Origin of the sequence: Massilia haematophila (genome assembly GCF_042647645.1) — a bacterium.
Taxonomy (GTDB): domain Bacteria; phylum Pseudomonadota; class Gammaproteobacteria; order Burkholderiales; family Burkholderiaceae_D; genus Telluria; species Telluria haematophila.
The window spans coordinates 1983724-2214409 of the sequence record NZ_JBHRVV010000001.1; the positions used below are offsets into that span (position 1 = coordinate 1983724).

The window sequence follows — 230686 nt, forward strand, 5'->3', positions numbered from 1 at the left end:
GCCGCCTGGGCGTTGATCTGCTCCGGCAGCAGGTCGGTATGCGCAGGCGCCGTCTCGCGCATGCAGAACAGCGCCGCCGGGATCGTCACCACCGCAAACACCACCGCAAAACCGACCAGGGTCGCTTGCCAGCCGACCGCACCGATCGCCGAGGCCAGCACCGGCGTCAGGATCGCCATGCCGGCCATCGAGCCGGTCGACAGGAAGAACAGCGCCATGCCGCGCTGGCGCGTAAACCAGCGGCTGATGATGGGCGTGAGCGCGACCGGGCTGGTGAAGCCGAGGCCGACCGACATCAGCACGCCGAAGGCCAGCAGGAAGCTGAACGGCGTGCGCGCGTTGACGGTCCAGGCGATCGAGACGAAGACGATGGCGGTGCCGAGCAGTAGCACGAAGCGGGTGCCGTAACGCCCGACCAGGTAGCCCGCCAGCGGCATCGCCAAGCCGTAGCACAGCATGCCGATGGCGATGATCGAGGCCAGCAGGCTGCGCGAAAAGCCGAGGTCCTCGACCATGGGCAGGAAGAAGGGGCCGATGCCGAGGCGCATGCCGACGGTCAGCGTGGTCAGGAGGGTGGCGGCGGCGACGATGTTCCAGCCGAAGTACCAGGGGCGTTCTGTTGTCATGGAATTGCTGGCCTGGACGCCGGCGGCGTCCGTCTGGCAAATTGATCAGGGGATCAATATAACAACACTTCGGTCCAGGCGTAAGGGAAGCTGGCCATGGAGCCACAGCCGGCGCGATGAGTAGGCAAGTCCAGGCACGACATCGCGTGCCGCGGTTCGGGCTACGGCAGGCGCGGCATGAATGCAACCGCGCTGCGCCGAACCGCCCGGCTTACTTCGGAAACACCACCTGCGGCAAACCGAATTGCTTACGGCAGGAATTACGCATCTCCAGTTCCTCGGCATTCGACTGTTCCAGCGTCCCTGGCGGCGCTTTGCCGGGATTGGCCTGCATGTATTTCGCAGCTTTCATCGCGCGCACTTCGAACTTGCTCATGAAGCATTTGCAGTATGCCGGAAATTTGGCATTGCCTTTCAAGTCCGACTCACCGTAAGGCGCCGGTAGGGCCAGTCCCTGTTCGCAACTTTTCGACACATCGGTTCCCTGATCCGTGCGGATCTGGGCATGTGCGGGCGCGAAGATCAGCAGGAATGCAGCGACGCTCGACGCGCGTGCCAGGAAGGTCATCTTCATTGTGAACCCTTTCGAAAAAGTAATTCACGAAAATATAGCACAGTTAGTTACAAGAAAAACAATCAGCGAAGAAAGCGTGCCCCTGCCGCTGCGGCATCGACCGAAGAACAATGCCGCAGCGTGGCGCGCCCGGTCTAGCGATTACCGGGCAATCAGCACCGGCTCGTCAAACCCCAGCTCCTGCATCCGCGGCAGCTGCGTCTTCGCATCCCCCACCACCAGCCACACCATCTTCGAGGGATCGAGGTACTTCTGCGACAGGGCCTGCACGCGCGGCAGCGTCATCGCCTTGACGATCCCTTCGCGCTGCTTGACGTAATCCGCGCGCCAGCCGTACTTGCTGATGTTGTCCAGCATGCCCAGCTTGGCGCCCGCCGTCTCGAAGGCCCGTGCATTGCTCTTGACGAGGAAGTTCCGGGTCGTCTCCAGGTCGGCCGCCGAATACGTTGCGGGATAGTCCTGCAGCACCTGCTTCACCAGCTGGGCCGATTCGAGCGTGACGTTGCTGCGCACGCCACTGGCGATGGTGAAGGGCCCGGCGCTCTCGCTGCCGGTGAAGGACGACCTGATGCCGTAGGTGTAGCCCTTGCCTTCGCGCAGCTGCTGGGTCAGGCGCGAGGCGAAGCCGCCGCCGCCCAGGATGTAGTTGGTGACGGTGGCCGGGTAGAAGTCCGGGTCGGTCGCCGCCAGCGCGCGGTAGCCGATGCGCAGCACGGACTGCTTGGCGTCGGGCACGTCGACGAAATACACCTTGGCGGCCGGGCGCTCGCCCGCCGCCACGGCCGCCGGCAGCTTCACCGGATGGGCCTTCCAGTCGCGGCCCAGCTGCGTCAGCGAGCGGGCGATGGCCGCTTTCGGCAAGGCGCCAACCACGTGCATGCGCGCCACCGACGGCGACAGGTTGGCGCGGTAGTAGGCTTTCAGGTCGTCGATGGTGATCGCGTTCACGCTTTCGGTGGTGCCGAGGATGTTGCGCGAACGGGGATCGTCCTTGCCGTAGACCAGCTTGCCGAAGTGGATGGCCGCCAGCGCGTTCGGGTCGGCTTCCTGCTGGCGGATCTGGCTCAGCACGCTCTGCTTGACCAGGGCAAACTCCTTTTCGTCCCAGCGCGGCTGCAACAGGATTTCCTCGACCAGGTCGAGGGTAGCCTGGTAGTTGCGCGCCAGGGTCGTGACGCTGATGCGCACGTCCTCGGCACCCGCCGACACGTCGATCGATGCGCCCAATTGCTGGATCGCTTCTTCCAGCTCTTCCGGCGTTTTCTTCGCGGTGCCCTGGGTCATCAGGCGCGCCATCAGGTTGGCGACGCCGACCTTTTCCGGCTGGTCGAGCAGCAGGCCGCCGTCGATCGCGATATCGAACTGCACCAGCGGCACCTCCTTGTTCTTGATGCCGACCACGCGCATGCCGTTCGCCAGCTTGGTGTCCCAGACCTGCGGCACCTTCACCACCGGCGCCGCGCCGTAAGGCGGCTCCTTGCTGCGTTCGAAACTGGACGGGGTGCGGGCGTATTCGGCGTTCGCGCTCGGGTCGACCGCGTTCTCGGCGCCCTGCACCACCTTCTCCTCGACGACGTCGGCCTTGCTCGAGCCACTCAGGGCCAGCGCCAGCTTGCCTTTCGGGACGAAGCTGGTCGCGACATAAGGCTTGCCCTTGATATAGGTGTCGTACACGCGGCGCACGTCGGCCGGGGTAACGGCCAGCGTTTTCTTGATGCCTTCCTCGGCCTGGCCCGGATTGCCGGTCAGGTAGTTGTATTCGGCCAGCAACGCCGACTTGCCGAGCACGCTGGACATCGCGTTGTAGAAACGGGTCTCGAGGCTGGCCTTGATGCGGTTCAGGTCGCGCTCGGAGATGCCTTCCTTCTCGAACTTGGCAAAGGCCTGGTCGACCGCGGCGGCAACCTGGTCGAGCGGCTTGTCCTCGAAGGCGCGCACGTTCAGCATGAACTGGCCGGCCAGTTCCGCGGTGTGGTTGCCGATCTGGACTGTCGGCGCCAGCTTGGCGTCTTCCACCAGCACCTGGTAGAACGGCGCGCGCTTGGTCTCGGACAGGTACTCGGCCAGCACCTCAAGGGCATATGAGTCCGGGTGCAGGTCCTCGACGGTCGGCCAGGCCATGGTCAGTTCCGGCAGTTTCGCGAAGTTGTCTTCATGCGCCAGCTTGACGATCTGCTTCACCACGCCCGGGCGCTTGGCGATCGCCTCGACCGGTGCGCCGCGCTTAATCTCGCCGAAGTATTTTTCGACCCACTTGCGCGCCTGCGCGGGATCGAAGTCGCCGGCGATCACCAGGGTCACGTTGTTCGGCACGTACCACAGGCGATAGAACTCCTTGACGTCGTCCAGGGTCGCATTCTGCAGGTCCTCGAGCGAACCGATCACCTGCCAGTTGTAGGGATGGTTTTCCGGGTACAGCGCCTTGTTGATGACGTAGCGGGTGTGGCCGTAGGGCGCGTTGTCGACGCCCTGGCGCTTCTCGTTCTTGACGACCTGTTTTTCCTTGGCCAGCACCGGATCGGTGACGGTGTTGATGAACCAGCCCAGCTTGTCCGCTTCGGCCCAGATCATCTTTTCCAGCGCGTCCTTCGGCACCGTCTGCAGGTAGTTGGTGCGGTCCTGCGAGGTCGAGCCGTTGGCGCCCGAGCCGCCGATGCGCGCGGTCATCTTGTCGAGACCGCCCTTGCCCAGGTTTTCCGATTCCAGGAACAGCAGGTGTTCGAACAGGTGGGCGAAGCCGGTGCGCCCCGCCTTTTCGCGGGCCGAACCGACGTGGGCGGTCAGGTTGACGGCGACCACCGGATCGGAGCGGTCGATGTGGAAGATCACCTCGAGGCCGTTCGGCAGGGTGAACTTCTGGAAGTCCACCTTCAGGCCGGCTTGCGGCGCGGCGGCCGCTGGCGTGGCGGCGGAGGCCGGCGCCAGGAAAGCCGACGACAGGCAGGCGGCCAGCAGGAGCTTCGAGGGGAGCGTCTTCATGAAATCAGGTCCTTGCAATGGAGTGGTAATCGCGGAACAATAGGGTGCGGCACACCCGAAAGTTCTGGATAGTATTGCAATTTCCTGATTGCTACAACGTCAAAGCAGGATGCCGCTGTGGGCGCGGCGAAACTGGCGCCGGGAGCATTCCCGGCGTCGGGATCAGGGCCGCTTCAACTGGCCGATGACGCTCGCCACCTTGGTGGTAATCACATCGACCGCCGGGCCGTTCGCGCCGTGCGGCAGGATGACGTCGGCGTGGCGCTTGGTCGGCTCGATGAACTGCTTGTGCATCGGGCGCACCGTTTCCAGGTACTGGCCGACCACGCTCTCGACCGTGCGGCCGCGTTCGGTGATGTCCCTTTGCATGCGGCGGATGAAGCGCACGTCGGACGCGGTGTCGACGAAGATCTTCAGCGACATCATGTTGCGCAGGTCCGCGTCGTAGAGGGCGAACAGGCCCTCGATCACGATCACCGGGGCGGGTTTCACGGGAATGGTCTTGTTCGAGCGGTTGTCGATCGTGAAGTCGTACTCCGGCATCTCGATCGCCTCGCCATTGCGCAGGGCCTTGACGTGCTGCACCAGCAGCGGCCAGTCGAAGGCCTGCGGGTGGTCGTAGTTCTGCTTGCGGCGTACTTCGGGGGTGAGGTCGGACTGGTCGCGGTAGTAATCGTCCTGCATCACCACCGACACCATCTCGGCGCCGAACGACGCGAGCACTTGCTGGGTTACCGTCGACTTGCCACTGCCGCTACCGCCGGCGACACCAATGACAAACGGTAGAAAGGATTGTTGATTCATCCCCACATGATACCGGAGCGGCGGCCGAACCGACAGGGGCCGCGGCGTTTCAGGGGCGATGTGCGGCGATCCGGCACCGGTGTGCTGGGCGTATCGATGAAGCCGTAGGGTGGGCACTCCGTGCCCACGCGTTACGCACGTTACCGGTAGTCACATGCAGGGACTGATCGACCGTAGAACTAGCTATGGACGCGAACCCGGCCGGGGTTGACGTTAGCGGGCGCAAAGTTGCAGCCTACGCGGAAAGGATGCGCACGTAACGCGTGGGCACGGCGTGCCCACCCTACGGCTGAACGGCATGAGACCTTCGCCAGGCATTTCTCGAGAAAGGCTACCTATTCACCGCTCGATCAGGCTGCGCAAGCCACTGGCCCGGTGCGTCCTTCGCTCCACCGCCTCGGCCAGCACCGCGCCCGTCGGCGACACCAGCGTGAATTCCGCACTGGCGCGCGTGATTCCCGTATAGACCAGCTCGCGCGTCAGGATGCCGTGTCGGTCCTCGGGCAGCACCAGCACCGTGTGGCGGAATTCCGAGCCTTGCGATTTATGCACGGTCATCGCATACGCCGTCTCGACGTTGCGCAGGCGCGTGGCCAGCACCGAGCGCACCTTGTCGCCTTCCAGGAAGTAGACCCGCAGCGAACCGGGACGCGCCGGATCGGCCAGGGTCAGGCCGATGTCGCCGTTGAACACGCCGGTGCCGTAGTCGTTACGGGTCACCATCACCGGCCGGCCGACGTACCACTCGCCGCCGCGGCGCAGCAGGCCGGCCGCCTCCAGGCGCCCCTCGATCGCCGTGTTCAGGCCGGACACGCCCCACTCGCCTTCGCGCACCGCGCACAGGATGCGGAAGGCTTCGAAGTGCTGCAGCACGGCGCGCACCCAGTCCTCGTGGACGGCGCCATCGGGTCCCGCGCGCAGCACCTCCAGGTAGGGCTGGTAGCCCTCCAGGGCCAGGTTGACCACCTGGTGCTGGTGCGCGTGCTCGATCCAGCGTACGGCTTCGTCGCCGCCGTGCAGCACCGCCTCGGCGCGCGCGGCGTCGCCGGCGTTGACGGCAAGCGCCAGCTGGCCGATCGGCCCGCCGAAGCGGCGGCTGTGGCGCAGCATCACGGTCTGCTGGGCCAGCGGGCCGGCGCCGCCGAGGAATTCCCCGGGCAGCTCTTCGCCGCTGGCGATGCGCACGTAGTCGGCCGTCTCGCGGCTATAGCCGCCGGACTGGGCGTCGTGGCAGAGGTCGCCCAGGACGGCGCCCGCCTCCACCGAGGCCAATTGGTCCTTGTCGCCCAGCAGGACCAGGGTCGCGCCCGGCGGCAGCGCGTCGAGCAGGCAGGCCATCATCTCGAGGTGGACCATCGAGGCTTCGTCGACGATCAGGACGTCGACGTCGAGCGGGTTGCCGGCGTGGTGGGCAAAGGCGCGGCTGTCGGGCCGTGCGCCCAGCAGGCTGTGCAGGGTGCGCGCGGCGCCCATGCGCTCGGTCAGCTGGCGCAGCGGCAGCGCATCGCCGACGCGGTCCGCCAGTTCGGTGAGCGCCTTGTCGATCGACTGCTTCAGGCGCGCGGCGGCCTTGCCGGTCGGCGCGGCCAGGGCGATGCGCTGGCGCGCGGCGTCCGGCGCGGTGGCGAACAGCAGCGCCAGCAGGCGCGCCACGGTATAGGTCTTGCCGGTGCCGGGGCCGCCGGTGATGATCGCGACCGAGCCGCGCAGGGCCACGGCGCAGGCCAGTTTCTGCCAGTCGGGTTTCTCGCTGGCGCGCTGCGAGAAGAACAGCAGGTCGAGCCAGCTGCGCACCCTGGCCACGTCGACCGGATGCGTGGCGGCGGCGCGGGCGCGGATGCTGGCCGCGACCACGGTTTCGTCGCGCCAGTAACGGCGCAGGTAGAGGCGCTCGCCGTCGAACACCAGCGGCTCGCCGTAGTCGAGGTCGCCCACGCGCCAGACCTGCTCGCAGGCGGCCAACTGGGCGGCCCAGGCCTTGCTTGTTCTCGGCAGCGGCGCGACGGTGTCCGCCAGGCCCTTCCACTGCTCCTGGCTCCAGCCGAGCAGCCCGGCCGGGTCGCCGGCAAGGTCGGACAATTGCAGGCAGCTGTGGCCGCGGCCTTCCAGTTCGGACAGGACCGTCGCCGCCAGCAGCAGCGCCGGCGAGGTGGCGCCCAGCGAGGCGACGAAACGGGCAAAGGCGCCCGACAGGCGGCGCAGCTCGCCGCTGTCCGTCAGGCGCGCGGTTTCCGCCCACAGGGCGTCGATCCGGGCTTCTTGCTTGACTTCGTGTTTCACGGATTCCTTCATACGAGACTTTCCTTGGCCAGCAGGCGGTCGAGGCCATCGAGCAGCACCAGGTCCGGCTCCAGCAGGCAGCAGCCATGGGTCGCGCTGTTGGCGATCCCGCGCAGGAACAGGAAGACCGCGCCGCCCAGCTGTGCGGCCGGATCATAGGATTCGCCGAGGCGGCTCTTCAGGAGGCGGTGCAGCGCCAGCATGTAGATCGCGCCCTGGATGTCGTAGCGGTGACCGGCCATGCCCTCTTCCATCGCGCGCCGGGTGTAGGCGGCGTCGCCGTTGCCCAGGGCATTCGACTTGTAGTCGAGCACCCAGTAGCGTCCCTCGTGCTCGAACACCAGGTCGGCGAAGCCCTTGAGCATGCCGTGCAGTTCGCGCTCGGGCAGGGTCGGGCGCGGCGTATTGCCGAGCAGGCGGCGCCGGCACAGGCGATCGAGTTCGCCCACGGCCAGGCCTTCGCTCGGGAACCAGAATTCCATCTCGGGCAGGGGCGCGGCGCTCATGATCCCGATCTCCGACAGGCTCGCTCCCAGCGGCGGCAGGCGCGTGGTGACGATCGTCTTCAGCCAGGCCAGCGCGTCGTCGAGGCGGTTGCCCCAGCCGGCGCGCTCGATGCGCTGGGCCAGGCGCGCGTCGAAATGCGGGTCGTCGACGCTATCGAAACCTTCCTGGCCGATCCACTCGAGCTGCTCGTGCAGGAAGTTGCCGGGCACCGAACCGCGCGGGAAACGGTGCCAGGGCGCGTCCTCGCCGCGCGGAGCGGCGACCGCGACCTCGTCTTCCTCGAGCAGGGTCTCCTCGGCCGCGCGTTGCGGCGGGGCCGCCGCCACGGTATGGCGCGTGATCGAGGTGAAGGAACCGACCGACCAGTTGCGCTCGAACTGGGCGTCGAAGGGCGCCGGCTCGACCAGCGGGGCGCGCGTCTCGACCCGCTCGAGCACCGTGCAGCCGTCCAGCGGATCGAGCGTGTGCAGCGCGATGTCGGCGCAGTCGCCGCGCAGCCGTTGCAGGTGCTCGTGCAGCCGGTCGCCGGCAACCGCGCTGCCGCCGCCGAGCAAATAGCCCAGCGCCGATTCGTGCAGGCGGTTCTCGCCCTTCCTGCCGGCCGCGATCGCCGCCACGCCCAGCCACAGGAAGTGGCGCGCGCGGGTCAGGGCCACGTACAGCAGGCGCAGGTCTTCCTCCAGGCGCGCGCGGTCCACGGCCTGCAGCGCCTCGTCGGACATGGCCAGGTCGATCCTGCGCCCGCCCTCCTCGTCGACGTATTCGAAGAAGGTGCGGTTGCGCTTGTCGGTCTTGCGCGCGGTGACGGCGAACGGCAGGTAGACCAGCGGGTATTCCAGGCCCTTCGACTTGTGCACGGTGATGACCTTCACCAGCTCGGCGTCGGATTCCAGGCGCAGCACGCGCTCGTCGCCGCCCTCGCCCAGGCCCTCGACCTGTTCGGCAAACCAGCGGATCAGCGCCTGCTCGCCGTCGAGCTGGGTGGAGGCTTCCTGCAGCAGCTCGGCCAGGTGCAGCAGATTGGTCAGGCGCCGCTCGCCGCCGGGTTCGCGCAGCAGGCGCGCCGGCAGGCCCAGCTCGTGGATGAAGCGGCGCAGCATGGCCAGCACGCCCTGGCGCTGCCAGCATGCGTGCAGCGCCTTGAGCTGCTCGACGCGCTCTTCCCAGGCGGTCTCGTCACTCGACAGCCTGGCCAGTTCCGCCAGCGGCAGGCCGGCCGTGCGCGTGGCCAGCGCCGCGCGCGCGAGCTGGCCGTCGAGCGGGTTCGCCACCGCGTGCAGCCAGCGCAGCACGTCGTGCGCCTCCTCGCTCTCGACCACCGAATCCTTGTCCGACAGGTAGACGCTGGCCACGCGCCGCCGCATCAGGGCGTGGCGGATCGCCGCCGCCTCGCGCCGGTCGCGCACCAGGATCGCGATATCGGCCGGCATCAGGCGCGTAAAGCGTCCCTCCTCCTGGAAACCCACGCGCTCGTCGTTCAGCAGCTTGACGATGTGCTCGGCGCAGTGCTGGGCGAAGAATTCGCGGTATTCGTCCACCTTCATGTCCTCGACGCCGGTCGCGCACATGGCCAGCGCCTGGTAGGGGCCGTCGACACCGACCAGCTGGGCCTTGCGTCCGGCCGCCTTGACCGCCTCGAAGGGCAGCGGATTCACTTCGCCTTTACGGAAGCGGAAGGCGCCGGCGGCATAGCCCGGGTGGTCGCCATGCCCCTCGGCGTGCTGGAACAGGCGATTCACCGCTTCCACCAGCGCGGAGGTCGAGCGGTAGTTGGTGCCGAGCTGGTAGTGGCGGCCGGCGGTGGCGCGGCGCGCGGCCAGGTAGCTGTGGATGTCGGCGCCACGGAAGCCATAGATCGACTGCTTCGGGTCGCCGATCAGGAAGAGGCCCTGCCCGGGATCATTGTCGGCCACGCGGTACAGCAAGTCGAAGATCCGGTACTGGTCGGGCGAGGTATCCTGGAATTCGTCGATCAGCGCGACCGGATATTGGGTGACGATGCGCCGGCGCAGGGCCTCGCCGTTCGGCCCCTCGAGCGCCTCCTTCAGGCGCACCAGCATGTCGGCGAAGCCGAACTGGCGGGTGCGCTGCTTCAGTTCCGCCATGCGCGCGGCGATGTGGCCGGCGGCGTGGCGCAGCAGCGCATGGGCCAGCGGATCGATCGCCTGCAAGGCTTCGCGCAGGGCGGCCGTGGCGTCGAAGCAGTCCGGCACCTCGGCGCTGAAGTCCTTGCTGAAGGCGTCCGCGATGCCGTCCGGCGTGAGGCGCTTCCAGGCGGTGTCGGTCATGCGCTCCTTGTCCGGCAGGACCAGGACAGGATCGCGGGCCCAGGCACGCAGGGCCTCGAACCACTTGACCAGCGAATCGGCGCGCATCTTGTTGCCGTTGAAGCATTTGGGGTTCACCTCGCGGTGGCCGGCGATCCAGCCTTCCATCGCGTCGGTGCGCTCGAGCCAGCCTTCCTTCAGGCGCGCCAGCTCGCCCTGCTGGGCGCGCTGCACGCGCGCCACCAGGCTTGCCAGCGGCTCGGGATCGGGCGCGCCCAGCACCGCGGTGCGCTGCACCAGGTCGCGCACTGCGGATTTCAGGCTGTCGACGTCGCGCCAGGTATCGAGCACGGCCGCCAGCCCCTGGCTGTTCAAGGGATAGACGTGCTGGCGCCAGTAGTCGTGGGCGGCGTCCTCGAACAGCGCGCGCTCGTCGCTGACCAGTTCCTCGTCGAACAGGCTGCCGCTGTCGAAGGCGTGCTCGCGCAGCATGCGCTGGCACCAGGCGTCGATGGTGAAGATCGCCGCCTCGTCCATGGTCTCGGCGGCCAGCACCAGGCGGTGCGCGGCCACCAGGCGTTCGGATTCGCCTTCGTAGCTGTCCACCAGCTGTTCCAGGTAGGGATCGTCGACCTCGAGTTCGCCACGGAAGTAGGCGGCCGCCTGCACCAGGCGCTCGCGCACCCGGTTCGACAGTTCGCGCGTGGCGGCGCGCGTGAAGGTCATGACCAGGATCTCGTTCGGCAGCAGGGGCCGGGCAAAAGCGGCGTCGCCGCCGTGGGCCAGCACCAGGCGCAGGTAGAGCGCGGCGATGGTCCAGGTCTTGCCGGTGCCGGCGCTGGCCTCGATCAGGCGCGAGCCGTGCAGCGGGAAAGCGAGGGCGTCGAGCAGCTGGCTCATGCTTGTTCTCCATCGAGCTTGGTCACCTTGACATGCTGTTCGAGCCAGTTGGTCAGGCCGCCATACAATCGTTCGGCCAGCGCCGGCCATTCGCCGCTGGCGCTCAGGGCCGCAAAATCGGGCCACAGCCGGGCAAGGCAGGGATCGTCGACTTCGCCCGAGAGCTCGAAACCGCCTTCGTACACGGTGCGCGCGTCGCCTTCGTTCAATTGGGCCAGCGCGGTCTTGCAGGCCAGCGGCAGCGGCGCGTCCAGGTTGCGGCGCCACAGGCGCACCAGGTTCGCCAGTTCGTCGTACGCCTGCGCGCTGTCCAGCGGCGCCATGGTGACCACGGCGTCGCGCGCGACCAGGTAGCCGCTGACCTCGGTTCCAGCGGCGCCGGCGGCCAGCTGGCGCAGCCAGGGCACGATCAACTTGTCGCCGCGCGGCTTGTTGGCCTTGTCCAGCACCTTCGAGGAGATCTGCATCAGCCAGGCGGTCTGCTCGCCATTGCTGCGCAGGCGGTCGATCCAGTCGTCCAGCTGCAGGCCGCCGAGTTCCAGGCTGACCGCCAGCTTGGGCGCGGCCTGCGGGAAGAGCGCGCCGAGCTTCAGCCAGGCGGTGCGCACCGGCACCAGGCCGTCTACCAGTTGCTGCTGCCACTGGCGGCCGACCAGGCCGATCGGCAGCACGCCTTCGCGCGCCAGGCGCTCGGCGCGCGCATCCAGGGTCGCGCGCACTTCGCCGATCTCTTCCAGCGTGCCGGCGTCGTCGAGCAGGCTGTCTTCGAGGAAGTAGCGCTCGAGGGCGTCGAGCGCGAACGGTTCCTCGTCCTCGCCGACCACCTCGGCCTCGCCGAACATCACGGCCAGGCGGCGCCGGAAGAAGTAGCGCGCCGGCTGCTTCAGGAAGCTGGCCAGGTCGGACAGCTTCAGGCGGAAGTCGGGCTCCAGCTCGTAGGGCGGCAGCGCGTCGCCATCGCCCACGGACGCCGCGGCTCCGTCCTCCTGCGCGCCATGGGCCATGCGCCACTCGCGCGCATAGGTCAGCAGGCCGCCTTCCTCGAAATAGCGGCGGCTGAAGGGCTGCAGCGCGTGTTCGGTCGTGATTTCCTTCGGGTCGAGGTCCCAGCCGGCGCGCAGGTAGTCGCGCAGCTGGGCCACCAGCACCGAGGGCGGCTGCTCGCTGTTGTCGCGCACGTTGCGGCCGACCCAGCTCAGGTAGAGCTTGTCGCGCGCGGCCAGCAGGGCTTCCAGCATCAGGTAGCGGTCGTCGTCGCGGCGCGAGCGGTCGCCCGGGCGGTGCATGCCCGGCAGCGCCAGCAAATCGAAATCGGCCTGGGGCGCGCGGCGCGGGAAGTCGCCGTCGTTCATGCCGAGCAGGCAGACCACGCGGAAGGGTACGGCGCGCATCGGCATCAGGGTGCAGAACGTGACGCCGCCGGAGACGAACTGGTGGTTCAGGGTCGGCTGGTCGATCTGGCCCAGCCAGGCTTCGCGCAGCACGGCCAGCGGCACCGGCTCGTCGAAGCCGCCCGCCTCCACCATCTCCAGCCAGCATTGCAGGCCTTCGTTCAGCTGCGACAGGGTCAGACGGTCTTTCTCGTCGCGGCCATCGAAGAAGGCGGCCAGCAGCCCCCTGGCCTCCACGCCCCATTCGCTTGGGGTGCGCGGCTGCGCCAGGCGCGCCCGCCATTCGAGCAGGCATTCGACCAGCTGGGCCAGCGAACCGGCCAGCGCGGCGTCCAGGCCGCCGACTTCGGCATACGGTTCGATGTCGCCGAAGCGCTGGCCGGCGCCGCTGGCATAGCCCAGCAGCATGCGCCGCACGCCGAAGATCCAGGCGTTCTGCTCGCCGGCGGCACCCAGGCCCAGGCCGGCGCGGTGTTCGCGGTCCAGGCCCCAGCGCACGCCCGCGCCTTCGATCCAGTGGCCGAGGGTGGGCAGGTCGTCCTCGAAGATGCCGAAGCGCGCGGCGACCGCCGGCACGTCGAGCAGGTCGCGCACCTCGCTCTGGCGGCAGCGCTGCTGCGGCAGGCGCAGCAGCCACTCCAGCGCCACCAGCAACGGGTTGACGCTGCGGTCGCGCGTGTCGCCGATTTCGAAGGGAATGTGGCGCGGGTCGTTCCTGCGGTGCTGGTCGAACACCGCGTGGATCGGCGCCGAGAAAGTGTCGATGTCGGGCACCATCACCACCACGTCGCGCGGGCGCAGCGTCGGGTCGCGGGCGAACCAGGACAGCAGCTGGTCGTGCAGCACCTCGACTTCGCGCTGGGTGCTGTGGGTGAGGTGGAACTCGATCGAGCGGTCATCCGGCGCCGGCGGCACCCGCGGGTGTTCGGACAGCGGCAGCAGGTCGCGCACCGCCGCCTGCACCTGCTCCAGCAAACTGGCTCCTTCGCCATCGGAGAACAGGTCGATGCGCAGTTTGGTGGCGCCGGCGGTCTCGGGGCGCCCTTCCTCGTTGTCGAATTCGTCGAGCATGCGCACGAAATCGCGCCCCTGGCGACCCCAGCTCGCCAGCAGCGGGTGGCTGTGCGCGTGCAGTTCCTCGATCGGCAAGGACGCCAGGTCGACGCCGGCGCGTTCCGGCTGGCGCTTGTGCGCGGCCTTCAGCAGTTCGCGGCCCTCGATGATGTCGCCCCAGTAGAACTGGCAGGGGTTCGGCACCGCCAGCAGCACCTGGGTATGGCGCGACAGCGCGGCGATCGCCTGCAGGGTCTGGTAAGGCAGGGCCGACATCCCGAACAGCACCACCCGGCGCGGCAGGGTTGATACGGGCGGCGCCCCGGACAGGATCTTGGCGACGAACACTTCGTGGATGGCGGCGCGGCCGGTGCCGCGCTGCATGGCCGGGATGCTCTCGTGGATCGCGCGCCACAGGCGCGCCTGCCAGCACTGGTCCGGCGCCAGCGGCACCGGTTCGCCGCCGGCGCGGCGCAGCTGGTCGCGCCCGATCTCCCAGTCGGTCAGCCAGTCGGCGCGGTAGACCTGGTACTGGTCGTACAGGTCGGCCAGGCGCTCGGCCAGCTGCAGGCGGCGCTCCGGGCAGCCGTCGCCCAGGAAATGGGTCAGCGGCGCGAACACCGGTTCCTGCAACAGCGCCGGCAGCAGGCGCATCAGGCGCCAGGTCAGCGGGTCCTTGTCGAAGGGCGAACGCGGCGGCACCCGCTCGCGCCCGAGCATGGCGCGGTAGGCTTCCCACAGGAAGCGCGCCGGCAGCGCCACGCGGGTGGCGGCGCACACCCCCAGATCCTGCGCCAGCGCGATCTTCAGCCACTCGGCGAAGCCGTTCGACTGCACCAGGATGGTCTCCTGCTCCAGGGGCCCGAGCGGGTGATTGCGCAGCCAGTCGAAGACGGCTTCGCGCAGCATTTCCATCTGGTTGCCGTGCAGGATCAGCAGGCCGGGCGTAATGGTGGAGGACATCGGTGGAGAGATAGCAGTATGGTTGGGCGTCAGGCGCCACAGCATACTCTTTTTGGAGCGGCGGAGGAAGGCGGTCGGGCCGCTTACTTGGTGTCCGTGGCGCGGGCGCCAAGTTCAGTCCCCACCTGGCGCTCCAGCCGCGCAAACAGGCTGCGCAGCCGTGCGCCCAGCGCGCGCGCCTGGGCCAGCGCGCCGCGCCGCTGCTGTTGCTCGATCTCCTCGCAAACCTCGCCGAAGCTGAAGGCGCCGACCGCGCGCGCCGAGGACTTCATGCGGTGCGCCACCGCGCCGGCGCGCGCCAGGTCGCCCGACACCAGGGCGATGTCGAGCTCGGCCAGCCCGGCGCGCGCGCTGTCGAGGAACATGAAGGCGTATTTACGCATCTTCTCGGGGTTGTCGCCGAAGGTGGCGGCCAGCGCGCCGGTATCGAGCAGCGGCGCCGGCGCCGGCGTCTCGGCGGCGGCCGGCGATGCGGGCGCGCCGCCCGGCAAGTCCGCCGCCGCAGGCGGGCGCCCGCCCTGCTGCCCGGCATGATCGCGCTCAGGGGGGACTTGCACGGCGGGGCCTTGCACGGCGGGGCCGCGCCGGATCGCGCGCAGGATCGTCGCGGCCAGGTGCTCGGGCGCGACCGGCTTGGTCAGGAAGGCGTTCATACCGGCCGCCATGCAGCGCGCCTGGTCCTCGACGCCGGCGTTGGCCGTCATCGCGATCACCACGGTGTCGCGCAACCGCGCGTCGGCGCGGATCCGGCGCGTGGCCTCGAAGCCGTCCATCACCGGCATCTGCACGTCCATCAGCACGCAGTCGAAGGCCTGGCGGCGCAGCGCGTCGAGGGCTTCGCTGCCGTTGTCCGCCACCGTCACGCTGGCCCCCGCCTGCTCGAGCAGTTCGCGCCCGACCTGCTGGCTGAACACATTGTCTTCGACCAGCAGGATGGCGCGGCCGTCCAGGCGCACCGCGCTGGCCTGCATGGACGGCGCCGGCGCCGCGCCGCGCCTTGGCGCGCCCCCGGCCGGCTCGCGCCCGCCGTCGCTGCGCCCGAGGCGCGCCGTGAACCAGAAGGTGCTGCCCTGGCCCGGCGTGCTCTCGACCCCGACCTCGCCGCCCATCAGCTCGGCCAGCTGCTTGCTGATCACCAGTCCCAGTCCGGTGCCGCCGTAGCGCCGCGTGGTCGAGGGGTCGGCCTGGTGGAAGGAGGTGAACAGCCGCCCCAGCTGCTCGGGCGCGATGCCGATGCCGCGGTCCTGGACCTCGAAGCGCACCACCGTCTCGTGGCCGTAGGCGCGCACCGCTCTAGCCCGGATCGCGATGTCGCCGCGCTCGGAGAACTTGATGGCGTTGCCGGTAAAGTTGAGCAGCACCTGCTCCAGGCGCAGCGGGTCGCCGCGCAGCGGCCGGGCCAGCTCGGGATCGATGTCGAATACCAGCCGCAAGCCCTTGGCGGCGGCGGCTTCGCCCAGTTGGGTCTCGATGTTGCGCATCAGGGCCTCGAGCTGGAAATCGAGGACTTCCAGCTCCATCCGGCCGGCCTCGATCTTCGAGAAATCGAGGATGTGGTCGATGATGCCCAGCAGGTGCTGGCCCGAGTGCCAGATCTTCTCCAGGTAGTCGCGCTGCCTGGGCTCGAGCGCCGTCTTCAGGGCCAGGTGAGTCATGCCGATGATGCTGTTCATCGGGGTGCGGATCTCGTGGCTCATGTTCGACAGGAAGTCGCTCTTGGCCTGGTTGGCGGCATCGGCCTGGGCCTTGAGCTGGTGCAGTTCGGTGACGTCGGTGGCCACGCACAGCACCCCGCTGACGTCGCCGTCCAGGCGCACCGGCACCTTCACTTCCCACAGCTGGCGCTCGCTGCCGTCGGCCAGCACCACCTCGATCTGGCTGGCGTGGCGGGTGCCGTCGAACACGATGCGCTGGCGCTCCCAGCTCCTGTCGGCCTGGGCCAGCGGCATCACCTCGCGGTCCAGGCGGCCGACGACGCGCTCGGCCGGCAGGCCCAGCGCCTGCGCCATCTTGGCGTTGACGTAGCGGTAGCGGCGGTCGCGGTCCTTCATGTAGACGTAGGCGTCGACGTTGTCGAGCACCGAGTCGAGCAGCACGCGCTGCTCGATGGCGCCGCGGCGCGACCAGTACAGCGACAGGAACAGGCTGTACACCAGCAGCGCGCCGACGAAGCCGACCGCCAGCGCCAGCAGCGGCAGCCAGCGGTCGAAGGAAGAATACAGGTCGCGCTTGCGTGCGCTGAAATGGGCCTTCCAGAGCGCGCCGCTGAAGTCGACCGGCAGCACCTCGGCGAAGTAGTCCTCGCCGGGCGGCGCCGTGCGCACGGACGCGTCGCCGTACAGCAGGCGGTCGCTTGCGAGCAGGGTCAGGGTCGGCGGCGCGCCCTTGGCGGCGGCGAACAGGCTCAGGGCCAGCTCCGGCCCCTGCTGCCTGGCGAGGGCGCGCTCGACCAGCTCCGGCACCGAGAACGCGATGCCGACCGCGCCGACATAGGCGGCGCGCCGGCTTTCGACGTCCTGCGGCACGGCCGCGCCGCGGTAGACGGGCGCGCGCATGCCCAGCGCCATGTGCGGCACCGGTGTCGAGACCATGATCGGACTGCCCGAGGCGCTGATGGTGCCGGTATCGCGCGCCTGCGCCATCGCGGCCGCCACCGCCGCATTGGCGGTGATGTCGAACCCGAACTTCTCGGCCAGCTTCTCGGGCGGCTCGATGTAGGTCAGCACGTTGTAGCTCGGGCGCCGCCCCGGCGGGCCGATGTCGAAGCCGGGATAGCCGAGCGGATCGAGGCTGCGGTCGGCGCGCACCGCGGCCACGAAAGCCTCGCGCGCGCTGTCGGGCACTTCCTGCGAGTACGAGACGGCATCGATCGCCGGGTAGGTGGCGCGCAAATCGAGCAGCGCCACGTAGCGGTTGAACTGCAGCCGCGTCACCGGCGTGGGGCTGGACGAGAACAGGGCGACGAGGGCGCGCGTGACCTCCGAATACGACTGGATCGCGGTGGCCAGGCGCTCCTGGGCGGCGCGGGCGTTGTATTCGAAGCGGCGGCGCGCCTCTTCCTCGGCACTGCGGCTGGCGACCATGTGCAGCAGCGCGCCGACCAGCAGCGCGAACCAGACGCCGGCGCCCCACAGCACCAGGCGCGTGGTGCCGCGCGTGCCGCGCATGCCGAAAGCCGCGCCGATGCTGCGGGTGATAGAGAGAGTCATCGCCGGTATCGTACAGGATGGGGCCGCTTGAATAATTGGTAATATACGCGATCGGCGCGCCGTGCGGCGCTCAACAGTACATACACCCAGATGCGAAAAATGGTAGCGAAAGTGGCACTCGGACTGGCGGCGCTCGGCGCCGCATCGGCACAGGCGCAGGGCGCGGCGCCCGACCCGCATGGCTGGCTCGAAGACGTCGGCGGCGACAGGCCGCTCTCCTGGGTGCGCGCGCACAACGACGTCACCGAGCGCGAACTGGGCGGCGCCGCCCACGAAGCCCTGCGCGCGCGCCTGCAGACCATCCTCGACGCCAAGGACCGCATCCCCTACGCCGGCAAGCACGGCGACTACCTGTACAACTTCTGGCGCGACGCCCATCACGTGCGCGGCATCTGGCGCCGCACCACCCTGGCCGAATACCGCAAGGAGGCGCCAGCCTGGGAAACCGTGATCGACCTCGACCAGCTGGCGCGCGACGAGCACGAGAACTGGGTCTGGGCCGGCGTGTCCTGCCTGGAGCCGCGCGGCACGCGCTGCCTGGTGTCGCTCTCGCGCGGCGGCGGCGACGCCCGCGTGGTGCGCGAATTCGACCTGGAGGAGCGCGCCTTCGTGGCCGGGGGCTTCGCCCTGCCCGAAGCAAAGAGCAGCATCGGCTGGATCGACCGCGACACGCTGTTCGTGGCCACCGACTTCGGCGCCGGTTCGATGACGAGCTCGGGCTACCCGCGCATCGTCAAGGAATGGAAGCGCGGCGAGCCGCTGGCGAACGCGCGCACCGTGTTCGAAGCCCAGGCCACCGATCTGTCGGCCTCGGCCTGGAAGGATGCGACGCCCGGCTTCGAGCGCGAATTCGTGTCGCGCCAGATCGACTTCTACACGGGCGAACTGTTCCTGCGCGACGGCGGCAAGCTGGCGAAGATCGACAAGCCGCTGGATGCCAACGCCTACGCCGTGCGCGACCAGCTGCTGGTCGAACTGCGCTCTGACTGGGCCGTGGATGGCCGCAGCTGGCCCCAGGGCAGCCTGCTGGCGATCGACTTCGCCGGCTTCCTGCGCGGCGAGCGCAACTTCGAGTCGCTGTTCACGCCGGGCCCCACCACCTCGCTCGACGGCGTGACGGTCACCAGGAACGCCCTGCTGCTCACCGTCCTCGACAAGGTCAAGAACCGCGTGGTCGAATTGCGCCGCGACGGCAAGGCCTGGCAGCGGCGCGAGGTCGCCGCGCCCTCCATCGGCACGCTCGCCGTGTCGGCGCTCGACGACATCGAGTCCGACCAGTACTTCCTGACCGTGACCGACTTCCTGCATCCGAGCACGCTCTACCTGGGACAGGTCGGGGTTGACGCGCGCGAGCGCCTGAAAGCCATGCCGGCCTACTTCGACGCCAGCCCCTACAAGGTCGAGCAGTTCGAAGCGCGTTCGAAGGACGGCACCATGGTGCCGTATTTCGTGGTCATGGCACGCAAGGCCAGACTCGACGGCAAGAATCCGACCGTCCTGTACGCCTACGGCGGCTTCGAGGTCTCGCTCAAGCCCTCCTACAGCGGCATGATCGGCAACGCCTGGCTCGACCAGGGCGGCGTGTATGTGCTGGCGAACATCCGCGGCGGCGGCGAATTCGGGCCGCGCTGGCACCAGGCCGCCCTGAAGGGCAATCGCCAGAAGGCCTACGACGACTTCATCGCCGTGGCCCAGGACCTCATCAAGCGCAAGGTGACCAGCCCGCGCCACCTCGGCATCATGGGCGGCAGCAACGGCGGCCTGCTGGTCGGCGCCGCGCTGACCCAGCGGCCGGACCTGTTCAACGCCGTGGTCTGCCAGGTGCCCCTGCTCGACATGCGCCGCTACCACCAGCTGCTGGCGGGCGCGTCCTGGATGGGCGAGTACGGCGACCCGGACGACCCGAAGCAGTGGGAATTCATCGGCAAGTACTCGCCCTACCACAACGTGTTCAAGGACAAGCATTACCCGCGCGTGCTGTTCACCACCTCGACCCGCGACGACCGCGTGCACCCGGGCCACGCGCGCAAGATGGCGGCCTTGATGCAGGACCAGGGCCACGACGTGCTGTACTGGGAAAACACCGAGGGCGGCCATGCCGGCGCCGCCAACAATGCCCAGACCGCGCGCATGTGGGCGCTGACCTATACCTTCCTGCTCAAACAGCTGAAGTGACGTAGGGTGGGCACGCCGTGCCCACGCGCTACGTACGCATCCTTCTTGCGTTGACCGCGAGGTGTCGCTCGAAACGCCGAACGTAGCCGACGCACTGTCCGTCGCATGCTTTGCGGGCGACACTTCTCCGCCGCGAACTGCGGGACCGTGCGTCATGCGTGGGCACGGAGTGCCCACCCTACGTTGACGCCGCAGTCACGTCGGCTACCTCAGCTCGCCAGCCGCGTATCGAACAGCACCCGGCAGGTCGGCTCGATGTCGACGTACAGCGCGACCGCGGTCTCGACCCCGATCACCAGCGGCGGACCGAGGCGCTCGGTGACCACGCCGGCGCGGCGCAGCAGGCGCTCGATCGCGGTGGTGGTCACCGTGACGTAGCGTTCGATACCCTGCTCGTGGCCGTAGCGGATGATCGCCGCGATCGACTCCATCGTGATTTCCGAGAAGCCGAAGTGGCCGCTGCCGCCGGTTTCGATGGCGAAGCGCGACAGTTCCCAGATGCGCTCGTGACAGGGTGCCGGCTGGCCGTGCAGCAGCTGGGAGAACGAGTCCTTGAGCATGTAGGGCCCTTCGGTCGGGAGCAGGCGCCAGCAGCCGCGCAGGACGCCGCCGCCGGGCTCGCGCATCATCATGTAGTGCGGCTCGAGCGCGTCGTAGCCGTCGATTTCCATGCCCGACAGGACCGGCACTTCCCAGCCCAGGCGGCCCTGGAACACCTTTGCGCGGAGGGTATGCATTTCCCACAAATCGCGGGACTTGAATTCGCGCCGTGCTGCGATATTGATCTGCAGTGCCATTTTCGTTCTCCCTATGTCTTTGATGAAAAAATATGCGAAGCGCATAAAGCGTCATGCAATCCGGGCAGAAACGGAACTAGCAGGACTGCTAGGTGGGCTGGGGGAAACGACGGTGGAATACTAAAGCTTTGCTACTGAACAACGAGGAGACCGCACCATGCCGAACGATTTCGTCTGCGAATCCATGCTTGCCCGCCCGACCATGCAACCGGGCGCCATGCCGGCCGCAATCCCGGCCGCGCTGCCGCAACCGCCGCGCGCCGCGCACGTGGACCTGCGACAGTTCCGCATCAGCAAGCGCGAGAGCCAGGAAAAATTCTGGGGCCGTTTCGGCGTGACCCAGTCGAGCGGCAGCCGTTTCGAGACCGGGCTGGCGATTCCGGCACCGGTCGCGATCCTGCTGAAGCTCTACGTCAACGGCAAGCTCAACGATGGCGATCTTCAGGGCTGATCAGTCCGAGCGCGATCGCCTTCACCACCGCCTGCTGCCGGGTATTGACGTTGAATTTCTGGCGCACGTTGGCCAGGTGAAAGTTTACGGTCGCCTCGGAGCAATTCGTAATCTTTGAAATCTCCCAGGACGACTTGCCCGCCATGACCCAGTTGAGCACTTCGAGCTCGCGCCGGGTCAGGCGCGGCACGGTATCTCCGCTAGCGGTATTGGCACCGCCGCCCAGGAAGCGGATCGCGGACGCGAACGCATAATCGCGCACCAGGCTCAGGGCCGGCATCACCTGCGCGATATGCCGCGAAAATTCCCTGCCGGCCGGCGCATCCGAAGCGAAACTGAGCACCCCGAACTCCCCGTTGGGCCCATGCACCGGCAGCGTCACGCCGGTGCGGATGCCGTAGACGCAGGCCTCCTCGTAGAGCGCGCTGCCCTCCGGCCCGTCGAAGACGGCCGGCTCCCAGACGATCGGCAAGGTACTGCTCAGGCAATGTCCCACCGTCGGGTCGACATAAGCCAGGCGCGAGGCATCGTAGCGCTCGCGCCACGCGGACGAATAATTACTGCGCAAGAATGCGCGTTCGAATTGGGCATGGCGCGAGCCGACCATGCCATACAGCACCTGATCGAAGCCGAGCTGGCGCGCCAGCCCGAAGAGGATCTGGCTCCAGCCGCCAGGGTCCTGCGTCTCCATCAGCTGCACCAGTTGTGCAGTCTCGACCATAGTGCTCGCTTCTTTCTCAGTGATGACTTGTATATGCTAGTGCAAAGCAGCCACGAAAGCATGCATACTGGCAATTTTAACAAGCTTCAGCGTGTTGTACAGGCATATTCGATGTCGCAGTTGCGCAACGAACATTGTTTGGTCACATCAACCGTGCGACCGGGAAAATCTATTTACGCTAACCTCCGCGCGCTTGTCCAATATTTATTTCAATTGTGCAAGTATCAAGGGATCCAGGGGTTGACTTGATTTCGCACAAGAGTATCTTTCCATAGTTTCTGTGTAACACTTTCCAAAGCGCTCGTCCACGACTTTCACCAGGACCGGCCTGAACCACAACACCGCACCATACCCACCCAAAACGAGGAACGACCGTCGATGAACACAATGACCGACATGGCTGAACAGCTGGACGTCAAACTCCTGCTGGCCACCCTGATGGCCCTGAAAAAGGGTGACTTCTCGGTACGCATGCCTTCCGATTGGACTGGCGTATCGGGCAAGATCGCCGACACGCTCAACGACATCATCGAGACCAAGCAGAAGATGGTCGAGACCGTAACCAAGGTGTCGCGCGTGGTCGGCCGCGAGGGCCACTTGACCCAGCGCGCCGACGTGCCGGGCGTGGTCGGCGGCTGGAGCACCATCATCAGTTCGGTCAACACCCTGATCGACGACCTGGTGCGCCCGACCACCGAAATGGCGCGCGTCATCGGCGCAGTGGCAAAGGGCGACCTGTCGCAGACCATGGCGCTCGAAGTCGACGGGCACCCGCTGAAGGGCCAGTACCTGCGCGCGGCGCAGACCGCGAACACGATGGTGGAACAGCTCTCCTCCTTCTCCTCGGAAGTGACGCGCGTGGCGCGCGAGGTCGGTACCGAAGGTAAACTGGGCGGCCAGGCGCAGGTGAAGGGCGTGGCCGGCACCTGGAAGGACCTGACCGACTCGGTGAACTCAATGGCGGGCAACCTGACCTCGCAGGTGCGTAACATCGCGGAAGTGACGACCGCCGTGGCGAACGGCGACCTGTCGAAAAAGATCACGGTGGACGTGCGCGGCGAAATCCTGCAGCTGAAGGACACCATCAACGTCATGGTGGACCAGCTGCGCTCCTTCGCTTCGGAGGTGACGCGCGTGGCGCGCGAGGTCGGCACCGAAGGTAAACTCGGCGGCCAGGCCTACGTGCCCGGCGTCGGCGGCACCTGGAAGGACTTGACCGACAACGTGAACTTCATGGCATCGAACCTGACCGGCCAGGTGCGTAACATCGCGGCGGTGACGACCGCGGTGGCAAACGGCGACCTGTCCAAGAAGATCACGGTGGACGTCAAGGGCGAGATTCTCGAACTGAAGAACACGATCAACGTCATGGTCGACCAGCTGTCCTCCTTCGCCTCCGAGGTGACCCGGGTGGCGCGCGAGGTCGGCACCGAAGGTAAACTCGGCGGCCAGGCGCAGGTGAAGGGCGTGGCCGGCACCTGGAAGGACTTGACCGACTCGGTGAACTCGATGGCGGGTAACCTGACCGGCCAGGTGCGTAACATCGCGGACGTGACGACCGCGGTGGCGAACGGCGACTTGTCCAAGAAAATTACCGTGGACGTGAAGGGCGAGATTCTCGAGCTGAAGAACACCATCAACGTCATGGTCGACCAGCTGAACTCCTTCGCCTCCGAGGTGACCCGCGTGGCGCGCGAGGTCGGTACCGAAGGCCGCCTCGGCGGCCAGGCGAACGTGCCCGGCGTGGCCGGCACCTGGAAGGACCTGACCGACGGCGTGAACTCGATGGCGGGTAACCTGACCGGCCAGGTGCGTAACATCGCGGAAGTGACGACCGCGGTGGCAAACGGCGACCTGTCCAAGAAGATCACGGTGGACGTGAAGGGCGAGATCCTCGAACTGAAGAACACGATCAACGTCATGGTGGACCAGCTGTCCTCGTTCGCATCCGAAGTGACCCGCGTTGCGCGCGAGGTCGGCACCGAAGGCAAGCTCGGTGGCCAGGCATATGTTCCTGGCGTGGGCGGCACCTGGAAGGACTTGACCGACAACGTGAACTTCATGGCCTCGAACCTGACGGGCCAGGTGCGTAACATCGCGGCGGTGACGACCGCGGTGGCGCGCGGCGACCTGTCCAAGAAGATCACCGTGGACGTGAAGGGCGAGATCCTGGAACTGAAAGACACCATCAACGTCATGGTGGACCAGCTGTCCTCCTTCGCATCCGAGGTGACGCGCGTGGCGCGTGAAGTCGGTACCGAAGGCAAGCTCGGCGGCCAGGCCAACGTGTCCGGCGTGGCGGGCACCTGGAAGGACTTGACCGAGAACGTCAACCAGCTGGCGGCAAACCTGACCAACCAGATGCGCGCGATCGGCGAGGTGGCGACGGCGGTGACCCGCGGCGACCTCTCGCGTTCGATCCAGGTGGAGGCGCGCGGCGAGGTGTCCTACCTGAAGGACAACATCAACGAGATGATCCGCAACCTGAAGGAAACCACGCAGAAGAACGCGCAGCAGGACTGGCTGAAGACCAACCTGGCGCGCTTCACGCGACTGCTGCAGGGCCAGCGCGACCTGCAGGCGGTGACCAAGCTGATCCTGTCGGAACTGGCGCCGCTGGTGTCGGCCCACCACGGCGTGTTCTACATGATGGATTCGCAGGAGCTCGAACCGCGCCTGCGCATGATCGCGTCCTACGGCTACCGTTCCAGCCGCAAGCTGCCGACCTCCTTCCTGCCGGGCGAAGGCCTGGTGGGCCAGTGCGCGGTCGAGAAGACCCGCATCTGGCTGACCGACGTGCCGCGCGACTACATCGTGGTGTCCTCGGGCCTGGGCTCGGCGCCGCCGAACAACATCGTCGTGCTGCCGATCCTGTTCGAACAGCAGGTCAAGGCGGTCATCGAGATCGCCTCGCTCGACCGCTTCACCGAGACCCACCTGTCCTTCCTCGACCAGCTGATGGAATCGATCGGCGTGGTCCTGAACACGATCGAGGCGAACAGCCGTACCGAATCGCTGCTGACCCAGTCGCAGTCGTTGGCCCAGGAACTGCAGCAGACCAACCAGGAACTGGCGGAAAAGGCGCGCCTGCTGTCCGAGCAGAACATCGAGGTGGAGCGCAAGAACCGCGAGGTGGAACAGGCCAAGCTGGCGCTGGAAGAAAAGGCGACCCAGTTGGCGTTGTCCTCGAAGTACAAGTCCGAGTTCCTGGCGAATATGTCGCACGAACTGAGGACGCCGCTCAATTCGCTCCTGATCCTGGCCCAGCAGCTCTCCGACAACCCGGAAGGCAACCTGTCGGGCAAGCAGGTCGAATTCGCGAAGACCATCCACGGCTCGGGTTCCGACCTGCTGACCCTGATTAACGACATTCTCGACCTGTCGAAGATCGAGTCGGGCACGGTCACCCTGGACGTCTCGGAATACCGCTTCTCGAACCTGCGCAACTACGTCGACCGCACCTTCCGCCACATGGCCGAGGCCAAGCACCTGGGCTTCAAGGTCGAGCTGGCCGACAACCTGCCGACCGCGGTGATGACCGACACGACGCGCCTGCAGCAGGTGTTGAAGAACCTGCTGTCGAATGCCTTCAAGTTCACCAGCCACGGCCAGGTATCGCTGAACATCAGCCTGGTCACGAGCGGCTGGACGCAGGACCACCCGCACCTGCTGCACGCGGACGCGGTGCTGGCCTTCTCGGTCAGCGACACCGGCGTCGGCATCCCGCAGGACAAGCTGCAGCTGATCTTCGAGGCCTTCCAGCAGGCCGACGGCTCGACCGCCCGCAAGTACGGCGGCACGGGCCTGGGCCTGTCGATCTCGCGCGAACTGGCGCGCCTGCTGGGCGGCGAAATCCGCGTCGAATCGATCGTCAACGCCGGCTCGACCTTCACCCTGTACCTGCCGTACAACCGCGCCGGCTTCATCAACTACGAACAGACCCGCCAGCCGCAGCCGGCGCGCCTGGCGCCGCCCAAGGCCACGCCGCCGGCACCGCCGGTGGCGATCGCCGCTGGCAGCGACGACAGCGGCGCCGTCGCCACCATCGAAGTGCCGGCGCCCTCCTCCGGCGGCCTGGTCGAATACGCCTCGATGCTGGACGACCGCGGCCTGATCGGCCCGGGCGACCCGTCGGTGCTGATCGTCGAGGACGACGACCGCTTCGCCAAGGCGGTGCTGGAATTCGCCCGCGAGAAGTACTTCAAGGGCATCGTCACCCACCGCGGCGACTCGGCGCTGTCGCTGGCGCGCGACTACCTGCCGTCGGCGATCCTGCTCGACATCGACCTGCCCGACATCGACGGCTTCACGGTGCTCGACCGCCTCAAGCGCGACCCGAGCACCCGCCACATCCCGGTACACGTGGTGTCGGCGCTGCGCGAACGCGAGCGCGCGCTGCGCCAGGGTGCAATCTCCTACCTGCACAAGCCGGTCGGACGCGAGGCGCTGCAGGAGGAATTCACGCGCATCCAGAAGTTCCTGATGGGCGGCAAGCGTTCGCTGCTGGTGGTCGAGGACGACCCGGCCCAGCGCGACGCCATCGTCTCGCTGATCGGCGACGCCGACCTGCACATCGTCACCGCGGGCGACGGCAAGGCCGCCCTGGAAGCGCTGGACGGCGCCCACTTCGACTGCATGGTGCTCGACCTGACGCTGCCGGACATCTCCGGCTTCGACCTGCTCGACGAAATCGGCAAGAAGCCCGGGCTGCGCGACCTGCCGATCGTCATCTACACGGCCCAGGAACTGTCGCGCAAGGAAGTCACCAAGCTCAAGAAGTATGCGAAGACCATCGTCATCAAGGACGCGCGCTCGCCCGAGCGCCTGCTGGACGAGACCGCGCTGTTCCTGCACCGCTCGCACGCCTCGCTGCCCGAGCTGCAGCGCAAGATGCTGGAAGAGATCCACGCCACCGACAGCGGGCTGGCCGGGCGCAAGGTGCTGATCGTCGACGACGATTTGCGCAACATCTTCGCCCTGTCCTCGCTGCTGGAACGCCAGCAGATGCAGGTGCTGTTCGCCGAGAACGGCCGCGACGGCATCGAGGTGCTGGAGAAGGACCCGAGCATCGAGATCGTCCTGATGGACATCATGATGCCGGAGATGGACGGCTACGACACGATGCGCGCGATCCGCCGCATCCCGAAGTTCAAGTCGCTGCCGATCATTACCCTCACCGCGAAGGCGATGAAGGGTGACCGCGACAAGTGCATCGCCGCCGGCGCCTCCGACTACATCACCAAGCCGGTCGACGTGGCGCAGCTGCTGTCGCTGATGCGGGTGTGGCTGCATTGAACGCGTTCGCGGGCCTCGGGACGGCTTGCGCCACCGACCCGGCGGTGGAAGACCTGGAGATCGACCTGTTGCTGGAAGCTTTACTTCAGCGCCACGGCCACGATTTCCGCGACTACGACCGCCACCTGTTGCGGCGCAAGGTGCTCGGCGTGCTGCGGGACCGCGCGCTGAACACGGTATCGGCGCTGCAGGAACGCGTGCTGCACGAGCCGGGCGCGGCCTCGCACCTGCTGCGCGCGCTGGCGGTGGCCCCGGCCGCGCTGTTCGCCAGTCCCGAGCGCGCCAACCAGGCGCGCATCGCCCTCAGCGCCAGCCTGCGCCCGGCGGCCGTGCCCAAGGTATGGCTGGCCGAGTGCGCGGGCGTGGGCGAAGCCTGGTCGCTGGCGATCCTGCTGGCCGAGGAAGGTTTGCTGGCGCGCACCGAGATCTTCGCGACCCTGGCCAACGACGAACTGCTGGCCGAGGTGCGCGAGGCATCCATCGACGCCGCCGAGCTGCCCGGGCTGCAGGACAACTACGCGCGCAGCGGCGGCAGCGGGCAACTGGGCGACTACTTCGAGGTGCGCGACGGACGCGCGCGCCTGCTGCCGCGCCTGCGCGCGCGCATCACCTGGGCGCAATACAACCTGGTGACGGACGCCTCGTTCAACGAATTCCAGGCCATCGTCTGCTGCCGCGCCCTGGCCGACTTCGGCCCGGTGCTGCGCCAGCGCGTGCTGCGCCTGTTCCACGACAGCCTGGCGCGCTTCGGGGTGCTGGGGATCGACCGCGAACTCGTTGCGAGCGATGCGCACACGGCGGATTATCTGCCGATCTTCGGGCACCTGGGGTGGTACAAGCGGGTGGGCTAGCAGGATAAGTTGCACATCTGAACCGATTACTGGGCTAATTACTGGTCTAATTTAATCCGCCCTGCGCCACCGTCGCAACCTGCCGCGGTGGGCTGGGCGGGCGACAACAAATAAAGGATAAAGCATTGCTAAGGGCGATTCTTCAGGGCAAAGCAGGCCGCATCGTGTCGAGCGAAGGGAACCATAGCTGGCGCGACCTGTTTCGCCATCGCGAGGACTTGCTGACGTCGGTTTTCTTCAGCCGAATCCCCTATCTTTCCCCCGACGCCATCGGCGGCGTCATGGCGGCATTGATCTCACAAAAGCATGCTGACGAACTGGGTGCTTTCCACGAAATGCGCTTCTGGCCCAAGCTGCCGACAGGCGCCGGGCGGCGTTTCGTGGAGCCTGATGTGCTGATCGAATTCGAGAACGCGACCATCCTGGTGGAGGTCAAACCTCCGTCCGGTGGCGGGCAGCGCCTGGCGCAATGGAAAGCCGAGATCGAAGCGCTGCTGCTGGACGACAGGCAAGCGAACGAGACGGGTGCGCTGCACTTCATCGCGCTGGGGCGCAACGTGCCCGAATGGGAAGCATGGAAAAGACAGCTCGAACTGGATTTCTCGACATCGGGCTTGATCGTCCACGTGATCGAATGGCAGGGCGTATGCGCTGCCGTGACGGCATTGGCAAATACAGGCACTTCCGGCGACCGTGCTGTTTATTCCGACTGGATCGAGGCTTTTGCATTGTATGGCCTAGTCAAGCGCGCCCGGCCGTTTGACGAGATCCTAGGCTTTGGCGAAGGCATTACCGACGACTGGAGAACCCTGTATCTGGACTATCCGCGCTTGTCCTGCCTCCCCGTCTGGCATCCTCTTGCTGAACTTACAAACCGAACGACACTGAAGGCAGAAGAATGGCAATGACGTTGCAATCCGCAGAACGACTAATCGACCAACTCCAGCAGGCGCACCGAATCTCGGTCGCCTTTTACCGCCGCATGTTGCCGACCATGGATCATATCGCCACGGAGCTCAACTGCGAATTCAAGAGCTGGGAGCCGCTGCATTCTTCCATGCCGCGAAAATCCACCAAGCCCAGCACCACCTGGGCCTGGGATTATGTCCCGCTGCTCGCATCGAATCATCTTTATTCGCGGACCCATGGCGAGTTCGCGCAACCGAGCGACGTGGGGCTGTACCTGTGCCTGTATGTCGACCAGGGGTTCGCACCCAGCGAGAGGCAGAAATATGGCTTCAGCGGGGAACCTGACGCCGTCAGCCTGCCCGTTGGCAAAGCTGTCTTGCAAGCCTGGATCTATCGTCCCATCGTGGCTTCGGACATGTCCTTTGACGAGCTCTGGTTCTCGGCAGCGGATCCGGAGCTTGGAGTCGACCAAGTCCAGCAGGTTGCCGACAATGTGAATGCCATCGCGTTCGAGTGGCCGCTGGCCGAGATCATCCGCGATACCGGGCCGATGCTGGAAACCCTGAAGCTCCATACGGCCTGAGACCAGGAGGGCCGTGCCAGCCCTGATCGCATAGCGGCCACGAGTAGGGGCGCGAATCTTCCGGAGTAGTCCGGTCCAGTGGACCGGACGACGAGCCTTCCCCCTGCGGATCTTACTTCGACGCCTGCGCGCTCGGCCTTGCCGCGATGCGGTCGCGCCAGCTTTGCAGGTGTTCCATCCCCTCCTCGCCCGGCTTGAATTTCAGCAGGCCGCGGCCGAACTCCAGCGCGCAGAAGGCGGTGATGTCGGCGATCGTGAAGCGCTCGCCGGCAACGTACTCCTGGCGCGCCAGCACCTGGTCGAGCCAGCGCGCGGTGATGCGCATCTTCTCGCCCTGGGCCGCGCCGAAGTCGGCGAACTGGGGCTGCTCGAGCGCCGCCAGCGCGGGATGGGTGTGGCGCGCGGCGCTGGCCGTTTCCAGCAGCAGGTGCAGCTCCATGCGGCGGTCGGCCATCTCGATGAAGGCGCGTTCCTCGAAGTCCCGGCCCATCAGGTTCGGTTCCGGCTGCAGGCCTTCGAGGTAAGTACAGATCGCGCGCGTTTCGCTCAGCACGCGGCCGTCGTCGAATTCGAGCGCGGGGACGCGGCCGAGCGGGTTCTTGGCCAGGTAGTCCACGTTGCGGTGCTCGCCCTTGATGATGTCGACCATCACGGTCTCGATGCCGGCGATGCCCTTCTCGGCGATGAACATGCTCACCCGGCGCGGATTGGGCGCGTAGCTGCTGATGTAGAGTTTCATGGGTCTCCTTCGTTGTTGTCACGAATTTGTTGCGAATTTGTTGCGAATTTATTGTTGTCGTGGCGCGGGGAACCGGGCCTGTTCCGATCATACCCCAGGCAGCCCTGGCTGGCGTCGGCAGGCTTGATAGATTGACATCGACATCCATTGCCCGCAAGATGCCGATGTCTCGATCCATGAAGCTGGCCGCCGTCCGCGCCGCCGTCGCAGACCCACCCGACGAAAGCATTCCATGCACCACAGCCCCATCGCCGCAGCCGTCGCGCTGGCCCTGGCCGGCGCCGCCCTGCCGGCCCATCCAGCCCATCCAGCCCCCGCGCCCGCAACCCTACCTGCCGCGGCCGCTGCCGAAGCGACCAGCCAGCTCCCGCGCGGCGTGCGCCCGCTGCACTACGACATCGCGATCACGCCCGATGCGCAGGGCGCCAGCTTCGCGGCCCGGGTCGCGATCGACCTCGAGGTGCTGGCGCCGACCCGCAGCATCACGCTCAACGCGGCCGAGCTGGCATTTTCCGGCGCGACCCTGACGCCGAGGTCCGGTGGCGCGCGGCAAAGCGCGCGCATCGCCGTCGACGAGGCGGCGCAGACCGCGACCTTCAGTTTTTCGACGCCGCTGGCGAAGGGCCGCTACCGCCTCGCGCTCGACTATACCGGCGTGGTCCAGACCCAGGCCGCCGGGCTGTTCTCGCTCGACTACGACAGCGCAGAAGGGAAGAAGCGCGCCCTGTTCACCCAGTTCGAGAATTCCGATGCGCGCCGCATGATCCCGTCCTGGGACGAGCCGGCCTACAAGGCCAGCTTCGCCCTGCAGGCGACCATCCCGGCCGGCGAGATGGCCGTCAGTAACATGCCGGTGACGCACGCCACGACGCTGCCCGACGGCCGCGTGCGGGTGCGCTTCGCCGATTCGCCGAAGATGTCGACCTACCTGCTGTTCTTCGCGCTGGGCGACTTCGAGCGCGCCACGGCGGATGTCGACGGCACCGAACTGGGCATGGTGACCCGGCGCGGCGCCCTGGCCCAGGCGCAGTTCGCGCTCGACGCCTCGAAGGACATCCTGCGCGAGTTCAACGATTACTTCGGCGTGCGCTATCCGCTGCCCAAGCTGGATAACGTGGCCGGACCGGGGCGCAGCCAGTTCTTCTCGGCCATGGAAAACTGGGGCGCGATCTTCAGCTTCGAGTACGCCCTGCTGCTCGACCCGGCGATCTCGACCCAGGTCGACCGCCAGGAGATCTTCGCCACCGCCGCCCACGAGATGGCGCACCAGTGGTTCGGCAACCTGGTCACGATGCGCTGGTGGGACGATCTCTGGCTCAACGAGGGCTTCGCTTCCTGGATGGAGGGCCGCATGACGGCGCGCCTGCATCCGGAATGGCACACCGCGCTGAACGCCGTGCGCAACCGCGACCACGCGATGGCCCGCGATTCGGTGGCGACCACGCACCCGGTGGTGCAGCATGTGGAGACCGTGGAGCAGGCCAGCCAGGCCTTCGACGAGATCACCTATTCGAAGGGCGAAGCGGTGATCCGCATGCTCGAGGCCTACGTCGGCGAGGATGCCTGGCGCCGCGGCGTGCGCGCCTACCTGCGCGAGCACGCCTACGGCAACACGGTCTCGGACGACCTGTGGCGGCAGATCGAGCGCGCCGCCGGCAAGCCGGTGACGGCGATCGCCCACGACTTCACGCTGCAGCCGGGCGTGCCGCTGATCCGCGTGGCCGACCCGGTGTGCAAGGAGGGACGCAGCACGGTGGCGCTGAGCCAGGGCGAGTTCTCGCGCGACCAGCCCGAGCGCAAGCCGCTGTCCTGGCGCGTGCCGGTCATCGCGCAGATCGCCGGTGCGGGCACTGGCGGACAGGGCAGCACGCTGGTGGCGGGCGGCAAGGGCACGCTGTCGCTGCCCGGCTGCGGCGCCGTCGTCGTGAATGCCGGCCAGAGCGGCTACTACCGCACCCTGTACGCGCCGAAGGCCTTTGCCCGGTTGAGCGCCGGCTTCGCCGCCCTGCCCCCGATCGACCAGCTCGGCCTGCTCTCGGACAGTTGGGCGCTGGGCATGGCCGGGCTGCAGCCGGCCTCCGGTTTCCTCGACCTGGCGCGCGCCACGCCGCTCGACGCCGCGCCCCAGGTCTGGGCCCGGATCGCCGCGACCTTCGCCCAGATCCACGCCGACTACGACGCCGCCGATCCCGGACGCCAGCGCTTCGCCGACTACGCGCTGGCGCGCCTGGCGCCGGTGATGGCGCGCGTCGGCTGGAACGCCCAGCCGGGCGAAGCGAGTTCGCGCGTCAACCTGCGCGCCGACCTGATCGAGATCCTCGGCCAGCTCGGCGACCGCGCGACCATCGCCGAGGCGCGGCGCCGCCACGCGGCGATGGACAGCGATGGGCAAGCCGTGCCGCCGGCGCTACGCAAGAGCATTCTGGCGGTGGTGGCCCAGCACGCCGATGCGCCGACCTGGGAAGCGATGCGCAAGGCCGCGCGCGCCGAGACCTCGCCGCTGGTCAAGGACACCATGTACAGCCTGCTCGCCAGCGTCAACGATCCGCTGCTGGCCGGGCGCGCCCTGGCGCTGGCGCTGACCGACGAGCCGGGCGCGACCATCGGCGCCGAGATGATCGCCGCCGTCGCCGCGAACTATCCCGAGATGGCCTTCGACTTCGCGATCGCCAACATGGCGGCCGTCAACCAGCGCGTCGACGCCACGTCGCGCAGCCGCTATTTCCCGATGCTGGCGCGCGGTTCGTCCAGCAGCGAGATGGTGGACAAGGTGCGCGCCTATGCCGAGAAGCACCTGGCGCCCGACGCAAGGCGCGACGCCGAGACCGCCGTCGCGGCGATCCAGGACCGCCTGAAGGTGCGCACCCAACGCGTGCCGGAGATCGACAGCTGGCTGGAGCGCAACGGCATCTAATGTGGTGAGCCACTGGGGTGAGCCACTGCGGTGAGCCGCAGCGGTGGCCGCCGGCGCCCTGTCCGGCCTTCAGAAAGCCAGGGCCGGCTGGCGCGCGACGAGCCACTCGTCCAGCCGGCTGGCGCTGCCGGGCGCGACGTGCAGGCCGAGCTTGCTGCGCCGCCAGAGGATGTCGGCGGCGCTGCGCGCCCATTCGTGGGTCACCAGGTACGCGATCTCGGCCACGTACAGGCCAGGCACGACTTCCTGCCCCATGTCGGCCAGGTTGTTGCGGCGCGCCAGCAGGGTGTCGATGCGGGTGCCGTAGGCGCGCGCGTAGCGCTGCAGCAGTTGCGGCGGCAGCCAGGGGTAGCGCGCGGCCTGGGCCGCGGTCCAGGCGCCGAACTCCAGCACGCCGCGCTTGTCGGGACGCTGCCCGGCCACGTCGCCGCCGGGCAGGCAGGCGCCGGCAGTCCAGGCCGGGGCCGGCTTGCCCAGCGCGGGGCCGATCCAGTCCACGGCCTGCTCGGCCAGCTTGCGGCAGGTGGTGATCTTGCCGCCGAACACAGACAGCAGCGGTGCGCCGGCGGTGCTGGTCTCCAGCCGGAAGTCGCGCGTGGCCGCTTGCGCGCTGGCCGCGGCGTCCTCCACCAGCGGACGCACGCCGGCGTAGCTCCAGACCACATCGCTCGGGGTCACCGCGCGCACGAAATAACGGCTCGCCAGCTGGCACAGGTAAGACACTTCCTCGGGGCTGGTCGCCACCTTGTCGAGGTCGCCCTGGTAGTCGACGTCGGTGGTGCCGATCAGGGTGAACGCGCCCTCGTAGGGCAGCGCGAACACGATGCGCCCGTCGGGATGCTGGAAGATGTAGGCATGCGGATGCTCGAACAGGCGCGGCACCAGGATGTGGCTGCCCTTGATCAGGCGCAGCGCGCGCCCGCCGGGCAGGTCGGGCATGCCGTCGAGGAAGCGCGCCGCCCAGGGGCCGGCGGCATTCACCAGGCAACGCGCGTGCACCCGCAGCTGGCTGTCGCCGCCGTCCAGGGTGACGCTCCAGTGGGTCGCGTGGCGCTGCGGCGCCAGGCAGCGCGTGCGCGTGAGGACGGTGGCGCCGCGCTCGCGCGCATCGAGCGCGTTCAGGACCACCAGGCGGGCATCGTCGACCCAGCCGTCGGAATACATGAAGCCGCGCACGTAGCGCGCCTGGAGCGGGGCGCCGGCCGGGTGGCTGCGCAGGTCGACCGCGTGCGAACCGGGCAGGAATTCGCGCCGCGCCAGCCGGTCGTAGAGGAAAAGGCCGGCGCGGATCAGCCAGGCCGGGCGCGCGCCCCCGCTTTCGTCGTGCGGCATGACGAAGCGCAGCGGACGCATGATGTGGGGCGCGCTGCGCAGCAGCACTTCGCGCTCGACCAGCGCCTTGCGCACCAGGCCGAACTCGTAGTGTTCGAGGTAGCGCAGGCCGCCATGGATCAGCTTGCTCGAAGCCGAGGAGGTGTGCTGGGCCAGGTCGTCCTTTTCGCACAGGACCACGCGCAGCCCGCGCCCGGCGGCGTCGCGCGCGATGGCCGCGCCGTTGATGCCGCCGCCGACGACCAGTACGTCGCAATCGATCCGTCCTTGCGCTCTGTCCACGCGTCCTCCTGAAAAATCACACCGATCCAGTGTAGGCCCGCCATTCGCCTCCATGTTCGCATGGATCAATGCGGACGGTTTACCGCACCGATGTGTAGAATCGAACCATCGACACCACAAGGATCCACGGAGAATGCATGCTTGAAGCGACGCGGCCCGCCACCCGCCACTGCGCACCCCACGGCAAGGCCGCTGCGGGACGCGCATGATGGTGCAATGAATGGTGCAATAAATGCTGCAACAAATGCCACAACACATACTGCAACAACGCGCCTGGGTGCGCATGCCTTCCGGCAAGCGCCTCGACCTGCTCAATCCCACCCCTTTCGACTGGGACGATGCCGACCTGGCCCTCGGCCTGGCCCGCACCTACCGCTGGGGCGGCCACTCGGCCTGGCCGCTGTTATGGGCCCAAACTCATCTATAACAATTCCAGCTCTTCGTCATTGACACTGGCTCATACCCCTGCCCGCTCAGACAGTTTTTTCCCGCCCGGCATTGTTCTCGACTGAAATAAAAGTAACAATAACAATCGTTGACACCCGGCATCGCGGCGGCGACCTCGTAGCGTGCTACGAACTTATCTCGCTACCACGTCACGTAGGCGCCCACTGTAGCTAAGCATTGCATATTGGCAACACCGTCTCCAGCGCGAGGTCCAAGTACGGCCGTGCACAACCGGCTGAGCAATGGATCACCGTCATCGGCCGACGTCAGTTTTATCAATCCTTAGTTGGGGGCAAGTTTGAAGCATGCGCGTATCTGGGTCAAAGTGAAGCTGGACGTTACTGGGGGCTTCGTCCGTCTACCGGTGATCGTCATGCTTACTGCAGAAAAGGTAAATGTACTAGAGCCCTTGCTTTTCTATTTCCTATCGCGTCATCACGAACGCAGTCAGTCATGGATGGTGAAGCTTTGTGAAATTGTCGGGCAGCTCATCGATTATATCGATGCAAATGGGAAAATTCTAAAGCCGACTGATCTTTTCGGGGGATTTGTCAACTCGCTCTATAACGGAACATTCGATGAGACAGAGAACGATCCGAGCTTGCTATGCTGGTTTCCGTCTAGCGCCAAAACGGTAAACCCAAAGCTACGTATGCTCGAAGAATTCTCGGATTGGATGGTAATAAAGAACTATATTCCACTTTCATTAAATCCCTGGACTGATGCAACTACTTCCGCGCAGCGGTTTAACTGGATTGCATGGTATCGTCAAAATCAGTTTTCATTCTTAGGCCATCTTAGGCTGACCACTAAGAAATCCGCAAGTCTGGGACAAGCAAGAAGTATGAAATTACGGCGACAGCCGCTGGGCAAGGCTAGCGCTGCTAAGGCGTTTCCACCAGATTTTGAAACCGCTTTATTCCGCGATGGCTTCGTTCGACATGGCAAGACAGATGAAGAGGATATCCTTGAAAAATTTGACTGGCGCGGCATCTGCATCGCTTTATTGCTCGTATACGGCGCCAGGAGGCTATCAGAACCATTCCAACTATGGACTGGAGACGTAATGGAAAATCCCACGCGGCCAGGAGAAGCTCTAGTTCGAATTTATCATCCTGTGGAAGGACAGGCACCGGAAAATCCTAAGGTAAACGGCCGTAGGGCTGCTAACCGCCAAGCGTACCTTCAGATATTTCATCCGCGATATGCGCCTCGCACGACAGCTCACGGCAATTACCACGCCGGGTTCAAAGGCCGCGCGTTTACAGACGAGAAAGCACAGTTTCTGCATGTTCACTGGCTGCCCACTGATATGGCTGAAGCATTCCTATACGCTTACCATAATTACATGGAGCAGCGCGCGCGACTCGGCATCGATAGCGCGCGGCACCCGTTTGCGTTCGTGTCACACAAAGGAAAGCACAAAGGGGAGCCATATACTATTGGCGCATTTTGCGCGACCTGGAAGCGAGCAGTAACACGGATCGGACTGCCCCATGGCAAACTCCATGGCACTACTCCACACGGAGGCAGGCACAGCGTTGGTATACGTGCAAACAAGGCCGGCATCGATAAATACGATGCGCAAGAAATGTTTGGGCATAGCTCTTTGCTATCACAAGACGTGTACAGAGTACCAACGGTGGAACAGGTTACTGAATCGCTGGACGCCGCAACGCGAAGAATTCTGCACGAAGAAAGCGCGGGCGCTAACGACGACCAGGCACTGAACCGTCAGACAAATCTGATTGACATCTGGACAGGCTCGGAAGATCGTAGCCGCACCCATATATGGAGTGCGCCACAACGTAGAAATAGAGGAAAACGGTTTGACTAAACAACGCAGCGATTCTACTCCCCTTGCTGAGATTACTCACCCCGATGTGATTTTCGAAGGTTTGCTGGGGAAAATTAAGAGAAATAACAACCGATCAAGTCAATTTGCCGTACGGGCTATAAACTGGCTCGAAATCCTCCATTCGGTCTGTCGAGAACTGTTCGAAGCTGGGTCAAAAGACTTCTCAAAACGGAACGTCTCGCACCACTGCAACTCGTGTGGCGGACCTATCCTTACAGATCAATCAATATATAAGCCGCGCCATCGTGAGTTAATAAAAGCGTGGGCGCTATTTGCGGGTGGAACGACGCGGGACAAGAACACATCCGTAAAAAAGGACAGTGTTACAAAGAGATCACTCGACAGTAGTAAAGCAGTACCCTCCATACATCCAGACAAAACGCTAGAGGACCTCGTCAATAGGATGCTAGCGAACCGAAATTCAAAAGATCCCGTTATATTAAAAGCAATAGAACGCCTCAAGATTTTGCATACCGTCTGTACGAAACAGTTTGAGACCGGTAGCCGAGATTTTTCAATGCGCGGTCTTGGTGCGATCTCCGGACCTCTAGGAGGGCCAACTTTTCAAGATAGGTCAATCTATCGTCCCACAAATCGCGCCTTGATCGAGGCTTGGGCCGAGTTCGCGAACGGCTATACGAGAACACCTCCTCAGATACTAAGAGAGCAAGACCGAAAGGAAACGGTCGACTATATCGAAAATTGTTTCCAGCGCACTAATCTATTGCCAAGTTACGAGATGATTCAAGCGGAGGGAATGAAAGAATTTCTTGGCCCTGGCAAGTCATTAAGCGCAAAAAATAACCGGGTAACTAGTTCGATGCAGCTGTGGCGCCAGAGCTGGACCCAGCAGGTGCCGGCCCAAGTAGTTGCCGCATGCGATCGACTTTTTGAAAACTTAAAAAGGATCCCAACCGTTCCAGAGGTTGTAGGCGTCCTCAAGATCACCGATTTGGGAGAAGCGAAAGCCCTCATCGAAGAAATCGAGTGTTGGCGGAAGTACCGTTTCGCCATGGAACTGTGGAGTTTCGCCCCAACCAATGACAAAACCGGTTTTTTATGGCTAGCGCTCCACCCGGAACTCGGGCAGTGGCGCGAACTAGTAATCGGCCATCTAAACTTCCAACCAGAACATCGAAAAAGTCTACATCTCGCCTTACACACTTTCTTCGCCCGCTATCTGCTGGCTGGGAACGTAAAACTTACCCCACAGGCCTTCCTAACCAACGGATATTCCCCACCCGACTTTTTTAAATTTTCCACAAAAGAGCGTGGAACGGCTGCGAGCAAAAAAGAATGTGTCGCAATTAACGCGTTCATCGAGTACGTACTTGACCGTGGCAACGACTTTGTCGAAATCGATAACCATGGGCACCGGATACGGAAGGCGCAATACAAGAATAACTTTGTTAGTATCAAATCTGGGACTGCCACGAGTCGCTCCAAGAATCCTGTTAACCGCAGGGTTCGGGTTGGCGCGTTGCAGGATCCTGAGCTAACTTATCTCATTCGCGTCAATCCCAACTTTGAACAGTGGAGGGTGTACGCCGTCAACTGGCTGGCTTCTACCACGGCAAATTTAGGCGCTGCACAGACTGCGATCAGGGAAATTTTCATTGACTACGTATCGGCTGAGCATCTCCCCTCAGATCCATCGACTTTGCTTTCAGCTGAATGGCAACGTAATAATCCAGTTCCGTCATACCGCGAAACAGCCCTGAGTACGGTCGGCTCCAGGCACGCGCGCGCCCATTTCTCCAAAGCAATTGAATTCATCGACTACGTTTTGGAGACTTACTACTCCGCCGAAGACGATTTTGGTCGACGGGTAGTATCGGGAGACTTTCGAAATTTCCTTGCTGATCAAGGCGCCGACATCCCAGCTGCGAAAGGCCAAGGTGCGCATTCGAATAAGGAGGTCCTGCCTAGCCGGTACATACGATACGTGCGCGAACTAATATGCCCAAGTGGAGCAAAAAACTTCGGTGATTTGAAATGGGCACAAAGATCCTTTCCGGCTGCCGACTGGTTTCAGGTCGATCCCGAAAAAATCGACAAGGATGATCCTGATTGTGTTTGGCGAATCCGTACAATATTCGCTAAAGGATCACGCAAACAAATCACCAAATCTAAGCAGGTTTACGAAATTTGGTATCCCGGGCGCACCATTGCTATGTTGCTTAAACTTGAACTCCCTCTTCGTACTTATCAGGTAAGGATGCTGGACAGCGGTGAGGCAGACTCGTGGTGGTATGAGGGAAGCACATGCGGGAGGAACGGGAGGGATGAGTTAATCTATCGGGCAGGACAGTTTCGCAAGAGCAACTCTACACTGGCTTGTAATATCGGGAACATCGAGCGGCATGCGGGTGTGTTTCGTCGCATGCCCGACAGCGTTTCAGGCAAAGTGTTCGCGGGCCTGTTTATAAACACAAACAAAACTCAAGACAGAGGTCAGGAGCAATGGGATCGTGGCTACGTAGTACCGTGGCAACACGGTAAAGTTTTGTACTGGTGCGAGCGACTGCGAGATTGGCAAAGAAAATACAACCCAATTAGCGCCCTGGTCCCATGCACGGCGCTACCAGAAAAAGTGCTTGGAACCAAAACGGAATTGCAAAAGCAGCAGATGGGAAGCATGTGCTTTTTATTCCGCGATCCGTGCGCTGCGCAAAATGAAAGAACTTGGCCGATCGCAAACGGCAAGTTAGTTGTTTTATGGATCAAGGTCTTAGAAGAGTTAGAAGTAATTTGTGCTAGAAACGGACATACAACTGTCGACGGCGCACGATTACAATTTGTTTACGAGGAAGACGGAGGGAGGAACTGTGGTTTATATTCCTTACACTCCCTTCGCGTATCACTCATTACACATCTAGCGACCGAGGGCGGCGTTGAGATGCAGATTCTATCTGAGTGCATTGCTGGACATGCGCGTATTTTGATGACCTTGTACTATAAAAAGTCTGGCATCTCCTATGTTAGCGACGTCATGGAATGTGCATCCGAGCGGATTAAGGATGAGACTGCAGAACAAAAGAGCTGGATTAGGTGGGTGAAGGACGCAAGTCTCAAACAACTTGAGGTAAACTCTGCGACCGTTGATGTTTCAGTAACCCAAGCTATAAAAGATGCGTTCAGCCAAGGGGGCACGTCGTTAATAAGGACAAATCTTGGCTTATGTGCGAAAGGTGGAATGGGGTGCGCCAGTGGCGGCAAGATCATTGATGAGGATACAGGGGTCGTGTCATACGGTGCCACTCCCGGTTACCCTCAACAAAAAAACTGTGTACGTTGCAGGTGGTTTATGACTGGCCCAGCATTCCTTCAGGCTCTCGTGCATCATTGGAACCTTCTCCATTTTAATCTTGGAGATTCCGGCCATCGCTATTTAGAGACTTCCTCTGAGATTACGGCCCTCGAGTCAGCTATGCTCGAATGCCAGAGACTCAACAAGGTGTTCGAACACCATGCTAGATTGGAACAGCTTCGTCACTCATTAAGTGTCATATATGACGGAAACGAAAAAATCGCTGAGGATTCGCTGGCAACGATGAAACTAATTGTACGGTGCAAACATATTATCGATGCCGCCGCTGATCCGAATAGCGATGTCGTCCTTCTCGCAGTCGGAGGCATGGATGAGGTAAAAATCAACGTTAGCGAATGCTCGGAACTAGAGCAGATTTTGACCACGGCCGTTGGCTCTACCATCTACGTCGACGAAGACGCTCAAAAAGCCGTGCTCAAAGCAGGCAACGCGTTCGATCGGATGTTGATAATGAACGATAAGGAACCCCTGTTTTTCAAGCTAAGTGAAAAGGAGTTGCCGTCAGTTATCCTCCATATGACCAGTCTGCTCCAGGCATATGCGGGAAGCATCGGAAAAGCTGTCCCGTTTATCGAAGGCGCAGAGCGACTCTCTGCTCTTGGCTTATTCGGGGCGAGCAACGAGATCATTAACTTGGCGTCAGCTGGAAATCGGCTGAATTTGACTAATATTAAACGAAGCAAGATAGATGCTACCACTCTTAAGGAGACTCCACCGCCTCTTCAGCCGCCCCGAATTGCGATGATGCGCGTGGAGAAATAATGGGAAATGATACTATTCTCGATCCAGAGCAGGTTTTGCAGCGGTTACAGGCCGGAGCAAAGTCACAGCGCACAAGAGACTCGCTAGACATTATCAATCAAGTTTGCAAGGAACAGTTCGAGCGCAAGAGCTACGACTACAGTTACAGTATGATTGGTACATTATCTGGTGGGCGCGGCGGCCCTAAAGCACAGCCCATCCGCAATGCGACTGGCGCGGTTTACCGTACACTTATCGATACCTGGCAAAAGTTTGCAAATGCAGGGGGGCATGCCCCGCCCGCGCAGCGGCCTACCAATCTTGAAAATAACGTATTGTCGCTAATCAGCGATTCAGTAACGCGCATTCTTGTCCAAAAGTACATATCAGAGAACAAAAAGCTTCGTAACGAGAATCAGGTGTTGAAAGTCGCCGCTAAAGAAAAAGTCGTGATCAATCTTTCAGGAAAGCGAGACGAGGCAGTCTTTACAGTCGAGACACATGGGCCAATCGACTTTCTTTTAGAACAAGAAATCTTCGCGTTGAGGAATGCGATTAGCGCCGAGACGATGCGAAGGAACGGTTGGGTAGGGGACGCGGACAGCGGGGCAGTAACAAAAGGCCCTCTAACTATATTTAGTCCCGGCTTCATGACGGCCATCTCGAAAATTGTGGAGAGGCTTGATCGGGAATAAGCAAGGAACGCTATAAGTAGACTTTTTGCGCCAGAGCTTTCTTTGGCGCACTTTCGAGTGACTGCGAAAGCCTTGCTGAGAATGTGAGTTCGGAGGAATATGCAATGCTAACTCACCTTTCGATGCAGAAGTGGGAGTCGTTGAACTCCCAGCCGTGCAGCTTAGATATTTTTCAACCGTGCTTGGTTATTTTTCAAGGGTGATGGGTTTGTGCTAAATGCTTCAGCTCATCAAAACGCTCAAGGAACAAGCTATAGGCGCGGTCCGGGCCCACTGGTACAATTCTGGCGGCATGAGCTGCCGGAAGGTGCCCCCAATCAACCCACGCTGGCGGAAGCAAATCTCGCAGCTCGGTGGCCATACTTATGAGGTCAGCGTGTTTTATTATAGGACTTTCGTCATCAAAACCAAATCGGCGGCGCAGTGCGTCCTTTACAGGTTTGATGTGTGATTTAACGTACTCACGACCTAACATTACCTTTACAGGCGATGGCCAATCCCCGAGAAACTCTTCACAGTCATGCATGAGAGCTGCATATGCCAGAGGCTCTGGTACGAGACGCGACACCATAACTGAATGTTCGGCAACCGAATACCACGGTCTTGCAGCACCACCCCACCGGGGTTGCGAGGCAAGACACAATGCGATGTCAGTAATCGGCAAACCAGTGGCGTCTGGAGCCAGCAAATCAAGGACGTAGCCCGACGGCAGCAAAATTGACGTACGCCCATCCGGCTTATCTAGGAGTTCAAGTTGCATCAGTGAATAATACGGTGTGTCAATCATGACATCTTCGCTCAGCCTCCAGCGGAGGACTGTGCCTGATGCCTTCTGGAGTCCAGGTTCTGCCTCCATCCTACATTGCCGTAGTATCGTCGATCTGAAAAGTTTTGGTGTGAGGCAGTGGACGCCATCCGAGAGACGCGATGGGTGGGTACGCGGCCGACGCGTTTGCGCGCCGGGATCCAAGTACCGCGCGCGGTAGGTGCGCAGCTGAGGTAGCGTGAAGAGCCGAGCGCGCGCAGGCTGGCGCGCACGCGCCGACACAAGGTCCGGACGCCACCGAACGGGCGCGGGTTGGCGCCGACGTCGATCGACAAGGTCGATTCCGCAGCCTGCGCCACCTACGGCGTGTACTGCATCAGCCCCATCGCCACCGCGTTCAGGGCTTCTGCCTCGCGCTCGGAGGAGCGCTCGACGACGCGCTCCTCGCGCATGAGCGTCAGCACGTCGCCGAGGCCCATGCCGATCCTGGCGGCGCGCGTGGAGCGAAGCGACCAGCACCCGTTCCCCCTCGAGCACGCCCCCCAGGTCAGTTGACCAGTTCGAGCTGAAGACATCGAGCGGTAACTGGAGCAAATACAGGCCGATCCACAGGCGCATGGCGTTGGATCAAAGAAAGAAAGGGGTCAGTGGCAGGAACAGCAGCGCGTCACGCTGCGGCCTCGGCGTTTGATGAAGCCAATGTCGAGGCCGCCGGCCGCGGGCCGCAAGGACAGGCGCAGCGGCGCCGGTGTGAAAAATGAAAAAAGCCATCACTGGCTGAACAAAATCTTCACTAACTGAATAAAAACGTCACTTGCCCTCAAGACAATTTCCCTCTTACACTGGCTGTTGAGCGACGTCTGTTATCGGCCTAAGTTGGTATGCAAACGCTCGCCGGTAACGATGAAGGTCAGCAGCGTCATGAAGCGGACTTTCACTTCCGCAACGTGGGGGTCACTAGACGCTTACGGTAATCTTGCGTCAAATATCAGGAAGCGACATGCTGAAGAGCATTGAGAAGATCAAGGGGCTCGGCGTCTATCAGAGCTACAACAAGCCGGCAGGGACACAAGACTTCGGGATCAAGAATCTCATCTACGGCTGGAACTACTCTGGGAAAACCACCCTCTCCCGCCTGTTCGCTCAGCTTGAGGCCAAATCGGCCAATCCTGATTTATCCGGCTGTGAGTTCACGCTTGGAACTGCCGATGACTCGATCACTGAGAAGAACTTCAGTCGGTGCAACCTGTCGGTTCGTGTTTTCAATTCGGATTTCGTCCGCGCTAATTTGCATTTCGATGGCGGGAGCTTCAACCCCATCCTGCTGCTCGGAAAGGAATCCGAGGAAGCGCAACGGAAGATTGATCAGATCAGCAAGCGAATCCAGCGCTCCGACGAGGTCCAGCGCAAGCTGGACGGCAAGTTTGAAGAGGTGAAGACGCGGATAGCGCAGGCCAAGACCGACACTGCCAAGTTCATTCGCCAACGTCTGAAGGTTGATCCCTACACGGCCGCACATCTCGGGCAGGACCTTGTCGCCGTCGGTATCCTTGAGACCCAACTCTTGGCGGAAAAGGAACTCACCGATGCTATCGAGCTCGCGTTGACGCCCGACTCGAAGAAGCCCAGCACTGTTGAGGAACTGCGCGCTTCTCCGTTGATCGAAGATCTCCACAAGGAAGCCGTCACGGTTCTCGCCGCCACGCCAAGTTTCTCCAATACCATCAAGCACCTTGAGGAGAACCCTGCCGTTGAACGCTGGGTCCAGGGCGGCCTGACCCTGCATTCTGGCGCCGGAACATGCGAATTTTGCGGGAACGACTTGTCCCAAGATCGCCTCGAAGCCTTTCGCGCGCACTTTTCGAAAGATCTGGCGGACCACAAGGAGCGGATCGATGGTCTTCTTGCACGTGTGAAGGCGGCGGTCTTCAGCCTGAGTTGGCCCAAGGCTGCCGAACTCAACGCTCAATTTCGTGAGAGTTACACCGCTGCCGTCGAAGCGCTGCCCTCGGCCATCGACGCGTTCAACCAAGCGATAGGGGAACTCGCTGCCGAAGTGCAACGCAAGGCAGACGATTCGCGCAAGGCCATGACGCCTACACCTTTGGCTGCTGGCCTGGAAAAAGGGATCAAAGATGCGATTGCCATAGTGAACCTCGTCATCAAGCAAAACAACGAGTTGGCCTCGAACTTCACTAAGGAGCGAGCGGCTGCCTTGAGGCAGGCACGATACCACTACGTCCAACAATTTGTGGACGACCAAGCTGCCACAGGCCTGGAGCAACAGAAAGCGCGGCTCGCCAAGCGGGCCGATCGTCTCAAGACCTATGCAGCAAGGCTGCGGCCGGAGATCAGCAGTCTTCAGGCTCAGATCAGTCAAGCGCAACAAGGTCGGGAAAAAATCAACGAACGCTTGGCGTCCATGCTGGGCAGTGAGGCCGTCCAGATCCAAGTCGTCAAGGATGCGGCAGGCCAGGACCGCTTTCAACTGATCCGGAAGACGGGGGCCATTGCCAAGAATATGAGTGACGGGGAACGCACGGCAGTTGCATTCTCATACTTCCTGACAAAGCTGCAGGAGATAAAGCCCGCGGAATTCAAGGAGACCCTCGTCTATATCGACGATCCCATCTCGAGCCTCGACGCCAATCACATCTTTCAAGTAACCGCTGCCATCCGGGCACTGTTCTTCGAGCAGCAGGACAAGAATGCTCCTTGGCAGACGACCTGCAAGCAACTGTTCATCTCCACGCACAACTTTGAGTTCTTCAACCTGCTCAGAGAAATCAAGCCCGTGGCGAGCAAACAGGGAGCGCGGCTATACCTGATCAGAAGAATCGCCGAGACCTCCTCGGCGCTAGAGGACATGCCTGCCTCGCTCGCACGCTATCAGTCTGAATATCACTTCCTGTTCGAGGTCATTCATCGTTTCCACAAGGCTCCAGATAAGACTGTCCACGAAGTGCTGATGCTGCTGCCAAACGCCATGAGGCGCTTTATCGAGCTCTACACATACTCCAGGCTTCCTGGTCCAAAGGAATCGGAGCAAGTCGACGAGCGGGCCGAGATTCTGTTCGGGGTCGAGCGTGCGAAGCGGATCCTTAAGATCTTCCACTACTTCAGCCACGGCAACACAATGGATCGGCTCGCTGGAAACAACGAGCTGATCTTCGACCTGGAGCATGCGGTCAAAGATCTGATAGACGCCATTACAGAAAAAGACAAGCCACATATGGACGCCTTGGTCGCGGCCTTCCAAGCCTGACGGCATGTACGACTTTCGCACCCTATCGCCGATCGATTTCGAGCTACTCGTGCGTGACCTGCTGCAAGCGGAGTTGGGCATCACGATGGAGAGCTCTGGCCCCGGCAATTAACCAAGCGCTAGACAATCACAACACTTCGCGGCAAGGGAAAATAATGTTTGAAAATACCCTGAAAGATCTAGAGCACCTCGCGAGCATGTCTGTCTCTGTTGAAATTGAGACTGACGAGAAAGGCTATATCGATAAACAATGCCCTGCAGAAACGTGCGAGTTCGTCTTCAAGGTCAATGCCGAGGATTGGCAGAATATCGTCACCGATGAAGCCGTTTGGTGCCCAATGTGCGGTCACGAGGCAGGCGCAGATCAATGGTACACAATCGAGCAAGTTGAGCATGCCAAGTCTGAGGCTCTCCAAGTATTCTCGGGACAACTGAATCAGGCGCTAAGTGCAGACGTAGAGCGCTTCAACCAAAGGCGACCGGAGGCAAGCTTCATCTCCATGTCCTTGAAGCTCGAGGGGGGATCTTACCGAACCCATACTATTCCTGCGAAAGCTGCAGAGGCCATGCAGCTTGAAATCGAATGCGATCACTGCACATGCCGCTTTGCTGTCATCGGGAGTGCGTATTTTTGCCCCTCCTGCGGTGTGAACTCAGTAACCCGGACCTATCAGGACTCGCTTCGCAAGATCCGGGCGAAGTTCAACACTGAAGACATTGTCAGGCAAGCACTTACGTTAAGTATTGGAAAGGACGACGCGGAACTTATCTGCCGCTCAATACGCGAAACGTGTCTTTCAGACGGGGTAACCGCGTTTCAGCGCTACTGCGAGGGGCTGTACGAGCCTTATGGAAAGCCGGCTTTCAATACCTTCCAGCGCATTGATGATGGAAGTGCACTCTGGCGTGCAGCGGTAGGCTTCGGTTACGAAACGTGGTTGACACCTGAAGAGCTAACAGCACTGAAGGTGCTCTATCAAAAGCGCCACCTGCTGGCTCATTGCGAGGGAATCGTTGATCAAAAGTACGTGGAGAAGTCCGGAGATTCGAGCTATAAGCCCGGACAACGTCTGGTCATAGCGGAGGCCGACGTGGCCACCATGTTGTCTTTATTAGAGAAGTTGGGTCTAAATTTGCAGGAGCTTGCCAGAAAATCGTAAGCAAACAGGGCGCCGACGAGGTTCAGTCGTGAAAAATGCGCAGCGTGTGCAGGCTGCCGACTCGAACGTCACCCACACCAGCGACAGACATTTTGCTTCGAAACGTGAGATGAGAAGGGCCAAGTGATTCTCTACTTACCGCTGTGCTGCAACGCCGCTGTGTCAATGGCCCGTCATGAGTCGGTATTGCCGATAGAGAGTCGCCTCAGATCAAGCTGGGGGAACGTCAGTTGCCGTTACCCGTAACGCCTCTCTACCAACCGCCGAAAAGTACAGAGCAACCGATACGACGGCGACACCAAACAGGGTTGCGATCAGTAGTGTCGGCGTCCCGCCCTGGTTAATCACCCACGCTGCAATAATCGGTCCGCTGGCCTTGGCCAGCAGCGCGGGGCCCGCCATGGCACCAGATATGGCACCGTAGTTTTCGCTGCCGAACATCGCTTGCGGCAAGGTACCGCGGACGATCGTGATGACGCCGTTGCTGAGGCCGTAGAGGATGCAGAAGCACGCGATCGCCCATGCCTGGACGCCAAACAGGAGAATGACGGCAAGCGCTGCCGGCAACGCGCTGAAACAGAACTTGCCGACCAGCTGAGGTGCGGTGTTGCGTGCAACCGTACGCTCCAGGATCCGGCCGACGACCTGCAGGGGGCCGATCAGCATCGACATGAGGATCGCGATGCGAGCACTGTGCCCCATCTCCTGTAGTAGAGGGATCAGGTGCACCGACAATGCGGAGAAGACAAAAATGTTTGCCGAGAACGCCAATGCCAGCTTCCAGAATGCTGGATGGCGCACGGCCTCGGCCAGCGTGTGACTGCGCCTGCTCGTCTGCGTCATGGCTGCTGACTTGGATTGCTCCCGGCCCAACATCAGGTGCAGTGGAAGGCAGACCAGCAATTGGGTGGCCCCGAACCAAAGGTAGCTGTTTCTCCATCCCACTAAGGTATTCAGCTCCTGTGTCAGTGGCCAAAAGATCGTACTGGCGAAGCCGGCAAACAAGGTCAAGGTCGAGATCGCCTGACGTCCAGTCGCGGCAAATCTGCGGTTAATCGTTGCAAATGCCGCTTCGTACAGCGTCAGGCCCATCGCAAGGCCGAGGATGGTCCAGGACGTCACGTAGACGACCGGGCTGCGGGCCTCGCTCAAGAGGAAAAAACCGATGCCGCAAACGACTGACCCTGTGCCCATCACCAGCTGGCCACCATGGCGATCGAGCAGGATGCCGATCGGCGTCGCTACCAGGCCGGCGATCAGCAGGCTCCACGAATAGGCGCCGAAGACGAGCGTTGGGCTCCACCCAAGCTCACGCTGGATACTCGGCGCAAGAATGCTGAAAGCGTAGTACAGCGATCCCCACGAGATGATCTGTGTACAGGCAAGGATGCCAATGGTGCGCCACTGAGAATTCATACGTCCTCATTGATGAGAAGGCGGCACCGGGCGCCGCCGGAATCGAAACGGCTTACGCGCAGCACTCCGTCCTGACCGCTGAACTCGATGCCGGCTGGGCGGCGCAGCCGCATCCAGGTTTTTCTGCGGCCTTGGCCTGGGCGTCCGCAAGGCAGCAGCCAGCCGACGGCTCTCGCGCGGGCCCGCCGCAGCAAATCGATGCCGCCGGCTCGCTGTCATATACCTGGCTCGTGCTGCAGACGCCGGTTTCCGGCAGTTCCAGCTGCACGTCGTCGGCAGCAAGCAAATCGCCCGCCAAAGCTGCTACGACTGAACGCACCTGCTCATAACCGGTTGCCATCAAGAAGTTGGGCGCGCGGCCGTAGCTCTTGGCCCCAACCGCATAGTAACCCTGCTCAGGATGAGCCAGCTCGCGGTGGCCGTGCGGTCGCACCGTGCCGCAGCTATGCTCGTTCGGGTCGATCAACGGTGCCAGCAGGTCGGTGCTCTCGAGCCAAGGGTCGTGGCGCACTCGTAGTTCGCGTGTGATGTCGAGATTCGGGCGGGCGCCGGTAGCGGCGACGATCTCGTCGATGCCACCGATGTCGATAGCCCCGGCTTCGCCGCGCACCGTAATACCGCCGGCAGTCTCCAGTAGCGACTGAATCCGGAAATCCTGGTGTAACTCCAGCCGGCCGGATTGCTGCAGCGCCTTCAGCCGCATGCCCAGCTGTCCGCGTGCCGGCAGGCCGTTGGCATCGCCGCCACCGAACAGCTTCGCGCTTTGACGTCCGCGAATTGCCCAGACCAGGTGTGTGCCCGGCACCTCCTCGGCGAGCGTCGCCAATGCCAGCAGGGATCCCGCAGCCGAGTGACCGGCCCCGACAACCAGTACACGCCGGCCGGCGTAGCGTTGCCGCTCGGCTCCAAGCACGTCCGGCATGCCGTAAGCGATCCGGTCGCGCAGTGCGACTTCGCCTTGCGCCGGCAGCCCGTTGGCACCGAGCGGATTAGGTTGCGACCATGTACCGGTAGCATCGATCACGGCACTGGCCAAGTACTCGCGCTCGCCTTCAGGCGTCGCCGCGCGGATAACAAACGGGGCGCTCTCGCGACCGCGCGTCTTTACCTTGTCGAACCCGGCCCGGGTGATTGCGGCCACACGATGGGAAAGCCGGAGGTTCGCGGCGATCGCAGGAAGGGCTGCAAGAGGCAGCAGGTACCCGTCGAGGATTTCTCCAGCCGTCGGCAAAGCTTCCGGATCCGGTACCTGCCAGCCGGCTGCCACGAGCAATTGGTGGGCTGCCTTGTCGACGTTGTACTGCCATGGCGAAAACAGGCGAACCTGGCGATAGCTCGCCAGGTTGCTCGCCACCTGCGCACCCGCCTCCAGGATCAGCGGGGTGAAGCCGCGCGCGACCAGGTGGGCAGCCGCGGCCAGGCCGACAGGTCCTGCGCCAAGCACCGCTACAGGAAGGCTGTTGTTGAGGATGTTGTCCATGGTGTCTCCCAGTTCATCAAGTTTGCTGCTGTGGTTAAGGATTCCATTAGTAGTTCGTCGAACTACGAACAATGAGGCAAAAAATCTTTAGAGACTGCCGATCATCTGTTTCAGCTGGGCCAACCGGTCCGTATTCACGCAATAGCAGACGCGCTGTTCGTCGGCCGAACCAATGATGAGTCCTGCCTGCTTGAGCACGCTGACATGCTGCGAAATCGTCGACGCGGCCAGCGGCAGGACATCAGCCAGGCTGCCGAAGTAGCAGGCGCCGTAAGCCGAAAGGTAGTTCAGCAGCTGGACCCGTGCCGGATGCGCAAGCGCCTTGCACAGCATCGCCAGCTCATCAGCGTCAATCGTGGGCGCGGCGGTCCCGTCCTTCGGAGCACAGCAGGTCGTCATGTCCATCCTTCGTAATTCGTCAATCAACGAACAAAGAATAAAACCCTTGCCATAAGCTGTCAACATATTTCGATATTCTTGGAACCATCGTATCAAGCGTGTATGATCCTGATATCTTGCACATGATTGGAAAGCCATGGATACCAAAGCAGTACTCGCAGCACTCGCGGCCCTGGCACAGGAAAGCCGTCTAGCGGTATTTCGGCTGCTTGTACAGGCTGGGCCGGCAGGTCTCGCAGCGAGCAAAATCGCCGAGCACCTGGACATTCCGTCCTCGTCGCTGTCGTTCCACCTGAAAGAGCTGTCGCATGCCGGGCTCCTCTCTTCCCGGCAGGACGGACGCTTCGTGATTTATTCGGCGAACGTCGAAACAATGAACGGGCTGATTGGCTTCCTGACCGAGAACTGCTGCGGGGGCGTGCCCTGCGACGCGGCCGCAGGCAATGTATGCAAGGCGGAATGATGCCGGCCACGTATCGCCCCTATTTGACACTTTGACCCGACCACAAACCACATGAACGTACTGTTTCTCTGCACTGGCAACTCCTGCCGCTCCGTCCTCAGCGAGGGCACTTTCAACCACCTGGCCCCGGAAGGCTTGAAGGCGATCAGCGCCGGTAGCCAACCCACCGGGTGGCTGCATCCGCGCGCTGTCGCCCTCCTGGACCGTAAAGGGATTTCGACTGAAGGCTACTACAGCAAGTCGTGGGACGAGCTTCCCGTCACGCCCGACATCGTCGTCACCGTCTGCAGCAGTGCCGCCGGCGAGACCTGTCCTGCCTACCTCGGTCCGGTGCTGCGCACGCACTGGGGCCTGGAAGACCCGAGCCACGTCATCGGAACCGACGAGGAGATCGAAGCAGCATTCGAGCGAACCTATGAAATCATCCTGGCCCGCACGCAAGCCTTTTTGGCGCTGCCTTTGGCAGAGCTGAAAGCTGATAAGGCCCGGTTCAAGGCCGAGCTCGACCGCATCGGCACCCTGCTGCCCTGAGCTCGACGTCCCGCACCACGCGGGACGCTGTTATCGACGCCTCAAATTTATTGACCTGCTGACTAGGACCCTTTGTGCTCATCGCATTCCTGATCTTCCTCGCTACACTTATTTTCGTCATCTGGCAGCCCCGGGGGCTGGGCATCGGCTGGAGCGCTGGCGCAGGCGCCGTTGTTGCCCTGCTCGCTGGCGTCATCCACGTCGCCGACATCCCGGTGGTCTGGGACATCGTCTGGAATGCGACCGCTGCTTTCGTTGCCGTGATCATCATCAGCCTGCTGCTCGACAAGGCGGGCTTCTTCGAATGGGCGGCCCTGCACGTGGCGCGCTGGGGCAAAGGCAACGGGCGGCGCCTGTTCGTCCTGCTGGTCCTGCTCGGCGCCGCGGTGGCAGCGCTGTTCGCGAATGACGGCGCAGCCCTGATCCTGACGCCGATCGTGATCGCGATGCTTGCCGCGCTGCGCTTTTCGCCTAAAGCCACGCTGGCCTTCGTGATGGCGGCCGGTTTTATTGCCGATACCGCCAGCCTGCCGCTGGTCGTATCGAACCTGGTCAACATCGTCTCGGCCGACTACTTCGACATCAGCTTCGCCCGCTACGCGGCGGTGATGGTGCCGGTCAACCTGGTGTCGGTAGCAGCAACGCTCGCCGCGCTCACCTGGTTCTTCCGCAAGGACATTCCAGCGAACTACGACCTGGCGCAATTGAAGCGCCCCGAAGAGGCCATCCATGACCGCGCTACTTTCGTGACCGGCTGGTGGGTGCTGGCGATGCTGCTGGTCGGTTTTTTCTGGCTTGACGACATCGGCGTCCCGATCAGCGCCGTGGCGGCAGTCGGCGCAGCCTTGCTGCTGGCGGTGGCCGCACGCGGCCACCGCATCTCGACGCGCGAGGTGTTGCGCGGCGCACCGTGGCAGGTTGTCGTATTCTCGCTTGGCATGTACCTGGTCGTGTATGGACTGCGCAATGCAGGGCTGACGAACTACCTTACCGACCTGTTGAATCAGTGCGCACAGTATGGTGTATGGGGCGCGGCGCTCGGCACCGGGTTCATCACGGCGATCCTGTCCTCGATCATGAACAACATGCCGACCGTGCTGGTGGGCGCCCTCGCGATCGACGCCACCGCCACCACCGGTGTGGTGCGCGAAGCGATGGTTTACGCGAACGTCATCGGCGCCGACCTCGGACCGAAGATCACGCCGATCGGCAGCCTCGCCACCCTGCTTTGGCTGCACGTGCTGGACGCGAAGAACATCCATATCGCGTGGGGCTACTATTTCCGGGTCGGTATCGTGCTGACGCTGCCGATCCTCTTCGTTACCCTGTGCGCGCTTGCCCTGCGCCTGAGCTAAGAAAGCTTACAAAACCATGGACGTCACCATCTACCACAACCCGAATTGCGGCACGTCGCGCAATACCCTTGCGCTGATTCGCAATGCCGGGATCGAGCCGACCGTCATCGAGTACCTGAAGGACCCACCCGACCGTGCAACGCTCGTCGACCTGGTCCAACGGGCAGGCGTGTCCGTGCGCGAGGCTGTGCGCGAGAAAGGCACGCCTTTCGTCGAGCTTGGCCTCGACAACCCCGCCACCACCGACGACCAGCTGATCGATGCGATGCTGGCGCACCCGATACTGATCAACCGCCCGTTCGTGGTAACCCCAGCTGGCGTCCGCCTGTGCCGTCCTTCCGAGGTCGTACTGGATATTCTGCCGCTGCCGCAACAAGGTGCCTTCACAAAAGAAGACGGCGAGGTTGTCATCGATGCAGAGGGAAAGCGAATCAAATGAGCAAGAGTCCAAACCTCCCCAACATCCAGCCGGAGCTGCTCGACATGCCAACTATCGAGAAGCTCGCACCGGTTGGCGATATGAACCACCCGCCGCGCATCCTGATGCTCTACGGCTCCCTGCGCGAACGCTCCTTCAGCCGCTTTCTTACATACGAGGCCGCGCGTATCCTCGAGCAGTTCGGTGCCGAGGTGAAGATCTTCGATCCGATGGAGTTGCCGATGGTCGGCAGCGTGCCCGAGACGCACCCGAAGGTCGTCGAATTGCGCGAGCTGTGCCTGTGGTCCGAGGGTCAGGTCTGGTGCAGCCCGGAGCGCCATGGTGCCATCACTGCAGTGATGAAGAACCAGATCGACTGGATCCCGCTCGAGATGGGGGCGATCCGCCCGAGCCAGGGACGGACGCTGGCAGTCATGCAGGTCTGCGGCGGCTCGCAATCCTTCAACGTGGTCAATACCCTGCGCCTGCTCGGCCGCTGGATGCGCATGTTCACGATCCCGAACCAGTCCTCGGTGCCAATGGCCTACAAGGAGTTCGACGACGAGGGGCGCATGAGACCCTCGGCGTACTACGACCGCGTGGTCGACGTCATGGAGGAGTTATTCAAATTTACCCTCTTGACCCGGGGTCGCACGGACTATTTGACAGACAGGTATAGCGAACGTAACGAGCGCGCCCAGAAAGCGATCAACCGGCAAATACAAAAAATCTGAATCGTGAAGGAAATCAGGCGCCTCCCCGTCCTGGTTTCCTTCGATACAGCTGTTTCAGCTTCCCTTGCTCCACCCAGAGACAATGATCGCCATGCCGAACAAGGCAATTGCCGCGCCCGCCCAGTCCAGCGTCGATAACTTCACCCCATCGACGAATCTGAGCCAGACCAGGGCGGTCGCGACGTAGACGCCGCCGTAGGCTGCGTACACCCGGCCGCTAGCTGCTGGATGCAGAGTAAGTAACCAGACAAAAATCGCGAGACTGGCCGCAGCCGGCACCAGGAGCCAGATCGAGCCCCCCTTGCGCAGCCATAAGTAAGGCAGGAAGCAGCCGACGATTTCGGCGATGGCGGTGGCGACAAAAAGCAGTGTAGTTTTCAGTATCAACGCAGTTCTCATCCAGAAGCAACACTGCAGCATTATAGCTGGGCACCGTTTTGCTGCGCTCGCTCACTAGCCCTCCGCGTAAGGTGCCAAAGCAAAACGATGCCCCATGCTATACTTTTCTCCATGGCCGCCCGACGCTTCATCTACCTCGTCCTAACGATTCTCGCTCTTCAGCTCAGCTGGAGCGTGGTCGCTGCGTATTGCGAGCATGAGTCGGGCCGCGCCGCTCAGCATTTCGGACACCACTCGTCCGAAGCCGATGGTCACAAAGTCGCATTCGACGGGAAGGACCAGCCCTCAGGCTCGGCGAAGAAAGCAAGCGTGCATTCACACTGCTCGTCCTGCGCCCACGTCTCGTTGTCCTTCGATGCTCTTCCTGTCGCCATAGCGATCCTCGAGCCTGCTTGCCTCGTACGGCCGGCTACTTCGCTGCACTATTCTTCCTTGTACTCCGATCGGCCCGAGCGGCCTCAATGGATCGCCGCCGTCTGATTCGGCGGCAGATCGTATACATCCACTCATCGTTGTGCGGTAGGCCGGAAGGCCATCCGATACGTATCGCTGCTGAATAGCCTTCGTTTTCAATAACCGGAGTTATTCATGCATCCCAAATTTTTCGTCCTTGGGGCGGCTGTGCTATTTGCACAGGCGCTGCCGAGTGCTGCGCAGATGACAGCGCAGCCAGTTTTACCTGGGGCAACCCAGCAGGCATCCCCGGCCACGAGCCCGCCCCTGACGCTCGATCAGGCCGTTGCCAAGGCCTTGGCGGCCAATCCAACACTGCGCGCAGCCGCGCTCGATGTGGCGATTGCCGAGGGCACGCGCCGCCAGGCCGGCGTGTTTCGCAATCCAGAGGTCTCGTTTGTCCGCGAGGGAACCCAGCGCGGCACCCGCACCCAAACAGTCCAGCTTAGCCAGGTGCTCGAACTCGGAGGCAAGCGCTCCGCCCGCATCAGGCTCGCAGAGAGCGAGCGTAGCCTCGCCTTGGGAAATCTTGGCGTTGCTCGCTCAGACTTGCGCGCCGATGTCACCGCCGCCTATTTCGACGCACTTGCTGCGCAGGAGCGACTGCAAGTGGCTCAGGCGTCGCTCGACGTGGCCGGCAAGGCTGCCTATGCGGCGGAAAGGCGTGTAGCAGCCGGGCGAGTGTCGCCTGTCGAGCAGGACCGCGCTGGCGTTGCCCAGGCATCGGCCCGGCTCGAGCTTTCCCAGGCCCAGAGCGAACTGTCGATCGCCTTGCACACGCTGGCCGCCTACTGGGGGGAGACCACTGCGGTTTCGCAGCCCCTCGCGATCCCCGAGCTGGATCTGGCGCCTGCCCCGGCGCTGGACGCGCTGCAACGGCGGCTGGACGCCTCGCCCCAGCTGCGGCGCTCCCGCCTGCAGGTAGCGCGCGAGGAAGCGCAGGTCGGCCTCGACCGTTCCCAGCGCATGCCCGATTTAACGCTCATTGCCGGCAGGCAGAAAGATGACGAAATCGGCCGCTCGCAAACCGTGCTCGGCGTTTCGGTGCCAATTCCCTTGTTTAACCGGAACCAGGGCAGCCTCCAGGCGTCGCTCTCCCGGGCTGAAAAGGCACGTACTGAACTCGCAGCGGAGCAGCTGCGCCTGCACCAGTCGCTGACCGCTGCCTACCAGCGGGCACAGCTCTCCGGCGAACAGGTACGCACCATGCGCCAGGACATTTTGCCAAGGGCACAGCGCGTGTTCGATGCAGCCGTCACAGGATTTGAAGCAGGCAAGTTCAGTTTCCTCGACGTCCTCGACGCCCAGCGCACGCTCCTGCAGACCCGCACCCAGTACATCCAGGCGCTGTACGACCGCTACCGTGCCGTCGCAGACCTTGGCCGCTATGTCGACACCGACGGCGCCCCCTCAGACAACAGGATCTCCCCATGACGCTCAACATCGACAAAAAGTCCGCCTTCTCCATCCTGGCCGTTGTTGCCGTAGGCATTGTTCTTGCGATTGCCATTCTGTTCTGGAAGAAAGACGCGCCTTCCGGTGAGGGCGAAACCGAACACGCTGAGGAAACGACGGCAAAATCTGCTGCCAAAGGGGGACATTCCGAAGGCAAGGAAGACGCGCATGCCGAAGGCAAGGAAGAAAGCCATGTCGACGCCGCGCCCGGCCTGGTCAAGATGACGTCCCAGCAAATCCAGAGCGCCGGCATCGTTACCGCCAAGGCAAGCGCGGCCAGCGTCGACACGGCCGTGACCCTCCCTGGCGAGGTGCACTTCAACGAGGACCGCACAGCGCACGTGGTTCCCCGTGTTGCGGGTGTCGTCGAATCGGTTTCCGCCGCGCTCGGCCAGGACGTCAGGAAGGGCCAGGCACTGGCGGAGATTGCCAGCCCGGAGCTCGCTGAACTGCGGAGCGCTGCCCTCGCGGCGGACAAGCGTGTTGGTCTTGCGCGTGTGACCTACGAACGCGAGAAGAAGCTGTGGGAAGACAAGATCTCGGCCCAACAGGATTTCCTGCAGGCCGAGCAGCAATACCGCGAGGCCCAGATCGAAGCACAGTCGGCGCGGTCGAAGCTGACCGCGCTGGGCGCGGGGTCAAGCTCGGGCGCCCTGAATCGCTATGTATTACGCGCGCCGTTCAACGCCGTGGTGGTAGAAAAGCACCTTGTCCAGGGCGAGGCCGTCAAGGAAGACGCCAATGCCTTCGTCCTGTCCGACCTGTCGAAAGTGTGGGTACAGATTGCCGTCAGCCCGAAGGACCTGCAGACGATCCGTGTCGGCCAGAGCGTGACCATCCGGTCTCCGGCCGGCGGCGAAGCAGTCAACGGTAAGGTGAGCTACGTGGGCAACCTGCTGGGCGAACAGACCCGGACTGCGACCGCCCGCGTCGTGGTCGATAACCCTGGACTCGCCTGGCGCCCCGGATTGTTCGTGAACGTCTCGGTGGTACGCGGCAAGAAGGAGGCCGCCGTCACAGTGCAGGCCGATGGCGTGCAGACGATCGAAGACAAGCCGGTCGTGTTCGTCAAAGCGGCGGAAGGCTTCCGGGCGCAGCCAGTCACCCTGGGCGCGAGCGACGGCAAGGTCGTGGAGATCGTCCAGGGCTTGACTGCCGGTGCAGAATACGTTGCAACGGGGAGCTTCGTTGTGAAGGCCGAGCAAGGCAAAGGCAGTGCCGAGCACGAACACTGAGCGAGGAACCAGACATGTTTGAACGAATAATCCGCTTTGCCATCGAGCACCGATGGATCGTCATGGTCGCCGTCGTCGCGATGGCTGCTGTCGGCATCTACAACTACCAAAAACTGCCGATCGACGCAGTTCCTGACATTACCAACGTTCAGGTCCAGATCAACACGTCCGCAGCCGGCTATTCGCCGCTCGAAGTCGAACAACGCGTAACCTTCCCGATCGAGACGGTGATGGCCGGCCTTCCCGGCCTGGAGGAAACCCGCTCGCTGTCGCGCTACGGCCTGTCGCAGGTCACCGTCATCTTCAAGGACGGGACGGACATCTATTTTGCCCGCCAGCTGGTCAACCAGAGGATACAGGAGGCCAGGGAAAACCTGCCTGGCGGGGTTGTGCCGATGATGGGACCGATCTCCACGGGCCTCGGCGAAATCTACCTGTGGACGGTGGAGAGCGAACCGGGTGCGAAAAAGCCCGATGGCACGCCCTACACGCCGACCGACCTGCGCGAAATCCAGGACTGGATCATCAAGCCGCAGTTGCGCCAGGTGGCCGGCGTCACCGAAATCAACTCGATCGGTGGCTACGCCAAGGAATACCTGGTCGCGCCTGACCCTGCGAAACTCAGTTCCTATGGGTTGTCGCTGTCCGACGTCGTCGGTGCGATCGATCAGAACAACAATAATGTCGGCGCCGGCTATATCGAACGCCGCGGCGAGCAGTTCCTGATCAGGGCGCCGGGCCAGGTACGCACCCTCGACGATATCCGCAATACCATCCTCAGCAACGTCGACGGCGTCCCGATCCGCATACGTGATGTCGCAACCGTCGATATCGGCCGCGAGCTGCGCACCGGCGCGGCGACCGAGAACGGCCGCGAGGTCGTGCTGGGAACGGTGTTCATGCTCATCGGCGAAAACAGCCGTGCGGTGTCCCAGGCGGTGGCCGCCAAGATGGTCGATGTCAATCGCTCGCTGCCGAAAGGTGTCAAGGCAGTGACGGTGTACGACCGCACCGTGCTGGTCGACAAGGCCATCAACACCGTCAAGAAGAACCTGCTCGAGGGCGCCGTCCTGGTGATCGTCATCCTCTTCCTGTTCCTCGGCAATATTCGCGCGGCGATCATCACTGCGATGGTCATTCCACTGGCGATGCTGTTCACGTTCACGGGCATGGTGACCTACAAGATCAGCGCGAACCTGATGAGCCTGGGTGCTCTCGACTTCGGCATCATCATCGACGGCGCCGTCGTCATCGTCGAAAACTGCGTACGGCGCCTTGCGCATGCTCAGGAGCACTATAAGCGCGACCTGACCCTCGCCGAGCGCTTCCATGAGGTGTTCGCAGCGGCCAAGGAAGCCAGGCGGCCGCTGATCTTCGGCCAGCTCATCATCATGGTCGTCTACCTGCCGATCTTCGCGCTGTCCGGTGTGGAAGGAAAAATGTTCCATCCCATGGCGTTCGCCGTTGTTGCGGCACTGGTCGGGGCGATGGTACTGTCGATCACCTTTATCCCGGCCGCAGTCGCCCTGTTCATCGGCAAGCGTGTCACGGAAAAGGAAAACAGGATCATGACCATGGCCAAGCGCGCCTACGCACCGATGCTCGAGAAGGTGATGCGCAACGCCGCACTGGTCATCACGAGCGCAATCGTCCTTGTTCTCCTGTCGGGACTGCTGGTCACGCGCCTTGGCAGTGAATTCATTCCGAGCCTGAACGAAGGCGACCTGGCCTTGCAGGCGCTGCGCATTCCCGGGACCAGCCTGAGCCAGTCCGTGGAAATGCAGCAGAAGGTGGAAGCCGGCCTGAAGGCGAAGTTCCCCGAGATCGACCGGGTGTTCGCGCGCACCGGCACGGCGGAGATCGCGTCGGACCCGATGCCGCCGAATATCTCGGATGGCTACATCATGCTCAAGCCCGAATCGGACTGGCCTGCACCGAAGAAGAGCCGTGCGGAGCTGATTGAAGCGATCGAAGAGGAAACGGAAAAGTACGCGGGCAATGCCTACGAATTTTCCCAACCGATCCAGTTGCGCTTCAACGAGCTGATCTCCGGCGTGCGCAGCGACGTGGCCGTCAAGGTCTTCGGCGACGACATGGATGTGCTTGCTTCGACAGGCCAGGAAATTGCCGAGGTACTCCAGCGCATTCCCGGCGCGGCCGAAGTGAAGGTCGAGCAAACGGGCGGCCTGCCGATGCTGACTGTGAACATCGACCGCGAGAAGACGGCGCGCTACGGCCTGAACATCGGCGCCGTACAGGAGGCACTGGCGATCGCAACCGGGGGGCGCGAGGCCGGCACCATGTTCGAGGGCGACCGCCGCTTCGATATCGTCGTCCGCCTGCCAGAAACGCTGAGGGCCGATCTGGACGCCCTCAGGCAGCTTCCCATTTCGCTGCCTGCCAAGGAGGGCAGCCCGGCGTCCTACATTCCGTTGGGCGAAGTGGCGACCCTCGAATTCACGCCTGGGCCGAACCAGATCAGCCGGGAAAACGGAAAGCGGCGCATTGTCGTGAGCGCCAACGTGCGCGGACGTGATATCGGCACCTTCGTGCCCGAAGCCGCGGCTGCGATCGCCAAAGAGGTCCAGGTACCGGCGGGCTACTGGACGAGCTGGGGTGGCACCTTCCAGCAGTTGGAGTCGGCGACGGCGCGCCTGCAGGTGGTCGTGCCGCTTGCGCTGTTCATCGTGTTCACGCTGCTGTTCATGATGTTCAACAACGTCAAGGATGGCTTGCTCGTGTTTACGGGTATCCCGTTCGCCCTGACTGGCGGCGTCATCGCCCTGGCCCTGCGCGGCATCCCGATGTCGATATCCGCAGCGGTCGGTTTCATCGCGCTGTCCGGCGTGGCGGTCCTGAACGGGCTGGTGATGATTTCCTATATCCGCACCTTGCGCGAGGAAGGCATGGGACTGGACCGGGCGATCACGCACGGCGCGCTGACACGGCTGCGGCCAGTCCTCATGACCGCCCTGGTGGCTTCGCTGGGCTTTGTACCGATGGCCATCGCGACCGGTACCGGCGCCGAGGTACAGCGGCCGCTGGCAACCGTTGTCATCGGGGGCATCCTGTCATCGACGGCACTGACGCTGCTCGTCCTTCCCCTGCTCTACCGGCTTGCGCATCGCTCGGATAGCGATGAGGTTCCGGTGCAGAAGGCGAAAGTCCTCGTCCATTGAGCGTACTGGGCCGCGAGGATTTCTTGCGGCCCAGCCAGGGAGGACAAAATGCGTCGAGACAACCGGAAGGGGTGCGCTCGCAGCACCCGTCGACTTGTCAAGCTGGACCTGGCTGCCCACGGGATTGCTCTCGTGAGCTGCGCGACTGGGGGAATCGTTCTTGAAAGCGTCGTCCTGATGGGAGCAGCCTCACATCATGTGGCCAGTATCGGATTTCGGCTGACCTCGAAAGAGATGACGGACGAGCTGACCCGGTCCAGAGCCCGTGATGCGATGTTCTCAGCTGTGCAGCTCATCCTTTGGGCGTGTTGCGTGGTGCTCGCCATAGTCGTGACGGCGCAGGGTGCGCACGGCCTGTTTCACGTCGAGTCTCTCGATGCCATGACGATGGCCGGCTTTGCGGCACCTGGTGCACTCGCTGCGGCCACCACTGCTGCGCTAACGCGCTCGTCTGCTCATGTCCGCGGCGGAAGCGACAGGGCCGATGCGCTGCTGTCTGCAGCACCGACTGCGGCTGCGCTCGGCATCGCCATTAGTGGATTGGGCGCTGATGCGGGAAGGCTGGACGCGCTCGCCGGTCTCGCCATCGTATTGATGCTTTGCGTGCGTACGCTGATTTATCTGGGGCGGACGCTGGATTGAACTGCTGTCAAACGGACGGTGCGTCGATTGATATCGAAGGAGGCAATAAATGAAACTACAACAACAGCCGGCTGAGGCAGCACATGATTACCTGTTCGAAGTGATCGGAATCGGAGGCCTGGTTTTGTTCGGCGTGATTATGCTGTTCTTCGGTTGGCTCAAGTACAAGGATCGAAACAATTCCGCAAGGACGAAACCGCGCAAGGGTTCAAGACCGAAGGCAAAGCGAAAGTAATGCGCGCCCGGCAGGCAGCACAATCATAATCACACACAAGGGGAAAACGATGGGTTCAGGACATTCTCATGCAGCACAGCCAGGCCAGAACGAACGACCTCTCTGGATTGCGCTCATCCTCACCACGGCATTTCTGACCGCTGAAATTATCGGGGGCATCCTCACCAACAGCCTTGCACTGATCTCGGATGCTGCGCACATGTTCACCGACAGTGCAGCGCTGGCGATCTCGCTTGCCGCGATCCGCATCGGCAAGCGTCCGGCAGACAGCGAGCGCACCTTCGGGTACTACCGCTTCGAAATCCTCGCCGCCGCCCTCAATGCCATCCTGCTGCTCCTGGTGGCGATGTACATCCTGTACGAAGCGTACCAGCGCCTGAACAACCCGCCGGAAATCGAATCGGGGACGATGCTGCTAGTGGCTGCGTTCGGCCTCGTCGTCAACCTCATCAGCATGCGGCTGCTCTCCAGCGGCAAAGATAGCAGCCTGAACATCAAGGGCGCCTACCTTGAAGTATGGAGCGACATGCTCGGTTCGATCGGCGTCATCATCGGCGCCCTCGTGATCCGGTACACCGGCTGGGCCTGGGTCGACTCGGCCATCGCCGTTGCCATCGGCCTCTGGGTATTGCCGCGCACCTGGACGCTGCTCAAGGCGAGCATGAACGTGCTGCTCGAGGGCGTTCCCGAGGGGCTCGGCATCGACGAAGTCAAGCAAGCGATCGCCGGCGTACCGGGCGTGGCGAGCGTGCACGACCTGCATGTGTGGTCGATTACAAGCGGCAAAGCCAGCCTGACGGTACATGTGGTCCAGCGTGCCGACGTCGCCGATCCACAGGTCCTGTTGCTCGCCGTCCGCCAGCTTGTCGCGAACAAGTACGACATCCATCACAGCACCATCCAGATCGAGACGACGCCGTGCGAGCAGGCAATCGATGAGCACAGCTTCGGTCCGGCAGCAGGTCACGACCATGCCGAGCATACGGAGCACGCCGGCCACCATGAGCATGAAGGAGAAGAGCGATGATCGACCATATCAGGGCAAACCTCGTCGAGGCGCGCGAAGCGCTCGATCACCTGATCAACGACGCCACCCAGCTCGCAAATATCGAGGCAGGGGCCGCCCTCCTCATCGACTCGCTACGTGGTGGGCGGCGTGTCATCTCGTGTGGAAACGGCGGCTCGATGTGCGACGCGATGCACCTGGCCGAAGAGTTGTCAGGACGGTTCCGCGAGAATCGACCCGCGATGGCGGCAGTGGCCATCAGCGACCCGAGCTACATCACCTGCGTCGCCAACGACTATGGCTACGACCAGGTCTTCGCCCGCTTCGTCGAGGGCAACGGTGGCCCTGGCGACGTCCTGTTCGCAATCAGCACGAGCGGGAGTAGTCCTTCCGTTGTCCTTGCTGCGCAAGCAGCCCGCGCCAAGGGTATGAGGGTAGTCGGGCTGACTGGACGGTCGGGATCGCAACTCGAGCAATGTGCGGATGTCTGCATCTGCACGAGCGCCGGACGCTACGCTGATCGGGTGCAGGAACTCCATATCAAGGTCATTCATATCCTGATCGAGCTGGTGGAGCGGGCCCTGCAACCATCGAATTATGCCCAACAGGATGGGCTCACAGGCTGAGTTGGTTCGATCTTTATAGAACCATCCCTGCAAGGCACGTGTAGCTCGCGGAACTGCTATCCTGTTCCCTACGAGAGCGGCGGCGCGGCGTGCCCCTTATCCCTGGGCTAACCCGCCACACTGGCTGGCCGGAGACTTTTGCTGAGGTATCTAGCAAAGCTTGGGCCATACAACCGCAGTGACTCGGCCGAGAACAAGTCACCATGACTACCGGACAGAAAAACGCACGTTTTTTGTCGCTGTTGGGCCTAGTGTTCATCTCTGTTCAGCTAGCACGGTTGTCGAACGCGGCTGAACCGACCGGGCTACGCACGAGGCTAGCAACGATCGTGTCACTTGAGTTCGACGACGCCAGTCACACGCTTTGGAAAGCGACGGCAACATCGCTTGCTCGCAGCCGGGACGAGGGGCGAACCTGGATTCCGGTGGCATTTCCGGTCACCGCAAAAGGTGACATTGCGGCAGTGTCGATCTCCGCAGGTAGCGCCAAAACGATCTATGTCTCCGTTGCAGGCTCAGGCGTTTGGCGTAGCCAGGATGGTGGGCGAACCTGGGCGTCGCGCAATAGGGGCCTGCCTGCTACTACCGTTGTCACGCTTGACGCACATTCCGGTCTGGCGCGTACCGTCTTTGCATACATTGCCGGCAAAGGTATTTTCCGCAGTCAAAATGCCGGCGCAAGCTGGCATCTCGTGGATCGCGGCCCCCGCGAAACGGTCGTACAACTCGTACATTCGAGCATGCCGAGTGGAATCGGAACCGGCTGGCTATTTGCCGCTACGCGTCAGGGTGTGCGTCGCACCATGGACTGTTTCTGCGGATGGCATAACGCAGGCCGGCTTGCGACCGATCTGCGCGTCGTGGCCACCGATGTCGACTGGCGGGAGCGCGTCTACACTGCCGGGCGCGAAGGATTGATTATCAGTCCTGACGGGGGCGATGACTGGATCCGGATGGCGTCTCCCGTAGCATTGATTACCGCGCTGGTGAGCACGCCTTCCGGAAAGCTGTACGGGGCAATGAACGGCCACCTGATTCGCAGCCCTGACCGAGGTGTAACGTGGGACTATGTTGATGGGTGAGGAGCGCATGTTGTTGCCCTCCCCCATCATTGTCATCCATATCGTTATCGCATTGGTGTAGCTCAGCCGGCTCGCAACGTCCGCCTTGGGGAGCCGGCGCCTGCCTGACCGCTGACCTGGCTGCGTGCTTCCCGTACCTTAAGCAGCCGAAGCCCGTTGAATACAACGAGCAAGCTTGCGCCCATGTCCGCAAACACGGCCATCCACAGGGTGGCCGAACCGGCGATCGCCAGGACCAGGAACACTGCCTTGATCGTCAGGGCTGCGACAATATTCTGCTTCAGGATGGCGGCGGCCTGCCTGCTCAGGCGGATGAATTGAGGAATCTTGCGCAGGTCGTCGTCCATCAGCGCGACGTCGGCCGTTTCGATGGCGGTGTCCGTGCCCGCGGCGCCCATTGCAAACCCGATATCGGCCTTGGCCAGCGCCGGCGCATCGTTAATACCGTCCCCTACCATGCCGACAGTGCCGAATCGCGCGATCTCGTCATTGATGGCAGCGAGCTTGTCCTCGGGCAGCATGTTCCCCCGGGCGTCGTCGATGCCGACCTGCCTTGCGATCGCCGCGGCCGTCACCGCATTGTCGCCGGTGAGCATGACCGTCCGGATTCCCAACTGATGAAGCTGGGCCAGCGCTTCGCGACTGGTTTCACGGATGGTATCGGCCACCCCGATCACCAGCAGTGGCGACGTTTCATCGCACAGGACAACCGCCGTCTTGCCTTCACCCTCCAGCTTCGACAGGACGCTTTCCGTCGCGGCGCTGCAGATGCCGAGCTCTTCGACCAGGCGGTGATTGCCAAGGTAGTACCACTTCCCGTCAATCCGCCCTTTTGTGCCTCGGCCGGTTAGCGCCTCGAACTCGGTCACGGAAGCCAGGGGGAGTCCCTGGCCGGAGTTTTTCCAGTGGCGGCTAACTGCGGTCGATACCGGATGGTCGGACCGGTCCGCGAGCGCGGCCGCAAGCTGCAGATGAGTCTGTGCATTGCCTTGCAGGGGTAACACGTCCGTCACCTCGGGTTTGCCCTGGGTGATCGTACCGGTCTTGTCGAGCGCGAGCGAGCGCAGTTTGCCGCCCTGCTCCAGGTAGACGCCGCCCTTGATAAGGATGCCGGCGCGTGCTGCGGCAGCCAGGCCGCTCACCACAGTCACCGGAGTCGAGATCACCAGGGCGCAGGGGCAGGCAATCACGAGCAGCACGAGTGCCTTGTAGATCCAGGGCATCCATTCGGCGCCCAGCACGAGCGGCGGCACGAGAGCAACTGCAAGCGCGATGGCGAATACGATAGGGGTGTAGATGCTGGAGAACCGGTCGACGAAACGCTGGGTCGGGGCACGGCTGCCCTGCGCGTCCTCGACCGCGCGGATGATGCGCGACAGGGTCGAGTTGCTGTGACCCGCGGTGACGCGGTATTCGAAAGACCCGGTTTCGTTGATCGTGCCGGCGAACACCTTGTCGCCGACCGTTTTTGGTATCGGCATGCTCTCGCCCGTAATCGGCGCCTGGTTGACGGAAGACTGGCCAGAGGTCACTTCCCCGTCCAGGGCAATCCGCTCGCCGGGCGCGACACGGGCCAAGGCGCCGATCGCGACTGTGGTGGCGTCCTGTTCGTCCCAGCTACCGTCGTCCAGGCGCACGCTGACCCGCTCGGGCGTCAATGCCATCAGGCCCTGGATGGCGTTTCTTGCCCGGTCGAGCGAACGCGCCTCTATCATCTCGGCAATCGCGAACAGCACCATCACCATCGCCGCTTCCGGCCACTGGCCGATCAGCACGGCACCCGTCACCGCGATCGACATCAGGGCATTGATATTGAGATTGCGGTTCTTGAGCGCGATCCAGCCTTTCTTGTACACCCCCAGGCCCGTCGTCGCAATCGCGATCAGCGATAGCAGCATGACTGGCCACCAGTTCTCATCGCCCGTCGTCCATGCAATGACCTCGGCACCTACCGCCGCGGCCAACCCAAGTGCAAGCGTCGCATACTGCCGCTTTCGGGAAGTGGATGGCACCGCCTCGGCTCGTCCTTGTCCAGCCGCAACGAGCACCGCCTGCATGCCGATGGACGTCAGTGCATCCTGGACCGCCGTTGCTGGCCCGCTGTGTCTGACGCTCAAACGGCGCTGGACGAGATTGAAGTCGAGCTGTTCAACTTGCGGCAGGCCGGACAGCTTGCTACGGATGAGCGCCTCCTCGGTGGGGCAATCCATGTTTTCGATCCGGAAGACGGTACCGGCCGCTGCCCCGCTTTGGTCACCGGCTTGTTCCACCACCGGGTCCATGCCGACCGCACGCACCGCCGCGAGGATCGGCTGTGGGTCGCCGAGGCTGTGCTCCACCCGCAACCTGCGTTGGACAAGATTGAACTCCAGCCTTCCGACGCCTTCAATACGCCCAAGCGCTTGCCGCAGCAGTCCTTCTTCCGTCGGGCAGTCCATCTGATCGATGCGAATGAGCAGCGAACGGTCCTGGGCTAAAGGCGAGGTACCCGTGGTCTCGATTGGCGCAGACTTCGCGCAGCATGACTTGGCCTGGCATTCCGACATGACGACTCCTTGAGAACTGTGTATAGTTTGCATTGAACACCCTGTAGCGGGTACAGGGTCAAGCACTAAACCAACATACCGGGATTTTTCTTGAAAATTGGAGAATTGGCAGAACGCTCAGGCTGCCTGGTTGAAACCGTCCGCTACTATGAGCGGATTGGCCTGCTTGCCCCGCCCGACCGGTCGTCGAACAATTATCGGGCCTATAACGAGCTTCATGCCGAGCGCTTGCTATTCATCCGGCACTGCCGCGCCCTGGACATGACACTCGATGAGATCCGTACGCTGCTCGATTTTCGCGACGCCCCCGGACAAAACTGCCAGGACGTCAACGCGCTCCTCGACAAACACATCGGGCACATCGTCGACCGTATAGCAAACCTGTCGATATTGGAGACGCAGCTCAGGGACCTCCGGAGCCGCTGCGTCGCCACCGACAGCACGGGCCCATGCGAGATCCTGCATGCGCTCGGCACTTCTGAAGCCTGCGACGAGCCAGGAAGACCTGGCACCATTGGTTAGTCCGATCTTTCCGCCCCAGGCAGCGACAGCAGGGATAATGCGCTTGACCTTCAAGTAGCTAGAAGGTGTTAAATGTCAGGCTCTCGTACATGAAGACAAGTGCCCTGATATGAAGTACTCCATTTGGCGTCGGCTGATAGCCCTCGTCGTGTTCTTTGGTTGCGTGATCGGCGCGACCCACGCAAATCCCACATCGCGAGAAGCAGAAGTCCGCCAGCTCTGGCAGTTGCTCGACTATGTCGCCGTAGACTACGCTGGCGCCGTCCAGAACGGCGCGATTATCAGCGAACTTGAATATCGCGAAATGCGGGAGTTCTCGACGCGGGCACAGAACCAGGTGCAGGCATTGCCTCCGCATCCCTTGCACGCAGAGCTGGCAGCTGCCGCCTCGAGACTGAAGCAGGCGGTCGAACGGAAAGACTCGCCGCAACAGGTTTCCCAGCTTGCGCGGGAGGCAAACCGGTTGCTGCTGCAGGCCTACCCTTTCCCTGTTGCGCCGCGCGCCATGCCCGATCTGGCCCGCGGTGCGGCGCTGTATCAGGCGCAATGCGCTTCATGCCACGGCGCGACCGGCGCCGGCGATGGGGCTCTCGCAGCCAAGCTCGAACCCAAGCCGATCGCGTTTACGGATGAGGAAAGAGCCCGTTCCCGGTCACTCATGGCCCTGTACCAGGTGATCAGCCAGGGTGTTGAAGGCACCTCGATGCCGGCCTTTGCAAGCTTGTCCGAGCATGACCGTTGGTCTCTGGCGTTTCATGTCGGCACCCTGGCGTTCAAGGACACGGATATCGCAGCTGGAGAGTCTGCATTCGCACAGAACAAAGCCGCGTCCGCCACGATTTCCGACATGAACACGCTGGTGACGGCAACCGAAGAAGAGCTGGCAAAAGCAACGTCGCCGGCAACCGCGCGAACGATTCTGGCGTACGCCCGCACCCATCCCGAAACGGTACGGGCGCAGCAGGAACGCACGGGCATCGCCCTTGCGCGCAAGCTGCTGCAAGACAGCCTGAATGCCTTAGAGAACAATCAGCGGGCGAAGGCCACCGAGCTCGCTTTATCGGCCTACCTGGACGGCTTCGAGCCACTCGAGGCAACGCTCGACGCGACCGACCGCCAGCTTTTGGTCGACGTGGAACGAACCATGCAGCTATATCGAGGCGCGGTCGCACAAGGCAACGTATCGCGTGCGACCGAATACGCCCAGCAACTGGACGCGTATTTCGTACGTGTCGAGGACCTTACCGGCGCGAACAAGACCGACGCGACGACGGTGTTCGTGGGCGCGCTGACCATTCTCCTGCGTGAAGGTGTCGAAGCGCTGTTGATCGTGATCGCGATGGTCGCGTTCCTGCGCAAAGCGGAGCGTCCTCAGGCGTTGCGCTACGTGCACGCCGGCTGGGTTTCGGCGCTGGCCGCCGGCGCCTTGACATGGCTGGTCGCCACCTATGTGGTCAGCATCAGTGGCGCAAGCCGCGAAGTGACCGAAGGCCTGTCTTCGCTCTTCGCCGCGGCGGTATTGCTGTCGGTTGGGCTATGGATGCACCAGAAAGGCCAGGCCGGACAGTGGCAGGCCTATCTCAGGCAGCATCTGACTGCAGCGATGGAAAAACGCTCCGCATGGGCATTGTTTGCCCTCGCCTTCATCGCGGTGTACCGGGAAGTCTTTGAAACAGTCCTGTTCTACTCGGCGCTCGCGGCCGACGGCAACGGCCCTGCACTATTGACAGGATTCGTTACGGGCCTGGTCCTGCTGTCGGTGATTGCTGTGATTTTCCTGCGTACCAGTGCACGCATGCCGATCGGTAAATTCTTCTCGTTCAGCTCCGTGCTGGTGGCTGCCCTGGCGGTTGTCCTGGTCGGAAAAGGGATCGCAGGGCTGCAGGAAGCCGGATGGCTGACGGCCACACCCGTCACGGGACCGCGCATGCCGGTTCTCGGCCTCTACCCGACGATACAGACTTATGCAGCGCAGCTGGCCCTGCTTCTCGCAGCTGGCCTTGGTTTTGGATTCAACTTGGTAAAAGCCCGCAGATAGTCAGCTTGACAAGGAGCAATCATGATCAGCAAGACAATCTTTAGTGTTCCATTTGCTGCGCTCGTTCTCTTGGGCGGCTGTGCCGACCCAAGGTTAGGGCCGAACAGCAAAACCGGCTGGGTTACCGAACTTTATACGGCAGAGAGGCTAACCGCGAATCGCCCAGCCTGCTTGGCAAATCTCAGCGACACGGAGATTGCCAGCCATCGATACGCGCTGATTACAACCCCTCACCTCCGGTCATACAGATATGTAAGCGTATTAGTACCAGACTCAATCGAGGTCCAGCTTGACGATAAGGTCGAGATATCCCCGCCCACATGTGAAAATGGGGCATTGCCGAAAGTCGTGCAGGTGCTGAAGCATTCCCGCAAAAAGCCATAACCCCATGCGGCAAGAATGGTGAGCGTTCGCTGTAGAATGGGCCATTCTGTCCTTGTTCTAATCCAGCCGGCAGCGCCTGGCCCTGACGATGCCTGACCACGCGTGCTTCCCTCTGATATCTTACGGAGGGCAAATGAAGGACAGTAAGAACGATAGCCCTGACGAACCAAGCCTGGACGCTGCTAACGAGCGTGATCGCAGCATCCGATGGAAGGTCTTACTGATCAATCTGGGGCAGTGCCTGGCCGGCGTTGTGGGGGCACCTGGGCATCATCAACCGCGGTGATCGGCGCTGGCCTCGATAACTTGGGGGATGCCGCCGTCTACGGTGTGAGTCTGTACGCTGTCGGCAGGTCCGACGCGATCAAGACGCGTGCAGCCCAATTGTCCGGATGGCTCCTCATTGGATTTGCCTGTCTGTTGCTGATAGAGGTTGTCCGTCGCTTCCTCGGCGGTGAAGCTCCGTTGGGACCTGCCATGATGGGGATGGCCGCTGCAAATGCGTTTCTTAGCATTTATTGCATCCGGCTCTTGAAGCAGCATCGCGGCCAGGACGTCAACTTCAAAGCGTCCGCTATTTTCACGAATAACGATTCAATCGTAAATGGGGCGATCGTGGTATCGGGCGCGTTGGTGATGTGGACAAAATCTAACATTCCCGACCTGCTGCTTGGAACAGTGGTTTCGTTTATTGCTGCAAAAGGAGGATATGAAATCCTCTCGGAAGCGAAGGAAGCCCGACCAAAGTAGCGGCATGTGTCCTGCTCAGAAAAAAGAAGGATATTCTCCAGGTTCGATGCCGCGTACGGCATCGAACGAGAAATGGTGATCTGTAAGATCACCGAGAGCAGCGCTTAATTGGCGTACATCGGATTTTCCTCAACATAAATCTTTACCTTTGTTGCGTTGGGGAGGATGTCCGCCAGCGGAATCACCGGTACACCGAGGGTATCGAACGTCCAGGTAACGCTTCTTGGACCGTCCACGATAAGGACAGTCTCGAGTCGCTTGACATGGATCGATCTGGGCTTGCCAGGCATTACTGTGATAACGCGTTCGGGCGCCGTATTGGAGGAGTATCCGAACGGTGCTTCCCTTCCTGTCTTCGCTTCCGTGGCGATCTCAGCAGGCACCTGTCCAGCGTTGGCTTGGGCTCCAAACGGCACGAATACGCATGCGAGGAGTACGGCGAATACGGAATTAATATGAGTCTTCATTGAAAGTTCCTTTTAAAAGTATGGCTTGTTGAACGCACTCGCTCTCGACATGACCAGTTCTGGGCCGCTATGGTCGTGAGCAAGGCATGTATGCACGCAATGGGTTTAGCTGGCGAATATCTTGAATGCCTGGTTTCGCTGCTCGAATCAAGTCCGCCCCGACGTCGCTTCGTGCCATCATCGGGTCGCCTGAATCGCCGAGGAGAGCAAATTGCTACGGTACGGGTTTCGTCCATGACCCGCACAACTGTGCTTCGGCTTGGCGAAACGATGGCTTGATTTGTCGAATGATGGAGTTAACCACCAGGCGCAGGCTCTATTTGCCGGCTGGAATGATCAGATCTATTTTGGCCGTATCAAGCCGTCGAGTATCGGAGACTGGTAATTCAGTTGATTGAGACTAGCGGGAAAAGAGCGCGACAGCTCCGACCACTTGAGCACCGAAAACCCGCTGTCAAACGGCTGCAAGTCGCATGCCGAAACACAAGCCGCGCTGCAACCAGAGTCGAACGGGGATTTAATTGGATTTTCAGCATCGGTTATGTCGGATACCGCTGCGGCGATCGACGCGTCTTCGGAAATCACGCACCATCCTGCCGCCCAGCCAGACTGTAACGGCAAAAGCGCAAGCAATATAATCAGAAATATGCGCTTCATGGAGTTGTTGGCTGTTTGGTCAGAGAAGAGAACACTGGAGGATGGTAAATTTTACAACGCGCGCCGAGCGAAAACATGGGTCTCGATTTGTTGTAGATCTGATTATCTTTGTTCTGTCGACGCCGGATCATGGCCCTGTTCAGACCTGTCGCCGCGGCGCCGGCGCACCACACTGGTCGGGCCGCAGCAGCCGGAAGACTATCGGGTCTTGTCGGCGGCCGGAGCTGCCGCGCGGACACCAAACAGTGCGTGCAACACGATGATCGCAGCGCCGAGCGTGATGCCGATATCGGCGATGTTGAAGGCTGGCCAGTGATGCACCCCGACATACACGTCGATCCAGTCAACCACGCCCATCCGCGCGGTTCGGTCAACCAGATTGCCGACCGCTCCGCCAAGGATCATCGCCAGACCGATCCTTTCGGCGGAGCCCGTTTCCGGTTTCCTGATCATCCGAACGATCAGGATCGACGCGAGTACGGCCACCACGATGAACAGGTAGCGTTGCCATCCGCCGGCCGTGGCGAGAAGCCCGAAGGCTGCACCCTGGTTGATCACATGGACGATGTTCAAGGACGGTAACAACTCGATCTGCTGACCGTAGGCCAGCCGCTCCACGATCGCAGCCTTGGTGGCCAGGTCAACAGTGGCGATCAACCCGGCGAACACTACGGCAGCGAGGGGTTTCAAAGGTTTGGTCACTATGTAATTCCTTCAAAGTTCACGATCAGAGGTTGAGCGCGCGTTTGTCCACAGCGAGCTCTGCTTCTCTGGTTGCTTCATACAAAGTCGGGTGCGCATGGCAGATCCGGGCAATGTCTTCTGAAGGCGCGGAAAACTCGAGCGCCATTGCCGCTTCACCGATCATTTCCGACGCGAGCGAACTGACGATATGCACGCCCAGCACAAGGTCCGACTGGGCGTCGGCCACTACCTTGACAAATCCTTGTGCGTCGCCGTGGCCAAGTGCGCGATGCAGGCAACGGGCAAGCCGAGTTGTCCGGCGCGGATGGCGGCGATATATCCTCCCGACCCCGCACCAACGATCGCCACGTCATATTGCTTTTCCATATATGCCTTTCCAATGTGCGCGCAAATGTACCTACCCTGATGGCCTGCTTAGATTCCCTCCGCCACGGCCTCGGGCGGCCGGGCGAATCGCTGGTACAGGGTCGGCAGCACGAACAGCGTCAGGATCGTCGCGGAGATCAGGCCACCGATGACAACAGTGGCCAACGGGCGCTGTACCTCGGCGCCTGCGCCGGTTGCCAGTGCCATGGGGACGAAGCCCAGCGACGCGACCAGTGCCGTCATCAAGACAGGGCGCAGGCGTCGCAGCGCGCCTTCGCGCACCGCCTGCGCCCACGGAAGCTGTTTCGCCAGGTCGTCGATCGAACCAGCCATCACCAGTCCATTGAGGACGGCGACGCCCGACAGTGCGATGAATCCAACGGCTGCCGAAATCGAAAACGGTAGACCACGCAGCCAGAGTGCGGCGATTCCCCCGATCAGGGCGAGAGGCACGCCCGTGAACACGACCGCGGCAGCGCGCCAGGAACCGACGGCCGAGTACAGCAACAGGACGATGAGCGCGAAGCAGGCCGGTACCACAACCGCCAGGCGCATCCGCGCACGCTCGAGGTTTTCGAACTGCCCGCCCCAGGCGAGCCATACGCCGGCGGGCACCCGTACGTCCGCATTGATACTGGCCCGCGCCTCGCCGACCACGCCGGCGATGTCACGTCCGCGCACGTTGGCTTGAACGACCACGCGCCGCTTGCCGTTCTCGCGGCTGATCTGGTTCGGCCCCTTCGCCGTCTCCAGCATGGCCACCGATCCCAGTGGAACGAAGCTGCCGCCTGGCGTCAGCACAGGCAACAGGCGCAAGGCCTCGACATCGTTCCTGGTCTGCTCGCCGAGTTTCACCACCACGTCGAAACGCCTGTCCCCCTCGTAGATCGACCCGGCCTCACGTCCCGCAACCGCTGCCGCCAGGGTGTCGTGCACGTCCTGGGCGGTCAGCCCGACCCGGGCCATGGCGTCGCGATCCAGCCGGACATCGAGTAGCGGAAGGCCCTGCACCTGCTCTACACGGACGTCTTCCGCGCCCTCGACAGCACGCAGTTTTTCGGCGACCTGCTCGGCGGTGCGGATCATGGCGTCGAAATCGTCGCCATAGACTTTGACCGCGATGTCACCCCGTACGCCGGCCAGCAGCTCGTTGAAGCGCATCTGGATGGGCTGGGTCAGCTCGTAATTCTGCCCAGGGATGCCTGCGACCGCTTTCTCGATCTTCTCCACGAGCTCGGCCTTGCTCATCCCGGGTTCCGGCCATTCCGAACGGTCTTTAACGATGACAAAGGTGTCGGTGATGTTCGGTGGCATCGGGTCAGCGGCCAGTTCAGCCGTACCCGTTCTGGAAAAGACCAGCTTTACCTCGGGCAGCTTCCCGACCGCGTTCTCGACGGCAAACTGCATGGCTTGGCTCTGGTCCAGGGACGTTCCCGGAATGCGGGCCACCTGCAGCAGCACGTCCTGCTCGTCTAGTGTCGGAAGAAATTCCTGTCCAAGCGTCGTGAACAGACCGAGCGCGCCTGCGAAACCGGCAGCCGCGAGCACGCCGACCAGCTTGGGCTTGGCGAGCGCACGGTCCAGCCAGGGTGCGTAGGACGACGAGGCGGCCTTGACCAGCTTGTTTTCCTTCTCATCGACATGGCGCGAAAGCCAGAGCGCGATCGCAGCCGGTACAAAGGTGAGCGAGAGGATGAAAGCGAAGACCAGGGCCAGAATCACCGTTACCGCCATCGGTGCGAACATCCGCCCTTCCACCCCCTGGAAGGTCAACAGGGGGACGTAGACGAGAATGATGATCGCCTGGCCATAGACGCTTGGCCGGATCATCTCGCGCGCGGCGGCGGCGACGGTATCGAGACGCTCCGCCTTGGTGAGTATCCTGCCGGTCTGATGCTGGCGTTCCGCGATGCGGCGCAGCGCGTTCTCCACGATGATCACGGCGCCGTCGACAATCAGGCCGAAGTCCAGCGCGCCCAGGCTCATCAGGTTCGCCGAGAGTCCTGCCTCGAGCATGCCTGCCGAGGTCATCAGCATGGTGACCGGAATCACGGCTGCGGCGATCAGCGCCGCCCGCAGGTTTCCGAGAAGCGCGAACAGCACCGCGATCACCAGAAGAGCGCCCTCGGTGAGGTTGGTTGCCACGGTCTTGATGGTGGCATCGACCAGCCGGGTGCGGTCAAGCACTGGCCGGATCAGCAAGTCCGGCGGCAGGGATCGTGCAATTTCCTTCAGTCGGACATCCACGGCCGCGGCGACCGTCCGGCTGTTCTCGCCGATGCGCATCACGGCAGTACCGACAACGACCTCCTGGCCGCCTTCGGACGCCGAGCCGAAACGCACTTCCTGCCCCAGGCCGACCGTAGCGACATGCGAAACCAGCACTGGCGTGCCGCTGCGGGTAGTAATGACGGTTTTCGCCAGTTCTTCGGCCGACGTGATGCGGGCGTCGGCCTTGACTGTAAGAGCCTCTCCGTTCTGGATGACCACGCCGGCGCCAGCGCTCGTGTTGTTGCGCTCGAGCCCCTCGCCCAGCATCGTCAGGCTGATTCCCAGGGCCGCAAGTCGTTGCGGATCCGGCGTGACCACATACTGCTTGACGTAGCCCCCGATGACGTCGACGCCCGCCAGCCCTTCTGTATTCTTGAGCTGCGGTGCGACGATCCAGTCCTGCACCGTGCGCAGGTAGGTGGCCTTCTCGGCAGCGCTGCGCAGCACTTCCCCTTCCGGGGTGATATAGCTGCCATCGGCCTGCAATCCGGTCGCCGAGTTCGCTTTCGGAGTCGGCTTGGCGGCGTATTCCACCGTCCACATGTAGACATCACCGAGGCCGGTCGCAATTGGGCCCAGGCTGGCGGTCGCACCGGGAGGCAAGCTGCGCTCGACGGCGCGCAGCCGCTCCGCTATCTGCTGGCGCGCAAAATAGATATCCGTGCCATCTTTGAAGACCGTCGTTACCTGTGCAAATCCATGCCTGGTCAGCGAGCGCGTGGATTCCAGCCCGGGTATGCCGGCGAACGCCGTTTCGATCGGATAGGTGACCTGCCGCTCGACGTCGGCCGGCGCGAGCGCCGGTGCGACGACATTGATCTGCACCTGCGTGTTGGTAATGTCCGGTACGGCGTCGATCGGCAGGCGCGTCAGTGCAAACGCGCCGAGGATCGACAGCAGGATCGTGGCAATGAGGACGTGCCACCGCCGCGCAACGGAAAAGTTGACGATGCGAGCAATCATGGTTGGATATCCTTCAGGAGCCGTTGAACGAGGAAATCAGTCATCGTCCCCTGCCTCTCCCTTGCCATGCTCCGCCTTCAGCAGATAAGTATTGCTGACCGCAATCTGTTCGTCACCTCCGAGGCCGGACGCCACCTTGACGTAGCCGGCCGCGTTACCGCCGAGGACAACGTGCTTGATCGCGAACCCTTCTTTTTCCCGGACGAACACGCTCGGCTTGTCCTCGACGGTTTGCACCGCGGTCCTCGGAATCGCCAGCTGGCCGCCGCCGGCACCACCCTCGAGTGCAATCGATGCCGTGACGGTTTCGCCGATGCGCCAGTTTCCCTGGCCATTCGACAGCCGTGCGATCGCGCGCACCTGGCGCGTTGCAGGATCGAGCACGCGCGATACGTGCGTAATGCGACCCGCGCCGGTACGGCCATCAGTCGACACATCCATCGCGGTGCCCACGGTGACGCGGGCAGCATCGTTCGGCGACAACGAAAGCTCGACGGCGAGTTCGTTGAGGTCGGCCACTTCGAAAAGGTGCGCGTCCGGCGCTACGATGTCGCCCAGGGCGATTTGCCGTGCCGTGACGTTACCTTTGATCGGCGAGCGCAGCATCAGGCGATTGAGCCGCCCCCCACCTGTTCCTCCTGCGGCAGCGAGCTGCTGCTCGGCCAGGCGCAGACGGGTTCGCGTTTCCAGGGAAGCATTACGCGCGATCTCGAATTCCTGACGTGAGGTGACTTTTTCGCCGTACAGACGTTCTTCGCGGGCGGAGGTAGCCTGGGCCAGCTCGTGCTGCCGCTTGGCGATTTCGACATCGGCCCTGAGCTGGGCGACGTCCCGGCTCTCGATCACGGCGAGTACATCCCCGCGCGCGACCGGGTCGCCAAGGTTGCGTCGGATCTCGACTACCCGGCCGCCGACGGAACTGGAAACAACGGCCGCATGCCTGGGGTCCGCGGCGATCACTGCCGGCGCCTCGACCGCGCCAGCGAAGGACTGGCGAACCGGCATGACCTCGATTCCTGCAGCCCGGATCTGCTGATCTGACAGCGTAACGAAGTCTTCCCTGGCCTCGGACTCGCCTTCCTTCTCGGCAGCTTCGCCTCCTTCCCCGGCCTTGGGTTCAGGTCGACCTTTTTCTTCCTTCTCTTCCTTCTCTTCCTTCTCGCCCTTTTCGCTCGACGCTTTCTCGCTTTGCTCTGCGGCTTCTTTGGAATTAGCTGGCTCTTGTTTGGGGGAACATGCGCCCAACAGGATCATCGCGGCGCAAAGGCCGGATCGAAATACCGCTTGCATGGTCAATCCTTATAAATTGGAGAGTTGGAACCTTGTAGCCGGGCGAGACGTGCCCGGGCTGTGTGTAGTGCGGCGAGAGCGTCGACTGAGCTTTCGCGCGTGGCGGCCAATGAGCGTTCGGCTTCGATCAATTCGAGTTGCGGGAATTTCCCCTCGGCATAGCCAATCCTCGCGATACGCGCCGCTTCTTCCGCAGCTGCGAACGCGGGGCCAGTGGCGGCGCGTGCAGCGGCCAGTGCGTCAGCTACATCGGCTTCCGCTTGCGCGGTGGATTGCTCGAATTCCAGTGCAACGGCGCGGCGCGCGGCGGAAGCGCGGTCGTATTCCGCCCGGGAGCGTGCGATCGCGGCGGTGCCCGGATTGAATAATGGCAGCGGGACCGACAGCGCAAGAACAGCCGCCTTCTCGGACGATTCGCCATAGCGACGCATGCCGGCGGTCAGCGTCACGTCGGGGATCCGGTCGCGCCTGGCCGCGTCGACGCGGGCGTTCGCAGCCGTCAGCTCGGCCTCGGCAGCGGCGAGCGCCAGGCTCGAGACTGCCGGCTGCCCAACCACCGCTGCGTCGGTTCGTTCGAACCAGGTCGATGTAATCGCAACCGGCGTCGTGCTGCCTGTCAGTCGTGCAATCGTTGCGCTGGCAAGCCGGGTGGCGCGTATTGCTTTGTCCAGCCGAACTTCTGCGTTAATACGCAGCACATCGGCCCGTTGCTCTTCAATAGGCGACGCCTTGCCGACGCGTACGCGCTCACGGGCAGCATGGTGGGCGCGCTCAGCCAGCGCATGGCTGGCTTTCGCGATCTCCACGTACCTCTCGCTGGCGGCAAGGGTAACGAAGGCTTCGGTAATCTGAAAGGTCAGGTCTGCTTGAGCGACCTGCCTGCCGATTCGTGCCGCGCCACGCTCGGCTTCTGCCACGCGCACCCTCGCGCCCCGCTTGCCGCCCAACTCCAGTGGCATTGATAGCGAAAATGTCTTCTCGCCCCCGCCAAAACCGGCGTAGCGTCCCGAGCCCAGTACATTTTCGGCCTCGACGGACAGTGTCGGATTCGGTCTAAGGGAGGACAGCCCTACATTGGCATCTGCCGCGCGCAATGCTGCATCGGCACCCTGCAATTGTGGCGCCTGGTTCCGGGCCCTGGCGATGGCTTCAGCGAGTGTGAGCGCTGTGCCTTCAGCCAAGGCCGGTCCTGCGGCAAATATGACCAGCAGTGCAGCAATGACAGAACACTTCATCTTGGTGCGCATGATTGAATTGGCTTGACGGATTAATAAATGACCTTTATAAACCTTAAAGCCACTTCAAGGTCAAGCACATGTCACATACTTTCACGATAGGTCAGCTGTCCGAAGCAACGCAGACCCCTGCAGCTACCATCCGCTATTACGAAAAAATCGGCTTGCTCGAGTCGCCATCCCGCTCGGGCAGCAACTATCGGCTCTACGGAAGCGAAGATGTGGCCCGGCTGACGTTTGTTCGCCGCGCACGGGAGATCGGTTTCACGATCGATCAGGTACGAAGCCTGCTGGCCTTTTCCGACCAGGGCGATGGTGACTGCTGTGCCGTGACTACGCTGACCGAGCGACATCTGGCGGAGGTTGAGCAAAAGATCAGGGACCTCAACCTGTTGAAGGAACATCTTTCTCGCCTGCTGGCTTCATGCCGCGGCGGGCGAGCTGCCGATTGCCGGATCATTGACGCCCTGACGCCGCCACATGAGGTTTCGTAGATTCCTTGGCTGAAGCAGAGTCAGCCCCGGGAGCACGCTTGACGTTGAAGCTGCTTGAAGGTTTATCCTTGGTGAATCCAGCGACGAAAAGGCTCAGCGAAATGACACAAGATCAAACCAATCCGACGACCCGCCTCGAAACCGAATTGTTTGTTTCCAAAATGGACTGTCCGTCGGAAGAAAATCTGATCCGGATGGCTTTGGGCAAACTCGACGACATCGACAACATCACTTTTGACCTCAATACCCGTACTGTCACTGTGCTGCACGAAGGCAAGGCAGATGAACTTGTCGAGGTGCTGCAACCCTTGCGCCTGGGTGTCGAGCTGCGCGGCTCGCGCCCTGTCGAGCCAAAGGCCGGCAGCCGACGTATGCTGAGTACGCTCGGGATTCCGAAGATGGATTGCCCCTCGGAGGAGAACATGATCCGCATGGCACTGGCGGACGTCGGTGGCATCCAATCCCTTAACTTCGATCTCTCGCAACGGCAGCTCCGTGTTGCGCATACGGGAGAGGTCGCTCCCATCTTGGCCAAGCTCGGGCCGCTGAAACTGGGCGCGCACCTGCTCGGATCCCAACCGGACTCATCCCAAGAGGATCTTGCGGCAGACAAGGCCGGAGATGCGTCGGAAGCGAAGACGCTACGGCTGCTTCTTGTGATCAATGCCATCATGTTCGTGGTAGAGCTGGTGTGGGGATTGATCGCCGAATCGACTGGGCTGATAGCTGATTCCCTTGACATGTTTGCCGACGCTGCCGTGTATGGCTTGGCTCTCTATGCCGTCGGCCGGGCGGCAGCGCTGAAGACGCGCGCGGCACACCTGGCAGGGTGGCTGCAGATGGTCCTCGCGCTGGGTGCGTTGAGCGAGGTAGTACGCCGCGCCTTCTTCGGCAGCGAACCGGAATCCGGACTGATGATGGGTGTGGGCGCCGTAGCACTGGCCGCGAACGTGACTTGCCTGGTGCTGATCGCCAAGAAACGTGATCGTGGGGCGCACATGAAGGCAAGCTACATCTTCTCTGCAAACGATGTTATTGCAAACATCGGGGTGATTGCTGCGGGAGCCCTCGTCACCTGGACCGGCTCTCCCTATCCAGACCTGATTGTCGGTACTGTCATCGGCGTGATCGTATTGACGGGTGCACGTCGAATTCTCAAGCTGAAATAGTAAATGTGGCGCTCCGGGCCACGGGCCCTGGAATTGGTGTCGCATCCGGAGCCCTGGTTTACCTCTTGGCTCGCGCCCGTTTCTTGCTTCTTCGGCCTGCGGATTCCGCGCGTGCAATCTGACGCCTCCGTTGCTGCCGCCGCTGCACTTCCCAGTACACGACACAGCCGAGCGCGACGAGGGCAAAAATGGCGCCGACAAAGGCGACAAGGTCGAGCGTTTCACTTGTGACGACAACATTCATGGTTTATGCGCGAAGAATAAGATAAGCCCCGCGGCGCAGTTCGTCACGAGCACAGCAAGAGCAGCATGCAAATGCAATGGGCCTCTGTTTGCGGAGCCACGCATTTTCGCATACCTCCGGGACAGGCCAGAGACCTGCCCTGCCAGACCTATCCTGTTTCCTTCGTCCCGCCAGCCGTCCCGCGCAGCCGCAATGCGTTCCCGATCACCGATACTGAACTGAGGCTCATCGCCAGGGCGGCGATCATTGGCGACAGCAGCTGCCCGGTGAATGGATACAGAACGCCCGCGGCGAGCGGGATCCCGAGTGCGTTGTAGACAAATGCAAAGCCGAGGTTCTGCCGCATGTTGCGCACGGTCTCGAGCGACAGCAGGCGGGACCTGGCAATCGCGCGCAGGTCGCCTTTGATCAGGGTGACATGGGCAGAGTTGATGGCGACATCCGTACCCGTCCCCATCGCGATGCCGACGTTGGCTTTCGCCAGAGCAGGCGCGTCGTTGATGCCATCGCCAGCCATCGCTACCACTCTCCCCTGCTGTTGCAGCCGCTCTACCAGGGCCAGTTTGTCCTGGGGCTTGACCTCGCCATAAACCTGAGCGATACCCAACTTCGCAGCGACCGCTTGCGCGGTGGTGACACCGTCACCCGTTGCCATCACAACCGTCATCCCCGCGTCCCGAAGCGTTGCCAAAGCTTCCGGGGTAGTCTGCTTGACCGGGTCAGACACCGCGATGAGTCCGACGAGCTTGCCTTGCAACGCCAGGTACATGACGCTTGCGCCCACTTGCCGAAGGTCTTCCGCAGCAGGCTGCAACGGTCGCCAATCGACCTTCTCGATGTCCATGAGCGCGGTATTGCCCAGGGCGACCTGCTGCCCATTGAGCTTTCCTCGAACGCCGATCCCGCTGGAGGACTCGAACGTTTCAGGTTTATCCAGCGCCAGGTTGCGCCGGCGGGCCTCGGCGACGATCGCGTGCGCCAACGGGTGCTCACTGCCCTGGTCGATGCTGGCGGCGATCCGAAGAACGTCTTCCTCCTGGAACCCGGACGCAGCAATGACGCGGTCGAAGGCCGGCCGGCCTTCCGTGAGCGTGCCTGTCTTGTCGACGATGATGGTATCCACCTTGCGCATCGCTTCGATCGCTGCGGCATCCCGGAACAAGACCCCTTGGGTTGCAGCACGGCCTGTAGCCGCCATGATCGACATCGGCGTCGCCAGGCCGAGGGCACAGGGACAGGCGATGATCAGGACGGCGACGGCGTTGACGAACCCGTAGACCCAGCTGGGTTCGGGCCCGAATAGGCCCCAACCGAACAAGGTAAGCAGTGCGATAACGACGACCACGACCACGAAATAGCCGGCCACGACGTCAGCCAGCCGCTGCATGGGCGCCCGCGAGCGCTGCGCCTGCGCCACCATCTGGACGATCTGGGAGAGCATGGTTTGCGAGCCTACGCGTTCGGAGCGAATGACCAGGCTGCCGCTGGCATTGATCGTCGCACCGATGACCTTGTCCCCGGGCCGCTTGGTTACCGGTAGCGGTTCTCCGGTGAGCATCGCTTCGTCGACCGCGCTCTCACCTTCGAGGACCGTGCCATCGACTGGTACCTTCTCCCCCGGCCGCACGCGCAGCAGGTCGCCAATATGAACATGTGAAAGTTCGATATCCTCCTCGGTTCCGTCCGCTCGAATGCGGCGGGCTGTTTTGGGCGCGAGGCCAAGCAGGGATTTGATGGCTGCCGAGGTCTGTGAGCGGGCGCGCAGCTCCAGGATCTGGCCTAGCAGGGTCAACGATACGATCACCGCGGCCGCCTCGTAGTAGACGCCAATACGGCCGTGCTCGGCGAACGTCGCAGGGAACAATCCGGGCGCGAGGGTCGCGACGACGCTGTACCCGTAGGCGGCGCCAACTCCGAGACTGATCAGAGTCCACATGTTGGGGCTGCGGTTCCTGATCGACTGGGCACCGCGCAGGAAGAATGGCCAGCCGGCCCATAGCACGACCGGTGTACTGAGGACGAGCTCAATCCAGCTTTGATATGCCAGCCCACCGCCGGAAATGCGGTGCCCCGCCATGGCAAGCAGGGTGACGGCGATCGTCAACGGCAAGGTCCAGCGAAACCGGCGCCGAAAGTCGGCCAGCTCGGGGTTATCCTCGTCCTCGAGCGAGGGCATCATGGGCTCCAGCGCCATGCCGCACTTCGGGCAGTTCCCAGGCGTGGGCTGCTGGATCTCGGGGTGCATCGGGCAGGTAAAGATCGTTCCCGCAGGCGCTTCAGCCGGCGGTATCTCGTCTCGCTGCAGGTAGGCCGCCGGATCGGCTCGGAACTTGTCCATGCACTTCATGCTGCAGAAGTGATACACGCTGCCTTCGTGCTCGATTCGTCGATCCGACCTGTCCGCGACTTTCATGCCGCATACCGGGTCGGTGTATGGTTTCTCAGCGGAAGCCAGGGTTTGCCCATCTGATGGACCTTCTGGATCGACAGCCGTGCCAGCGCCGATGTGCAAATGGTTAGAATGTGAATGGTGACAATGGCCACCGTGCTGGTGCCCAGGATGCGTGTGCAGCGCGTGTTTCATGGCAGCCCCCACAATAATAAAGTCATGTTCCGGGCGTCCGTAACCCTGGACGCTAGCGCTCTGGCTCGTCTACGACGGCATCGGCGAACGACGCCCGGCAGGACAGCAGGAAATGCCGCTGTCGCTACCAGGCCGCAGACACGATTAATTTTAGACCTTCCCATGGCGGGAAGGTCAAGCGGATTCTCAACCTCCCCTCCGTGCATCGTCATCTCTGCTGGTCGAGGCGATTCCGCCGCGCCTTTAATCATGCTTAAGCCGCATTACTTATCGAAAAGTGGCGTGATATACTCCGCTCGACCATGAACCGCACCTTCAAGACATTCCTGCTCTGGCTGTTGATTGCCGTGCTGCCGCTCCATGCGGTCGCGGGCAGCCTTGGCATGTCTTGCGCGCCGGTTCATCACCAGTCGCAGACACCGGTCGGTATGTCGGTCTCGCATCATGAAGCGATGGCTGACGAGCATGCTCACCACGGCGGGGAGCAATCAAGCCATACGGCTGAGCTATCTTCCGATACAGAACCTTCTGTCCCAGATGTTGAGAAGCAATCGCACGGCTCCTGCAGCGCTTGCTCGTCCTTCTGCCTCGGCGCGGCCGCACCTCCATCGAACGATCTTGCTGTTCCTTCATTCGACGGCTCGGATGCAGCCGTCGCTTCGCCTGCGGCTTTCCTCGCGGGCTTCATCCAGGACGGCCCCCAGCGCCCTCCCCGGCATCAATCCGCTTAATCGAAACAAGAGCTGACCCGGCTGTTTGCAGCCGCCGGTGTTGCGCCTCTTGAGCATCAGCGCGTGCTGAAGCAAGCACCTGAGCACGCCCGTTTCCGATTTTGAGGACTGACAATGAAACTCAAGCTTTGGGTCGCCACTATTGGCGCCCTGCTGGCTGTGCCTGTTTCCGCACTGGCCCAGCAATCCCCGCACGCGCCTGACCCGGCAGATCCGCGCGTTGCCGTTCCGCCTGCACTGTACGAATCCGCCTTCACGAGCGCTTCCCTGCCTCGGCCGCAAGAGAGCGATGTTACGCCCGACAAGGTCTGGCGAACCGCAAACGACACTGTGGCTGGAGGCCCCGGGCATGGCGGGCATGGCGCCGCGCACGGGACCAACCCTGCGCCAGCGAGCAGCGACGCACACGCCGGACATGCGGCGCCGGCACCCGCTGCGAAGCCAGCCGTTCAGCCTGCTGCCGACCACAGCAAACATCACTAAGCCAAGGCACCAATGACAATAAAGCCACCAATTCCTTCACTGCGTGCCATTGCTGCAGGCGTTGCGGTCCTTGTTCTGAGCGGTTGCGCTACCTTCTCGAAGGACGGCGGCCTCGACGCAGTCTCGACTTTGACGGCCGAGCGCACAGGCCAGGACATCCGCCTCTCGAAAGTAACTGGCGAGAGCGAGCCTGCGCAGGCTGAGCTTGCTGAAATGCTGAAGCAACCGCTGTCGGCCGACAGTGCCGTACGTATCGCCCTTCTTAACAATCGGGGCCTGCGCGCCTCGCTCGCCAACCTGGGTGTAGCCGAAGCCGACCTCGTGCAGGCGGGCCGCATGAGCAACCCAAGCTTCAGTTTTGGGCGCATGTCGGGCGGCGGAGAGACCGAGATCGAGCGCAGCGTCATGATCGACCTGGTCGGTCTGGTCACCATTCCACTGCGCCGGGATATCGAATCGCGCCGCTTCCAAAGCGCCAAGCTCGTCGCGGCTACTGAAGCGGTTCGCCTGGCTGCCGACACACGCAAGGCTTACTTCAACGCCGTGGCGGCTGTGCAGGCGGCCCGCTACGCGGAACAGGTTCGCGACGCAGCCCAGGCAAGTGCCGAGCTGGCGCAGCGCATGGCCAAGGTCGGCAACCTCAGCGGCTTGGATCAGGCACGCGAGCAGGTCTTCTCTGCCGAGTCAACAGCGCAGCTCGCCCGAGCCCGCCACAACGCAACGGCGGCGCGCGAGCAGCTCACGCGGCTGATGGGCGTTTGGGGAGCCAACACGGCTTTCCAGCTCCCGGACAAGCTCCCTGAACTGCCGGCAGCTCCGCGCGATGCCGCCAATATCGAGGCGACCGCAATGCAGCAGCGTCTCGACGTGCGCCTGGCCAAGCTGGACACGGAGGCAACGGCGCGCGCCCTGGGTCTGACGAAAGCGACCGGATTCGTCAACGTCCTCGACGCCGGCTACGCCAACGCGAGCAAGTCCGGCTCCCCGCGCGAGAACGGCTACGAGATCGAGCTGGCCCTGCCCATCTTCGACTGGGGCGGCGCACGCACCGCCAAGGCCGAGGCGCTCTACATGCAGTCGGTGCACCGTACGGCCGATACCGCCACCGTCGCCCGCTCGCAGGTGCGCGAAGCCTATTCGGCCTACCGGACCACGTACGACGTCGCCAGGCACTATCGCGACGAAGTCGTCCCACTCCAGAAAAAGATCTCCGAAGAGACCCTGCTTCGCTACAACGGCATGCTGATGAGTGTCTTCGAGCTGCTGGCCGATGCACGCGCCCAGATTACCGGCGTGAACGCTGCCATCGAAGCGCAGCGCGATTACTGGATCGCCGAAACCGATCTGCAGGCTGCCATCAGCGGAAGCGGAGGGTCATCCGTCTCGCTCGCCTCGACCTCGTCTGCCGAAGCAGCCCCCGAACATTAAACAAGGAATTAGCAATATGAGTTCTCGTAGAGATTTCTTTACCGGTGCCGCGGCGCTGGTCGGTGCCGGGCTGGTAAGCCGTGCAGGCGCCGCCACGCTGCCGGAGGCGCCGATCATGACCACCGCTGCGACGCAGCCACCGCTGCTGCCTCCTAACGGCCGCCCGTACAACCCGGTTGTCACCCTGAACGGCTGGTCGCTCCCCTGGCGCATGAACAATGGCGTCAAGGAGTTCCACTTGATTGCCGAGCCGGTGGTGCGTGAGATCGCCCCTGGCATGAAAGCCAACCTGTGGGGCTACAACGGCCAGAGCCCGGGGCCGACCATCGAAGTGGTCGAGGGCGACCGCGTCCGCATTTTTGTCACCAACCGCCTGCCGGAGCACACGAGCATCCACTGGCATGGCCAGCGCCTGCCGAACGGCATGGACGGGGTCACGGGCCTGAACCAGCCCGGCATCCAGCCGGGCAAGACCTTCGTCTACGAGTTCGTGGCACGGCGCCCGGGCACCTTCATGTACCACCCGCATGCGGACGAGATGGTGCAGATGGCGATGGGGATGATGGGCTTCTGGGTGACCCACCCAAAAAATCCGAAGCACCACGCAGTGGACCGGGACTTCGTGTTCCTGCTGAACGCCTACGACATCGAGCCTGGCAGCTATACACCGCGGGTCAACGAGATGCTCGACTTTAATATCTGGACCTTCAACAGCCGCGTCTTCCCGGGCATCGACACAATGAACGTCCGCCAGGGCGACCGCGTGCGCATCCGCACCGGCAACCTGACGATGACGAACCACCCGATCCACTTGCATGGACACGAGTTCGAAGTGACCGGTACCGACGGCGGCTGGACCCGGCCCGAGTCGCGCTGGCCCGAGGTCACGACCGACGTCGCGGTAGGCCAGATGCGCGCCATCGAGTTTGTCGCCGACGAACCGGGCGACTGGGCGTTCCATTGCCACAAGTCGCACCACACGATGAACGCCATGGGACACGACGTCCCGACGCTGATCGGCGTAGACCACCGCGGTGTCGCCGAGAAGATCACCAAGCTGATCCCGGACTACATGGTGATGGGCGACAAAGGCGGCTCCATGGGCGACATGGAGATGCCGATCCCGGAAAACACCCTGCCGATGATGACCGGCCAGGGGCCTTTCGGCGGGGTCGAAATGGGCGGAATGTTCACGGTTCTGAAAGTGCGCAAGGACCAGAAGCCGGGCGACTACAAGGATCCGGGCTGGTACAAGCACCCGGCAGGCACGGTTGCCTACGAGTGGAAGGGAGAGCCGCCGGCTGCCGTGCGCAGCCAGACTGCCGGCGGCCAGGCCATGCCCGCCGTGAAGCCTGCGGACATCGAGGTAACCGTTCGTAAGCCGACTGGCCACCAGGGTCATCACTAACCAGAATACGTCATCAACTCAGGTACCACTCGGGTACCGACCAGGTACGAAAGGACTGTTTCATGAAACGATTATTCAACCAGGTTGCACTCGCAGTTGCGTTATTCACGCCCGTATTTGCGATAGCTGCAGCCCCTGTCATCGAGGTGTTCAAGAGCGAATCGTGCGGGTGCTGCAGCGCCTGGGTAGAACACCTGAAGGCGAATGGTTTTACCGCGCGTGTCGTCAACGTCGAGAACCCATCCGATTACCGCGCACGCGGCGGTATTCCGGACAAGCTCGGCTCCTGCCATACCGGCATGGTTCAGGGCTACGCCATCGAGGGCCATGTGCCTGCCAGCGACATCAAGCGTTTGCTCGCACAAAAACCAAAGGCGAAGGGCCTGGCCGTGCCGGCGATGCCGCTCGGCTCGCCTGGAATGGAAGGGCCGCGCAAGGATCCGTACGACGTCTTGCTGGTACAGGCCAACGGCAGCACCAAGGTTTTCAAGCACTACAACTAACCGACTTTAAACGAACGAAAGGGAACACCATGAACGCATTTTCGAAACTGACCATCGCCATCGCCATGAGCGCCGCCGCTTCCATCGCAACTGCCCAGGAAAGCGGGCACGGTAGCCACGGTTCCCACGACGCGCATGCCGGTCACTCCGGCAGCCAGGCTGCGGCGCCCGCCGAACTGACCGATGGCGAAGTCAAAAAGATCGACAAGGAAGCCGGCAAGATCACGCTGCGTCACGGCGAGCTGAAAAACCTCAACATGGCCGCGATGACCATGGTCTTCCGCGTCAAGGATCCAGCCATGCTCGACCAGGTGAAAGTTGGCAACAAGGTCAAGTTCGCAGCCGATCGCGTCAATGGCGCTGTAACGATCGTCCAGCTGGCCATGGCCCAATAAGCAGACCTATGACCGGCCCCGCAGTCAACGGACTAGGGGCCCCAACTGGAGAATTAAATGAAAGCAAAGAACCTTGTGGTTGCAGCGGTGGCTGCCTTCGGATGTGCCTTCACTTCCGCCGCCCTCGCTCATGCGAAACTTGAGGCATCGATGCCGCAGGCTAATGCCGTGGTTAGCCCGGCTCCAACGCAGGTGCGCCTGCAATTCAATGAGCAGGTGGAGCTGCCGTTCAGCAAAGTCAAGCTGGTCGACGAAAAAGGCGCGGTCGTCGAGCCTTCAAAGAAGGTGCTCGATGCTGCCAACCCAAAAGTACTGGTCGCCACCGTCCCCGCCCTGCATTCGGGCGCATATCGCGTCCAATGGAGTACGGTCACGCGCGATGGACACAAGGTCAAAGGTGAGTTCGCTTTCCGGGTAAAGTGACATGGAATCAGACCTGGCATTGATCCAGCGGGCGGCGACCGTCGTCCTGAACCTGTCGGTCGCCACGCTCGTGGGTGCGGGGGCCGCGTCCCTCTGGCTGTCCAGGGCGAGCTCGCCCTGGGCAACCGGCATGTTGCCCCGCTTGCGCAAGGCGATGCTTGTCGGTTTAGCGGTGGCCATCTCGGCATATGTTGCAACGCTGTGGCTCGAGGCAGCATCCATGGCTGAGGTGCCGATTGCAGAGGCCCTCCCTGCGGTACAGTCCGTCATCACGGCAACACACTACGGCTATGCCTGGATACTTGGTGCTGCAGCACTGATCGTGGCCGGAATCGGTACTGCAGTGGCTTCCGGGAGACGCGGACTCCGACTGGCTTCCATATTGCGGCTCGGTGCGCTGGCACTGTTCCTGTACAGCCGCAGCATCGTCAGCCATGCCGGCGCCGGGGGGGATTTCACCTGGGCAGTCGCAGTCGACTGGGTTCACCTCGTCTTGATCAGTCTCTGGGTGGGCGAAGTGATCGTCGCCGGCTTGATCGTGCTGCGCGCCGAGCCCGACGCTGGACAGGCAAACCGTACTGAGTCTGCGCGCTACGTCGAGGCGCTTTCGACCTCGGCAACCATCGCGTTAATCGGCATCTTCGTCACCGGCATTCTGAGCGCATGGCGTGGACTTGGAAGTCCAGATCAGGTTTTCGGTAATCCATATGGAACCGTGTTGCTCATCAAGGTTGGCCTGGTCTTTGCCGCCGCAGCGCTTGGAGGTATGAATCGCTTCATCGTCATGCCTGGCCTGTTGGCACAGCTCCGCAGAACCGGAGCAACTGACCGAGCTACCACTCACAAGTTCGCGCTTGTCCTTCAGATCGAGGCGGTCATTCTGCTCGCAGTCATCGTGGCAGCCGCCATCTTGAGTTCGACCTCACCGCCAATGGCATCGTGACATATTTCAACCTAAAAGGACTAACAATGAGATTGCAATTCACGGCAGGAGCCCTCCTCGTAGCAACGCTATTCGCATCCTCGGCTAGCAGCCTGGCTGCAACGCCGAAAGAAACCCTGGCGGCATTCCATGCGGCTCTCTCCAGTGGCGACAAGGCAAAGGCAACCAGTCTGCTCGCACCCGAGATCACGATCTATGAATCTGGTTATGTGGAACGCTCGCGTGAAGAATATGCCGGCCACCACCTCGGTGGCGACATGGAGTTCGCGAAGAGCGCGACCCGCAAGGTGTTGAAGCAGACCGAACGCATCGATGGCAAGACGGCGATCGTGTGGGAAGAAACCGAAACAACGGGAACTGCCCGCGGAAAGCCGGTTCACGTGTTTGGCACGGAGACGGCAGTCCTCGAGAAGAATGGGGATCACTGGACGATTGTTCACGTCCACTGGTCGTCACGTAAGGCGAAGTAGTCGGCGCCCGAGCGACCGTGGATTCTACGCCTGGCTTGGCGTCTCGACGCTGGCAGCTTATGGAAGGGATACCATGCCAAGCTGTCCGCCAGGCGTCGTGTCGCTTGGAGTAACGTGGAAATGAATGTGTAGACCTGCAGTGGTCCGCGTAAACTTCGACACATGCTCAACGCCGTCTTCCTGCCCGACGATATCGCTGCCTTGCAAGCCATGCTGCGGGCAAGCGAAGTCCGGGCGGCACAAAGCGTAGCTCGTGCGGCGCATCTGGGCGCCGAGCTGTCGACGCGCACCGCCGAGATCGAGCATCTGAAGCTGGTGCTGGCCAAGCTGCGGCGGCAACTTGAAACACCTGGGCGAAGACGTGTCGACGCAGCTTGAATACGTGCCAGCCGGCTTCCGCGTAATTCGCCATGTACGTCCCACACTGGCCTGCGCCTGCTGCGATGCGATCGTACAGGCGCCGGTGGCCTGCCGGGCCATCGAGTGCGGCCTGGCCGGCCCTGGCTTGCTGACCCACGTGCTGGTGGCGTAGTTTGCCGACCATCTGCCGCTGTACCGCCAAAGCGTGATCTACGCCTCGCGAAGGGGTCGAGCTCGAACGCAGCCTATTGGCCAGCCGGGTCGGCGCCGCTGGCACGCTGCTGCGTCCCCTGGTCGATACACTGCGCCGCCACGTCTTCGCCGCAACGAAACTGCATGCTGACACGCCGCTGCCGGTGCTCGCTCCAGGCAACGGCAAGACCCGCACGGCGCGCCTGTAACCCTATGTGCGCGACGACCGCACCAGCGGCGATGCTGACCCGCCAGCGGTGTGGTTCGCTTACTCGCCCGGCCGCAAGGAAGAGCATCCGCAAGGTCACCTGGCCGATTCCACGGCGTGCTCCAGGCCGATGCCTATACCGGCTTCAATGCCGTGTACGACACTGGCCGCGTCCGCGAAGCTGCGTGCTGGGCACACGCACGCCGCAAATTTATGACTCGCACGTGGCACGGCTGAGATCGCTCATCACCGAGGCGCTGCGCCGGATCGGCGAGCTGATGCCGTCGAGGAGAATACCCGAGACAAGCCGCCGGACGAACGACGTGCCGCACGCCAGTTGCACGCGAAACCGCTGCTCGACCACCTGGAACGCTTCCTGCACGTCACACTCTCAACGCTGTCGCATAAATCCGATACGGCAGCGACAATCCTCTATGCCCTCAAGCTCTGGCCGGCGCTCACCCGGTATGTCGACGGTGGCCACATCGAGATCGCCAACTCGGCCGCCGAGCGGGCGCTACGCGTGTCGCGCTGGCCGGCGCAACTTCCTGTTTGCCGACGCCGACAGCGGCGGCGAACGCGCCGCTGCCATATATGGGCTGATTGGTACGTCCAAGCTGAACGGGATCGACCCCGAAGCCTGGGTGCGTCATGTGCTGACGCATATCGCCGATCATCCTGTCAATCGGGTCGGCGACTTCCTGCCCTGGAACTGCGTCGCCATGCCCGCCGGCTGCCCTCCGCTTCCCAGCGGCGTAGAAAGCCTCATCGCAATTTTGCTCTCGATGCTCGAGACGGCGCTTAGAGGACGATTATGCACAATGCGCAAGACGCAAAATGTCATTCGCGAACAGTGCGGCCTGGGTGCAGAAGTTCTGTTAAGGTTGCCATTACCGCAACAATGTGCAGTGCGCGGCCCCGATGCCTGTTTTCTGAACAGGCGCCGCGCTTCGGACGGCAGCCGATACTGTGCGGGGAAGCGGACACGCATCCGCGACCTCAAGGCATTCCACAACTTCGATATGACCAGATGCGACGGTCTGGACGTATGGGCGCGCCTGCTATTGGTTCGACCTCCCAAGAAAATTGCCTAGGAGAGAAGAATGAAAGCTTCTGGTAAGGAAATTTTGACGACTTCCCTTGTCACAATCGCAGTCCTGGTCGTTGTTGCTGCCGCCGTCCTATGGTCGGGTGCCTATAGTTTTGCAGCAGACGTGCGCCACTCAAGGTCAGTGCTTTCCATGATCGAGTTTGCCCGCGATCGTTCAATAAGCGTCCGTGCCGATGACATCAAGGTGCCGCCACTTGGAGAGCAGGAGCTGGTCACCAAGGGGGCGGGTAATTATGAGGCGATGTGTGCGCAGTGTCACCAAGCACCGGGAAAAGGGCCTACGGAACTCAGTCGGGGCCTATATCCGTCGCCGCCTAACTTGGTGCGCCATCCCGTCGAGCCGGCCGCTGCGTTCTGGATCATCAAGCATGGTATCAAGGCGTCCGGCATGCCGGCATGGGGAAAAAGCATGCAGGACCGCGATATCTGGAGCCTGGTGGCCTTCTTGCAGAGGCTTCCGTCGATGGACCAGGCTGCGTATCGTAAGCTTGTCGAGCAAAGCGGTGGGCATTCGCATGGAAGCGCGTCGAGCGCTCGGCGCGACGACGGTTCGGCGATGCAAGGTGCCGGACATGGGCCGAATGAACAGAGCGAAGGCGTGCATGCGCATTAAACGACGCGGCATCGAGCTGGCCGGGCCGGGCCCGGCCGCCAGGATTACAGCAAATCAGGAATCACATTGACATCAGGAGGCTTTATGGACAAGCAAGGGCACGATATGCACATGGGAATGGGTTGGGGAAAATTTGCGGCAATGATCGTCACCTCAGTGGTCATCATGTTCTTCCTGATGTATCAGCTGGTGTACGTGTTCGATCATGTCTTTTTCGCCGTCAACCGGCTGGTCGCGTCTCTGGTGATGGGCTGTGTCATGACCGTCGTGATGCTGGGTTTTATGTGGTCGATGTACAAAGGCACACGTACCAAAATCACGGTCGTGGTGGCGGCGGCTATCGCAGGCATTGCATTGCTTGCTGCGAATCGGGGCCAGGTTTTCATCGATGATGTGAAGTTCATGAAGTCGATGATTCCCCACCATTCGATTGCCATCAACAACGCTCGCAAGGCAAGCATCAGCGACCCGCGCGTGCGCAAGCTGGCGGACAGCATCATTGCTTCCCAAGTCAGGGAGATCGCTGAAATGAAATTGCTCATCCAGGATATCGAGAGCAAGGGAAAGCGTGGCAACACCGTGCTGCCCGCCCGCTCCACCGAGCTGACACCCGACATGGAGCGGCAAATCAGGGAAGATGTGCAATAGGGCGCAGGCGTTCATGCAGGTCCGGCCAGATGGCAGGTTTGTCAGATCAGCGCGACACCACTGCTCGACGATCTGGATCGATGGCTGGGCGCCTCACTCAAGTAATTCTCGCGCAAGTCCGATTCCGCCGCACCGCTCCACTATTTCATGGTGACGCCCCCCTCGGTCCAAGTGGTTGCTCGCCACATCCACTTTGGCGCATGGATGCCGTTACCGGTGGGGGCGTCCATCCTATTGCTCTTAAGCCGTTGTGTCCCTATTGGGGATGATGCGACGGTTTTAAGATAGGCACAGTCAACACGAACACTCAAATTTTGAAGTCGTCGTAGGCCACTCGTGCGTCTTCGACGCCTAGTCCTCGAAGCATTTCACGAGTCGCAGAAAGCATCGCCGGCGGACCGCAGACATAAAATTCCAGCGAATCTACATTCGGGTGCGTGCGCAAAAGACCCGTCAGCACCGCCTCGTGCACTAGTCCATTCTGGATGCCAGGCTCGTCGCTTTCTCCCGACAACACCAGATTCCAATCGAAGTTCGGATACTTCAAAGCGAACTCCCGCATCTCTTCCACATAAGGAGCATCGCGGCGGCTGCGTGCGCCGTACCAGAAGTGCAGTGGCTCCGTTGCGCCCTTTGCCAGCAGCTCATGGATCATTGCGCGCAACGGCGCCATGCCGGCACCACCACCAATGAACACCTTCTCGCGCGCGCCTTCCTTGAGGGCGAAGTCACCAAACGGGCCGCTGAAATGGACTTCATCGCCGACCTTCAGCGTGTACATGTAACCCGATCCCCTGCCCGGCTTCGGACCAGGTACGAAGCGGACCAGGAAAGTCAGTTGCCCGTCGCAGCGCTCGAGCGGCACTGCCACCGAATACGAACGGCGAACCGGCGCATCGTTCGCGAGCGCTGCCAGAGTGCCCACTGTCCGCCAGTCCTCATGATGGTCCTCGGGAATCTCGAGATGGGTGGCATCGCGCTCATACACGGGAACATGGACCTGGACGTATGCCCCCGGACGACACGCGACCGGCGCGTTCGGGCGCACCGTTATCTCACGCAGGAAGGGCGACAGGGGTTTGACGCTGGTGACGACCCCTGCCCGCTCGTCGGCCAGGGCCGTGGCATCCCCAACGTCGATGTCGAGGCTGCGCTTCACTGGCAGGTTGCAGGCCAGACGGTAACCCGCCTCGAGTTTAGCGGGCGACAGCAGCGCGCGGTCGGCGCCTGTCGGTGCGGGTACATTTCCGACGCACCGGACTTCGCACAGGCCACAGCTTTGTCCGCCGCCGCAATTGGACGGCAACTGCAGGCCGGAACGGGCAAGCGCCTGGAACACCGTGTCGCCCTGTACAGCATCGATCGAACGCTGCGGCCTCCCGCTAGTGGCGACCAGGTTCACGGTCCGGCTTCGACGCCAGCGGCTGGGGATGAACTCTGCCAGGCGGACGCTCACGAACAGCAGCCATACGCCCGTCAAGGCCATCCACAAGCCGCCGATCGCGCTCGCGACCAGCAAGGGATTGTTGAAGTTTGTCCGCTCGCTGTAATCCATGATGTGGAGCATCCAGAACAGGTCGAAGAGGCGCCAGGTACTGTTCCGATGTTCGAGCACGGCGCCCGACCTGCTCGACACATAGACCGACGTCTCGTCGGCATCATCGAAGTCGATGCGCCAGACCGGTTCCTTATGGCTGCGGGCTTCCAGCGTATACGAAAGAAGCCGAGGCGCGCCGGCTTTGCCGGGGCCGGAGTAAGACGCCCACGCGATCTTTGCGGCGAGCTGTGCGTCGACTACGATGGCGGCTCCGTCGCTCGCGCTCACCAGCCAGCTGCGCTTGTCGTTTTGCAGGCGGTAGACCGGCTGGTCGAGCACCCAGCCTGAACCGATGGTCATGATGTTTTCTTTGGTGGCAGCCAGCACCGCGTCCGTGCTCATGACATCGCGCGGCCATGCCGGCGGCGCCGGCGGCTTGACGCGAAATTCGCGTCCGGCGACTTTGTCCGCCTCGAGCAGGCTCATCATGACCCCGCTGGACATCCACAGGACGAACTGAATCGCCAGGATCAGTCCCACCCACTTGTGGAGGCGTCGCATCCAGTGACTCATACCGCCTTCCTCCGCGTGAAACTGTAGAAGAGCAGCCAGGCTCCACTCAGCGCGAACGCCAGCCCGGAGATCGAGGCGACGCGCAGGAGCGTGTTGTTCACGTTCTCTCGTTCTTCATAGTCCATGATGTGGAACATCCACAGGAAATCGAACCACCTCCAGAGTTCATGGCGCCGCGCGACGAGGTCACCGGTAAAAGGCGAAAAATACAGCGTCGTCTTGCCCGGCTCGTCGTAATGGACCGCCCACAGGGGCACAGGTCGTGCACCGACTTCCTGGGGTGCCTTGGTGACCCACTCCACGCCGCGGATGCTGCCTTCGCCGACATAGGCCGCATCGGCGAGCGCGACGATGTCCTCCCGGCCGAGCGGGCTGAGCTTTTTGCCGTCGGCGGCGTCCACCAGGGTGGTCTGCTGGCCCTGCTTGATTTCATAGGCTTCCTTCCCGAGCAGGCTCTTCATGCGGAGGGAGGTAATGCCAGGGTAGAGCTCGTGCAGGCGTGCCTGCGTGATGCGGGTTGCCGACGGGTTGAGCCGTTCAGTGGGGACGTGCGCCAGATGGTCGCCGTGGACGACCTCGAGCGGGACGACGACCATGTACAGGCCACTGATCATCCAGAGCAGTGCCTGCACCCCAATGACAAGTCCGATCCATTTATGGGCGCGTCGCACCCAGAAGGCTAATTGCATAGTGTTCGTGTTTGAGTTGTGTTACCCGGCAGGGCAGACTGTCCACCGCGCGGCCGCCGCGCATTATGCACGCGCAGCGGCCTGCGTGGTGTCACCCAGTGCCTAGAACTTGTAGCCGAGGCGAACGTGCCAGCGGCGGCCAAGCAGGTCGTAGGTCATCGTGTCGGTGTTTCCGTCTGTCCAGCTCTGGATATACGGAGGGCGCTTGTCGAACAGGTTGTCGATGCCGACCGACAGGGCAATCGCCTTATTGAATGCATATTTCAGGCTGGCGTTGTGGTAGGCGATGCTCGGCGCGCGGGAGCCGATATCGCTTGGGGCAGCGTTGATGTCGTCAGCCTTGCCGATGTACTGGACCGTGTAAGACCCCGACCACGGGCCGTTCGACGTGGTCAAGGACGCTGTCGACCGCCATTTAGCGTAGCTGCCGCGGCCGCCAGTTATCTTGCCGGCATACTCGATGACCTCGCCGCCAGGGAACGGCGTCACGTCGAACTCGCTAAGACGGGAAACGTCCGCCGTAACTGACGACGACCACCCGAACAGGTTGAAGTCATACATGGCGCCAAGGTCAATCCCGGCGACGCGCTGCTGTGCCGCATTCTCGGGCTGGGACGACAGGAAGTTGATTTCACCCGTACGCGGATCGCGCGTAAAGCTCTGCGGCCCGCAGAAGATGTGTGCCAGCCCCGGGGAGTTGTAGCAGACCGAGAGTTTGGTCGAGCCGGGGACGGTTTCGATCGCGTTGTTGATCTTGATATTGAAATAGTCGAGCGTCAGGGTCAATGCCTTGGACGGCGTCCAGACGGCGCCGACGGTGAACGTGTCCGCCTCTTCCGGTTTCAGGTTCTGGTTGCCACCGCCTGTCGTCAGGATCGACGGTCCGAATTGCCTGAATCCGGCAGGCAGGCCGGACGCCTGGCAGTTCTTGTAGACCGCGGAGTTCGCATCTAACGTATTCCAGTTGTTGCATGGATCGGTCGTCGTCAGGTTACCCTCGGAGACACCGCCGAAGAGTTCAGGGACATTCGGCACGCGGAATGCGGTCGAGCGGTTAGCGCGCATTTTCAACGTCGGGATGACCTGCCAGTCGAGACCGAGCTTGTAGGTGGCCTGCGACCCGAACAGGCTGTAGTCGGAGTACCGCGCCGCGGCGTTCAGGGTCAGGGAATCGACCAGGGGCAGCTTGGCCAGCAAGGGGACGGCCAGCTCTGCGAAGACCTCGCGCGCGCTGTACTCGCCGGCGATCGCATCCTGGGCAGGCGTATTGGCGGCGCCCGACACGATCAGGGCGTCCGGGTCACGCCATCCGCGCTCCTGCCGGTACTCGAAGCCGGATGCAAAACCGACCGGCCCCGCTGGCAACGAGAACACCTCGCCACTGATGCTTGCATTGAAGCTCTTCTGGTCGTTCCCACCATGGTCGCGGGTCGTAAAGTGGATGTATTCGAGCACCGCCGGGCTGAGGTTGCCGTAGCCAAGATAGTTGCCGCATGGGGCTGCGGCCGGCCCCCTGCCGCAGGTTGCGGCGTTGAGGGTCGCGTCGACGCGATCGAGGTTGATGATGTTCGTCATCCCGTCAACGCCGGTGTTTCGTCCCCAGTTGATGGACGCGGACCAGTCCCATTTCTCTCCGATCTCACCCTTCAGGCCGGCAAGCACCCGGAAGGTGTTCGTCTCCTGGAAGAAGTAGCGCGGGCCAACTTCGGCCACGCGGCGGCGCTCCAGCGTCAGGTTCTGCCCGGTCGGATTGGTGGGATGGTTTGCAGCGATTTCAATCGGCCGATAAACACCAATCGCGCCGGGCGTTGCAAGCTGCCTGGACTGGCGGTTGGTGAACATGAGCTCAGTGAACAGGTCGACCTTGTCGTTCAAGCGCACGTTGCCGAAGGCGCTGGCGCCGACGCGCTTGATCGGGTTCACCGCATTGAGGAACGGGTTGCTGTTATAGGCGTGCCTGGCCGCGCTGTAGGCCTCGAAACCGCGCGGATTGCCGCTGGGGTCCTGGTTGAAGTTCACCCGGCGGCCATCCGCCAGCCGCGCACGCCCGCCGATGGTGGACGAACTGCCCGAACACACCAGCTCTCCCTCGTCCTCGAAAAGTGAGCAAGGCGCGCGCGAGGCAAGGTTGACCGCTTCGCTCTCGGAATAGTTCAGGGATGCCATCAGCGAACCGCGCTCGCTCCTGGTTCCCCAGACGACGTCCGCCGACTTCTCGGCGCCGTCGCCGCGCTCGGTCTTCCCGTAGCGCACCGAGGCTTCGACGCCGTCGAAGGCCTTTTTGGTGATGATGTTGACGACGCCGGCCACCGCATCGGCGCCGTAGATGGCCGAGGCGCCGTCTTTCAGGACCTCGATCCGTTCGATCATCGCCACCGGAATCATGTTCAGGTCGACCGAGCTGTTCGCCCCCGTCCCGCCGGACACGACCCGGCGCCCGTTCAGGAGTACCAATGTCCGGTCGATTCCCAGGCCGCGCAGGTTGACCTGGGTGGTGCCGTAGCCGTTGCTGGTCCAGTACGCACTGGTCTGGCTGCCCGCCGTGCCGGCAGAGGACGGAAGCCGCTGCAAAAGTGTTTCGATCGAGATCGCACCGGAGCGCTGGATGGTTTCCGCATCGATCACGGTGACGGGACCCACCCCGGAGACTTGTTCCTGCCGTAGGTTGATACGGCTCCCGGTGACCTGGACGCGCTGCATTCCTGCCGGTTCAGCGGTATCGCCTGTGGCTGGCTGTTGTGCATATGCGCTCTGCTGCAGAACAATCATTGCAAGCGCGGCAGTCGTTCTTGGGACGTACTTGTAAGCCATTTACCCTCCGGGTTTATTTTTGTAGGAGCTATTGAACTGAAGCTGACACATTTCCGAGGCTGCGGGACCAAGCCGGAGCGGGAGAACCGACAGCCAACATGTCTATACATATTGCCGCCTTTCCAATGTAGCCAGAAGTCTACACGTTGGCAATAAAAATGTGTTTTTACAACACCCGGCCATACAAGATTCTTTTGCGCGCAAAAAGGCCGACGCATATTCGCGTCATGCATTAGTGTGAAGAAGCGCTTAACGACTGCCCAGGACAGCGGCAGTCGCCTCGCTTCAACTCAAGCGGATGCCATCTGACGGCACTCGGCGGCACACTTGCGGCATGCGGCAGCGCATTCCTGGCAATGCTGCATTTGATGCTTGCCGCACTCTTCCGCACACATGTCACAAAGCGACACGCACGCCTCGCAAACAAGCTTTGCAGCTTCGCTGCCCCTTGCCATCATTGCCGCAGCCAACCGGCACAGCTGCGCGCAATCGATGTCCAGGGCGATACAGCGCGCCATCATCTTTACGTCATCCTCCTGCAGACACGCTGCCGCACACATGTCGCATGCGTTAGCACAATCGTTGCACGCTTCAATACAGCTCTCGTAGTGTTGATGCATGATGCTCTCCTAAAAAAAGTTGGTTTCAGTGTCGCCCACAGGACATCCCTTTCCCTGGGCTGCTAACGCCTCACCCTATATAGACTCAAAACCACAGCCGCAGTCCAGCTACTGCCTGCGTCTGGCTACGTTGGCCGCCGCGCAAACGCGTGTAGTCGGCGGTTTCCCCGAACTGCCGGCCCCAGGTAACACCGATGTAAGGCGCAAATTTGCGCGTTATTTCGTACCGAAGTCGCAGTCCGAAGCCGAGATCGGAAAGGCCTTTTCCAGTGCCCCGCTCGGGATCGGCCCGGCTGTACAGGTTTGCACCCAACTCTGGTTCGAGAATCACCCTGGAAGTGAACAAGATCTCGTACTTCACCGCAAAGCGCGCCGCAAGCTCGCCTCCGGACCGCCAGTACGCTGTCGCCTCGGTCTCGAACCAGTACGGCGCGAGGCCCTGCACCCCGAAGGCGAGCCAGTCCCTTCCGCCGCCTTCGCCGGCGTCGTGCCGTATGCCCAGCTGGGTGCTCCAGAACGGCGCGAATGCGCGGTCCCAGAGCAGTTCGGTACGGGCCGCTTCGAGCGCCCCGCCGCGGCGCTCGCCTTCGAGCTTCACCCAAGCCTTGTTGTAGTCGTTGCCGTACCACGCCTCGACTTCCAGGTTTTGGCCGCGTTCGCCATCGCCTTTCGCCACCTCAGCCTTGTCGACCAGCACTTTCCCGAACGGGGCGTTGTCGTGCATCTCGTGGTTGCCGAAATTGGCGTGCCGCGCCCCTTCGTTGTAGGCGTTCGGATCGCGCGCATCTGGAGGAGGCTTACCTCCCTGCATCGGTCCCATCATCATGCCGTGCCCACCCATGGGCGCAGCATTCGCCGCTGGAGCCGGTTGCCCAGTCTGGCCAGCACTGGCACCATGCCCCATCGCCGAGTGATCCATGCCAGGCATGTGGACGGGGGCGGCACTGGGCTTGGCGGCCGGCGCACTTTGTGGCTGCGTACCGTGGCCTGCATGCCCGGCATCGTGTGTTTGGGGTTCCACTTTCTGGACTGAGGTTATCGCCTGCGGCGCCGGGGCCGGGCTCCCGTGACCGGCGTGACCAGCTTCTACGGCTTTTGGTGACGCCGGGGCGGTGGGCGCCTGCTGCGATGGCGTTGCACTCGATTGCGCCGGTGGTGCGTGCCCCATCTTCGAATGGTCCATCGTCGACATGTCCTGTCCCGTGACAGGCTGGGACGGCTGGTGGTGTTGTCCCGATGGCGGCGTAGTCTGCGCCATTGCATTCGCTGACAGTAGACCAGCCAGGACAAGGACGGCGGGCATTGACTTCATCGTAGGAGTCCTCATGATACGACCACCTCCCTGAACATTCCGGCTTCCATGTGGTACATCAGGTGACAGTGGAAGGCCCAGTGGCCACGTGCGTCGGCCGTGACGCGGTAAGCGATCCGTTGGGCCGGCTGCACGTTGATCGTGTGCTTCCGGACCTGGAACTCGCCGTTTTCGGACTCCAGGTCGCTCCACATGCCATGCAGATGAATCGGGTGATTCATCATCGTGTCGTTGACGAGGACGATGCGCAGCCGTTCGCCATACCGGAAATGGATCGGCAGAGCCTCGGAGAATTTCTGGCCGTCGAACGACCACATGAACCGCTCCATGTTGCCGGTAAGGTGAAGCTCGATCTCGCGTGTCGGCTCCCGTGGATCGACCGTCCCGCCTACCGTCCGCAAGTCTGCATAGGTCAGGACACGGCGGCCATTTCCGCGCAGGTTGACGCCCGGGTCATCGAGGTTGGTGCGCGGCATATCGACGTGCATGTCGACGCCTGGTCCATATTCCGTGCGGGCATGGGTGACCTTGGGAGGCTGGACAGGCTTGGCGGGCGAGGACATCTGCGCGTGCGCGGCATGAGCGTCAGCTGGGGCAGCGGCTTGTTGCGTATGACCCTGATGGGATGACGCGGCGGCCGCTCGCGCGGGGGATGACGAGCCGCCGCCCGTCGCCTGTGCATCCGTTCCATGCCCGCCATGCCCACCGCCGTGCATGCCAGACATGGTCATCGCACCCATCATGTCCGTCATGGTCAGCCACTGCGCTTCGTCCACGGCAGGAACAGGAGCCTGCATGCCCGCTCGTGGCGCGAGCGTCGCGCGCACGAACCCCGAACGTCCTATCGACTGAGCGAACACCGTGTACGCCTTTTCTTCGCTCGGTTCGACAATGACATCGTAGGTTTCCGCGACCGAGATGCGTATCTCGTCTACGGTGACGGGCTCCACATCCTGGCCATCGGCAGAGATGACCGTCATCTTCAGGCCCGGGATACGTAGGTCGAAGATGGTCGTCGCCGCGCCGTTGATCAAACGCAGGCGGACCTTCTCGCCCGGGCGGAACAGGCCGGTCCAGTTCATCTCCGCCGTGGCGCCGTTGATCAGGTACCGAAGCGCTCCGCTGATGTTCCTGCTTGCCGTCACATCGCTGAAGTCGTTGGGCATCATGCGCATCTGGTTCCACATCTTGCGCTTGTCGACCGCTGCGGAAAACCCCATCGTTTGCACGTCACGCACGAATTCGCCGAAGGTCGGCTGCTTGTTGTTGAAGAAGTCGCTCATCTTCTTCAGGTTCGCCAGCACACGCTCGGGCTTCTCGTCGGTCCAGTCCGAAAGCATCACCACGTAGTCGCGGTCTGCAGCTACGCGCTCCCCTCCCTTCGGGATCACGACGATCGGACCGTACAGGCCGGTCTGCTCCTGGAACGCGGAGTGACTGTGGTACCAATAGGTGCCGCTCTGCTTGACGTCAAACCGGTACGTGAACGTCTGGCCGGGCTCGATGCCGGCGAAACTCAGTCCCGGCACACCATCCATCTCGGCTGGGAGGAGGATGCCGTGCCAGTGGATCGAACTGACCGTTGGGAGCCGGTTGGTGACCCGGATCGTCACGGTGTCGCCTTCGGTCCAGTAGAGCGTCGGCGCAGGAAGCTGGCCATTGACCACCGTGGCAATGCGGTCGGCGCCGGTGAAGTTAACAGCTGCGGGCCCGATCTCCAGGTCGAAATTGCTGCCGCGCAGGACCCGGCGGTCCTCCTGGGCAGCGAACAGTGCGCCCGGACTCAAACCTGCAAGCCCAGCCACAGCACCGAGGCCCTGCAGGAAGCGGCGGCGCCAACTGCTGACGCCCGCTTCAGATACATCTACATACTTCATATGGTCCTCCGATACGAATTGAAAGTTCTGGCGCAGCGGGTGCCAGACCAATGCCTACGCTCCCGGCGCGTGCGCAGGCCAGGTTCGCAGCCGACTCGGCAGGCACCGCGCGCTGCTGGTGGAACAAAGCCGCAGGGCCGCGCGCCGCCCTATGGGTCAAGGACGCACAGGCGCGCAGCAAGGGCTGAGCAGCAGGTTCAGGAAACGTTCGCCGGCACTAGCCGCGAAGAGTCGTCACGCCCGGTTGGCGTGAGAAGACGAGGTGGGCGTTCGATGCGGGCGGGGATATGCCCGGTAAAAGAGGATGGGGAGAGTTGCTGAAGTCCGTTGGCCGGTTCTTCCACTGCGGTCACAAGGGCCACGGGGGGCGGCGCGCATGCGCCAATGCTGCAGCCCGCGCAGGTACCACAACTGGACCGCTCATGCGCATCCGTGCTTGTAGACGCGCAGTCTCCATCAGGTGAAGAAGCGCCCTGCGCCGCCGCGGCGACATGTTCGTGAGTGACCGCCTGACTGCCGGCGTCTGCGGCGGCAACCGCCAATGGCGCATCCGGCTCGGTACTGGAGACGACTGAAGCATGGTGAGACATGCCGCACGCGAACCTCGCTACTCCCGCAATGCCCTGCACTGGTAAGGAAACGATTAGTAGGCACAAGAAAAATGATCGTAGCCTGCTGCACATATGGACAATGTAGCATGCTTGCAGCGACAAGCGCACACACTAGAAAGTTGAAACGAACTTGATGCAGACACCCGGCTCTGTACGGTGCTGCGCGCAGCGCGGCAGATTGTCATGTCCGGACGCGATGACATGCCAGAGCCGCGACCGCGGCTGCCCCAGCTTGTCACTGCGCTCGATGACTTGGTACGAGCATGAACGGTCGTACGCGCGTTATTTGACAGATGAGATGATGTAGTTCGACCCTTGCTGGGTGAACTCCACGTCAACCTTCTTGCCGACTGCCAGCTTTTGGAGCAATGACTTGTCCTTGACGCCGAAGCTCATCGTCATTGGCGGCCAGTTGAGCGTCTTGACCTGGTCATGTGCAAGCGTCACTTTGCCGTTGGCCTGATCCAGCGCCTTCACTACGCCTGACGTTTTATGCACTGCTCCTTTTTTTGGCGTGCCCTGGACTTTGCTATCGGACGTCTTCTCCTTCGTCATGCGCTTGCATGCCGACATATCCATGCCCTTCATATCCTTCATGTCCATGCAGCCTTGTTTCATGTCCATACCCTTCATATCACTTGCCTGGCCGAAGGCAGCGCCGGGAATGGTCAATGCAGCGATAAGGGACAGCGGGGCGAAACGTTTCATGAGATTCTCCTCAAGGTGGCTAAAGCAGAGTTTTTCGTCCGTGACCGGACGACATCGTTCATGTGCTTTCATAACTGACCTCGTTGCGTGAAGGTTTCGGGATATCCTCTTGTCGCAGCTCCCGACGGCGCATCAACATATAAACGACCGGAACCACAAACATCGACAGCAAGGGCGCGGACAGCATCCCGCCAACCATTGGCGCCGCAATACGCTGCATGATTTCGGAACCGGTGCCGTGGGCGATCATGATGGGGACCAGGCCCGCGATGATTACCGCGACGGTCATGGCTTTTGGCCTCACGCGTTGAACCGCTCCCTCCTGAATGGCATCCAACAGATCGGCTTCGGATGACTTCCCGGCAGCCAGGCGGGCTTCCCAGGCATGCTTCAGGTAGAGCAGCATGATCACCCCGAACTCGGCCGCTACGCCGGCAAGTGCAATGAAGCCGACCGCGCTGGCGACCGACAGGTGGTGTCCGAGCATCCAGAGAAGCCAGATACCGCCGGCCAGTGCGAACGGCAAGGTGGCCATGATCAGGATTGCCTCGTCGAAGCGCTTGAATGTCAGGTAGAGGAGGATGAAAATCACCAGGAGCGTTGCCGGCACGACGATCTTGAGCTTCGCACTGGCGCGTTCCAGGTATTCAAACTGACCTGACCAGGAAATCGAGTAACCCGGTTGCAGCTTGACCTCCTTTGCGACAGCCTGCTGCATGTCGCGTACCACCGAGTTCATGTCGCGTCCCCGGATGTCGACGTACACCCACCCGGACAGGCGCGCGTTTTCACTCCGGAGCATGGGTGGGCCGTCATTGATGCGAACTGCCGCCACATCACCCAGGCGAATCTGTGCCCCGCGTGGCGTCAGGACGGGCAATTGCCGCAGGTTTTCGATTGAACCACGGATTTCGCGCGGATAGCGAACGTTGATCGGGAAGCGCTGCAGGCCTTCGACAGTCTCGCCGATGTTGTCGCCCCCAATCGCTGCCGACACGATGCTCTGCACGTCGGCGATATTCAAGCCGTACCGGGCTGCCTGGTCGCGGTTGATGTCGACGTCGACATAACGTCCCCCATTGAGACGTTCAGCGAGTGCCGAAGACACGCCGGGCACCGTCTTGACGATCCGTTCGATTTCTCCAGCAACGCGATCGATCTCCTGCAGGCTGGTACCGGCCACCTTGACGCCGACCGGACTCTTGATGCCGGTGGCCAGCATGTCGATGCGATTCCGGATGGGTGGTACCCAGATGTTGGAAAGCCCGGGCACCTTGACCACGCGGTCGAGTTCCTCGACCAGCTTATCCGTGGTCATGCCCGGCCGCCATTGATCCCTGGGCTTGAACTGGATCGTGGTCTCGAACATCTCCAGTGGCGCAGGATCGGTTGCCGTCTCGGCCCGTCCCGCTTTCCCGAAGACGCTTTGCACTTCCGGTACCGTTTTGATCAGGCGGTCGGTCTGCTGGAGCAGTTGCGACACCTTGCCCGCCGATAGCCCCGGTAGCGCCGAGGGCATGTACAGAAGGTCGCCTTCGTCGAGAGGCGGCATGAATTCTGCGCCGAGCCGGGTCATCGGCCAGATAGTGATGGCCGCAATCACGGCGGCAGCGACCAGCGTCGCCTTGGGAAAGCGCAGTACGCCATCGAGCAGGGGCCGGTAGACGGCGATCAGGAAGCGATTCAGCGGATTCTTGTGCTCCTCGGGAATACGCCCGCGGATCAGGTAACCCATCAATACCGGAATCAAGGTCACGGCCAGACCTGCAGCCGCTGCCATGGAGTAGGTCTTCGTGAACGCGAGCGGCGAGAACAGGCGTCCTTCCTGCGCCTCCAATGTGAACACCGGAATAAACGATAGCACAATGATCAGCAGCGAGAAGAACAGCGCTGGGCCGACTTCCGCTGCGGCGTCTCCAATGACCCGCCAGCGAGCCTCCCCTTCCAGCTTCGCTCCCGGATGGGCGTGATCCCATGCTTCGATATGCTTGTGCGCGTTCTCGATCATGACCACGGCGGCGTCCACCATCGCCCCGACCGCAATCGCGATCCCGCCCAGCGACATGATGTTCGCGTTCACCCCTTGGTAGTGCATGACAATAAAGGCGACCAGAATACCGATCGGCAGTGTGACGATCGCGACCAGCGCCGAGCGCAGATGAAAGAGGAAGATTGCGCACACAATCGCAACGACGACAAATTCCTCGACCAGCTTGTCGCGCAGATTGTCTACCGCCCCCCTGATCAGGTGCGATCGGTCATAAGTGGGAACGATCTCCACTCCAGGCGGCAGACCTGGCTTGAGGGTCGCCAGTTTGGCTTTCACCGCATCAATGGTTTCCAGTGCATTTTTCCCTGAGCGCATGACGATGATGCCGCCTGCAACCTCGCCTTCGCCGTTGAGCTCGGAGATGCCGCGTCGCATTTCCGGACCCAGCTGGATTCGCGCTACGTCACCGAGCCGCACAGGAATACCGGCCTCGGAGGTCATCAGGGGAATCTTGCGGAAGTCGTCGAGCGATTGGAGATAACCGCTCGAACGTACCATGTATTCAGCTTCGCCCAGCTCGAGCACCGAACCACCGGCTTCCTGATTGGCCTTCTGCACCGCCTCGATCACCACGTTATGCGCGATGTTGTAGGCCCGCAGCTTCGCAGGATCGAGCACGATCTGATACTGCCGCACCATGCCGCCCAGGCTTGCGACCTCTGACACGTTGGATACGGTCTTCAATTCGTACTTGAGGAACCAGTCCTGGAGCGCACGCAGCTGCGAGAGGTCCATCTTGCCGCTGCGGTCGACCAGCGCATATTCATAGACCCATCCGACGCCGCTCGCGTCCGGTCCGAGTGCGGGCTTCGCTTGCGTCGGGAGCCGCGACTGGACCTGGTTCAGGTATTCCAGCACGCGCGAACGTGCCCAGTACGGATCGGTCCCGTCCTCGAACAGGATGTAGACGAAGGAGTCGCCGAAGAACGAATAACCGCGCACGGTCTTCGCCCCGGGAACCGACAGCATGGTGGTCGTCAGTGGATAGGTGACCTGGTTCTCGACGATCTGCGGCGCCTGGCCGGGCCAGGTGGTGCGGATGATGACCTGCACGTCGGACAGGTCGGGAAGCGCGTCGAGCGGGGTCCGCTGGAGGGACCAGATGCCCCATGCGGTCATGCCTGCCGTAGCCAGAAGCACCAGGAAGCGGTTGGCGATCGACCAGCGGATCAGTCGGGTGATCATTTCCAGCCTTTCTTCTCCCCGGGCGTCCGGGTGATGTTGATGATCTCGTACTCGCCTTCGCCGCTTTGCCGGAACTCGAACGTCACCGGGTCTCCGACAGCGAACTCGCCCGGCAATCCGCCGGCACGCAGCTTGAAGCCCATCGTCATCGGTGGCCATTGCAGGCTTGGAATCGGCCCGTGCGAGAGTACGATTTCGTCCTTGTCGATGCTCTCGACCTTGCCTTCGCCGCGATGGCGTCCGGCCCCCGTATCTGCGCCCGTACCCGCAACCGTATCGGCCGGTCGGGGTTGCACGCCTTGCGGGGCCTGCGAGACTTGATCAGCTTTCGGGGGCTCGGCCAGGCGAGTCGCGGTTCCGCGCAGACTTGCTTCCGAATCGATCAGGAACTGGCCTGAGACCACCACTTTTTGTCCTGCCGCGAGCCCACGGCGGATCTCGGTCTTGCCATCGCCCTCGGTGCCGGGTTCGACCTCCACCGGCGCAAACTTGCCCTCCCCGAGCGCCACCATCACGACACTGCGCTGTCCCGTCCGGATGACTGCTTCGGTCGGTACGAGCAGCGTGTCCGTGCCCGCGGCCGGCGTGAAGCGCACGGTCGCGAACATGCCCGGCACGAGCCGCTGCCCCGGATTCTCTAGTTCGACTCGCGCGCGCAGGGTTCGGGTTGCCGGATCGACTTCCGGCAGGATCGCGCTGACCCGGCCATTCAGCACGGTGCCAGGCGAGGATGGGGTGCGCGCCTCTACGAGGGTGCCGGGGCGCACCTGCGCCGCGGCCGCTTCCGGCACTTCCGCGTTGACCCAGACGGTGCCCAGTCCATTGATCCGAAACATCGGTGCGCCGACGGCGACCGTCGTTCCCTCGCGTACCGACAGCTCGGACACGACGCCGCCGACCGGGGCGTTGATCGTCACGCGCGGCTGCACCTTCCCGCCGGCGTCGACAGCTCGGATCTGGGCGTCGGTCATGCCTGCAAGGCGCATGCGCTGCCGGGCGCCATCCAACAGGCCATCAAGGCCGTTCCCGGGCATGCGCTTCACCGCCAGGAATTCCTCTTGCGCCGCGACCCAGTCCGGCACATACACCGCCGCCAGCGGCTGGCCCTTTTTTACAGGGTCGAGCGGCGCCCGCACGAACAGCCGCTCGACGAAGCCGGCGCTGCGCGCCTGCACCAGCGCGACGTCGCGCTCGTTGTATGCGACAGTGCCGACGGCTTCGACGCTCATGGTCAGCTTGCCCCGCGTGACATCGGCGGTGCGCATCCCGAGATTCTGTTCCACCACCGGACTGATCGAGACCTTGCCCTCGTCCGCAGGCGCATCGGCGTACACGGGAACGAGCTGCATGTCCATGAAAGGAGACTTGCCTGGCTTATCGAATTTCTGCCCCGGCACCATCGGGTCATGCCAGTACAGCACCTTCCTTCCGGTCGCCGGATCGAGCGCGCCGCCCGCACCTGCGTGCGCCGCCGGGGCTGCTCCGGCCGTGGCTTCCATTCCCTTGTTCATCCCGAGGCGATAGACGCCATACCCCCCTGCCCCGACGACGAGCACCGCCAGCAGGGCAATCGCCATGGTTTTCCTGTTCATTGCTGCCTCCTGTCGGTACCCGGGTTAGCATTGTGTTGTCTGCCCGCAGGGACCAGGAACCGGAGCTGTGCCCAGAGACGGCCAGTGTCCGCCTCCAGCTGCAGCACCTGCAAGCGCGCATCGAGTTCACTGCGCCGCGCCGCGAGCACGTCGGCGAGCGACATCTTGCCTCCGCGGTATTGCGCGACAGCTGACGTGGTCCGTGAGCGTGCCAGCGGAAGCAGGTCCTGCTCTAGGCGCGTCTGGCGCTCCCGGTTACTCTGCCACTCATTGAGCATGGCCCCCACCTCGGCTACGTGCGCGCGCAGCGCATCCTCGCTTTCGGCCTTCGCCTGCTCGAGCTGTGCCAGCCGTGCCGATACCTCCCTGTCCTGCCGGTTACTTTGATTCCACTGCAAGGGAACGGACAAACCGACAGACAGCATGTTCGAGTACGCGTGTCCGCGCTGCTGGAATGCGACTTCGACGCTCCAGTCTGGCTTTTTGTCGGCCCGTGCCAGCGCCGCCTCGGTTGCCGCAATGTCTTCCTGCTTGCGCAGGACGGCGATTTCCGGATGATGGCCGAGCTGGGTCTCCAGCGTCCCCGGATCGAGCGGAACGGCGTCAAGCACCGGCTTGCCTTCAAGGGGGAGCTGCGCGGCCTCGCCGATCCAGCGCGCGAGCGCCAGTTTGGCGTTGGCGACGCGCCGTCCCAGCTCGCGGGCGCGATCAGCCAGGGCCACCGCTTCGCCGCGGGCGGTGAAAATGTCGGCTTGTGCGCCGCGTCCGCCACGGTATGCAGCCTCGGCCGCCGCGACCTCCTGGCCCGCCTGCTGTTCCTGTTCGGCGACCAGCCCTGCCATCGCCTCAGCGTAATAGCGTTCCAGCCAGGCCACCGCCGTGTCGCGTTCGATCGCGGCGGCGGCCGCAGTCTTTTCCGCCGATGTCTTGTCGGCTTCGCGCTCAAAGCGCTCTGCGCGCAAGCGCCGCTTGTCGGCGCGCGTCAGGTCTTGCATGAGGCCGATGCGGCGCTGGGTCATGAAATCGCGCGTCGTGCTGAACCGGTCCGGTCCTTCGACCGGTACATTGTCGACGCCGACCTTCAGGACCGGGTCGGGCAATCGCTCGGCAGCGGCCGCCTGTTCTCGCGATGCAAGGACGGCGTAGTCCTTGGCGGCAAGAAGGCGGGAGCGTTCTACAGCGCGGAACTGCGCCTCCTGCAGTGTCAGCGGACTGTTGGCCGCGCCGGCACCGCCGCACAATGCGGAGATCAATGAGGCGAGTACGAGCCGTGCGCCGTGTCGACAGGCGCGATGACGCGCCAGCACGGGCGCGATGTATGGGATAAACATGGAACCTCCAAGGATGCAACGCACAACATCGCCAGTGCGCGAGGCACAGCGACGACAGACTTGGCAAGCAGGAGGATCAGATACGGAAACAGCAGTGGCGGATCGCCAGGGGCGGTGACGTTGTTCGCGTCAGGAAAGGAGGATTAGCGGGGGTGGAGTCTGGTCGGTAAGCGACGTCCAGCGGCAGCAGCGGCAAGCCGAAACCGACGGCCAGGAACGGTTGCAGTGGTGGCACCCCTGGCTTGTCGAGCGATTGGTTGTCCGCTTGGTGGTAGGCGTGGCAAAGGCTGGGCTGCACCAGGTCCATCTCGTGGCAGGCCGGCATCTCGTCTGGCGGCACGTAGGCCGACATGCGCGCGACTTCGCTTTCATGCTGCACGCTCAGCGCCGGGCAGGCGTACGCCGCCACAGCAAGCTGCATGAACAGGATGCTGAAAAGGGTGATCGTCGCAGCGAATAGCCGCGATGGACGAGAGAGGTGCTTCATGATTAAGTGGGATGCTACAAGTGGCGTCCGTTGTTGTCAACGACGCCACTTGTCCTGCAGTTCCCTGCCCTGGCTATGCGGCGGCGCCGGAAATCAAACCCGGACGGCGCCGCTCCGGAATCGTAACGTCGTCTTCAGCCATTCCCGGACCTGATAGGTCCTGGCTTCAAACGGCAGGTGAAACAGGAAGGCGCCGACGACGAGCCCAACATACAGGAGCAGATACACCAACAAATGCAGCGGCCGGTGAGGATCGAGCTTGGCGTTGCCAAGGACGGGCGCTGCAAGGTGCAGCATCGCCCCATCAGTGGAATGTGCAGGACATACAGCGTAAACGAGAACTCCGAAAAGAATCGCCCGACGCGGTTGACCCACTCGTTAGCTCGCGTACGTGCCCACGTGACTTGCATGCTCGACAGAAACAGCACGAAGACCATGCTGAATAACAGGTACTGGACAAAGCTGTCCACACTGATGTCGCTCTTCCCTTTCAGGCGGATAGCGGCAGCCGCGCCGATGAGTCCAAGAAATAAGGTCCAGCGCAGGAACGGGCCACATTCGATCCGCACGCGTGAGAATGCTGCACCCAGCAGCCAGATCGAAAAGTACAGCAGGATTGCGCTGTTCAGCAGTTGTACGATAGCGGCAACCGTCAACAGGATCAGGACCCGGCGCCACGTGGACCGGGTACGAAATAGCATGACGAGTAGAGGAAACAGCACGTAATACCAAGTCTCGTTCGCTAGGCTCCACAACGGAAAATTACCTCCAAACTCAGGCACCAGAATATTTTGCAGTCCAAGCAGGTTTCCGATCAACGCAGTAACCGAGTACGCATTGTCCGGCGCGAATGACAGCTTCGATGGATCGAGTGCGCCTGTGGCCAGGCCGAACAGCAACATGACGCCAAAGGTCGGTATCAGCACGATCCATAATCGAGTCACCCGATCGATGGCGTAATTCGAGATGGCGTTATCGGTGTCGAGGCGGTTGAGCAGACTGCCCCCGACCAGCCAGCCGCTGAGAACGAAGAACACGATCACCGCCAGATACGCGAACCCGCTGGCGAAGGCAAGCGCCTGGAAGGCGAGCGAAGGGTCCTGGACAGTGCTGAAGCCGGGGTAGACCTGAGCGCGCAGGTGCGCGGCCGCGACCTGTAGCGCGGCAGCTCCCCGGAGAAGCGAGATGAGCATGGAATGCCACTGGTCTTCGGACAGGTTTGATCGTTGGAGCAAGGTGATCTTTGGCACGGATGGGCCTTTGGGAAAGGTCGAGGTTCATCGCATCCTAAATCACAGGAAAACTTACCTACCTGATAACGAACAAGCTCAGCGGATTGAGCTGTTCTGAAATCGGCGCCCGCGATACCGCTGCGCAATGGCTGGCTTCTGCAGCATTGAGCTCAACGAGTTGGTTTCGACTAAGACAAAAGGACTTTGGCCTCAGTTAGCTCAACCAAACGGCTTGGCGCTACCCCGAGTGCAGCTGCGAACCTAAAAATCATCCGAATGGTTGGCTGGTTCACACCTCGCTCAACCATGCTAACAAAAGAGCGATCAACTCCAGCTGCAAGGGCTAACTGTTCTTGCGTTAGGCCCGCTTCTGTACGAACTACTCGCAATACTTTTCCAAATGCTAGCCCAGGATCCAACTGAGATCTCCCAACAAAGGGAGAAAGCATGTCCTTCCGGCATCACTTAGTCTTCGGAGTATACTCAGAATTTACAACTTGACTCATAAAAGTTTCATCGAAGAAATTTTTGCCTGTCCGAAAAATTACATCATCATGACCATCGCCCGATCGCCACTTCTTTGTTTTTTTACCAATGATGACTACATCAACGAATTATGCCTAGCTTACTGGTCTTTGAACGAGCACGGAAAATGGTGTTCTAGCCTTGCCCAGCTAACAATACAGACCCGAAAGAGCCGGGCAGCTCTGCATTCCCTCACAAAAGAAAACAGCTCTGCTTATATTCTTTATTTACGTTGCGAGGAATGCACAAACCCTATACAGGTCACCAGTCGCACGCATTTTGAATCAGTGACGCGAGTAGCGAAAAGAAATAGGCAGTATCGCTGCGACAACTGCATTGATAGACAAGCAGTAAAACAAAGCAAACCGCCCGAATTGCCCCTCGATCAGGTATCAGAAGCATCTTCTCAAAAGGTTCGTACTGTCATTGATTACAATCAGCTAGATTATACTAACGCATTTCTGCTATACAGCCTCCTCTCGGCCGCTGGCGAGCAATGGAACAACAATACGATAGCTCCTATCAGTGCCCAAATCGGAACGCTAGCACCAACACCAAGTCTTACGACGGAGATATATCTCCACCTGCACAGCGAAAAAATAATCATCCCATCTCCGTCAAGCTGTAATCGTCCGTTTCCTAATATTGGAGACAACAGCTATCTCACATTTCTACCCAATGACGTAACATGGATACTAGTCCTTGACGAACGCAAAATGACCCCGGCGTCTTTAATGAACGCTCTCGAACTGATCATAGGAAAATTCGATCCTGCATCTGCTTCGGCCCTTTGGTACCTGATTGCAGAGGCGGAGTGTGAACGCTACTTCGGTGAACTTTGTGACCGCTACAGATTTAAAAGGCAAATGCTATACACGGAGAAGGTAGCCGGAGCAATTAGGTACTGTCTAGATCGGCTTTCATTGCCTCAGGTATGGAATATTCTATGGTGCACAATGCGAACCGTTGCAGCATTAGTGCAGGAAGGAACTTATTCTCACCCCCATGTGTACAACATGATCTCAACAATAATAATGCGTGATGTCGATCGCCGGATAGCAAATAATCAACAAATTCGCCCCTGGGGCCGACTACAACCACACAAGGAATCAGTAATTACGAGCGTCCTTTTCGACAAAGTTTTTCATACGGGCACGGCAGCTTTTGAACAAGTGAACGGTAAGAATTCATCTCTTTACCAGCAGCCGTAGAACGCTATCGCGAATTTAGCTAATTCTAATGTCGAGCCAAAAGCGATAACGATAGATTAAGCATCACCGACACGCGATACACTGGCGATGCTTGCAACCTTTAGGCCCACGTTTCGGCAAGTAGTTAGTAATGCGCAACGGGCTTTGTTCAATGCTAGCTCAAGGTTGACGATGTCCAGGAAGATCAAGCTGACGTGTCGCGGAAAATTTCAACCTATGCACATGTAGGTCAAAACAATCATGTAGATGTTGCATCTTCACAACACAAAGACCTGTACGCGATGCTAATGCGAAATGTTATACAAAATATTAAACATAACAATCTTGGCACCCAGCTTCGTCATAGGAGGCCTTGCAATTTGTTATAGTCTTTTGGGGGGATATCAGTTCCCATTATCGGTGGCCCAGCATTCGATCACGGTCATGCTGCTGCAGCGCGCCGCGCTCGGCGGCCGGGTCGATCCCCTGCTGGAACTGCGCGAACTGCTGCACGACGCCGAGGAAGGCCTGCTCGGCTTCGACGCGCTGTCCGTCATCAAGCCCTTCCTCGGCGAGGGTTTCCGTGCGCTCACGAAACGGCTGGAACACGTGGTCTTCCTGCGCTACGGCCTGCCCTCCTGGACCGCGGCCGAGCACGCGCGCCACAAACGCGCCGACCGCCTGGCCGCCGCCAGCGAGGCGGTGCACGTGGCCGGCTGGTCGCGCGACGAGGTACGGCGCACCCTGAAGATCCGCGCCGCCGTGCTGGAGGACGATCCCCTCGCCGCGGCCTACGGTGGTGCACCCTGGGAGCCCTGGCCGCCGGCGCTGGCCTGCGAGCGCTTCCTGGCCGAGCTGGAGCGATTGAGGCGGCTCGTCGGGGAAGAGGAAGTGTCGTAAATTACCAGACGAAGCCACTGTTGTTTTTCTTAGCAACAGGACAATTTTTGATTTGACCACGCCTGTGCTTGCCTCCATACTTCTTTACCAGCGGACGTGCTTGATTAGAGTTCATTGAATCGCCGCCATTTCCACGATGGAATGCGAAGTTCATATGGCGGCGCCACATGACGAAAAGCCCAGTTTTTTATAGCCTGATCTGGTCGGTCGTAAAAAACTGGGGCGGTCGCTTCACTTCCCTGATCGTCTTCGCTCTCCTGACCCGCCTGCTCGACGCTCATGACATCGGCGCGGTCGCGTTCGTGGCGGCAATCATCACCATCCTCAGCGCGGTCGCCGAAATGGGCCTGGCCGAGTATTTGATCTACAAGGAAGATACGCCAGCGGCGCGCAACCAGATCTTCTGGTTCCAGATCTACGTGACCCTTGCCATGTACATACTGTTGGCGCTGGCGGGTCCCCCCTTACTCCACAGTATGGCCAGGCACGATGCCGCCAACATGCTGCCCTACCTGGGCCTGGTGTTGCCCCTGGTTGCGCTTAGTTCGGTGCAGGATGCCATCCAGCGCGCCGCCCTGCAATTCAGGGCGATCGCCATCCGCTCCCTGATCGGCATGGTCGCGGGCGGCGTCGTTGGGGTGACGCTGGCCGCCTCCGGCGCCGGCATGTGGAGCCTGGTATTCAAGCACTTGACCGAGATGGTGGTCATGGCCGCGATCATGTGGAGGACGAGCAACTGGCGTCCGGACTGGGGCTGCGACTGGCGGGGCTTTCGGAAGGTATTCAACTACACCCGCTACATGGCGGGGAGCCGCCTGCTCGATGTGTTCACCGCCAACGTCGACGAGCTGATCGTCGGGCTGGCGGTGGGCCAGCAGCAGCTCGGCTTCTATTCCATTGGCAAGAAACTCTACACCATCAGTATCGAACTGCTCGGCGGTACCGCCGGCTACATTGCCGGGCCCCTGCTCGCCAGGGCCAACGGCAACGCCACCGTCCTGTGGAACATGTTTGTGCAGGCGATCCGGTATGGCAGTTACCTGATCGTGCCGCTGTACGCGGCCTTGTATTTCTTTGCGCCTGTCGTCATTCCTCTGCTGTTCGGGCAGCAATGGGCCGGCGCGGTCTGGATCCTGCAAAGTTTCTGCTTCGTTGGCATGCTTTTTCCATTTCATCAATTTACCTGGCCGATGCTCATGGTGGCAGGCGATGCGGCCGACAGTTTCCGCTATGCGCTGATCCGCAACCTGGGCGGACTGGCCATCCTGGCGGTCGCCGCCTTCCTGAGTTGGGAAGCTTTCGTGCTGGCCCAGGCGGTACGCAGCGTCTTCACGATTGGCACAGGCTGGCTGTACCTGCGCCGCGTCATCGCTTTCCGCTATGCGGAGCTGGGCATGGCGCTGCTGCCGGGGCTGCTGGCCGCTGGCGCCGTGGGCGCCACGTTCGTCCTGCTCGCCTGGACCATCGGCCAGCGCTTCATCGTGCAGGCAAGCGGCGTGACCCTGGTGCTGGGCCTGACCTACCTCCTGATGCTGGCGCAATTACGACGAGTGAGGAGCTGACATGACACAAGAGCACGCGATGTCGTTTCCAGGGCATCAGGGCGTAGCCGAGGGCAGCGCGTTCGCCGGCTGTGCGCACCAGCCTGAAACCACCCGGCACGTCGTCATCGCCACCTGGTTCTACGAGGAGCAACCCGGCTACCTCGATTTCAGGTACCGCATCCGCGCCCTTGCGACCCGCTATCGTGTGACGCTGCTGCTGCGTCATGCGTTCTTCGAGCAGGAGTTTGCCGACCTGCCGCTCGAGATCCAGGTGATCAGCACCGCAGGCACGGGCATGCGCGAACAGTACGATTACATGCGGGCGTGTGCCCGCTTCTGCCGCGGCCGGTCGGCCGATCTCGTGGTACTGCTGGGCTCGCAGCTCGCGATCACCGCCTGGCTGCTGCGCGGCCTGCCGACACTCCTGTACTGGAACGAGCACCCATCCCACTTCTTCTCCCAGGAACACCGCGGCCTGCTACGGCGGCTGGTGTCGAAAGCGCTGCTGAAACTGAGCTACGCCGGCGCCGACCGCGTCGCGGCCGTCATGCCGATCGGGGAAGCGCACTTCCAGGACCTTGCCGACCACGGCGTCGCCGCGCGTCGCCTCGCACTCCTGTACATGGGCGTCGAAGACCGCTTCGGCGTTCTGGCGCAGGTCAGGCGCAGCGGCCAGCTGCGCCTGATCTACACCGGCACCGTCATGCGCGAACGCGGGCGCGATGTCATGCTCGACGGACTGGCGCTGGCGCGCGGGCGGGGCCTGGACGCCGCCCTGACCATCGTCGGCGCGAGCGACGCGCAGTTGGCCTACTGCCTGCAGCGCGCGGTCGAGCTCGGCATTGCCGACGCCGTGCGCATCGTCGGGCGGGTTCCCGGCAGCGAGATTCCAGCCTACCTGGCCGATGCCGACGTCGGCATCTGCATCTGGGAGGATCGCTTGTGGTGGCGTTTCAATCCGCCGACCAAGCTGTTCGAATACTTGGTTGCCGGATTGCCTGTGCTCGGCAGCCGCATTCGCACCCATTCCGATTACATCATCCACGGCGACAACGGCTGGATCTTCGACTACGACAAGGAAGCGTTCGCCGCCGCCATCGCTACCGTGGTCCAGGAACGCGCACGCTTGCAGGAAGTAGCGCGGGCAGCGCGCCTCTCGGGCAAGCGCTACTTGTGGTCGGCGATCGAGCCGCGCTTCCTCGAGCTGGTTGAACATGCCATGGCAGACCGGGCGGCGACGCGATGAGGCGTTCGCCCCGTCCGCCGCCCGCGCCCATCGCTGTCAAGTCGGCGTCGCCCATCTCGACACCGGCGCAACGCCTCGGCTTTATCGAGTCATGTTTGAATCCTTGAACGGCTTGAACACATGCGCAACCCTCATCTCGTGGCCCTGATCGTCCTGGCTGCAATCGTGCTGTACGCAGGCAGGATCGTCCTGTTGGCGATCGGTTCAGCCCTGTACGTCTACTTATGGCCTGGCCTGATCGCACAAAAAAAAGGCCGCCCTGACGCGCGAGAATACTTTCTTGCTTGCGCGCTGGGCGGCTGGCTGGTCATTCCCTGGTTGATCGCACTGGGATACGCATTGGCGGCGCCCAAGCTCGACCGTGAAATGCCGGCATTGCCGCGGCCATGACAACGACCGCGACCCGGCTTATTTCAGCGGAGGCGGGTTGTTGCGCATCTCGGTCATGCTGGCCCCGAGATTCTTGTTGGGCACGAGCAGCGTGGCCGTACGCCAGGAGTTGGTGGCAAGAACGTAACGCCCGCTACCGATACCCGGGGCATAACCGAGACTCCAGTCCTGGCCCTTGCCGGGATAATAGTCGGCGCCAGCATTGACTACATAGCGGGCCTTGGCGCGGTCGTCCGCCTTCTTCGGATTGTCAACGACGAGGCGGAAGTCCATGGCCACAAAGACGGCGCGGACGTCACGTGGATCGCTGAGCGTGTACGACGTGCCATAGCCGTGGTGGAAATTCGGATATTTCGGCTTGATCGCATAGCCGCCGTCGGCTTCCTTGCGGGCGCCGGAGATCCGCATGTCGCCGACATAGTTGAACGGGTACGTCCACAAGTCAGTGTAGGGCGCCACGACCGAATTCGTGCGGGTCCAGCGGCCCGTCTTGCTGGACAGGACATACATGCGCAGGTTACGCACCTCGACGCGCGAATTGGTAGCTTTGTTTCCCTGCGCTTCGAACGCCGTGTACCAGGTCAACGCCTCGTAGCACCAGTCGGGACGATTGCCCGTCCACCAGGTCGGCAGCGATGCGCCGCTCGGCTCGTACTGGATCATGTTGGGACGGTACTGCCAGTCGTACGTCGGGTTGATCGGAATGGCTTCATTGGCAAGCGACATGTCCTTGATGACAGTATCGATGGTGTAAGCCGGCGTAGCAGCCTGCGCTGCCATGACTGTAAAGATCCCGCTGGCGAACAACGGAGCGAACTTGTAAAAAGACTTCATCAATTTCCCTTTTTGCCATGACCACACAGTCCGGGCTTGCCTGGACTCCTGGTCACAACCATAAAAGCGCGTGTCAATGCGCTAATAACAATTGTCAGCACAACAAGAACATTTCCTTACCGCACTGGTTGACAGGGGGCAGTATATGTTCAAAATTCCGAGCGTCAATATTCTTTACGGAATTTATTTTCGCCGGTTGTGCTTAACATAAGGAATTGATGACTTATATCAACAAGATTGATACCAATAAACGACAATTTCCTGCTGTGTAAATATTCCTTCACATTCAGTAACTTAGTCTTCCTGACTGTTACTTGCGCCACGTCCATGCTATGCGCCGCACGCCGATCACGAAAGCCAAATACTCATAAGCAACATTTAATGCGTGCGGCCTACCGGTTGGCCGTTACGCTTATCTCCATGGAATAACTTGCAATAAAGAGCAACCGAGTAGTATTTAGAACGTGAACTCGGCCGTTTAAATCAGTAAGGGAAAAAAGGCATTTTGCTGGAAAGAAGCGTGCCTCGCGCCCTCTGCTGTACCACCTGCTCTGCCCTCGCCGCGGCTGCAGGCGCGGACACGGCGTTGCTTCACACCGTCCCTTACGAACATTTCCTTAACGGAAAAGAGAAACTCTACCGTTCAGATTTTCGCTGGCGGCCAGATCAGCCAGGTGCATGCTTTATGAAAAACACGATGCACTACCAGTTATGGCAGATAGCCTGTAATCCATTCTTTTGAGAAATATTTTTTGTGACAATTTCGTCAGCCAATTTCTATTATTTTCGCCTCATAAAGATTATTTTATAGAAACCCTACTTTCCAATAATTAATATCTTTGTAAACTTTGTTGCATTGGTATTTCGTCGTATCCTGCATGCCCTGATGACGCATGTGGCAAATATTATTTGGTTGTCCTACATCCAGCTCGACATTTGTCCTTTTTTCCTATCAGACTTCTCCTACACTGCGCAACCAGTTGAAGAAAAATTTTTAACCCGTTGTATTCATGGCGGGTTAATCAATAACGTATTGACACCACCTTTTAGTAAATTAGAATTGATTTCTAGGTAATAGAACTAGATCAATTTCCTCCCCCAAGCCAACATCCCTCGCTAATCATCTCGTGGAGTCGTAATGAACGACAATATCTCGGTAATGGTGTTGGGCTTGCGAGGATTTCCTCAGGTCCAGGGAGGCGTGGAAACTCATGCCGAACACCTGTATACGGAATTGGCCAGGATGGGCTGCGAGGTCGAGGTCGTGGTACGCGGCAGCTACCAGCCGGCGTCCAATCCCGACGTCTGGAAAGGCATCCGCTTCACACGGCTGTGGGCACCGCGCCAGCGCGCCCTGGAAGCAATCGCCCATACCTTCGCGGGCGTCCTGTTGGCCGCATGGCGCCGTCCGGACGTGCTGCACATCCACGCAATCGGCCCTGCCTTGTTCACCCCGCTGGCGCGCCTGCTTGGATTGCGCGTCGTCGTGACGCACCATGGCCCGGACTATGACCGCCAGAAGTGGGGACGCGCGGCGCGCTTCGTCTTGCGCCTCGGCGAGCGCTTCGGCATGGGATGGTCGAGCGAACGGATCGTTATCTCGAAGCTGATCCGCTCGCTCGTGCGCGACAAGTACCAGCGCGGCAGCACCTTCATTCCGAACGGCGTCGAGCTGCCAGATAGCCCGCCTGGCACGCAGGCGATGCAGACCTTCGACCTGCAACCAGGGCGCTATGTCTTGCTGGTAAGCCGCCTGGTGCCCGAAAAGCGCCACCTCGACCTGATCGAGGCCTTCGCGCTGGCCGAAGTCAATGGCTGGAAGCTGGTGCTGGTAGGCGCGGCGGACCACCCTGACGAGTACATGCGCCGCGTGCTGCGCGCCGCGCGGCAGACACCGAACGTTGTCTGCACCGGCTTTCAATCCGGGCCGGGCCTGCGCGAGCTGTATGCACATGCCGGCCTGTTCGTGCTGCCTTCTTCGCACGAGGGACTGCCCATCGCCCTGCTCGAAGCGCTGAGCCATGGCCTGCCCGCCATCGCCAGCGACATCCCGGCCAATCGCGAACTGGGCCATCTCGGGGTCGAGTTCTATCCCGTGGGCGACGTCCGCAGCCTGGCCGGGCGGATGCGCGCGAGGATGCTGCGCGAACGCAGCGTGGCCGAAGCCGCCGCCGTACAGCAGCGCGTCGCCGAGTCCTACTGCTGGAAGCACATCGCAAGCGAGACACGCGCCGTGTATGCCCGGATCCTCGGCAGGGCTGCCGCCCCCAGAAGGCCGCTGATCCACAACGAAGGCGTCGACCTGTCCGAACAATAACCAGCTCCAGGCGGAAGCCACCACCATGAATACGATGATTCGCGCGCCGCGCAACGGCGCGCAACAGGCGAGTCACGCCCGTTCTCGCCCCCCATCGTGCTGCAGCGACGTACAGCAACTTTCCGACAGTCTACGGGCGCGAGGTTTCCCCTGTCGATCGAACCGAGCTTGTCGTATGCGGATAGCGATTGAAGCATCGCGACGATCTCATCACCGCGTCGAATCCGGCGCTTTTTTGACCTTGACGAAGGAGCAGTCCATGAAATCCACGAAGCAATTACTTACAGCGATTGCACTGGCGGCGGCGGCCGTCACCGCAAGCGCTGCCGACTATGAATTGACCACCAACCTCAACCTGGTCAATACGAAGAACTTCGGCAACGCGTTCAACGGAACGGAGTATTACGGCAAGACCTTCCTGGACACCTACAACTTTGAGTTCCTGAGCCAGTCGGACTTAGACGCGGTCGTGACATCGATCGCTACCCGCAACATCTTCGACCTGAACATCACCTCGTTCGACCTGTACAACAGCGCCGGCCTGGTGCTCAACGGCTCGCAGGAAAACAGCGGCGGCCTGGACCTGTGGTTGCTCTCGGGACTGGCGCTAGACGGGGGCAAGTACTCGCTCAAGGTCGGCGGCAGCATCCTCGGCACCGCGGGTGGTTCCTATGGCGGGAATATCAACGTCTCCCCGGTTCCGGAACCCGAAACCTACGCCATGCTCGGCATCGGCCTGGCGGTCATCGGCTATGCGGGCCGCCGTCGCAAGGCCCGTCCACCGGCTGGCCAAGCCCCGGCCTGATGCGCGCAGGCCGGTCTGTCCTGGAAAGTTAGTCGCAGTCCATTACGAAATCCTATAACTAGCAGGCCAGGAACTGGCTTTGAAGAAAAGAGCCGGATCCTGGCCAACAACGATTCAGCAGAGTCCTATCCAGTGCTCGAGCCGAAGGGATCGCCCCAGCTTGAGGGGCCCGGTAACCAGGGCCGACAACAGAATCCAAAACAGAAATCCTTATGCCAACTGTACAACTGGACGCGAACAGACATGAACAACTTATTCGAACAAACCGTCGAGGTAGCGGAAGACGAACCAGAGCCGCGGGTCAGCGCAGCCGAGCCACAAGCTGCGGCCGCCAGGCACCGGCATCCAGAACATTCCGGAAAGCATAAGCTCCCGGTCCTGATGAATGCACTCAGACTCGCCGACATCGGTGTCCTGCTGCTGGCGGGGTTCGGCGGCTACTACCTGCGTTTCGGCTATGTCGCCCACGTGCTGCCCGAAAGCCATCTTTTCATCTACCTGAGCACGCTCCTGACCGTGGTGTCGCTGCACGTTGCGCAGGCCTACGATATGCGTTCGATCGCGACGCCAAGCACATTGCTCAGTTCGCTGTTGGCCGGCAGCGCCGCCGCCCTGCTCCTGATGCTGTTCTGCGGCTACCTGTCGGGCACCCTGCATTTCTATTCGAGGGCGTGGCTCGGCTTCAGCATCGGGGCAGCCGCCATCCTGCTCCTGCTGAACCGGATCGTCGTGATCCGCCATATCCGCAACGCGGCCCGCGGCAACAGGCTGACCGAATCGGTCGTCGTCGTCGGCGCCAACGAACACGCCGAGAAAATGCTGGCGGCCATACAGGGAGTGCCGCACAGCGCCATCTTGCCGGGCAAGGTCGATATCCTGGGCGTGTTCGACGACCGGATACAGCGCGAAGTCCCGGCCTCCTTACGCTCGAAAATGCTCGGCTCGACGGATGCGATGCTGCACTTCATTCGCCGCAATCATGTCGACCGGGTCGTCGTCGCCCTGCCATGGGTGGCATCGGACCGTATCGACAGTCTGCTCAGGAAGCTGCGCACCGTGCCCGTCCAGATCGACCTGGTTCCCAGCGACATGATCTGGCAATTTTCCGGAATTAACATGGAAAGACTGGGATGCATGCCGGTCGTGACCATCGCCAATGGCCGGGTCATCAAGCAGATGGGCGCGGCCAAACGCATCGAGGATCTCGCCATATCCAGTTCGCTGCTCCTGCTGCTGGGCCCTTTGCTCCTCCTGATTGCACTGGCGATCAAACTCGACAGCAAAGGTCCGGTCATCTTCAAGCAGCGGCGCCACGGTTTCAACAACGAAGTGTTCGAAGTCTACAAGTTCCGTTCGATGACCGCGGGCGCGCCGCCCAGTGGCAAGGTGATCCAGGCGGTACGCAATGATCCGCGTGTCACGCGCCTCGGCAAGTTGCTGCGCCGCACGAGCCTGGACGAGTTACCGCAACTGTTCAATGTTCTGCTAGGCAACATGTCGATTGTTGGTCCGCGTCCGCATGCCGTGGAGCACAACATCGAGTATGGCTCGATCATCTCGGAATACTTCGGGCGCCACAACGTCAAGCCGGGCATCACCGGCTGGGCCCAGATCAGCGGATTGCGCGGCGAAACCGATACGGTCGAAAAGATGCATCGCCGCGTCCAGTTCGACCTGCACTACATCGAGAACTGGTCGCTCGGATTCGACCTGAAGATCTTGCTGATGACCGCCGTCGCCGTCTGGACCGATCCGAATGCGTATTGACCGACAGTTTCCCGTGCACGCCGCACGCATCGCGGCGCTGGTCGCCGTCGGCTGCATGGCGGCCGGTGGCGCATGGGCCCAGGACAGCTTTATGCCTTATGTGGCCTATTCCATCGCCTATGACGACAACGTGTTCGGCCTACCGGACGACATCGATTACAAGGCCCTCGCAGGCCGCGCAAGCGGATCGGACACGGTGCGTACCGCCCACGCCGGCCTGAAGATGGACTACCGCCTGTCGCGCCAGCGTTTCGAAGCAAGTGCCGACTTCTCGCGCGCTGCCTACGCTTATTTCAAGGCGCTCGACCATAGCGGGCGCGACCTGCAGGCGACCTGGCACTGGCTGGCCGGAAAAGACTTCTCCGGCACCCTGGGCGCCAGCGAAGTGCGCGCGCTCAACCAGCTGACCAGCATCGACTCGCTCGAACGCAACCTGCGCCGTACCCGGCGCGGCCATGGCGACGGCGCGTGGTTGCTGACGCCGTCATGGCGCCTGCGCATGGGCGGCGCGAGCTTCCAGCTCGACCACGATCTCGCCAGCCAGCGCTTCGGGAACATCTCGGAAAAAACCTGGGAAACCGGCGTCGACTACCTGGCCCGCTCCGGCAACAGTATCGGGATTGTCGCCGGCCTGCTGAACGGTCGTTACCCTGAGCGGCGTACGGCCGACGGCGGCGCCGAACGCTACCGGCAACGCGACGCGAAATTCCGGATCGACTGGCGCTATTCCGGAAAGACGCGACTCGAGATGCTGCTCGGCTGGAGCGCGCGCAAGGCGCGCGGCGCACGCGTGGCCGATTTCAGCGGGCCCAGCGCACGCATCGAGGCGACATGGCAGCCATCGGGCAAGACCCTGGTCGAGGCTGGCCTCTGGCGCGAGGTCGCCGCCGCCGACGAGGTGCTGGCGTTCTATTCGCTGAACACGGGCGCGTCGCTGGCGCCGACCTGGCTGATCAGCGAAAAGACCTCGCTGCGCGCCGCGCTGCGCTACGAGCAGCGCGACTTCGAAGGTGCGCCCGTGCGCATCTCCGATACCAGCCGCAGCGCGACGCTCACGCTCAGCCACGCCCCCAGCCGGGCCCTGCGGTTTCAGCTATCGGCATTCGCATTCGACCGCAACAGCAATAACCGGGCGCAGCAGTATTCCCGGAAGGGGGCCTCTCTTCAGGCCCAGTACCAATTCTGACACCCGCAACATGTTCGATGAGACTTCCAGTTTACGGAAAATGATCATGAAAAAAACCAGCTCTCTTCATCTCGCCAGGCGCACCGCGGCAGCGGCCTGCTGCCTGCTCGCCCTCGCCGCCTGCGAACGGCGTCCGCCCACGCCAGGCGCCAACGCCCAATGGGTGGCCAAAGTCGACGACCACGAAATCACCGTGCACCAGGTAAATGCTGAACTGAGCGCCGCCGGCGCCGTCGGCCTCGCGACCGATTCGCCCGTCGCGCAGCGGCGCGCCGTCGAAGCCCTGGTCGATCGCCGCGTATTGGTCGATGCGGCGATGAAGGAGGATCTGCACCGCGATCCCGAAGTGGTCCAGGCGATCGAGAAAGCCAGGGAGCAGATCGTCGCCCAGGCCTATCTGCGCAAGGTCGTGGGCCAGCCGGTCAAGCCGACGCAGGCCGAGATCGACGACTATTTCGAGAAACATCCGGCGCTGTTCGCCCAGCGCAAGCAGTACGACATGCGCCACATCCTCGTCGATAACGCCCATTTCGACGACGAGATGAAGGCGCTGGTCAACAGGGCGCCATCGCTGGACGAGGTCGAGCGCGCGCTCGCCGCGAAAAACACCGGGTTTTCGCTGCAGCACAGCACACCCACGGGCGCCGACCTGCCGCCCGCCATCCGCGACAACATCGATGCGCTGGTGGGCGGCAAGCCGTTCGTGATCCGCACCGCTTCCGGTGTCCTGGTGGCGGCGCTCACCTACGTGAAGGATACGCCGCTCAGCAGGCCGGAAGCGTCCGCCGAGATCACGGACCAGCTGACGGGCGCGCGCGTACGCCAGGCGATCGCCGCGGAAGTCGAGCGCCTGCGGCGCCAGGCGCGGGTCGACTACCAGGACGGCTATGGCCCGGCCGCGGGCCGGAAAGCGTCGGCGAACGCCGCTTCCGCGCATATCGAGCAAGGCGTCGCCGGCTTGCGCTGATGGCGGCATTCCTGTTCATCCATCGGAGACCTCTGCCATGAAAACACTCTACCATTTCGCGACCGCCCTGTTCCTCACCATGACTGCCGCCCTCGCCGCCGCTGCCGACCTCCCGCTCGGCCGCGGCGACGTGCTCAAGATCAGTGTCTTCGGTAATCCCGACCTGAGCCTCGAAGCCAAGGTCGGCGAGTCCGGCGCCATTACGTTCCCCCTGATCGGCGAAGTCAGCGTCGAGGGCCTGGTTCCGGCCGAGGCCGAACGCACGATCGCCAGGCGGCTCGAGAGCGGCGGCTTCGTGCGCCGGCCCCAGGTCAACATCCAGGTATCTTCGTTCCAGAGCCAGCAGGTGTCCGTGCTCGGACTCGTGAACCGCCCGGGACGCTATCCGATGGACGGCAAGCGCACCCTGGTCGACATGCTCGCACTCGCCGGCGGCATCAGCCCCGAAGGCGGCGATACGGCGGTACTGGTCCGCAATCGCGCAGGTCAACCGTACAAGGAGGTGATCGACCTGCCCGACATGATGCACAGCGGCGACCTCCGGGTCAACGCCGAGCTGCAGGGCGGCGACATCATCTACGTCGAGCGTGCGCCGAAGTTCTACATCTATGGCGAAGTGCAGCGCCCCGGGGCCTACCGCCTCGAGAAGAACATGACGGTCATCCAGGCGCTGTCGGCCGGCGGCGGGTTGAATCCGCGCGGCACCGAACGCGGCGTGCGCATCAAGCGTCTCAACGGGCACGGCGGGCTCGACATCATTGACGCCGGCCATGGCGACGTGCTGCGACCGGACGATGTCGTGTTCGTCCGTGAGTCGCTGTTCTGACCTTCTTCATCTTCCACCAGCGAGTTTCTCCATGAACCTCAACCAGCTTCTGCTGATCCTCTACGCCCGGCGCAAGATCGTCCTCGGCACGCTATTGACGACCATGCTCACGACGCTCGTCCTGACGCTGGTCCTGCCGAAGACCTACGAGGCGAGCACGGCGCTCGTCATGAACTTCAAGGGCAGCGACCCGGTGACCGGCTCCACGATCCCGGCCCAGATGATGCCCGGCTACATGGCGACCCAGGTCGACATCATCCAGAGCAGGAGCGTGGCGACGGGTGTCGTCGAGCGCCTGCGGATGCAGGACGCGCCTGCGGTGCGGCGCAAATTCCAGGAAGAGCGCGAGGGGCGCGGCGACATCAAGGACTGGCTTGCCGGCATCCTGCTGAAAAACCTGTCGGTGGTGCCTTCGCGCGAGAGCAGCGTGATCGGCCTGAGCTACCAGGGAAGCGACCCGGAGTTCGCTGCCGCGGTGGCGAACGCGTTTGCCCAGGAATACAAGGAGACGGCGATCCGGTTACGGGTCCAGCCGCTGAAGGAGGCCACGGCCTACTTCAGCGAACAGATGGAAACCTTGCGCGCCAACCTTGAGCGCTCACAAAGCCGCCTCTCGAAGTTCCAGCAAGACCATGGCCTGGTCTCGGTCGATGTCCGCATGGACGTCGAAAACGCGCGCCTCAACGATTTGTCGAGCCAGCTCGTCGTGGTCCAGGGCCAGCTCGCCGACGCCGTCTCCCGGCAGCGCGAGGTCATGCGTGGGAATCCGGCGGACATCCCCGACGTTGTCGCCAATCCTTTGGTCCAGACCCTCGGCGCCCAGCTCTCCCAGGCCGAGGCGCGCTTCGCCGAGATCGACAGCAGGCTGGCCGCCAACAATCCGCTCCACCAGAGCGCGAAGGCCGAGGTCGACAAGATCCGCGCGGCGCTCGCGGCCCAGGTGCGCACGGCCTCGAACAGCGTGACCTCGGGCGCCACGATCCTGCGCAACCGCGAGGCGGGGATCGTGGCCGCGCTGCAGGACCAGAAGGCGAAGGTCCTTGAACTGAACCGCACGCGCGATGAGCTGGCCGTGCTCACGCGCGACCTGGAAAACGCACAACGGGCCTATGACGCGCTGCTCGGCCGCTTCAACCAGACCAGCCTCGAAGGACAGTCGAACCAGGCCGACGTGGCAGTGCTAAGTCCAGCCCTGGCGCCCGTGTCGCCCTCGAGCCCGCGGCTATCGCTGAACCTGGCCCTGGCGCTGATGCTTGGCCTGCTGCTCGGTGCCGGCGCCGCTATCGTGATCGAGATGCTGGACCGGCGTGTCCGCTCGCACGCGGACCTGATTGCGGATGACCTTCCTTTCCTCGGCCAGGTAGCGATCGGCGCCAGCCAGGCCGATACCCAGGGCACGCCGGTCCTGTCATGGACGCGCCGGGTCATCACGGGAGGATGAATATGAACGTCGTCAACAAACCCTTGTCCAGGCGCGGTTCCGATTTCAGCCAGCCCGTTGCCGAGCGCACCATTGGCATGCTGCTGGTCGAGGCCGGGAAGATCGGCGCCGAAGACGCCGAGCGCATCCTGCTGCACCAGAAGTTGCGCAGCATCCGCTTCGGCGAAGCCGCCATCGAGCTCGGCCTGGTCGAGGCGGAGGACATCCGCCAGGTGCTCGCCAAGCAGTTCCAGTACCCTTATCTGCGCACGGGTGAATCGGCGTTCACGGACCGCCTGATCGCGGCGTACCAGCCCTTCAGCCCCGAAGTGGAAGCCCTGCGCGCGCTGCGCAGCCAGTTGATGCTGCGCTGGTTCAGCGCCAGCCGCCGCGGCCTGGCCGTGGTAGGCGTCGGCGCGGGCAGTGGCGCCGCGGCCATGCTGGCGGCCAACCTGGCGGTCGTGTTTTCCCAGCTCGGCGAGCAGACCCTGCTCATGGATTGCGATCTGCGCGCGCCGAGCGCACACGACACCTTCAGGCTCGGCGGCAGGCCCGGCCTGTCGGACGTGCTGGGCAGGCGCCACGCGGGCGATGCGATCCAGCGGATCGCGCCCTTTGTCGACCTGTCGGTGCTTCCCTCGGGCACGCAGGCGCCGAATCCGCTCGAGCTGCTCAACCGCTCCTCCTTCCAGGAACTGTGCGTGCAGGTCATGTCGCGCTTCGACGTGGTGCTGTGCACGACGCCGCCGACGGCCGTCGGCAGCGACTGCTTCACGATCGCGTCCCGGGTCGGCGCCGCCCTCCTGGTCGCGACCAGGAACGCGACGCGCCAGAGCGACCTGCATGCCGCGGCCGCCCAGCTCAGGCAAGGCGGCGTGACCCTGGTCGGCAGCGTATTGGCGGAGGCATGATGCGCGCCGCATCCCCGTTCCTGCCGGCGCCGTGGATCGCGGCGATCCGGTCGAACATCCCGACCTGGATGCCCTTCTGGACCGGCCTGGTGCTGCTGTACGTGCCGACGCTGCTCGATCTAGTCCGCGGCCATTGGCGCAACGACGACCAGGCGCACGGACCGCTGATACTCGGCCTGGCGTTGTGGATGATGTGGCGTAACTGGCCGCCTGCCTCCTCCGGCGAGCGTGGCAGCCCGGCACCGGGCTGGGCGATGGTGGCGACCGGGCTGCTGGCCTACGTGGCTGGCCGTTCGCAGTCGATCCTGATTCTCGAAATCGGTTCGGCGATCTGGCTGCTGGCGGGAATCATCGCTATCCAGCGCGGCCTTGCAGTCGTGCGCAAGCTCTGGTTCGCCTTCTTCCTGCTGTGCTTCCTGCTGCCGATGCCGGGCAGCGTCGTCGCCATGATCACCCTGCCGATGAAGCTGATGGTCTCCTTCCTGACCGAACACATTCTCTACGCGGCCGGCTATCCGATCTCGCGCAACGGCGTGCTGCTCCAGATCGGCTATTACCAGCTGCTGGTGGCCGACGCCTGCGCCGGGCTGCAAACCGTGCTCACCCTGGAAGCGATGGGTCTGCTGTACATGAACGTGGTGCGCTATTCGTCGCCTCTACGCAATATCGTACTCGCCCTGTGCATCGTGCCGATCTCCCTGCTCGCCAACGTCATCCGCGTCGTGGCGCTGACGCTGGTCACCTACCACATCGGCGACGAAGCCGGCCAGGGCTTCCTGCACGGTTTCGCCGGCCTGGTCCTGTTCGCCTCGGCCCTGGCCCTGATCATCGGTCTCGACAGCGCCCTGCGCATGATCGCCCCCGGCCCGCGCGCGCACCGGGTGTCCACAGGGAGTACGCCATGACCGCGCGCCCGAAGCGCAACGGCATGCTGGCGCTGCTGCTGATGGCGCTGGCCGCGCTGCTGGCCAGGGTGGCCGCGCCGAATGCGATGCTGGCCGATACCCGCGCCCGCCTTGCGCTCGACGCCGTGGTACCGGAATCCTTCGGCGCGTGGCGGCTGGACCGGTCGGCATCCACCGTCCTGGTCGAGCCGGCGCTGCAGCGCGCCATCGACGCGGTCTATACCCAGACCCTGTCCCGTGTCTACGTCGACCCGCAGGGCGAACGCATCATGCTTGTCGTCGCCTATGGACGGGACCAGTCCGACAGCTTCCAGGTCCACCTGCCCGAGGGCTGCTACCAGGGCCAGGGCTTCGCGGTCCACAGCTCCGCTCCCGGCTCCGTCGCGACACCTTTCGGCGTCATCCCGGCCCAGCGCATGATCGCCGAACGCCAGGCCCGCCGCGAGGCCGTCACCTATTGGGTCGTGGTCGGCGACCGGCTCGGCGCAGGCGACTGGGAGCGCAAGAAGATCAAGCTCGCGTACGCCCTCGAGCGCACCGTGCCGGACGGCGTTCTGGTGCGGGTCTCGAGCATCGGATCCGATACCCGCGCCGCCTTCGTCGCTCAGCAGCGCTTCATCTCGGCCATGCTGGGCGCCGTGTCCGGGGACGGACGCCGCGCCCTGCTCGGCGAGGGTCGCCCATGAAGGTCCTGCCGCGCACCGCGGATACCGGGTCCGGCGTACCGGCGCGCCGGTCCGACCATCCTCCGCCGCTGCTGTCGGCGTGTGTCGCGCTGGCGCTGGGCGCGGCCGCGGTCCTGACCGGCATGATCGCCGCCACCGCGCACCCGCTGCTGATCGCCCTGGGCGCGGGCGCGATACTGAGCGCCCTGCTGCTGCTGTTTCCGAAGCTGAACATGTGGCTGGCGATCGTGCTCGGCCTGGGCAGCGGGACCCTGCTGTCCCTGGCCGGCGGCGTGGCTGGCAAGATGCAATGGGGGATCGTGCTGCTGTCGATGATCCTGTTCGTCCCCGTCCTACTGCATGCCCTGCCGCGCCCGCGCCTGCCGCTGTTCATGTGGCTCTACCTCGTCTTCGTGCTGCTCTCGCTCGCCACGACGCTGCTGAACTGGAACGGCCCGGCCGCGCTGGTTGCCGGCGCCAAGCGCTATTACCAGTCCCTCGGCATCATGCTGGCGCTGGCCCTGGTTCCGCTGACGTGGAAGGACACGCGCCGCCTGCGCGTCAGCCTGCTGGGGATCGGGCTGCTGCAACTACCCTTCGTGCTGTACGAGGCCATCGTGCTGGTACCGATCCGCGCCAGCATGCGCTCGGACCAGGGCAGCGAAGTCACCGACGTCATCGCGGGGACGTTCGGCGCCAACATCCGCGGGGGCAGCCCCGGGGCCGAGATGGTGGGCTTTGTGCTGATCCTGATCGCCTTTGCCTGGGCCCGCTGGCGGGTGGGCCTGCTGTCGACCGGTAAGCTCATGGCCTTCATTGCCTTGATGCTGCCCTGCGTCACACTTGGCGAAGTGAAATTTGTCGTGTTCCTGTTTCCACTCGTGGCGCTGGTGCTCTACAAGGAAGATATCGTCGCCCGGCCCGGCCGCTTCGTTCCCGCCATGGTGCTGGCCGGTCTCGTGACCGCCGCTTTCGTCTATTTGTATTTCGGCTACTTCTCGCGCGGCGCCGTCGGCGACGGCTTTGACAGCATGTTGCGATACAACGTCGCGGAACAGGGCTATGGCCAGTTCCTGCTGAACCGTTCCAGTGCGCTGGATTTCTGGTGGGAGCGGCAAGGCTCGCATGACCCGGCCGGTTTTCTCCTCGGACATGGCCTCAGCAGTTCCTACTGGACAACCGATCCGAACGTGCCTTCCGGCGCGATCGGCGCGCGGTTTCCCTGGTACGGCATCGGCCTGACCGCCGCCTCGGCGCTCTTGTGGGACGTCGGCGTACTCGGCGCACTGCTCTACCTCGCCGTCTTCCTGGTCGCCTTCCGCCAGGCGGGACGCCTGTACGCCCGAACGCAGGATGCGGAGACGCGTTGCACGCTGCTGGGAATCCAGGCCGCGCTGGCGGTGTTCGTCGCCTTTATTCCCTACAAGGATTCGATGCTCACCATCTTTCCTTTCCAGATCGTGATCGCGCTCGTGCTCGGCTTCCTGGCCCAGATCCTCAGGAATCCGGACGTCCTGCGCGCCCCTCGCCAACCATGACCCTACCCGGAGCGACACCCGCCATGCGCATTCTCTTTCTTACCTATGAGTCCTGGCCTACCCATCGCGCCGACGTTACCGTGTTATTCGGCAAATATCTGCGCCGCCACGGCATCGGCACCGACATCGTTGCCGATGCCGCCGAATGCGGCGAGGAGGTCGGCCCGGTCTGGGACGGCGGCGCGGTGTTCGGCTGCCGGCGCCCACGGAGCCGGCCGGCGCAACACCTTGCGAAACTCTGGCTGAACGTGCAGCGCATCGTTCGCGCCGACAAGGCGCACCATGCCTGCATCCAGGTCCGCGACATGTCGCTCTCGGCCCTGGTCGCGCTCGCGGCGGCGCGCGTCAAGGGGATTCCTTTCGTGTATTGGCTGTCCTACCTGCAATCCGAAGGCCATATCGGGCGTGCCCGCGCGCGGGGCCCGCGCGCCGGAATGAAATACTGGTATCCCCTGGTCGAAGGCCTTGCCGGTCGCTTCATTCTCTACCGCATCGTGCTGCCGCGCGCCGACCACGTGTTCGTCCAGTCCGAGGCGATGAAGGCGCGGCTGGCCGCCGCCGGGGTGCCGGCATCGAGGATGACGCCGGTGCCGATGGGCGTCGACACGGAAGACAGCGATGCCTGGCTGGCGCCGCCGGCGCAGGCCGCGGCGCTCGCTGGCCGGCGCACGCTGGTCTATCTCGGCCTGCAGGACAGGGAACGCAAGCCCGAGCTGCTGCTGCACATGCTGGCGCAGGTCAGGCTGCGCGTACCCAACGTGGTCCTGGTGATGGCCGGCGACACCGCCGACGAGGACCAGCGCGCGTGGCTGCGCAAGGAAGCCGTGCGCCTCGGCGTGGCCGACCACCTTGTCTGGACCGGCTGGCTCTCGCGGCGCCAGGCCTGGGCCTGGGTGCGTGCGGCCGAACTCGGGCTGTCCCCGATTCCGCGCGGCGAGATCTTCGACGCCTCGTCGCCGACCAAGGCGGTCGAATACATGGCCTTGTCCGTGCCGGTCGTCGGCAATGACAGTCCGGACCAGAAACTCGTCATCGAAGCGAGCGGCGCCGGAATCTGCGTGCCGCTCGACGCCGCCTCGTTCGCCGAAGCGGTCGTGTCCCTTCTGAACGACGAGCAGGCGCGGCGGCACATGGCGGCGCGCGGGCCGGCCTGGGTGCGGGCGACGCGTTCCTATGCCCACCTGGCCACGACCGTGGCCGGCGTGTACCGCCAGGTCTGTGGCGGGCAGCCGGAACACAGCGCCGATCCCGTCGGCGAGGGAGATGCGTGCACCATCGCTGCCGATACCGCCAGAGAAGACGCGGGAGTGCAATGAGTCGCCCTTTCGGCATCGGCAAGACAGCGGGCGCGCTCGCGCTCGCGGCGCTCGCGCTGCAGGTGCGCGGACAGGACATCGACGCTGTCATCGACGACATGCGCCGGGCCAGCGAGGCGCTGCCGATCGCCCCGGAATACGCCTGGCAACGTGCTCCGCAGATCGTCCAGTACACCCCGCGCGGCGCCATGCTGCCCGCCTGGTGGCGCGGCGCGCGGCCGGAGTGGTGCCACGCCGCTCTCAGCTGGTACACCGCTTTCGAGGCCGAGGGCAATGCCGCCGGCAATACGCGGGTCCAGGTGCGCAACCTGCGCCTGTACACCCTGTCCGACGACAGCCGGAAGTGGCGCCTGGCCGACCTCGCGCACATCCCGCATTCGGACCGCTGGGAGTACCCGTTCCGCATCGCCGGTAACGGGACACGGCTGGACGTGCGCGACGAAGCCGGTGGCGGGCACTCGGTCAGGCCGCAGTACCCCTATTTCCTTCATGGATACGGCAGGACCGTGCTGCTGGAAAACCCGGGCGACGTGCGCGCGGTCTTCGTCGCGCTCGAGTTCCGCCTGGTGCTGGAGGACCCCGCCAAGCCGGACGACCGCTCCCGTGCACGCTACGTCGTCAACGCGGGAGCCGACTATTACCCGGGCCTGGGCCGCGACTGGGGCATGGCCTATGCCCCGGGCATCGGCAGCGGCAGGTACCTGCTGGCCACCGCCGACTGGCGCGTCGCCACCCTGCTGGTACCGAATACCGCGCTGGGTGCGAGCTTCGAGGAACTGCGCCGCAATCACCCACCATTGGGCCCGGCCCTGGACGACTAATGAACGACAAGGAATCGCGCATGAATAACGCCTGGATGGTCCACGTCTCACGGAAGGAAGGCCCATGAACCGCTGCCTTCCGTCGAATCGGCTGCTATCGATCAACAACTATTTTTACCGGCGCGGCGGGGCCGAGGTCGTCTTCCTCGAGCAGAACCGCCTGTTTGCAGAGATTGGCTGGGATGTGATTCCCTTCGCCATGCGTCACCCTCTGAACCTGTCTTCACCGTGGAGCGACTATTTCATCGACGAGATCGAGTTCGGCCACGACTACTCGCTCGCTGAAAAACTGACGATGGCGCACAAGGTCGTGTTTTCGCTGGAGGCGCGCCGCAAGATCGTGGCCTTGTCACAGCGCGTGCAGCCGCACATCGCTCATGCACATAATGTCTACCACCATATTTCACCCTCGATCTTTGGCGCGCTGAGGGAGCAAGGCATTCCCACGCTCCTGACGCTGCACGACCTGAAATTGGCCTGTCCCGCCTACAAGATGCTGACCCATGATGGCATTTGCGAACGCTGCAAGGGAGGAAAAGTCTGGAATGTGCTCACCAATCGCTGTGTAAAAGGCTCGTCCACGGTCAGCGCCGTCGTGTTCGCCGAATCGGTGCTGCATCGCCTGCTCGGCACGTACACGCGGAATGTGGACCGTTTCATCGTGCCCAGCCGCTTCTTCCTCGAAAAATTCGTCGAGTGGGGCTATCCCAGGGAACGCTTCGTGCATATCCCAAACTTCGTCGACGCCGGCGCGCTGAAGCCGCAGGGTGTCCCCGGCAGTGCCTTCACTTTCGTCGGCCGCCTGAGCGCGGACAAAGGGCTGGCAACGTTTGTCCGGGCAGCCGCGCAGGCACGGGTGCCGGCGCGCATTGTCGGCACGGGTCCCGAAGAGCAGCCCCTGAGGGCGCTCGCCCACGCGCTGCAAGCCGACGTTACCTTCATGGGCTACCTGAGCGGTAAAGCCCTGTTCGACGCCATCCGCCAATCGCGCGCCGTGGTCTTGCCATCCGAACTGTATGAGAATGCCCCGATGAGCATCATGGAGTCCTATGCACTGGAGCGGCCGGTCGTCGGCTCGGCCATTGGCGGCATCCCGGAACTGGTGCGTTCAGGCGAGACCGGAGAACTGTTTGAAGCCGGCAACGTGGACGCCCTGGCGGCGGTGCTGCGTCGCCTCGCCGCGAGCAGTAGCAGCCGCATCGCCGCAATGGGCAAGAACGGACGCGCCTGGATGATGGAAGACTTCAGCGATCTGCGGTACCGCGAGCGCCTGCTCGCTCTTTACGCGAATGTCGGGGTCCCTTGGGGTTGATGGGGCATCCCAATACGATGACAAGATGCACTGCATGCATCGCATTTACATGAGCGTATAAGTACTTGATCTGATTGGACTTACTTCGATATCCACAAGAAATGTGGATAAGTATGTGGAAAAGGGGCTCTTGACAAGCCGCAAGCGCAGTATTGATGCGGGTTTCAATAAAATGCCCGTTCTGGAGGCAAAAACAAGACCCTTATAAATCAAGGGCTTGCACGAATGCTTCGGAGGTGTTGTAAGACTCTATAAGAAGATTCCTACAAAAATACTGCTTAGGGGATAAGTCAGCAATCGTGCGTCTGGATCCGCTCAAGGCGTGCCCGCCCCTGCCTATTTCCAGGCATTGCGCGCTCGTTCGCGCACCATCATCCGCACGCTGTCCGGCATTGGCTTCCTCGACTGCAACTTATCGGCCGTGATCCAGACGCATTCCTCGAAATGTTTCAGCATGGCCGGCGTGAGGAAACGGGTGCGGGTCGCGTACACATGGCGGTCGCCCATCTGCGCCTGCTGCTTGATGAAGAAGCGGTTCGGCACCACCAGGTGCAGGTGCTCTTTCGCCCGCGTCATCGCCACGTACAACAGGCGCCGCTCTTCCTCGATATCCTCGGCGCTGCCGGTGCTCATGTCGGAGGGAATGCAGCCGTCGATCACGTTCAGCACGTGGACCGACTTCCACTCCTGGCCCTTGGCCGAGTGGATCGTCGACAGGATCACGTAGTCCTCGTCCAGCAGCGGCGGGCCGGCGCGGTCGCTGGTCGCCTCGGGCGGATCGAGCGTGATCTCGGCCAGGAAACTCTCGCGGTTGCCATAGCCGCCGGCCAGCTGGGTCAGCTGCTCCAGGTCGGCCGCGCGCACCGGGGCGTCGTCGTGCAGGCGCTCCAGGTGCGGCAAATACCACTCCTTGGCCAGCTCCAGGTCCGCCGGCCAGCACAGGCCGGGCGTGCGCAGGCGCCGGTAGAGGGCGACGAAGGCTTGCCAGTCGCCCTGGGCCTTGGCCGGCGCTTCGAAGGCCTCGATTGCCTGCACGGCCTCGGGCGCCGCGGCGACAGCGTCGAGCAGGCGCGTGGCGGTGGCCGGACCGATGCCGGGGATGAGTTGCGCCACGCGAAATCCCGCCAGCCGGCCGCTGGGATTTTGTGCGAAGCGCAGCACCGCCAGCACATCCTTGATGTGCGAGGCTTCCAGGAACTTCAGGCCGCCGAACTTCACGAAAGGAATGTTACGGCGCATGAGTTCGAGCTCCAGTGCCGCGCTGTGGCTGGCGGCGCGGAACAGCACCGCCTGGGCGGTGAGCTTGATGCCGGCTTCGCGGTGCTCGAGGATGCGGTTGCAGACCCAGCGCGCCTGTTCGGCCTCGTCGGGAATCAGGACCAATTGCGGCAGGCCGGTCGCGGCCTTGTCCGTCCACAGGGTCTTGGCGTGGCGCTCGAGCGCGGCGGCGATCACGGCGTTCGAGGCGTCCAGGATCGGCTGGGTCGAGCGGTAATTGCGGTCCAGCGTGATCACCTCGGCCGGCTGCGAGAACTGCTTCGGGAAGTCGAGGATGTTGCGCACCGTCGCGCCGCGGAAGGAATAGATCGCCTGGGCGTCGTCGCCGACCACCATCACGCCCTGGCCATCGGGCTTCATGCCGCTGATGATCGCCGACTGCAGGCGGTTGGTGTCCTGGTATTCGTCGACCAGCACGTGGTCGAACAGCGCGCCCAGTTCCGGTCCCAGTTCGGGATCAAGCGCCATCTCGGCCCAGAACAGCAGCAGGTCGTCGTAGTCGAGCACGTTCTGTTCCTGCTTGGCGTCGACGTAGGCGCCGAACAGGCGCTTCAATTCGTCTTCCCATTCGCTGCACCAGGGGAAGGTGCTTTGCAGGACCTGGGCCAGCGGCTCGCGCGAATTGACCACGCGCGAATAGATGGACAGGCAGGTGCCCTTCAGCGGAAAGCGCTTCTGGGTCTGGGTCAGGCCGATCTCGTGGCGCACCAGGCCCATCAAATCTTCGGCATCGCCGCGGTCGTGGATGGTGAAGGACGCGTCCAGGCCGATGCGGCCGGCGAATTCGCGCAGCAGGCGCGCCCCGATGCTGTGGAAGGTGCCGGCCCAGGGCAGCGTCGTCACCTGCGCCGTGGCACGACCCGCGCTGCCCATGATGCGCTGCAGGACATTGCCGGCGCGCCGGGTCATCTCGTTGGCCGCGCGCCGCGAGAAGGTCAGCAGCAGGATGCGCTGGGGATCGGCGCCGCCCTGGATCAGGCGCGCCACCCGGTGCGCCAGGGTATTCGTCTTGCCGGAGCCGGCGCCGGCCACCACCAGCAGCGGCCGCGTGGCCGGCGCCCCGATGTCGTGCTCGACGGCGGCGCGCTGCGCCGGATTCAAGCTGGCAAAAGGATCGTCGGCGGTCGTGGGGTCGGACGAGATCGTTGAGGGTGCGGCGGCGACGGTCATGGAAGAAGGACAGGGAGCGGACAGCTCAACTGTACATTTGTCCAGTACGCTTTCGCAAGTGCATTTTGCATTCCAAATCGACAAGCTTGTGGCAAAAAGCGCGCACCTGTCTCGCCGCCTCTTCAAACCTTCCCCTAACAAGCTGTGCTAAGTGGGCGAATCTAAAGGGCTTTTCGGGATATCCACAAAGTTTGTGAATAACTTTGTGGAAAAGCCGGGGCTTGACATCGCGAAAGCGCGGCAGGATGCGGCTTTCAACAAAATGCCCAAACGGCGTGCAATGCCGAACACAAGGAAAATCAATGACTTGCACGCATTTCCAGAGACTGGCGTGCAAGTGTGCTGGAATTAAAAAAAAGAAATTTTTGTGTATAAGCGAGGCCCTTGCGGCGCCACAAAGATGCAGTTCTGATATCGCATATCCAACCTGCAGAGCAACTTTTACTGACTGGCACGGCGTCGCGCCGGTTCCAGCAAGACCCGTTCGATCACGGCGCACGCGACATTACGCGAGCGCAGGTACTCGACCGCGCACATCGTGTTGGCATTCGACTGGACCGCGATCCCGTCGTCGACGATCACGCGCTGCCGGACATCGGTACGGGCCTCACCCGCGTCCAGTACGGCAACGCCGCCTGGGTCTGCACTCTGCGCCATCCGTCCCCCACCTTGTCGTCGTTAAACTCCTTGCGTAAAGGAGTATTGATCAAGAAGCGCCAATGTCAATGTCATTTTTCCATCGAAAAACAAATAAGAGCGGCGCCGCCTCCCCTTCGCATCCCGCCATCCATCCTTGCGCCATCCATTTCCCAGGACGCCTAGAATGGCCGCGCTGTTCCCATCAATCCACCAGCGAGGCATCCATGAGCACGACATCTCAACCGGATATGAACCCTGGCGACGAAGCCGCGCCCGGTACGCCCGGCGCCGGCGAAGACATCTGCGACGCCTGCTCGGGCAGCGGCAAGCAGGCCGACGGCAAGCCCTGTCCCCAGTGCGGCGGCAGCGGCAAGGTCATGCGCGGGATCGGAGGCGGTTAGTTGCGTAGTAGAAACATCAAGGCGATAATCGCTGCATGACGACCGAGCCATCCAGCGACCATCCGCGCCCCGCCACCCTGCCCGACCTGTTCATCGCCTTCACGCTGCTGGCCCTGCAGGGCTTCGGCGGCGTGATGGCGGTCGTCCAGCGCGAGATGGTCGAGCGCCGGCGCTGGCTGACCCAGGACGAATTCATCGAAGATTGGGCGGTGGCCCAGATCATGCCGGGACCGAACGTGGTCAACCTGTCGATGATGATCGGCGCGCGCTACTTCGGCCTGGCCGGCGCCATGACCGCCCTGGCCGGCCTGCTGGCGGCGCCGCTGGTGCTGATCCTGCTGCTGGCCACCGTGCATGCCCGCTTCGCCGGCAATCCGTACGTCGCCGGCGCCCTGCGCGGCATGGCGGCGGTCTCCGCCGGGCTGATCGCCGCCACCGGCCTGAAACTCACGAATGCGCTGGCGCGCAATCCCATGCCGCTGGCCTGGTGCATCGCCATCGGCGCGCTGGCCTTCGTGCTGCTGGCCCTGGTCAAGGCGCCGCTAATCTCCGTGTTGCCGCTTCTCGGCGGCCTCGGCTTCATCCTGAGCTACCGGAAGCTGAAGTCATGAGCGCCCAGGCCGTCGCCCTGAGCCTGTCCTGGCACGACTGGCTCAACCTGTTCGCGCATTACCTGATGCTGTCGCTGATGTCGCTCGGCGGCGCGATCGCGACCACCTCGGAAATGCACCGCTTCCTGGTCGAGCAGCGCGGTTGGCTGACCCAGGCCCAGTTCAACGATTCGATCGCCCTGGCCCAGGCCTCGCCCGGCCCGAACGTGCTGTTCGTGGCGCTGATGGGCTGGCAGGTCGGCATGAACGCCGGCAGCACCACGGCCGCCTTCCTTGGCGTCGCGACCACGATGATCGGCATCATGCTGCCCTCGACCGTCTTCACCTACCAGGTCGCCCAGTGGGGCCACCGCAACCGCGAACTGCGCGCCGTGCGCGCCTTCAAGCAGGGCATGGCGCCGATGGTGATCGCGATGCTGCTGTCGACCGCCTGGATCCTGGCCAGCTCGGGCGCGCGCGGCGCGGCCGACTGGCCGCTGTGGCTGCTGGCCATTGCGAGCTGCGTGGTGGTCTGGCGCACCAGGATTCACCTGCTGTGGGTGCTGGGGGCCGGGGCCGTGCTCGGGGCGTTCGGGATCGTGTGAAGGCTGGCGCGCGGCTTTTCGGCTGATCGAGCATTCTACGGCGTGGGTTCAAGAACCCACCCTACAAACCGGTTTTACGTAGGGTGGGTTCTCGAACCTACGCGGTACGACATCCGATCAATCGAAACGCCACGCGTTGCCCGCCCCAAACTGAACCAAACTGGCATACTTGCACCGTCACCCAACAACGGATAACAACATGACACAACTCCTGAGCGAACACGCCTGCTTCGGCGGCACCCAGCGTTTCTACCAGCACGACTCGAGCGCCATCGGCCTGCCGATGAAGTTCTCGGTCTACCTGCCGCCCGGCGCCGAAGGCAAGCAGCTGCCGGTGCTGTTCTACCTGGCCGGCCTGACCTGCACCGAAGAGACCTTCATGACCAAGGCCGGCGCCCAGCGCGTCGCGGCCGAGGAAGGCCTGATCCTGGTGGCGCCCGACACCAGCCCGCGCGGCGCCGGCGTGCCCGGCGAGACCGACAGCTGGGACTTCGGCGCCGGCGCCGGCTTCTACGTCGATGCCACGCAAGCGCCATGGGCCCAACGCTACCGCATGTACAGCTACATCCTGGAACTGCGCGAACTGGTGATGCGCGAGTTCGGCGCCGACCCGGCCCGCTGCGGCATCTTCGGCCACTCGATGGGCGGCCACGGCGCGCTGGTGCTGGCACTGAAGAATCCGGAGCTGTTCCGTTCGGTCTCGGCCTTCGCGCCGATCGCCGCGCCCTCGCGCTGTCCCTGGGGCGAAAAGGCCTTCGGCGGCTACCTCGGCACGGACCGCGCGGCCTGGCACGCGTACGACGCGACCGAACTGGTCGCGAGCGGCCCGGTGCGCTTCCCGCAGGGGATCCTGGTCGACCAGGGCCTGGCCGACAAATTCCTGCCCGACCAGCTGAACCCGGACGCCTTCGAGGCCGCCTGCCGCGCCGCCGGCCAGCCGCTCGCGCTGCGCCGCCATGCCGGCTACGACCACGGCTATTACTTCATCTCGACCTTCGTCGAGGATCACCTGCGCTTCCACCGCCGCCAGCTCGGCTGAGCGCTCCACCGGCGCGCTCCGGTTGGTTCAGACCGTCCGGCGCGCCACTGGTTCCCTCTTTCCGCATGTCCGCTAGCCCTGCGCAATTACCCGCGCACTAACGCGTTCCCTCTTCTTCCGCGCGCCTTGAAAACGCGGCGGCGCTGCCCTATAAATCAGGTGCGGCGCCATGCCGCGCATGTTCATCATGATGAAAGGAGGCCTATCATGAATCTCGTCAGAAGAGGCAGTACGCCACTGTCGGCTTATCGCTCGGGTGCGGTCGAGGACCAGTTCGGCCGCCTCGTCGAAAGCATGTTCGAAGACTTTTTCGCACCGCTGGCGCAGGGCGGCGGCGGCCTGCGCGACAGCGCCGCCGTGCCGCGGCTGGACATGAGCGAGACCGAACAGGCCTACGAAATCCAGGCCGAGATGCCGGGCGTCGACAAGGAAGACCTGAAGGTCGCCATCGATCGCCAGCGCGTCACGATCGAAGGAGAATGCCGCAAGGCAAACGAGCGGCGCGAGGGCGAAAACGTGGTGTATTCTGAACGTTCAGCACGCAAGTTCATGCGCAGCTTCACCTTGCCGACCGAGGTCGACGATACGGCGGCACAGGCGAAACTGGAAAACGGCGTCCTGCACCTGACGCTGCCCAAGAAACAGGGCAGCGAGGCGCGCCGCCTGACCATCCAGTAAGCCTTGCGGCGGCAAGCGCGGCGGCCGGCAGCGGCGCCTGTAGTAAAGCTGGAGTAGTAAAGCCGCCAGTAGTACAGCCGGCAGTGGTACAGCCGGTTGGATGGCTCGGAGTGCACGACATGACGGACCTCGAGCGTTTCAAGAATCGCGCCCAGGCCGGAATGTTGCTGGCCAGGAGGCTGGCCCCGTATGCGCGGCACGCCGCGACGCCGCGGTCCGCAGCCGGGCCCGATGCCATCGTGCTGGCCCTGCCGCGCGGCGGCGTGCCGGTCGCCTTCGCGGTGGCGATGACGCTGGAGCTGGAACTCGACCTGCTCATCGTGCGCAAGCTCGGCCTGCCCTGGCAGCCCGAGTACGCGATCGGCGCCGTCGGCAGCGGCGGGGTGCAGGTGCTGCAGCCGGGCGTGCCCGGCCTGATGGGCGTGACGCGCGAGGAGGTCGATGCGATCGCCGCGCGCGAGCTGGCCGAGATCGAGCGGCGCGCCCGCGTGTACCGGGGCGGGCGTGCCGAGCCGGCGTTGGCGGGTCGGGTCGCGATCGTCGTCGACGACGGCATCGCGACCGGCGCGACGATGGCGGCGGCGGTCCAGGTCGCGCGCCGGCGCCAGGCGGCGCGCGTGGTGGTCGCGGTGCCGGTGGCGCCGCCGGAGACGCTGCGCGCGCTGGCGCCGGACGTGGACGAACTGGTCTGCCTGGCGGCGCCGCCGCGCTTTCGCGCGGTGAGCCAGTGGTACGACACGTTCGACCAGACGAGCGACGAGGAAGTACAGGATTTGCTGGCGATGGCCTGGCGCCACCAGGACGATCGCCGGCCTGATCAACAACCCAACAGAGAGGACAGAACATGAAACAGACGAGCACCGAGACCGGTTTCGATTTCGACACGAACGATCTTGCCAAGCTGCTGGGCGGCGCCGCCGCCGGCGCCCTGCTGATGTACATGCTCGACCCCGATCGCGGCAGCGCACGCCGCTCGATGTCGACCGCCGCGATCCGCAACGCCGGTTCGCGCACCGGCAGCGCGCTGGGCAATGTCTGGCACGGCATCGGCGAACGCGTCGGCGCGATGGCCAGCCAGGCCGGCGACGCCGCCGGCGACCTGGCCGACGAGGCCGGCACCCGCGCCAACCGTATGCTCGAGTCGGCCAAGCCGAACGGCGCCGGCCACCGGGTCTGGAACGATACCGTGAACGGTGTCTCGCACATGGCCGACAAGGCCGGCGACGAACTCGACGTCGCCGGCTCGCGCCTGAGCCGCCTGGCCAGCCAGGCCGGCGACAGCATGATGGGCGCGCTGAACCTGCACGGCCGCGACGACCTGAACGCCCTGCTGCGCAATCCGGCGGTGGTCGGTGGCGGCCTGCTCGGCCTGCTGGGCCTGATGCGCCGCTCGCCGCTGGCCGGCATGCTCGGCCTGGCCGGGCTGGCGCTGGCCGCACGTAACGCCGGCGGCGCCGGCGGCCAGGGACTGTCGAGCCTGCTCGGCAGCGGCCGCGGCCGCGGCCAGAGCGTCGAGCTGGAGAAATCGATCCGCATCGATGCCTCGCCCGAGGACGTCTATGAAATGTGGAGCAACTACGAGAACTTCCCGCGCTTCATGTCGCACGTGGTCGAGGTGCGCGACACCGGCCGCCGCCGCTCGCACTGGGTGGTGCAGGGGCCGGCCGGCAGCCAGTTCGAGTGGGACTCGGTGCTGACCGAACAATCGAAGGGCAAGCGCCTGGCCTGGCGCAGCGAACCGGGCGCCCAGATCGCGAACGCCGGCTCGGTCACCTTCGAGCCCTACCGCGGCGGCACCCTCGCCACCGTGCGCCTGTCGTACACGCCGCCGGCCGGCATGGTCGGCCACGGGCTGGCGGTGCTGCTCGGCGCGGACCCGAAGCGCCAGATGGACGACGACCTCGCCCGCATGAAGCACTTCATCGAACGCGGGGTGATCCCGCGCGACGCCGCGTCGCGCGAGAAGCCGGGCAGCCGCTTCCTGCACTGAGCCGCACTGACCCGAGGTCATGGTGACCGCGACAGACATCAGCGCCGCCGCCCTGGCGGATGCCGCCCACCCGCTCGACGGCGGGCCGGGCGACTACGACGCCCTGATGAACCTCGTGGGCGACGCCCGCTTCGTCCTGATCGGCGAAGCGACCCACGGCACCCACGACTTCTACGAGGAAAGGGCGCGCATCACCCAGCGCCTGATCCGCGAAAAGGGCTTCACCGCCGTGGCCGTCGAGGCGGACTGGCCCGATGCCTATCGCGTCAACCGTTACATGCGCGGCGAAGGCCGCGACGGCTCCGCGAACGAGGCGCTGTCCGGCTTCGAGCGCTTCCCGGCCTGGATGTGGCGCAACACCGACGTATCCACCTTCGTGGACTGGCTGCGCGCCCATAACGAGGGCGTGCGCGCCGGCCCGAAGGTCGGGTTCTACGGGCTCGACCTGTACAGCCTCTTTACGTCGGTAAAGGAAGTACTGAACTACCTCGAACAAGTCGACCCGACCGCCGCAGCGGAAGCGCGGCGCCGCTATGCCTGCTTCGACCACTACGGCGAGGACAGCCAGCACTACGGCTATGCCACCGGCGTCGGCCTGTCGGAATCCTGCCAGCAAGGGGTGCTGACCCAGCTGCAGGAATTGCAGCAGCGCGCCTTCGACTACATGCAGGCCGACGGTGCCTCCGCCGAAGACGCCTTTTTCTACGCCCAGCAGAACGCGCGCCTGGTCAAGAATGCCGAAGAATACTACCGCACCATGTTCCGCGGCCGCATCTCGTCCTGGAACCTGCGCGACAGCCACATGGCGGAAACCCTGGACGCGCTGGCGCGCCACCTCTCGCGCGACGGCGAGCCGGCGAAGATCGTGGTCTGGGAACACAATTCCCACATCGGCGACGCCCGCGCGACCGAAGTGGGCGGCCTGGGAGAATGGAACGTCGGCGAACTGGCGCGCAAGGCCTACCCCGGCCAGACCTGCCTGATCGGCTTCTCGACCTACGACGGCCACGTCACGGCCGCGTCGGAGTGGGATGGCCCGGCCGAGCGCAAGCGCGTGCGCCCCGCCCTGCACGGCAGCTACGAGGAATTGCTGCACCAGGTCGGCCTGCCGCGCTACTACCTGAACCTGCGCGACGACACCCCGGTGCGCCGCCTGATGCTCGAACGCCGGCTGGAACGCGCGATCGGCGTGCTCTACCTGCCGCGCAGCGAACGCCAGAGCCATTACTTCAACGCCCAGATGGCCCAGCAATTCGACGCCATCATCCACATCGACCGCACCGACGCCCTGGTGCCGCTCGACGCCACCAGCGGCTGGCATTCGGGCGAACCGCCGGAGACGTATCCGGAAGGGATCTGAACGCGGCGCTCTCGGCCATGCAGGCGGGGCCGGCGCAGGCCCGTTCAGCTCTGTCGCGTCCCGCACTCCGTGCAGAACTTGGTCCCCGGCTGCAGCATCGTCGCACAGCTCGTGCAAGCGACCTGCTGCACCATCCTGAAGCCGCATTCCGGGCAGAACTTGCCGCCGTGGGTCTCGGCCCGGCATTGCGGGCAGACCAGTTGCATCGCCTCGTCGACGGCGTGGCGCCCGCCCCGCACCTTTCCCTCGGCCGTGGCGCGTTCGGACGCGGCGGACACTTCGCCGGCCGCCCGCGCCTGGATGATCTTCACCTGGACATTCGGCGCGCAGTTGAAGCACAGGCCGTTCGCCGCGTCGAAACAGGTGCCGCACACATAGTCGTGACAATTTCCGCAGCGGTTGAAATGCGCCTTGCCTGCGGCGATGGCCTCGGTAAAGGCCGCGTCGCGTGCGCTGTGCCAGCCTGCCTCGGCCATCCCCGAGAGGACCCGGCTGGCATTGCCCAGCATGCCGCCGAACATGCTGGCGCCCTTCTGCAGCCAGCCCGAGGCCTGGGCGCTGCGGTAGGGCTGGAAGTGGGTGCGCCAGCGGTCGCTGCAACGCTCGCAATAAAACTCGAACTGGAAGCCGGCGTCGACGCCGGTGGCATCGCTCAGGTCACGCACATTGCTCGCAAACTGCATCTCGGACATGGTCTCTCGCCTGTTGTCATATCAGCGGCGATTATATGCAGTTAACAAAAAAGCACCATGCAATCCGCATAGCGAACGCGACGGCGTCGTGGATGTACCACGCCGTCGCGGCTGCAACAATTTGCCAACAATAAACTGGTCATTGCCGGGTTTTTTATTGCCGGGTTTTGGTAGCATGCTCAAGTTTATTATCAGGCAAGGATGAGCCCATGAGTCAAATTACGCTGAACATCAACGGCAAACGGCAGCAGGTCGATGTCGACGCCGACACCCCGCTGCTGTGGGCCCTGCGCGATTCGCTCGGCCTGGTCGGCGCCAAGTATGGCTGCGGCGCCGGGATGTGCGGCGCCTGCACCGTCCACATCGACGGCGTGCCGACCCGCTCCTGCCTGACGCCGGTCTCCAGCCTCGGCAACCAGAAGATCGTCACCATCGAGGGCCTGGACAAGCACCACCAGCACCCGCTGCAGCAGGCCTGGCAGGAACTCGACGTGCCGCAGTGCGGCTACTGCCAGTCGGGCCAGATCATGAGCGCCTGCGCCCTGCTGAAGCAGCATCCGAAACCGACCGATGCCCAGGTCGACGAGGCCATGGCCGGCAACCTGTGCCGCTGCGCCACCTACACCCGCATCCGCGCCGGCATCCACCGCGCCGCCGAGATCGCCGCCAACGGAAAGGGCAAGAAATGAGCGCCCCGGTTTCCGCTTCGCGCCGCCGCTTCCTGCGCACCGGCGCCATGGGCGCGGGCGCCCTCGTGATCGGCATGGGCGCCGGCGGCGCGCTCGCCGCGCCCGCCTCCGCCCCGGCCGCCGCCGACGCCTTTACGCCGAACGTCTTCATCCGTATCGACCGCAAGGGCATCGTCACCCTGGTGTCGAAACAGCCGGAAATCGGCCAGGGCATCAAGACCTCGCTGCCGATGGTGATTGCCGAAGAACTCGAGATCGACTGGAAGGACGTGCGCATTGTCCAGGGCGACCTGAATCCGGCCTACGGCAGCCAGGGCGCGGGCGGCTCGACCTCGACCCCGACCAATTACGAAAACTTCCACCGCCTGGGCGCCGCCGCGCGCACCGTCCTGGTGCAGGCAGCGGCCCAGACCTGGGGCGTCCCGGTGTCCGAATGCGGCGCGGCCCACGGCGCGGTCGTGCATGGCCCCTCGAAACGCAAGCTCGGCTATGGCGCCCTGGTGCCGCTGGCCGCCACCCTGCCGGTGCCGGATGCGGCCACGGTCCAGCTGAAGGACCCGGCGACCTACAAGCTGCTGGGCACCCGCATCGGCGGCGTCGACAATGCGGCGATCGTCAGCGGCAAGCCCCTGTTCGGCATCGATATCCAGTTGCCCGGCATGCTGTACGCGGTCTACGCGAAATGCCCGGTATTCGGCGGCAAGCCCGTCAACGCCAACCTGGACGCGATCAAGGCCATGTCCGGCGTGAAGGATGCCTTCATCGTCGAGGGCACCGACAACCTGAACGGCCTGCGCCCGGGCGTGGCGATCGTCGCCACCTCGACCTGGGCCGCCTTCAAGGCGCGCCGCGCGCTGGAAGTGAAGTGGGACGAAGGCGTCGGCGCGAACCACAGCTGGGCGGACTTCGCGGCCCAGGCCAAGGCGGCCGCCGGCAAGCCGGGCACGACCACGCTGCGCAAGGACGGCGACGTGGCGCAGGCATTCGCCGGCGCCGCGAAAACGGTCGAAGCGAGCTACAGCTACCCCTTCATCTCGCACGCCAGCATGGAGCCGCAGAACTGCACCGCCTGGTTCAAGCAGGACGGCACGCTGGAGCTGTGGGCGCCGACCCAGAACCCCGGTTCCGGCCAGGCCCTGGTGACCACGACCTTCGGCATTCCGAAGGAAAAGATCACGCTGCACATCATCCGCAGCGGCGGCGGCTTCGGCCGGCGCTTAAGTTCCGACTTCATCGTCGAAGCCACCGCGATTGCGCAGAAAGCCGGCGCGCCGGTCAAGCTGACCTGGACCCGCGAGGACGACCTGCAGCACGACCATTTCCGACCGGGCGGCTTCCACCACCTGCGCGGCGGAGTCGACGCCAATGGCAAGCTGGTCGGCTGGCACAACCACTTCGTCACCTTCGCCAACCGCGTCGAACGCGAGGGCAAGTCGATCCTGCAGCCGGGCAGCGGCGGCAGCCTGTCCGGCGACGAGTTCCCGGGCCGCTGGCTGGGCAACTGCCTGCTGGAACAGACCGCGCTCGAATGCCGCATCCCGATGGGACCGTGGCGCGCGCCGGGCAGCAGCGTGTTCTCCTGGGTCTTCCACAGCTTCATCGACGAGCTGGCCCATGCGGCCGGCCGCGATCCGGTCGCGTTCCGTCTCGAACTGCTGGGCGACAAGGACATCGTGCCGGGCACCGGCGAGCGCGGCCAACCCTACAGCGTATCGCGCATGCGCAACGTGCTGAAAGCCGTGGCCGAGAAGGCGGACTGGGGCAAGCGCAAGTTCGGCCCCGGCCAGGGCGCGGGTGTCGCCTTCCACTTCAGCCACCGCGGCTACGTGGCCGAAGTGGCCGAGGTGACGGTGTCCAAGGAAGGCCAGCTGAAGGTCGACCGCGTGGTGGTGGTAAGCGACATCGGCGCCCAGATCGTCAACCTGAGCGGCGCCGAGAACCAGGTGCAGGGTTCGGTGATCGACGGCCTGTCGACCTTGATGCTCCCGGAGCTGAACATCGACAAGGGCCGCGTCGTGCAGAGCAACTTCCACGACTACCAGCTGCTGCGCATGCCGGACACGCCCACGAAGATCGACATCCACTTCCTGAAGACGGACTACCCGGTGACGGGCCTGGGCGAACCGGTCCTGCCGCCGCTGGCGCCGGCCGTCTGCAATGCGATTTTCGCGGCGACCGGCAAGCGCGTGCGTGAGCTGCCGCTAAGCAAGACGGATCTGAGCTGGAGCTAATATAGCGTAGGGTGGGCGCCCCGTGCCCACGCGTGACGTCTGCATCATGTTGGCGTCATCAAGCCCCGTGCCCACGCGTGACGTCCGCGTCATGTTGGCTTCCATGAAGCTCCCCGTGCCCACGAGTGAAGCCTGCCTCGTACTGGCGGCCATGAAGCGCTGCGTCGACGCATCGTTCACGCGTAGGCACGGGGCGCCCACCCTACGTCCCTTCCGCTCGCTTCAACGTTATGCCATCCCGCTGCGCCGGGCCGCGGCGTGCGCCGGGTCGTTGTCCTTGGCACCGTGGTGCTCGAGGATCGCCGCGGCACGCTCCAACTGGGCGGCGTTCGCCGCGGTGACGGTGATGACGCACTTGCTGATCTCCAACCCCGGCGTGTACACGTCCTTGTAGTCGGTGCCGCCCTTCACTGCCGGCGAATCGCCCACCGTGAAATTCGCCTCGGACGGGCCGGCCTCGTCGCCGGTATGGCTGATCTCGATCCCGTTCGCGTCAAATCCCTCCGCCAGCAGCGCCTGGCGCGCGGCCTCGGCGTCTTCGATTTTTTCCACTACACGTACGATCTGGTTCATGGTCGCTCCAATGTTACGTTTAAAACAACCGTACCAGAAACGCCCCCATGACGGCGCTCAGTCGGGCGGGTTGTCAGACGAATTGTCAGGCGAGTTGTCCGGGATCACCGCCGTCACATCGATCTCCACCCTCGCCCGGTCCTCCATCAGCGCCGCCACCTGCACCGCGCTCATCGCCGGGTAATGGCGCCCGATCACCTCGCGGTAGGCCGCGCCCAGCGCCGCGCCGGCGCCCAGGTATTCGCGCTTGTCGAGCACGTACCAGGTCATGCGCACGATATGCCCGGGTCCGGCGCCGGCCTCGGCCAGCACGGCGACGATGTTCGCCAACGCCTGGCGCGTCTGGGCGACGAAGTCGTCCGAATGGAAGCGTCCTTCGGCGTCCCAGCCGACCATGCCGCTGACGTGCACCTGCAAGCCGCGCGCCGCCACGCCGTTGGCGTAGCCCTTCGGGCGCGGCCAGCCGGGCGGCTGCAACACCTGCATCAGTTCGCTCATGCCCGCCCCCGCGCCGCCTGGGCGGCGGCATGGTCGGCCAGCAGTTCGCGCGCGATGATCAGCTGCTGCACTTCGCTGGCGCCCTCGTAGATGCGCAGCGCCCGGATCTCGCGGTAGAGCGTTTCCACCGGCTGGCCGCTGACCACGCCCAGGCCGCCGAACATCTGCAGCGCGGCGTCGATCACGGCTTGCGCGTTCTCGGTGGCGGTGAGCTTGGCCATGGCTGCCGCACGCGTGACGCGCCGTCCCTGGTCGCGCTCCCAGGCGGCGCGGTAGGTCAGCAGGGCCGCGGCGTCGATCCTGGTCGCCATTTCGGCCAGTTTGGCCTGGGTGATCTGGAAGTCGGCCAGGGTCTTGCCGAACATGCGGCGCGAGGCTGCCCGCTCGAGCGCCTCGTCCAGGGCGCGCCGTGCGAAACCGAGCGCGGCGGCCGCGACCGAGGTGCGGAACACGTCGAGGGTGGCCATCGCCACCTTGAAGCCCTGCCCGCCCGCGCCGATGCGGGCCGACGCCGGAATCTGGCAATGCTCGAAACGCAGGCGCGCCAGCGGATGCGGGGCGATCACCTCGATGCGCTCGGCGACCGTGAGGCCCGGCGTATCGGCGTCGACGATGAAGGCCGAGATGCCGCGCGCGCCGTCCGCCTCGCCGCTGCGGCCGAACACCACGTAGAAGTCGGCGATGCCGCCGTTCGAAATCCAGGTCTTCTCGCCGTCCAGCACATACTGGTCGCCGTCGAGGCGCGCGGCGCAGGCCATGGCCGCCACGTCCGAGCCGGCCTCGGGTTCGGACAGCGCGAAGGCGGCGATCGCCCGGCCGGCCGCCACCCGCGGCAGGTAGCGCAGCTTCTGTTCCTCGCTGCCGAACAGGGCGATGGCGCCGCTGCCCAGGCCCTGCATGGCAAAGGCGAAGTCGGCCAGGCCCGCGTGGCGCGCCAGGGTCTCGCGGATCAGGCAGATGGCGCGCGTATCGATGGCGTCGCGCGTGCCGCCGTAGTCGCGCCCGCCGACCGCGTGGCGCAGCCAGCCGCCCGCGCCCAGTTGCGCGACCAGCGTGCGGCAGGCGTGGTCGACATCCGCGCCATGCGCGGCGGACAAGTGTTGCGTGGCCCAGGCGTCGAGCTCGCGCGCCAGCGCGCCGTGGCGCGGCTCGAAAAACGGCCAGTCCAGGTAAGCCGTGTCGCTCATCTCAGTCCCCCTCGAAACGCGGCTGTTCGCGCGCGACGAACGCGTGATAGGCGCGGTGGAAATCGTTGGTCGCCATGCAGATCGCCTGGGCTTGCGCTTCGGCCTCGATCGCTTCGTCCACGCCCATGTTCCATTCCTGCTGCAGCATTTTCTTGGTCATGCCGTGGGCGAAGGTCGGGCCGGCCGCGAGCGCGGCGGCGAAGGCCTGGGCTTCGGGCAGCAGGTCATGCGGCGCGCACAAGCGGTTCAGGAAGCCCCAGCGCTCGGCTTCCTCGCCGCCCATGCCGCGCCCGGTGTACAGCAGCTCGGCCGCCCTGCCCTGGCCGATCACGCGCGGCAGCAGTGCGCAGGCTCCCATGTCGCAGCCGGCCAGGCCGACGCGCGCGAACAGGAAAGCGGTCTTGCTGCGGGCGGTGCCGTAGCGGATGTCCGAACCCAGGGCCAGCATGGCCCCGGCGCCGGCGCAGACGCCGTCGATCGCGGCCACGATGGGCTGCGGGCAGGCGCGCATCGCCTTCACCACGTCGCCGGTCAGGCGGGTAAAGGCCAGCAGGCCCGGCATGTCGAGCCGGGTCAAGGGCCCGATGATCTCGTGGACGTCGCCGCCCGAGCAGAAATTCTCGCCGCTGCCGGCCAGCACCACGGCCTGGATGTCGTCGGCGCGGGCGAACGCGCGGAACAGCTCGCGCAGCTCGGCGTAGGAATCGAAGGTCAGCGGATTCTTGCGTTCGGGGCGGTTCAGGGTCAGCGTGGCGACGCCGTTCTCGACCTCGAACAGGAAGTGCTGGGCGGGATAGCCTGCCAGGCTGCCGCGGTGGCCGGGCAGCGCGTGCGGCTCGCCCTTCAGGTATCGCATGGTGTACTCCAGGTTGGGATTCAGATGTCAGGGACCGGTGCGGCGCGCGGCGCGAGGGCCGCGGCCTGCTGGCGCTCCCGCTCCAGGTTGCGCTCGAGCTGGGCCTTGCCGGCGCGGTACTGCCTGGGCCAGGCGGCGCCCGTGTAGCCGATGCGCGCGGCCTCGGCCAGGGTCCAGGCGGGGTTGGCCAGGTGCGGGCGCGCCACCGCGCACAGGTCGGCCCGGCCCGAGGCGATGATGCCGTTGGCGTGGTCGGCCTCGTAGATGGCGCCGACCGCGATGGTCGGAATGTGCGCCTCGTTGCGGATGCGGTCGGCGAACGGCGCCTGGTACATACGCCCGTACTGCGGGCTTTCGTCGCGGCTGACCTGGCCCGACGAGCAGTCGATCATGTCGGCGCCGGCGTCGCGGAACAGGCGCGCGACGACGACCGCGTCGTCGGGCGTCAGGCCGCCCGGGGTCCAGTCGTGGGCCGAGATGCGCACGCTGATCGGCAGCTGGCGCGGCCACACCGCGCGCAACGCCGCGAACACTTCGAGCGGGAAGCGGCAGCGGTTCTCGATGCTGCCGCCGTAGTCGTCCTGGCGGCGGTTGGTCAGCGGCGAGATGAAGCTCGACAACAGGTAGCCGTGGGCGCAATGCAGTTCCAGCCAGTCGAAGCCGGCCTCGCGCGCCGCCATCGCCGCGCGCACGAAGTCGGCGCGGATGCGCACCATGTCGATCCGGCTGGCCTCGCGCGCCCACTGCGACACGCCTGCGATGTACTGCTGGTGCGAGGCGGCCACCAGCGGCCAGCTGCCGGACTCGAGCGGCAGGTCGATGCCGTCCCAGGCGCGCCGGGTCGAGCCCTTGGCGCCGGCGTGGCCCAGCTGGACGCCGATCTTCGCGTCGCTGTTGGCGTGCACGAAGTCGACGATGCGGCGCCAGGCCAGCGTGTGCACCGGCGAATACAGGCCCGGACAGCCGGGCGTGATGCGGGCCTCGGCCGAGACGCAGGTCATTTCCGCCATCACCAGCGCGGCGCCGCCGAGGGCGCGCGCGCCCAGGTGCATCAGGTGGTAGTCGCCGACCGTGCCGTCGACGGCCGAGTACTGCGCCATCGGCGAGACGACGATGCGGTTCTTCAGCGTGACCCCGCGCACCCGGTAGGGCGTGAACATCGGCGGCGGCGCCGGTTCCGCAGACGGTGCAGCAACAGGCAGGCTCACCCCGGCCTGGACGCAGGCGCGTTCGGCCAGCCAGCGCTCGAAGCCGGCGACGTAGGCCGGGTCGCGCAGGCGCAGGTTCTCGTGCGAGAGGCGCTGGCTGCGCGTGAGCAGCGAATAGGCGAACTGCTCGGCTTCCATGGCGCTGTAGCGCTCGACGTTCTCGAACCATTCCATCGAGTTGCGCGCGGCGCTTTGCAGTTTCAGCACTTCGAGCGCGCGCGCCTCGCGGTAGCCGGCCAGCACCTCGGGCAGTTCGGCGACGCCGCGCCCGCTGCAGCGGCGCGCCAGCTCGATCGCGTCTTCCAGCGCCAGCTTGGTGCCGGAGCCGATCGAGAAGTGGGCGCTGTGGGCGGCGTCGCCGAGCAGGACCAGCGGCACGCGGCAGCCGTCGACCTGTTCCCAGTGCACCCATTCGCGGCAGACGATGCGCGGAAAGCGCGTCCACATGCCTGAACCGCGCACGTGGCCGGCGGCCGCCATCAGCGGATGGCCGTCGAGGTGGCGCGCGAACAGGCGCTCGCAGAAGGCCAGCGTGTCCTCGACCCCGAGGTCCTCCAGCCCGCTGGCGCGCCATGTCTCGTCCGGCGTCTCGACGATGAAGGTCGAGGTCTCGCCGTCGTACTGGTAGGCGTGCGCCTGGAACCAGCCGTGCGGCGTATGCTCGAACGCGAACGTGAAGGCGTCGAACTTTTTCGTGGTGCCCAGCCACACGAAGCGGCAGTGGCGCTGCTCGACCTGCGGCTGGTAGACGGCCGCGTGGCGCGTGCGGATGCGGCTGTGGATGCCGTCGGCGGCCAGCACCAGGTCGGCCCGGTGGCGCCGCGCCAGTTCCAGTTCGTCCATGACCGGGCTGTCGAACAGCAGCCGCACGCCGAGCTCCTCGCAGCGCGCCTGCAGGATGGCCAGCAGGCGCTTGCGCGCGATGCCGCAGAATCCGTGGCCGCCGGAGACGATGGCGCGGCCCCTGAAATGGATGGCAATGTCGTCCCAGTGGTTGAAGGCGTTCAGGATGGCGCGGGCGGTGGGCGGATCGGCCGCCTCCAGGTTGCCCAGCGTCTGGTCCGAAAACACCACGCCCCAGCCGAAGGTGTCGTCACGGCCGTTGCGTTCGACCACCGTCACCTCGTGCGCAGGATCGTCCTGCTTGAGCAGCAGTGCGGCATACAGGCCGGCCGGTCCCCCTCCCACGCACACGATCTTCATTGCGGCTCCGGTTGTCTTTTCTACAGCATATTAGATGAGCAAATAGTTTAGATGTCAAATACTTCCACCGCATTGCAGGCTTCCATACACGGTTCGCTACCCGGTGTTGACCTGGCAGTTCGATTGGCTGTCGTGCGCGCCTCAGAATTTAGTACAATCAAGAAATTGTTGTGCCGGGCCGACACACATGAGACACAGTTGCAACCGATAACCACCTCGATAAAAACGATGAAGATCTCACAACGGATTGCCAATTCACGGCCCCTGGCGACCACCGCCATGCACGGCCGCGTCGAAACCATGCGGAACGAAGGCCGGGAAGTGATCGACTTCTCGATCGCGATCTCGCACTTCCCGGCCCCACCCACCGTGCTCGACGCCGTCGGCGCGGCGGTGGAACAGGTCCGCACCATGCCGTATACCAGCGTCGTCGGCGCGCTTGACGTGCGCGAGCGCCTGTGCGCCAAGCTGCGCAAGGAAAACGGCGTCGAGGCGCATGCCGACGAAGTCATCGTCACCAACGGCGCCAAGCAGGCCCTGTACGAGGCCCTGTACGCGATGAGCGACCCGGGCGACAGCGTGCTGATCTTCAAGCCGCACTGGCCGGCCTACGTCGCCACCTGCCAGCTGCTGGGCCTGCGCCCGATTCTGGTCGACCTGCCGGCAGAGATCACGCCCGAGATCCTGGCGACCTGCGAGCCGGCGCGCATCGTCATCATCAACAACCCGCACAACCCGAGCGGCAAGGTCTACACCCGCGCCGAACTGGAGCACATCCGCGACTGGGTCGCGTCGACCGGCGCCCAGGTGATCGTCGACGAAAGCTACGAGCACCTCTCCTTCGACCCGGTCCACACCAGCCTGGCCGCCCTGTGCGACTGGCGCACGCTGGGCGTGGTGACCATCTTCTCGGCCTCGCAGAGCTACGCCATGATGGGCTGGCGCATCGGCTTCGCGCTGGCCCCGGCGCCCCTGGTCGGCGCCATGCAGACCCTGCAGGGCCCGATCACGGCCGCCGCCTCGCACCTGTCCCAGGTCGCCACCGTGGCCGCCTTCGAGGCCGGCGTGCAGCAGCACATGATCGACGAGTACCGCGAACGCCGCGACATGGTGGTGCGCCGCTTCGCGGAGGTACCGTGGATCGTCATGGACAGCCCCGATTCCGGTCCCTACCTGTGGGGCGACGTCCGCGCCCTCACCCATGACACGGTGGCGTTCGCGGAAGCCCTGATCGAGGAAGAGAAGGTCGCGATCATGCCGGGCGACGCGCTCGGCGTGCCCGGCTACATCCGCATCGGCTACATTTGCGACGACGTCGCCACGCTGATGGAAGGCGTGCGCCGCGTGATCGCGTTCGGCGACAGGTTCGCGGCACGAAAATGAACCGGCCTGGCCTCTTCCGCCTCAACAGCCTGCGCAGCAGGCTGATGCTGCTGGTCGCGCTGGCGATCCTGCCGCTGGCCATGATGACCATCGTCGGCGGCATCCGCGAGCGCGAGCAGGCGGTCCATGCCTCGGAGGAAAACCTGCGGCGCCTGACCAACCTGGCCGCCGCCAACGAAGCGCAATCGATCGAGCGCGCGCGCCAGATCCTGGTCGACCTGGCCAGCGTGCCCGACCTGCTCGGGCCCACCAGCGGCTGCAACGCCCTGCTGGCGGACGTGCTCGACCGTAACGAAGGCTACGTCAACTTCGGCCTGATCCAGCTGAACGGCGAGATCAGCTGCAGCGCGGTGCCGATGCTGCACCCGGTGAACCTGGGCGACCGCAGCCACTTCAAGCGCGCGATTGCCGAGCGCCGCTTCATCGCCGGCGACTACGTGTTCGGCCGCGTGATCCGGCGCCACACCATCAACCTCACCTATCCCGTGATCGACCGCAGCGGCACCGTGGTCGCGGTGGTGTTCGCGGCGATGGACCTGGCCGGCCTGGACACCTTCGTCAACGACATCAACCTGCCGCCCGGCTCGGTGCTGGTCACGACCGACGCCAACGGCACGATCATCTCGCGCCGTCCGGACCCCGAGCGCTGGTTCGGCACCCGGGTATCCGGCCGCATGCGCGACGCCATGCACGGCGCCGGCCGGCGCGCGCTGGTGATCCGCGACGACGACGGCGTCGAGCGCCTGCACACCTTCGCCCGCGTGGGCGGACCGGCCCTCACCGACTACACGGTGACGATCGGGATTCCGACCGAGACCGTGACCGCCGGCGCGCGCCGCGCCCAGCTGATGTCGCTGGTCGGCCTGGCCGCGACCACCATGCTGGCCCTGCTGGCCGCCTGGCTCGCCGGCGACGTGCTGATCGTGCAGCGCGTGCGCAAACTGAAGGACACCGCCACCCGCATCGCCGCCGGCGACCTCGACGCCCGTTCCGGCATCGCCTACGAGCGAGAGGAAATCGGCCAGCTGGCCGAGGCGCTGGACGAGATGGCGGCCACGCTGCAGAAGAAGGAAGCGGCGCGCAGTTTGGCCGAGCGCGAGCTGCGCGCGGCGGACCAGCGCAAGGACGAGTTCCTGGCGATGCTGGCGCACGAGCTGCGCAACCCGCTGGCGCCGATCAGCACCGGCGCGCACCTGCTGAAATTGCTCCACTCCGACAACGCCCAGATCACCCAGACCTGCGCCATCATCGCGCGCCAGGTCGAGCACATGACCGGCCTGGTCGACGACCTGCTCGACGTCTCGCGCGTCACGCGCGGCCTGGTCTCGCTCTCGACCCAGGTGCTGGACCTGCGCAAGGTGGTGGACGACGCCGCCGAACAGATCCGGCCGCTGATCTCGACCCGTCGCCACACGGTGGTGCTCGACCTGCCGCACGAGGCGGCCAGCGTCAAGGGCGACCACAAGCGCCTGGTGCAGGTGGTGGCCAACCTGCTGAACAACGCGAACAAATACACGCCCGAAGGCGGCCGCATCGAGCTGCGCCTGGGCCAGGACGGCCCCGACTACGTGCTGACCGTGCACGACGACGGCATCGGCATGGAGCCGCAGCTCGTCGCCCGCGTGTTCGACCTGTTCACCCAGGCCGAGCGCACGCCCGACCGTTCCCAGGGCGGCCTGGGCCTGGGCCTGGCGCTGGCCAAGAGCCTGGTCGAGCTGCACGGCGGCACCGTCAAGGCCGAGAGCGCGGGCCTGGGCAAGGGCAGCACCTTCACCGTGCGCCTGCCGCGCCACACCCAGGAAATGCCGCTGACCGTGGCCCAGACCCGCGGCCAGGCCAAGGCCGCGACGCCGCTCAAGGTGCTGCTGGTGGATGACAACCTGGACGCCGTCCATACCCTGCAGCTGTTCCTGGGCGCGGCCGGCCACACCGTGGAGATCGCCTACTGCGCCGCCGACGCCGTCGACGTGGCGCGCGTGTTCTCGCCCGACGTCTGCCTGCTCGACATCGGCCTGCCCGACTTCGACGGCAACGAACTGGCGCGCCGCCTGCGCCGCATGCCGCAATCGACCGGCGCCACCCTGATCGCCATGACCGGCTATGGCCGCCAGCAGGACCGCGACGCCGCGCAGGCGGCCGGGTTCGACCACTACATGGTCAAGCCCGTCAATACGGTCGAGCTGTCCGACCTGCTGGCCGAGGCGGCGGCCCAGCACCAGCCGCGCTAGCCGGCGCAGGTTTTTACGCTGCCCGCCGCCTGCCTGAGCGCCTTTTCGCGGCCAGGCAGGCGGCACATCCTGCGGTGCGCGCTGCATGGCAGACCGACAATGCCGTATCATCGAGCCTCGACAACAAGGAGGTTCGATGGATTCGGTAGGTGTAGTGCTGGCGATGCTGCTGGCGGTAATCGGTAGCGGCTACCTGGTGCGCATGCTGCCTTTCGGGGTGCCGCTGCCGCTGGTGCAGATCGGTCTCGGCGCCGTGATCTCGGGCGTGTTCGGCCACGGCGTGATCCTCGACCCGGAAATCTTCTTCCTCCTGTTCCTGCCGCCGCTGCTGTTCCTGGACGGCTGGCGCATTCCCAAGATCGGCCTGTTCCGCGACAAGGGCACCATCCTCGAACTGGCCCTGGGCCTGGTGGTGTTCACCGTGGTCGGCGCCGGCTTCCTGATCCACTGGCTGGTGCCGGCCATTCCGCTGGCGGTCGCCTTTGCCCTGGCCGCCATCGTGGCGCCGACCGATCCGGTCGCCGTCTCGGCCATCACCGCGCGCATCCACGTGCCGCACCGCCTGATGCACATCCTCGAAGGCGAGTCGCTGCTGAACGACGCCAGCGGCCTGGTGTGCTTCCGCTTCGCGGTGGCCGCCGCCATGACCGGCGCCTTCTCGCTGGCCTCGGCCTCGGTCACCTTCCTGTGGGTGGCGCTGGCCGGCATCGCCTGCGGCGTGGCGATCACGGTCGTGGTCTCGTTCGTGCAGCGCGTGGTCGGCCAGCGCTTCGGCGAAGAACCCGGCTCGCCGATCCTGGTCAACCTGCTGCTGCCCTTCGGCGCCTACCTCGTCGCCGAGCACCTGGAGGCCTCGGGCATCCTGGCCGCGGTCGCCGCCGGCGTCACGATGAGCTACGTCGAACTGTCCGGCCGCGCGCTGGCCACCACCCGCATCCGCCGCACCGTGGTCTGGGACACGGTGCAGTTCTCGCTGAACGGCGTGATGTTCGTGCTGCTGGGCGAGCAGCTGCCCGAGATCATCGCGCGCGCCCTGCGCTACGCCGGCCCGGAAGCGGCGCTGACCCCTTTGACACTGTTCGGCATCGCCCTCCTGATCAGCCTGGCGCTGATCCTGCTGCGCCTGGTCTGGGTCTGGGTCTCGCTGCGCCTGACCCTGCTGAACGCCCGCCTGCAGGGCCAGAAAGTCTACACGCCGAACTTCCGCCTGGTGCTGGCCACTTCGCTGGCCGGCGTGCGCGGCGCCATCACCATGGCCGGCGTGCTGACTCTGCCGCTGGCGCTACCTAGCGGCGCGCCCTTCCCGGCGCGCGACCTGGTGATCTTCTTCGCCAGCGCGGTGATCATCGTCTCGCTGGTCGTCGCCAGCGTCGGCCTGCCGCGCGTGCTGCGCGGCCTCGAGGTGCCGGAGGAAACCACCGAAGCCGCCCAGGAAGACCTGGCGCGCCACAACGCGGCGATCGCGGCCATCGCGGCCATCGAGCGCGTCGGCCATGCCCACCTGGGCGAGAGCGAACACGCCGACATCCACGCCAGCGCGGTCGACCATGTGCGCGGCGTGTACGAGCACCGGCTGGGTGGCACGACCGGGGCGAACGAACCGTCGCGCATCCGGGTGGCCGAGCAGGCCGAGAAGGAATACCGGCTGGCGGCGCTGCAGGCGGAGCGCGAGGCGATCCTGGAACTGACGCATCAGCGCAAGGTGTCGGATGATATTGCGAGGAAGTTGTTGAGGGAGATAGATTTGGTGGAGGCGCGGTATCGGTAATCGACGCCGCGATAAAACTGCGGACCTGACCGCGCCGCGTCCGAAGGTCCGTCTACCCGCGCCTACGCAAAAGAGAAAGGTTCTGCTGCAAACGCTGCGCCAGCATCTCGCGCCACCGCGGGTCCAGGTGCAGCGCGGCCTCGTCGAAGCTGCCCGCCACACGCACGAGGAATGCGTCGAGCCACGCTCCTGCCGCTTCCCGGTTGTCGAAGCCGAACCGGTGTGCATCGGCCAGCAGCGCATCGCGCGCGATGTCGAAGCGACCGCTGGAAAGCTGCATGGCCAGGTAAGGCGGCGTGTCGACCGGATTCGGCACCACATCGAAGGCCGGCGCCAGCCGCCAGCGCCCGGCCGCGGCATCGAACACGACCGCATGGTTGCGCGGATGGTCGTCATCGTTGCCGCAGACCGCGTTGAACACCATGCGGCCGAACAGCTCGCGGCGGTCCTCCGCCGGCGCACCGATCCGGCGCAGCTCTTCGGCCAGGCGCGGATAGCTCCAGCGGTCATTCGACAGCTTGCCCGGGTATTCGGCCTGCAACAAGGTGGCGGCGCTGACGCACATCGCGCGCCGTTCGCGGTTGCGGTCGAAGCGCCGTACGCGTAGCGCGCTGTGTCCGCTGTTGCTCCCGGTGCCGGACGGATGCAGGACCGTGGCCGCAAAGCGCAGCCCGCTCAAGGCGCCCCAGCGCTGGGCGGCATGCTCCAGGCTTGGAATATCGGCCACATCGCTGGCAAGGGCGGGCTTGAGCAGCCAGTAGTCGCCCTGCTCGTCCTGCAACGTCGCCTTGGGCCGGGCGCCACCGACGCTGGCGGTTTGCACCAGGCGCCGGCGCAACTGCGCATGGACCGGCGGCTGCTGCGCATTCAGGGCGGCCAGCTCTTCGATCACCTTGTGAAGTTGCGGCAGCCTGGGCGTGGCCAGCGCCGCTACCGATGGCTTGGGACGCGCGCCGACAGCGATGGCGCCCCAGCGATCGGCGTTGCTTGCCAATACCAGGAAGCGCGCCGGTGGCGTGTGCTGGGGCAGGTTGTGCTCCCGGCGCAGCAAGGCCTGGCCCCAACCATCCGGACAGGCGTCGCGCAGGATATCGTGCAGGCCGCCATAGCGCGGCGCGGCAAACTCGACATCGGGCTGGAAGGGCAAGTTCACCGGATCGATCGACCAGCTCAAGCCGGCGTCGGCGTAACTCGGCGCATACCGGAAATAGCCGCTGCCCGCGGCGCCGGCCTGGTAGCGTCCGACCGTCACCCACTCTTCCGTGTCCGGGCGTTGGAGATAGACAAACAAAGGTTTAGAAGTAATCAACACTTGTTTGAATCTCATCTTGTCGGTTGCGTACGCGCCGGCTTGCGCCGGCACCCGCATCGAGCCAGAAAACCGGATCCATGGCGGGCGCCGCCGAGTCGATGACGCCCAGTATCAGCAGCGCCGTCATGTAGATACCCGCACCGGCACCGGGATCGCCCTGCTCGAGACGGCGCAGGGTCGCCTGCGAAACACCCATCCGCTCGCATAAATCTGCGGACTTGATCCGCTGGCGCAGGCGCTGCGTTCGAATGCAGCGGCCCCAGAGGTTCAGGCGCTCCGCCACCAGGGTCGGCAAAGACTGTTTGTCCAGTAGTTTTTTCGGCATCTCAACCTCTCATAGATAAGCAATTATAGGCGGTATCGGTACTTCCATAATAGGTTTTCCTATATAGAAATCATCATAGAAAAGCGCTTAAGGCATATAAAACGCTATCTTTGATCGATCCTCACGTCCCAACGCGCCTGGGCCGACGATATCGCTCTCCTCCCGGCAGGCGCCTGCGTTATGTCCCGTACAGTGCGCCGATGCGAGAAGCGTAAGATCGATCCGTACGCACCACTCAAGACCGGTATCCACGATGAGCACAGACCAAGCCGCCGAGAACACCCTTCCCCTGGCCGACCCGCCAGCCGCCGCCAAGGCCGCCGGCCTGCGCTACGTCACCGACAGCAAGCCGGGCATCCGGCGCGAAGAGGACGGCGAAGGCTTTCGCTACCTCGACGCCAAGGGCGAGCCGGTCGAGGACGAGGCCACGCTCAAGCGCATCAAGGCGCTCGTCATTCCGCCCGCCTGGATCGACGTCTGGATCTGCTCCCAGGCCAACGGTCACCTGCAGGCGACCGGGCGCGATGCGAAAGGACGCAAGCAGTACCGCTACCACGCCAAGTGGCGCAACGTGCGCGACGAGGTGAAGTACGAGCGCATGATCAACTTCGGCAAGGCCCTGCCCCAGATCCGCGCCGAGGTAGACCGCGCCCTCAAGCTACCCGGCCTGCCGCGCGAAAAGGTGCTGGCGACCATCGTCTACCTGCTGGAGGCGACGATGATGCGCGTCGGTAACGAGGAATATGCGCGCACGAATAAATCCTTCGGCATCACCACCCTGCGCAACCGCCATGTGAAGGTCGACGGCAGCGACGTCGAGTTCCGTTTCCGCGGCAAGAGCGGGGTGTACCACAAGATCCACGTGCACGACCGGCGCCTGGCGCGCATCATCCGCAGTTCGCGCGACCTGCCCGGCCAGGAACTGTTCCAGTACGTCGACGAGGATGGCGACACCCACAGCATCGATTCGAGCGACGTCAACGACTACCTGCGCACCATCACCGGCGAGGACTACACGGCCAAGGACTTCCGCACCTGGTCGGGCACGGTGCTGGCCGCCATGGCCCTACAGGAATTCGAGAAGTTCGATTCCGAGACCCAGGCCAAGAAGAACATCGTGCGCGCCATCGAGTCGGTCGCCGAAAAGCTCGGCAACACGCCCTCGGTCTGCCGCAAATGCTATGTGCACCCGGCCGTGCTCGACGCCTATCTCGAAGGCAGCGTGCTCGAAGCCCTGCGCGAGCGCACCGAGCAGCAACTGACCGAGGACCTGCACACCTTGCAGCCCGAGGAAGCGGCGGTGCTGGCCATGCTGCAGCAGCGCCTCGCGCGCGAACAGGAAAACCCGACGCCGCCGGCGTCCAGCCAGCGCAAGCTGCGCAAGGCGGCCTGACCCACACATCGAACACTCCTCGAAAGGCATCCCATGACCGACCAGGCATCCACGCAGGACTTCAAGCAAGGCCGATTCACGATCGAACAGGTGGCCGCGTTCGGCCACCAGGTGACCGGGGTCTCGGTCTCGGAAGACAATCGCATCTTCGTCAACTTCCCGCGCTGGACCGAAGACACGGCGGTGTCGGTGGCCGAGCTGTTGCCGGACGGCGGCCTGAAGCCTTATCCGGACGAGGAATGGAACGCCTGGCGCAACGCGAAGAAGGACGACATCTCGCCCGAAGACCACTGGGTCTGCGTGCAGAGCGTGGTGGCCGACGGGCGCGGCAGCCTGTGGGTGCTGGATCCGGCCGCGCCGGCGCAAAGCCACCTGGTCTCGGGCGGGGCCAAGCTGGTCCAGGTCGACCTGGCGAGCAACAGGGCGGTGCGCACCATCGCGTTCAACGAAGACGCGGCGCCGCAAGGCTCCTACCTGAACGACGTGCGCTTCGCGCCGGACGGCCGCCATGCCTACATTACCGATTCGGGCGTGGTCGGCGCCATCCTGGTCGTCGACCTCGGCAGCGGCAAGGCCGTGCGCGTGCTCGACGGCGACCCGTCGACCCAGATGAAGAAGGGCTTGAACGCGAAGGCGGACGGCAAGGAGCTGCGCCGCCCGGACGGCCGCGGCGTCGAGTTCTCGGCCGACGGCATCGAACTCTCGGGCGACGGCCAGTACCTGTACTGGCAGGCGATCAAGGGCGACACCCTGTACCGCATTCCCACCAGGGTGCTGGTCGGTGCCGGGATGCGCGGCGAGGACGTGTCGGGCAGCGTCGAGCCTTATGGCCTGAACGAGGTGGCGGACGGCCTCCTGATCCCGCGCGGAACGAACGTCATGCTGCTCACCTCGGTCGAAGTCGATTCGGTGCGGGCGCGCGACCTCGACGCCGGCGCGCAGGCCCCGATCCGCACGCTGGTGCAGGACAAGCGCCTGCGCTGGCCGGACACCTTCGCCCAGGGCCCGGACGGCACGGTGTACGTGACCACCTCGCACATCCAGGACTCGAGCTTCTTCAAACCCGACGCCCCGGCGGCGCTGCCGACCCAGCTGTGGAGGCTGAAGCCGAGCGGCGCCTGAAGGTCGACGGCCAGGCTTGCAGCCAGACGTCAGCGGATCAGGTAGGTCGTCACCTTCCAGCTGCCGTCAGGCAGGCGCATCGGCACGACGGTTTCGGTCATGCCGGCGCGGTTGGCGAAGTCGGTGGCGTACTGGATCACGACGTACTCGCCGTCGGGCACGCCCGGCAGGCTCTTGGTGAAGGTGGCCGAGGTCTGCTTGCGCGACTTGACCGCGCCGAGCGGCGCGCGCGCCTGGGTGCCGACCTGGTTCCAGGTGTCGCGCGTGATCGCGGACTGCATGACCGGCGCGCCCTGGTCCCAGGCCTCGGCGGTCTTGCCCGCGTCCATCACGGCCAGCCAGCGCGTGGCCGCTTCAGTGGCGGGGGCGACCTGCGGCGCTTCCTGGGCGTGCAGGACGGGCGCCGCGAGGGCGGCGGCGGAAAACACGAATGCGGCGATGGCTTTCAAGACAATCTCCTTGTAGTGGCTTTGCAGGAATTGCAAGGACGAGGATACCAGAAGCCGATGGCCGCACCCGACAGCCGGTAATCGCCCTGTCATATTCGACAACTAGACTGACGCCTTCGACAGACTCCGTGCCCGCACATGGACAAGAAGGTGCAATCCGATCCGCCGGCCCAGCTCGCCCCCGAGCGCGCGGCCCCATTCCTGAACCGCGAACTGTCGCTGCTCGAGTTCAACCGCCGCGTACTGGCCCAGGCCGAGGACGAGCGGGTTCCGCTATTGGAGCGGCTGCGCTTCCTGTGCATCGTCAGCAGCAATCTCGACGAATTCTTCGAGGTGCGCGTGGCCAGCCTGCTGGCCGCCCACCAGCTCGAGAACGGGCCGGACGGCATCCCCGACGGCCTCGGCACCACGCTTGGCGCCGCGAGCGACGAATGCCGGCGCCTGATCGCGCGCCAGTACGCGCTGCTGAACGAGACCATCCTGCCGCGGCTGGCGCAGCACGGCATCCGCCTGCTGCGCCGGGGCGACCGCAATGCCGCCCAGCGCGCCTGGGTCAAGCAGTTTTTCGACCGCGAGGTGCGGCCCCTGCTGACGCCGGTCGGCCTCGATCCGGCCCATCCCTTCCCGCGCGTCATCAACAAGAGCCTGAACTTCATCGTCGAACTGAGCGGCAAGGACGCTTTCGGGCGCGGCACCGGCATCGCCATCATGAAGGCGCCGCGCGTGCTGCCGCGCGTGATCCGCCTGCCCGACGAATTGTCGGACACGCCCGGGATTTCCTATTGCCTGCTGTCGTCCGTGATCCAGGCCCACCTGCCGGACCTGTTCACCGGGCGCGAGGTGCTTGCCTGCTCGCAGTTCCGCGTCACCCGCAACAGCGACCTCTGGGTCGACGAGGAGGAGGTCAAGAACCTGCGCCAGGCCCTGCAGAGCGAGCTGCACAGCCGCCAGTACGGCTTCGCCGTGCGCCTGGAAGTGGGCCGCAACTGTCCGGCCCACCTGTCCGACTTCCTGCTCGAGCAGTTCGGCATCGACCGAAGCCGCCTGTTCCAGGTCGACGGCCCGGTCAACATGGGACGCCTGCTCGAAGTCGTCAACAACGACGGCCGCGCCGAACTGAAATTCCCGCCCTTCGCGCCCGGCTATCCGGCGCGCCTGGCCGGACACGACATCTTCAGCGCCATTGCGCGCCAGGACCTGCTGCTGCACCACCCCTTCCAGTCCTTCCAGCCGGTGATCGACTTCATCCAGGCCGCCGCCAGCGACCCGGCGGTGGTGGCGATCAAGCAGACGATCTACCGCGCCGGCATGAATTCCGAGCTGATGGAGGCGCTGATCGGCGCCGCCCGCCGCGGCAAGGAGGTCACCGTGATCGTCGAACTGATGGCGCGCTTCGACGAGGAGGCCAACATCAACTGGGCCGAGCGGCTCGAGCACGCGGGCGCCCAGGTGGTGTACGGTGTGGTCGGCCTGAAGACCCACGCCAAGATGGCGCTGGTGCTGCGCCGCGAACCGACGGGCCTGAAACGCTACGCCCACCTCGGCACCGGCAACTACAACCCGACCACGGCGCGCTTCTATTCCGACTTCGGCCTGTTGACGGCGGACCCGGACCTGAGCGCCGACGTCAACGAAGTCTTCATCCACCTGACCAGCCTGACCCGGCCCAAGCAGCTTGCCAGCATCTGGCTGGCGCCCTTCTCGCTGCAGATGGAAATCGTGCGCGCGATCCGCCACGAGGCGGCACTCGCGCGCGAAGGCACGCCGGCGCGCATCATCGCCAAGATGAATTCGCTGACCGACGAGACCGTGATCCGCGCGCTCTACGAGGCCTCCTGCGACGGCGTGCGGATCGACCTGATCGTGCGCGGCGCCTGCGCGCTGCGTCCCGGCGTGCCGGGGCTGTCCGCGAACATCCGGGTGCGCTCGATCGTCGGGCGCTTCCTGGAGCACACCCGGATCTACTACTTCCGCAACAACCTGAAGCACGACGTCTACCTCGGCAGCGCGGACTGGATGAACCGCAACCTGCTGCGCCGGGTCGAAGTGGCATTCCCGGTGCGCGCGCCGGCCCTCAAGAAGCGGGTGCTGCGCGAAGGCCTGCACCCCTACCTGAAGGACAATACCAGCGCCTGGGAGCTCGGCAGCGACGGCCACTACCGGCGCCGCAAGCCGCGATCCGGCCAGCGTCCCTGCAATGCCCAGCAACTGTTGATGGACCTGCTCGGCGCCGCCGCGCCGGCCGAATCCGACAAGGAGAAAAAACATGGAACTGATCCTGTGGCGCCACGCCGAGGCCGAGGCCGGCGAACCTGACGCCCAGCGGGCACTGAGCGCCAAGGGCATCCGCCACGCCGCGCGCATGGGCGCCTGGCTCGACCGCCAGCTGCCCGAAGGCTGCCGCATCTTCGTCAGCCCGACCGTGCGCTGCATCCAGACCGCGGATGCGCTCGGACGACGCTACACCATCCACGAGGCGCTCGGCCCCGATTCCACGGTCGAGGCGATGCTGGACGCCTGCGGCTGGCCGCACCACCGCTTCCCCGCCCTGCTGGTCGGCCACCAGCCGCGGCTGGGCGAGACGGCATCCACCATCCTGGCTGGCGCGGCCCAGCCATGGAAGATCCGCAAGGGCAACGTACTGTGGATTCGCGGCGCCGAGCCGGAACCCGGCGGCGACCCGGCCTTCATCAAGCTGGCGGTCGGGCCGGAGCTGGTGGGCAAGCTGCGCTGAGCGGGCCAGATTTTGTAGGGTGGGCACTCGTACCCACGTGTCATGGCACCGATGCGTTCCGTGTCATCCGAGCATATCGGCGGCGCTGGCGGCCCGATCATGGTGACAGCGACACATGCGAACGGCGAGACCGCGTGGGTACGAGTACCCACCCTACGCAACTGCCATTTGTATTTGATGGCGCGGCCCGCAGCGGCACCACACCGCGTGGACACAGGTGTCCACCCTACGACACCTCGCGCAGCACGAACTTGCGGCCGACCTCTTCCCAGGCTGCGCGTTCGCGCTCGAACCAGGCGCGCAGCGTCGGGTGCCGGGCCAGCCAGGCGGCGTCCGCCTCGACCTCGATGCGGCCGTTCATGGCCAGCCTGAGCGCGTCGAATTCGCCGTCGACCCGGGCATGCATGCAGGCCACCGCCAGGCGCATCGCCAGCGCCATGCGCGCGAAGGCGGGTTCGGCCAGCGCCTCGCGCACCTTGCGCAGGTTGCCCTTGTGGCCCAACACCAGCGCCGCCATGCGCCGCTGGTCGCGTGTAGTGAAGCCCGGCAGGTCGGCATGCTCGACGATGTAGGCGCCGTGCTTGTGGGCGCCGGTGTGCGACACCGCCAGCCCGACCTCGTGCAGCAGGCAGCTCCAGGCCAGGTGGTCGGCGCCGCCTTCGTCGGCCTGGTCGAGCTGGCGGTGGAAGTGGCGCGCGATGGCGGCGGCGCGGCGCGCGCGGCCGGTGTCGACGCCGAAGCGGCGCATGCAGTCGCCGATCGCCAGCGCGCACCGGTCCTGGTGGCGGGCGCGCAGTTCCAGGTCGGACAGGACGCCCAGGCGCAGCCCGGCATTGATGGCCTCGACGCGCTCCACGCCGAGTTCCTCCATCGCCCCGAGCAGCACGCTGGCGCCGCCGACCACGGCCACCACCCGCTCGCGCTTCAGGCCGGGCAGCGCGACCGCGTCGACGTGGCCGAAACCGACGAGCCGTTCGGCCAGCGCGCGCAGGCCGGCCAACGACAGCGTGCCGTCGCCAAAACCGTTCTTCGCGATGGTTTCGGCGATCGCACGCATGGTGCCGGACGAGCCGTAGACCGCGCCGGCGGCGTGGGTGCGATAACCGGGCGCGGCGTCCTCGAACACCGCGCGCGCCGCCGTCACGGCGGCCTCGAAAGCGGCGCGATCGATGCGGCCGCCGCCGAACCAGCGCGCCGCCTGCGGCTGGGTGCCGATGCTGAACGATTCGACGCGCAGCACCGCATCCCCGACACCGGCGACCACCTCGGTCGAACCGCCGCCGATGTCGATCACCAGGCGCGCCTCGTCCGGCCGTCCCAGCGCGCGCGCCACGCCCATGTAGATCAGGCGTCCTTCTTCCTCGCCCGAGATGACCTCGACCGGATGGCCGATCGCCTCCTCCAGGCGCGCCAGGACCTCGGCGGCGTTGGCCGCCACGCGCAGCGTGTTGGTGCCGACCACGCGCACGGCGTCGAGCCGGTAGCCGTGCAGGATGGCGGCAAAGCCCTCGAGGCTGCGCACGGCGGCGTCGAGCGCTTGCGGGCCCAGGCTGCCGTCCGGCGCCAGGCCGGCGGCCAGGCGCACCGGATCGCGCGCGCTGCGCACGATGCGCATCTCGCCGCCGGCCGGCTCGCCGACGTGCAGCCGAAAACTGTTCGATCCGAGGTCCACTGCTGCGAACATGGTGTCCTTCCTTGTCAACGTGGTGCGCCCGAGTATACAGACGGCGGGCGGAAATTGGTGCCGTACACCCGGCGCCGGCATGTCCGGCGTCGGTATCAGGCGCAGGCCGGCAGCGGCAACGCCAGGTAGCGCGCGGCCAGGTCCTCGGCGCCGAGCGGCCGCGAGATGTAGTAGCCCTGCACCTCGTTGCAGCCCAGCTCGCGCAGGGCCTGCAGCTGGGCCGCGGTCTCGACGCCCTCGGCCACCACCGCCATGCCGAGCGCGTGCGCCATCGAGACGATGGCCTCGAAGAACACCCGGCCCTCGCCGCCGCCGTCGAGTTCGGCGGTAAAGGCGCGGTCGACCTTCAGCACGTCCATGCGCAGCGTGCGCAGCTGCGACAGCGAGGAGTAGCCGGTGCCGAAGTCGTCGATGTGCAGCTTGACGCCGAGCGCGCGCAGGGCCGCCAGTTCGGCCAGGATCTCGTCGCGGTCGCCCATCATCGCCGATTCGGTGATCTCGACCTCGAGCAGGGCCGGCGGCACGCCGTGGCGCGCCAGCGCGCCTTCGATGCGCCCGACGATGCCGCCGCGCTCGAACTGGCGCGCCGACACGTTGATCGACACCGGCACCAGGCACGCGCCCTGGGCGCGCCAGGCCGCCAGCTGGGCGCAGGCCTGCTCGATGACGATGTCGCCGATCGGCACGATCAGGCCGCTGGCCTCGGCGAAGGGAATGAATTCGCCCGGCGCCACCATGCCCTGCTCCGGATGGCGCCAGCGCAGCAGCGCCTCCATGCTGAGCAGCGCGTTCGACACCGGATCGACGCGCGGCTGGTAGTGCAGCAGGAACTGGTCGCCGGCGATCGCCTCGATCAGCTGCTGCTTGAGGCGGGCGCGCTTGCGGATGCCGCCCGACAGGCCCTGGTCATAGAAGCGGTGCCGGCCCTTGCCCTCGTGCTTGGCCGCGTACATGGCGATATCGGCATGGCGGATCAGGGCGCCGGCGTCGAGCCCGTCGCGCGGGTACATGGCGATCCCGATCGAGGCGCCGACGCTCGCCTGCAGGCCTTCGCCGAGGGCGAAGGGGCGGGCAAAGGCGGCGGCGATGCGCTCGGCCACCGCCGCCACCTGGAACTCGTCGCGGGCCGGGCGCATCAGCACCACGAACTCGTCGCCGCCGAAGCGCACCACCTCGTCGCCCGGGCGCAAGAGCGCCCCCAGGCGGCGCGCCGCCGCGGCGAGCAGCCCGTCGCCGACCGCGTGGCCGTGCGAATCGTTGACCTGCTTGAATTCGTCGAGGTCGACGAACAGCAGCGCCAGGCCGCCCTCGCGCGCGGCGCCGTCGAGCAGCGTCGGCACGTGCTTGAGCAGCCAGCTGCGGTTGCGCAGGCCGGTGAGCGCGTCCTCGTTGGCCATGCGTTCCATCTCGTCCTCGTGCTTCTTGCGCTCGCCGATGTCCTGCAGCGTCACGGCCAGACCGTCGCCGACGCGCACCAGGCGCCGCCGGCCCCAGGCGATCGCCAGCCGGTCGTCGCGCGGCAGGCGCCGGTCTTCCTCGAAGAAACCGGTCGCCATCGCCAGCCGGTAGTTCGCCACCAGCTCAGCGCCGGGCAGTCCGCGGTCCATGCTCGACACCGCGCGCCCGACCAGGTCGTCGCGGCGCAGGCCATAGAAGGCGGCGCCGCGCTCGTTGCAGTCGACGATGCGGAAGTCGACGATCTGGCCGCGGCGGTCGCGCACCGGGGCCGCCATGTAGAAGCCGTCGTTGGCGCTCTCGGTGGCGGTGCGGTAGGCCAGGCGCACCGCTTCGTGCTCGCGCTCGCGCGCCGCCGCGCGCAGCGACAGCAGGCTTGCGAGCGCCGCCAGCAGCGCCAGGGCGACGGTTCCCGCGATCGCACGGCCACGGCTCTCTTCCCAGTACTCCTGGGCGGCGGCGCCGCCCTCGCGCTGCGACAGCGCGACCATGGCCACCACCGGGTAGACGGCCGAATCGCGCCAGCCCAGCGCGCGCGCCACGCCGTCGCCGAAACCGGCGCTGCCGACCAGGCGCGGTCCCGCTCCCGCGGCCGCGACGCTGCCCGGGCGCAGGGTGCGCGGTCCCCCGGGACGCGTCGAAGCCGAGCCGCTCTGCTCGATCCAGAAGCGGCCGTCGGTGTCGGCCATCGCCAGCAGGCCGTCCGCACCGAGGGTGGACTGGCCTACGAAGGAGGTGAAATAGGCGGCGTCGACCGCCATCACCACGACGCCGTCGAACTCCTCGTCGGCGCGATCGAGGCGGCGCGTGAACAGCACCACCTCGCGCGCCGGGTCGAAGCCGCCGGGCGCCACGTCGACCCGCAGCGCGGTCGAGTTGCTGTTCTTGTGCTGCGCGAAGAAGGCGGCATCCGGCGCGATGTCCGGCAGCGCGCCGGGCTGGCTCGCCGAGCGCACCTTGCCGTCCGCGCCGACGATGCCGACCGCGACAAACGCCTCGTCGGTGAACATGCCGTCGGCGCGCATGTCCTCGAGCAGGGTCGCGCGCTGCCCCTGCTCCCAGCTGTGCTTGAGCTGCATCGTGATCTGGTCCATCTGCGCGATCGAGCGCGTCACGTACTGCTCGTAAGCCTGCGCATAGGTGTCGGCTTCCTTGAGCAGCTGCAGGCGCGTGCGCTCGCTGTCGCTCTCGGCGCGCAGGATGGTGAATGACCACAGGGCCGCGCAGCACAGGGCGGCCAGGACGGGCCAGAGGATGGCCAGGAAGGTATTGGTGCGGGACGGCGTCGGAGCGGCTGGTATCTTCATGCGCATTCGGTAAGGCGGGCTCGGCGCCCGGCTCGCCTCTCGGCAGGCTCAGCGGGCAGCGCAGCTTAGCCCCCGAATGTGACCGCATGATGACGGAACGGCAAGCGCCCGGCGGGCGCTACCGGATTCAATACCGCGGCGGCTGCATCCCCTGGTACTCGTGCACCGCCTCGCGGTACTGGCGCGACTCCTTTACCCGGTTCATGTAGCGGATCGGCCGGCGCGCCTTGCGCTCGATGACGTAGCCGCTCAGGGTGCCGCGCGCGCCGCACTGGGCGCGGCAGGTGGCCAGGCCGGCGGCGTCGCGGTCGTCGAGGACGATGCGGCCCGGCGTGACGTTGACGCGCAGGGTGCACGGCGTCTCGCCCGCCACCGGCGCCTGCTGCTGGCGGTAGACGAAGTTCTCGCCTTCGCGCTGGGCGATGCCCCAGACGCCGCACATGTGGCCGTTGGCGAATTCGAGGTGGGCGCGCAGGTAGACGTGGTCCGCGTCCTCGCGCACGATCTCGACGACGTCCTCGGCCAGGTAGCGTTCGGCCGGGCGGTCGGGACCGGCATTGATGGCGTTCATGAAGCGGCGCTTGTAAACGCCCTCGATGTCGGCGGCCGGGTCGTCGGAGGCGAGCGCCGGCAGCGCCAGTGCCGACAGCAGGACCAGGGCCGCCCTGGCGGGCAGCGTGAAGTTAGCTTGAGTACCGATTTTCATCTCGTTCGTGGAGGCTCGCGCCGGGCTCCCGGCTAGGCTCTAGTATAACCGCTGGACGGCGCGGGGAACGCGCGCGAGCCCGGCAGGCCGCCGGAAGGAGGCGTCGAGGCGCCGGCCAGCGCCGCGGCCAGCAGCGGCGTCGTCAGGTGTTGGGCGAACGGGCCCGTGAACAGGCGCACTGCGTCATGTGACGGTCGCCACGGTCCGCGCCAGCGCGCGCCGTACCGCGCGGTCGCGCGCGACGATCCGTCCGCCTGCCAGGCCGGCCCAGCAGCCCAGGGCCAGCAAGACTGCCAGCGCCGCGCCCATACCGAAGAAGTAGCCGGTCCCGAAGACGAGGAAAGGCGTGAACCATGCCAGCGTGGCCGCACCCGAGAACAGGGCCAGCAAGGTGCCCTCCCGGAGCGTGACCGCTTCGCCAGGCGCGGCCCAGCCCAGCACGCTGGACCAGTCGTCGGGTCTGGCGAAGGCGATCAGCCAGGACGCGCCGCTGGGCGGTACCACGCCGCGCCTGAGCCTGACGCCGTAGCGCACGCCGGCCCGGTTGCGGAAGCTGAAGTCGCCGCGGCCGGGGTCGGCGTCGAAGACCTCGTCGAAGTCGATACGCTGGATGTGCATGGTGGCCGCTCCTGGTCGTATTTCTGATCGTGGCTGACGATGGAGAATGTAGCAGACTCTCATCGCGCCCTGTGCCCACGATACGCCGCCGAGGTGGTGCGCGCCGGCCTGTCCGACCTGCTGCTGGAGCCGGCCGCGCGCGCCGCCTGAAGGATCAGGACTGCCCGGCCTTCTGCTCGGGGTGGTTGAATACCTGGCGCAGGTAGGCCAGGAAGGTCTCGTCGGTGCACTGCGACTTGCCCGGCGTGTCGGACAGCTTGGCGACCGGCTGGCCGTTGCAGCGCACCAGCTTCATCACGATGTTCAGGGCTTTATAAGGCGTATCGTTGGTGAGCTGGGTGCCGATGCCGAAGCCGAGCATGACGCGGTCGGCGAAGTGGCGGTACAGGGCCAGCGCCTTCGGCACCGTCAGCGCGTCGGAAAACACCAGGCGCTTGGTGCGCGCGTCGATGCGCAGCTTGGCGTAGTGCGCCAGCGCCTTTTCGCCCCACTCGAAGGGGTCGCCCGAATCGTGGCGCAGGCCGTCGAACAGCTTGGCGAAGTACAGGTCGAAGTCGTTCAGGAAGGCGTCCATGCCGACCACGTCGGTCAGCGCCGTGCCCAGGTCGCCGCGGTATTCCTGCACCCAGTCTTCCAGCGCCGCCTTCTGGAAGTCGCGCAAGCGCACGCCGAAGGACTGGAAGGCTTGCATGTATTCGTGCGCCATGGTCCCGATCGGCACCAGGTTGTACTTGCGCGCCAGGTGGACGTTCGAGGTGCCCTTGAAGAACTGCGGCAGCTCGCGCGCCAGCGTCGACACCACTTCGTCCTGCCAGTCGCCCGAGAAGCGGCGGCGCACGCCGAAGTCGAAGAAGGAGAACGAGCTGGCCAGCTTCGGCTCGCGGTCGAAGGCACGCAGCTGCTCGATCTTCTCGGCCAGGCGCTTCCTTGCTTCGGTAAGCGCGGCCTCCTGGTCGAAGCGGCGGAAATACAGCTCGTTGACGATGTAGAGCACGTAGATCTCGAAGCCCATCACGTGCACGACCGGACCGACGGCGCGGATGCGCAGGTGCGGGCCGTCGGTTTCGACGGTGATGAACTTGCGCTGGAAGCGGAACACCGTCAGGAAGTCGGCGAAGTCGCTCTTGATGAAGCGCAGGCCGCGCAGGTACTCGACCTCTTCTTCGGTGAACAGCATTTCGCACAGGTGGTCGAGTTCGCGCTCGACCTCTTCCTTCAGCTCGGCCAGCGGATAGGCCGGCTCGTTCCGGCAGCGGAATTCGTATTCGCCGTGCGCGTTCGGGTGCCGGTGCAGCAGGGCCTGCCACATCGTGAATTTATAGAGATCGGTTTCGAGCAGACTGCGGACGATGGGCTTCATGGTGTGTGCTTGGTTCCTTGGCTTCAAGCCTTTTTCTTCTGGCGCCGCTTCGGTGCGAGCATGGTCCCGGTGCATCCGGGGGTGCCGCAACGGCAGGCGAACAGTTTTTTCAGCGCCGGCGTGTGGCGCTCGTCGTAGATGAGGGCGTAATTGTAGTTCAGCTCCTCGCCCGGCTCGATCGGCTGCAGCGCGTGGATGTAGACGCGCCCGTCGTCCTCGTAGGCTTCGCAGTTCGGCGTGCAGGCATGATTGATCCAGCGCGCGTCGTTGCCGCGGCGGCCGCCGTCGATCACGCGGCCGTCGTTCAGGGTGAAATAGAAGGTATGGTTGATCGGGCCGCCGGCCCTGGCCGCGCGCTCGGTCGCTTCATCCCAGCCGATGCGCTCGCCCCGGTACTCGATGATGCGTTCGCCGGGTTCGATGTGACGGCGGGCGAAGACGCCGTTGCCGTGGATCGGAGACTTCTTCACTTCATAGGCCGGATCGGCCTTGGCTGCGGTCTTGGTGGGCATGTGGGTTTCGACAGTCTGGCGGCGGATCGGCTGGTTCACTGGCATTGCATGATTACCATTATTGTACGATTTTCGCCCGCGCGCCGCACCCCTGCCGTGGCGGCCGCCCGGCCGGGGTCTTTTGCGCCGGGTTCCTTCATTACCTGAGAGGTAATCGCCGGTCCGCGCGGGACTGCGGAGAATGGACTCCGTCGTCCCTCATCAACGAAACGGAGAACATCATGGACCGCGCAGACTCGCTCGCCCGCCAGTACCTGGCAGCCTGGAACGAACGCAACGCATCCGAACGCCGCGCCCTGGTCGCGCGCCTGTTCACGCTCGACGCCAGCTATCTCGACCCGCTGATGGCAGGCGCCGGCCACGACGGCATTGACGCCCTGATCGGCGCCGCGCAGCAGCACTTCCCCGGCCACCGCTTCGAGCTGGCCGGCCAGGCCGACGGCCACCACGACGTGCTGCGCTTCTCCTGGACCCTGCATGCACCGGGCGGCGCCGCGGTCGCGCGCGGCACCGACGTGGCCACCGTCGGCGGCGACGGCCGCCTGTCCAGCGTCACCGGCTTCCTCGACCATGCCGCCTAAGCGCGAAAGGAGAACGCTCACCCACATGGCCGAGGTCAATCGCGAACTGCTTGAGTTCGCGGACGCGATCGCGCAGAATCGCCAGACACCGAGCGGGGAGGCATGATGGACCAAGGGAGGGCGGGCATCGAGGCGGGCACGGGCGGCGCCCATTACTTCAGCGACTTCGCGGCGGCCCTGCGCTACTGGCGCGGCAAGCGCGGGATCAGCCAGCTGCGCCTGTCGGTGGACAGCGGCATCTCGCAGCGCCACCTGAGCTTTCTCGAGACCGGCCGCGCCCAGCCGGGGCGCGACCTGATCCTCAGGCTCGGCCTGGTGCTCGACATCCCGCTCCGCCAGCGCAACGCGATGCTGCTCGCCGCCGGCTTCGCCCCGGCCTACCGCGAACGCGCGCTGTCCGACCCGGACATGGCTGCCGTGATGCAGGCGCTCGAGTTCATGCTGGCCCAGCAGGCACCCTACCCGGCGCTGGTGGTCGACCGCCTGTGGAACCTGGTCATGCACAACGCCCCGGCGGCGCGCATGATGCGCTGGCTGCTTGGCATGCCGCCCGATGCGCCCCTCCCGCGCGACGGCTCGGTGAATGTCCTGAAGCTGACGCTGTCTGCGGACGGCCTGCGGCCCTGGCTGCTCAACTGGGAAGACGTGGCCGCCGATCTGCTGCAATGGGTGCAGCGCGAAGCCATGGGCGACGGCCCCGGCAGCGAAGCGACGCGCCTGCTGGGCGAACTGATGGCCCTGCCCGGCATCGACGCCGCGGCGCGCCAGCCCAACCTGGACCGCGCCGCCCTACCCTTCCTGCCGATGAGGCTGCGCAAGGACGGGGTCGAGCTGAACCTGTTCACGACCATTACCACGCTGGGCACGCCGCACGACGTCACCGTGCACGAGCTGCGCCTGGAAAGCTTTTTTCCGGCGGACGAGGCGAGCCGGCAGTGGTTCCAGTCGGCCGCGTGAAGGCGGCGCGCAGCGCGGAGCCGGTACGGCAGGACCCCGGCTAGGGTCTATCTGGCTGAATTCAAGCCGTTTTGGTTCTGCCAGCAGCGTGGACGGGGGCCGTTTGCGCGTTCAGCTAGCGCATGACAATAGTAGGGTGGGCGCCCCGTGCCCACGCGTGAAAGTCATGTCATGTTGGCGTAAAAGCGCGTGGCTATGCAGATGATTCTGCGATGCTGGCGTGCAAAGACGGCTGATCATGTGCAGGCTCCACGCGTGGGCACGGGGCGCCCACCCTACTCGTCGCGGCGACAATTGTGTTTCCGCTCCTCGGCGTTCAGCCAGATACACCCTAGCCCGCCGCGTGCACCAGCGCGTCGACCTCCAGCTTCTTCATCCTCAGCAGGGCGCTCATCACGCGGTCGACGCGCGCCTGGTCGGGGCTGGTCAGCAAGGCGTCCATCTGGCGCGGCACGATCTGCCAGGAGACGCCGTAGCGGTCCTTCAACCAGCCGCACTGCTGGGCGGCCGGGTCGCCCTGGTAGCCCAGGCGGTCCCAGTAGAAATCGATCTGCTCCTGGGTATCGCACTGAACCTGGAAGGAGACCGCCTCGTTGAAAATGAAGGTCGGCCCGCCGTTCAGGGCCGTGAATGCCTGGCCGTCGAGCTCGAAGGCGACCGTCAGCACGGTGCCGGGCGCCATGCCGTGGATCTCGCGCCCGGCTTCGCCGTAGCGCGACATGCCATGGATGCGCGAATGCGGGAAGATGCCGACGTAGTAGTTGGCCGCTTCCTCGGCCTGCCGGTCGAACCAGAGGCAGGGCGTGATTCTCGATAAGCTTGGCATCGCCGCGGTCTCCTTGAATTGGATTATCCCGATTCGACCGCGGCGACTGCCCTCAGTTGCCGACGTCCTCTTCGCGGAACTCAATACCCGCCGGTGGCGACGCGTCCCGTCCGGCTTCTCGTCCCTCCTCCTGCTTGCGCAGCTCGACGCGACGGATCTTGCCGGAGATGGTCTTGGGCAGCTCGCGGAACTCGATGCGGCGGATGCGCTTGTAGGGCGCCAGGCGCTCGCGGGCAAAGGCGAAGATCTCGCGCGCCAGCTCGCGCGACGGTTCGACACCCTGGCGCAGGGTGATGAAGGCCTTCGGCACCGACAGGCGCACCGGATCGGGACTCGGCACGATGGCCGCTTCCAGCACCTGCTCGTGCTCGATCAGCACGCTCTCCAGTTCGAACGGGCTGATGCGGTAGTCCGAGGACTTGAAGACGTCGTCGTTGCGGCCGACGTAGAAGTAATAGCCGTCCTCGTCGACGGTGGCGGTGTCGCCGGTGTGGTAGTGCCCGGCGCGCATGACCTCCGCGGTCTTGTCCTCGTCGCCCTCGTAGCCCAGCATCAGCGCGATCGGGTGCGCGTCCAGCCGCACCGAGATCTCGCCCTCTTGCGCGGGCTGGTCGTCGAGGTCGAGCAGCGCGATCCGGTAGCCCGGCAGCGGCCGCCCCATCGAACCCGGCTTCACCACCTGCCCCGGCGGGTTGCCGATCTGGGCCGTGGTCTCGGTCTGGCCGAAGCCGTCGCGGATGCGGATGCCCCAGGCGCGCTCGACCTGCTCGATCACCTCGGGATTGAGCGGCTCGCCCGCGCCGACCAGCTCGCGCAGCGGGGGTTTCCACTGGCTCAGGTCTTCCTTGATCAGCATGCGCCAGACGGTCGGCGGCGCGCACAGCGAGGTGACGCCGCAGCGCAGCACGGTTTCCAGCGCGGCCTTGGCCGAGAAGCGCTCGTAGTTGTAGACGAACACGGTGGCGCCGGCATTCCAGGGCGCGAAGAAGCAGCTCCAGGCGTGCTTGGCCCAGCCGGGAGAACTGATGTTCCAATGGACGTCGCCCTTCTGCAGGCCGATCCAGTACATGGTCGACAGGTGGCCGGCCGGGTAGCTCTGGTGGCTGTGCAGGACCAGTTTCGGGCGCGCCGTGGTGCCCGAGGTGAAGTACAGCAGCAGCGGATCGCTGGCGCGCGTGACGCCCTTCGGCGTGAACACAGACAATACGCGGCGGCAGTCGTCGAAGTCGTGCCAGCCGTCGATGCTGCCGCCGACCGCGATGCGGGTGAAGTTGCCGCTCAAGCCCTCGAACTTGTGCGCCTCCGACACCTGCGCGATCACGTGGCGCACCTTGCCGCGCTCCATGCGGTCCTGCAGGTCGGCGTTTGAGACCAGCATGGTGGTCGGCACCAGCACGGCGCCGAGCTTGATCCCGGCGAGCATGATTTCCCAGAGCTCGACGCGGTTCGGCAGCATCAGCAGCACGCGGTCGCCGCGCTCGACGCCGCACTGTTGCAGCCAGGACGCGACCTGGCTGGAACGCGCGGACATGTCGGCGAACGAGATCTTCTGCTCGCGCCCGTCTTCCTCGACCACCCACAGCGCCGGGGTGTCGTTGTTCTTCGCCTCGGCGTCGAAGAAATCGAGCGCCCAGTTGAACTCGTCGAGCTGGGGCGGCCGGTAGCCGGCATAGGCGGTGTCGTAGTCGGTGCGGTGCTGTTGCAGGAAGTCGCGCGCCTGGGCGAAACGCTGGTACGGGGTCATGTTGTCTCCTGGTTGCTGATCACAGTGGCCGGGGACGCAGCCTGCCAATGGCGGCCCTGTCCCGGCTGCTTATTGTCTGTTTGCATACATTGTGCCACGGGTTAGGCGCGACGCCAGGTTTCGCTGCGCAGGAGGCATTCGCCTACTGTGCGCCGCCGGCCTGTACGGTGCATGGTTATCGAAATGAAAATCCCCGTCGTAGTACCGCCTGGTGCGGAAAATACCGTAGGGTCGGCACGCTGTGCCCACTCGAAAGGCCGCGTCGCGTTTGCGCGATTCAAACCCGATTAGCGGCCATGTGTTGGCGCTTTCGTATCATCACTCGATACGTCTCGACCATTCCCAGACGCGTTGTCAGGCGCTGCCGGAGATACGCATCGTTCCGCGTGGGCACGGCGTGCCCACCCTACGCAGACCTGGACAGGCCGCCATGGAATGCCGAGCCTGCCGTGGACCATGCCAGGCTTGCGTATACGGAACCAGTCCCTCAGTTGCGCGGAACAGGCCCGCCGGGCCGGCGCAGCGGCACCGCGAATTCCCCTTCCGGCTGCATCATGTCGATCACGCGGCAATCGCCGCACATGCGCAGGCGGTCGAGGTTGCCGGTGAAGGCGCTGTGCTGCGACAGGCGCGCGAACATGTTCTCGACCATGTGCAGGGTGCCGAACGGCTTGCTGCAGCGGATGCAGTGGAAAGGCTGGGATTCGTTCAGGATCACCGTCTTGCGGCGCGTTTCGCCGAAGCTCATGCGCGGCACCAGGGCGATCGCGTTTTCCGGGCAGGTGTTGGCGCACAGCCCGCACTGCACGCAGTTCTGCTCGACGAAGCGCAGCTGCGGCAGGTCGGGCGTGTCCATCACGGCCGAGGACGGGCAGGCGCCGACGCAGGCCATGCACAGGCTGCACTTCTTGGTGTCGACCGCGATCGCCCCGAACGGCGCGCCGCTCGGCAGCGCCACGTCCTGCGGCTGGCGCGGCGCGTGGCGGTGCAGGTGGTCGAGCGCGTAGTCGAGGGTATTGCGCTTGTCCGCGGCCAGGTTGAAGCCGGCGCTCTCGGCGGGCGCTTCGCCGCGCGGCGCATGGCGCAGGGCCAGGCCGAGTTCCTCGGGCGTGTGCACGCGCAGCAGCTGGAAGTGCGGACCGGCATAGCCCAGGCCGTCGAGCACGGTGTGGGCGATGCCCATCTGGTGGTCGAGGGCGGCGGTGTACTGCGGCGCCTCCTCGCCGGTCATCAGGACCGTGACGCCGGCCGCGCCATAGGCCAGCGCCGAGAACCAGACGTCGATACCGGTCGAGGCCGTGTGGTGCAGCGCCAGCGGAATCACCCGGCCCGGGATGCCGCCGTCGGCGTCGGCCTGCAGGCGTTCCAGCAGGCCGGCGCCGGCGTCGCTGTGCAGCAGCAGCACCGGGTCCTCGCCGCCGGCTTCGCGGTAGGCGGCCAGCGCAGCCTTGATGCGGCTGCCGGTGTGGGCCGCCGAAGGATAGGCATAGCCGAGCGCGCCCGTCGGGCAGACCGTGGTGCAGGCGCCGCAGCCGGCGCACAGGTAGGGATTGACGCGGATCTTGTCGCCCGCGCCGGCGATCGCCTTGGCCGAGCAGATCTGCACGCAGGCGTTGCAGCCGGGCTGGCCGTTGCGGCTATGGGCGCACAGGCGCTCCTTGTAGCGGAAATACTTCGGCTTCTCGAATTCGCCGGTCATCTCCACCAGCTCGGCCGCGGCGGCGCGGCGCGCGGCCTCGTCAAGACCCGGGGCGTAATAGCCGTGCGGGTGCTGGTGGGCCGCGATCAGCGGGCTCGGGCAGAGGTCGAGCACGAGGTCGAACTTGCCCTGCTGCTGCGCCTGCCCCGGCGCCTGCCAGCGCGCCTCGAAGGCGCCCAGCCAGCCGGCCACGGCCACCGCCGGCGCGGCGAAGACCGGATAGGCGCGTGCCGCTTCCTCCTCTGCGCCATCGATCAGCAGCACGGTGACCGGCAGGCTGGCCGCCAGGTGGTCGGCCCAGGGCAAGGCCTGGGCGGCGCTGCCGACGACCAGGGTGCGCCCGAGCGAGCGGTAACTGACCGAGTCGACGGCGTCGACCGGGGCGATGGCGTCGGCCGCCAGGATGGCGGCGGTCTTGGCGAGGGCATTGCGGCGTTCCTGCAGCGGATCGCCGGCCTGCCCTTCTAGGAATCGGATGTTCATGCTTGTCCTTGCAGGGATTGCTGGTAAAGGCCTGCCTGTGCGCAGGCGGGTGGTGCGTCGGTGTCGTCGGTGTGTTGCTGGACGAGCAGCCGGGTGTCGCCGTGCCGGACGGCATGGTCGCTGGAAGCTCCGTCGCCGGCAGTCACGGCGGCCGGCTCGTCCGGTACCGGTGCGGGCTGGGCTCCGGCTGCCGGATCGGTGGCGGCCGCTTCCAGTGCGGGCGCGGCCGCTGCATCGACAGCGTCGACCGCGACCTGCGGGCGGTGCGGCTCCGAGGGACGCAGCGCGCTCTTCGCATGCTCGAGGGCGGCGAACATCGCGGCCGACATCGGGCTCGGCTTGTTGTAGTCGTCCATGTACATGTCCAGGCCATCCATCACGTGGAAGTGCGGATCGGCGAACAGTTTTTTCAGCGCCAGGCGCTGCACCGCCTTGTCGACGTCTTGGCGCACGAAGGCGGAGAAATCGGAGTCGGGCGTCAGGCGCGCGGCGTCGTCCAGGGTCGGCGCTTCGCGGGCCGGCGCCGTGCCGGCGGCACCTGCCTGGCGCGCGACGGATGACGTTGGCGGCGTCGGCGGCGTTGGCGGCGCAGCGGCGGGCCCCGCCGGCACCGGACGCGCCGGGGCCTCGGCCGGTTCGCCGCCCGTCGCCTTCAGGCGCGACCAGCGCCGCAGGAATCCTTCGTCAGGCATCCTTGCCGTTCTCCCTAGCCATGCTGGCGCCCGCGGCGCGGCTTCGGCTGGTAATGCTCGCGCAGGTAGCCCGCGACCCAGGCGTAGATCTCGGCCGGCATGGTGACGCCGTCGGCCGATTCGCCGGAATCGAACATACGGGTGCCCTCGACGTAGCTGACCGACGCGCGCACCGGCATCGCGCGGCCCTCTTCCATGCGCCACAGCACGAACACCTTGGATTCGGGCGCCATGCAGTTCTCGTAATAGCCCTCGTTCTCGTCGGTATAGAGCTCGAGTTCCAGGCCGGAGACCAGGTAATAGTCGCGCTCCGGGCTTTCGCTGAGCACCTGCACGGGCGGCAGGTTGCCGCGGTCGGGCACGACGCCGACCGCGGCCCAGGCTTCGTCCACCCAGCGGTGCTGGACGGCGCGGCGCTGCATGATCACCGCGATCGGCATGCTGGCCATCTTCATTTGTTCTGCACCGCGTCCGCGTTGCCCTTGTCCACGGCCGGCGAGGCGCCTTTCGGCACCGACTTCGTCGGCGCCTTCTTGACGTCTTCGCTCGGCGCCGCGGTACCCAGCTTCTCGCTCTTGATCGGGACGTTGGCCGACTGCAGCGCCTGCGGGCTGAGCGGCGCTGCGCCACGGCCCGGCGCCGCCGCCGAGGTGCCCGGGGCGGCGTTGGCCGGCGCGGCGGCCACCACGCCGGCATTCGGCGGCGTCACCCCGGACGAGCCGACGCCGGGCGCGCCGCCGGCAGGCGCGGCGGTGCCGGGCGCCTGGATGCCGGGCGCCGGCGCCTGGGCGATCGCCGTCGGCGGATTGATCTTCCAGCCCTTGCTGGCCGCCTGCGAGCGCCAGCGCGCACTGACCGCGTCCATCGAGGCGGACAGCAGTTCCTTGTCCTTCGCGGCCTTGGCGTCGGCCTCGGCCTTCTTGGCGGCGGCAGCCTGCTGCTGCTCCGGCGTCAGCGCCGGTTTCGCCAGCGCCGCCCAGGCGCCCTGCGCCAGCAGCGGGTTGATCAACAGCGCGGCCACCAACGCCGCGGGTGCGGCAATCCATCGTTTCATCATTTCTTCTCCAACTGGTTCGGCGCCGCCGGGCCCTGGGGCGCCGCGTTGCTGGCCGCGCCCTTGTTCAGGTCCTGGGCCGAGGGCCCGCTCGGCGTGCCGGTGTCGCCCGGCTGGGTCTGGGTACCCTGCATCGCGCCCGAAGGCGGGGTCACGCCCGAGCTCGGGCCCTGCCCGGTCTCGCGCGTGGTGCCGCCGACCGCGGCACCCGAGGTATTCCCGCCAGCGCCGCCGGCAATGCCCGGGGTGCCGCCGGCATAGATGGCGTCTGTCACCGGGCGCCCGGTGCGGGCGATGATCTCGCCGCTGGTGCCGCCGCCGGCGGTCACCTGGCCGGGGAACTTGGTCTGGATCACGCCGTCGCTGGCGGGCGCCGTGTTGCGGCTGCAGCCGGTGGCGAACAGGGCGCTTGCTGCCAGCGCGCAGGGGATCAGGAAGCTGGTTCGTTTCATTGCAATCCTCAGTGTGCGGGGCCCGGACGGGGCGGCGGCGGTGTGCGCGGCACACCCTGCGTACCCGGCGGCGTGCCTGCCGCGGGGCCGGGCGGGGTGCCGGGGACGCCCGCTTTCACGTCCTCGTACCACAGCGAATGGTGGGCCTTGGCCCAGTTCTCGTCGACGGTGCCGTGGCGCATGGCCTCGTAGGCGCCCGGCGTACCCCAGGTGCCGATGTAGATGTGGCCCATGGCCGCCGCGATGTAGAAGGTGGCGCCGATGACGTGCAGGTAGTTCGCAACCTGCAGGACGTAGCGGGTCTGGCCGAAGTTCACGAAGTTCAGCACCAGGCCGGTGATCGACATCACCAGTCCCAGCAGGGTGACGCCGAACCAGAACCAGCTCTTCTCGCCGGCGTTGAAGTAGCCGGCCGGCACGTGCTTGTGTGAAACCAGTCCCCCGCCCTGCTTCACCCACTCCAGGTCGTTGCGGTTGTAGAAGTTACGGCGCAGGAAGGTGATGAACATCACGATCGAGCACAGGATGAAGAGTGGCCCGATGAAGTTGTGCACGTATTTCGAGATCCACGCCACCCAGGAGAAGAAATTGTGTCCCATCCAGGGCAGCATGATCTTCTTGCCGAAAGTGATGATCAGGCCGGTAATGGCGAGCAGGATGAAACTGATCGCCGTGGCCCAGTGCACCTGGCGGTCCCAGCGGCTGAAGCGCTGCAGCTTGCGTCCGGACTGCGGCTCTTCGCGCGCCGGTCCGATCGCCTTGTAGAACAGGAAAATCAACAGCGGCACGCCGATCAGGATGGTGCCGGCGATCGAGGCGATCGGGCCGTTGCGCAGGGTGCGCCAGGTATTCCCGCCGCGCTGGACGATGACGTTGCCTTCGCTCTCGCCGTACTGGCCGAGGAAGTGGCGGTCCATGTGCACGCGCCCGGATTCCGAAGACATCAGGCCCGGTTCGCGGGCACGCGAATCGCCCTCGATCTGCAGCATGGTCTGCTCTTCGGCGTAGGCCGGCTCGGCGCGCTGGTTCGGCACCCCGGCCCAGGCCGCCGGCAGGGTCGATATTCCCAGCAACGCCACCACCAGAGCCAGCATGGCGCGCAGGGCAAACAGGTTCGCTCGCATGGTAGGGCTCCTCAAGGATTGGCGCGGTTGTATTCGTTCTGCTTCTGGTTGCGGTTCTGGATCGTCGCCGACCAGGCCAGGCGGTCATTGTGGAAATGCGTCTGGAAATGGCGGTTGTCTTCCTTGCCCGCGTATTCGCCGCGGATCCACTCGGGATGCTGGTCGACTTCCAGGCAGCCGGTCAACAGCAGCAGCGGCAAGGCCAGGATCAGGTAGCTGGGCTTTTTCATTGTGGGAACCTCCCGCCGCCGTTCTGGAAGTCGCCGACCTCCTGGTTTTCGCGCGGCAGGTCGCCCTTGGCCTTGATCTCGCCGCCGCGCTTCGGGCGGCCATAGGCGATCTTCCAGCCCCACAGCTCGGGGCCGTAGCCGCGGGTCTCGACGCGCTGGCGGTAGATGTCGGCGATCAGGTCGGCTTCGCCGCCGAGCAGGGCCTTGGTGCCGCACATCTCGGCGCAGGCCGGCAGCTTGCCTTCGGCGATGCGGTTGCGGCCGTATTTCTTGAACTCGGCTTCCGAGGTGTCCGGCTCCGGGCCGCCCGCGCAGAAGGTGCACTTGTCCATCTTGCCGCGGTGGTTGAACAGGCCGCTGCCGGCGAACTGCGGGGCGCCGAAGGGGCAGGCGTAATAGCAGTAGCCGCAGCCGATGCACTGGTCCTTGCTGTGCAGGACGATGCCGTCCTCGGTGTGGTAGATGCAGTTGGTCGGACACACCGCCAGGCAGGGCGCGTCGGTGCAATGCATGCAGGCGACCGATACCGAGCGCTCGCCCGGCACGCCGTCGTTGATCGTCACCACGCGCCGGCGGTTCACGCCCCAGGGCGTCTCGTGTTCGTTCTTGCAGGCGGTCACGCAGCCGTTGCAGTCGATGCAACGCTCGGTATCGCAAATAAACTTCATCCTCGCGGCCATGTCAGCCTCCTCTGCTCTGCTTGTCGTTGTCTGCTCATGTCCGCCGCGTCAGGCACGCACCACGCGGCACATCGACACCTTGGTTTCCTGCATCATCGTCACGGCGTCGTAACCGTAGGTCCAGCCGGTATTGATGGCTTCGCCGCGCACCGTCGGCGCGCCGTCCTCGGGATAGTGTTTTTCCAGGTCCTCGCCCATCCACCAGCCGCCGAAGTGGAACGGCGCCCACACCAGGCCGATCGGCACCCGCTCGGTGACCATCGCCATCATCTTCAGGCGTGCACCGGTGGGCGTCTCGACCCAGACGTATTCGCCGATGCGGGCGCCGATCTGGGCCGCGTCCTTCGGATTGATCTCGACGAACATGTTCTGCTGCAGTTCGGCCAGCCAGGGGTTGGAGCGGGTTTCCTCGCCGCCGCCCTCGTACTCGACCAGGCGGCCCGAGGTCATGATCAGCGGGAAGTCCTTCGAGTAATCCATGGCCTGCACCGCCTTGTAGAGCGTCGGCAGGCGCAGGAAGTTGGCCTTGTCGTCGTAGGTCGGGTACTTGGCGACCAGGTCGCGGCGCGGCGACATCAGCGGTTCGCGGTGGGTCGGGATCGGGTCCGGGAAGTTCCAGACGTTGCAGCGGGCCCGGGCGTTGCCGAACGGCGCGCAGCCGTGCGAGATGACGACCCGGATGATGCCGCCGGACAGGTCGGTCTTCCAGTTCTTGCCCTCGGCCATGGCCTGCTCGGCCGGAGTAAGTTCGTTCCACCAGCCCAGCTTCTTCAGGAACACGTGGTCGAACTCGGGGTAGCCGACGTCGAGCTGGCTGTCCTTGTTGGTCGAGCCGTCGGCCGCCAGCAGGCTCTCGCCGTTGTGCTCGACGCCCCAGTTGGCGCGGAACGGCAGGCCGCCCTCGGCCACGCTCTTGTTCAGGTCGTACAGGATGGGGGTGCCGGGGTGCTTCATTTCCGGCGTGCCCCAGCACGGCCACGGCAGGCCGTAGTAGTCGCCCTTGCAGGGACCGTGGTCGGCGCGCAGCGTGGTCGGGTTGAAGGTGTGCTTGTTCTCCATGTGGAGCTTGAGGCGCTCGGGCGAGCAGCCTGTGTAGCCGATGGTCCAGCAGGAGCGGTTGATCTCGCGCAGGATGTCCTCGACCACCGGCTCGTTCATCACGACCTTGATGTTCTTGCACAGTTCGTTATGGAAGCCGAGCTTCTTGGCGAACAGGTACATGATCTCGTGGTCGGTCTTGCACTCGAACAGCGGCATGATCACGCGTTCGCGCCACTGGATCGAGCGGTTCGAGGCGGTGCACGAGCCCTGCGTCTCGAACTGCGAGGCGGCCGGCAGCAGGTAGACGCCGTCGGTGCGGCCGTGCATCGACGCCGTCATGCTCGGATAGGGGTCGACCACGACCAGCATGTCGAGCTTCTGCATGGCCGCCTTCATGTCGGGCAGGCGGGTCTGGCTGTTCGGCGCGTGGCCCCAGTAGAACACGGCCTTCAGGTTCGACGGCTGGTCGACGTACTGGTTTTGCTCGTTGACGGCGTCGAACCAGCGCGACACCGTGATGCCGGGCTTTTCCATCAGTTCCTTCGAGCCGAAGCGCGACAGGATCCAGTCGTAGTCGACGCCCCAGACGTTGGCGAAGTGCTTCCAGGCGCCTTCGGCCAGGCCGTAGTAGCCGGGCAGCGAGTCGCCGTTCGGGCCGACGTCGGTCGCGCCCTGCACGTTGTCGTGGCCGCGGTAGATGTTGGCGCCGCCGCCGGGAATGCCGATGTTGCCCAGCGCCAGCTGGAGAATCGAGAGCGCGCGCACGTTGGCGGTGCCGACGTGGTGCTGGGTGATGCCCATGCACCAGACCACGGACGAAGGCCGGTTGGTGGCCAGCATCTCGGCGGCGGTGCGCACCGTCGCTTCCGGCACGCCGGTGATGTCGGACACCTTGTCCGGCGTCCATTTCGCCACTTCCTTGCGCACGTCGTCCATGCCGTAGGTGCGCGCGGCGATGTATTCCTTGTCTTCCCAGCCGTTGTTGAAGATGTGCCAGAGGATGCCCCAGACCAGCGGGATGTCGGTACCCGGGCGCACGCGCACATAATGGTGGGCGAAGCGCGCAGTGCGCGTGAAGCGCGGGTCGATCACGATCATCTTCGCACCCAGTTCCTTGGCGTGCAGGAAATGCAGCATCGAGATCGGGTGGGCCTCGGCGGGGTTCGAGCCGATGAAGAGCACCGCCTTGCTGTGGTGCAGGTCGTTGAACGAGTTGGTCATCGCCCCGTAGCCGAAGGTCTGGGCCACGCCCGCGACGGTCGTCGAGTGGCAGATGCGCGCCTGGTGGTCGCAGTTGTTCGAGCCCCAGAACGAGACGAACTTGCGCAGCAAATAGGCCTGCTCGTTGTTGTGCTTCGAGCTGCCGATCACCATCAGCGCGTCGGGGCCGGACTTCTGGCGCAGCTCGAGCAGCTTGTCGCCGATCTCGTTGATCGCCTGGTCCCAGGAGATGCGGGTGTACTTGCCGTTCACCAGCTTCATCGGGTAGCGCAAGCGGTGCTCGCCAAAGCCGTGCTCGCGCACCGAGGCGCCCTTGGCGCAGTGGGCGCCCATGTTGATCGGCGAATCGAAGGCCGCTTCCTGGCGCACCCAGACGCCGTTGGCGACCACCGCCTCGACCGAGCAGCCGACCGAGCAGTGGCTGCAGACGGTGTGCTTGATCTCGGTCTTGACCGGCGCATCGGCCACCGGGTCGGCCGCCTGGGCCGGCTCGATGACGTTCAGCGGCAACTGGCGCGCCAGGGCGCCGGCGCCGGCCGCGACGCCGGCCCCGACCAGGAACTTGCGCCGTTTCAGGCCCCGGTTGGCGCCCTGCTTGCTCGAACTCTTCACTAAGGACATGTCTGGTCTCCGGGCTCGCTCACCAGTAGGCGGCGGTTTGGTAGTAACGGCGGATGTGTTCGGTCTCGTGGTAGCCGCGCTTGACCTGCGGCTTGGCGGCCTCGACCGGTTTCATTTCGGGCTTGGCCTCGGCGCCGCCGGCCACCGCGACCAGGGCGCCCAGCGGCGCGGCCTTCAGGAAGCTGCGGCGCGCCGGATCGGGCTGTGCCTGTGCGGCCAGCTGCGCTGCGGGTGCGTGCTCGTGTTTCATCGCCTCGTCCTTCGCTTGTTTCGGGTTAGTCATCGTAGCCATCGTCCACGGCGAAGCCAGCCGCTTCGATCTCCAGCAACGCACCGACGAAGTCGGTCACGACGCGGTAGAAGTTGGCGCCCTCGGCGCGCCGGATGTCGTCCAGGCAGCGCTCGTACCAGGGCGCGATGCGGGCCTCGAAGAAGGCCTTCTGCTCGGCCAGCGGCTGGCGCCGGATGCCAGGCGCACCCGCGACCAGGACGCGCATGGTCTCGCACAGCGCGCCCAGGTGGTCCTCGAATTCCGCGACGCCGCGCACGCGCCCGATCCCGAAGCGCGCCAGGTCGCTGCGCAGCTCGGCCAGGGGCGCATCGTTCATGAAGCCGGACAGGTAGAGCGAACCGTAGGGATTCAGGGTCGGCGTGCCATCGCTGACGAACAGACGGTCGAATTCCTCGGCCACCGCTTGCGCGTCGATGACGCCGGACGCGAGGACCAGCTTTTCCCAGGCCCGTTCGAGCGCCGGGTCGCCGCCTTCGGAGAGGATCGGGTCGGCCGCCGCCAGTTGCCCCAGCAGGACCTCGCCCGGCGGCGCCAGCAACAGGCGCGCGGCGAGGGCGTACAGGTCGGCGCGGGCCTGGTCTTCGCTGGACAAGGGATGCGCCACGGCGACCAAGGCGCTGACGGCGTCATTAGCCGGAGTGGAAGTGTGTTGGGGTAATGCAGACTGCATGGACACTGAGACGCTCCGTTAATAAATCTTTATCGAAAGTGTAGTCCCTGCACCCCGTAGAGGCGCGCACGTTTGAAACCGCTTGCATATCTCGACACTTACCAACAAGTAACTGTCGAGCTGATTGTCGTGTTCCCTGTCGGGTTCCCTGCTGTGTTCCTTGCTGCCCGCTCAGCGCATGCCGGCCGCATGCATGATCATCCGGATCAGCCCCGCGACCAGGAACAGGGCCGCCACCCCGGCCGCCCACAGGCCGGCCATCCAGCCCAGGCGGCGCAGCCACAGCGGCGCCGGGCGCTTGCCGGCCTGCCCGTTGGCGTCCGACCCGGCGCGCGAGCGCGGGCGCATCAGTGATACCCCGCGTCGGCCTTGACCTTGCCGCGGAACACCCAGTACGACCAGACCGTATACATCAGGATGACCGGCAGGATGAACAGCGTGCCCACCAGCGCGAAGCCCTGGCTGGCCGGCGGCGATGCCGCTTCCCAGATCGTGATGTGCGGGGGAACGATGTGCGGCCAGATGCTGATCGCCATGCCGGTGTAGCCGAGGAAGACCAGGGCCAGGGCCGCCACGAAAGGCCAGCGGTGCGGCCGGCCCTTGAGCGAGCCGAGCAGGAGCGCGATCGACAGGATGACCAGCACCGGCACCGGCGCCAGGAACAGGATGTTCGGGAAGGTGAACCAGCGGTCGGCCACCGCCGGGTCGCGCAGCGGGGTCCAGATGCTGACCACCACGATGGCGCCCAGCAGCATCAGCGCGAAGGGACGCGCCACCTGCACCATGCGGTCGTGCAGCTCGCCCTCGGTCTTCATGATCAGCCAGGTGCTGCCCAGCAGGGTGTAGGCGATGAGCACGCCGAAGCCGGCCAGGATCGGGAACGGCGCGATCCAGTCGAGCACGCCGCCGGCGTAGCTGCGCCCGGACACCGCGATCCCGTCCAGGAAGGCGCCGAGCGAGACGCCCTGGAAGAAGGCCGCCGTTACCGAGCCGCCGATGAAGGCCTTGTCCCACAGGTGACGTTCGTGCTCCTTGGCCTTGAAGCGGAACTCGAAGGCCACGCCGCGAAACACCAGGCCGACCAGCATGAAGATCAGCGGCAGATACAGGCCGGACAGGATGATCGAATAGGCCACCGGAAAGGCCGCCAGCAGCCCTTCCCCGCCCAGCACCAGCCAGGTCTCGTTGCCGTCCCAGACCGGGGCGACGGTGTTCATCATCGTGTCGCGGTCACGCTTTTGCTTGACGAAAGGGAACAGGATGCCGATGCCGAGATCGAAGCCGTCCAGCAGCACGTACATGAAGACGGCGAAGTAGATGATGACGGCCCAGATGACCGAGGTGTCGATGCCCATGGTTCAGCTCCTTTCCCCGTCGGCGGCGTCGCCCGCCCCCTCGGCCGTGCCCTCGTCGTCGTTGCCCACGTCGGCGGCCGAGAGCGGACGCATCGGCGTACGGTCCTCGCCCGGGCCGCCCTCGGGGGCGCGGTTCAGCGCGAAATGCTGCGGCCCTTTGCGCATCAGGCGCAGCACGTAGGCGGTGCCGGCGCCGAACACGAAGAAATAGGCGACCACGAAGATCGCCAGCGTCAGGGCCAGGGCCGGGGCGCCGTGCGGCGACACCGCGTCGGCCGTGCGCAGGACGCCGTACACCACCCAGGGCTGGCGCCCGACCTCGGTGGTCACCCAGCCGGCCAGGATGGCGACCAGCCCGGCCGGCCCCATCCACAGGGCCGCGCGCAGGAACAGGCGTTTGGTGAAGAGCTGCCCGCCGCGCCGCAGCAGCAGGCTCCACAGCCCGAGCGCGATCATCAGCAGGCCCAGCCCGACCATCAGGCGGAAGCTCCAGAACACGATCAGGGAATTCGGCCGCTCGTCCTTCGGGAAGTCCTTCAGGCCGGGGAACTGGCCGTCCCAGCTGTGGGTGAGGATGATGCTGCCCAGGCGCGGGATGCCGACGGCGTAGCGGGTTCGTTCGGCCTCCATGTCGGGTATGCCGAACAACAACAGCGGGATGGCTTCGCCCGGCTCGTTCTGCCAGTGCCCTTCCATCGCCGCCAGCTTGGCCGGCTGGTGCTCGGCGGTGTTCAGGCCGTGGAAGTCGCCGATGACGGCCTGGATCGGCGCGACGATGAGGAGCATCCACATCGCCATGGAGAGCATCTTGCGCACCGCCGGATTGTCGCGCCGGCGCAACAGCTGCCAGGCGCCGACCGCCCCCACGATCAGCGCCGTGGTGAGGTAGGCGGCGACCACCATGTGCATCAGGCGGAACGGGAACGAGGGGTTGAAGACGATCGCCAGCCAGTCGGCCGGCACCATGCGCCCGCCCTCGATGGCATAACCCTGGGGTGTCTGCATCCAGCTGTTGGCGGCCAGGATCCAGGTGGCCGAGATCAGGGTGCCGATCGCGACCATGCAGGTGGCGACGAAGTGCAGCTGGGGGCCGACGCGGTTCCAGCCGAACAGCATCACGCCCAGGAAGCCGGCCTCGAGGAAGAAGGCGGTCAGCACCTCGTAGGCCAGCACCGGCCCCATGATACTGCCGGCAAACTCGGACATATAGCTCCAGTTGGTGCCGATCTGGTAGGCCATCACGATGCCCGAGACCACGCCCATGCCGAACATGACGGCGAAGATCTTCAGCCAGAAGTGATAGAGGTCGACGTAGACCTGGCGCCTGGTGCGCAGCCAGGACATCTCGAGCACGGCCAGGTAGCTCGCCAGGCCGATGGTCACTGCGGGGAACAGGATGTGGAACGACATCGTGAAAGCGAACTGGATGCGTGCCAGATCCAACGCCGATAGGCCGAACATGAACCCTCCTCGTGATCTGCGGTGTCCAGAATCTAGCACGGCTTGGCAAGCGCACAATTGGCATCTTTCCCTGACCTTGACCCGCATGTGCACGCACAGCCCCGCGTCCATTGCGCCTGTTTATCAGGCTTTTCCAACTGGACAGCTTGCGGCAAAAGACTGGCCACGGCGCCGGACCGGACTATAATTCCCGTATTGACCGCGACTATTCGTAGACCGATGACCCAAGTCACCCCTCCCCCCGCTTCCTCCCCGATCAGCATCCAGGCGCTGAAGGCCAGCTGCAGCGCCTGCAGCATGCACCAGCTCTGCCTGCCGATGGGCCTGGAAAACGCGGACATCGAGCGGCTCGACAAGATCATCGGCCGGCGCCGGCGCCTGGAGCGCGACGAGCGCCTGTATGCCATGGGCGAACCCTTCCGCAGCCTGTACGCGGTGCGCTTCGGCCACTTCAAGACCTACCAGGTCAACGCGGCGGGCGAGCAGCAGATCACCGGTTTCCAGATGGCCGGCGAACTGCTGGGCATGGATGCGATCAGCGGCGACCGCCACCACTGCGACGCGGTTGCGCTGGAAAGCAGCGAGGTGTGCGAGATCCCGTTCTCGCGGCTGGAGGAACTGTTCGGCGAAGTGCCGGCCCTGCTGCGCCACTTCCACCGCATGATGAGCCAGGAGATCACGCGCGAACAGAACGTCATGCTCCTGCTGGGCAACATGCGCGCCGAGCAGCGCTTCGCGGTGTTCCTGGTGAACCTGTCGGCACGTTACGCCGCGCGCGGCTATTCCTCGACCAGTTTCGCCCTGCGCATGTCGCGCGAGGACATCGGCAATTACCTGGGCCTGACGATCGAAAGCGTCAGCCGCCTGCTGTCGCGCTTCAAGAAACAGGGCTGGATCGCGGTCGACAAGCGCGAGGTCACGCTGCTCGAACCGGCCCACCTGCGCGCGATCGCCGCCGGCACCGAGCAGTGCAGCCCGATGGCGTGACCGAGTCTAGAAAGTCACCTTGACCGATTGCGCGCTGCGCGTGGCCGGGCCGTGGTACACGGCTTCGATGTTGTTGCCGTCGGGATCGATCACGAAGGCGCCGTAGTAGCCCGGATGGTAGTTGCGCTCGCCGGGTGCACCATTGTCCTTGCCGCCGGCCCGCAATGCCGCTTCGTAGAAGGCGTCGACCATGGCGCGGTCGGCGGCCTGGAAGGCCAGGTGGTGGCGGCCGGTCAGCACGCCCTGCGCCGCCTCGCTGCCGGGCGTCGAGACGAAGAGCTCGTCGGCCCAGAAATAATCCTCGCCCTCGCCGCCCAGCGGCACGCCCAGTACCTCGAAGACCGCGTCGTAGAACCTGCGGGCTGCGGCCAGGTCGCGCACGACGAGCTGGAGGTGGTCGATCAGGCGTCCGCGGTGCAATTCCTGGGTTTCCATGCTGCGCTCCTTGTTGAGTGGTCGACGGAAGTGTCCAGATTAACGTAGGGTGGACACCTGTGTCCACGCCGTGTCATCGCACGCGGCCACGCGCGGTTCTTGTTGTCGAGGCGGCTGATCAGCCGCCCTACCGCGTGGACACAGGTGTCCACCCTACGCCCTTGCCGGCATCGTCATCCGGACGGAAGCAGTCGATCGGCCGACGGTTCGCGTGGGCACGGCGTGCCCAACCAACGATCGCGTCAGCGCTTACGCCTTCGCCTTTTCCTTCGCAATCCACTGGTCGACCAGCTGGCCCAGCACGTCCAGCGGCACCGAGCCGCTACTCAACACCATGTCGTGGAAGCCCGGCAGCGAGAACTTCTCGCCCAGCTCGGCCTTGGCCTTCTCGCGCAGTTCGACGATGCGCAGCATGCCGATCATGTAGGCGGTGGCCTGGCCCGGCCAGGCGACGTAGCGGTCGACTTCCTGGACGTTGATGCCGTAGTCGACCGCCTGCTGGCGCGTCCAGCCTTTGGTGTGCAGGCCGGTGTCGACCACCAGGCGGCGCGCGCGGAACAGCTCGGAGCCGAGCGCCCCCAAGAGGCCCGGGACGTCGCCTTCGTACCAGCCCTGCTCCACCGCCAGGCGCTCGGTGTACAGCGCCCAGCCTTCGCTGTGCGCGCTGCCGCCGCTGAAGATGCGCTGGCTGCGGAATTTCGGGATGCCCTTCAGTTCCTGCTGGATCGCCAGCTGGAAATGGTGGCCCGGCACCGCTTCGTGGTAGGACAGGCTGCGCATGCGGATCATGTCGAAGGTCGGCCCGCGCAGGGGGACCCAGAACACGCCGGGACGGCTGCCGTCCGGCGCCGGCAGGCTGTAGTGGGCGGCGGCCGAGGCTTCGGTCAGCGGCGGCTCGCGCAGCACCTCGACGGGCGCGCGCGGCTTCAGGTTGAACAGCGAGGCGCTGCGGCGCTCTGCATCCTTCACCATCTCGGCATACTGCGCCAGGATGGCGAGACGAGGATCGCCCTCGCCCTTCGGCTGGAAGGTGGCGTCGAGCGCCTTCATGCGCGCCTCGATGCTGCCCTCATTGAAGCCGAGCGCGCGCAGGTGCTTGTCCATCTCGCCTTCGATGCGTGCCACTTCGCGCAGGCCGATGGCGTGGATCTGCTCGGCCGTCAGGTTGGTGCTGGTGTAGTTCGCCAGCGCGCGGTTGTAGGCGGCCAGGCCGTCCGGCAGGCGCGAAATACCGGCGGCGTCGTTCGTCTTCGGATGCAGCTCGGCCATGAAGGCTTGCACGCGGCTGTAGGCCGGGCGGATCTTGTCCTCGACAATGCGGGTCGCGCGCGCGATCGCCGCGCTGCGCGCTTCCGGCGCCAGGTCCTGCAGCGCCGCGGTGCGCTGTTCGAGCGAAGTCACCAGCACGTTCTGGGCGGCGGCCGGCTTCAGGAAAGTGTCGACCTGGTACTGGGCGCGCTCGAGGATGAAGCGCGGCGGGATCATTTTCCTGGCGGTGGCCGCGCGGGCGCGCGCCAGGGCCTCGTCCATGCGCGTGCCGACCTGCTCCAGGCGCGCCAGGTAGCTGTCGACGTCTGAAGCGCGGCGCATCGGGTGGGTCTGGGTCATGAAGTTGACCAGGCTGACCTGGGCGCCGCTGAACTGCTGGAACACGAAGCCGTGGTCCTCGAAGGGTTCGTTGGCGACCGTGTTCGACAGCGACCAGCGCATCACCGCCGCCGAAATGCGCTGGGTCTCGTCCAGCGGACCGGCCAGCCACTTGTCGAGGCGCGCGATGCCTTCCTTTGCCTTGGCGATCATCTTCTTGCGCTGGGCCGGGGTCTGCGGCGTGAGCTGGCGGTCCAGGGCATCCTGCTCGGCGCCGCTGAAGTATTGGGTGGCGGTGGCGAACTGCGGATTGCCGCGCACCCAGTCCTGGGCAAACTGGTCGGCCCACTTGTCGAAGGCGGCGTTCGGTTTGACGGCCGGCGAGGAAGAAGCCGCCACTGCCGCCGGCGCTGCGAGCGCCGGCAGCGTGGCGCCGGCGATGGCGAGCGGGACGAACAGGGAGGCGATGGCGGTGCGCAGGAGGCGCTGGGAGCGTGCGGGCATGGATGTCTCTTCTAGTTGGTCGTACGGCAGATTGCCGTGACGAAAATCTAACATGGAAGAGTTGGGGAAGGACAGTCTTTACAGCTGCGGTGCACGGGGCTCCTTTGGGCGCTTGTGCTCACGCGCCTCACCGGCGACGTTCCCGGGACACTGGCTCCGGCAAAGGGTACGGTTCTCAACGGCACCATACCGCGTGGACTCGGGAGTCCACCCTACGACTGTGCCGAGTTTTTCGTAGGGTGGGCACTTGTGCCCACGCGGTCTCACCACGTGAATATCGGCACCATCGCGGCGGCCACGGGCCCAGATAAACGGTGCGGTGCGCACCGGTAGCATCCGCGTGGGCTCGAGAGCCCACCCTACAACAGCAACATCAAGGCTCGACCTCGTCAGCGGCGATCTTCAGGCCCGCATCCTTCCCCGGGCTCCAGCTGCGCGCCAGGCGCCATTGCCTGCCCTCGCCTTCGACCACGACCTGCCAGTGCGTCATCTCCAGGCCCGGCACCTCGAGGCGGAAATGGCCGTAGTCGTCGGGCAGCACTTCGAGCGCCAGGTCCTTCTGCGGCTGGGTCGGGTGCGCCAGGTAGATGCGGAACGGCGCCAGCATCGGCCGCCCGAAGCTGTGCAGGCGTCCCGCCAGCATGCCGCTGCGGGCGTCGAAACGGGCGTCGAGCACCAGTTTGAGGCTGGTGGCGACGTGGTCGCGGCGCAGGTCCTGGTTGATGGCCTTGCCCTGCTTGTAGTAGTCGTCGACCACCACCGCGTCCGGCGTGCGCAGCGCCAGCACGACCGTGACGGCGGTGGCCAGCATGACCGCCAGCGGGCCCAGCATGATGAACCAGGGCCAGCGGTGGCGGTACCAGGGCGTGCCCGCAGCCGGGGATGAAGTCGCTTGCATGATATTTTCCTTTTCGACTTGAACTGCGCTAGCGCGGCACGATGAAGGCCGCTTCTTCGCGCACCGCGACCGCCGGGTCGTCGAGCGCGGTGACGGTGAATGCGATGCGGTGCGAACCGGGCTGGCCCGCCCCTTCCGCACGCACCCGCACCGGCACCGCGCGCGTGCTGGCGCCGTCGAGCGCGACGACGTCGGCGTCGACGATGGCGGCGCCGGCCATGCCGCTTACCGCCAGCCGATAGCGGCGCGGCGCCTCGCTGGTGTTCATCAGCTGCAGGCGGTAGACGTTCTCGATGCGGCCATCCTCCGCCTCGCGTCCCATCGAGCCGCGGTCGCGGATCACGTCCACCTTCAGCGGGGTGCGCAGGGCCAGCGAGGTCGTCATCGCCGCGACCAGCAGACCCAGCACCGCGGTGTAGACCAGCACGCGCGGGCGCGCCAGGCGGCGCCGCACCTCGCGCGTGCCCCAGCCCTTGGCGAGCGCGTTCTCGGTGGCGTAGCGGATCAGGCCAGCGGGTTTTCCGACCTTGTCCATCACGCTGTTGCAGGCGTCGACGCAGGCGGCGCAGCCGATGCATTCGTATTGCAGGCCGCGCCGGATGTCGATGCCGGTCGGGCAGACCTGCACGCACATGCTGCAGTCGATGCAGTCCCCGGTCTTGGCCGCTTCCGTGCGTGCGCCGTGGCCGCGCGGTTCGCCACGAGCGCGGTCGTAGGTGACGATCAGGGTATCCTTGTCGAACATCGCGCTCTGGAAGCGCGCGTAGGGACACATGTACTTGCAGACCTGCTCGCGCATCCAGCCGGCGTTGCCGTAGGTGGCGAAGCCGTAGAACAGCACCCAGAAGGCTTCCCAGGGGCCGATGCTCCAGCTCGCGATCTCGCCCAGAAGCGTGCGCACCGGGGTGAAGTAGCCGACGAAGGTGAAGCCGGTCCACAGCGCCACCGCCAGCCAGGCCGCGTGCTTGGCCCCCTTCTTCCAGATCTTCTCGACCGTCCACGGCTGGCGATCGAGGCGGATGCGGGCACTGCGCGCGCCCTCGATGCTGCGCTCGATCCAGAGGAAGAGTTCGGTGTATACCGTCTGCGGGCAGGCGAAGCCGCACCACACGCGCCCGGCCACGGCGGTGACCAGGAACAGGCCATAGGCGCAGACGATCAAGAGGCCGGCCAGGTAGATGAAGTCCTGGGGCCACAGCACCAGTCCGAACAGGTGGAACTTGCGCGTGCCCAGGTCGAACAGGATGGCCTGGCGGCCGTTCCATTGCAGCCAGGGCGCGCCGTAGAACAGGAGCTGCGTGAGCCAGAGGCAGGCCCAGCGCAGCGTGGCGTAGCGGCCCTTCACCTCGCGCGGGTAGATCTCCTCGCGCGCGGCATACATCTTGACGACCGCTTCACGGGGGGCGTTCATTTTGCCGCTACCTTGTTCTCGACAACCGTATCAACGGTCGGGTTCGACAGGCTCCACACGTAGGCCGCCAGCACGTGCACCTTGGGCTCGCCCAGGAATTCGCCAAAGGCCGGCATGGTGTTGCTGCGGCCCTTGCGGATGGTTTCCATCACGGTGTCGGCGCTGCCGCCGTACAGCCAGACCTTGTCGGCCAGGTTCGGCGCGCCCAGCATCGGGTTGCCCTCGCCCTTGGCGCCGTGGCAGGCGGCGCAGGCCATGAACTTCGGCTTGCCGAAGGCGACCTTCACCGGATCGGCCGTCAGGCCCGACAGGCTGCGCACGTAATGGGCGACCGCCTCGATGTCCTTGTCCGAGCCGAGCGTCGCGCCCATCGGCGGCATCTGGCCGATGCGGCCGGCCATGATGGTCTGCTTGATGGTGTCCGGTTCGCCGCCATGCAGCCAATCGGAGTCGGTCAGGTTCGGGTAACCCTTGTTGCCGCGCGCGTCCGAGCCATGGCACTGGGCGCAGTAGTTCAGGAACATGCGCTCGCCGATCGCGCGCGCCTGCGGGTCGGCGGCGACCGCTTTCAGGTCCTGGCTGGCGTAGCGCGCGAACAGCGGACCGTAGTCGCTCTCGGCCTTCTTCAGTTCCGCCTTGTACGCGCCGGTCGAGGCCCAGCCAAGCTTGCCTGCATAGCTGCCCAGGCCCGGATACAGCACCAGGTAGCCGACGCCGAACAGGATGGTCAAATAAAACAGGCCCATCCACCAGCGCGGCATCGGGGTGTTCAGTTCGGTCAGGTCCTCGTCCCAGACGTGGCCGGTGGTTTTCTCGGGCTGGCCGTCCTTGCCGACCTTCACGCGAAAGCGCGACTGCGACCACAGCAGGATCGCGCAGCCGGCGATCGAGGCGATCGTGATCAGGGCGACGTACCAGTTCCAGAAGCCGCTCGTGAAATCAGACATGCTCGTCCTCCTTGTCGTCCGCGAAGGGCAGCGCCGCCGCGCGGTCGAAGTCGGCGCTGCGCTTGAGCAGGAAGGTCCACAACACGATGCCCATGAAGGTGGCAAAGGAGACCACCGTCATCACGCTGCTCGCGCTGTCAAAGATTTGTTCGATAGCCATCTCAGTTCCTCGTCTTGATCTGGGTGCCCAGGCCTTGCAGGTAGGCGACCAGCGCGTCCTGCTCGGTCTTCCCGGTCACTTCGGCCGGGGCGTTCTTGATCTCTTCCTCGCCGTACGGCACGCCAAGCAGCTGCATCGCGCGCATCTTCGGCACGATCTCGGCCGGGTTCAGCTTCGTCTTTGCCAGCCAGGGATAGCCGGGCATGTTCGATTCCGGCACCACGTCGCGCGGGTTGTCCAGGTGGGTGCGGTGCCATTCGTCGCTGTAGCGCCCGCCCACGCGCGCCAGGTCGGGACCGGTGCGCTTGCTGCCCCACTGGAAGGGGTGGTCGTAGACGAATTCGCCGGCCACCGAATAATGGCCATAGCGCTCGGTCTCGGCGCGCAGCGGGCGGATCATTTGCGAGTGGCAGTTGTAGCAGCCTTCGCGGATGTAGATGTCGCGCCCCGCCAGGCGCAGCGGCGAGTAGGGTTTCAGGCCGGCGACCGGCTCGGTGGTCGACTTCTGGAAGAACAGCGGCACGATCTCGACCAGGCCGCCGAAGGAGATCACCAGGATCACCAGGCCGATCAGGAGCCAGGGGTTCTTCTCGATCCATTCATGGGTAAAGTTTTTCATTGTTCTCGACTCCAGTTCAGACGTGCGTCGGTACGCGGTTCTCGACGGCGCAGGCTTCGACGTGGGCAGCGTCATGCTGCGGCTTGTGCGGCTGCGGGATCGGCGCATCCACGTTGACGGTGCCGGCCAGGGTCTTCCAGGTGTTGAAGGCCATCAGCAGCATGCCCGACAGGTAGAGGAAGCCGCCCGTGAAGCGGATCACGTAGTAGGGATAGGTCGCCTTCACGCTCTCGGCGAAGGTATAGGTCAGGGTGCCGTCCGGGTTCACGGCGCGCCACATCAGGCCCTGCATCACGCCGGCGATCCACATCGAGGCGATGTAGAGGACGATACCGATGGTGGCGACCCAGAAGTGGGTCTCGACCAGCTGCACGGAATACATCTGCTTCTTGCCGGCCAGGCGCGGGATCAGGTAGTAGATCGAGCCCATCGTGATGAAGCCGACCCAGCCCAGGGCGCCGGCGTGGACGTGGGCGACGGTCCAGTCGGTGTAGTGCGACAGCGAGTTGATGGTCTTGATCGACATCATCGGTCCCTCGAAGGTCGCCATGCCGTAGAACGAGAGCGAGACGATCAGGAACTTCAGGATCGGGTCCGAGCGCAGCTTGTGCCAGGCGCCCGACAGCGTCATCACGCCGTTGATCATGCCGCCCCAGCTTGGCGCCAGCAGGATCAGCGAGAACACCATGCCCAGCGACTGGGTCCAGTCGGGCAGCGCGGTGTAGTGCAGGTGGTGCGGGCCGGCCCACATGTAGGTGAAGATCAGCGCCCAGAAGTGCACGATCGACAGGCGGTAGGAATACACCGGGCGCTCGGCCTGCTTCGGGATGAAGTAGTAGACCATGCCCAGGTAGCCGGCGGTGAGGATGAAGCCGACCGCGTTATGGCCGTACCACCACTGGATCATGGCGTCCTGCACGCCGGCGTAGACCGAGTAGGACTTGAAGGCCGAGACGGGCACCACCGCGCCGTTGACGATGTGCAGCACCGCGACCGCGATGATGTAGGCGCCGAAGAACCAGTTGGCGACGTAGATGTGCTGGACCTTGCGCTTGACGATGGTGCCGAAGAAGACCACCGCGTAGGCGACCCAGACCACCGTGATCAGGAGCGCGATCGGCCACTCGAGTTCGGCGTATTCCTTGCCGCGCGTGAAACCCATCGGCAGCGTGATCGCGGCCGCCACCAGCACCGCCTGCCAGCCCCAGAAGGTGAAGCTGGCCAGCCTGTCGGAGAACAGCCGCACCTGGCAGGTGCGCTGCACCACGTAATACGAGGTGGCGAACAGCCCGCAGATGCCGAAGGCGAAGATCACCGCGTTCGTATGCAGCGGCCGCAGGCGGCCGTAGGACAGCCAGGGGATGTCGAAGTTGAGCGCGGGCCAGGCGAGCTGGGCCGCGATGAAGACGCCGGCGGCCATGCCGATGACGCCCCACACGACCGTGGCGATGGCAAACTGGCGCACGATCTTGTAGTTATAGTTTAGACTGCCTTCCAAGATATTCTCCCGATGGATTGACTGCGATCACAGCCGGGAGAGTAGATTTCTGGACCTTAAAAATCCTTGATGTGAATCAAAATGTTCGGTTTCACTGGGAATACAGGGCGTAGGGTGGGCACGCTGTGCCCACGCGGAACGGTGAGCGGTGTTGGCGGGTCAAACAGAACAGTGTTGGCGCTCGCAGTCGACCGACAAGCCCCGGAGCGAGTCGTCGAGGCCGCCGGTTCAAGGATGAACACGTAACGCGTGGGCACGGCGTGCCCACCCTACGCCTCCTACTCATCGACAGGAAAATCCAATGCCCATCTCGCCATCCCTGCACGACGAAGTCTCGAAACGATTGACGCAAGCCCGCGAAGAAACCCTCGCCACGGTCCGCGCGCGCACCGACAGCGACGGCGACACGCCGCCGCCGATTGCGCCGGGCGCCCACATGGCGCAGGGCGACGACGCGTCCGAAGCCGAAATGACGGCCCACGACGAACAGCATTTCGCCGACCACGAAACCGCCCTGCTGCACGAGATCGACGCCGCCATCGGCCGGCTGGAATCGGGCGGCTACGGCATCTGCGTCTCCTGCGGCTGCGACATCCCGGAAGAGCGCCTGCTGGCCACCCCGACCGTGCAGACCTGCATCCAGTGCCAGGAGCGCATCGAGAAGGAAGGCCATACCGGGCGCGGGCCGACCATGTAAGGCTCAGCTTCCGGTCACATACACCGTCTGGTTCCTGCATACCGCCTCGGGCTGCGGCGCGCCGTCCACAAAGGCGCGCGCCGCCTGTTCGAAGCAGGACGGCATCGTCCAGAGCACGAAGTGCGCGCCGTTCTCGACCGTCGTCACCTCGACCGGGCCGGCCTTGCGCAGCACCTCGGCGTGACGCAGCGCCGCACCGTGCGGCGTCTTCGGGTCGAGCGCGGCCTGGATCACCAGCGTGCGCGGCAGGCGTGCCGGGGGGCGGTTGAACTGGGCGTCGCGCGCATACACCGGCAGGCCCGGCTCGACCAGCAGGGCGGGCAAGGGGCTGACGAACAGCAGGTCCTTCTCTTCCGCCTTCACGTCCTCGGCGCGCATCCCGGGACGCAGGTTGTTCTCGGCGACGCTGATCATCGACACCAGCGGGATCGATGGCGGCGACTGCGGGAAGGAACCAAGCCTGGCCGCCTCGTGCTCGATCGCGCCGATCGCGTGCTTCAGCCAGCCGCCCTTCCCCGCGTTCATGTCCTTGACGATGTGGGGCATCATCGCGGCCGCCACCGGCACGTCGAGCATGGCGCCGAAGAAGCGCCGCAGGTTCTTGCCCGGCACCGCCTCGCGCAAGGCCGTATCGGATTCCAGGCGGACCAGCAGCCGGCGGTAGGCCGTCTCGGCCGGTTCTCCGACCTGGCCACGGCAATGCGCATCGCTGTCGCAGCGCCCGAGCCATGCGCGGCCGACGGCATCGGTCACCAGCGAGCGCCGGCTCAGGTCGGCCGTGGCGTCGTCCTGCAGCGGCACCAGCGAGTCGAGCACCACGCCGTCGACATCCGCCGCGCCCAGCGCCAGCGTGCGCAGCACCAGCTGGGTGCCGTAGGACACGCCGTAGAGGAAAGTCTTGCCCTTTCGCGGGCTGCGCTCGAGCAGCGCCTTCAGGTCATGGGCGGCATTCGTTTCGGAGAACTGGCGCGCATAAGCCGGATTCTCGTTCAGGCGCCGGAAGCAGCTCGCCCATTCGGCGCCGGCCAGGGCCGTGCCGCCGGCCGACGCGGGTCCTTCCTCGTTCGGGCACAGCCGGGTCGAGAAACCGGTGCCGCGGTGGTCCGGCATGACCAGGTCGAAGCCGGGAAACGCCTTGCGCAACTGCGGCACCAGACCGTAGAACGATGCACCCGACTCGCCGGGACCGCCGGCGATCAGCCAGACCTGGCCGCGCGTTTTGCCCGGTGCAGGGAACTTTCGCACGAAGAGCCGGACGTCGGCGGCCGGCGCGCCCGCCAGGCCGGAGGGATCGCCCGGCACCTGTTCGACCGCGCACAGGCTGCCGGCCAGCGCCGGCTTGCCGGCGGCATCGTCGCAGGGCTGGAAAGCGGCGCCCTGCGCTGCACTGGCCGCCCCGGCCGCGCCGGTCGCCCCGAGTATCCATCCCGCCAGGACCAGGCGCCGCATCGATTTCGTCATCGTTCCCTCGCAAGCTTGTAAAAAAATCCAGAGTAACCGCAAGGAAACTAATTGTCGAGAAAGAATCAATCCGATTGCCTGGCGCGGTCGTCGTCGCGCAGGACGCGCAGCGCCGGGCCTTCGAGGTCGTCGAACTGGCCGCTGTCGGCGGCCCCGAAGAAGATCCAGATCGCCACGGCGACCAGCACCAGGCTGAGCGGAATCAGCAGATACAGCGCTTCCATTCTTATTTCCTTAATCTGAGCGCATTGAGCACGACGATGGCCGAACTGGCCGCCATGCCGATGCCGGACAGCCAGGGATTGAGCAGCCCGGTGGCCGCCAGCGGAATCGCGGCCAGGTTGTAGACGCTGGCCCAGGCCAGGTTCTGGCGGATGATGCGCAGGGTGCGCCGCGCAGTGGCGGCGGCGTCGACCAGCGGCAGCAGGCTGTCGCCGAGCAGCACGCCGTCCGCATGCAGCTGGGCCAGGGCCGCGCCGCCGCCCATTGCGAAGGAGACGTCGGCGCCGCGCAGCACCGCGGCGTCGTTGATGCCGTCGCCGACCATCGCCACGACCGCCCCCTCGCCCTGCAGACGGCGCACGAAGTCCAGCTTCTGCTCGGGCAGCTGACCGCCCGCGGCGACCTTGACGCCGAGCTGGCCGGCCACCGCCTCCACCGTGCGTGCGTCATCGCCGCTCAGCAGGACCACGGTCTTGCCGGCGGCCTCGAAGCGGCGCACCACCTCGAGCGCCTCGGGCCGCAGGCCGTCGGCGATGTCGAAGCGCGCCAGCCAGGCACCGGCCGTGCCGAGCCAGACGGCGCTGCCCTCGCCCTCGTCCACCAGCGGCAAATCGCGTGCCGTCAACGCGGCCACGAAGGCAGCGCTGCCGAGGCGGTAGCGTACGCCGTCGATGTCCCCTTCGAGTCCCTGCCCGACCGTGTAGTCGATCCCATGCGCCTGCAGCGTGCCCGCCGGCGCCGCGGCGCGGATCGCCAGCGCCAGCGGGTGCGCGCTGCCCGCCTCCAGCGCGGCGGCGAGCGCCAGCGCCCGGTCCGCGTCGACGCCGCCGACGGTACGCGTTGCGCGCAGCACCGGCCGGCCCAGGGTCAGGGTGCCGGTCTTGTCGAACACGACGTGGGTCGCGCGTTCCAGGGTTTCCAGCGTGTGCGGGCTGACTGCCAGCACGCCGCGGCGCAGCAGGCGATCGGTGGCCGCCGCCAGCGCGGTGGGCGTGGCCAGCGACAGCGCACAGGGACAGGTCACGACCAGCACCGCGATCGCCGCCGGCCAGGCGCGGGCCGGGTCGATCATCTGCCAGCTTGCAAACACGATGACGGTCAGCACCAGCAGGGCCGCGACCGACCAGGCGGCCACGCGGTCGGCCCACAGCGCCAGCGCCGGCTTGCCCTGCCCGGCTTTCTCGACCAGGCGCACCAGCAGCGCCAGCGTACTGTCGCGCGCCGCCGCGCCCACGCGCAGCACCACCGCCTGCGCCACGTTCACCGCGCCGCCCGGCAGCGCATCGCCCGGCCCCATGCGGCGGGTACGGCTTTCGCCGCTCAGCAGCGACAGGTCGGCTTCGGTCTCGCCCTCGACGATGACGCCGTCGGCCGGCGCCGCCTGGCCCGGCGCCACCAGCACCACGTCGCCCGGCTGCAGGCTGCCTGCCGCCACCAGTTCCGTCGCCCGGTTGTCCGGATAGCCCGGCATGCGCAGGCTGGACGCCGGCATGCCTTGCTGCAGGGCTTCGAGCGCACCGGCCGCGCGCCGGCGGGCGAGCAGCTCCAGGTAGCGGCTGGCCAGCAGCAGGAAGACGAACATCGTGATCGAGTCGAAATAGACCTCGCCCCGGCCCTTGACCAGGGCCGCGGTGCTGCCCACGAAGGCCGCGGCGATGCCCAGCGCCACCGGCACGTCCATGCCCGGCAGGCCGCGGCGCAGGTCGCGCCAGGCCCCAAGAAAGAAGGGCAGCGCCGAATAGCAGACCGCCGGCAGCGTCAGCAGCAGCGACGCCCAGCCCATCAGCGCAGCCATGTCGGCGTCCATGGTGCCGTCGCTCGCCATGTAGACCGGTACCGCATACATCATCACCTGCATCATCGACAGGCCGGCGACGAACAGTTGGCGGAACAGCCGGCGGCGCGCCCGTTCCAGCTGTTCGCCGTGGCGTTTCGCGTCGTAGGGATAGGCCGTGTAGCCGATCGCGCGCAGCGCGCGCAGGATGTCGCTCACCTTGCACTGCGCCGGATCCCAGCGCACCTGCAGGCGCTCGGTGCTGACGTTCAGCAGCGCCTCCCGGACGCCGGGCACGGCCTGGATGCGGCGTTCGATCAGCCAGACGCAGGCGGCGCAGCGGATGCCTTCGACCGTGAAACCGCCTTCGCCCGTGTTGTCGGCATTGTCGAACAGCGCCAGCTCGGGCGCGTCAAGGCTCTCGACGGTGGCGCCATAGCCGTCGCGGGTCTCGTAAAAATCGCCGCAGCCGGCGTCGACGATGGTCTGGGCGGCGGCGGCGCAGCCGGGGCAGCACATGGCGCGTTCGACGCCGCCGACGGTCGTGCGCCAGTGACGCAGGGGTGGCAGCGGCAGGCCGCAGTGAAAGCAGCCATCCTGCACCACGACGGGTGCGCTGTCCGGCAAGCTGCCGTCTCTCATGGGGAAACCCCGGTCGTCAGGCACAGCGTGTGCAGCCAGCTCGGCGGCAGGCCGCCCGCGGCGCGCAGCAGGCCCAGCGCGCCGAAGCCCAGCACCAGCGCGCCGCAGGCGATGCGTACCGCCGGCAGGCCCAGCCAGCCGCGCAGGCGCGCACCGAGCAGCCCGAGCGCCAGCATCATCGGCAGCGTGCCGAGTCCGAACGCCAGCATGGTCAGCGCGCCCGAGACGGCCGAGCCGCTCAGCATCGCGGTGACGAGTACGCTGTACACCATGGCGCAGGGCAGCCCGCCCCAGAGGGCGCCGGCCGCGAGCATGCGGCCCGGCGTGTCGGGCGGGCCGATGCGTTTCAGGTGCGGCTGCACGCGGCGCCACAACCACTGCCCTGCCCGCTCGACGTGGGCGATGCCGGACCAGGCGCCCATCAGGTAGAGGCCCATGGCGACCAGCATCACGTTCGCGAGCCAGTAGGCGCCGGCCTGCAAGAGGGGCAGGCCCGACAGCGCGCTGGCGCCTTCGGCGATTCCACCCGCAAGCGCGCCGGCCGTCATGTAGCTGGCGATGCGCCCGAGGTTGTAGGCGGCGACGTTGACGGCGGCCGGCGCGGCGGCCACCGGATGCAAAGCGATCACTGTGGCGCCCGCGCCCGGACGCCGGGGCGCGAACGACAGCGCGCCGACGATGCCGCCGCACATGCCGGCGCAGTGGACGCTGCCGAGCAGGCCGACCACGAACACCGGGAACAGGCTGGCGCTCATGGCCTCAGACGGTGCGCGAGTAACGTGGCACTGTGCCCGGCACCGCCAGGTAGCGGTCGAACACCATGCAGACGTTGCGGATCAGGAGGCGCCCGCGCATGGTCACCGAGATCCAGTCGCCGTCGATGGTCACCAGGCCGTCGCGCTCGAGGTGGCGCAGCACCGCCATCTCGGCCGCGAAATACTGGCCGAAGGCGATCGGGAAGGCCAGCTCGATGGCCGACATCGACAGCTCGAACTGGCACATCAGCTTCTGGATCACGGTGCGGCGCAGCAGGTCGTCCATGCCCAGCGCGATGCCGCGCACCACGGGCAGCTCGTTGTTGTCGAGCGCCTCGTAATACGCCTCCAGGGTCTTGGCGTTCTGGCTGTAGGTGGCGCCGACCGCGCTGATGGCCGACACCCCGCAGGAAATCAGATCGGCGTCGGCATGGGTCGAATAGCCCTGGAAGTTGCGGTGCAGCCGGCCCTGGCGCTGGGCCACGGCCAGGTCGTCGTCCGGCTTGGCGAAATGGTCCATGCCGATGTAGACGTAGCCGGCATCGGTCAGGCGCTCGATGCACAGGGCCAGCATGCCCAGCTTCTCGTTCGACGAGGGCATGTCGGCGTCGAGGATGCGCCGCTGCGGCTTGAACACGTGCGGCAGGTGGGCATAGTGATAAAGCGAGATGCGGTCCGGGCTGGCATCGATCACCTTCCCGATGGTGACGGCCATGCTTTCCAGGCTTTGTTTCGGCAGGCCGTAGATCAGGTCGATGCTGACCGAGCGGAAGCCGGCCGCGCGCGCGGCCGCGATGATGGCGCGCGTCTCCGCTTCGGGCTGGACGCGGTTGACCGCCTTTTGCACGTCGGGGTCGAAGTCCTGCACGCCCAGGCTGATGCGGTTGAAACCCTGGGCGCGCAGGCTGTGCACGCGCTCGGCGGACACGGTGCGCGGATCGACCTCGATCGAATACTCGCCGGCTTCGTCGGGGGCGAAGCGGAAGCTGCGGCGCAGGTGGGCCATCAGTTCGCCCATCTGTTCGTCGCTCAGGTAGGTCGGCGTGCCGCCGCCGAAGTGCAGCTGTTCGACTTCGTTCATGCCGGCGAACAGTCCGGCCTGCATCGTGATCTCGCGCTTCAGGTAGCCGAGGTAGGTCGCGGCCTTGTCGCGGTTCTTGGTGACGATCTTGTTGCAGGCGCAGTAGTAGCAGACCGTGTCGCAGAACGGAATGTGCAGGTAGAGCGAGAGCGGTCGCGCGCCGCCGCGGGTGCGGACCGAGGCGACGGCGTGCAGGTAGTCGCGGTAGCTGAAGGTGTCGGCGAAGCGGTCCGCCGTCGGATAGGAGGTGTAGCGCGGGCCGTTCTTGCCGAGGCGCTGGACCAGCTCGGGGTCGAATTCGACGGACCTGGCGGCCACCAGCGGCGCGATGCGGGTGGACGACGACGGGATTTCCTGGTGAAGCATGTTGAGTGACTCCTGCTGCCTGCCGTACCGCACGGCGCGGCACAGCTTGATGGCAGGAGTCTATTGATGCAGGTCGGCAAAATCCTTGACTTGCATCAAATCCGGCGGAGGCAGGCGTCCTATCTCCGGCCGAGCTTGAACACCGACAGCGCCTGTCCCAGCTGCGCCGCCTCTTCCGCCACGTTCGCCGACGCGCTGGCCGATTGCTCCACCAGCGTCGCATTCTGGCGCGTGATCGCGTCGAGTTCGGCCATCGCCGCGTTCACCTGGGCGATGTCGCCGCCCTGGGCACGGCTGGCCAGGGTGATGTCGTGCATGATGGTGGCGGCCTGCTGCACCGAGGAAACCACCTCGCGCATGGTCTGGCCGGCTTCGCCCACCAGCGCGTTGCCCTGGCCGACCTTGTGCACCGAGTCGTCGATCAGGGCCTTGATTTCCTTGGCGGCGCCGGCCGAGCGCTGGGCCAGGCTGCGCACTTCGCCGGCAACGACGGCAAAGCCGCGCCCCTGCTCGCCGGCACGGGCGGCTTCGACCGCGGCGTTCAGGGCCAGGATGTTGGTCTGGAAGGCGATGCCGTCGATCAGGCCGATGATGTCGACGATGCGCGTGGCCGAGGTGCTGATCTGGCCCATGGTGCCGCCGACACGGTCCACGGCGTCGCCGCCGCGTCCGGCCACGTCGGCCGCGGCATCGACCAGGCCGTCGGCGCGCTGGGCGCTGTCGGCGTTGCGGGTGGCCGCCGCCGCGATCTGGCCGAGGCTGGCCGCGGTCTGCTCCAGGCTGGCGGCCTGGGCTTCGGTGCGGCCGGCCAGGTCGATGTTGCCGGCTGCGATGTCGCGCGTCGTCTGCTCGATGGTGTGGACGTTGCCGCGCACGTCGCCGACGATGGCGCGCAAGTTGATGTTCATCTGGCGCAGCGCCAGCAGCAGCTGGCCGATCTCGTCGTCGCGGCCGACCTCGACCGAGTGCGACAGGTCGCCGCCGGCCAGCGCGTAGACGGTATCGGTGGCATGGCGCAGCGGCGCCACGATGCTGCGCTGCAGTTGCGCCCAGGCGGCCAGGGTGCCGAGCACGCCCAGGCCCGCCAGCAGGCGCCACGGCGCGCCGTCCGCCGCCACGGCCAGCAGCGCCAGCAGCGCGGCCTGCGCGCCCATGACCAGGCCGAGCCGGCGGCCCAGCGGCAGCCGGCGCAGGTCGCGCAGGCGTCCGGCCAGGCCGGTCTTGACCGCCTGGCCGCCGCGGATCGCCAGCCGTCCCTGCTGGCCGGCGCGGAACTTGCGGTACAGCGCATCGGCGGCCTCGACCTGTTCGCGCGTCGGCGTCGTGCGCACCGACATGTAGCCGATCACCTGGCCGCCCTCCTTGACTGGCACCACGTTCGCCACCACCCAGTAGAAGTCGCCGTTCTTGCGGCGGTTTTTGACCATCGCGGTCCAGGGGCGGCCGGCCTGCAGGGTGCCCCACATGTCGGCGAAGGCTTCCGGCGGCATGTCCGGATGGCGCACGATGTTATGGGGCTTGCCCAGCAGCTCTTCCTCGCTGAACCCGCTGACCTCGATGAAGCTCGGGTTGACGTAAGTGATCCGGCCCTTGGTGTCGGTCTTCGAGACGATCGATTGGCCTTCCTTCATCGGGTATTCGATCCCGGTGACCGGCAGATTGGTACGCACTGCGCTCTCCTTTGTTTCCGTACGGCAAATATCCAAAGGCGGATTGTACGCGAGCACGTGCCTGTTAACTTGAAAACTTGCTCCAACTACAATGCGAACATGTATCGACAGGCGCTTCCGTACCGCAGCCGCAACGTTGTGTGCAGGATGATAAGATTGCTCGATGGATAACCTGACCCACTCCCTTGCCGGCCTCGCGCTGGGCGAACTGACCCACCGACTGCTGCCGCGCGAGCCCGATGCCGGGCGCGCCGGCACGCGCCGCCGCCTGCTGCTCACCTGCGCGGCCATCGCCAGCAATTTTCCCGACCTCGACCTGGTGCTCACGCTGCTCGCGCCCGAGCCGCTCGGCTACCTGCTGCATCACCGCGGCCACACGCACACGCTGCTGTACGCCCTGCCTCAGGCGCTGCTCTTGCTGGCGGCGATCTGGCTGCTGTGGCCGGCCGCGCGCGCCCTGCTGCGCACCAGCCCGCAAGCGCGCCTCGGCGTCGGCGCCAGCATCGGCCTCGGACTGCTGCTGCACTTCGGGATGGACGCGATGAACGTCTACGGCATCCATCCGTTCGCCCCCTTCGATCCGCGCTGGTTCTACGGCGACATCGTGTTCATCGTCGAGCCGGTGTTCTGGGTCGCGCTCGGCACGCCGCTGGCGGCCCACGTGGCGCGGCCCTGGCTGCGGCGCACCTTCCTGGCGCTGCTGCTGGTGGTGCCGGGCCTGTTCACCCTGGCCGGCTTCCTGCAGTGGGGGTCGTTCGCCGCGCTGGCGGCGATCTGGCTGCTGTCGGCCTGGCTGACCCGGCGCGCGAGCGAACGCAGTGCCCTGGTCTCCGGCGTGGCGCTCGTGCTCGGCTTCGTGCTGGTACAGGCCGGCAGCGCGCGCCTGGCGCGCGAACAGGTGGCGGCGAACCTGGCCCGGCTCGACCCCGGCGCGCGCATCCTCGACACGGCGCTGTCGGCCTTTCCCGCCAATCCCCTGTGCTGGACCGTGATCAGCGTGACCGGCAGCGGCGACGCTTACCGGGTGCGGCGCGGCGTGCTGAGCCTGGCGCCGGGCGTGACGCCGGCGGCGGCCTGCCCCTTCAATATCCACGGCGAATACGTCGGCCAGGCGCTGGGCGGACTGTCCTGGACCTGGGAGGAGCGCGGCTCGAAGGCGCGCCTGCAGGCGCTGCGCGCGGCCGATTGCCGCTTCGACGCCTGGCTGCACTTCGCGCGCACGCCGTCGGTGAGCGGCGGTGTCGCCACCGACGTGCGCTATGCGCCGCGCGGCCAACGAAATTTCTCGAGCCTGCCCTACGTGCAGCAGGCAGAGGCCGGCACGCCCTGCCCGGCACCGGTTCCGCAGTGGGGCTATCCGCGCGCCGACCTGCTCGACCTGCACTAGGCGAGCGCCGCCGTCAAGGGCGAGATATTGCCGAGTTGGTAACATGAGACGACGATTTCAATTGTCGGGCGTACAACTCCCACCATGCGGTATGCTTACCTCCGGTTACACGGAAATGCCCGCGCGGTGCGGGACAAGCGCCCGCGCCTGCGGGTCGTTGCGGTTCTGCCAGGAGAATGGATGACCCCGAAGCGCCTACTCTGCATTGCCCCCGACAGCCCCGGCGCGGCCGCCATGTTGCGCGCCGACATGCCCGACTGGGAGATCCGCGTCGTCGCCAGCCTCGACGAAGCGCGTTCGGCGCTGCGCCAGGAAGCCTATCTCGTCGGCCTGCTGGTGCACGTGATCGGCGCCCGCCCCCATCCTGAAGTCGACCGCTTCCTGCGCCAGCACAGCCAGGTCCAGTGGGTCGGCGTGCTGCGCGCCGAGAGCCTGATGCTCCCGGCCTGCCGCGACCTGGTCGCCGACTACCTGTGCGACTACCACACGACGCCGCTCGACATGCGGCGCCTGGTCCATACCCTGGGCCATGTGCACGGGCATGCACTGCTGCGCCGGCCGCGTCCGCGTCCCGGCTCGACGCCCTCGGCCCTGATCGGCAGTTGCGAGACCATGCAGCGCCTGCGCGGCCAGGTCGAGCGGGTGGCCAAGGTCGATGCGCCGGTGCTGATCTGGGGCGAGAGCGGCAGCGGCAAGGAACTCACCGCCCAGGCGATCCACCGCCAGTCGCTGCGCGCCACCGGCCCGCTGGTGCCGATCAACTGCGGCGCGATCGCCCCCAACCTGATCCATTCCGAGCTGTTCGGCTACGAGCGCGGCGCCTTTACCGGCGCGGCGCGCGACAAGGTCGGCCTGATCGAGTCGGCCAACGGCGGCACCCTCTTCCTCGACGAGATCGGCGACCTGCCGAAAGATCTGCAGGCCAACCTGCTGCGCTTCCTGCAGGACAAGACCATCATCCGTCTCGGCGCCACGCGCGCCATTCCGGTCGACGTGCGCGTGATCTCCGCCTCCCACGTGAACCTGCAGCAAGCCGTGGCCAGGGGCGACTTCCGCGAAGACCTGTATTACCGGCTGTCGGTGCTGCCGGTCACGGTGCCGCCGCTGCGCGAGCGGCGCGAGGACCTGGTCGAACTGGCCGAGCACTTCTTCCACCTGTACGCGGCCGACCGGCCGGCGCGCCTGAAGGGCTTCAGCAGCAAGGCGGTCACCGCGATCGCGGCCCACAACTGGCCAGGCAATGTGCGCGAGCTGATCAACCGCGTGCGGCGCGCGATGGTCATGGCGGACGGCAAGTGGATCGAACCCGACGACCTCGACCTGGCCATGCCTTCGCCGCCGATCGAGGCGGTGCTCGACGACGCCCGCTGCAGCTCGGAGCGCCTGGCGATCCGCGCCTGCCTCGACCGCAGCGGCCAGAACGTCAGCCGCGCCGCGCGCGACCTCGGCGTCTCGCGCACCACGATGTACCGCCTGCTCGCCAAGCACGGCATGCGGCCCTGACGGGCCGCGCCTTTTCGCTCCTCCCCTCCCCATCCGCTCCTTCGCCTTTCGCGCGCCGCGCCGACGGCGGCCTGCGCACGCGCCTGTAGGAGTTCATCCCAGCCCCGCGTCGGCACAAACTGTCACGCGTCATATGCATGGCGGGTGAACACTTTGCCGCAGGAGTGTCCACCGCGAGCTCCGCGAAACGGCACACAACTGTCCCATATTCGGCACACCCACCTTGCATTAAATTCCTGACAACAATGACTATTCGCAATTCTGTCATTTCCTAGTGGACTTGTGCTGCGAATTCAATGACTTGAGGACAATTGATCCGATGCTGGCATTGGTCTTGCATAAGCCGGGGTAGCTGGTACGACTGCCAGTCGGAACTCAACCACACACCCTAGGGGAATTTGCATGAACAAGACCTTGCTCGTTACCGCCCTGTCGCTCGCCTTCGGCCTGAACGCCCATGCCCAGACGACGGACCCGACCACCGACTCTTCGACCACCGTCACGCAGAGCGGTAGCGGCCAGACTGCCAACGACGGCGGCACTGCTTCCTTCACCGACAGCTCGACCGTCACCACGACGACGACGACCGACAACTCGAACCAGGGCAACGACGCGTCGATGCGCGACAACTCGAACCAGGGGAACGATTCGTCGACCAACACGACGACGACGACCACCGACAATTCGAACCAGGGCAATGACTCGTCGATGCGCGACAACTCGGGCCAGAACCGCAGCTCCGGCAGCGCCACGGCGAGCGAGCAGGCGGCGGCGGCGGCCAACAATGGCGGCACCGCTTCCTCGAGCATGGCCAATTCGTTCAACACCTCGAGCGCGACCGCCACCAGCTCGCTGAACGGCAGCGTCAGCGGCAACGCGATCAGCAACATCGGTAACGTCGCCAGCAACACCGGCGGCGCCAACGCCGCAGGCGCAACCGGCGGCAACGGCGCGAACGGCATGGGCGGCAACGCCAACGGCGACGGCGGCGCGGGCGCGGCCGGCACCGGCGGCCAGGCAGCGTCGGGCTCGACCGGCGGCAACGCCATGAGCGGCAACACCGGCAATGCCGACGCGATGGCTGGCGGCGCCACCGGCGGCGCAGGCGGCGCAGGCGGCGCGACCGGCAACGCAGAGAGCGGCTCGGGCGCCGCGGGCGGCGTCGGCGGCCTCGGCGGCGCAGGCGGCTCGAACGGTAACGTGGCAGGCGGCAATGGCGGCAACGCCGGCCAGGCCATGGCAGGCACGGGTGGCGCGGGCGGCGAAGCCGGCGCAGCCACCGGCGGCAGCGGCGGCAACGGCGCCGAAGGCGCAATGGGCGGCAGCGGCGCATCGGGCGGCGGCGTGACCGTCGGCGACGCATCGAGCAGCGGCGACTCCTCGGGCGCTGGCAGCTCCAGCGGCGGCAACATGGCCTCGAGCGGCAGCGGCGCCGGCACCCCGGACAACACCGGCGGCGCCAGCGGCTCGGCCGAAGGCGGCTCGTCGAGCAGCACCGGCGGCACCGTGACCGGCGGCGGCAACACCGCCACGGCCGGCACCGGCACCGGCGGCGCGGGCGGCGCGGGCGCGGCCGGCGGCAGCGGCGGCACCGCCGGTTCGGGCGCGATGGCCTCGACCACCAGCGGCGCGGGCGCGGCAGGCGGCGCAGCGACCGGCGGCACCGGCGGCGCGGGTTCGGGCGGCAGCTCGACCGCCGGCTCGGGCGCGGCTGGCGGCGCCGGCGGCGCAGGCGGCAGCACCGGCATGGCTTCGAACACCTCGGGTTCGGGCGCGGCCGGCGGCACGGCCACGACCGGTTCGGCCACCGGCGGTTCGTCGACCTCGGGCAGCGCCACCGCCGGTAACGGCGGCGCGGGCGGCACCGGCGGCACCGGCACCGGCGGCGCAGGCGGCATGGGCGGCACCAACACCGCGGGCACCGGCACCGGCGGCATGGGCGGCTCGGCAACCGGCGGCAACGGCGGCACCAACACCGTCTCGGCAGGCACCTTCGACATGTCGAACGCGATGTCCAGCGTCGGCCAGTCGGCTGCCGGCATCATGGTGATCAGCCAGAACAACGGCTTCTCGTCCCTGATCCAGCAAAGCGTCAACGTGCAGTCGAACATGCAGGTTGGCCCGTAATCGCCACGCTACACATGCAGCGCGGTAGAACGAAGTAAGCAGCAGTAGAAGGAACGTGGCCTGCCGCCCCCAGGGTGCGGCAGGCCACAGCCGATCAGGAGAAACGATGAAAACGATTTTTGCAAGCGCGCGGATGCGCCAGGCCTGCGGCCTCGCCTTCGCAGCCGTCGTCGCAGGCCAGGCCCACGCCGCCGAACCGGTCCTGCTCGACGCACGGGAACTCGGCAGCCTGCCGGCACTGGAAGACGCCAAGGCATTCACCGCCATGCCGACCGAGATCAAGGAGACGCCGAACATCGGTGGCGAGACCGTTCACGCCGTCGACCTCGAACGCCTCGACCACGAACGCGGCAAGGCCGACACGGTGCTCAACGACACCAGGCTCAACGGCGACGTCGCCAACAACAGCGCGGTCAACGTCAACACCGGATCGAACACGATCGATGCCGGCTCGTTTGCCAACATGTCGGGAATTCCCGTCGTGATCCAGAACAGCGGTGCCAACGTCCTGATCCAGAACGCCACCGTCATCAACCTGCAGTTCCAATGAAGCGCCCTGCTTTCATCGCGAGCGTGGCCCTGCTGCTGGGCGGCGTGGGTGGATCGGTCCCGTCGATCGCGGACGCGGCCGAGATGGCCCTGCCGAGCGGGATGCGGGTCGGGATGCCGGTCAAGAGCATGAAGGACCTGCGCTTCCAGGCCACGCTGCGCCAGCAGTACGACTTCAGCTGCGGCTCGGCCGCGCTGGCCACGCTGCTGACCCACCACTACGGCGTCCCGACCAGCGAGCAGGACGCCTTTCAGCACATGTTCCTCGGCGGCGACCAGCAGAAGATCCGCCGCGAAGGCTTTTCGCTGCTCGACATGCAGCGCTTCCTGAAAAGCCGGGGCTTCACCGCCAACGGTTTCCAGCTCCCGCTGGACAAGCTGATCGAAGCGAAGCTGCCCGCGATCGTGCTCGTTTCCGACAATGGCTACCACCATTTCGTGGTCGTCAAGGGTGCCGAGGACGGCCGCATCCTGCTGGGCGACCCGTCGCGCGGCACGCGCGCCATTCCGCGCGCGCGCTTCGAGCAGATGTGGGCCAACCGCATCCTGTTCGTGATCCACGAGGGTCCGAAACAGGCCGCATTCAACCTGGCCGCCGACTGGCGCAACGCGCCGCGCGCGCCGCTCGGCGAGGGCGTGAACCGCGCCATCGACACCACCTACACGCTGCCGAAATTCGGTCCCGGCGATTTTTGAGGAGACCATCATGCGGCTACCCTTTGCCTTATCCCTGCTGCTGGCGCTGCCCGGCGCCGCGCTGGCGGACGACGCGCCGCCCGCCGATCCGGTGCAAGCAGCGGCGTCCCCGTTCGTCGCCGCCAACGCCGTCGACGGCCAAACGCTGGACGAAGCGCGCGGCGGCTTCCTGGTCGCCGACGGCCTGCTGGTCACGCTCGGCATCGAGCGCATGGTCAGCATCAACGGCAACGTCGTCGAGCGCAACGAGCTGCAGCTGGGCGACATCGGCAAGCTGGCCCAGGGCAACGGCCTGGTGTCGAACGAGGCGCTGGGCGAACTGCGCCTGATCCAGAACGGCGTGGCCAGCGCCCTGCGCGGCGACGCGAATGCTTCGCTGCTGGGCGGCACCATCATCCAGAACACCCTCAACGACCAGTTGATCAACAGCCAGACGACGCTCAACGCCACCGTCAACACCGCCGGAATGTTACGTGCGCTCAATTTCGCCGAAGGATTGAATAATGCTTTGTCAACAGCCGTCTCACCCCGCTGACGGCGTATCGAACATGGAGCGATTTATGCACAAATTCCCGGCACTGTGTGTCGGCGCGCTCGCCGTCGGCGCGGCCTTCAGCGCCATGCCGGCGCAGGCGCAATCCGTCGACGAGCTGGTAGAACAGGTCAAGGCCATGCGCCAGCAGCTCGAAGCCCAGCGCGCGCGCATCGATGAACTCGAGCGCGACGTGCGCAGCGCGCGCCAGGCCGCCGTGCCGCCGCTCCCGGCACAGCCGGCCCAGCCTGCCCTGGCCGGGACCGCGATCGACGCCGCGATCGACGCCGGGCAGCTGGACGCCACGCGCGGCGCCGGCATGGGCCCGGCCAACCCGGCGGCAGCCTCGCCGCTGGCGGCCGGCCTGGCGCTGCCGCTGCCGTCAACCAACCTCGACGTCTTGCGCGGCACCGGCGGCGCCGGGCAGCAACAGCAACAGCAGCAGCAACAGCAACAGCAACAGCAACAGCAACAGCAACAGCAACAGCAACAGCAGCGTACGGCCCAGCAGCCGCCGCCGCAACAGCAGCAGCAGCAGCAGAACGGGCAGCGGCCGGCGCCGGCGGCCCAGCCGGCCGCGCAGCAGGTCGCACAACAACCCGCGCGTCCGGCCACGCCGCAGCCGGCGGCGCCCGCCGCACCGGTGGGCGGACCGGCCAGCGCGCCGGCCGCGGGCATCAACACAGCCGCCGTCGGCCGCCCGCCCGCCGAGAACCGCACCCCGGAGGTGGCGCCGATCTTCGAACAGCCCGGGGTGCTGACGCCGCGCGGCAAGTACGTCTTCGAGCCGGCCATCCAGTACGGTTATTCGTCGAGCAACCGCGTGGCCCTGGTCGGCTACACCGTGATCCCGGCGCTCCTGATCGGCCTGGTCGACGTGCGCGAAGTGAAGCGCAACACCGCCACCGCCAGCGTCACCCTGCGCCGCGGCCTCACTAACCGCTTCGAGGTCGAGGCCAAGCTGCCCTATGTCTACCGCAGCGACGCCACCGTCAGCCGCGAAGTGTTCACCGGCACCGCGGTCGAGCGCGCCTTCGAGACCAGCGGCAAGGACCTCGGCGACATCGAGCTGGCGGCGCGCTACCAGCTCAACGACGGCGGGGTCGACAAGCCCTTCTTCATCGGCGGCCTGCGCTTCAAGTCGCGCACCGGCAAGGACCCGTTCGAGGTCGTCACCGACTGCACCCGCCGCTGCATCGGCGAGAACGTGACCGGGACCGGCCTGCCGCTGGATCTGCCGACCGGCTCGGGCTTCTATTCGCTGCAGCCGAGCCTGACCTGGCTGTTCCCGTCCGACCCGGCCGTGTTCTTCGGCAGCGTCAGCTACCTGCACAACTTCAAGCGCAGCAACGTCGAGCGCACCGTGCTGGGCGGCGAGAAGGAGCCGCTCGGCGAAGTGGCGCCGGGCGGGGTGTTCGGCTTCAACTTCGGCATGGGCCTGGCGCTGAACGACAAGGCCTCGTTCAGCGTCGGCTACGACCACAACTCGGTCGGCCGCACCAAGCAGCGCGGCATTCCGGTGCCGGGCTCGGTGCGCACCCAGCTCGGCACCCTCCTGATCGGCTACTCCTACCGCCTGACCGACAAGAAGACCCTGAGCGTGGCGGTCGGCGCCGGCCTGACCCGCGACACGCCGGACGTGACGCTGATGCTGCGGGTGCCGATGTCCTATTGAGACTGGCGCGCCACCGTGTGTGGCGGTGCGATGCCGGCGGCGGCGCGAGCGGACAGGCTCGCGCCGCTTTTTTTGGACGCATGCAGGAATCGTCGGGCGGTTGAACGCGGCCCGGGTGCATCAACCCGGCGTCCGGCTTCCCGCCCCCGGGCGCGCGATCACCCTGCGAAAGAACGCGACCAGCGCCGGCACGTGGCTGTCGAAACAGAATTCTTCGCGCGCCGCCAGCACCCGCTCGCGGATGGCGGCCAGCTGCGCGCGGTCGCGCAGGCGCTCGGCCAGTTCCGGGATGTCGCGGTAGAACAGCCCGATGTCGAGGCGGCGCGCGAGCGCCTGGGTGGCGACGATCGCGCCCGGGTTGTCGCGCTGGATCATCGGCAGGCCGGCCGCCGCCAGCGTTGCCAGGCGCGCCGGATAGTTCAGGTCGTCCCAGCTGGCGCGCCGCAGCTCGCCGCCGTTCCCGCTCTCGAACACGTGCAGCCAGCCGGCGTCGTAGCGCGAGAATTCCTCCACCCAGCGTTCCTGGCCGACGTTCGGATGCAGGTGCAGGTGGCGCGGCGCCAGCGCCTGCGTCCTGGCGATCCATTCGCGCCACTGGCCCTGGGTATAGTCGCCGTAGAAGTGCAGGTGCAGGTCCTGGGCCGCCAGCGCGGCCACGGCCTGCGGGTGCAGGCCGATCGGGCGCCCCGGCACCACGGTGTGCAGCGCGCCGCCGCCGGCGGACAGGCGCGGCGCGAATTGTCGGTCGAACCAGGCGCGGCGCGGCAGGTCGCCGTCGAGCACGTGCGCAGGCCGCGTCAGCGACAGCCCGGGCACGGCGGTATCGAACCAGTCGCGCATTTCCGGGCTGCTGAACAGACGTCCGTCGGCGCGGCGGTAGAGGTCGACCAGCTGCGGCCAGCTGCCCTTCTCCAGGCAGATGAAGGGCCCTTCCTTGAAATGCCAGGCGAAGGGAATGCCGGGCGTGGCCAGCATCACCTCGTGCACGAAGGGCACCGCCTGCCAGTTCAGCAGGCCGTAGACGATGTCCGGCCGCAGCCGCGCGACCGCCTCGCGCCAGCCCGCATACGGCAAGTCTTCCACGCCGCCGAACGGCAGCGGCCCGACCGTGTTGTAACAGTGCGGCCGGCGCATCCACAGGCCGTACAGCGCGTGGCCGCGCTCGGCCAGCGCCAGCACGCGGTCGGCGTTATAGGCCAGTTCGCCGACCAGCAGGATTTTCATGCCATCCTTTTCCGGTAGCGCCACGGGCTGGACGCGGGCCGCGCCGAACTGCGCCGCTTCGTCGACGGCGTTGCCGGTCGAGGTGGAAAAACGCAGCGGCCCGGCGACGCGGTAGCGCTGGCGGAACGGATTGATGCCGCCCTCCGGTTCCTGCATCAGCTTGTGGCGCTGGTCGGGATGGTCGACCCATTCGCAGGTGACGGCGCCGGCCCCGACGGCGCGTCCGCGCGTGCGCAGGCGCGCCCAGAACAGGCGTTCCAGGTCGTCGGATTCGAGCTCGGCGCGCTCGGTCCAGCGCAGCGGGCAGCGGCGGTGCATGCACTGCACCAGCTGCAGCCATTGCCCGGGCAGCGGCGCCATGCTGGCGCGGTTGTAGTGGTGGCGCATGCCGGACCAGGCCAGCACCGCGCCGCTGTCGCGCTCGAGCAGTTGCGCCAGCCGCGCCAGGTGCTCGCGGTAGAACAGGTCGTCGCCCGGCAGGTAGGCGACCAGGTCGGCGCGCGCCAGGTCCAGGCCGCGGTTGAGGGTGCGCCCCAGGCCCTCGTTCTGCGCATTGCGGACCAGGCGCAGGCGCGGGTCTTCCAGCCAGGGCGCGAGCACCTCCAGAGTGTCGTCCTGGCTGCCGTCGTCGATGACGATGGCTTCCCAGTCGGCCAGCGTCTGGGCCTGCAGGCTGCCGAGCGCGCGCGGCAGGAAGGCGGCCTGCTCGAAGCTCGGCACCAGCACGCTCACGCGCGGCGGACGCGTGGGCCGATGCGCGGACATGGTCTCGATCTCTTCCATGCAACTCGCCTGGATCAGGAAATGGAGTCAGCTTAGGGCTCGGCCTTGCCGGCAGTTTGTGCGGGATCAGCCGTCGCCGGGGAACTGTTCAGTTATCTGATGTTCCAACTTGCCAAACGCAGGGATTCCAAATCGAACCGGCGACAACAGCCGGACGAACAACCACAACCCAGGAGCCAGGGATGTCTTTCCATCGTCTTGCGCGGCACCCCCGCGACCGCTTATCGGCCCCTCGGCGCCGGCGGCCCGGGCCGGGCCGCCCTCCATAAGGTGACCTTATGCAAACACCTCAAGCATTAGCAAAACTGATGCGAGGAGCCAGCCTGGTGCTGGAACTCGCGCGCTTGCCGGTGGCGCAGCTGTGTTTCGAGCGCCGCCTGAACCCGGCGGCGATTCCCGATGTGTACGCCAACTTCACGCGCCCGCATCCGCGCTACAAGCTGTTTCCGAACAAGGGCATGGGCGTCGCCCTGGTCGACCTCGCCGCCTTCGGCACCCCGGGCTCCTACCTCGACAGCGTGCGCGCGCGCGGCCACGCCGGACCGCAAAGCCGCAAGGCGGTGGCGCGCGGCTACCAAACGCGGCCGATCGACCGCAACGCCTACCTCGACGAGATCCACGCCATCCACACCTCGAGCCCCGAGCGCCAGGGACGGCCGATGGACGACGCCTACCTGCAGCGCCGCAGCGCCTATCCGGACGAGCCGCACTGCGCATGCCACGGCGTGTTCGACGCCGACGGACGCCTGGCGGCCTACTGCAACGTCGCCATGTTCGGCAACTTCGCGGCGACCGACCAGCTGATGGGCTACAAGGGCAACGACGGCATCATGTACCTGCTGCTGTCGAACATCATCTGCGGCCTGATCGAGGCGCGCCAGGTGAACTGGTTCATGTACGACACCTGGTTCGGCGCCAATCACGGACTGCGCGAATTCAAGCGGCGCGTCGGCTTTCAGCCCTACCGGGCGCGCTATCGCCTGCTCTAGCGCCGCGGCGCCACCGCTTGGCATTTTGACATCTTCTCCTCGCCGCATTGTCGTTTCCTTACGTCAATGGCTGAAAAAGCTATTTCGCGGTTACATGTCCTGATAGACTTCGAGGCTTGGCTCAGCCGAATGATGTGTTGCCATAAAACACACGCGGCGATACCGGCGCCTGGCGCCGGATATAGAAACAGAACTAGGGGAAAGCATGTCCAACCGTCAGGTTCGTTCGAACCTTACGCTGCTGGCTGCCGCCATCTCGGGCCTGGCCTGGGGTGGCGCGCAGGCGCAGGTAGCACCCGCCGTCGACGACGGCCAGATCCAGGAAGTACTCGTCACCGCGCAGCGCACGGCGGCGCCCGAATCGAAGACGCCGGTGGCGCTGTCGGTCGTCAGCGGCGCCGCACTCGCCAAATCCGGCCTCTCTCGTCCATCCGACCTCGGCGCCCGCCTGCCGGGCGTGCACCTGGACCCGGCCGCCGACGGCCTGCGCATCACCATCCGCGGCGTCAGCAATGCCGACGCCACCGAGAAAGGCGACCCCTCGGCCGCCTTCATGCTCGACGGCGCCTACATCGGCCGGCCGCACAGCCAGAACCTCGACTTCCTCGACGTCGACCGGGTCGAGGTGCTGCGCGGCCCGCAAGGCACGCTGTACGGCCGCAATACCACGGCCGGCGTCGTCAACGTCATCTCGCATGAACCCGGCGACGTGCGCGAGGGCGCGCTCGGCGTCGAACTCGGCAACCACGATAGCCGCAAGGCCAGCGGCATGCTCAACGTCCCGGTGAACGACGCGCTGGCGCTGCGCGCGGCGCTCGCCGTCGACCGCCGCGACAGCCTGCTGCGCAATGCCCAGGGCACGCCGCATGAACTGGGCCTGGACCGCGACAGCCGTGCCGCGCGCCTGTCGGCCAGGCTGCGCATCGGCGCCGACGCCGCGCTGCTGCTGCGCTACGACCGCACGGTCCAGCACGACAACAACGACGTGATCGTCCCGGACACCAACTTCTACCGCGGCGTCGAGACCGGCAACCCGGTGCCCTACGATGCCGGCACGAGCGCGCGCCTGACGAACGGCTTCGTGCCGCCGAATGCCGTGCCCGAGCAGGGCCACAGCCGGCGCGATACCCAAGGCCTGTCGGCCCGGCTCGAATGGCGGCTCGGCCCGGCGACCCTGCACTACCTGGGCGCGCACCGCACCTTCAACCACGATTTCCTGGTCAATTACTACTACCGCATCGTGCCCGGCTTCGCGCTCGGCGTGCGCCAGTCCTTCGCCGGCGAATACGAGCAGGATTCGCACGAGCTGCGCCTGGCCACCAGCGGAAATGGCCCGGTCTCGGCGCAGGCCGGCGTCTACTGGTTCCGCGAAGACATGAAGCAGCTGACCACCTTCCGCGACCTGGAACCGATCGGCCTGCCCTCCTACTACGTGTTCCCGGCCGGTCCCGTGGTCTCGACCAGCCGCGCCGTGTTCGGCCAGGCCACCTGGCGCGTGCTGGACCACCTGCGCCTGACCGCCGGCGCGCGCCGCACCGAGGACGAGAAGTCGCGCAGCGGCTCGACCAACCTGCAGGCCGGCCCGACGTTCGACCCGGCGACAGACTTCTCCATGCCGAACGTCGCCGCGCTGGAGAAAGGCAAGACCACCTGGCGCCTCGGCCTGGAAGCCGACGCCGGCCCCGCCACCCTGTTCTACGCCACGGTCGCTACCGGCTACAAGTCGGGCGGCTTCAACGACGGCTGCGCAGCAAGCGCCGGCTGCCCGGCCGCCATCGCCGTGCCCGCGGAAACCCTGGTCTACCGTCCCGAAACGCTCACCTCGTATGAAGTGGGCATGAAGAGCCGCTTCTGGGCCAAGCGCGCCAGCCTGAACCTGGCGGCCTACCGCTACGACTACAGCGACCTGCAACTGTCGGGCGTGGCGATGGTGAACGGCGTGCCGCGCTACGTCACCAGCAATGCCGGCGTGGCCAGCGTCAAGGGCCTGGAACTCGAAGGCATGCTCAAGCCGACGTCCGCCTCGCGCCTGTCCGCCACCCTGGCCCTGCTCGACGCCCACTACGTGTCCTACAGCCCGGACGGCCTGCACTCCTGGGCCGGTTACAAGCTCGACCGCGCACCGAGCGCGGTGCTGACCCTGGGCGTCGAGCACGGCTTCCGGGTCGGCGCCGGCACCCTCACCGCCGGCGCCTTCTCGCGCATCTCCAGCGACTACCAGATCGGCATCCCGAGCCAGCTGCTGCGCTACCGCGTGCCGGGCCGCAGCGAAAGCGACCTGACGCTGGGCTACGCGCCCCAGGGCGGCCCCTGGAGCGTGCTGCTGCGCGTGCGCAACGTCGAGGACAAGGTCGCCCCCGTCAACATCGACAGCTTCGGCATGACCGTGCCGAGCGAACCGCGCGCGCTCGCCGTGCGCATGGACTACCGCTTCTGATCACCCGTCTCCAATACGAATAAAGGATCGCGTCATGAAGTCGTTGCAGCGCCACCTCCCCCGCATCACCTTCATCCTGCTGGCCCTGTCGCTCGCGGCCCTGGCCACGCGCGGCCTGGAAGACACCACGCGCATGCTGATCGTCGGTTCGCTGGCGATGTTCGCCTGCGCCTGGAGCAGCGCGATCCACCTGCTGGGCGGACGCGCGGCCCTGCACTTCGTGCTGATCGCGGTCACCCTCGGCTGGGGCGCCGAGGAGCTCGGCTCGCAATACGGCTGGTTCTTCGGCGACTACACCTACACCGACGTGCTCGGCCCGACGGTCGGCAGCGTGCCCTTCGTGATCCCGCTGATGTGGTTCGTCCTGACCTACATCGCCTACGTCCTCGCCAACCTGATGGTGTGGCAGACCCCGGTCGACGGCGCGACGCCGCTCGGCCAGACCCTGACCCAGTCCTTCCTGGCGGCGATGATCGTCACCGCCTACGACCTCGGCGCCGATCCCTACCTGGTGTTCAAGCTCAAGGCCTGGGTCATGCACAAGCCCGACGGCTGGTGGTTCGGCGAGACCCTGCAGGGCTTCGTCGGCTGGATGTTCGTCTCGTTCACGATCGTCTTCCTGTTCCGCCTGAGCCTGCGCCGCCGTCCACCGGTCGCGGCTGCTACCGTTTCGCGCATCCATACCCTGGTGCCGCTGGCGATCTACGGCGGCAACATGGTGTTCCAGGCCTGCCTCGGCGTGCCGGTCGAGACCCGCACCATCGCCCTGTTCGCGATGGGCATCCCGCTGCTCACCGCGTTGTTCGGCTGGAGCCGCTGGCAGATGCCGGCGCTCGCTGCGGTTCCGGCGGTTCCGGCTGTTCCAGCCACCCCGGCCGCCGCCACGCGCCTGACCGTCGTCGCCCGGGAGGCATGATGGGCGCCATGCTCGATCCGGCCAGCGCGCTCGATCCGCGCTACCGCGCCGATCCGCTGGCCGACGACGCCATCGCGCGCATCCTGGACTGCGGCATCGACCGCTGGCAGGCGATCGACATCGTCAACCGCGAGATCGGCTCCTGGCAGACGAACGGCGCCCTGGCCGGCTGGCGCGCAAGCAGCACCACCCCGGCGCCGGTCGCCGCCGTGCTCGAGGACTTCGTGCGCGCTGCGCGCAGCCTGCCGGCCTGGGCCGACACCGAACTGATCGGCCAGGCCGAGGAGGTGTTCGTCGGGATGAGCGTGCTGTCCTGCACCCTGCTGTTCTGCGCCAGCCTGCCCGAGTGCTACGTGCCGGTCGACCTGGCCAGCGTGCTGCACAGCGCCGGTCAGCTGGAGCGGCATACCGACTACCGGGTGCGCGCCACCGCCGCGATGATCTTCCCGGTGATGCTGCGCGGCGGCCTGAGCGCGCCGGACGGCGGCGGCGTGGCTCAGGTGCTCAAGGTGCGCCTGATCCACGCCACCATCCGCCACCTGATCATGCGCGGCCACCCGGCGGCGGCCGTGGCCGGCGGCGAGCCGGCGGCGCTGCCGCAGCTGATTGATCCGCTGGCGCCCGAAGGCCCCGGCCTGCACCAGACCCTGTACGCGCGCGGCTGGGACGTGCAACGTCATGCCCTGCCCTGCAACCAGGAGGAGCTGGCCTATACCCTGCTGACCTTCCACTACGTGTTCCTGCGCGCCCTGCGCCGCCTGGGCCTGGGCCTCACCGCGCAAGAGGAAGCGGCCTACCTGCACGGCTGGAACGTGGTCGGCCACCTGCTCGGCATCGACCAGGCGCTGCTGGTCGAGGACATGGACGCGGCGGCCGCGCTGTTCGAGCGGCTGCAGGCGCGCGGACGCGAGTCCGCCGCCGCCGGCCTGCCCTACGCGACGCCGGACCCGCGCCCGGCGCTGGCCATGGCCCTGATGCGTGCGATGCAGGACGAGATTCCGTCGCGCCTGCTGAAACCCTTCCCGGTGCTGCTGACGCGCTACCTGTGCGGTCGCCGCAATGCGCGCGAACTCGGCCTCGACGGGCCGGTGGCCCTCCTGTCGCAGGCGCTGTTCGTGCTGGCGATGCTGGCCGTGCGCGGCATCGACTGGCTGGGCCGCCGCGTGCACGCCGGCTTCTCGATCTCGCGCCTGTGCACCCGCATCCTCGGCTACCGCCTCACGGTCAGGCTGCTGATGAACCAGACCCGCCCGCTCAAGCTTCCCGACGCGCTGCTGAACCAGGTCGACCAGGCGGTGCAAGGCTGGGACCTGGACCCGGCGGCGCCGAAGTGGATGAATGCGCTCGAGCAGCGCCTGCGTCCGCCGCAGCCCGCCGCTGCGGGGCAACGCAAACAACGAGAACAACGCGAGGAGGCATGATGGCGCGCGCGCTGCCCGGCTGGTCCATCCTGCGTGCAGCCTGCGCAGCCCCGTTCCTGGTCCTCCTGGTCCTCCCGGTCCTCCTGGTCCTTCTTGTGCTGCCGGCGCCGCCCGCGTCGGCAAGCCCGGCAACCCCGGCGGCGCCGCTGGTGCTCGACGACCGCGTCGGCAAGCTCGAGGCCTGGCCCGCCGTCACCACCCTGGCCGATCCCGGCGGCCGGCTCGACATCGACGCCGTGCTGGCGCGCGGCGCGCAGTTCGCGCCCCCGCGCCTGGCCTATGCCACGCTGGGCGTGCACCGCGACGTGCTGTGGCTGCGCATTCCGCTCGCGGTTCCCGCCGGCAGCGTCGGCCGCTGGATCATGGACATCGACTATGCGGTGCTGAACCGCGTCGAGATGTTCCTCACGGTCGATGGCCGCGTGCGCCAGCACGGCCTGGCCGGCAACCTGCAGCCGCCCGACGCCGCCGCGCGCAGCACGCGCACGCCGGCGCTGCTGCTCGACCTGGTGCCCGGCACGCGCCATGAGCTCTACCTGCGCATCGAGAACACCGGCGCCATGATCCTGCCGATCCGCTTCTCGCAGCCGAGCGTGTTCTACCACGTCGCCGTCGGCGAGCAGATGCTGCAGGGCCTGCTGGCCGGCCTGTCGCTGTGCCTGCTGCTCTACGCGCTGGCCCAATGGATCAACCTGCGCGAGCCGCTGTTCGCCAAGTTCGCGCTGCTGGTTGCCGGCACCTCGCTGTTCTCGGCCGAGTTCTTCGGCCTGGGCAGCCAGTACTTCTGGGGCAACCACGCCTGGCTGAACATCCACGCCGGCGGCCTGTTCGCCCTGATGTCGTCCTGCGGCGCCTACCTGTTCGTCGGCCAGGCGCTGGCCCGTCCCGGCATGGACCGCGTCTTCGGCCGCCTGATGCATACCGGCGCCGCCCTGTGCGTGATCGCGGCGCTGGCCTACGGCTCGGGCCTGATCGGGGTAGACCTGCTGGTCGCGATCGTCAGCACCCTGGGCATCATGCCGATGCTGCTCGGGCTGCCCGGCGCCTTCATGCGCGCGCGCCGCGGCGACCGGGTCGGCATCTACTTCCTGGCCGGCTGGACCATCAGCTTTTCCAGTTCGCTGGTGCTGAGCCAGGTCATCAACGGCGCCCTGCCCGCCAATTTCTGGACCATGCACGCGCTGCAGTTCGGGAACGCGATCGACATGCTGATCTTCATGCGCATCCTGGGCCTGCGCACCAAGGCGATCCAGAACGCGATGCTGCGCGCGGAAGCGGCCACGCGCATGAAATCGGACTTCCTGGCCAACATGAGCCACGAGATCCGCACCCCGATGAACGCGATCATCGGCATGAGCCGCCTGGCCCTGATGGCGGACCCGGATCCGAAGCTGCGCAACTACCTCGGCAAGATCCTCGGCGCCGGCGAGCATCTGCTGGGCCTGGTCAACGACATCCTCGACTTTTCCAAGATCGAGGCCGGCAAGATGACGCTCGAGCGCGTGCCCTTCGACATGGGCGAACTGCTGGAACACCTGTCGAACATGACCGCCGTGAAGACCGACGCGCGCCGCGTCGAACTGGTGTTCCGGGTCGGGCGCGGCGTGCCGGCGCGCCTGCTGGGCGACCCGCTGCGCCTGGGCCAGATCCTGATCAACCTGACCAGCAACGCGGTCAAGTTCACCGAGCGCGGCGAGATCGTGGTCGCGGTCGAGGTGGCCACGCGCACGACCGACGCCGTCACCCTGCGCTTTTGCGTCAGCGACACCGGCATCGGCATGGACGAGGCCCAGCTGGCCCAGCTGTTCCAGTCGTTCAGCCAGGCCGACGGTTCGATCACCCGCAGGTACGGCGGCACCGGCCTGGGCCTGTCGATCTCGAAGCAGCTGGTCGAGCTGATGGGCGGCGCCATTGCGGTGGCCAGCACCCCGGGCGTGGGCAGCAGTTTCAGCTTCACGGTGCAGCTCGGCGTCGGCGACGAGGCCGCGGCAGGTGCCGTGGCAGCGCCGGTCGCGCCGCTGCAGGCCATGCGCGTGCTGGTGGTGGACGACAGCGAGACCGCGCGCGAGGCGCTGGTCGAGATGCTCGACGCGTTCGGCGTGGCCGCGCACGCGGTCGATTCCGGCGAGCGTTCGCTGGCGCTGCTCGCCAGCGCCAGCGAACGCGGCATGCCCTACCAGGTGGTCCTGATGGACTACATGATGCCGGGCTGGGACGGCGTGGAGATGATCCGCCGCATCCACGCCCAGGCCGCGCTGGCGGCGCCGCCGGCGATCCTGATGGTCAGCGCCTGCACCCGCGAAACCGTGCTGCAGCAGGAAGGGCAGCTGCCGCTGCACGGCTTCCTGACCAAGCCGGTCGGCCCGGCCCTGCTCTATCACAGCCTGCTGCAGGTGCTGCGTCCGGATCTGGCGCCGGCCCAGGCCCCGGCGCGGTTCGACACCGGCGCGCGCGAGCTGGCCAGGCTGCGCGGCGCGCGCGTCCTGCTGGTCGAGGACAACAGCAACAACCGCGAAGTGGCGCTCGACTTCCTGGCCGCGGCGCCGGTGCAGGTGGACGTCGCCGTGCACGGGCTGGAAGCGCTGCGCATGGTGCAGGAGCGCGACTACGACCTGGTGCTGATGGACATCCAGATGCGCGAGATGGACGGCCTGACCGCCACCCGCCGCATCCGCGCCATCGAACGCCTGCGCGCGCTGCCGATCGTGGCAATGACCGCGCACGCGATGGCGGGCGACCGCGACAAGAGCCTGGCGGCCGGCATGAACGACCACATTACCAAGCCGATCGACCCCGCGCAGCTGCTGCGCACCCTGCTCGCCTGGATCGACGCCGCGCGCCTGGCCGGCCGGGCCGAACCTGGGATGCCGCTGTCCGATGCCGAACGGGCCGAGTCGGTTGCGTCGGTCGATCCCGTGCTGCTGCCGGCGATCGCGGGCGTCGACTGGGACAGCGCGCTGGCCGGGGTCGACGGCCAGCAGGCGCGCCTGCTCAAGCGCGTGCGCAGCTTCGTCCAGGAATACCGCCAGGCGCCGCGCCAGCTGGCCGAGGCGCTGGCGGCCGGCGACAACGCGCCGCTGCAGCTGCTGGCGCATAACCTGAAGTCGAGCGCGGCCTACGTCGGCGCGCATGCCCTGTCGGGCCAGGCCGGGCAGCTGGAAGCGGCGCTGCGCGGCGGCGACAGCGCGGCATCGGCGGCAGCGGTGCAGGAGCAGGCCAATGCGCTGGCTGCGGTGCTGGCCAATACACTGGCCGCGGTGCTCGACGGCTTCGGCGAACTGGTCAGCCCGCGTGCGCCGCGGGTGGAGGCGCCGGCCGCGCTGCCGGCGCTCGTCAAGCGGCTCGAAGCCTGGCTGCTGGAAGACGATGCGCGCGCCGGCGACGCCGCCGCCGAACTGCGCGCCCTGTTGCCGGGTGAGGAACACGCCGAACTGGTCGCGGCGGTGGCCGCCGCGGTCGAGGATCTCGAATACCAGGCCGCGCTGGCGCCGCTGGCGCAACTGGCGCGCCGCCTCGGCCTGCGCATGGAGGAGCCGGCATGAATACCGAACCGCAAAAGGTCCTGGTTGCCGACGACGACGCCATCAACCGCGACGTCCTGTGCGAGCTGCTGCAGCCCGAGTACACGGTGCTGCTGGCGAAGAACGGCGCCCAGGCGCTCGAACGCGCGGCGCGCCACGTGCCCGACCTGGTGCTGCTCGACGTGATGATGCCCGACATGAGCGGCTACGAGGTGCTGCGCCGCCTGCGCGCCGCGCCCGCCACAGAACACGTGTCGGTGATCTTCATCTCGGGCCTGGACCGCCCCGAGGACGAGGCCGCCGGCCTGAAGATGGGCGCCTCGGACTACATCGCCAAGCCCTTCAACGCGACCGTCGTGCTGGCGCGCGTGGCCCTGCACCTGCAGCTGGTGCGCCAGCGCTGCATGCTGGAACACCTGGCCAACGTCGACGGCCTGACGGAACTGGCCAACCGGCGCCGCTTCGACGAGGTCTATGCGCTCGAATGGCAGCGCGCCCGCCGCACCGGCGAGCCGCTGTCGCTGGCCCTGCTCGACATCGACTGCTTCAAGCAGTTCAACGACCTGTACGGGCATCCGGCGGGCGACAGGGCCTTGCGCGCCGTGGCGCGCGCAGCGGGTTCCCACATGCGGCGCCCGGCCGACCTGGCGGCGCGCTACGGCGGCGAGGAGCTGGTGCTGCTGATGCCGGGCACCGACGCCGGCCAGGCCCGGCACGTGGCCGACACGATCCGCGAGGCGGTGGCGCTGCTGGCGATCGCCCACGCCGGCTCGCGCGCGGCGCCCTACGTCACCGCCAGCATCGGCGGCGCCACCTGCGAGCCGGCTGGCGGCGAGACGGCCAGCGCCCTGTTCGAGGCGGCCGACGCGCACCTGTACCAGGCCAAGCAGGCCGGGCGCGACCGGGTCGTATGGCGCGGCCACGCTTGAGGCGCGCGGCGCGGCAAAGTACCGGCCGGGCGCGAATCGCGCGATAATACGAGATTATCCCTTACCGGATTCACGTTGCCGCCTTGCCGGCCGAAGGACCGATCGAATGGAACGAAACACGCGACAGCGCAAGGCCATCCAGGAATGCATTGCCGCCGCCGGACGCCCGCTGTCACCGCAGGAGATACTCGAACACGCGCAAGGCGCGGTGCCGGGGATCGGCATGGCCACCATCTACCGCAACATCAAGGCCATGCTGGAAGCGGGCGACATCGCGACCGTGTCGCTGCCGGGCGGCGGCGACCGCTACGAGATCGCGGGGCACGAGCACCATCACCACTTCCACTGCCGCGGCTGCGACAAGGTGTACGAGGTCCACGCCTGTCCGGGGGACATGAAGAAACTGACGCCGGAAGGCTTCGTGCTGGAGTCGCACGAGTTGACGCTGTACGGCTTGTGCAGCCAGTGCCGCTGAGCTAGCGAAAGCGGTGGGCACGGGCGCCCACCCTACGATTGATGCATCCCGTAGGGTGGGCGCCCCGTGCCCACCTTCTCCATGGTCAATGCGCCGGCTTGCCATCCCGCTTGGCCGCGACACAACGCTTGCACCCCCGATGGTTGCGCAGATGCGCCCCAACCAGCAGCACGCTGCTGGCAATCGCCAGCGCCGTTTCCGCGCCCTGTCCGTAGCGCGGGCCGACAAGGAAGACCGCGGCCAGGAAGCAGGCCAGCCCCGCCAGCCCGACCGGCAGCACCAGCGGATCGCGGTGCGCCAGGTAGCCGGGCAGCAGCGCCAGCAGCACCGGCAGGGTGACCGCGGCCAGCAGCATGTCGTGGAAGGCGTGGTCGTGACCGCCCAGGCCGAGCACCGGAAAGGCCAGCACCAGCAGCGGCGCGACCACGCAATGGACGAGGCAGAGCATGGAAGCGGCAATGCCCGCGTAGTCGCCCAGCCTGATCAGTTTTTTCATGCGATTCTCCGCAAGGCGTGGCCGGCCACGCCTTGCCTTTTCCTTGTTACGGTCAGAAGACCAGGCGCAGGCCTGCCGTCAGGTTGCGACCCGGCAGCGGCGCCGCGTTCTTGATGAAGGAGGTGTGGCTGTAGGCCAGTTCGTTCGTCAGATTGTTCACGCGCGCATAGAACTGGGCCGGCACGTTGCCGATGCGGGTCGTGTAGTGGGTGCCGATGTTGAGCATGTTGTAGCCGCCGGTCTCGCCCTCGTACTGCGCCACATCGTCCTGGCGGCCGACGCGCACCAGCTCCACCATGCCGTGCCAGGATT

Annotated in this window: 182 protein-coding genes and 4 pseudogenes (2 of these 186 running past the window's edge); 97 read left to right on the top strand and 89 right to left on the bottom strand. The window is 65.1% G+C overall.

From position 1 onward, the window contains the following. The 8 genes from ACFOPH_RS08875 to ACFOPH_RS08910 all read right to left on the bottom strand — a co-directional run. Nucleotides 1-626: the 5' portion of an MFS transporter gene (locus ACFOPH_RS08875; RefSeq protein WP_312550200.1), read on the bottom strand. The gene continues 631 nt to the left of window position 1, outside the view; only the first 626 of its 1257 coding nucleotides appear in the window; the start codon lies at nucleotides 624-626; its stop codon lies beyond the left edge, outside the window. 211 nt (nucleotides 627-837) lie between these two features. Then, on the bottom strand, nucleotides 838-1200 hold the full coding sequence (locus tag ACFOPH_RS08880) for a hypothetical protein (protein WP_312550199.1): 363 nt from the start codon (nucleotides 1198-1200) through the stop codon (nucleotides 838-840). 141 nt (nucleotides 1201-1341) lie between these two features. After that, nucleotides 1342-4179, bottom strand: a complete 2838-nt coding sequence (locus tag ACFOPH_RS08885; RefSeq protein ID WP_379734823.1) for a M16 family metallopeptidase — start codon at nucleotides 4177-4179, stop codon at nucleotides 1342-1344. Nucleotides 4180-4341: 162 nt separating this feature from the next. After that, nucleotides 4342-4983, bottom strand: a complete 642-nt coding sequence (gene udk, locus ACFOPH_RS08890) for a uridine kinase (RefSeq protein WP_379734825.1) — start codon at nucleotides 4981-4983, stop codon at nucleotides 4342-4344. A 339-nt stretch (nucleotides 4984-5322) separates the two neighbouring features. Next, the gene (recD, locus tag ACFOPH_RS08895; RefSeq protein WP_379734827.1) at nucleotides 5323-7263 is read right to left on the bottom strand and encodes an exodeoxyribonuclease V subunit alpha; all 1941 of its coding nucleotides are present in this window, start codon (nucleotides 7261-7263) and stop codon (nucleotides 5323-5325) included. An 8-nt stretch (nucleotides 7264-7271) separates the two neighbouring features. Next, nucleotides 7272-10937: an exodeoxyribonuclease V subunit beta gene (gene recB, locus ACFOPH_RS08900; protein WP_379734829.1), complete on the bottom strand. Its 3666-nt coding sequence runs from the start codon at nucleotides 10935-10937 to the stop codon at nucleotides 7272-7274. Further along, the gene (gene recC, locus ACFOPH_RS08905; protein ID WP_379734831.1) at nucleotides 10934-14344 is read right to left on the bottom strand and encodes an exodeoxyribonuclease V subunit gamma; all 3411 of its coding nucleotides are present in this window, start codon (nucleotides 14342-14344) and stop codon (nucleotides 10934-10936) included. Before recC ends, recB begins: the two co-directional genes overlap by 4 nt. An 83-nt stretch (nucleotides 14345-14427) precedes the next feature. Continuing rightward, nucleotides 14428-17553, bottom strand: a complete 3126-nt coding sequence (locus tag ACFOPH_RS08910) for a CHASE domain-containing protein (protein WP_379734833.1) — start codon at nucleotides 17551-17553, stop codon at nucleotides 14428-14430. Nucleotides 17554-17652: 99 nt separating this feature from the next. Here ACFOPH_RS08910 and ACFOPH_RS08915 point away from each other — a divergent pair, with 99 nt between their 5' ends. Then, the gene (locus ACFOPH_RS08915; RefSeq protein WP_379734835.1) at nucleotides 17653-19728 is read left to right on the top strand and encodes a prolyl oligopeptidase family serine peptidase; all 2076 of its coding nucleotides are present in this window, start codon (nucleotides 17653-17655) and stop codon (nucleotides 19726-19728) included. Nucleotides 19729-19937: 209 nt separating this feature from the next. Here the strand turns inward: ACFOPH_RS08915 and ACFOPH_RS08920 are convergent, their stop codons facing one another. Further along, complete coding sequence (locus tag ACFOPH_RS08920; RefSeq protein WP_312551899.1) at nucleotides 19938-20525, bottom strand: acyl-homoserine-lactone synthase; 588 nt, start codon at nucleotides 20523-20525, stop codon at nucleotides 19938-19940. 157 nt (nucleotides 20526-20682) lie between these two features. Between ACFOPH_RS08920 and ACFOPH_RS08925 the strand changes: the two genes are divergently transcribed. Next, nucleotides 20683-20976, top strand: coding sequence for a helix-turn-helix domain-containing protein (locus ACFOPH_RS08925; RefSeq protein ID WP_312551898.1), 294 nt, complete (start codon nucleotides 20683-20685; stop codon nucleotides 20974-20976). On the opposite strand, the gene ACFOPH_RS08930 is transcribed toward ACFOPH_RS08925, so the two are convergent. Next, nucleotides 20951-21697 (bottom strand): helix-turn-helix transcriptional regulator, encoded by a 747-nt coding sequence (locus ACFOPH_RS08930; RefSeq protein ID WP_312551897.1) that lies wholly within the window; start codon nucleotides 21695-21697, stop codon nucleotides 20951-20953. The two genes, ACFOPH_RS08925 and ACFOPH_RS08930, sit on opposite strands and share 26 nt — an antisense overlap. Nucleotides 21698-22075: 378 nt before the next feature. On the opposite strand from ACFOPH_RS08930, the gene ACFOPH_RS08935 reads away from it, so the two are divergent. From ACFOPH_RS08935 to ACFOPH_RS08950, 4 genes are all read left to right on the top strand, one after another. After that, nucleotides 22076-26992: a response regulator gene (locus tag ACFOPH_RS08935; protein WP_379734837.1), complete on the top strand. Its 4917-nt coding sequence runs from the start codon at nucleotides 22076-22078 to the stop codon at nucleotides 26990-26992. Further along, nucleotides 26980-27843 carry a CheR family methyltransferase gene (locus ACFOPH_RS08940; RefSeq protein ID WP_379734839.1) on the top strand — a complete coding sequence of 288 codons (864 nt, stop codon included), beginning with the start codon at nucleotides 26980-26982 and terminating at the stop codon, nucleotides 27841-27843. Before ACFOPH_RS08935 ends, ACFOPH_RS08940 begins: the two co-directional genes overlap by 13 nt. Nucleotides 27844-27968: 125 nt before the next feature. Then, nucleotides 27969-28751: a hypothetical protein gene (locus ACFOPH_RS08945; protein ID WP_379734840.1), complete on the top strand. Its 783-nt coding sequence runs from the start codon at nucleotides 27969-27971 to the stop codon at nucleotides 28749-28751. Continuing rightward, a complete protein-coding gene (locus ACFOPH_RS08950; protein WP_379734842.1) occupies nucleotides 28748-29335 on the top strand; it encodes a hypothetical protein in 588 nt (195 codons plus the stop codon). The genes ACFOPH_RS08945 and ACFOPH_RS08950 overlap by 4 nt, the downstream gene beginning before the upstream one ends. A 112-nt stretch (nucleotides 29336-29447) precedes the next feature. On the opposite strand, the gene ACFOPH_RS08955 is transcribed toward ACFOPH_RS08950, so the two are convergent. Next, nucleotides 29448-30074 carry a glutathione S-transferase family protein gene (locus ACFOPH_RS08955; RefSeq protein ID WP_312547238.1) on the bottom strand — a complete coding sequence of 209 codons (627 nt, stop codon included), beginning with the start codon at nucleotides 30072-30074 and terminating at the stop codon, nucleotides 29448-29450. A gap of 232 nt (nucleotides 30075-30306) precedes the next feature. Between ACFOPH_RS08955 and ACFOPH_RS08960 the strand changes: the two genes are divergently transcribed. After that, entirely contained in the window at nucleotides 30307-32988 is a 2682-nt protein-coding gene (locus ACFOPH_RS08960; RefSeq protein WP_379734844.1) for a M1 family metallopeptidase, read from the top strand. 69 nt (nucleotides 32989-33057) lie between these two features. Here ACFOPH_RS08960 and glpD read toward each other — a convergent pair whose 3' ends face one another. Next, complete coding sequence (gene glpD / locus ACFOPH_RS08965) at nucleotides 33058-34602, bottom strand: glycerol-3-phosphate dehydrogenase (protein WP_379734846.1); 1545 nt, start codon at nucleotides 34600-34602, stop codon at nucleotides 33058-33060. Nucleotides 34603-34885: 283 nt separating this feature from the next. Here glpD and ACFOPH_RS08970 point away from each other — a divergent pair. The 4 genes and pseudogenes from ACFOPH_RS08970 to gmtX form a co-directional block, all read left to right on the top strand. Continuing rightward, a pseudogene (locus ACFOPH_RS08970) lies at nucleotides 34886-35005 on the top strand (phosphohydrolase); the annotation flags it as partial. A gap of 369 nt (nucleotides 35006-35374) precedes the next feature. After that, complete coding sequence (gene gmtY, locus ACFOPH_RS08975) at nucleotides 35375-36886, top strand: gamma-mobile-trio recombinase GmtY (RefSeq protein WP_312547319.1); 1512 nt, start codon at nucleotides 35375-35377, stop codon at nucleotides 36884-36886. Beyond that, nucleotides 36879-41000: a gamma-mobile-trio integrase GmtZ gene (gene gmtZ, locus ACFOPH_RS08980; RefSeq protein ID WP_147935948.1), complete on the top strand. Its 4122-nt coding sequence runs from the start codon at nucleotides 36879-36881 to the stop codon at nucleotides 40998-41000. The genes gmtY and gmtZ overlap by 8 nt, the downstream gene beginning before the upstream one ends. Continuing rightward, nucleotides 41000-41674: a gamma-mobile-trio protein GmtX gene (gmtX, locus tag ACFOPH_RS08985; protein WP_379734848.1), complete on the top strand. Its 675-nt coding sequence runs from the start codon at nucleotides 41000-41002 to the stop codon at nucleotides 41672-41674. Before gmtZ ends, gmtX begins: the two co-directional genes overlap by 1 nt. A 193-nt stretch (nucleotides 41675-41867) precedes the next feature. On the opposite strand, the gene ACFOPH_RS08990 is transcribed toward gmtX, so the two are convergent. Then, entirely contained in the window at nucleotides 41868-42461 is a 594-nt protein-coding gene (locus tag ACFOPH_RS08990) for a hydrolase (protein ID WP_229493751.1), read from the bottom strand. 979 nt (nucleotides 42462-43440) lie between these two features. Between ACFOPH_RS08990 and ACFOPH_RS08995 the strand changes: the two genes are divergently transcribed. Together ACFOPH_RS08995 and ACFOPH_RS09000 are read left to right on the top strand one after the other, a co-directional pair. Beyond that, nucleotides 43441-45705 (top strand): AAA family ATPase, encoded by a 2265-nt coding sequence (locus ACFOPH_RS08995; protein ID WP_147935946.1) that lies wholly within the window; start codon nucleotides 43441-43443, stop codon nucleotides 45703-45705. 155 nt (nucleotides 45706-45860) lie between these two features. Beyond that, on the top strand, nucleotides 45861-46865 hold the full coding sequence (locus tag ACFOPH_RS09000) for a hypothetical protein (protein WP_147935945.1): 1005 nt from the start codon (nucleotides 45861-45863) through the stop codon (nucleotides 46863-46865). Nucleotides 46866-47075: 210 nt separating this feature from the next. Here ACFOPH_RS09000 and ACFOPH_RS09005 read toward each other — a convergent pair whose 3' ends face one another. From ACFOPH_RS09005 to ACFOPH_RS09015, 3 genes are all read right to left on the bottom strand, one after another. Continuing rightward, entirely contained in the window at nucleotides 47076-48281 is a 1206-nt protein-coding gene (locus tag ACFOPH_RS09005) for an MFS transporter (protein ID WP_147935944.1), read from the bottom strand. Between the two features lie 52 nt (nucleotides 48282-48333). Further along, nucleotides 48334-49761: an FAD-dependent oxidoreductase gene (locus tag ACFOPH_RS09010; protein ID WP_147935943.1), complete on the bottom strand. Its 1428-nt coding sequence runs from the start codon at nucleotides 49759-49761 to the stop codon at nucleotides 48334-48336. An 87-nt stretch (nucleotides 49762-49848) separates the two neighbouring features. Further along, nucleotides 49849-50160 carry an ArsR/SmtB family transcription factor gene (locus tag ACFOPH_RS09015; RefSeq protein ID WP_147935974.1) on the bottom strand — a complete coding sequence of 104 codons (312 nt, stop codon included), beginning with the start codon at nucleotides 50158-50160 and terminating at the stop codon, nucleotides 49849-49851. Between the two features lie 136 nt (nucleotides 50161-50296). Here ACFOPH_RS09015 and ACFOPH_RS09020 point away from each other — a divergent pair, with 136 nt between their 5' ends. The 5 genes from ACFOPH_RS09020 to arsH all read left to right on the top strand — a co-directional run bounded on the left by ACFOPH_RS09020 (nucleotide 50297) and on the right by arsH (nucleotide 53661). Then, nucleotides 50297-50623 carry an ArsR/SmtB family transcription factor gene (locus tag ACFOPH_RS09020; RefSeq protein WP_147935942.1) on the top strand — a complete coding sequence of 109 codons (327 nt, stop codon included), beginning with the start codon at nucleotides 50297-50299 and terminating at the stop codon, nucleotides 50621-50623. Between the two features lie 51 nt (nucleotides 50624-50674). Then, nucleotides 50675-51154: an arsenate reductase ArsC gene (locus tag ACFOPH_RS09025; protein WP_147935941.1), complete on the top strand. Its 480-nt coding sequence runs from the start codon at nucleotides 50675-50677 to the stop codon at nucleotides 51152-51154. A 74-nt stretch (nucleotides 51155-51228) separates the two neighbouring features. After that, the gene (locus ACFOPH_RS09030) at nucleotides 51229-52509 is read left to right on the top strand and encodes an arsenic transporter (RefSeq protein WP_147935940.1); all 1281 of its coding nucleotides are present in this window, start codon (nucleotides 51229-51231) and stop codon (nucleotides 52507-52509) included. Between the two features lie 16 nt (nucleotides 52510-52525). Next, on the top strand, nucleotides 52526-52948 hold the full coding sequence (gene arsC, locus ACFOPH_RS09035; protein WP_147935939.1) for an arsenate reductase (glutaredoxin): 423 nt from the start codon (nucleotides 52526-52528) through the stop codon (nucleotides 52946-52948). Next, a complete protein-coding gene (gene arsH / locus ACFOPH_RS09040) occupies nucleotides 52945-53661 on the top strand; it encodes an arsenical resistance protein ArsH (RefSeq protein WP_147935938.1) in 717 nt (238 codons plus the stop codon). Before arsC ends, arsH begins: the two co-directional genes overlap by 4 nt. Nucleotides 53662-53715: 54 nt before the next feature. On the opposite strand, the gene ACFOPH_RS09045 is transcribed toward arsH, so the two are convergent. Beyond that, nucleotides 53716-54048, bottom strand: a complete 333-nt coding sequence (locus ACFOPH_RS09045) for a YnfA family protein (protein WP_370660645.1) — start codon at nucleotides 54046-54048, stop codon at nucleotides 53716-53718. Nucleotides 54049-54648: 600 nt separating this feature from the next. Here ACFOPH_RS09045 and ACFOPH_RS09050 point away from each other — a divergent pair. From ACFOPH_RS09050 to ACFOPH_RS09085, 8 genes are all read left to right on the top strand, one after another. Next, nucleotides 54649-55947, top strand: a complete 1299-nt coding sequence (locus ACFOPH_RS09050) for a TolC family protein (RefSeq protein ID WP_312547256.1) — start codon at nucleotides 54649-54651, stop codon at nucleotides 55945-55947. Beyond that, nucleotides 55944-57203, top strand: coding sequence for an efflux RND transporter periplasmic adaptor subunit (locus ACFOPH_RS09055; RefSeq protein WP_147935936.1), 1260 nt, complete (start codon nucleotides 55944-55946; stop codon nucleotides 57201-57203). Before ACFOPH_RS09050 ends, ACFOPH_RS09055 begins: the two co-directional genes overlap by 4 nt. Before the next feature lie 14 nt (nucleotides 57204-57217). Beyond that, a complete protein-coding gene (locus ACFOPH_RS09060) occupies nucleotides 57218-60382 on the top strand; it encodes a CusA/CzcA family heavy metal efflux RND transporter (RefSeq protein WP_147935935.1) in 3165 nt (1054 codons plus the stop codon). Nucleotides 60383-60430: 48 nt separating this feature from the next. Continuing rightward, nucleotides 60431-61024 (top strand): hypothetical protein, encoded by a 594-nt coding sequence (locus tag ACFOPH_RS09065; protein ID WP_147935934.1) that lies wholly within the window; start codon nucleotides 60431-60433, stop codon nucleotides 61022-61024. Nucleotides 61025-61073: 49 nt separating this feature from the next. Beyond that, a complete protein-coding gene (locus tag ACFOPH_RS09070; protein ID WP_147935933.1) occupies nucleotides 61074-61259 on the top strand; it encodes a hypothetical protein in 186 nt (61 codons plus the stop codon). 49 nt (nucleotides 61260-61308) lie between these two features. Further along, nucleotides 61309-62286: a cation diffusion facilitator family transporter gene (locus ACFOPH_RS09075; protein ID WP_312547259.1), complete on the top strand. Its 978-nt coding sequence runs from the start codon at nucleotides 61309-61311 to the stop codon at nucleotides 62284-62286. Further along, nucleotides 62283-62891, top strand: coding sequence for an SIS domain-containing protein (locus ACFOPH_RS09080; protein ID WP_147935931.1), 609 nt, complete (start codon nucleotides 62283-62285; stop codon nucleotides 62889-62891). The genes ACFOPH_RS09075 and ACFOPH_RS09080 overlap by 4 nt, the downstream gene beginning before the upstream one ends. A gap of 203 nt (nucleotides 62892-63094) precedes the next feature. Next, the gene (locus ACFOPH_RS09085) at nucleotides 63095-63973 is read left to right on the top strand and encodes a WD40/YVTN/BNR-like repeat-containing protein (protein ID WP_312547261.1); all 879 of its coding nucleotides are present in this window, start codon (nucleotides 63095-63097) and stop codon (nucleotides 63971-63973) included. Nucleotides 63974-64035: 62 nt separating this feature from the next. Here ACFOPH_RS09085 and ACFOPH_RS09090 read toward each other — a convergent pair whose 3' ends face one another. Next, complete coding sequence (locus tag ACFOPH_RS09090; RefSeq protein ID WP_147935929.1) at nucleotides 64036-66519, bottom strand: heavy metal translocating P-type ATPase; 2484 nt, start codon at nucleotides 66517-66519, stop codon at nucleotides 64036-64038. A gap of 90 nt (nucleotides 66520-66609) precedes the next feature. On the opposite strand from ACFOPH_RS09090, the gene cadR reads away from it, so the two are divergent. The 3 genes and pseudogenes from cadR (at nucleotide 66610) to ACFOPH_RS09105 (ending at nucleotide 70213) form a co-directional block, all read left to right on the top strand. Continuing rightward, nucleotides 66610-67041 (top strand): Cd(II)/Pb(II)-responsive transcriptional regulator, encoded by a 432-nt coding sequence (gene cadR, locus ACFOPH_RS09095; RefSeq protein WP_147935928.1) that lies wholly within the window; start codon nucleotides 66610-66612, stop codon nucleotides 67039-67041. A 109-nt stretch (nucleotides 67042-67150) separates the two neighbouring features. After that, on the top strand, nucleotides 67151-69079 hold the full coding sequence (locus tag ACFOPH_RS09100; RefSeq protein WP_147935927.1) for a cytochrome c/FTR1 family iron permease: 1929 nt from the start codon (nucleotides 67151-67153) through the stop codon (nucleotides 69077-69079). Between the two features lie 517 nt (nucleotides 69080-69596). After that, a pseudogene (locus tag ACFOPH_RS09105) lies at nucleotides 69597-70213 on the top strand (cation transporter). 104 nt (nucleotides 70214-70317) lie between these two features. Here ACFOPH_RS09105 and ACFOPH_RS09110 read toward each other — a convergent pair. From ACFOPH_RS09110 to ACFOPH_RS09135, 6 genes and pseudogenes are all read right to left on the bottom strand, one after another. Then, entirely contained in the window at nucleotides 70318-70680 is a 363-nt protein-coding gene (locus tag ACFOPH_RS09110; protein ID WP_147935926.1) for a CzcE family metal-binding protein, read from the bottom strand. 855 nt (nucleotides 70681-71535) lie between these two features. After that, complete coding sequence (gene lspA / locus ACFOPH_RS09115; protein ID WP_222706937.1) at nucleotides 71536-72039, bottom strand: signal peptidase II; 504 nt, start codon at nucleotides 72037-72039, stop codon at nucleotides 71536-71538. A gap of 25 nt (nucleotides 72040-72064) precedes the next feature. Then, a pseudogene (locus tag ACFOPH_RS09120) lies at nucleotides 72065-72310 on the bottom strand (dihydrolipoyl dehydrogenase); the annotation flags it as partial. Between the two features lie 146 nt (nucleotides 72311-72456). Continuing rightward, nucleotides 72457-75642: an efflux RND transporter permease subunit gene (locus ACFOPH_RS09125; protein ID WP_147935923.1), complete on the bottom strand. Its 3186-nt coding sequence runs from the start codon at nucleotides 75640-75642 to the stop codon at nucleotides 72457-72459. Between the two features lie 36 nt (nucleotides 75643-75678). Beyond that, a complete protein-coding gene (locus ACFOPH_RS09130) occupies nucleotides 75679-76932 on the bottom strand; it encodes an efflux RND transporter periplasmic adaptor subunit (RefSeq protein WP_379734858.1) in 1254 nt (417 codons plus the stop codon). Nucleotides 76933-76934: 2 nt separating this feature from the next. Beyond that, complete coding sequence (locus ACFOPH_RS09135; protein WP_222706936.1) at nucleotides 76935-78179, bottom strand: TolC family protein; 1245 nt, start codon at nucleotides 78177-78179, stop codon at nucleotides 76935-76937. A gap of 68 nt (nucleotides 78180-78247) precedes the next feature. On the opposite strand from ACFOPH_RS09135, the gene ACFOPH_RS09140 reads away from it, so the two are divergent. Together ACFOPH_RS09140 and ACFOPH_RS09145 are read left to right on the top strand one after the other, a co-directional pair. Further along, entirely contained in the window at nucleotides 78248-78661 is a 414-nt protein-coding gene (locus tag ACFOPH_RS09140; RefSeq protein ID WP_147935921.1) for a MerR family transcriptional regulator, read from the top strand. Between the two features lie 101 nt (nucleotides 78662-78762). Next, nucleotides 78763-79830 (top strand): cation transporter, encoded by a 1068-nt coding sequence (locus ACFOPH_RS09145; RefSeq protein ID WP_147935970.1) that lies wholly within the window; start codon nucleotides 78763-78765, stop codon nucleotides 79828-79830. A gap of 392 nt (nucleotides 79831-80222) precedes the next feature. Here the strand turns inward: ACFOPH_RS09145 and ACFOPH_RS09150 are convergent, their stop codons facing one another. Then, a complete protein-coding gene (locus tag ACFOPH_RS09150; RefSeq protein WP_147935920.1) occupies nucleotides 80223-82658 on the bottom strand; it encodes a heavy metal translocating P-type ATPase in 2436 nt (811 codons plus the stop codon). Nucleotides 82659-82960: 302 nt separating this feature from the next. Between ACFOPH_RS09150 and ACFOPH_RS09155 the strand changes: the two genes are divergently transcribed. From ACFOPH_RS09155 to ACFOPH_RS09210, 12 genes and pseudogenes are all read left to right on the top strand, one after another. Continuing rightward, nucleotides 82961-83389, top strand: a complete 429-nt coding sequence (locus ACFOPH_RS09155; protein WP_147935919.1) for a hypothetical protein — start codon at nucleotides 82961-82963, stop codon at nucleotides 83387-83389. A gap of 495 nt (nucleotides 83390-83884) precedes the next feature. After that, nucleotides 83885-85300 carry a TolC family protein gene (locus tag ACFOPH_RS09160; protein ID WP_312547270.1) on the top strand — a complete coding sequence of 472 codons (1416 nt, stop codon included), beginning with the start codon at nucleotides 83885-83887 and terminating at the stop codon, nucleotides 85298-85300. A gap of 16 nt (nucleotides 85301-85316) precedes the next feature. Next, nucleotides 85317-86708: a multicopper oxidase family protein gene (locus ACFOPH_RS09165; protein ID WP_147935917.1), complete on the top strand. Its 1392-nt coding sequence runs from the start codon at nucleotides 85317-85319 to the stop codon at nucleotides 86706-86708. A gap of 62 nt (nucleotides 86709-86770) precedes the next feature. Continuing rightward, a complete protein-coding gene (locus tag ACFOPH_RS09170) occupies nucleotides 86771-87211 on the top strand; it encodes a DUF411 domain-containing protein (RefSeq protein WP_147935916.1) in 441 nt (146 codons plus the stop codon). Nucleotides 87212-87240: 29 nt separating this feature from the next. Continuing rightward, complete coding sequence (locus ACFOPH_RS09175; protein ID WP_147935915.1) at nucleotides 87241-87606, top strand: copper-binding protein; 366 nt, start codon at nucleotides 87241-87243, stop codon at nucleotides 87604-87606. Between the two features lie 57 nt (nucleotides 87607-87663). Then, the gene (gene copC, locus ACFOPH_RS09180; RefSeq protein WP_147935914.1) at nucleotides 87664-88029 is read left to right on the top strand and encodes a copper homeostasis periplasmic binding protein CopC; all 366 of its coding nucleotides are present in this window, start codon (nucleotides 87664-87666) and stop codon (nucleotides 88027-88029) included. Nucleotide 88030: 1 nt separating this feature from the next. Then, nucleotides 88031-88972, top strand: a complete 942-nt coding sequence (locus ACFOPH_RS09185; protein WP_147935913.1) for a copper resistance D family protein — start codon at nucleotides 88031-88033, stop codon at nucleotides 88970-88972. Between the two features lie 26 nt (nucleotides 88973-88998). Further along, nucleotides 88999-89442, top strand: a complete 444-nt coding sequence (locus ACFOPH_RS09190; protein ID WP_147935912.1) for a YybH family protein — start codon at nucleotides 88999-89001, stop codon at nucleotides 89440-89442. 162 nt (nucleotides 89443-89604) lie between these two features. Next, a complete protein-coding gene (locus tag ACFOPH_RS09195; protein WP_229493747.1) occupies nucleotides 89605-89820 on the top strand; it encodes a hypothetical protein in 216 nt (71 codons plus the stop codon). Then, nucleotides 89765-90915: pseudogene (gene tnpC, locus ACFOPH_RS09200) on the top strand (IS66 family transposase); the annotation flags it as partial. The gene ACFOPH_RS09195 and the pseudogene tnpC, both read left to right, overlap by 56 nt. A gap of 390 nt (nucleotides 90916-91305) precedes the next feature. Further along, on the top strand, nucleotides 91306-91926 hold the full coding sequence (locus ACFOPH_RS09205; RefSeq protein ID WP_312547274.1) for a c-type cytochrome: 621 nt from the start codon (nucleotides 91306-91308) through the stop codon (nucleotides 91924-91926). 84 nt (nucleotides 91927-92010) lie between these two features. Further along, nucleotides 92011-92574, top strand: coding sequence for a DUF305 domain-containing protein (locus tag ACFOPH_RS09210; protein ID WP_147935910.1), 564 nt, complete (start codon nucleotides 92011-92013; stop codon nucleotides 92572-92574). A gap of 307 nt (nucleotides 92575-92881) precedes the next feature. On the opposite strand, the gene ACFOPH_RS09215 is transcribed toward ACFOPH_RS09210, so the two are convergent. From ACFOPH_RS09215 to ACFOPH_RS09275, 13 genes are all read right to left on the bottom strand, one after another. Then, nucleotides 92882-94684 carry a 2Fe-2S iron-sulfur cluster-binding protein gene (locus ACFOPH_RS09215; RefSeq protein WP_379734864.1) on the bottom strand — a complete coding sequence of 601 codons (1803 nt, stop codon included), beginning with the start codon at nucleotides 94682-94684 and terminating at the stop codon, nucleotides 92882-92884. Continuing rightward, entirely contained in the window at nucleotides 94681-95373 is a 693-nt protein-coding gene (locus ACFOPH_RS09220; RefSeq protein ID WP_147935908.1) for a PepSY domain-containing protein, read from the bottom strand. The genes ACFOPH_RS09215 and ACFOPH_RS09220 overlap by 4 nt, the downstream gene beginning before the upstream one ends. Nucleotides 95374-95475: 102 nt before the next feature. Next, entirely contained in the window at nucleotides 95476-98184 is a 2709-nt protein-coding gene (locus tag ACFOPH_RS09225; RefSeq protein ID WP_147935907.1) for a TonB-dependent receptor, read from the bottom strand. 290 nt (nucleotides 98185-98474) lie between these two features. Continuing rightward, nucleotides 98475-98804, bottom strand: a complete 330-nt coding sequence (locus ACFOPH_RS09230; protein WP_187271628.1) for a four-helix bundle copper-binding protein — start codon at nucleotides 98802-98804, stop codon at nucleotides 98475-98477. A gap of 85 nt (nucleotides 98805-98889) precedes the next feature. Beyond that, complete coding sequence (locus ACFOPH_RS09235; protein WP_229493742.1) at nucleotides 98890-99630, bottom strand: copper resistance protein B; 741 nt, start codon at nucleotides 99628-99630, stop codon at nucleotides 98890-98892. Nucleotides 99631-100127: 497 nt separating this feature from the next. Further along, a complete protein-coding gene (locus ACFOPH_RS09240; RefSeq protein WP_147935905.1) occupies nucleotides 100128-101993 on the bottom strand; it encodes a copper resistance system multicopper oxidase in 1866 nt (621 codons plus the stop codon). Between the two features lie 893 nt (nucleotides 101994-102886). Further along, entirely contained in the window at nucleotides 102887-103312 is a 426-nt protein-coding gene (locus ACFOPH_RS09245; RefSeq protein ID WP_147935904.1) for a copper-binding protein, read from the bottom strand. A 58-nt stretch (nucleotides 103313-103370) separates the two neighbouring features. After that, the gene (locus ACFOPH_RS09250) at nucleotides 103371-106547 is read right to left on the bottom strand and encodes an efflux RND transporter permease subunit (RefSeq protein ID WP_312547279.1); all 3177 of its coding nucleotides are present in this window, start codon (nucleotides 106545-106547) and stop codon (nucleotides 103371-103373) included. Next, nucleotides 106544-108139 (bottom strand): efflux RND transporter periplasmic adaptor subunit, encoded by a 1596-nt coding sequence (locus ACFOPH_RS09255; RefSeq protein ID WP_147935902.1) that lies wholly within the window; start codon nucleotides 108137-108139, stop codon nucleotides 106544-106546. The genes ACFOPH_RS09250 and ACFOPH_RS09255 overlap by 4 nt, the downstream gene beginning before the upstream one ends. After that, the gene (locus ACFOPH_RS09260; protein WP_147935901.1) at nucleotides 108136-109470 is read right to left on the bottom strand and encodes a TolC family protein; all 1335 of its coding nucleotides are present in this window, start codon (nucleotides 109468-109470) and stop codon (nucleotides 108136-108138) included. The genes ACFOPH_RS09255 and ACFOPH_RS09260 overlap by 4 nt, the downstream gene beginning before the upstream one ends. Nucleotides 109471-109546: 76 nt before the next feature. Beyond that, on the bottom strand, nucleotides 109547-109957 hold the full coding sequence (locus ACFOPH_RS09265; protein ID WP_312547280.1) for a hypothetical protein: 411 nt from the start codon (nucleotides 109955-109957) through the stop codon (nucleotides 109547-109549). A gap of 134 nt (nucleotides 109958-110091) precedes the next feature. Beyond that, nucleotides 110092-111207: an acyltransferase family protein gene (locus ACFOPH_RS09270; protein ID WP_147935899.1), complete on the bottom strand. Its 1116-nt coding sequence runs from the start codon at nucleotides 111205-111207 to the stop codon at nucleotides 110092-110094. A gap of 170 nt (nucleotides 111208-111377) precedes the next feature. After that, nucleotides 111378-111638: a helix-turn-helix domain-containing protein gene (locus ACFOPH_RS09275; protein WP_222706935.1), complete on the bottom strand. Its 261-nt coding sequence runs from the start codon at nucleotides 111636-111638 to the stop codon at nucleotides 111378-111380. A gap of 48 nt (nucleotides 111639-111686) precedes the next feature. Between ACFOPH_RS09275 and ACFOPH_RS09280 the strand changes: the two genes are divergently transcribed. The 5 genes from ACFOPH_RS09280 to ACFOPH_RS09300 all read left to right on the top strand — a co-directional run bounded on the left by ACFOPH_RS09280 (nucleotide 111687) and on the right by ACFOPH_RS09300 (nucleotide 116984). After that, a complete protein-coding gene (locus ACFOPH_RS09280; protein WP_222706934.1) occupies nucleotides 111687-112925 on the top strand; it encodes a hypothetical protein in 1239 nt (412 codons plus the stop codon). Between the two features lie 399 nt (nucleotides 112926-113324). Then, on the top strand, nucleotides 113325-113804 hold the full coding sequence (locus tag ACFOPH_RS09285) for a phosphohydrolase (protein WP_312547284.1): 480 nt from the start codon (nucleotides 113325-113327) through the stop codon (nucleotides 113802-113804). 167 nt (nucleotides 113805-113971) lie between these two features. Then, entirely contained in the window at nucleotides 113972-115366 is a 1395-nt protein-coding gene (locus ACFOPH_RS09290; RefSeq protein WP_379734869.1) for an oligosaccharide flippase family protein, read from the top strand. Between the two features lies 1 nt (nucleotide 115367). After that, a complete protein-coding gene (locus tag ACFOPH_RS09295) occupies nucleotides 115368-116594 on the top strand; it encodes a glycosyltransferase family 4 protein (protein ID WP_312547286.1) in 1227 nt (408 codons plus the stop codon). Between the two features lie 120 nt (nucleotides 116595-116714). Continuing rightward, complete coding sequence (locus tag ACFOPH_RS09300; protein WP_312547287.1) at nucleotides 116715-116984, top strand: superinfection immunity protein; 270 nt, start codon at nucleotides 116715-116717, stop codon at nucleotides 116982-116984. Between the two features lie 18 nt (nucleotides 116985-117002). Here the strand turns inward: ACFOPH_RS09300 and ACFOPH_RS09305 are convergent, their stop codons facing one another. Continuing rightward, nucleotides 117003-117818 carry a hypothetical protein gene (locus ACFOPH_RS09305; protein WP_312547288.1) on the bottom strand — a complete coding sequence of 272 codons (816 nt, stop codon included), beginning with the start codon at nucleotides 117816-117818 and terminating at the stop codon, nucleotides 117003-117005. 1138 nt (nucleotides 117819-118956) lie between these two features. Here ACFOPH_RS09305 and ACFOPH_RS09310 point away from each other — a divergent pair. The 14 genes from ACFOPH_RS09310 (at nucleotide 118957) to ACFOPH_RS09375 (ending at nucleotide 134574) form a co-directional block, all read left to right on the top strand. Next, nucleotides 118957-120135 (top strand): glycosyltransferase family 4 protein, encoded by a 1179-nt coding sequence (locus ACFOPH_RS09310; RefSeq protein ID WP_379734872.1) that lies wholly within the window; start codon nucleotides 118957-118959, stop codon nucleotides 120133-120135. 259 nt (nucleotides 120136-120394) lie between these two features. Beyond that, entirely contained in the window at nucleotides 120395-120940 is a 546-nt protein-coding gene (locus tag ACFOPH_RS09315; RefSeq protein ID WP_312547290.1) for an FxDxF family PEP-CTERM protein, read from the top strand. Nucleotides 120941-121183: 243 nt separating this feature from the next. Further along, nucleotides 121184-122707: an undecaprenyl-phosphate glucose phosphotransferase gene (locus ACFOPH_RS09320; protein ID WP_379734874.1), complete on the top strand. Its 1524-nt coding sequence runs from the start codon at nucleotides 121184-121186 to the stop codon at nucleotides 122705-122707. Next, nucleotides 122697-123893 (top strand): XrtB/PEP-CTERM-associated polysaccharide biosynthesis outer membrane protein EpsL, encoded by a 1197-nt coding sequence (epsL, locus tag ACFOPH_RS09325; protein WP_379734876.1) that lies wholly within the window; start codon nucleotides 122697-122699, stop codon nucleotides 123891-123893. Before ACFOPH_RS09320 ends, epsL begins: the two co-directional genes overlap by 11 nt. 46 nt (nucleotides 123894-123939) lie before the next feature. Continuing rightward, on the top strand, nucleotides 123940-124860 hold the full coding sequence (locus tag ACFOPH_RS09330; protein ID WP_312547295.1) for an EpsD family peptidyl-prolyl cis-trans isomerase: 921 nt from the start codon (nucleotides 123940-123942) through the stop codon (nucleotides 124858-124860). A 37-nt stretch (nucleotides 124861-124897) separates the two neighbouring features. Next, entirely contained in the window at nucleotides 124898-125686 is a 789-nt protein-coding gene (epsE, locus tag ACFOPH_RS09335; protein WP_379734878.1) for a polysaccharide export protein EpsE, read from the top strand. Between the two features lie 31 nt (nucleotides 125687-125717). Further along, nucleotides 125718-127127, top strand: a complete 1410-nt coding sequence (gene epsF / locus ACFOPH_RS09340; protein WP_379734880.1) for a chain length determinant protein EpsF — start codon at nucleotides 125718-125720, stop codon at nucleotides 127125-127127. Between the two features lie 2 nt (nucleotides 127128-127129). Next, complete coding sequence (epsG, locus tag ACFOPH_RS09345; RefSeq protein WP_312547298.1) at nucleotides 127130-128017, top strand: chain length determinant protein tyrosine kinase EpsG; 888 nt, start codon at nucleotides 127130-127132, stop codon at nucleotides 128015-128017. Continuing rightward, nucleotides 128014-128922: an exosortase B gene (gene xrtB / locus ACFOPH_RS09350; protein WP_379734882.1), complete on the top strand. Its 909-nt coding sequence runs from the start codon at nucleotides 128014-128016 to the stop codon at nucleotides 128920-128922. The genes epsG and xrtB overlap by 4 nt, the downstream gene beginning before the upstream one ends. Then, the gene (gene epsI / locus ACFOPH_RS09355; RefSeq protein WP_379734884.1) at nucleotides 128919-129608 is read left to right on the top strand and encodes an exosortase-associated protein EpsI, B-type; all 690 of its coding nucleotides are present in this window, start codon (nucleotides 128919-128921) and stop codon (nucleotides 129606-129608) included. The genes xrtB and epsI overlap by 4 nt, the downstream gene beginning before the upstream one ends. Further along, entirely contained in the window at nucleotides 129605-131125 is a 1521-nt protein-coding gene (locus ACFOPH_RS09360; RefSeq protein WP_379734886.1) for a hypothetical protein, read from the top strand. Before epsI ends, ACFOPH_RS09360 begins: the two co-directional genes overlap by 4 nt. Before the next feature lie 80 nt (nucleotides 131126-131205). Further along, nucleotides 131206-132441, top strand: coding sequence for a glycosyltransferase (locus tag ACFOPH_RS09365; RefSeq protein WP_379734888.1), 1236 nt, complete (start codon nucleotides 131206-131208; stop codon nucleotides 132439-132441). Continuing rightward, nucleotides 132438-133262, top strand: a complete 825-nt coding sequence (locus tag ACFOPH_RS09370) for a hypothetical protein (RefSeq protein WP_379734890.1) — start codon at nucleotides 132438-132440, stop codon at nucleotides 133260-133262. The genes ACFOPH_RS09365 and ACFOPH_RS09370 overlap by 4 nt, the downstream gene beginning before the upstream one ends. A 64-nt stretch (nucleotides 133263-133326) precedes the next feature. Next, a complete protein-coding gene (locus ACFOPH_RS09375) occupies nucleotides 133327-134574 on the top strand; it encodes a glycosyltransferase (protein ID WP_312547308.1) in 1248 nt (415 codons plus the stop codon). Nucleotides 134575-134910: 336 nt separating this feature from the next. Here the strand turns inward: ACFOPH_RS09375 and ACFOPH_RS09380 are convergent, their stop codons facing one another. Together ACFOPH_RS09380 and ACFOPH_RS09385 are read right to left on the bottom strand one after the other, a co-directional pair. Beyond that, on the bottom strand, nucleotides 134911-137022 hold the full coding sequence (locus ACFOPH_RS09380; protein WP_379734893.1) for an ATP-dependent helicase: 2112 nt from the start codon (nucleotides 137020-137022) through the stop codon (nucleotides 134911-134913). Nucleotides 137023-137463: 441 nt separating this feature from the next. Then, the gene (locus ACFOPH_RS09385; RefSeq protein ID WP_312547312.1) at nucleotides 137464-137679 is read right to left on the bottom strand and encodes a hypothetical protein; all 216 of its coding nucleotides are present in this window, start codon (nucleotides 137677-137679) and stop codon (nucleotides 137464-137466) included. Nucleotides 137680-137885: 206 nt separating this feature from the next. Here ACFOPH_RS09385 and ACFOPH_RS09390 point away from each other — a divergent pair, with 206 nt between their 5' ends. The 8 genes from ACFOPH_RS09390 to ACFOPH_RS09425 all read left to right on the top strand — a co-directional run bounded on the left by ACFOPH_RS09390 (nucleotide 137886) and on the right by ACFOPH_RS09425 (nucleotide 144324). Beyond that, complete coding sequence (locus ACFOPH_RS09390; RefSeq protein WP_312547313.1) at nucleotides 137886-138062, top strand: hypothetical protein; 177 nt, start codon at nucleotides 137886-137888, stop codon at nucleotides 138060-138062. A gap of 35 nt (nucleotides 138063-138097) precedes the next feature. Then, nucleotides 138098-138673: a chromate transporter gene (locus ACFOPH_RS09395; RefSeq protein ID WP_379734895.1), complete on the top strand. Its 576-nt coding sequence runs from the start codon at nucleotides 138098-138100 to the stop codon at nucleotides 138671-138673. After that, nucleotides 138670-139257: a chromate transporter gene (locus tag ACFOPH_RS09400; RefSeq protein ID WP_379734897.1), complete on the top strand. Its 588-nt coding sequence runs from the start codon at nucleotides 138670-138672 to the stop codon at nucleotides 139255-139257. The genes ACFOPH_RS09395 and ACFOPH_RS09400 overlap by 4 nt, the downstream gene beginning before the upstream one ends. A gap of 199 nt (nucleotides 139258-139456) precedes the next feature. Further along, nucleotides 139457-140296, top strand: coding sequence for an S-formylglutathione hydrolase (gene fghA, locus ACFOPH_RS09405; RefSeq protein ID WP_312547316.1), 840 nt, complete (start codon nucleotides 139457-139459; stop codon nucleotides 140294-140296). A 207-nt stretch (nucleotides 140297-140503) separates the two neighbouring features. Then, complete coding sequence (locus ACFOPH_RS09410; RefSeq protein WP_379734899.1) at nucleotides 140504-140974, top strand: Hsp20/alpha crystallin family protein; 471 nt, start codon at nucleotides 140504-140506, stop codon at nucleotides 140972-140974. A gap of 119 nt (nucleotides 140975-141093) precedes the next feature. After that, nucleotides 141094-141822 carry a phosphoribosyltransferase gene (locus tag ACFOPH_RS09415; RefSeq protein WP_379734901.1) on the top strand — a complete coding sequence of 243 codons (729 nt, stop codon included), beginning with the start codon at nucleotides 141094-141096 and terminating at the stop codon, nucleotides 141820-141822. Further along, nucleotides 141819-142964: an SRPBCC family protein gene (locus ACFOPH_RS09420; protein ID WP_312553901.1), complete on the top strand. Its 1146-nt coding sequence runs from the start codon at nucleotides 141819-141821 to the stop codon at nucleotides 142962-142964. The genes ACFOPH_RS09415 and ACFOPH_RS09420 overlap by 4 nt, the downstream gene beginning before the upstream one ends. Nucleotides 142965-142983: 19 nt before the next feature. After that, on the top strand, nucleotides 142984-144324 hold the full coding sequence (locus tag ACFOPH_RS09425) for an erythromycin esterase family protein (RefSeq protein ID WP_379734903.1): 1341 nt from the start codon (nucleotides 142984-142986) through the stop codon (nucleotides 144322-144324). 44 nt (nucleotides 144325-144368) lie between these two features. Here the strand turns inward: ACFOPH_RS09425 and ACFOPH_RS09430 are convergent, their stop codons facing one another. Continuing rightward, nucleotides 144369-145016, bottom strand: a complete 648-nt coding sequence (locus ACFOPH_RS09430) for a zinc ribbon domain-containing protein (protein ID WP_379734905.1) — start codon at nucleotides 145014-145016, stop codon at nucleotides 144369-144371. A gap of 209 nt (nucleotides 145017-145225) precedes the next feature. Here ACFOPH_RS09430 and ACFOPH_RS09435 point away from each other — a divergent pair, with 209 nt between their 5' ends. Beyond that, nucleotides 145226-145705 (top strand): (2Fe-2S)-binding protein, encoded by a 480-nt coding sequence (locus ACFOPH_RS09435; protein ID WP_312553893.1) that lies wholly within the window; start codon nucleotides 145226-145228, stop codon nucleotides 145703-145705. Next, on the top strand, nucleotides 145702-147936 hold the full coding sequence (locus ACFOPH_RS09440) for a xanthine dehydrogenase family protein molybdopterin-binding subunit (RefSeq protein ID WP_379734907.1): 2235 nt from the start codon (nucleotides 145702-145704) through the stop codon (nucleotides 147934-147936). The genes ACFOPH_RS09435 and ACFOPH_RS09440 overlap by 4 nt, the downstream gene beginning before the upstream one ends. 228 nt (nucleotides 147937-148164) lie before the next feature. On the opposite strand, the gene ACFOPH_RS09445 is transcribed toward ACFOPH_RS09440, so the two are convergent. From ACFOPH_RS09445 to ACFOPH_RS09465, 5 genes are read right to left on the bottom strand one after another with little or no spacing between them, the layout of a single operon-like run. Continuing rightward, entirely contained in the window at nucleotides 148165-148509 is a 345-nt protein-coding gene (locus tag ACFOPH_RS09445; protein ID WP_312550293.1) for a hypothetical protein, read from the bottom strand. A gap of 57 nt (nucleotides 148510-148566) precedes the next feature. Further along, nucleotides 148567-148995, bottom strand: coding sequence for a RidA family protein (locus tag ACFOPH_RS09450; RefSeq protein WP_379737893.1), 429 nt, complete (start codon nucleotides 148993-148995; stop codon nucleotides 148567-148569). An 8-nt stretch (nucleotides 148996-149003) separates the two neighbouring features. Next, entirely contained in the window at nucleotides 149004-150194 is a 1191-nt protein-coding gene (locus ACFOPH_RS09455) for an acyl-CoA dehydrogenase family protein (RefSeq protein WP_379734909.1), read from the bottom strand. A gap of 1 nt (nucleotide 150195) precedes the next feature. Further along, nucleotides 150196-151050: an enoyl-CoA hydratase family protein gene (locus ACFOPH_RS09460; protein WP_312550295.1), complete on the bottom strand. Its 855-nt coding sequence runs from the start codon at nucleotides 151048-151050 to the stop codon at nucleotides 150196-150198. Between the two features lie 20 nt (nucleotides 151051-151070). Further along, on the bottom strand, nucleotides 151071-153461 hold the full coding sequence (locus ACFOPH_RS09465) for a bifunctional salicylyl-CoA 5-hydroxylase/oxidoreductase (RefSeq protein ID WP_379734911.1): 2391 nt from the start codon (nucleotides 153459-153461) through the stop codon (nucleotides 151071-151073). 228 nt (nucleotides 153462-153689) lie between these two features. Between ACFOPH_RS09465 and ACFOPH_RS09470 the strand changes: the two genes are divergently transcribed. The 3 genes from ACFOPH_RS09470 to ACFOPH_RS09480 all read left to right on the top strand — a co-directional run bounded on the left by ACFOPH_RS09470 (nucleotide 153690) and on the right by ACFOPH_RS09480 (nucleotide 158840). Next, nucleotides 153690-154844 (top strand): pyridoxal phosphate-dependent aminotransferase, encoded by a 1155-nt coding sequence (locus ACFOPH_RS09470; protein WP_379734913.1) that lies wholly within the window; start codon nucleotides 153690-153692, stop codon nucleotides 154842-154844. Further along, nucleotides 154841-157072, top strand: coding sequence for a hybrid sensor histidine kinase/response regulator (locus ACFOPH_RS09475; protein ID WP_312550298.1), 2232 nt, complete (start codon nucleotides 154841-154843; stop codon nucleotides 157070-157072). Before ACFOPH_RS09470 ends, ACFOPH_RS09475 begins: the two co-directional genes overlap by 4 nt. A 136-nt stretch (nucleotides 157073-157208) precedes the next feature. Beyond that, nucleotides 157209-158840: a Na+/H+ antiporter gene (locus ACFOPH_RS09480; RefSeq protein WP_312550299.1), complete on the top strand. Its 1632-nt coding sequence runs from the start codon at nucleotides 157209-157211 to the stop codon at nucleotides 158838-158840. A gap of 52 nt (nucleotides 158841-158892) precedes the next feature. On the opposite strand, the gene ACFOPH_RS09485 is transcribed toward ACFOPH_RS09480, so the two are convergent. Together ACFOPH_RS09485 and ACFOPH_RS09490 are read right to left on the bottom strand one after the other, a co-directional pair. Beyond that, on the bottom strand, nucleotides 158893-160092 hold the full coding sequence (locus tag ACFOPH_RS09485; protein WP_379734916.1) for a type II toxin-antitoxin system HipA family toxin: 1200 nt from the start codon (nucleotides 160090-160092) through the stop codon (nucleotides 158893-158895). Between the two features lie 43 nt (nucleotides 160093-160135). Next, a complete protein-coding gene (locus ACFOPH_RS09490) occupies nucleotides 160136-160477 on the bottom strand; it encodes a helix-turn-helix domain-containing protein (RefSeq protein ID WP_312550301.1) in 342 nt (113 codons plus the stop codon). A 253-nt stretch (nucleotides 160478-160730) separates the two neighbouring features. On the opposite strand from ACFOPH_RS09490, the gene ACFOPH_RS09495 reads away from it, so the two are divergent. Then, complete coding sequence (locus tag ACFOPH_RS09495; RefSeq protein ID WP_379734919.1) at nucleotides 160731-161870, top strand: DNA topoisomerase IB; 1140 nt, start codon at nucleotides 160731-160733, stop codon at nucleotides 161868-161870. 33 nt (nucleotides 161871-161903) lie between these two features. Then, complete coding sequence (locus ACFOPH_RS09500; protein ID WP_379734921.1) at nucleotides 161904-162992, top strand: L-dopachrome tautomerase-related protein; 1089 nt, start codon at nucleotides 161904-161906, stop codon at nucleotides 162990-162992. A gap of 29 nt (nucleotides 162993-163021) precedes the next feature. On the opposite strand, the gene ACFOPH_RS09505 is transcribed toward ACFOPH_RS09500, so the two are convergent. Beyond that, complete coding sequence (locus ACFOPH_RS09505; RefSeq protein ID WP_379734923.1) at nucleotides 163022-163441, bottom strand: DUF4019 domain-containing protein; 420 nt, start codon at nucleotides 163439-163441, stop codon at nucleotides 163022-163024. A gap of 138 nt (nucleotides 163442-163579) precedes the next feature. Between ACFOPH_RS09505 and ppk1 the strand changes: the two genes are divergently transcribed. Both ppk1 and ACFOPH_RS09515 read left to right on the top strand, forming a co-directional pair. Beyond that, the gene (gene ppk1, locus ACFOPH_RS09510) at nucleotides 163580-165757 is read left to right on the top strand and encodes a polyphosphate kinase 1 (RefSeq protein WP_312550305.1); all 2178 of its coding nucleotides are present in this window, start codon (nucleotides 163580-163582) and stop codon (nucleotides 165755-165757) included. Beyond that, the gene (locus ACFOPH_RS09515; RefSeq protein WP_312550306.1) at nucleotides 165708-166175 is read left to right on the top strand and encodes a SixA phosphatase family protein; all 468 of its coding nucleotides are present in this window, start codon (nucleotides 165708-165710) and stop codon (nucleotides 166173-166175) included. The genes ppk1 and ACFOPH_RS09515 overlap by 50 nt, the downstream gene beginning before the upstream one ends. A gap of 226 nt (nucleotides 166176-166401) precedes the next feature. On the opposite strand, the gene ACFOPH_RS09520 is transcribed toward ACFOPH_RS09515, so the two are convergent. The 6 genes from ACFOPH_RS09520 to ACFOPH_RS09545 all read right to left on the bottom strand — a co-directional run bounded on the left by ACFOPH_RS09520 (nucleotide 166402) and on the right by ACFOPH_RS09545 (nucleotide 173817). Continuing rightward, on the bottom strand, nucleotides 166402-167859 hold the full coding sequence (locus tag ACFOPH_RS09520; protein ID WP_379734925.1) for a Ppx/GppA phosphatase family protein: 1458 nt from the start codon (nucleotides 167857-167859) through the stop codon (nucleotides 166402-166404). Between the two features lie 95 nt (nucleotides 167860-167954). Then, nucleotides 167955-170621 (bottom strand): bifunctional diguanylate cyclase/phosphodiesterase, encoded by a 2667-nt coding sequence (locus ACFOPH_RS09525; RefSeq protein ID WP_379734927.1) that lies wholly within the window; start codon nucleotides 170619-170621, stop codon nucleotides 167955-167957. A gap of 127 nt (nucleotides 170622-170748) precedes the next feature. Next, entirely contained in the window at nucleotides 170749-171327 is a 579-nt protein-coding gene (locus ACFOPH_RS09530; protein WP_379734929.1) for a hypothetical protein, read from the bottom strand. Between the two features lie 183 nt (nucleotides 171328-171510). Next, the gene (locus tag ACFOPH_RS09535; protein ID WP_379734931.1) at nucleotides 171511-171945 is read right to left on the bottom strand and encodes a hypothetical protein; all 435 of its coding nucleotides are present in this window, start codon (nucleotides 171943-171945) and stop codon (nucleotides 171511-171513) included. A 154-nt stretch (nucleotides 171946-172099) separates the two neighbouring features. Next, nucleotides 172100-173305 (bottom strand): nicotinate phosphoribosyltransferase, encoded by a 1206-nt coding sequence (pncB, locus tag ACFOPH_RS09540; RefSeq protein ID WP_379734933.1) that lies wholly within the window; start codon nucleotides 173303-173305, stop codon nucleotides 172100-172102. A 23-nt stretch (nucleotides 173306-173328) separates the two neighbouring features. Beyond that, the gene (locus ACFOPH_RS09545) at nucleotides 173329-173817 is read right to left on the bottom strand and encodes an SET domain-containing protein (protein WP_312550639.1); all 489 of its coding nucleotides are present in this window, start codon (nucleotides 173815-173817) and stop codon (nucleotides 173329-173331) included. Between the two features lie 221 nt (nucleotides 173818-174038). Here ACFOPH_RS09545 and ACFOPH_RS09550 point away from each other — a divergent pair, with 221 nt between their 5' ends. After that, complete coding sequence (locus ACFOPH_RS09550; protein WP_379734935.1) at nucleotides 174039-174398, top strand: nuclear transport factor 2 family protein; 360 nt, start codon at nucleotides 174039-174041, stop codon at nucleotides 174396-174398. 102 nt (nucleotides 174399-174500) lie between these two features. Beyond that, nucleotides 174501-175355: a helix-turn-helix domain-containing protein gene (locus ACFOPH_RS09555; protein WP_312550637.1), complete on the top strand. Its 855-nt coding sequence runs from the start codon at nucleotides 174501-174503 to the stop codon at nucleotides 175353-175355. 331 nt (nucleotides 175356-175686) lie between these two features. On the opposite strand, the gene ACFOPH_RS09560 is transcribed toward ACFOPH_RS09555, so the two are convergent. From ACFOPH_RS09560 to ACFOPH_RS09635, 16 genes are all read right to left on the bottom strand, one after another. Further along, nucleotides 175687-176181: a VOC family protein gene (locus ACFOPH_RS09560; protein ID WP_312550636.1), complete on the bottom strand. Its 495-nt coding sequence runs from the start codon at nucleotides 176179-176181 to the stop codon at nucleotides 175687-175689. Between the two features lie 52 nt (nucleotides 176182-176233). Beyond that, nucleotides 176234-177925, bottom strand: a complete 1692-nt coding sequence (locus tag ACFOPH_RS09565; protein WP_312550635.1) for an AMP-binding protein — start codon at nucleotides 177923-177925, stop codon at nucleotides 176234-176236. 487 nt (nucleotides 177926-178412) lie between these two features. Beyond that, complete coding sequence (locus ACFOPH_RS09570) at nucleotides 178413-180107, bottom strand: 4Fe-4S binding protein (RefSeq protein ID WP_379734938.1); 1695 nt, start codon at nucleotides 180105-180107, stop codon at nucleotides 178413-178415. Then, entirely contained in the window at nucleotides 180104-180799 is a 696-nt protein-coding gene (locus ACFOPH_RS09575) for a DUF3306 domain-containing protein (protein WP_379734940.1), read from the bottom strand. The genes ACFOPH_RS09570 and ACFOPH_RS09575 overlap by 4 nt, the downstream gene beginning before the upstream one ends. 14 nt (nucleotides 180800-180813) lie before the next feature. Then, nucleotides 180814-181254 carry a DUF3305 domain-containing protein gene (locus tag ACFOPH_RS09580; protein ID WP_379734942.1) on the bottom strand — a complete coding sequence of 147 codons (441 nt, stop codon included), beginning with the start codon at nucleotides 181252-181254 and terminating at the stop codon, nucleotides 180814-180816. Further along, nucleotides 181251-181856 carry a hypothetical protein gene (locus ACFOPH_RS09585; RefSeq protein WP_379734944.1) on the bottom strand — a complete coding sequence of 202 codons (606 nt, stop codon included), beginning with the start codon at nucleotides 181854-181856 and terminating at the stop codon, nucleotides 181251-181253. Before ACFOPH_RS09585 ends, ACFOPH_RS09580 begins: the two co-directional genes overlap by 4 nt. After that, a complete protein-coding gene (locus ACFOPH_RS09590; protein WP_379734946.1) occupies nucleotides 181853-182305 on the bottom strand; it encodes a hypothetical protein in 453 nt (150 codons plus the stop codon). The genes ACFOPH_RS09585 and ACFOPH_RS09590 overlap by 4 nt, the downstream gene beginning before the upstream one ends. Before the next feature lie 8 nt (nucleotides 182306-182313). Beyond that, nucleotides 182314-183429, bottom strand: a complete 1116-nt coding sequence (locus ACFOPH_RS09595; protein WP_379734948.1) for a formate dehydrogenase subunit gamma — start codon at nucleotides 183427-183429, stop codon at nucleotides 182314-182316. Between the two features lie 11 nt (nucleotides 183430-183440). Continuing rightward, nucleotides 183441-183659, bottom strand: coding sequence for a hypothetical protein (locus tag ACFOPH_RS09600; RefSeq protein WP_312550354.1), 219 nt, complete (start codon nucleotides 183657-183659; stop codon nucleotides 183441-183443). Then, nucleotides 183656-184339, bottom strand: coding sequence for a formate dehydrogenase FDH3 subunit beta (gene fdh3B, locus ACFOPH_RS09605; RefSeq protein WP_312550355.1), 684 nt, complete (start codon nucleotides 184337-184339; stop codon nucleotides 183656-183658). The genes ACFOPH_RS09600 and fdh3B overlap by 4 nt, the downstream gene beginning before the upstream one ends. A gap of 48 nt (nucleotides 184340-184387) precedes the next feature. Beyond that, nucleotides 184388-187222 (bottom strand): formate dehydrogenase subunit alpha, encoded by a 2835-nt coding sequence (locus tag ACFOPH_RS09610; RefSeq protein WP_379734950.1) that lies wholly within the window; start codon nucleotides 187220-187222, stop codon nucleotides 184388-184390. Between the two features lie 19 nt (nucleotides 187223-187241). Further along, nucleotides 187242-187505, bottom strand: coding sequence for a twin-arginine translocation signal domain-containing protein (locus tag ACFOPH_RS09615; RefSeq protein WP_312550357.1), 264 nt, complete (start codon nucleotides 187503-187505; stop codon nucleotides 187242-187244). Next, entirely contained in the window at nucleotides 187498-188106 is a 609-nt protein-coding gene (locus ACFOPH_RS09620) for a TorD/DmsD family molecular chaperone (protein WP_312550358.1), read from the bottom strand. Before ACFOPH_RS09620 ends, ACFOPH_RS09615 begins: the two co-directional genes overlap by 8 nt. A gap of 249 nt (nucleotides 188107-188355) precedes the next feature. Further along, nucleotides 188356-188532 (bottom strand): DUF2474 domain-containing protein, encoded by a 177-nt coding sequence (locus tag ACFOPH_RS09625; RefSeq protein ID WP_312550359.1) that lies wholly within the window; start codon nucleotides 188530-188532, stop codon nucleotides 188356-188358. Beyond that, nucleotides 188532-189539: a cytochrome d ubiquinol oxidase subunit II gene (cydB, locus tag ACFOPH_RS09630; protein WP_312550360.1), complete on the bottom strand. Its 1008-nt coding sequence runs from the start codon at nucleotides 189537-189539 to the stop codon at nucleotides 188532-188534. The genes ACFOPH_RS09625 and cydB overlap by 1 nt, the downstream gene beginning before the upstream one ends. 3 nt (nucleotides 189540-189542) lie before the next feature. Beyond that, on the bottom strand, nucleotides 189543-191000 hold the full coding sequence (locus ACFOPH_RS09635) for a cytochrome ubiquinol oxidase subunit I (RefSeq protein ID WP_312550361.1): 1458 nt from the start codon (nucleotides 190998-191000) through the stop codon (nucleotides 189543-189545). 219 nt (nucleotides 191001-191219) lie between these two features. Between ACFOPH_RS09635 and fnr the strand changes: the two genes are divergently transcribed. Then, nucleotides 191220-191987, top strand: a complete 768-nt coding sequence (gene fnr, locus ACFOPH_RS09640; RefSeq protein ID WP_312550362.1) for a fumarate/nitrate reduction transcriptional regulator Fnr — start codon at nucleotides 191220-191222, stop codon at nucleotides 191985-191987. Between the two features lie 6 nt (nucleotides 191988-191993). On the opposite strand, the gene ACFOPH_RS09645 is transcribed toward fnr, so the two are convergent. From ACFOPH_RS09645 to ccoN, 8 genes are all read right to left on the bottom strand, one after another. Continuing rightward, nucleotides 191994-192422, bottom strand: a complete 429-nt coding sequence (locus tag ACFOPH_RS09645; RefSeq protein WP_379734954.1) for a VOC family protein — start codon at nucleotides 192420-192422, stop codon at nucleotides 191994-191996. 249 nt (nucleotides 192423-192671) lie between these two features. Next, complete coding sequence (locus ACFOPH_RS09650; RefSeq protein WP_379734956.1) at nucleotides 192672-194513, bottom strand: DUF885 domain-containing protein; 1842 nt, start codon at nucleotides 194511-194513, stop codon at nucleotides 192672-192674. Nucleotides 194514-194886: 373 nt separating this feature from the next. Then, the gene (locus tag ACFOPH_RS09655) at nucleotides 194887-195411 is read right to left on the bottom strand and encodes a FixH family protein (RefSeq protein WP_379734958.1); all 525 of its coding nucleotides are present in this window, start codon (nucleotides 195409-195411) and stop codon (nucleotides 194887-194889) included. A gap of 28 nt (nucleotides 195412-195439) precedes the next feature. After that, on the bottom strand, nucleotides 195440-196822 hold the full coding sequence (gene ccoG, locus ACFOPH_RS09660; protein WP_379734960.1) for a cytochrome c oxidase accessory protein CcoG: 1383 nt from the start codon (nucleotides 196820-196822) through the stop codon (nucleotides 195440-195442). Then, nucleotides 196819-197769, bottom strand: coding sequence for a cytochrome-c oxidase, cbb3-type subunit III (gene ccoP, locus ACFOPH_RS09665; protein WP_312550367.1), 951 nt, complete (start codon nucleotides 197767-197769; stop codon nucleotides 196819-196821). The genes ccoG and ccoP overlap by 4 nt, the downstream gene beginning before the upstream one ends. Further along, nucleotides 197762-197929 carry a cbb3-type cytochrome oxidase subunit 3 gene (locus ACFOPH_RS09670; protein ID WP_313703955.1) on the bottom strand — a complete coding sequence of 56 codons (168 nt, stop codon included), beginning with the start codon at nucleotides 197927-197929 and terminating at the stop codon, nucleotides 197762-197764. Before ACFOPH_RS09670 ends, ccoP begins: the two co-directional genes overlap by 8 nt. A 1-nt stretch (nucleotide 197930) precedes the next feature. Beyond that, the gene (gene ccoO, locus ACFOPH_RS09675) at nucleotides 197931-198548 is read right to left on the bottom strand and encodes a cytochrome-c oxidase, cbb3-type subunit II (RefSeq protein WP_313703954.1); all 618 of its coding nucleotides are present in this window, start codon (nucleotides 198546-198548) and stop codon (nucleotides 197931-197933) included. A 16-nt stretch (nucleotides 198549-198564) separates the two neighbouring features. Next, complete coding sequence (gene ccoN / locus ACFOPH_RS09680; RefSeq protein WP_379734963.1) at nucleotides 198565-200046, bottom strand: cytochrome-c oxidase, cbb3-type subunit I; 1482 nt, start codon at nucleotides 200044-200046, stop codon at nucleotides 198565-198567. A 301-nt stretch (nucleotides 200047-200347) separates the two neighbouring features. On the opposite strand from ccoN, the gene ACFOPH_RS09685 reads away from it, so the two are divergent. Further along, the gene (locus tag ACFOPH_RS09685) at nucleotides 200348-200743 is read left to right on the top strand and encodes a TraR/DksA family transcriptional regulator (protein WP_379734965.1); all 396 of its coding nucleotides are present in this window, start codon (nucleotides 200348-200350) and stop codon (nucleotides 200741-200743) included. Nucleotides 200744-200746: 3 nt separating this feature from the next. Here ACFOPH_RS09685 and ACFOPH_RS09690 read toward each other — a convergent pair whose 3' ends face one another. From ACFOPH_RS09690 to ACFOPH_RS09715, 6 genes are all read right to left on the bottom strand, one after another. Then, nucleotides 200747-202204: an alpha/beta fold hydrolase gene (locus tag ACFOPH_RS09690; RefSeq protein ID WP_379734967.1), complete on the bottom strand. Its 1458-nt coding sequence runs from the start codon at nucleotides 202202-202204 to the stop codon at nucleotides 200747-200749. Nucleotides 202205-202269: 65 nt separating this feature from the next. Beyond that, the gene (gene ccoS, locus ACFOPH_RS09695) at nucleotides 202270-202428 is read right to left on the bottom strand and encodes a cbb3-type cytochrome oxidase assembly protein CcoS (protein WP_312550373.1); all 159 of its coding nucleotides are present in this window, start codon (nucleotides 202426-202428) and stop codon (nucleotides 202270-202272) included. Between the two features lie 2 nt (nucleotides 202429-202430). Then, a complete protein-coding gene (locus ACFOPH_RS09700) occupies nucleotides 202431-204842 on the bottom strand; it encodes a heavy metal translocating P-type ATPase (protein ID WP_379734969.1) in 2412 nt (803 codons plus the stop codon). After that, the gene (locus ACFOPH_RS09705; protein WP_312553845.1) at nucleotides 204839-205597 is read right to left on the bottom strand and encodes a sulfite exporter TauE/SafE family protein; all 759 of its coding nucleotides are present in this window, start codon (nucleotides 205595-205597) and stop codon (nucleotides 204839-204841) included. The genes ACFOPH_RS09700 and ACFOPH_RS09705 overlap by 4 nt, the downstream gene beginning before the upstream one ends. 4 nt (nucleotides 205598-205601) lie before the next feature. Then, nucleotides 205602-207044, bottom strand: a complete 1443-nt coding sequence (gene hemN / locus ACFOPH_RS09710) for an oxygen-independent coproporphyrinogen III oxidase (protein WP_379734971.1) — start codon at nucleotides 207042-207044, stop codon at nucleotides 205602-205604. Between the two features lie 119 nt (nucleotides 207045-207163). After that, nucleotides 207164-208714: a methyl-accepting chemotaxis protein gene (locus ACFOPH_RS09715; protein WP_379734973.1), complete on the bottom strand. Its 1551-nt coding sequence runs from the start codon at nucleotides 208712-208714 to the stop codon at nucleotides 207164-207166. Between the two features lie 163 nt (nucleotides 208715-208877). Between ACFOPH_RS09715 and ACFOPH_RS09720 the strand changes: the two genes are divergently transcribed. The 7 genes from ACFOPH_RS09720 (at nucleotide 208878) to ACFOPH_RS09750 (ending at nucleotide 217183) form a co-directional block, all read left to right on the top strand. Continuing rightward, nucleotides 208878-210101 (top strand): metal-dependent hydrolase, encoded by a 1224-nt coding sequence (locus ACFOPH_RS09720; RefSeq protein WP_379734975.1) that lies wholly within the window; start codon nucleotides 208878-208880, stop codon nucleotides 210099-210101. Between the two features lie 180 nt (nucleotides 210102-210281). Then, the gene (locus tag ACFOPH_RS09725; RefSeq protein ID WP_312553837.1) at nucleotides 210282-211604 is read left to right on the top strand and encodes a sigma-54 dependent transcriptional regulator; all 1323 of its coding nucleotides are present in this window, start codon (nucleotides 210282-210284) and stop codon (nucleotides 211602-211604) included. Nucleotides 211605-212006: 402 nt separating this feature from the next. Continuing rightward, nucleotides 212007-213731: a hypothetical protein gene (locus tag ACFOPH_RS09730; protein WP_379734977.1), complete on the top strand. Its 1725-nt coding sequence runs from the start codon at nucleotides 212007-212009 to the stop codon at nucleotides 213729-213731. Between the two features lie 106 nt (nucleotides 213732-213837). Beyond that, the gene (locus tag ACFOPH_RS09735) at nucleotides 213838-214281 is read left to right on the top strand and encodes a hypothetical protein (RefSeq protein ID WP_312554336.1); all 444 of its coding nucleotides are present in this window, start codon (nucleotides 213838-213840) and stop codon (nucleotides 214279-214281) included. Further along, entirely contained in the window at nucleotides 214278-214976 is a 699-nt protein-coding gene (locus ACFOPH_RS09740; protein ID WP_312554339.1) for a C39 family peptidase, read from the top strand. Before ACFOPH_RS09735 ends, ACFOPH_RS09740 begins: the two co-directional genes overlap by 4 nt. 10 nt (nucleotides 214977-214986) lie before the next feature. Continuing rightward, nucleotides 214987-215511: a hypothetical protein gene (locus ACFOPH_RS09745; RefSeq protein WP_312554342.1), complete on the top strand. Its 525-nt coding sequence runs from the start codon at nucleotides 214987-214989 to the stop codon at nucleotides 215509-215511. Between the two features lie 25 nt (nucleotides 215512-215536). Then, on the top strand, nucleotides 215537-217183 hold the full coding sequence (locus ACFOPH_RS09750) for an acetate kinase (protein ID WP_379734980.1): 1647 nt from the start codon (nucleotides 215537-215539) through the stop codon (nucleotides 217181-217183). Between the two features lie 120 nt (nucleotides 217184-217303). On the opposite strand, the gene ACFOPH_RS09755 is transcribed toward ACFOPH_RS09750, so the two are convergent. Then, entirely contained in the window at nucleotides 217304-219190 is a 1887-nt protein-coding gene (locus ACFOPH_RS09755; protein WP_379734982.1) for a glycosyltransferase, read from the bottom strand. 308 nt (nucleotides 219191-219498) lie between these two features. On the opposite strand from ACFOPH_RS09755, the gene ACFOPH_RS09760 reads away from it, so the two are divergent. The 7 genes from ACFOPH_RS09760 to ACFOPH_RS09790 all read left to right on the top strand — a co-directional run bounded on the left by ACFOPH_RS09760 (nucleotide 219499) and on the right by ACFOPH_RS09790 (nucleotide 229878). Further along, complete coding sequence (locus tag ACFOPH_RS09760) at nucleotides 219499-220179, top strand: hypothetical protein (protein ID WP_312551989.1); 681 nt, start codon at nucleotides 219499-219501, stop codon at nucleotides 220177-220179. A gap of 205 nt (nucleotides 220180-220384) precedes the next feature. Beyond that, the gene (locus ACFOPH_RS09765; protein WP_379734984.1) at nucleotides 220385-222616 is read left to right on the top strand and encodes a TonB-dependent receptor; all 2232 of its coding nucleotides are present in this window, start codon (nucleotides 220385-220387) and stop codon (nucleotides 222614-222616) included. A gap of 34 nt (nucleotides 222617-222650) precedes the next feature. Further along, on the top strand, nucleotides 222651-223532 hold the full coding sequence (locus tag ACFOPH_RS09770) for a carotenoid biosynthesis protein (RefSeq protein WP_312551987.1): 882 nt from the start codon (nucleotides 222651-222653) through the stop codon (nucleotides 223530-223532). Next, a complete protein-coding gene (locus ACFOPH_RS09775; protein ID WP_379734986.1) occupies nucleotides 223529-224953 on the top strand; it encodes an oxygenase MpaB family protein in 1425 nt (474 codons plus the stop codon). The genes ACFOPH_RS09770 and ACFOPH_RS09775 overlap by 4 nt, the downstream gene beginning before the upstream one ends. After that, the gene (locus ACFOPH_RS09780) at nucleotides 224950-228495 is read left to right on the top strand and encodes a hybrid sensor histidine kinase/response regulator (RefSeq protein ID WP_379734988.1); all 3546 of its coding nucleotides are present in this window, start codon (nucleotides 224950-224952) and stop codon (nucleotides 228493-228495) included. Before ACFOPH_RS09775 ends, ACFOPH_RS09780 begins: the two co-directional genes overlap by 4 nt. Continuing rightward, nucleotides 228492-229403, top strand: a complete 912-nt coding sequence (locus ACFOPH_RS09785; protein WP_379734990.1) for a diguanylate cyclase domain-containing protein — start codon at nucleotides 228492-228494, stop codon at nucleotides 229401-229403. Before ACFOPH_RS09780 ends, ACFOPH_RS09785 begins: the two co-directional genes overlap by 4 nt. A 106-nt stretch (nucleotides 229404-229509) precedes the next feature. Beyond that, on the top strand, nucleotides 229510-229878 hold the full coding sequence (locus ACFOPH_RS09790) for a Fur family transcriptional regulator (protein WP_312553263.1): 369 nt from the start codon (nucleotides 229510-229512) through the stop codon (nucleotides 229876-229878). Nucleotides 229879-229963: 85 nt separating this feature from the next. Here ACFOPH_RS09790 and ACFOPH_RS09795 read toward each other — a convergent pair whose 3' ends face one another. Both ACFOPH_RS09795 and ACFOPH_RS09800 read right to left on the bottom strand, forming a co-directional pair. Next, nucleotides 229964-230374, bottom strand: coding sequence for a MerC domain-containing protein (locus ACFOPH_RS09795; protein ID WP_312553265.1), 411 nt, complete (start codon nucleotides 230372-230374; stop codon nucleotides 229964-229966). A 52-nt stretch (nucleotides 230375-230426) separates the two neighbouring features. Next, a protein-coding gene (locus ACFOPH_RS09800) for a TonB-dependent receptor domain-containing protein (RefSeq protein ID WP_379734992.1) crosses the window boundary here: on the bottom strand, nucleotides 230427-230686 show its end. It continues 1825 nt past the right edge of the window; the window shows 260 of its 2085 coding nt (coding positions 1826-2085); its start codon lies beyond the right edge, outside the window; it ends in the stop codon at nucleotides 230427-230429.

Bases quoted from the DNA above. Each gene is read 5' to 3' on its own strand.
- ACFOPH_RS08880 (WP_312550199.1), bottom strand. From the start codon at position 1,200: ATGAAGATGACCTTCCTGGCACGCGCGTCGAGCGTCGCTGCATTCCTG.
- ACFOPH_RS08885 (WP_379734823.1), bottom strand. From the start codon at position 4,179: ATGAAGACGCTCCCCTCGAAGCTCCTGCTGGCCGCCTGCCTGTCGTCG.
- udk (WP_379734825.1), bottom strand. From the start codon at position 4,983: ATGAATCAACAATCCTTTCTACCGTTTGTCATTGGTGTCGCCGGCGGT.
- recB (WP_379734829.1), bottom strand. From the start codon at position 10,937: ATGAGCCAGCTGCTCGACGCCCTCGCTTTCCCGCTGCACGGCTCGCGC.
- recC (WP_379734831.1), bottom strand. From the start codon at position 14,344: ATGTCCTCCACCATTACGCCCGGCCTGCTGATCCTGCACGGCAACCAG.
- ACFOPH_RS08910 (WP_379734833.1), bottom strand. From the start codon at position 17,553: ATGACTCTCTCTATCACCCGCAGCATCGGCGCGGCTTTCGGCATGCGC.
- ACFOPH_RS08915 (WP_379734835.1), top strand. From the start codon at position 17,653: ATGGTAGCGAAAGTGGCACTCGGACTGGCGGCGCTCGGCGCCGCATCG.
- ACFOPH_RS08920 (WP_312551899.1), bottom strand. From the start codon at position 20,525: ATGGCACTGCAGATCAATATCGCAGCACGGCGCGAATTCAAGTCCCGC.
- ACFOPH_RS08925 (WP_312551898.1), top strand. From the start codon at position 20,683: ATGCCGAACGATTTCGTCTGCGAATCCATGCTTGCCCGCCCGACCATG.
- ACFOPH_RS08930 (WP_312551897.1), bottom strand. From the start codon at position 21,697: ATGGTCGAGACTGCACAACTGGTGCAGCTGATGGAGACGCAGGACCCT.
- ACFOPH_RS08935 (WP_379734837.1), top strand. From the start codon at position 22,076: ATGAACACAATGACCGACATGGCTGAACAGCTGGACGTCAAACTCCTG.
- ACFOPH_RS08950 (WP_379734842.1), top strand. From the start codon at position 28,748: ATGACGTTGCAATCCGCAGAACGACTAATCGACCAACTCCAGCAGGCG.
- ACFOPH_RS08955 (WP_312547238.1), bottom strand. From the start codon at position 30,074: ATGAAACTCTACATCAGCAGCTACGCGCCCAATCCGCGCCGGGTGAGC.
- ACFOPH_RS08960 (WP_379734844.1), top strand. From the start codon at position 30,307: ATGCACCACAGCCCCATCGCCGCAGCCGTCGCGCTGGCCCTGGCCGGC.
- gmtX (WP_379734848.1), top strand. From the start codon at position 41,000: ATGGGAAATGATACTATTCTCGATCCAGAGCAGGTTTTGCAGCGGTTA.
- ACFOPH_RS08990 (WP_229493751.1), bottom strand. From the start codon at position 42,461: ATGATTGACACACCGTATTATTCACTGATGCAACTTGAACTCCTAGAT.
- ACFOPH_RS08995 (WP_147935946.1), top strand. From the start codon at position 43,441: ATGCTGAAGAGCATTGAGAAGATCAAGGGGCTCGGCGTCTATCAGAGC.
- ACFOPH_RS09000 (WP_147935945.1), top strand. From the start codon at position 45,861: ATGTTTGAAAATACCCTGAAAGATCTAGAGCACCTCGCGAGCATGTCT.
- ACFOPH_RS09005 (WP_147935944.1), bottom strand. From the start codon at position 48,281: ATGAATTCTCAGTGGCGCACCATTGGCATCCTTGCCTGTACACAGATC.
- ACFOPH_RS09010 (WP_147935943.1), bottom strand. From the start codon at position 49,761: ATGGACAACATCCTCAACAACAGCCTTCCTGTAGCGGTGCTTGGCGCA.
- ACFOPH_RS09015 (WP_147935974.1), bottom strand. From the start codon at position 50,160: ATGACGACCTGCTGTGCTCCGAAGGACGGGACCGCCGCGCCCACGATT.
- ACFOPH_RS09020 (WP_147935942.1), top strand. From the start codon at position 50,297: ATGGATACCAAAGCAGTACTCGCAGCACTCGCGGCCCTGGCACAGGAA.
- ACFOPH_RS09025 (WP_147935941.1), top strand. From the start codon at position 50,675: ATGAACGTACTGTTTCTCTGCACTGGCAACTCCTGCCGCTCCGTCCTC.
- arsC (WP_147935939.1), top strand. From the start codon at position 52,526: ATGGACGTCACCATCTACCACAACCCGAATTGCGGCACGTCGCGCAAT.
- arsH (WP_147935938.1), top strand. From the start codon at position 52,945: ATGAGCAAGAGTCCAAACCTCCCCAACATCCAGCCGGAGCTGCTCGAC.
- ACFOPH_RS09050 (WP_312547256.1), top strand. From the start codon at position 54,649: ATGCATCCCAAATTTTTCGTCCTTGGGGCGGCTGTGCTATTTGCACAG.
- ACFOPH_RS09055 (WP_147935936.1), top strand. From the start codon at position 55,944: ATGACGCTCAACATCGACAAAAAGTCCGCCTTCTCCATCCTGGCCGTT.
- ACFOPH_RS09060 (WP_147935935.1), top strand. From the start codon at position 57,218: ATGTTTGAACGAATAATCCGCTTTGCCATCGAGCACCGATGGATCGTC.
- ACFOPH_RS09065 (WP_147935934.1), top strand. From the start codon at position 60,431: ATGCGTCGAGACAACCGGAAGGGGTGCGCTCGCAGCACCCGTCGACTT.
- ACFOPH_RS09070 (WP_147935933.1), top strand. From the start codon at position 61,074: ATGAAACTACAACAACAGCCGGCTGAGGCAGCACATGATTACCTGTTC.
- ACFOPH_RS09075 (WP_312547259.1), top strand. From the start codon at position 61,309: ATGGGTTCAGGACATTCTCATGCAGCACAGCCAGGCCAGAACGAACGA.
- ACFOPH_RS09080 (WP_147935931.1), top strand. From the start codon at position 62,283: ATGATCGACCATATCAGGGCAAACCTCGTCGAGGCGCGCGAAGCGCTC.
- ACFOPH_RS09085 (WP_312547261.1), top strand. From the start codon at position 63,095: ATGACTACCGGACAGAAAAACGCACGTTTTTTGTCGCTGTTGGGCCTA.
- ACFOPH_RS09090 (WP_147935929.1), bottom strand. From the start codon at position 66,519: ATGTCGGAATGCCAGGCCAAGTCATGCTGCGCGAAGTCTGCGCCAATC.
- ACFOPH_RS09100 (WP_147935927.1), top strand. From the start codon at position 67,151: ATGAAGTACTCCATTTGGCGTCGGCTGATAGCCCTCGTCGTGTTCTTT.
- ACFOPH_RS09110 (WP_147935926.1), bottom strand. From the start codon at position 70,680: ATGAAGACTCATATTAATTCCGTATTCGCCGTACTCCTCGCATGCGTA.
- ACFOPH_RS09125 (WP_147935923.1), bottom strand. From the start codon at position 75,642: ATGATTGCTCGCATCGTCAACTTTTCCGTTGCGCGGCGGTGGCACGTC.
- ACFOPH_RS09130 (WP_379734858.1), bottom strand. From the start codon at position 76,932: ATGCAAGCGGTATTTCGATCCGGCCTTTGCGCCGCGATGATCCTGTTG.
- ACFOPH_RS09135 (WP_222706936.1), bottom strand. From the start codon at position 78,179: ATGCGCACCAAGATGAAGTGTTCTGTCATTGCTGCACTGCTGGTCATA.
- ACFOPH_RS09140 (WP_147935921.1), top strand. From the start codon at position 78,248: ATGTCACATACTTTCACGATAGGTCAGCTGTCCGAAGCAACGCAGACC.
- ACFOPH_RS09145 (WP_147935970.1), top strand. From the start codon at position 78,763: ATGACACAAGATCAAACCAATCCGACGACCCGCCTCGAAACCGAATTG.
- ACFOPH_RS09150 (WP_147935920.1), bottom strand. From the start codon at position 82,658: ATGAAACACGCGCTGCACACGCATCCTGGGCACCAGCACGGTGGCCAT.
- ACFOPH_RS09155 (WP_147935919.1), top strand. From the start codon at position 82,961: ATGAACCGCACCTTCAAGACATTCCTGCTCTGGCTGTTGATTGCCGTG.
- ACFOPH_RS09160 (WP_312547270.1), top strand. From the start codon at position 83,885: ATGACAATAAAGCCACCAATTCCTTCACTGCGTGCCATTGCTGCAGGC.
- ACFOPH_RS09165 (WP_147935917.1), top strand. From the start codon at position 85,317: ATGAGTTCTCGTAGAGATTTCTTTACCGGTGCCGCGGCGCTGGTCGGT.
- ACFOPH_RS09170 (WP_147935916.1), top strand. From the start codon at position 86,771: ATGAAACGATTATTCAACCAGGTTGCACTCGCAGTTGCGTTATTCACG.
- ACFOPH_RS09175 (WP_147935915.1), top strand. From the start codon at position 87,241: ATGAACGCATTTTCGAAACTGACCATCGCCATCGCCATGAGCGCCGCC.
- copC (WP_147935914.1), top strand. From the start codon at position 87,664: ATGAAAGCAAAGAACCTTGTGGTTGCAGCGGTGGCTGCCTTCGGATGT.
- ACFOPH_RS09185 (WP_147935913.1), top strand. From the start codon at position 88,031: ATGGAATCAGACCTGGCATTGATCCAGCGGGCGGCGACCGTCGTCCTG.
- ACFOPH_RS09190 (WP_147935912.1), top strand. From the start codon at position 88,999: ATGAGATTGCAATTCACGGCAGGAGCCCTCCTCGTAGCAACGCTATTC.
- ACFOPH_RS09195 (WP_229493747.1), top strand. From the start codon at position 89,605: ATGCTCAACGCCGTCTTCCTGCCCGACGATATCGCTGCCTTGCAAGCC.
- ACFOPH_RS09205 (WP_312547274.1), top strand. From the start codon at position 91,306: ATGAAAGCTTCTGGTAAGGAAATTTTGACGACTTCCCTTGTCACAATC.
- ACFOPH_RS09210 (WP_147935910.1), top strand. From the start codon at position 92,011: ATGGACAAGCAAGGGCACGATATGCACATGGGAATGGGTTGGGGAAAA.
- ACFOPH_RS09215 (WP_379734864.1), bottom strand. From the start codon at position 94,684: ATGAGTCACTGGATGCGACGCCTCCACAAGTGGGTGGGACTGATCCTG.
- ACFOPH_RS09220 (WP_147935908.1), bottom strand. From the start codon at position 95,373: ATGCAATTAGCCTTCTGGGTGCGACGCGCCCATAAATGGATCGGACTT.
- ACFOPH_RS09225 (WP_147935907.1), bottom strand. From the start codon at position 98,184: ATGGCTTACAAGTACGTCCCAAGAACGACTGCCGCGCTTGCAATGATT.
- ACFOPH_RS09230 (WP_187271628.1), bottom strand. From the start codon at position 98,804: ATGCATCAACACTACGAGAGCTGTATTGAAGCGTGCAACGATTGTGCT.
- ACFOPH_RS09235 (WP_229493742.1), bottom strand. From the start codon at position 99,630: ATGATGATGGGACCGATGCAGGGAGGTAAGCCTCCTCCAGATGCGCGC.
- ACFOPH_RS09240 (WP_147935905.1), bottom strand. From the start codon at position 101,993: ATGAAGTATGTAGATGTATCTGAAGCGGGCGTCAGCAGTTGGCGCCGC.
- ACFOPH_RS09245 (WP_147935904.1), bottom strand. From the start codon at position 103,312: ATGAAACGTTTCGCCCCGCTGTCCCTTATCGCTGCATTGACCATTCCC.
- ACFOPH_RS09250 (WP_312547279.1), bottom strand. From the start codon at position 106,547: ATGATCACCCGACTGATCCGCTGGTCGATCGCCAACCGCTTCCTGGTG.
- ACFOPH_RS09255 (WP_147935902.1), bottom strand. From the start codon at position 108,139: ATGAACAGGAAAACCATGGCGATTGCCCTGCTGGCGGTGCTCGTCGTC.
- ACFOPH_RS09260 (WP_147935901.1), bottom strand. From the start codon at position 109,470: ATGTTTATCCCATACATCGCGCCCGTGCTGGCGCGTCATCGCGCCTGT.
- ACFOPH_RS09265 (WP_312547280.1), bottom strand. From the start codon at position 109,957: ATGAAGCACCTCTCTCGTCCATCGCGGCTATTCGCTGCGACGATCACC.
- ACFOPH_RS09275 (WP_222706935.1), bottom strand. From the start codon at position 111,638: ATGCTTTCTCCCTTTGTTGGGAGATCTCAGTTGGATCCTGGGCTAGCA.
- ACFOPH_RS09290 (WP_379734869.1), top strand. From the start codon at position 113,972: ATGACGAAAAGCCCAGTTTTTTATAGCCTGATCTGGTCGGTCGTAAAA.
- ACFOPH_RS09295 (WP_312547286.1), top strand. From the start codon at position 115,368: ATGACACAAGAGCACGCGATGTCGTTTCCAGGGCATCAGGGCGTAGCC.
- ACFOPH_RS09300 (WP_312547287.1), top strand. From the start codon at position 116,715: ATGCGCAACCCTCATCTCGTGGCCCTGATCGTCCTGGCTGCAATCGTG.
- ACFOPH_RS09305 (WP_312547288.1), bottom strand. From the start codon at position 117,818: ATGAAGTCTTTTTACAAGTTCGCTCCGTTGTTCGCCAGCGGGATCTTT.
- ACFOPH_RS09310 (WP_379734872.1), top strand. From the start codon at position 118,957: ATGAACGACAATATCTCGGTAATGGTGTTGGGCTTGCGAGGATTTCCT.
- ACFOPH_RS09315 (WP_312547290.1), top strand. From the start codon at position 120,395: ATGAAATCCACGAAGCAATTACTTACAGCGATTGCACTGGCGGCGGCG.
- ACFOPH_RS09320 (WP_379734874.1), top strand. From the start codon at position 121,184: ATGAACAACTTATTCGAACAAACCGTCGAGGTAGCGGAAGACGAACCA.
- epsL (WP_379734876.1), top strand. From the start codon at position 122,697: ATGCGTATTGACCGACAGTTTCCCGTGCACGCCGCACGCATCGCGGCG.
- ACFOPH_RS09330 (WP_312547295.1), top strand. From the start codon at position 123,940: ATGAAAAAAACCAGCTCTCTTCATCTCGCCAGGCGCACCGCGGCAGCG.
- epsE (WP_379734878.1), top strand. From the start codon at position 124,898: ATGAAAACACTCTACCATTTCGCGACCGCCCTGTTCCTCACCATGACT.
- epsF (WP_379734880.1), top strand. From the start codon at position 125,718: ATGAACCTCAACCAGCTTCTGCTGATCCTCTACGCCCGGCGCAAGATC.
- epsG (WP_312547298.1), top strand. From the start codon at position 127,130: ATGAACGTCGTCAACAAACCCTTGTCCAGGCGCGGTTCCGATTTCAGC.
- xrtB (WP_379734882.1), top strand. From the start codon at position 128,014: ATGATGCGCGCCGCATCCCCGTTCCTGCCGGCGCCGTGGATCGCGGCG.
- epsI (WP_379734884.1), top strand. From the start codon at position 128,919: ATGACCGCGCGCCCGAAGCGCAACGGCATGCTGGCGCTGCTGCTGATG.
- ACFOPH_RS09360 (WP_379734886.1), top strand. From the start codon at position 129,605: ATGAAGGTCCTGCCGCGCACCGCGGATACCGGGTCCGGCGTACCGGCG.
- ACFOPH_RS09370 (WP_379734890.1), top strand. From the start codon at position 132,438: ATGAGTCGCCCTTTCGGCATCGGCAAGACAGCGGGCGCGCTCGCGCTC.
- ACFOPH_RS09375 (WP_312547308.1), top strand. From the start codon at position 133,327: ATGAACCGCTGCCTTCCGTCGAATCGGCTGCTATCGATCAACAACTAT.
- ACFOPH_RS09380 (WP_379734893.1), bottom strand. From the start codon at position 137,022: ATGACCGTCGCCGCCGCACCCTCAACGATCTCGTCCGACCCCACGACC.
- ACFOPH_RS09385 (WP_312547312.1), bottom strand. From the start codon at position 137,679: ATGGCGCAGAGTGCAGACCCAGGCGGCGTTGCCGTACTGGACGCGGGT.
- ACFOPH_RS09390 (WP_312547313.1), top strand. From the start codon at position 137,886: ATGAGCACGACATCTCAACCGGATATGAACCCTGGCGACGAAGCCGCG.
- ACFOPH_RS09395 (WP_379734895.1), top strand. From the start codon at position 138,098: ATGACGACCGAGCCATCCAGCGACCATCCGCGCCCCGCCACCCTGCCC.
- ACFOPH_RS09400 (WP_379734897.1), top strand. From the start codon at position 138,670: ATGAGCGCCCAGGCCGTCGCCCTGAGCCTGTCCTGGCACGACTGGCTC.
- fghA (WP_312547316.1), top strand. From the start codon at position 139,457: ATGACACAACTCCTGAGCGAACACGCCTGCTTCGGCGGCACCCAGCGT.
- ACFOPH_RS09410 (WP_379734899.1), top strand. From the start codon at position 140,504: ATGAATCTCGTCAGAAGAGGCAGTACGCCACTGTCGGCTTATCGCTCG.
- ACFOPH_RS09415 (WP_379734901.1), top strand. From the start codon at position 141,094: ATGACGGACCTCGAGCGTTTCAAGAATCGCGCCCAGGCCGGAATGTTG.
- ACFOPH_RS09420 (WP_312553901.1), top strand. From the start codon at position 141,819: ATGAAACAGACGAGCACCGAGACCGGTTTCGATTTCGACACGAACGAT.
- ACFOPH_RS09425 (WP_379734903.1), top strand. From the start codon at position 142,984: ATGGTGACCGCGACAGACATCAGCGCCGCCGCCCTGGCGGATGCCGCC.
- ACFOPH_RS09430 (WP_379734905.1), bottom strand. From the start codon at position 145,016: ATGTCCGAGATGCAGTTTGCGAGCAATGTGCGTGACCTGAGCGATGCC.
- ACFOPH_RS09435 (WP_312553893.1), top strand. From the start codon at position 145,226: ATGAGTCAAATTACGCTGAACATCAACGGCAAACGGCAGCAGGTCGAT.
- ACFOPH_RS09440 (WP_379734907.1), top strand. From the start codon at position 145,702: ATGAGCGCCCCGGTTTCCGCTTCGCGCCGCCGCTTCCTGCGCACCGGC.
- ACFOPH_RS09445 (WP_312550293.1), bottom strand. From the start codon at position 148,509: ATGAACCAGATCGTACGTGTAGTGGAAAAAATCGAAGACGCCGAGGCC.
- ACFOPH_RS09450 (WP_379737893.1), bottom strand. From the start codon at position 148,995: ATGCAGGTGTTGCAGCCGCCCGGCTGGCCGCGCCCGAAGGGCTACGCC.
- ACFOPH_RS09455 (WP_379734909.1), bottom strand. From the start codon at position 150,194: ATGAGCGACACGGCTTACCTGGACTGGCCGTTTTTCGAGCCGCGCCAC.
- ACFOPH_RS09460 (WP_312550295.1), bottom strand. From the start codon at position 151,050: ATGCGATACCTGAAGGGCGAGCCGCACGCGCTGCCCGGCCACCGCGGC.
- ACFOPH_RS09465 (WP_379734911.1), bottom strand. From the start codon at position 153,461: ATGAAGATCGTGTGCGTGGGAGGGGGACCGGCCGGCCTGTATGCCGCA.
- ACFOPH_RS09470 (WP_379734913.1), top strand. From the start codon at position 153,690: ATGAAGATCTCACAACGGATTGCCAATTCACGGCCCCTGGCGACCACC.
- ACFOPH_RS09475 (WP_312550298.1), top strand. From the start codon at position 154,841: ATGAACCGGCCTGGCCTCTTCCGCCTCAACAGCCTGCGCAGCAGGCTG.
- ACFOPH_RS09480 (WP_312550299.1), top strand. From the start codon at position 157,209: ATGGATTCGGTAGGTGTAGTGCTGGCGATGCTGCTGGCGGTAATCGGT.
- ACFOPH_RS09490 (WP_312550301.1), bottom strand. From the start codon at position 160,477: ATGCCGAAAAAACTACTGGACAAACAGTCTTTGCCGACCCTGGTGGCG.
- ACFOPH_RS09495 (WP_379734919.1), top strand. From the start codon at position 160,731: ATGAGCACAGACCAAGCCGCCGAGAACACCCTTCCCCTGGCCGACCCG.
- ACFOPH_RS09500 (WP_379734921.1), top strand. From the start codon at position 161,904: ATGACCGACCAGGCATCCACGCAGGACTTCAAGCAAGGCCGATTCACG.
- ppk1 (WP_312550305.1), top strand. From the start codon at position 163,580: ATGGACAAGAAGGTGCAATCCGATCCGCCGGCCCAGCTCGCCCCCGAG.
- ACFOPH_RS09515 (WP_312550306.1), top strand. From the start codon at position 165,708: ATGGAACTGATCCTGTGGCGCCACGCCGAGGCCGAGGCCGGCGAACCT.
- ACFOPH_RS09520 (WP_379734925.1), bottom strand. From the start codon at position 167,859: ATGTTCGCAGCAGTGGACCTCGGATCGAACAGTTTTCGGCTGCACGTC.
- ACFOPH_RS09525 (WP_379734927.1), bottom strand. From the start codon at position 170,621: ATGAAGATACCAGCCGCTCCGACGCCGTCCCGCACCAATACCTTCCTG.
- ACFOPH_RS09530 (WP_379734929.1), bottom strand. From the start codon at position 171,327: ATGAAAATCGGTACTCAAGCTAACTTCACGCTGCCCGCCAGGGCGGCC.
- ACFOPH_RS09535 (WP_379734931.1), bottom strand. From the start codon at position 171,945: ATGCACATCCAGCGTATCGACTTCGACGAGGTCTTCGACGCCGACCCC.
- pncB (WP_379734933.1), bottom strand. From the start codon at position 173,305: ATGAAGCCCATCGTCCGCAGTCTGCTCGAAACCGATCTCTATAAATTC.
- ACFOPH_RS09545 (WP_312550639.1), bottom strand. From the start codon at position 173,817: ATGCCCACCAAGACCGCAGCCAAGGCCGATCCGGCCTATGAAGTGAAG.
- ACFOPH_RS09550 (WP_379734935.1), top strand. From the start codon at position 174,039: ATGGACCGCGCAGACTCGCTCGCCCGCCAGTACCTGGCAGCCTGGAAC.
- ACFOPH_RS09555 (WP_312550637.1), top strand. From the start codon at position 174,501: ATGATGGACCAAGGGAGGGCGGGCATCGAGGCGGGCACGGGCGGCGCC.
- ACFOPH_RS09560 (WP_312550636.1), bottom strand. From the start codon at position 176,181: ATGCCAAGCTTATCGAGAATCACGCCCTGCCTCTGGTTCGACCGGCAG.
- ACFOPH_RS09565 (WP_312550635.1), bottom strand. From the start codon at position 177,925: ATGACCCCGTACCAGCGTTTCGCCCAGGCGCGCGACTTCCTGCAACAG.
- ACFOPH_RS09570 (WP_379734938.1), bottom strand. From the start codon at position 180,107: ATGAACATCCGATTCCTAGAAGGGCAGGCCGGCGATCCGCTGCAGGAA.
- ACFOPH_RS09575 (WP_379734940.1), bottom strand. From the start codon at position 180,799: ATGCCTGACGAAGGATTCCTGCGGCGCTGGTCGCGCCTGAAGGCGACG.
- ACFOPH_RS09580 (WP_379734942.1), bottom strand. From the start codon at position 181,254: ATGAAGATGGCCAGCATGCCGATCGCGGTGATCATGCAGCGCCGCGCC.
- ACFOPH_RS09585 (WP_379734944.1), bottom strand. From the start codon at position 181,856: ATGATGAAACGATGGATTGCCGCACCCGCGGCGTTGGTGGCCGCGCTG.
- ACFOPH_RS09590 (WP_379734946.1), bottom strand. From the start codon at position 182,305: ATGAAACGAACCAGCTTCCTGATCCCCTGCGCGCTGGCAGCAAGCGCC.
- ACFOPH_RS09595 (WP_379734948.1), bottom strand. From the start codon at position 183,429: ATGCGAGCGAACCTGTTTGCCCTGCGCGCCATGCTGGCTCTGGTGGTG.
- ACFOPH_RS09600 (WP_312550354.1), bottom strand. From the start codon at position 183,659: ATGAAAAAGCCCAGCTACCTGATCCTGGCCTTGCCGCTGCTGCTGTTG.
- fdh3B (WP_312550355.1), bottom strand. From the start codon at position 184,339: ATGGCCGCGAGGATGAAGTTTATTTGCGATACCGAGCGTTGCATCGAC.
- ACFOPH_RS09610 (WP_379734950.1), bottom strand. From the start codon at position 187,222: ATGTCCTTAGTGAAGAGTTCGAGCAAGCAGGGCGCCAACCGGGGCCTG.
- ACFOPH_RS09615 (WP_312550357.1), bottom strand. From the start codon at position 187,505: ATGACTAACCCGAAACAAGCGAAGGACGAGGCGATGAAACACGAGCAC.
- ACFOPH_RS09625 (WP_312550359.1), bottom strand. From the start codon at position 188,532: ATGCGCCCGCGCTCGCGCGCCGGGTCGGACGCCAACGGGCAGGCCGGC.
- cydB (WP_312550360.1), bottom strand. From the start codon at position 189,539: ATGGGCATCGACACCTCGGTCATCTGGGCCGTCATCATCTACTTCGCC.
- ACFOPH_RS09635 (WP_312550361.1), bottom strand. From the start codon at position 191,000: ATGTTCGGCCTATCGGCGTTGGATCTGGCACGCATCCAGTTCGCTTTC.
- fnr (WP_312550362.1), top strand. From the start codon at position 191,220: ATGACCCAAGTCACCCCTCCCCCCGCTTCCTCCCCGATCAGCATCCAG.
- ACFOPH_RS09645 (WP_379734954.1), bottom strand. From the start codon at position 192,422: ATGGAAACCCAGGAATTGCACCGCGGACGCCTGATCGACCACCTCCAG.
- ACFOPH_RS09650 (WP_379734956.1), bottom strand. From the start codon at position 194,513: ATGCCCGCACGCTCCCAGCGCCTCCTGCGCACCGCCATCGCCTCCCTG.
- ACFOPH_RS09655 (WP_379734958.1), bottom strand. From the start codon at position 195,411: ATGCAAGCGACTTCATCCCCGGCTGCGGGCACGCCCTGGTACCGCCAC.
- ccoG (WP_379734960.1), bottom strand. From the start codon at position 196,822: ATGAACGCCCCCCGTGAAGCGGTCGTCAAGATGTATGCCGCGCGCGAG.
- ccoP (WP_312550367.1), bottom strand. From the start codon at position 197,769: ATGTCTGATTTCACGAGCGGCTTCTGGAACTGGTACGTCGCCCTGATC.
- ACFOPH_RS09670 (WP_313703955.1), bottom strand. From the start codon at position 197,929: ATGGCTATCGAACAAATCTTTGACAGCGCGAGCAGCGTGATGACGGTG.
- ccoO (WP_313703954.1), bottom strand. From the start codon at position 198,548: ATGAAAAACTTTACCCATGAATGGATCGAGAAGAACCCCTGGCTCCTG.
- ACFOPH_RS09685 (WP_379734965.1), top strand. From the start codon at position 200,348: ATGCCCATCTCGCCATCCCTGCACGACGAAGTCTCGAAACGATTGACG.
- ACFOPH_RS09690 (WP_379734967.1), bottom strand. From the start codon at position 202,204: ATGACGAAATCGATGCGGCGCCTGGTCCTGGCGGGATGGATACTCGGG.
- ccoS (WP_312550373.1), bottom strand. From the start codon at position 202,428: ATGGAAGCGCTGTATCTGCTGATTCCGCTCAGCCTGGTGCTGGTCGCC.
- ACFOPH_RS09700 (WP_379734969.1), bottom strand. From the start codon at position 204,842: ATGAGAGACGGCAGCTTGCCGGACAGCGCACCCGTCGTGGTGCAGGAT.
- ACFOPH_RS09705 (WP_312553845.1), bottom strand. From the start codon at position 205,597: ATGAGCGCCAGCCTGTTCCCGGTGTTCGTGGTCGGCCTGCTCGGCAGC.
- hemN (WP_379734971.1), bottom strand. From the start codon at position 207,044: ATGCTTCACCAGGAAATCCCGTCGTCGTCCACCCGCATCGCGCCGCTG.
- ACFOPH_RS09720 (WP_379734975.1), top strand. From the start codon at position 208,878: ATGGATAACCTGACCCACTCCCTTGCCGGCCTCGCGCTGGGCGAACTG.
- ACFOPH_RS09725 (WP_312553837.1), top strand. From the start codon at position 210,282: ATGACCCCGAAGCGCCTACTCTGCATTGCCCCCGACAGCCCCGGCGCG.
- ACFOPH_RS09730 (WP_379734977.1), top strand. From the start codon at position 212,007: ATGAACAAGACCTTGCTCGTTACCGCCCTGTCGCTCGCCTTCGGCCTG.
- ACFOPH_RS09735 (WP_312554336.1), top strand. From the start codon at position 213,838: ATGAAAACGATTTTTGCAAGCGCGCGGATGCGCCAGGCCTGCGGCCTC.
- ACFOPH_RS09740 (WP_312554339.1), top strand. From the start codon at position 214,278: ATGAAGCGCCCTGCTTTCATCGCGAGCGTGGCCCTGCTGCTGGGCGGC.
- ACFOPH_RS09745 (WP_312554342.1), top strand. From the start codon at position 214,987: ATGCGGCTACCCTTTGCCTTATCCCTGCTGCTGGCGCTGCCCGGCGCC.
- ACFOPH_RS09750 (WP_379734980.1), top strand. From the start codon at position 215,537: ATGCACAAATTCCCGGCACTGTGTGTCGGCGCGCTCGCCGTCGGCGCG.
- ACFOPH_RS09755 (WP_379734982.1), bottom strand. From the start codon at position 219,190: ATGGAAGAGATCGAGACCATGTCCGCGCATCGGCCCACGCGTCCGCCG.
- ACFOPH_RS09760 (WP_312551989.1), top strand. From the start codon at position 219,499: ATGCGAGGAGCCAGCCTGGTGCTGGAACTCGCGCGCTTGCCGGTGGCG.
- ACFOPH_RS09765 (WP_379734984.1), top strand. From the start codon at position 220,385: ATGTCCAACCGTCAGGTTCGTTCGAACCTTACGCTGCTGGCTGCCGCC.
- ACFOPH_RS09770 (WP_312551987.1), top strand. From the start codon at position 222,651: ATGAAGTCGTTGCAGCGCCACCTCCCCCGCATCACCTTCATCCTGCTG.
- ACFOPH_RS09775 (WP_379734986.1), top strand. From the start codon at position 223,529: ATGATGGGCGCCATGCTCGATCCGGCCAGCGCGCTCGATCCGCGCTAC.
- ACFOPH_RS09780 (WP_379734988.1), top strand. From the start codon at position 224,950: ATGATGGCGCGCGCGCTGCCCGGCTGGTCCATCCTGCGTGCAGCCTGC.
- ACFOPH_RS09785 (WP_379734990.1), top strand. From the start codon at position 228,492: ATGAATACCGAACCGCAAAAGGTCCTGGTTGCCGACGACGACGCCATC.
- ACFOPH_RS09790 (WP_312553263.1), top strand. From the start codon at position 229,510: ATGGAACGAAACACGCGACAGCGCAAGGCCATCCAGGAATGCATTGCC.
- ACFOPH_RS09795 (WP_312553265.1), bottom strand. From the start codon at position 230,374: ATGAAAAAACTGATCAGGCTGGGCGACTACGCGGGCATTGCCGCTTCC.